This window comes from Streptomyces sp. SS7 (genome assembly GCF_037993025.1).
Taxonomy (GTDB): domain Bacteria; phylum Actinomycetota; class Actinomycetes; order Streptomycetales; family Streptomycetaceae; genus Streptomyces.
Map to the genome: position 1 here is coordinate 5,462,770 of NZ_CP141223.1, position 226,359 is coordinate 5,689,128.

Genomic DNA, 226,359 nt, shown 5'->3' on the forward strand with positions numbered 1-226,359 from the left:
TCCTCGCCCTTGGCGGAGTCCACCTTCGGCGGCAGGGTGAACGACAGGAACGTACCTGCCATGAAGATCACGAAGGCGCCGTACAGCGGCCAGCGCTCCCCGATCGCGTGCAGCCCGGCCCCCACGGGAGCCGCCACACCGGTGGCGAGGAGCCCGCCGAGGGTGACGCGCGAGTTCGCCTTCACCAGGGAGAAGCGCGGCGGGAGGAGCCGGGGGACCACGGCGCTGCGGACCACGCCGTACGCCTTCGACGCGACGAGCACGCCGAGCGCCGCCGGGTACAGCTCCAGACTGCCGGTGGCGACCGCCCCGGCGATGATCAGCGCCAGCAGGGCACGGGCGAGCATCGCGGCCGCCATCGCCGCCCGGCGGCCGTGCGGCAGCTTGTCCAGGAGCGGGCCGATCACCGGGGCGAGGACGGTGAAGGGCGCCATGGTGATGGCGAGGTACAGCGCCACGCGGCCCCGGGCCTCGTCCGTCGGCACCGAGAAGAAGACGGTGGAGGCCAGCGCCACGGTGATCATCACGTCCCCGGCGCCGTTCACCGCGTGCAGCTCGATCAGCTTGCCCAGACCGGACTCGCCGGCGCCGTGCGCGTGCGTGGCCTTTCTGATGCCGCGGGCCGTGCCGGTGAACGGGAGGTGCAGGGCACGGCCGACGGCACGGACGGACCCGCCGATCAGGCCCGGCCCGCCGATCCGGCCCGTTCCCTTCGGCCCTCTCGATTCCCTCGTCCCACCGGTCCCGGTGGCACCTTCGGATGCTTTCGCGGCTGCCACCCCGTCATAGTGCCCCGAGAACGGCCCGCATAGTGCGGTTCCCGCGCGGATGGAGGGGGTCGGGTACTGTCCGGATACGGTCCGGATACGGTCCGGGCACGGGTCGGGGAGCGGTCCGGTACGGGGAAACGTCCCGTCGGTGTAGGCCGAACGTCGCGGAACAGGTAGCGTGCGTAGCGCGCCGTGGCGATCGTTCTCGGCCGCGCGCCTCCCCGGCATCCAGCAGAATGGATGACAGCAGGTGCGCCCGAGCGCGATCGGGCGCGGACGTCGACGCGGCCCTTCGGTCCGCTCCGTCCGCACCCGCCGCCTTCAGGCCGGCGCACCCGAGAGACGGCGTAGGAGAGAAGCGATACCTGTGAGCGCAGCGACCACGCGAAGCCGCACCCCCGACCGCCTGTGCGCCGAGGCCGTCGACCTCGCCCGCGCCGCAGCCGAGGAGGCCGCCGCGCCCGGCGTCGTCGGCGAGCACGTAGGCCTGCTCTCCGAGGGCGACCGGGTCGTCACGCACTACTTCGAGTGCAAGGAGCTCGGCTACCGGGGCTGGCGCTGGGCGGCCACCGTGGCCCGCGCCTCCCGCGCCAAGACCGTCACCCTCGACGAGGTCGTCCTGCTGCCCGGCCCGGACGCCGTCCTCGCCCCCGAGTGGGTCCCCTGGAGCGAGCGCCTGCGCCCCGGCGACCTCGGCCCCGGCGATCTCCTGCCCACCGACGCCGAGGACCTGCGGCTGGAGCCCGGGTACACCGGCGAGGACGAGCCGGTGCCCAACGCGCCCGTCTCCCAGGAGATGGCCGAACTGGTCGAGGCCGAGGACGCCGAGGTGACCGCGGCCCCGCCTGCCGCCCTGCCCACGGTCCCGGCCCGCGGCTCGATCTCCGCGGTCGCCGAGGAGCTGGGCCTGCGCCGCGCCCGGGTCCTGTCCCGGTACGGACTGCACACCGCCGCCGACCGCTGGGAGGAGTCCTTCGGCGCCAAGACGCCCATGGCCCAGGCGGCCCCCGCGACCTGCGTCAGCTGCGGCTTCCTCACCCCCATCGGCGGCTCCCTCGGCCAGGCCTTCGGCGTCTGCGCCAACGAGTTCTCCCCGGCGGACGGGCGGGTTGTGTCCCTGGCCTACGGCTGCGGCGGCCACTCCGAGGCCGCGGTCATGCCGAAGCCCCCGCAGCCGCCCGCGCCGGTGATCGACGAGACCAGGGTGGACCCCTTCCCGCTCCGCCCGGCCGCGGACTCGGGCTCGGTCCCGGCGGTCCCCGACGAGGCGACGGCCGAACTGGGCCACGCGTAGGCCCCCGGGCCCCAGGGCAGACGTGATCAGCAGTTCTCGCTGATCACGTCCTCGAGGGTGCTCAGCGAGAGCTCGTCGTTCGCGAGCTGCTCCTGCAAGCTCGCCAGGCGCTGTTCGAGGGCCGCGATCGCCGCCTGGTCGGGAGGGGTCTGCTGCTTGAGCGCGGCGATGTCGTCCTCGAGCCGACGGATCCGTTTCTTCAGGCGCTCGATCTCCTGACGGGATTCCTCGGCCGCGCGGCGCATCATCGTGCAGGGATCTTCGTGGGCGGGCATCTCGGCTCTCCTCGCTCTCCGGTACCCCCTGAGCCCATCGTGCGGACCGTGCCGGACTCCGGCACGCGCTCCGCGCCCCCGCTGCTCCGTCCGGGCGGCGGGTCTCGGGGGGTGCGGTGCGCGATACCTTCTCCTCACGCCGACGAGGAGAGTGAACGTGAGCAAGTTCGTGCGGCCGGCCCCCGAGGGCGCTGATCCCTTCGGCACGGCCCGCCTGCGCCGCGGCGTCCTGGACGCCTGGGCCACCAGTCCCGCCCGTTTCCGTGAGGACGCCAACGCCGAGGAGGACCTCGTCCTCGGCGGCTACCGTGACCGTCTCGTCGTGGAGCTCGCCCAGAACGCCGCCGACGCCGCCGCCCGCGCCGGGGTGCCCGGCAGGCTGCGGCTCACCCTCCGCGACGGCGTCCTCGTCGCCGCCAACACCGGCGCCCCCCTGGACGCGGCCGGTGTGGAGTCCCTCGCCACCCTGCGCGCCTCCGCCAAGCGCGACACCCAGCAGGTCTCCGTGGGCCGCTACGGCGTCGGCTTCGCCGCCGTCCTCTCCGTCACCGACGAACCCGCCGTCGTCGGCCGGCACGGCGGCGTCCGCTGGGACCTCGCCGAGGCCCGCGAGCTGGCCGCCGACACCGCCCGCCACAGCCCCGGCCTCGGCGACGAGCTGCGCCGCCGCGACGGCCACGTCCCGCTCCTGCGCCTTCCCTTCGCCGCCCAGGGCACCGCCCCGGACCCGTACGACACCGCCGTCATCCTCCCGCTGCGCGACGCGGCCGCCGCCGACCTCGCCGAACGCCTCCTCGCCGCCGTCGACGACGCCCTCCTGCTCGCCCTGCCGGGCCTGACGGAGGTCGTGATCGAGGCCGGTGCCGACGCGCCCCGCACCCTGCGCCGCACCACCGACGGCGCCCTCACCGTCGTCACGGACTCCCGCGAGGGCACCACCCGCTGGCGCACGGCCGCCGCGCACGGGCCGCTCACGCCCGCACTGCTCGCCGACCGCCCCGTCGAGGAGCGGCAGCGGGCGCACTGGTCGGTCACCTGGGCCGTCCCCGTGGACGAGGAGGGCGCCCCCGCCCGGCCCCGCACCAGCCCCGTCGTGCACGCTCCCACCCCCAGCGACGAACCGCTCGGCGTCCCCGCGCTGCTCATCGCGTCCTTCCCGCTGGACACCACCCGCCGGCACGCCGCCCCCGGCCCGCTCACCGACCACCTGGTCGAGCGCGCGGCCGACGCCTACGCCGAACTCCTCGCCGACTGGCGCCCGGTGACGTCCGGCGTCATCGACCTCGTGCCCGGCCCGCTCGGCAAGGGCGAGCTGGACGGGGCGCTGCGCCGGGCGATCCTCCAGCGGCTGCCGCGCACCGCCTTCCTGCCGCCCGCCGTGGAGCCCGTCAAGGACGAGGACGACCTGCCCGAGGCGCTGCGCCCGCGGGACGCCGAGGTGGTCGAGGGCGCGGGCGCGGACACCGTACGGGTCCTCGCCGAGGTCCTCCCGACCCTGCTGCCCGCCGGTCTGGAGCGCCGCGTCGAGCTGCGCACCCTCGGCGTCGCCCGGATCCCGCTCGCCGACGCCGTGGACCGGCTCGCCGGGCTGGAGAAGGACCCGGACTGGTGGTACCGGCTCTACGACAGCCTCGCCGGCGTCGACCCGGACCGGCTCTCCGGACTGCCCGTGCCGCTGGCCGACGGCCGGACGACGATCGGCCCGCGCCAGGTCCTGCTGCCCGTCGCGGACGAGGCCGGGGCCGACCCGGAGGTCCTCGCCCGCCTCGGCCTGAAGGTCGCGCACGCGGCCGCCGCGCACCCCCTGCTGGAGAAGCTCGGCGCCCTGCCCGCCACGCCGCGCGCGGTGCTCACCACCCCGCAGGTGCGGGCCGCGGTCGCCGCCTCCCTCGACGACGACGGCGGCGCCTGGGACGACCGGGACACGCCCGACGCGGAGGAGCTCGCCGACACCGTCCTCACCCTTGTCCGCGACGCGGCCCTGGAACCGGGCGACGAGCCCTGGCTGGGCGCCCTCGCGCTGCCCGACGAGGACGGCGAACTCGTTCCGGCCGGTGAACTCGTCCTGCCGGGAAGCCCGTTCGCCGACGTGATCCGCGAGGACGAACTCGCCGCCGTCGACGCCGAGCTGGTGGAGCGCTGGGGCGGGGGCCCGCTCGCCGCGGTCGGCGTCCTCGCCGCCTTCGCGCTCGTCCGCGCCACCGACGTCGTCCTCGACCCCGACGAACTGGAGCCCCGCGAGGGCGACTTCGCCGAGCCGGACGATGCGGGGCTGCTGGACGCGGTGGACGTCTGGTGCGAGGACATCCTCGACCGCTTCCCCGACTCCCCCGTCCCGCCGGTGGCCACCGAACTCGTCGCCGTCCGCGACCTCGACCTGGTCGACGACGACCGCTGGCCCCAGGCCCTGGCCCTCCTTGCCCAGCCGCCCCTGCGCGACGCCCTCACCCAGCCCGTCCGGGTCCTCCTCCCCGACGGCACCCACGAGGTCGTACGCCCCTACACGGCGTGGTGGCTGCGCGGCCACCCGGTCCTCGACGGCCGCCGCCCCGCCGGCCTGCTCGCGTCCGGCGGCGACCCGCTCCTGCACGGCCTGTACGACGAGGCCGACGCGACCGGCTTCGACGACGAGCAGGTCCTGCGGGCGCTGGGCGTACGGACCTCGGTGGCGGCGCTGCTCGACGAGCCGGGCGGCGCGGCCGAACTCCTCGACCGTCTGGCCGACCCGGACCGCCCCGTCGGACCCGCGCAGCTCCACGGTCTCTACGGCGCGCTGGCCGAGCTGGACCCCGATCAGGTCACCCTCCCCGACGAGCTGCGGGCCGTCGTGGACGGCCGGGTGGAGGTCGTGGACGCGGCCGACGCGGTGGTCGTCGACTCCCCGGACCTGCTGCCCTTCACGGCGGGCGTCCCGCTCCTGCCGGTCCCCCCGTCCCGCGCCGCGGAGCTGGCCGAGCTGTTCCAGGTGAGGCGGCTGAGCGAGTCGGTGACCGGCCGGGTCGACTCCGAGGGCGCGGAGCACGAGGTCCCGGACCCGGTCCGCGTCCTCCTCGGCCCGCGCACCCCGTCCGTCTACGTCGAACACGAGGAACTCGTCGTCGACGGCGTGGAACTGGACTGGCGCCTCACCGACGACGGCGTCCTGCACGCCGCCACCCTGGAGGGCGTCGCCGCCGGCCTCGCCTGGGCCGCCGGCCAGTGGCCCCGCCGCTTCGAGGTCGCGGCGCTCCTGGAGGACCCGTCCCGCACAGCAGAACTGGCCCGGGACCGCTGGTTCGACTGACCCGAACACACGACGGGGGCCGCCCGATCCACTCGGACGGCCCCCGCGGAAAACCCGTCAGAAAATCTTCCCCGCTTCGTACAACTATTCACATCTTCCGTCGATCTCACCTCATGAGCCAACAGGCTTCACCAACACGTGGGCCCTGTCCGAGACGAGCCGTAGGGATCGACCGCAGCCAGGGTCCTTCTTCACCGGGGGATTGCATGCACATCCGTGCCACCGTGGCCGCTGTCAGCGGCGCCCTGGCTCTCTCCGCCCTCGCCGTGCCGGCCGCTCAGGCCGCGGGCGGGTCCTCGTTCGGCAAGGACGACGTCCAGAAGGCGGCCGCCGCGGCGCAGGCCGCCTCGGGCAAGACGGTGTTCACCGGGGCGACTCCCGCCGCCGACGGCGTCCCGTACCCGCTGAACGTCACCTTCTCGGCCGTGAAGATCAACAACGGCAAGCCGGTCGTCGCGGGCACCAGCGGTCACGTGAGCGTGCCGGTGACGTACAAGGTCACGCACGACGCGGCCTTCGACCTCGCCGCACCCGACGTCTTCCTGGACGTCGAGATCTACCGCGGCACCGCCTACGACACGCCGGCCAACCTGCTGTGGGGCGACGACTGGCCGACCTGCACGGCGTCCTCCGCCACGGTCGCCAGCTGCAAGGGGACCATCGACGTCTACCCCGGCCAGGAGCTGAACAACGTCGACGCCACCTCCTGGAAGGCCGGCGGCTACGTCATCGACTTCAACGACCAGCTCGGCGTCGACATCGACGACATCGACTGGTCCAAGGTCGGTTACGGCGAGCAGGACAAGCTCGCCACCACCAAGCTCCAGCGCCTCTCCAAGCTGACCGTCAACGCCACCCCCGAGCCGGTGAAGAAGGGCAAGACCATCACCGTCACGGGCAAGCTGACCCGCGCCAACTGGGACGACAACAAGTACCACGGCTACTCGGGCCAGCCGGTGAAGCTGCAGTTCCGCAAGAAGGGCAGCTCCACCTACACCACCCTGAAGACCATCAGGACCACCTCCACCGGCACCCTCAAGACCACGGTCAAGGCGTCGGCGGACGGTTACTTCCGCTACAGCTTCGCGGGCACCTCGACGACCCCGGCGGTCAACGCCGCGGGCGACTTCGTCGACGTCAAGTGAGCAACCCAGTCATCCGTACTTCACAGCACCAGGGGAACACCAGCATGCGCGTACGCGCTCTCGTCGTCGCCGCCACCGGCGCCGTCGCTCTCACCGCCCTTGCCGTTCCGGCCGCCCAGGCCGCGCCGACCCCGCCGGCCGGGCCCGCCGTCACCTTCTCCAACGTGAAGATCAACGCCGGCAAGAACGTCGTCGTCGGTCCGACCACGAAGGTCACGGTCTCGGCGAGCTACACCGTCACCAAGTCCGCGAGCCAGAGCGCGGCCTCCCTGTTCACCTTCCCGGTCCTCTACCGCGGTGCCGCGCTCACGCTGGACACCCCGGACAAGGACGTCTGGGGCGGTGACGAGCCGGGCACCTGCACGACCTCCTCCTCGACCGTGCTCAAGTGCACGGCGAAGATCCAGTTCCGGCCGACCGACAACACCGACTACGGCGACCTGACCAACGCCCACGCGGGCGCGTGGAAGATCGGCGGAGCCGCGATCGACATCAACACCGGTGGCGTCACCCCGCTGAGCAACCTCGGCAGCATCAAGGTCCTCCGCAAGGCCACCCTCACCACCGACGCCACCCCGGAGCCGGTGAAGAAGGGCAAGACCATCACGGTCAACGGCAAGCTGGCGCGGGCCAACTGGGACACCAACAAGAACGCCGGTTACGCGTCCCAGTCGGTGAAGCTCCAGTTCAAGAAGAAGGGCGCCACCGCCTACACGACGGTGAAGACCATCAAGTCCAGCTCCACCGGCGTCCTGAAGACCACGGTCAAGGCGACGGCGGACGGCTACTTCCGCTACGTCTTCGCCGGCACCACCACGACCGCTCCGGTCACCTCCGCCGGCGACTTCGTCGACGTGAAGTAACCCGCGAGGGCAAAGAAGGACGAAGAGAAGGAGAGGGGAAGGCGTTCTTCCTCTCTCCTTACCTTTTCCCGTACAACCCGCCCCGGGAGCCACGGATCTACCAGGTGAGTCAAGAGACTCCCGAGATCACTTCTCTCCTCATGGGGAACGCACATGCGCATACGCGCCCTCGTCCTCGCGGCCTCCGGCGCCGTGGCCCTGACCGCCCTCGCCGTGCCCGCCGCGCAGGCCGCCCCGGCCGGCCCCGCGGTCACCTTCTCCGGCCTGAAGGTCAACAGCGGCAAGAACATCGTGGTCGGCCCCACGACGACGGTCACCGTCACGGCCTCCTACACGGTGACCAAGCCCGCGAGCCTGGACCCGAACACCTTCGCGAGCATGCCGGTGCTCTACCGCGGCACCACCCTCGGCGACGACTCCGACGGGCTCGCCGGTGACGACGTCGCCACCTGCACCAAGTCCTCCTCGACCGTCCTGAAGTGCACGGCGAAGATCCAGTTCCGCCCGAAGTCCTCCGACGTGGACATCGATCTGACCAACGCCGACGCCGGCAGCTGGAAGCTGGGCGCCTTCGCGGTCAACGCGGCCGGCGGCGTCACCTACCAGGGCGGCCTCGGCACCACCAAGCTGCTGCGCGCCGCCACCCTCACCGCCGACGCCACCCCGGAGCCGGTGAAGAAGGGCAAGACCCTCACGGTCACCGGCAAGCTCTCCCGTGCCAACTGGGACACCAACAAGTACGCGGGCTACGGCACCCAGCCGGTGAAGCTCCAGTTCAAGAAGAAGGGCGCGACCGCCTACACGACGCTCAAGACCGTCAAGACCGGCTCCACGGGCACCCTGAAGACCACGGTCACGGCCTCCGCGGACGGCTACTTCCGCTATGTCTTCGCGGGATCGTCGACGACGGCCCCGGTGACCTCGGCGGCGGACTTCATCGACGTCCAGTAACCCGTCCGCCCCTCAGTCGGAACCGCGGCGGTCGACCTCTCTCCACACGAGCTCCAGGCCGGCCGCCGCGACCGCCGCGATCCCCACCCCGATCCACGGCATCGTCATCCCCACCAGCCGCAGCGCGAAGAAGTCCTGGAGCCCCGGCACCACCAGCACCACCAGGAACGCCGCGCCCATGGCGGCGACGAGCAGCACCCGCCACCAGGTGTACGGCCGTGCCACGATCGCCAGCACCCACATGGAGATCAGGAACAGCGTGAGGGTGGCGACACTGGTCTCCGCCTCCAGCGCCCCCGGCCCGCTGTAGTAGTGCCGGGCGGCCAGGTAGGACACGAAGGTGGCGACACCGGCCAGCAGCCCGCCCGGGACCGAGTACCGCATGACCCGCCGTACGAAGTGCGGCCGGGCGCGTTCCTTGTTGGGGGCGAGGGCGAGGAAGAACGCCGGGACGCCGATCGTGAGGGTGGACAGCAGGGTGACGTGCCGGGGCAGGAAGGGGTACTCCACCTGCCAGCACACCACCAGCAGCGCCAGCAGCACCGAGTAGACGGTCTTCACCAGGAACAGCGTCGCGACCCGGGTGATGTTGCCGATCACCCGCCGCCCCTCGGCCACCACCGACGGCAGGGCGGCGAAGCTGTTGTCCAGCAGCACGATCTGCGCGACGGCCCGGGTCGCCTCCGAGCCCGACCCCATCGCGACACCGATGTCCGCGTCCTTGAGCGCGAGCACGTCGTTGACGCCGTCGCCGGTCATCGCGACGGTGTGGCCCCGGGACTGGAGCGCCCCCACCATGTCCCGCTTCTGCTGCGGGGTGACCCGCCCGAACACGGTGCCCTCGTCGAGGGCCGCGGCCATCGGCTCGCGCTCCGCGGGCAGCCGTCGCGCGTCGACCGTGCGGCCCCGCAGCCCCAGCTTGGCGGCCACCGCCCCGACCGACACCGCGTTGTCCCCGGAGATCACCTTGGCGCGGACGTCCTGCTCGGCGAAGTAGCGCAGGGTGTCCGCCGCGTCGGGCCGCAGCCGCTGTTCCAGGACGACGAGGGCGACCGCGCCCGCTCCCTCGGCGACGCGGGGATCGTCCAGGCCCCGTACGGCGCGGGCGAGCAGCAGCACCCGCAGCCCCTGCTCGTTGAGCCGCCCGGTCTCGGCGAGGGCCGGGTCCCCGTCGTCGAGCAGCACGTCGGGCGCGCCCAGCAGCCAGGTGCTGCTCTCGCCGTCGCCCTCGCTGAAGGTGGCGCCGCTGTACTTGCGGGCGGAGGAAAAGGGGAGGGCCTCCGTGCAGCGCCACTCCTCGGCGTCCGGGTAGGCGTCGAGGACGGCCCGCAGGGAGGCGTTCGGCCGCGGGTCGGACTCGCCGAGCGCGCCGAGCACCTGGCGTACGTACGCCTCGTCGGCGCCGTCGAGGGCGCGCAGCTCGGTGACGTCCATGCCGCCCTCGGTGAGGGTTCCGGTCTTGTCCAGGCAGACGGTGTCGACGCGGGCGAGGCCCTCGATGGCGGGCAGTTCCTGCACCAGGCACTGCTTGCGGCCGAGCCGGATCACCCCGATCGCGAAGGCGACGGAGGTGAGCAGGACCAGTCCCTCGGGGACCATCGGGATGATCCCGCCGACGGTCCGGGCGATCGATTCCTTCAGGTCGTGGTTCTTCACGAAGAGCTGGGTGACGACCAGGCCGATCGCGGCCGGGATCATCATCCACGTCACGTACTTGAGGATCGTGGAGATGCCGGAGCGCAGCTCGGAGTGGACGAGGGTGAACCGGGAGGCCTCCTCGGCGAGCTGGGCGGCGTACGCCTGCCGTCCCACCCTGGTCGCCCGGAAGGCGCCGCCGCCGGCCACCACGAAGCTGCCGGACATGACCTGGGCGCCGGGGTGCTTGACCAGCGGGTCGGCCTCACCGGTGAGCAGGGACTCGTCGATCTCCAGCCCGTCCGCCTCGACGCACACCCCGTCGACGACGACCTTGTCCCCGGGGCCGATCTCGACCAGGTCGTCCAGGACGAGGTCGGAAGTGGCCAGCTCGACGGCCTTCCCGTCCCGGCGCACGGTGGGGCGGACCTCCCCGATGACGGCGAGGGAGTCCAGGGTCTGTTTGGCCCGCCACTCCTGGATGATCCCGATCCCGGTGTTGGCGAGGATGACGAACCCGAACAGGCCGTCCTGGAAGGGGGCGACGACGAGCACGATCAGCCACAGGACGCCGATGATCGCGTTGAACCGGGTGAACACGTTCGCCCGGACGATCTCGCCGAGGGACCGGCTGCTGCGTACGGGGACGTCGTTCACCTGACCGCGCGCGACGCGCTCCGCGACCTGGGCGGCGGTGAGTCCGGTCGCCGCCGGCGCGGTGGCGGTCGCGTCGATGTCGGTCATGGAATCGACGGTACGTGCGGATGGGGGCGTTCACCCCCCGGAGGTCCGGAAGATCCGACCTGGGGAGGACCGGGGGAGAGCGGGCTCATACGCCGGGTGTAGGGGCTTTGCCCCACCGGGCGGCTACTCGGCGGGGGCCTGCTCGGTCTCGTGCGTCTGTCCGGTCCCCGGCACCGGCTCGGCCTCCGCGGCCGCCCGTGCCCGCTTGATCGCCGCGTCCCGGCTGCGGGTGATCCGGATGCCGAGGAGGCCCAGCGCGGCCCCGGCCAGACAGGTCCACAGCCACCACAGATGACCGTGGTCGTCGAACCAGCCGTAGAAGGGGAGCTGTACGAGGAAGAGGACGAACCAGATGATCGTGCCGCCGGTGATGACCGGGACCACGGGCCCTTCCAGGGGCTCCGGCGCCTCATGCTTCGGTGTCCACTTCGCCATGGGGACAGCTTACGAGGTGGTCACATCTACGCGCGAAGATGGCCGATCGGATCGTCATATGTTCATACTGAAACGGTTTGTGTCTGACCACTTCTCTTCGTAGGAAACGCTGAATACATGTCCACCTCGGCCCCCGCCAAGGTCCCTGCCCCTGAACAGCCGGGAGCCGGGCCCGCCCATGGCGCACTCGACCGCTACTTCAAGATCTCCGAGCGCGGCAGCTCCCTGCCCCGCGAGATCCGGGGCGGTTTCGCCACCTTCTTCGCGATGGCGTACATCATCGTGCTGAACCCGATCATCCTCGGCAGCGCGAAGGACATGTACGGGCATCAGCTCGACAACGGCCAGCTGGTCACCGCCACCTGTGTGACCGCGGCCTTCACCACGCTCCTCATGGGCGTCATCGGCAATGTGCCGATCGCGCTGGCGGCGGGGCTCGGTGTGAACTCGGTGGTGGCGCTCCAGCTGGCCCCCCGGATGTCCTGGTCGGACGCCATGGGCATGGTCGTGCTGGCCGGTCTCGTCGTCATGCTGCTGGTCGCCACCGGTCTGCGGGAGCGCGTCATGAACGCGGTCCCCTTCGGGCTGCGCAAGGCCATCTCGATCGGTATCGGCCTGTTCATCATGCTGATCGGCCTGGTGGACTCCGGTTTCGTCACCCGCATCCCGGACGCCGCCCACACCACCGTCCCGCTCCAGCTCGGCACCGACGGCCATCTGGTCGGCTGGCCGGTCCTGGTCTTCATCCTGGGCGCGCTGCTCACCCTCGCCCTGATCGTCCGCAAGGTCCCGGGCGCGATCCTGATCTCGATCGTCGCCATGACCGTCCTCGCGCTGGTCATCAACGCCGTCGCGCACGTCCCGTCCTGGGGCCTGACCACCCCCGAGTGGCCCGGCAACCCGGTCGCCACCCCCGACTTCGGGCTGATCGGCGACGTCAGCCTGTTCGGCGGCTTCGGCGAGGTCGGCGTGCTGACCGGCGTGCTGTTCGTCTTCACGGTCCTGCTGTCGTGCTTCTTCGACGCGATGGGCACGATCATGGGCGTCTCCGACGAGGCGAAGCTGACCGACGCCAAGGGCGAGATGCCCGGCATCAACAAGGTGCTCTTCGTCGACGGTCTCGCCGTGGCCGCCGGCGGCGCCAGCTCCTCCTCGGCCACCACCGCATTCGTGGAGTCCACCGCCGGGGTCGGTGAGGGCGCCCGCACCGGTTTCGCGAACCTCGTCACGGGCGGCCTCTTCACCGTCGCGCTGTTCCTCACGCCGGTCGCCACCATGGTCCCGTCCCAGGCCGCCACGCCCGCGCTGCTCGCGGTGGGCTTCATGATCCTGGCGAACTCGGTCAAGGAGATCGACTGGGCCGACTACACGATCGCCATCCCGGCCTTCGTCACGATGGTGATGATGCCGTTCACCTACTCCATCACCAACGGCATCGGCATGGGCTTCATTACCTTCGTGCTGCTGCGCCTGGTGGCCGGCCGGGCCCGCGAGATCCCGGTCCCGATGTACGTGGTCTCGGCGGTCTTCACGTTCTACTACCTGATGCCGGCCCTCGGTCTGACCTGACCTGACCTGGCCGGGGCGGGGCGGCTCAGGCGAGCCCGTAGAACTTCTCGGTCTCCTCGACGGCCGACTGGAAGCGCTGGTCGAAGTCATCGCGAATGAGCGTCTGGACGACATAGTCCTGGACGCTCATTCCGCGTTTGGCGGCGTGCTGTCGGAGCCGTTCGAGCAGCTCCTCGTCTATCCGCAGGCTGAGCACAGTGGTCCCCATGAGTCGAGGGTCGCCGCACCGTGCCGTACGTCAGTGACTTTCCGCGCGCGTCTCACTCGTTCGAGTGATGAAGCGGTTTCCGTGGCCAGGGTCACGGGAATCCTGGCGCGCCCCAGCTTGTTTAGCCAGGGTAATGAGTTACGCTAAAGAGATGCCTGACCTCACCCATGGCGACGACGCGGCCGCCGTGAACTCGCTCCGGTCCGCAGTGATGCGGCTCTCCCGCCGGCTCAAACACCAGCGGGTCGACGAGTCGCTGAGCCCCACCGAGATGTCGGTGCTCGGCACCCTCTCCCTCTGCGGCAGCGCCACCCCGGGCGAGCTCGCCCGCAAGGAGCACGTCCAGCCGCCCTCGATGACCCGCATCGTGGCGCTGCTGGAGGCCAAGGGCCTGGTCCGGCTGGAGCCGCACCCCGAGGACCGGCGCCAGAAGGTCGTCACCCGGACCGAGCAGGCCGAGGCCATGCTCGAGGAGAGCCGCCGCAAGCGGAACGCCTTCCTGGCCACCCTGGTCGACGGTCTCGACGAGGACGAGTGGGCGAAACTGCGCGCCGCCGCCCCCGTGCTGGAGAAGCTCGCACACCTGTAAGCCGCAGTAGTTGAGGAGGCGAACCCTGTTGAGTACGGGACCCGGAGCAGACTCCGCCCCCGCACCGACCACCCCCGACCCCCTGCCCGCCCCCGACACCCCCCGCACCTCCTCGATGTTCAGCTCGCTGAGGGTCAGGAACTACCGCCTGTTCTTCGCCGGCCAGGTCGTCTCGAACATCGGCACCTGGATGCAGCGGATCGCCCAGGACTGGCTGGTCCTGAGCCTCACCGGCTCCGCCACCGCCGTCGGCGTCACCACGGCCCTGCAGTTCCTGCCGATGCTGTTCCTCGGCCTCTACGGCGGGGTCCTCGTCGACCGCCTGCCGCGGCGCGGCACGCTGCTGGTCACCCAGTCCGCGATGGCCGTCACCGGCATCGCCCTCGCCGCGCTCACCCTCTCCGGCCACGTCCAGGTCTGGCACGTCTACCTCGCCGCCTTCGCCGTCGGCCTCGCCACGGTCGTCGACAACCCGGCCCGCCAGTCCTTCGTCTCCGAGATGGTCGGCCCCGGCCAGCTCCAGAACGCGGTCAGCCTGAACTCGGCGAACTTCCAGTCCGCCCGGCTGGTCGGCCCCGCCGTCGCAGGCCTGATGATCACCGGCGTCGGCACCGGCTGGGCCTTCCTCTTCAACGGCCTGTCCTTCGTCGCGCCCATCGCGGGCCTGCTGCTGATGCGCGCCCGCGAGCTGTACGTCGTCGAGCGCGCCCCGCGCGGCAAGGGCCAGCTCAGGGAGGGCCTCCAGTACGTGGCAGGCCGCCCCGACCTGATCTGGACGATCGTCCTGGTCGGGTTCGTCGGCACCTTCGGCTTCAACTTCCCCGTGTACCTCTCGGCCTTCGCCGACGACGTCTTCCACGCCGGAGCCGGCTCCTACAGCCTCTTCAACACCCTGATGGCGGTCGGCTCGCTGGCCGGCGCCCTGCTCGCCGCCCGGCGCGGCACGGCCCGGATGCGGGTCATGATCGGGGCGGCGGTGCTCTTCGGCGCGATGGAGATCCTCGCCGCGACGGCTCCCTCGCTCTGGCTGTTCGCCCTGCTCATGGCGCCGATCGGGATGTTCGGCATGACGATCAACGTCACCGCCAACACCAGCATCCAGATGGGCACCGACCCCGCCATGCGCGGCCGGGTCATGGCCCTCTACATGATGGTGTTCCTCGGGGGCTCGCCCGTCGGCGCCCCCGTCGCGGGCTGGATCACCGACGCGTACGGCGTCCGCGCCGGCCTCGCGGTGGGCGGCGCGATCGCCGCGGCCGCCGCGGTCACCGTCGGCCTGGTCCTGGCCCGCGTCGGCGACCTGCGCCTGTCGGTCGGCTGGCACCATGGCCACCCCCGGGTCCGGTTCGTCCCGAGGAGCAGCGGGGAACTGGCCACCGTGGGGTGACGGGACCGGCCGGGTCAGTCGCGGGGGAACTCGTCGGTCTGGAGAACGAGCCCGACGGCCGTCCCGGTCAGGTCGATCTCGTCACCGAAGTCAAGACTCACCTCGCCGTGGTATTCGCCGTCCTTCGGCAGGGTGTACAGGTACCACTTGCCCTTGTAGGGGTCGACGATCAGATACACCGGCACGTCGGCGGCGGCGTAGGCGGCCTTCTTCGGTCCGTAGTCGTTGAGAGCGGTGTCCCTGGAGATCACTTCGGCGACGAGTTCGACATCCTGGTGGCGCAAGCGGCCCTTGTCGTCCGGTTGCGCGTCTTCGGCCAGCAGTGTGACGTCGCTCGCGAATCCGTTGAGGTGCCCGGGGTAGTCGATGCGGACGTCGGACTTCAGGCGCCGACGAGGGTACTTGGCTCGGAGTTGCTCGTAGATGGCTGCGATGATCTCCCAGTGCGTGTCCCGTTGCGGTGCCATGCAGATGTTCCCCCCGACGATCTCCGTCTTGTAACCCTCGGGGATGGGCATCTTCTCCAGCCACTCGAACATGGTGTCGAGTGTGAGTTCTTCACCGATCTCGGCCATCTCGATCCTGTCGTCCAGGACGGTCATGGTGGCGCTCCTCCGCGGCGACCCCGATGGACCGGTGCCGCCGCGCAGTACAACGATACGCACGGCGTCCGGGGCACGCCCGGCAGACTGGTCCCCATGAGACTCTTCGCCGCCGTGCTGCCCCCCACTGACGTGGCCGACGAACTCGCCACCGAGGTGCGCGAGTTGCGCGGGCTGCCCGGCGCGGAGGGCCTGCGGTGGACCGGCCCGGAGGGGTGGCACTTCACGCTCGCGTTCTACGGCGAGGTCGACGACGACGTCGTACCGGAACTCTCGGCACGGCTGGCGCGGGCTGCCGGGCGCTGCGCGCCCTTCGAGCTGGCCGTGCGGGGCGGGGGACAGTTCGGGCACGGGCGGGCGCTCTGGGCGGGGGCGGCGGAGGACGTGCCGGCCCTGCGCCTGCTGGCCGACCGGGCGGAGGCGGCGGCGCGCAAGGCGGGCCTGGACATGGGGGAGCACCGCCGCTACAAGGCCCACCTCACGCTGGCCCGCAGCCGGGACGCGGTGGACGTGCGGCCGTACGTCGAGGCGCTGCACGGGTTCCGGGGGCGGACCTGGACCGTGCGCGAGCTGGTCCTGGTCCGCAGCCGGCTGCCGAGGTCCGGGGTGCCGGGGGAGCAGCCGCGTTATGAACCGGTCGGGCGCTGGGCGCTCGGCGGGGCCGGTTAGGCTCGGTACGTGGACCCGAAGACCCGGAACCGGATCATGGCCGGTGCGCTCGTGCTGATGTTCGTCGTCGTCGCCCTGGCGGCCGCGCTCGGGAGGTAGGAGCTCGGGGAACCGGACGGCTGGGCGTGCGGTTCCCCGAGCCCCCGAAGCTGCCCGGTGTCACCAGGCGAAGGCCTCCGGGGACGGCCCCGGGCCCGGGAAGATCTCGTCCAGGCCCTCCAGGAGGTCCTCGCCCAGCTCCAGCTCGGCCGCACGGATCGCGGAGTCGAGCTGTGCGGCGGTGCGCGGGCCGACGATCGGGCCCGTCACGCCGGGGCGGGTCAGGAGCCACGCCAGGGCGGCCTCGCCGGGCTCCACGCCGTGCTTCTCCAGCAGGTCCTCGTACGCCTGGACCCGCGCGCGTGCGGTCGGGTCGGCCAGGGCGTCGGCGGCCCGCCCGGACGTCCGGCGCCCGCCCTCGGCCTCCTTCTTGATCACACCGCCCAGCAGCCCGCCGTGCAGCGGCGACCAGGGGATGACCCCGAGGCCGTACTCCTGCGCGGCCGGGACGACCTCCATCTCGGCGCGGCGCTCGGCGAGGTTGTAGAGGCACTGCTCGCTGACCAGACCGAAGGAGCCGCGCCGGGCGGCGGTCTCGTTGGCCTGCGCGATCTTGTACCCGGGGAAGTTGCTGGACCCGGCGTAGAGGATCTTGCCCTGCTGGACCAGGACGTCGATCGCCTGCCAGATCTCCTCGAAGGGAGTGCTGCGGTCGATGTGGTGGAACTGGTAGACGTCGATGTGGTCGGTCCGCAGGCGCTTCAGGCTGGCGTCGACCGCGCGCCGGATGCTCACGGCGGAGAGCTTGTCGTGGTTGGGCCAGGCCGCGCCGTCGACGGCCATGTTGCCGTACACCTTGGTGGCGAGGACGACCTTGTCGCGCCGGTCGCCGCCCTGTGCGAACCAGTTGCCGATGATCGTCTCGGTACGGCCCTTGTTCTCGCCCCACCCATAGACGTTGGCCGTGTCGAAGAAGTTGATGCCTGCGTCCAGGGCCGAGTCCATGATCGCGTGGGAGTCGGCCTCGTCGGTCTGCGGGCCGAAGTTCATGGTGCCGAGGACGAGTCGGCTGACCTTGAGTCCGGTGCGTCCGAGCTGCGTGTACTTCATGACCACCCAGCCAACGGCTTGGAGTGCGCTCCAGGCAAGGGCGTCGGGGAGTCAAGGAACGTCAAGGGGTGGCAAGGCAGGTTGACATGGCCCACCCCTGAATGATTACCTGACGGAGCAGAGTTTGAAACTTCAAGCTATTCGCGGTTTTGCACGCATGAGACGTCTGGAGCGCACCATGCCCCCCACTGTTCCCACCCGTAGGGCCGTCGTCGCCTTCCTTGCCGCCGCCGCGGTCCTGGGCACGGCCGCCGTCCCCGCCGTGGCGGCGGCCCCGCACGGCCCGTCCGCCGGGCACGCGGCGCACAGCCGGGGTGGCTACGGCGACCCGGCCCGCCTCGCCCACCAGAAAGCCGTAGCCGTCGCCGTCGTCAAGGGCGTGTTCGAGCGCGGGAACACCGCGGTCGTCGACCGCTACGTACGGCCGGGCTACATCCAGCACAACCCGACCGCGGCGGACGGGGCGGCGGGCCTGAAGGCCCTGGCCACCTCGATCCACCAGCAGTTCCCCGACGCCCGGTACGACGTCAAGCGGGCCATCGCCCAGGGCGACCTCGTGCTGCTCCACTCCAACGTGGTGCTGGTCCCGGGCACCAAGGGCGCGTCCGTCATCGACATCTTCCGCTTCCAGGGCGGGAAGGTGGCCGAGCACTGGGACGTGGTCCAGAACGTGCCGGACACCACGGCCAGCGGCAACGACATGTTCTCCACGCTGAGTTCACCGCGGGTCTCGCAGCCCCTGGACCACCGGCTCACCCAGGCCAACCAGGCGCTGGTCACCAAGGCCTTCGACGAGCTCATGGTCCACAAGGACCTGACCGCCCTCGACCGCTACTGGGACCCCGGCTACCTCCAGCACAACCCGCAGATGCAGAGCGGCGTGCCCGCCGCCAAGGCCGGCCTCGGCGGTTACTTCGCCTCGGTTCCGCAACTGACGGTCACCCCGAAGCGGATCATCGCCGAGGGCGACCTGGTGGCCGTCCACAGCCACTACGTCAACTACCCGGGAGACCGGGGCGCGGCGATCCTGGACCTGTTCCGGGTGCGGAACGGCAAGATCGTCGAGCACTGGGACATCATCCAGAACGTCCCGGAGACCTCGGCCAACGGCAACGGCATGTTCTAACGGCAAACGGCACGTTCCAACGGCAGCGGCATGTTCCGGAGGCCGGGGCCCCGCCCGTCAGCCCCGGGCCGGTCCGTCGACGTGCGCGGTGACGAACACCGCCCGGGCGCGGGTGCCGTCGGCCGCCTCCCAGGCGCCGCTGACGTGGCCGGCCGCCGTCTCGGGGCGGGTGTCGGGTGCGGTGGGGTCCAGGACGCGGTGCACGCGCAGGGCCCTGCCGTCCGCGGCGGTCAGGACGGTGCTCCGCTCGTCGTCGGTGACCTCGAGGGGCCACGGCGGGGAGGGGAGGGCGGGGCCCGCGCAGGAACGGGTGACCTCGTGGTCGGGGGTGTCCGTGACGCTCTGCGCCTGGGCCTGGGCGCGGCCTTCGACCAGGGCGGTCAGTTCACCGATCAGCACCGGGTCGTGGCAGCCGTCGTAGGCCCACCGCGGGCCCAGCACGCCGTGCTCCATGGTGCCGACGAGGGCGTGTTCCGCGCCGGGGAGCGGGGCGCCGCGGTAGGTGAGGGGGACGTGGTAGGCGACGGGTCCGGGGCCGGAGGTGTCGACGGCCACCATGAACTCGATGCCGACCTCCCCCTCCGGATCATCCAGCCGGAAGCCCCCGGCCCTGCTCAGCTCCGGAGCCCCGTCCCCCACGTACCACGGCCGGGTCGGCAGCCAGGCGGTGAGGAGTTCCAGCTTGGTGGGCTTGACGGTGGTGTTGTGGATGATCGCCATGGAGCGGATTCTGTCAGTCGGTCACGGGGGAAGTGATCTCGCCGCGGCTCAGCCCTCGTACTCCCCGCCCAGCCCCCACCCCTGGTGCATCGCGTCCGCGAAGGCCGCCGCCAGGCGGTGTTCGCCGCGGGCGTTCGGGTGGGTGCCGTCGTAGGTGTCGGTGTGCAGGTCCCAGTCCCTGGGGACCGACGCCAGCAGGATGGGCGAGGCCGGTTCGTCCAGGTCCGCCGCGGTCTTCGCCAGCAGCTCGTTGAAGAGGGCGACCTGGGCCCCGAAGCCGGGGTCGTCGGCGGCACGGACGTTGTGTATCACCGGCAGCCAGACCATACGGATCCGCGGGTTGGCCGAGCGGGCCTCGGCCACGAACGCGCGGGCGTTGTCCGCCGTCTGCTCCGCGTTCGTGTAGAAGCCGAGGTCGATCAGGCCGAGGGAGACGAGGAGGACGTCCGCCCGCGCGGAGCGGACGGCGTCGGCGATCAGGGGCGCCATGTGCAGCCAGCCCTCGCCCCAGCCCGCCAGATGGGCGCGCGGGAAACCGGGGTCGGCGTACGCGTACGAGGCCGGGGCCTCCGCCGCCTTGTCGTAGAGCGTCTCGCGCGGGCCGACCAGCGTGAACGGGCCGCCGTACGTGGCGCACAGATGCTGCCACATGCGGTAGCGCCACGTGTGGTCGCCCGCGCTTCCGATCGTCATCGAGTCACCTACGGGCATGAACCTGAGCATCCGCTCATGATGAGGGATCAAGGCGGCCGCTGGCGTGTGAGACCGGCCACGACGCGGGAACGCCCGGGCGGGATGGCAGGCTTGAGGGCATGCGCCGATCCTTCGCCGCCCGAGCCGGGGCCCTCCTCGCCGCCACCCTCCTCGTGGGCGCCTTCGCCGTGCCCGCCTCCGCCGCCGGGGCGGACCGGGACGACACGGGGGACAAGGGGTTCACGATCGAGGATCCGCGCATCACCGAGTCCAGTGGCCTCGCCGCCTCCCGCCGGCACCCCGGCATCTACTGGACCCACAACGACAGCGACGACGGCCCCTACCTCTACGCCGTCGACAGCGCCACCGGGAAGACCGTCGCCCGCCTCACCCTCACCGGCATCGGCAGCCCCCGTGACGTCGAGGCCATCTCGATCGGCCCCGGCGACAAGATCTACGTCGGCGACATCGGCGACAACCTCGGCGGCAACTGGCCGTACGTCTGGATCTACGAGCTGCCCGAGCCCAAGACCCTCGCCGACGCCACCGTCCGCGCCACGCAGTACGTCGTGACGTACGCGGACGGGGCCCGCGACGCCGAGTCGCTGGTCGTGCACCCCAAGACCGGCCGGGTCTACATCATCGACAAGAACGAGGACGGCGGACACCTCTACGAGGGCCCGGCGACCCTCTCCACCCGTGGCAAGAACGTCTTCAAGCCGATCGCCACCGTCGACCTGTGGGCCACCGACGCCGCCTTCTCCCCGGACGGCACCCAGCTCGCCGTACGCGGCTACTTCGGCGGCATCCGGTACGGCTGGAACGGCGGCGACCTCAAGCGCGAGGGCCGGCTCGACGTGCCGTTGCAGCGGCAGGGGGAGTCCCTCAGCTACTCCGCCGACGGCACCAAGCTGATGTACGGCAGCGAGGGCACCGGGAGCTCGGTGGTCGCGGAGGACGCCCCGGACGGCGGGTCGTCCGCCAAGTCCCCCTCGGGCAAGGACGGTTCGGACTCGGCCTCCGACTCCTCCGGTTCCTCGGCGGCCACCGGGAACGTCAAGTTCGGCGCCCTCGCCGTGGTCGCCGTGGTCGCCGCCTTCTTCGGCTTCCGGCGGCTGCTGCGCCGCGGCTGATCCTCCGCGCGGCGCGGCGGCGTCACCCGTCCGCGCCGCCCCGCGCGACACGGGTGCGGCCGTCCGGTCAGGCTGAGGTGTCCCGCGGGACGGGGGCGGACTCGGAACGCGGTCCCGCCCTCACCCTTTGGAGACCCGATGCGCGGTCCTGCTCTACGTGACGTGAGAAGACGCGTCGCTCGTCGCCTCTGTCTGCTCGTGGCCGCCCTGGCCCTGACGGGGCCGGTGACCCTCGCCGGCGCGCAGCCGGCCGGGGCGGCCGCCGTCGCCTTCCCGGCCGTGCACGTGCGCACCGCCACGCTGGCGCTGAGCGGCCAGATCACGGGCGCCCAGGAGAAGATCGACATCACCGGAAGCCTCTTCGTCACCGTCGTCACCCGGACGAACACGGGCGGCGGGGGCACGGCCCGGATCATCAGCGCCCTGGGCCCCACGACCGGCGTGGGGCAGACGACCGGCGGCCGGTATCTGTTCGTCGGCGCGGACAGCAACGTGGTGTCCTGGCCGCCCGGTCCGATCACGCCGCTGATCGCCTCCCCGGCCTTCCTCCAGGTCAACCCCTTCTTCCCGCCGGGGCCGATCGTCCCCCCGCACCCGATCCACTTCGTGAGCGTCGGCGTGACCGTCACCGGGGACGGGGAGATCGACGACATCGTCGCCCTGATCAATGTCATCGAAGATCCCGACAATCGCTGACCCGTCGTCCGAGGCGGCGCGGCGGTACCCGCACCGGGTACCGCCGCGCTTCTTGACGCGCACATGCAGTGTCAGTTTCCTGGGGGTGCGCGGTGTATGGGAGCGCTCCCATATGTTCCGGGCCCGCGCCGCCCCCGAGAGGAAGCAACGCCATGTTCCGCAACCTCCGCAGAGCGCTGTGCGCCGCCGCCGCGGCCCTGCTGCTCCCCCTGGCGGCGGGCGCCCAGTCCGCCCAAGCGGCCCCGGCGGCCACCGCCGCGGCGGCCGACGCCGGTGCCGGGTACTGGCACACCAGCGGCCGGCAGATCCTCGACGCGGCCGGGCAGCCGGTCCGGATCGCCGGGATCAACTGGTTCGGCTTCGAGACCGGCAACTACGTCGTCCACGGCCTGTGGTCCCGTGACTACAAGAGCATGATCGACCAGATGAAGTCGCTGGGCTACAACACGATCCGGATCCCGTACAGCGACGACATCTTCAAGAGCTCGACCGTGCCCAACGGCATCGACTTCAGCAGCGGCAAGAACGCCGACCTCCAGGGGCTGGGCTCCCTGGGCGTCCTCGACAGGATCGTCTCGTACGCCGGTCAGGACGGCCTCAAGGTGATCCTCGACCGGCACCGCCCGGACTCCGGTGGCCAGTCGGCCCTCTGGTACACCTCGGCCGTCCCCGAGTCGACGTGGATCGCCAACCTCAAGGCGCTCGCGGCCCGTTACGCGGGTCAGTCCACGGTCGTCGGTATCGACCTGCACAACGAGCCCCACGACCCCGCCTGCTGGGGCTGCGGCGACACCGCGACGGACTGGCGGCTGGCCGCCCAGCGCGCGGGCAACGCCGTCCTGTCCGTCAACCCCGATCTGCTGGTCTTCGTCGAGGGCGTCCAGTCCTTCAACGGCGTCTCGGGCTGGTGGGGCGGCAACCTGATGGGGGTCGCGCAGTACCCGGTGCAGCTGAACGTGGCGAACCGGGTCGTCTACTCGGCCCACGACTACGCCACCAGCGTGGCCCAGCAGAGCTGGTTCAGCGATCCGACGTTCCCCGCCAACATGCCGGGGATCTGGGACAAGTACTGGGGTTACATCTTCAAGCAGAACATCGCGCCCGTGTGGGTGGGGGAGTTCGGCACGACGCTCCAGGCGACCGTGGACCAGCGGTGGCTGGCGGCGCTGGTGAGCTATCTGCGGCCGACGTCGACGTACGGCGCCGACTCCTTCCACTGGACGTTCTGGTCCTGGAACCCCAACTCCGGTGACACGGGCGGCATTCTCAAGGACGACTGGCAGACCGTGGACACGGTGAAGGACGCCTACCTGGCGAGCGTCAAGGCACCCGGCTTCCCCGGCACCGGCGGAGGCGGGGGCGGCGGCGGGGGCGGGGGAGGCGGCGGCGGATCGGCCGTCTGCTCCGCCGCCTACACGGTCACCAGCGACTGGGGCGGCGGCTTCAACGCCGAGGTGAAGGTGACCAACACCGGGACGGCCGCGATCGGTTCCTGGAAGGTCACCTGGAGCTGGAGCGGCGGTCAGCAGATCACGACCATGTGGAACGCCTCGTACACGCAGAGCGGGACGACCGTGACCGCGGCGAACGCCGCCCACAACGGCACGATCGCGGCGGGCGCCTCGACGACCTTCGGCTTCGGGGGCGCGCCCGGCGGCGGGACGGCGCCGACCGTGAGCTGCACGGCGAGTTGAGAGCCGGACGCCCGGTACCGATGGCGCCGGGCGTCCGTACCGGCGCGCCAAGGCGCGCCCGGATCAAATGAGTTCCAAATTTTCGGCCGAAAACCTTCAGATGGGCGTGGTTCTTCGGAAAGATCCCGCGGGGATCGTGAACTTTCCGGTCCTGCCGAACCCCCCATTCCGTGAAGGAACTTCATGAGAAGAAGCACAGCCGTGCTGTGCGGCGCGACCGTCGTGCTGGCCGGATCTCTCACGGCCGTCCCGGCCGAGGCCGCCTCGTCGCAGTCCGCGCCGGCAGCCCAGGCGGCGAAGGTCACCTGGAAGAAGTGTGCGACGGAGGACTACCCGACGCTCCAGTGCGCGTCGGTGAAGGTGCCGCTGAACTACGCCAAGCCGAACGGCCGGAAGATAACCCTGGCCCTCTCCCGCGTCCCGCACACCGCGCGCAAGTACCAGGGCCCGCTGCTGGTCAACCCCGGTGGCCCCGGCGGCAGCGGACTGACCCTCGCCGGGTTCGTGGCGTCCTCGCTGCCCAAGTCGGTCGCGGCGCAGTACGACGTCATCGGCTTCGACCCGCGCGGCGTCGGCAAGAGCAAGCCCGCGCTGGACTGCAAGCCGGGTTACTTCAACCCGGTCCGCCCGGACTCCGTGCCCAGCACCGCCGCGATCGAGAAGGCCAACCTCGCGCGCGCCAAGGCGTTCGCCAAGGCCTGCGGCACCAAGTACGCGGACGTCCTGCCGTACATCAACACGGTCAGCGCCGTGAAGGACATGGACCGGATCCGCAAGGCGCTCGGCGCCAAGAAGATCAACTACTTCGGCTACTCGTACGGCACCTACCTCGGCCAGGTCTACGCCAAGCTCTTCCCGACCCGGGTGCGCCGGCTGGTCCTGGACTCGATCGTCGACCCCGGCGGGGTCTGGTACGACGCCAACATCTCCCAGGACTACGCCTTCGACGCCCGCCAGAAGGCGCTGATGGCGTGGATCGCCAAGTACAACGGCACGTACAAGCTCGGCACCGACCCGGCCGCGGTCGAGGCCAAGTGGTACGCGATGCGGGCCGAACTCGCCAAGAAGCCGGCCGGCGGCAAGGTGGGCGCCTCCGAGCTGGAGGACACCTACATCCCCGGCGGCTACTACAACGGCTACTGGCCCGTCCTCGCCTCGGCGTTCGCCGCCCACGTGAACGACAAGAACGACGCCCCGCTGCTCAAGGCCTACGAGAGCATCGCGGCCATCGACGCCTCCGGCGACAACGGCTACAGCGTCTACACCGCCGTGCAGTGCCGTGACGTCTCCTGGCCGCGCGACTGGAACCAGTGGCGCAAGGACAACTGGGCCGTCTACGAGAAGGCCCCGTTCATGGCCTGGAACAACGCCTGGTACAACGCGCCGTGCGCGTTCTGGCCGACGAAGACACTGAAGCCGGTGAACGTCGCCAACAGCAAGCTCCCGCCGGTCCTGCTGTTCCAGGCGACGAACGACGCGGCCACCCCGTACCAGGGCGGTGTCGCCGTCCACCGTCTGCTCAAGCACTCCAGCCTGGTGGTCGAGCAGGGCGGCGGCAACCACGGCATCACGCTGAGCGGCAACGCCTGCCTGGACAAGTACCTCGCCAAGTACCTGACCGACGGGACCGTCCCGCGCGGCAGCGGCGTGGCCGACGCGGTCTGCAAGAAGACGGCCGACCCCGTGCCGCCGAGCACGACGCAGTCCGCCCTGACCGCGGACCGGACGGCCGGCACGACGTCCGCCGACACCCTGCACACCCTGGTCGGTGTCCGCGGCTGACCCGTCCGTCACCTGCCTGGGGGACCGTGGCGCCGGAAATGTCGGGTTCTGTGTGATCGGGGAGCGAGGCTGTCCCCGATCACACCTCCGCGCTGAAGGAGCAGACATGTCCCAGGTGCCCACCCACCTCCGCTACACCGAAGACCACGAATGGGTCGAGACCGGGACCGACGGCACCGTGACCGTCGGCATCACCGACCACGCCCAGAAGAACCTCGGGGACATCGTCTTCTTCGAGCTGCCCGAGGTCGGCCGGAAGGTCGAGGTCGGGGAGGCGGTCGGCGTGGTCGAGTCGGTCAAGGCGGCGTCCGATCTGTTCTGCCCGGTCACCGGGGAGATCGTCCAGATCAACGACGAGGTCACCGACGACCCCGAGACGGTCAACTCCGAGCCCTACGAGATGTGGCTCTTCAAGGTCAGGACCAAGAGCGGGGCCGGCTCCAACGGGCTGCTCGACGCCAAGGCGTACGAGAAGCTCATCGCCGGGGGCTGAGTGAGCGCACGAAGGGCGCCCGCCATCGCGGCGGGCGCCCTTCACGTCGTGGCGGAAGCCGCTAAAGCTTCTCGATCACGTAGTCGATGCACCGCGTGAGCGCCTCGACGTCCGCCGGGTCGATCGCCGGGAACATCGCGACGCGCAGCTGGTTGCGGCCGAGCTTGCGGTAGGGCTCGGTGTCGACGATGCCGTTGGCGCGCAGGACCTTGGCGACGGCGGCGGCGTCGATCTCGTCCGTGAAGTCGATCGTGCCGATGACCTGGGAGCGTTTGGCCGGGTCGGTGACGAACGGCGTCGCGTGCTTCGACTCCTCGGCCCAGCTGTACAGACGGGTCGAGGAATCCTTGGTGCGGCCCGTGGAGAAGGCCAGGCCGCCCTGGCCGTTGATCCACTCCAGCTGCTGGTTGAGCAGGAAGAGGGTGGCGAGGGCCGGGGTGTTGTACGTCTGGTTCTTGCGGGAGTTGTCGATCGCCGTGGGGAGGCTGAAGAACTCGGGGATGTGCCGGCCGGAGGCGTGGATCCGCTCGGCGCGCTCGATCGCGGCCGGGGAGAACACGCCGATCCACAGGCCGCCGTCGGAGGCGAAGGACTTCTGCGGGGCGAAGTAGTAGACGTCGGTCTCGGCGATGTCGACCGGGAGGCCGCCGGCGCCGGAGGTGGCGTCCACCAGGACCAGGGCGCCCTCGTCGGCGCCCTCGACGCGCCGGAGCGGGGCCGCGACACCCGTCGACGTCTCGTTGTGGGTGAAGGCGTAGACGTCGACGCCCGCCTCGGCGACGGGCTCGGGGTGCGTGCCCGGGTCGGAGGAGACGACGGTGGGCTCGGCCAGCCAGGGGGCGAGCTTGGCCGCCTTGGCGAACTTGGAGCTGAACTCGCCGAAGGTGAGGTGCTGCGACTTGGTCTCGATCAGGCCGTGGGTCGCGATGTCCCAGAAGGCGGTCGAGCCGCCGTTGCCGAGGATCACCTCGTAGCCCTCGGGGAGGGAGAACAGCTCGCTGATGCCCTCGCGCACCTGGCCGACCAGGTTCTTCACCGGGGCCTGGCGGTGGGAGGTGCCGAGGAGGGAGGTGCCGGTGGCGGCGAGGGCGTCCAGCGCCTCCGTCCGCACCTTGGAGGGGCCCGCGCCGAAACGTCCGTCGGCGGGCTTGATGTCAGAGGGAATCTGGATCTCAGCCACGGGGGGAGGTTATCGGGTGGGGGAAACCTCGGCGAAACCTCGTCCGTCGGGTGAGACGGTGTCCCAACAGGTGGCGGAAGGGCAGGTGGCTGACGGATGGACGTCATGACGGAGCTGGAGGCCGGGCTGCGCGGGGCCGTCCGGGGCGAGGTGCGTTTCGACGCCGGCTCGCGGGCGCTGTTCACCATGGACGCGTCCAACTACCGGCGGGTCCCGCTGGGCGTCGTCGCCCCCCGGGACGCCGACGACGTGGGCGCCGTCCTCGCGGTGTGCCGGGCCCACGGCGTGCCGGTCGTCGCGCGCGGCGGCGGCACGTCGATCGCCGGGCAGGCCACCGGCACGGGCGTGGTGCTGGACTTCACCCGGCACATGAACCGGGTGCTCGCCCTGGACCCGCGGGAGCGCACCGCCGTCGTCCAGCCCGGGCTGGTCCTCGACCGGCTCCAGGAGGCCGCCGCCCCGCACGGGCTGCGCTTCGGGCCCGATCCGGCGACGCACAGCCGCTGCACCCTCGGCGGGATGATCGGCAACAACTCCTGCGGCGCGCACTCCGTGGCCTGGGGGACGACCGCGGACAGCGTGCGCGAGCTGGAGGTCGTCACCGCGCGCGGGCGGCGGCTGCGGCTCGGGCAGGGCTGGTCCGGGGCGCCCGACGGGCTGCGGGAACTGGTGGAGGGGGATCTCGCGCGGCTGCGGACCGGCTTCCCCGAGCTGCCCCGCCGGATCTCCGGGTACGCGCTCGACGCGCTGCTGCCCGAGAAGGGCGCCGATGTCGCCCGCTCCTTCTGCGGCTCGGAGGGCACGCTCGGCGTGCTCACGGAGGCGGTCGTACGGCTCGTCGAGGCCCCCCGCGCGCGTGCGCTCGCCGTGCTCGGGTACGGCGACGAGAGCGCCGCCGCCGAGGCCGCGGCCGCACTGCTGCCCCACCGGCCGCTGACCGTCGAGGGGATGGCGGCCGACCTGGTCCCGTCATCGGCGGGGCTGCCCCGCGGGGGCGCCTGGCTGTTCGTGGAGACCGGCGGCGAATCGCCGGGCGAGGCACGCGCGCGTGCGGAGACGATCGTGCGGGCGGCCTCGGACACCGTCGACACCCTGGTGGTCACGGACCCGGCCGCCCAGCGGGCCCTGTGGCGCGTCCGGGAGGATGCCAGCGGCACGGCGACCAGGATGCCCGACGGCTCCGAGGCCTGGCCCGGCTGGGAGGACTGCGCGGTGCCGCCCGCCCGGCTCGGCGCGTACCTGCGGGACTTCCGGGCGCTGCTCGCCGCGCACGGGCTGCGCGGGACGCCGTACGGCCATTTCGGCGACGGCTGCATCCACGTCCGGATCGACTTCGACCTGCTGACCGCGCCGGGCGTGGCGCGCTTCCGCCGCTTCTCCGGGGAACTCGCCGACCTGGTCGTCGCCCACGGCGGCTCCCTCTCCGGGGAGCACGGCGACGGGCAGGCGCGGGCCGAGCTGCTGCCGCGGATGTACGGCCCCGAGCTGATCGCGCTGTTCGAGCGGGCGAAAGGGGTGTGGGACCCCGACGACCTCCTCAACCCCGGCATGCTGGTCCGCCCCGCGCCCCTGGACTCCGGGCTGCGCTTCGCCGTGCTGCCCCGTGAACCGCTGCCGGTCGTCTTCGGCTACCCGTCCGACGGCGGTGACTTCGCGGCCGCCGTACGCCGCTGTGTGGGCGTCGCCAAGTGCCGTACGACGACGGCGACCGGGCCGGCCGTGATGTGCCCCTCGTTCCGGGTGACGGGGGAGGAGGCGCACTCCACGCGCGGGCGGGCCCGGCTGCTGCACGAGATGCTCGCAGGTGAGGTGGTGACCGACGGCTGGCGGTCGGCGGAGGTCCGCGACGCCCTGGACCTGTGCCTGTCCTGCAAGGGCTGCCGCTCCGACTGCCCGGTCGGGGTCGACATGGCCACCTACAAGGCGGAGTTCCTGCACCACCACTACGCGGGCCGGCGCCGCCCCGCCGCCCACTACGCGCTGGGCCGGCTGCCGCAGTGGCTGCGCTGGGTGTCCCGCACGCGCGCGAGCCGGCTCGTGAACGCCCTCGCACGCGTGCGGCCCCTGGCGCGGGCGGCGAAACGGGTGGCCGGGATCGCGCCGGAGCGGGCGATCCCGCCGCTGGCCCCGCAGACGTTCACCCGGTGGTGGGGGCGGCTCCTGGTGGCACGGGCGCGGACGGGGGAGGGGCGGCCGCCGCTGCGGCCCGGCGGGCCCCGACCGGCGGTCGTGCTGTGGCCGGACACCTTCACCGAGCACCTCTCCCCGTCGGTGGGCAGGGCGGCCGTACGGGTGCTGGAGGCGGCGGGGCTGGACGTGCTCACCCCGCCCACCCGGCGGTGGCGGAAGGCGGCGGTCGGCGACGGGGTCTCGAAGGTCCTGAACCCGCTCACGGCGGAGCGCGGGCGGGTGTGCTGCGGGCTGACGTACGTCTCCACGGGCCAGCTGGACCGGGCACGGGAGGTCATGCGGCGCACCCTGGACCTGCTGGAGCCGCTCCTGGCGGAGGAGGAGCCGGCGCACCTGTCCTTCGTCGTCCTGGAGCCCAGCTGCGCCGCCGCGCTGCGGACGGACCTTCCGGGACTGCTGGGCGACGACCCGCGCGCCCGGCGCCTCGCGGCGCGGGTGGTGACCTTCGCGGAGGCGCTGGAGCGGTACGCGCCCGGCTGGTCGCCGCCCCGGCTGGACCGGCCGGTCGTCGGCCAGACCCACTGCCATCAGCACGCGGTGCTCGGCGACGCCCCCGACCGGCGGCTGCGCGAGGCCGCCGGACTCACCGGCGGACTCAGCGGCGGCTGTTGCGGACTGGCGGGCGACTTCGGCTTCGAGAAGGGCCACTTCGAGGTGTCGGCGGCCTGCGCGGAGGAGCAGCTGCTGCCCGCCGTACGGCAGTCCCCGCCCGGCACGGTCGTCCTCGCCGACGGCTACTCCTGCCGCACCCAGCTCGACCAGCTGGCCGGGGTGCGGGCCCGGCACCTGGCCGAGGTGCTGGCGGACGCGCTCGACGACGACTGACGATTCATGGCCCGGGCGCCGGACCGCCACGACCCGAGGCTCTGGCCCGGCGGCTGAACGTCTCACGGCGCGAGACAGAGGCTTGAGCGGTTTACGCACCTGTCCAAGTTCATTACTGTGGACTTGACAGTCCAGTCGGATGAACAACAAGAGCTCTTGGACCGCCCGTGACCGCCCCCTCGGAAGCCTCCCTCGCCACCCCCGTCCCGGCCGGTGCACCCGGTGCACCCGGCGCCCCCGGCCGCTTCGGTTCCCTCGGTCCGGTCGGCCTCGTCCTCGCCGGGGGCATCTCCGTGCAGTTCGGCGGCGCGCTGGCGGTGACGCTGATGCCGAGGGCGGGTGCGCTCGGGGTCGTGGCGCTGCGGCTGGTGGTCGCGGCGGTGGTCCTGCTCGTGGTCTGCCGTCCCCGGCTGCGCGGCCACTCGCGCGGCGACTGGGGCACGGTCGTCGCCTTCGGCGTCACCATGGCCGCGATGAACGGCCTCTTCTACCAGGCCGTCGACCGCATCCCGCTGGGCCCGGCGGTGACCCTGGAGGTCCTCGGCCCGCTCGCCCTGTCCGTCCTCGCCTCCCGCCGCGCCCTCAACCTGGTCTGGGCCGGGCTCGCCCTGGCCGGGGTCTTCCTGCTCGGCGGCGGGGGCTTCGCCGGCCTCGACCCGGCGGGCGTCGCGTTCGCCCTGGGGGCGGGCGCGATGTGGGCGGCGTACATCGTGTTCAGTGCCCGCACGGGCCGCCGCTTCCCGCAGGCCGACGGGCTGGCCCTGGCGATGGCGGTGGGCGCGCTGGTCTTCCTCCCGCTGGGCATCGCGGAGTCCGGGGCGAGACTCGCGGACCCGGTGACCTTCGGCCTGGGCGCGGCGGTCGCGCTGCTGTCCTCCGTGCTGCCGTACACCCTGGAACTCCTGGCCCTGCGCCGGCTGCCCGCCTCCACCTTCGCCGTCCTGATGAGCCTGGAACCGGCCGTCGCCGCCACGGCCGGCCTCCTCGTCCTCGGCCAGGCCCTGTCCCTGCCCGAGACGGCCGCGATCGCCCTGGTGGTCGCCGCGAGCATGGGCGCGGTACGCACCCAGGTGGGCCGGGGGAAGGCGCCGGTGCCGGAGGCCTGAGGGCGCCCGTCGCGCGGCCCGAGGGCTTTCCTCGCCCGGTCGGCAAAATTAAATGCAAGCATGCTTGCTTGTTTCTGGGGGCCCTGCCATGCTCCACCCCATGGCCGACCCGACGCCCGTGATCGACGACCTGTGTGCCGAAAGCGACGAACTCGATCTGATCGTCGCCGAGTTGGAGCCGGAGCAGTGGACGCTTCCGACCCCCGCCCCCGGCTGGACCGTCGCCCATCAGATCGCCCACCTCGCCTGGACCGACCACTCCTCGCTGCTCGCCGTGACCGACCAGCCGGCCTTCTCGCGTGCGGTCGAGGCCGCCCTGACCGCGCCCGGGGACTTCGTCGACAACGGCGCGGAGGAGGGCGCCCGCAAGCCGCCCGCACAGCTCCTCGCGGACTGGCGGACCGGCCGCGCGGCCCTCGCCGACGCCCTGCGCACCGCCCCCGAGGGCGCCCGCTTCCCCTGGTACGGGCCGCCCATGTCGACCGCCTCCATGGCCACCGCCCGCCTGATGGAGACCTGGGCGCACGGCCTGGACGTCGCCGAAGCCCTCGGAGCCGTCCGCGCCCCGAGCGACCGTCTGCGGCACATCGTCCGCCTCGGCGTCCGCACCCGCGACTACGCGTTCGGCGTGCACGGGCTGACCCCGCCGTTCGAGGACTTCCGCGTCGAACTCACCGCCCCCTCCGGCGAGACGTGGGCGTACGGCCCGGACGACGCCACCGACCGCGTCAGCGGCCCCGCCCTCGACTTCTGCCTCCTCGTCACCCAGCGCGCCCACCGCGCCGACCTCGCCCTGCGCGCCGAGGGCGAGGACGCCGACCGCTGGCTCGACATCGCCCAGGCCTTCGCGGGCCCGCCCGGCAAGGGGCGCGCCCCACGAGGGGAGTCCGCGTGACGCCCCCGCCGCCGTCACCCCCGACACCACCCCTGCCGCCCCAGCCACCCGCCTCACCCCCGCCGCCCCTGCGCATCGGCAACTTCTCCGGCTTCTACGGCGACCGCGCCGACGCCCTGCACGAGATGCTCACCGGCGGCGCGCTCGACGTCCTCACCGGCGACTACCTCGCCGAACTGACCATGCTCATCCTCGGCCGCGACCGGCTGAAGGACCCCTCCGCCGGCTACGCCCGCACCTTCCTGCGCCAGCTGGAGCAGTGCCTCGGCCTCGCCCGGGAGCGGGGCGTGCGGATCGTCACCAATGCCGGCGGCCTGAACCCGGCCGGACTCGCCGACGCCGTCCGTGAACTGGCCGACCGGGTCGGCGTCCCCGTACGCGTCGCGCACGTCGAGGGCGACGACCTCGGCGACCGGTTCCCCGGCTCCCTCACCGCCCACGCCTATCTCGGCGGCTTCGGCATCGCGGCCTGTCTGCGCGAGGGCGCGGACATCGTCGTCACCGGACGGGTGACGGACGCGGCCCTGGTCAGCGGGCCCGCCGCCGCCCACTTCGGCTGGACGCCGCACGACCACGACCGGCTCGCCGGCGCGGTCGTCGCCGGACACGTCCTGGAGTGCGGGACCCAGGCCACCGGCGGCAACTACGCCTTCTTCCGGGAGGCGGACGTACGCCGGCCCGGCTTCCCCCTCGCCGAGCTGCACGCCGACGGCAGCAGCGTCATCACCAAGCACCCCGGCACCGGCGGACTCGTCGACGTCGGCACGGTCACCGCGCAGCTGCTGTACGAGACGACCGGCGCCCGGTACGCCGGACCGGACGTCACCGCCCGCCTCGACACGGTACGGCTCACCCAGGACGGCCCCGACCGCGTCCGGATCGACGGCGTACGCGGCGAGGCCCCGCCGCCCACCCTCAAGGTCGGCCGCAGCCGGCTCGGCGGCTTCCGCAACGAGGTCGTCTTCGTCCTCACCGGCCTCGACGTCGAGGCCAAGGCGGACCTGGTGCGCGAGCAGCTGGCCGGCGCCCTGACGAAGGCCGCCGACGTCCGCTGGGAACTCGTCCGCACCGACCGCCCCGACGCCGAGACCGAGGAGACCGCGAGCGCCCTGCTGCGGCTCGTCGTCCGCGACCCCGACCAGGCCGCCGTGGGCCGGGCCCTGAGCGGTGCCGCCGTGGAACTGGCCCTCGGGAGCTACCCCGGCTTCCACGTCCTCGCCCCACCCGGCAAGGGCGCCCCCTACGGGGTGTTCGAGGCCGCGTACGTCCCCCGGGACGAGGTCGCGCACACCGCCGTCCTCGACGACGGACGCCGGATTGCCGTCCCCCCGGCCGGTGACACCCTCGTACGCGACGAGGTGAGCGCACCGGAGCCGCCCGAACCCCTGCCGCCCGGCCCCGTCCGCAGAGCCCCCCTCGGCCTCGTCGCCGGGGCCCGCAGCGGGGACAAGGGCGGGGACGCCAACGTCGGGGTGTGGGTCCGCACCGACGAGGCCTGGCGCTGGCTCGCCCACACCCTGACCGTCGACCGGTTCCGGGAACTGCTCCCGGAGACAGCGGAGTTGCAGGTCACCCGGCATGTGCTCCCGCGGCTGCGCGCCCTGAACTTCGTCGTCGAGGGCGTCCTCGGCGCCGGAGTCGCCGCACAGCACCGCTTCGATCCGCAGGCCAAGGCGCTCGGCGAATGGCTGCGCTCCCGTCATCTGGACCTCCCGGAGGCACTCCTGTGACCGTCCTGCCGTCGGCGCTGGACACGACCGGCCCCGACCACCGCGCCCACCGCGAGGCCATGCTCGCCAAACTGGCCGAGCTGGACGCCGAACACGCCAAGGCCCTCGCGGGCGGCGGCCCGAAGTACGTCGAACGGCACCGCGCCCGCGGCAAGCTCCTCGCCCGCGAACGCATCGAACTGCTCCTCGACCCCGACACCCCCTTCCTGGAGCTGTCCCCGCTCGCCGCCTGGGGCAGCGACTACACCGTCGGCGCCTCCCTGGTCACCGGCATCGGGGTCGTCGAGGGCGTCGAGTGCCTGATCACCGCCAACGACCCCACCGTGCGCGGCGGCGCCAGCAACCCCTGGTCGCTGAAGAAGGCCCTGCGCGCCAACGACATCGCCCTCGCCAACCGGCTGCCCTTCATCAGCCTCGTGGAGTCCGGCGGCGCCGACCTGCCCTCACAGAAGGAGATCTTCATCCCCGGGGGCGCCGTCTTCCGCGACCTCACCCGGCTCTCCGCCGCCGGCATCCCCACCGTCGCCGTCGTCTTCGGCAACTCCACGGCCGGCGGCGCCTACATCCCCGGCCTGTCCGATCACGTGATCATGGTCAGGGAGCGGGCGAAGGTCTTCCTCGGCGGACCGCCGCTGGTGAAGATGGCCACCGGCGAGGAGAGCGACGACGAGTCGCTGGGCGGCGCCGAGATGCACGCGCGCGTGTCCGGTCTCGCCGACCACTTCGCCGTCGACGAACGCGACGCGCTGCGCCAGGCCCGCCGGGTCGTCGCCCGCCTCAACCACCGCAAGGCCCACGCCGACCCGGGCCCGGCCGAGCCGCCCCGCTACGACCCCGAGGAACTGCTCGGCATCGTCCCGGGCGACCTCAAGACCCCCTTCGACCCGCGCGAGGTGATCGCCCGGATCGTCGACGGCTCCGACTTCGACGAGTTCAAGCCCCTGTACGGGACCAGCCTGACCACCGGCTGGGCCGCGCTGCACGGCTACCCGGTCGGCATCCTCGCCAACGCCCAGGGCGTGCTGTTCAGCGCCGAGTCCCAGAAGGCCGCCCAGTTCATCCAGCTCGCCAACCAGCGGGACATCCCGCTGCTGTTCCTGCACAACACCACCGGCTACATGGTCGGCAAGGAGTACGAGCAGGGCGGCATCATCAAGCACGGCTCGATGATGATCAACGCGGTGAGCAACAGCCGTGTGCCGCACCTGTCCGTCCTCATGGGCGCCTCCTACGGCGCCGGCCACTACGGCATGTGCGGCCGCGCCTACGACCCCCGTTTCCTGTTCGCCTGGCCCAGCGCCAAATCCGCCGTCATGGGCCCGCAGCAGCTCGCCGGCGTCCTGTCCATCGTCGCCCGCCAGTCCGCCGTCGCGAAGGGACAGCCCTACGACGAGGACGCCGACGCCGCCCTGCGCGCCCTGGTGGAGCAGCAGATCGAGTCCGAGTCGCTCCCGATGTTCCTGTCCGGGCGGCTCTACGACGACGGCGTCATCGACCCGCGCGACACCCGCACGGTCCTCGGCCTGTGCCTGTCGGCCGTCCACACGGCGCCCTACGAGGGCGCGCGCGGTGGCTTCGGCGTCTTCCGGATGTGAGGCCCATGATTACTTCCGTCCTGATCGCGAACCGCGGCGAGATCGCCTGCCGTATCGTCCGCACCTGCCGTGAGCTGGGCATCCGGACGGTCGCCGTGCACTCGGACGCCGACGACGACGCCCTCCACACGCGCGTGGCCGACACGGCCGTACGCCTGCCGGGAGCGGCCCCCGCGGACACCTATCTGCGCGCCGACCTGATCGTGAAGGCGGCCGTCGCGGCCGGTGCGGACGCCGTGCACCCCGGCTACGGCTTCCTCTCCGAGAACGCCGACTTCGCGCGGGCCGTCCAGGACGCCGGACTCGTCTGGATCGGCCCGCCGCCGGACGCCATCGAGGCGATGGCGTCCAAGACCCGTGCGAAGCGGCTGATGGGGCTGGCGCCCCTGGAGGACGTGGCGGAGCCGGACCTGCCGGTGCTGGTGAAGGCGGCCGCGGGCGGCGGCGGGCGCGGCATGCGCGTCGTACGCCGTCTGGAGGACCTGCCCGCCGCCCTGGAGACCGCCCGCGCGGAGGCCGCCAACGCCTTCGGCGACGGCGAGGTGTTCATCGAGCCCTACGTCGAGAACGGCCGCCACGTCGAGGTCCAGATCCTCGCCGACACCCACGGCACGGTGTGGGCGCTCGGCACCCGCGACTGCTCCCTGCAGCGCCGCCACCAGAAGGTGATCGAGGAGGCGCCCGCGCCCGGACTCCCCGCGGCCCTGGACGAGGAACTGCGCGAGCTGGCCGTCCGGGCGGCGCACGCCGTCTCCTACACCGGCGCGGGCACGGTCGAGTTCCTGGTCGAGGGCGGCCGCGCGCACTTCCTGGAGATGAACACCCGCCTCCAGGTGGAGCACCCGGTCACGGAGGCCGTCTTCGGCCTCGACCTCGTCGCCGAACAGATCCGCGTCGCGGAAGGCGCCGCCCTCGCCCCCGAACCGCCCCGCGCGCGGGGCCACGCGGTCGAGGCCCGCCTCTACGCCGAGGACCCCGCGACCGACTGGACTCCGCAGACCGGCACCCTGCACCGGCTGACCGTCCCGGACGCCGTCCGCCTGGACACCGGCTACACCGACGGCGACGAGATCGGCGTCCACTACGACCCGATGCTCGCGAAGATCGTCGCCCACGCCCCCACGCGCGCGGAGGCGATCCGCAGACTGGCGGGTGCCCTGGAACGCACCGTCCTCCACGGCCCGACCACCAACCGCGACCTGCTGATCCACTCCCTGCGGCACGAGGAGTTCACCTCGGCCCGGATGACGACGGCCTTCTACGACCGCCACCTGCCCGCCCTGACCGCACCGGCGGTGGACCCCCTCGCCCCGCTGGCGGCGGCGCTGGCCGAGGCACGGACCGGTTCGCGCTTCGGCGGCTGGCGCAACCTGCCGTCCCAGCGGCAGACGAAGCGGTACGCGAGGGCCGGCGAGGAGATCGAGGTCGCCTACGCGCACGACCGGTCCGGCCTCACGGCCGAGGGCGTCCGGGTCGTGCACGCCGACCCGTCGCTGGTCGTCCTGGAAGCGGACGGCGTGCGCCACCGCTACGAGATCGCCCGCTACGGCGACCAGGTCCACGTCAACACCACGACGCTGACGGCCCTGCCCCGCTTCCCGGCCCCGCGGACCCGGCACGTCCGCGGCTCCCTCCTGGCCCCGATGCCGGGCACGGTCGTCAAGCTCGCGCCCGGTCTCATCACCGGATCGAGTGTGGAAGCGGGCGAACCGCTGGTGTGGCTCGAAGCGATGAAGATGCAACACGTCATCCCGGCCCCGGCGACGGGGACGGTGACGGCGGTGCAGGTGACGGAAGGACAGCAGGTCCAGGTCGGCACTCTGCTGGCGGTAGTGCAGGACACCTAGGGGCGCGGGGAACTGCGCGACCGGCCACATACGACCCGCAGTCAAAGGAGCCACAGTGACGACCCTGATCGAATCCGACGAGCACAAGGCACTGCGCGCAGCGGTCGCCTCCTTCGCCAAGGCCCACCCGCACGACTCCCGGACCCTCTGGCAGGACGCGGCCAAACTCGGCTACATCGGTGTCAACCTCCCCGAGGCCTACGGCGGAGGCGGCGGCGGCATCACCGAACTCTCCCTCGTCCTCGAAGAGATGGGCACCGCCGGCAACCCCCTCCTGATGATGATCGTCTCCCCGGCGATCTGCGGCACGGTCATCGCCCGCTTCGGCACGCAGGCACAGAAACAGCAGTGGCTCCCCGCCCTCGCGGACGGCACCCGCCTGATGGCCTTCGGCATCACCGAACCCGACGCCGGCTCCAACAGCCACCGCATCACCACCACCGCCCGCCGCGACGGCACCGACTGGCTGCTCACCGGCCGCAAGGTCTTCGTCTCCGGCGTCGACATCGCCGACGCCACCCTGATCGTCGGCCGCACGGAGGACGCCCGCACCGGCAACCTCAAGCCCTGCCTGTTCATCGTCCCGCGCGACGCCCCCGGCTTCACCCACCGCAGGATCGACATGGAACTGCACAGCGTGGAGAAGCAGTTCGAACTGGTCCTGGACGACGTCCGGCTCCCCGCCGACGCCCTCGTCGGCGACGAGGACGCCGGTCTCCTCCAGCTCTTCGCCGGCCTCAACCCGGAGCGGATCATGACGGCCGCCTTCGCGATCGGCATGGGCCGCCACGCCCTCGCCAAGGCCGTCGCGTACGCCCGCGACCGCACGGTCTGGAAGACCCCCATCGGCGCCCACCAGGCCATCGCCCACCCCCTGGCCCAGGCCCACATCGAACTCGAACTGGCCCGCCTGATGACGCAGAAGGCCGCCCACCTCTACGACGCCGGTGACGACGTCGGCGCGGGCGAGGCCGCCAACATGGCCAAATACGCGGCGGGGGAAGCCTGCGTGCGCGCCGTAGACCAGGCAGTGCAGACCCTCGGAGGGAACGGCCTCACCACGGAGTTCGGCATCGCCAGACTGATCACCGCCTCCCGCGTGGCCCGTATCGCTCCGGTGAGCCGGGAGATGATTCTCAACTACGTCTCCCATCAGACCCTGGGTCTGCCCAAGTCGTACTGAACCGTCCGGCCGAACCGTCCGGCCGAACCGTCTTGGAGGAACCGTGTTCCGCAGCGCGTACGCAGACGTCCCGCCCGTAGACCTCCCCATCCACGACGCCGTCCTGGGCCGCGCCGCCGCCTTCGGGGAACAGCCCGCGCTGATCGACGGCACCGACGGCACCACCCTCACCTACGAGCAGGTGGACCGGTTCCACCGGCGCGTCGCCGCCGCCCTCGCCGAGGCCGGGGTCCGCAAGGGCGACGTCCTGGCCCTGCACAGCCCCAACACCGTCGCCTTCCCCCTCGCCTTCTACGGCGCCACCCGCGCGGGTGCCTCCGTCACCACCGTGCACCCGCTCGCCACCGCCGAGGAGTTCGCCAAACAGCTCGGCGACTCCCGGGCCCGCTGGATCGTCACGGTCTCACCGTTCCTGGAGACCGCCCGGCGCGCCGCCGAACTCGCCGGCGGCGTCCGGGAGATCTTCGTCTGCGACAGCGCGCCCGGACACCGCTCCCTGATCGACATGCTCGCCTCCGCCGCCCCCGAACCGCAGATCGACATCGATCCCGTCGAGGACGTGGCCGCCCTGCCGTACTCCTCGGGGACCACCGGCACCCCCAAGGGCGTCATGCTCACCCACCGGCAGATCGCCACCAACCTCGCCCAGCTCGAACCCCTGATCTCCGCAGGCCCCGGCGACCGCATCCTCGCCGTCCTGCCCTTCTTCCACATCTACGGCCTCACGGCCCTGATGAACGCCCCCCTCCGGCAGGGCGCCACGGTCGTCGTCCTGCCCCGTTTCGACCTGGAGACCTTCCTCGCCGCCATCCAGACCCACCGCATCACCGGCCTGTACGTCGCCCCGCCGATCGTCCTCGCCCTCGCCAAACACCCGGCGGTCGCCCAGTACGACCTGTCGTCCCTGCGGTACGTCATCAGCGCCGCCGCCCCCCTGGACGCGGACCTCGCTGCCGCCTGCTCCGACCGCCTGGGCCTGCCGCCCGTCGGCCAGGCCTACGGCATGACGGAACTGTCCCCCGGCACCCATGTCGTCCCCCTCGACGCCATGCGCGAGGCCCCCGCCGGAACCGTCGGCCGGCTCATCGCCGGCACCGAGATGCGCATCGTCTCCCTCGACGACCCCGCCCGGGACCTCGGCCCCGGCGAGGACGGCGAGATCCTCATCCGCGGCCCCCAGGTCATGAAGGGCTACCTCGGCCGCCCCGACGCCACCGCCGCGATGATCGACGCCGACGGCTGGCTGCACACCGGCGACATCGGCCGCGTCGACGAGGACGGCTGGCTCTTCGTCATCGACCGCGTCAAGGAACTCATCAAGTACAAGGGCTTCCAGGTCGCCCCCGCCGAGCTCGAAGCCCTCCTCCTCACCCACCCCGCCGTCGCCGACGCCGCCGTCATCGGCGTCTACAACGACGAGGGCAACGAGGTCCCGCACGCCTTCGTCGTCCGCCGGCCCACCTCCCCCGACCTCTCCGAAGGAGAGATCGCCATGTACGTCGCCGAGCGCGTCGCCCCCTACAAACGCGTCCGTCACGTCACCTTCATCGACGCCGTCCCGCGCGCGGTCTCCGGGAAGATCCTGCGCCGGCAGCTCAGGGAGACACCATGACCCTCGTCGCCCGCATCCGCGCCCGCGGCATCGAGACCCTCACCCTCGACGCCCCCGCCACCCGCAACGCCCTCTCCGCCGCCCTCGTCGGCGAACTCACCGATGCGCTCACCGACTGCGCCGGGGCCGGTGACGTCCGCGCCGTCGTCCTCACCCACACCGGCAGCACCTTCAGCGCCGGAGCCGACCTGCGCGACCCGCCCGCCCCCGACGCGTTCGTGGCCCTCCTCCGGCAGATCGTCGCGCTGCCCCGGCCCGTCGTCGCCCGGGTCACCGGCCATGTCCGGGCCGGCGGCCTCGGCCTCCTCGCCGCCTGCGACATCACCGCCGCCGCCACCCCGGCCACCTTCGCCTTCACCGAGGTGCGCATCGGCGTCGCCCCCGCCGTCATCTCCCTCCCCCTGCTGCCCCGCACCGACCCCCGCGCCCTCACCCGCTACTACCTCACCGGCGAACGCTTCGACGCCCCCGAGGCCGCCCGCATCGGCCTGCTCACCGCCACCGGCGACGACGTCGACGCCGTCCTCGCCCCCGTGCTCGACGGACTGCGCAGATCCGCCCCCGAGGCCCTCGCCGAGACGAAACGGCTGCTCACGGCTAAGGTGCTGGAGACATTCGACCGGGACGCCGGCCATCTCACGGCGCTCTCCGCCCGGCTGTTCTCCTCCGCGCCCGCCCGCGAGGGCATGACGGCCTTCCTCGAACGACGGGATCCCGCATGGGTGCTGTGACCGCGGCCGGCCGGCCCTCCGGCGACCGGCCGTCCGGCGACCGGGTCCCCAAGCAGGACCGCAGCCGGGCCACCCGGCAGCGACTCCTCGAAGCCGCCGTCGCCTGCCTCGCCGAACACGGCTGGGCCGGCTCCACGGTCTCCGTCGTCGCCGAACGCGCGGGTGTCTCCCGCGGCGCCGCCCAGCACCACTTCCCCACCCGCGAGGACCTGTTCACCGCGGCCGTCGAGTACGTCGCCGAGGAACGCTGCCTGGCCCTGCGCGCGCTGTTCCCCGACGGCGGAGCCGACCGCCGCGCGGTCCTGACCGCCCTCGTCGACGTCTACACCGGCCCCCTCTTCCGCGCCGCCCTCCACCTCTGGGTCGCCGCCTCCAACGAGGAACAGCTCGGCCCCCGCGTCACCGAACTGGAGGGCCGCGTCGGCCGCGAGACCCACCGCGTCGCCCTCGAACTCCTCGGCGCGGACGAATCCGTCCCCGGCGTCCGCGAGACCGTCCAGGGCCTCCTCGACATGGCCCGCGGCCTCGGTCTCGCCAACCTCCTCACCGACGACACCGGCCGCCGCGAGCGCGTGGTGGCCCAGTGGGCGGTGCTGCTGGACGGGCTGCTGGACGCAGGGCGGGACCGACGGCGGGACGGGGGACGGATCTGAGGGCGTGTGCCAGGCCGTGTCCGAGGCGGGACCGACGGAGACCGTGTCCAGGTGATCGTCGACCGGGACGGAAAGCCCCCGCTCAGGGAGCGAGCCGCTCCACCGACCAGCCGCCGTCCGCCCGGGCCACGTACCGCAGCCGGTCGTGCAGCCGGTTCTCCCGGCCCTGCCAGAACTCCACCGACTCCGGCACCACCCGGAAACCGCCCCAGTGCGGCGGCACCGGCACCTGCTCACCCTCCGGATACCGCGCCAGCAGCTCGGCATAGGACGCGTCCAGTTCGGCCCGGCCGGCGATCACCGACGACTGACCGCTCGCCCACGCCCCGAGCTGCGAACCGTGCGGCCGGCTCCGGAAGTACGCCGCGGTCTCGTCCCGCCCCGTCCGCCGGGCCACGCCCCGCACGATGACCTGCCGTGCCATCGGATGCCACGGGAAGAGCAACGACACATACGGGTTCGCGGCGAGATCCCGCCCCTTGCGGGACGCGTAGTTCGTATAGAAGACGAACCCCTGTTCGTCGAACTGCTTCAGCAGTACCGTCCGGGAACCGGGCCGCCCCTCCGCGTCCGCCGTGGACACGATCATGGCGTTCGGCTCGAACAGGTGCGCCTCCACGGCGGCGTCCTTGAACCAGCGCGCGAACTGCTCCACCGGCGTCGCCGCCAGCTCCGCCTCGTCCAGCCCCTCCGCCCGGTACTGCTTGCGCATGGCGGCGGGATCGGGAACGGGCCCTGAGTAGACGGAGTCGCGATCGGTCACGTGGCCATCCTGCCGTATGGAACACCCTGGCGGACCGGGTGGCACTGAGTGCCGCAGCACTCCCCAAAGGTGGCACTCGGGGATATGGTGCAGATGCCACGACGAGTGCCGTACCGGCGCAGTGGACCCACCGGCGCCACAACCCGCCGCACACCTCACGAGGAGCCGCCTGATGTCCGACTTCGTACCCGGGCTCGAAGGAGTCGTCGCGTTCGAGACGGAGATCGCCGAACCGGACAAGGAGGGCGGCGCCCTGCGGTACCGGGGCGTCGACATCGAGGACCTGGTCGGCCACGTCTCGTTCGGCAACGTCTGGGGCCTCCTGGTCGACGGCGCCTTCAACCCCGGCCTGCCGCCCGCCGAGCCCTTCCCCATCCCCGTCCACTCCGGCGACATCCGCGTCGACGTCCAGTCCGCCCTCGCCATGCTCGCCCCCGTCTGGGGCCTCAAGCCCCTGCTCGACATCGATGCCGAGCAGGCCCGCGAGGACCTCGCCCGCGCCGCCGTCATGGCCCTGTCCTACGTCGCCCAGTCCGCCCGCGGCCAGGGCCGCCCCATGGTCCCGCAGAGCGAGATCGACAAGGCCCACTCCATCGTCGAACGCTTCATGATCCGCTGGCGCGGCGAACCCGACCCCAAGCACGTCAAGGCCGTCGACGCCTACTGGACGAGCGCGGCCGAGCACGGCATGAACGCCTCCACCTTCACCGCCCGCGTCATCGCCTCCACCGGCGCCGACGTGGCCGCCGCCCTCTCCGGAGCCGTGGGCGCCATGTCCGGCCCCCTGCACGGCGGCGCCCCCTCCCGCGTCCTCGGCATGATCGAGGAGATCGAACGCACCGGCGACGCCGAGGCCTACGTCAAGCGCGCCCTCGACCAGGGCGAACGCCTCATGGGCTTCGGCCACCGCGTCTACCGCGCCGAGGACCCCCGCGCCCGCGTCCTGCGCCGCACCGCCCGCGAACTCGGCGCCCCCCGCTTCGAGATCGCCGAAGCCCTGGAGAAAGCCGCCCTCGCCGAACTCCACGCCCGCCGCCCGGACCGCGTCCTGGCGACGAACGTCGAGTTCTGGGCGGCCATCGTCCTCGACTTCGCCGAGGTCCCCGCGCACATGTTCACCTCGATGTTCACCTGCGCCCGCACCGCCGGCTGGTCGGCCCACATCCTCGAGCAGAAGCGCACCGGCCGCCTGGTCCGCCCCTCCGCCCGCTACACCGGCCCCGGCACCCGCAGCCCCCGGGAGATCGAGGGCTACGAGGACATCGCGCACTGAGCCGGGGCAGGCCCGCTCACGCGGGGCTGAGCAGCCCCGCGTGATGCCGCTCCGCCACCAGCGGATGCGCCCGCAGCTTGCCCTTCAGCTCGTTGAACCCGTACTCCGCGAACAGCGGGTTGCCCGGATCGTCCGTCACCCCCGGAGCGGCGGCGGCGTACGGGAAGACCAGCGGCTCCACCCGGGCGTCCAGCCGGGGGTTGTAGAAGAAGGGCACGGAGAACCGCTCCACCGCCCCCGGCGGCGAGACCACCCGGTGGTTGGTGGCGACGAGGTACCCGTTGGTCGCCACCTCCAGCAACTCCCCGAGATTCACGACGAACGCCCCCTCCACCGGCGGCACGTCGTGGAACAGCCCGTCCTCCCGCTGCACCTGGAGCCCGCCGACCCGGTCCTGGAGCAGCAGCGTCAGGAACCCGTAGTCCTTGTGGGCCCCCACCCCCTGATCGGCCCCGTCCCCCGCGCTCCCCGGATACCGCACCAGCTTCAGATGCGGATGCGCGTGCTCCCCGAAGACCGGGTCGTAGAACCCGGGCTCGGCCCCGATCGACGCGAGCAGCTCCCGCAGCAGCCGCTCGGCGACCCCGCTGAGCCGGTCGATCCACGCCAGCGCGGCCTCCCGCAGCTCGGGCAGCCCGCCCGGCCACTGGTTGGGCCCCTGCAGCCACCAGTACGAGGGCTCACCGGGCCCCGGCACCCGGGCCGGCCGCTCCGCCCCGATGTCCAGCTGGTCCCGCCAGTCCTGGCGCCCCCCGGTCCGCTCGTCACCGGTGCGCGTGTAGCCGCGGAAGTGCGGCGAGTTCACGTTGTCGATGGCGAGCCGGTCGGCCTCGGGCAGCCGGAAGAAGGCCCGCACGGCCGCCACCAGCCGCTCGGTCTCCTCCCTGCTCACCCCGTGCCCGACGAGCTGGAAGAAGCCCACGTCGTGGGCGGCGCTGTGCAGCTGCGCATGGAGCAATGCACGCGCCTGGGGGCCGCGGTCGGCGGCCGACAGATCGATGAGGGGGAGCTGGTCGTACGACGGTGCCGTCGCGATGTGCGTCATGGGATGCGTCCGCGGGTGTACGGGGCACGGGCGGCCGCCGAGGGTGGGGCGGAGCCCAGCTGCCGAAGGGGAGAGAAGCAGAAGGGGGCTGGGTCAGGCGGAGCGCCGACAGCCCATGCTCGTGACGCGGACGAAGTCCACGTGGCGGCGTCGAACGAGCGAAAGCATGTTCCCCAGCGTACTGCCTGTGAAAATTTCCCGAAACGCCCGGGCAGCCCTCGAAAACGAGGCCGCCAAACGCAGACGACCCGCGAGTCTGGTCCTCCCAGGGGGAGGGGCCGGCCGGACGTACCGGCGACTCGCGGGTCGGGTGACTGCTGGGATTGGGCCGGCTGCACGCGCATCCGCGCACGGGTCCGGCACCGCACTGAGTGTGGTGACGGGCCGCTAGCCCGCAGTCACCTCACGCGTCCGGTTTCCATACATCTGCCGAACCACCTCCCTTCTCGTGTGCTCGACACCTTAGGAACCGTTCCGGCCCCCGATCAACCGTTTTTCGCAAGAGTTGACGCGCGCGTGAGGGCGCGGTTCGCTGGTGGGGTGAATGATCTTCGGGTCGAGGTGGCCGGTGGTGGGGCCGCGCTGGAGCAGTGGCGGTACGTGGAGCGCTACGTGCTGGACGGAGGGACGGCGGAATGGGTCGACCTGAGGCTGATGCCCGTTCCGGTGTGACGGTGGCGACGGCGGCGGTACAACGATTCCCCTGCAATCTTGCGGGAACCATATGTGGGCTGCGTCACGTTCGAGTTGAATGAGGGCACGTGAGCGAACCTGCAGGGGGTCCAGGTGAGTGCTTCCCGGCGTAAGGGGACCACCGACGAACTGGGGCCGGACGAGCCCGAGCGGTCGGAGAACCCGGGCGACCCCGGCGGCCCGGATCTCCTCGCCGCGCTCCTCGACGGGATGGACGCGGCGCTGTGCGCCTTCGACGCCGACGGTGTCGTCACCCACTGGAACCGCGAGGCGGAGCGCATCCTCGGCTGGAGTGCGGCGGAGGCCGTGGGCCGGAAGGGCTTCGCCGGGTGGGCGGTGCGCGAGGCGGACGCCGGGGAGGTCGAGACGCGGCTGATGTCGGCGATGCACGCGACGGGCCGCCAGGTGCACGAGTTCGCGCTGCTGACGAAGGACGGGGGCCGGGTGCTCGTGCGCACCCAGTCGGCCGCCGTGCCCGGGCCGGACGGCAAGCCGGCGGGACTGTACTGCGCCTTCAGCGAGGTGCACGCGCAGATCGATCTGGAGCGGTCCATCGCGCTGAGCGAGGCGCTGTTCGACGACGCGTCCTGGGGCGTGGTCCTGGTGGACGCGGATCTGCGGCCCGCCGTGGTCAACGCGCATGCCGCCCGCGCGCTCGGCACGGGGCGTACGGCGGTGCTGGGCCGTCCGCTGGGCGAGCTGCTGACCCAGGGCGTGGAGGAGCTGGAGAACGCGCTGACGCATGTCCTCGCGGAGGGCGCCCCGCCCGCCCCGGCGGAGGTGTGGGTGGGGGTGCGCACCCCGGAGGGGGAGCGGCGGCGCTGCTGGCGGAGCGGGTTCCTGCGGCTGGCCTCGCCGCTGGCGGAGGAGCCGGTGCCGCTCGGTGTGGGCTGGCTGTTCCAGGACGTGACGGAGGCCAAGCAGGGGGAGCAGGAGGCGTCGCTGCTGCGGTTCCGTACGAACCAGTTGCACCGGGCCGCGCGGGCGGCGGCCGAGTGCGAGGATCCGGCGGAGGCGGCCACGGTCCATCTCGACTTCGCGCTCGCGGGGTTCGCCGACCATGCGCTGGTCGACCGGGTCGCGGGCGGTGCGGCGGCGGAGGCGGAGCCGGCGGGGGTGCCGCTGCGGCTGGTGCGGGTCGCGGCCACGCCGTCGGGCGGTCCGGGCCCGAGCGCGCTGACCGGTTACGCGGGGCTGCCGGTCCGGTATCCGGAGGGGCATCCGGCGCTGCAGTGCGTGGCGCGGGCCGGTTCGGTGCGGGCGGGCGCGGGGAGCGCGGCGGCGGAGGAGGCGCGCGAGTGGGCGCGGGTGCGGCAGTGGCCGCAGGACACGGTGCACGCGTTGTGCGCGGTGCTGCGCAGCCGGGGGCGCACGCTGGGGGTGGTGACGTTTCTGCGGGGTGCGGGCCGGACGCCCTTCGAGCGGTCCGACGCGACGTACGCCGAGGATGTCGCGGTGCGGATAGCGGCGGCGCTTGATCTGGCGGACCTCACGGACCCGGCGGGTTCCGGCGGCGGCTGACCCGCGGGGTCAGTGCTGGTAGAAGATCCGGTCGCCGTACTCGTCCAGGACGCGCCGGTTCCAGTCGTGGCCGCCGTCGACGTTGCCGGAGCGCAGCATGGGGGGGTCGATGCCGCGGTCGGCGAGGGAGCCGGCCGCGGTGGCCATGACGGCCTGGAGGAGGGCCGAGGTGACGGCGGTGGAGGCGGGCGCGAAGGGGGCCGGGACGCCGTCCAGGGTGAGGACGGCGTCGCCGACGGGGATCTTCGAGTCGAGTACGACGTCGCAGTGGTCCTTGAGGAAGGTGCCGGTGGGGTTGCGGGGGGTGGTCGCGGAGGCGTAGGCCACCGAGGTCACGCCGATGACCTTGACGCCGAGGGCGCGGGCCTTGGCGGCCATCTCGACGGGCAGGGCGTTGCGGCCGGAGAGCGAGATGATCACGAGGGCGTCGCCGGTGCGCAGCGGGGAGGTGTCGAGGACGGCGCTCGCGAGGCCGTCGACGCGTTCCAGGGCGGAGCCGAGGGTGGCGGGCATGACGTCGACGCCGACGACGCCGGGGACGGTGAGCAGGTTGACCAGGGCGAGGCCGCCCGCGCGGTAGACGAGGTCCTGGGCGGGGAGGGAGGAGTGGCCGGCGCCGAAGGCGAAGAGCCGGCCGCCGGCGGCGACGGTGTCGGCGAGGAGGGTGCCGGCGGCCCGGACGGCGTCGGTCTCCTCGTCGCGGACCCGCTCCAGCAGGCCGATCGTGGCGTCGAGGAAGCGGGCGGCGAGCTCGTGGTCGCTGCGGTCGCTCATCCGGGGGGCTCCTTCGCCGACGGGGGTCCGTGTCGCGGATCACCGTGCGGTCTGGACCAGTGCGGTGTCAATACGGCCTACGGCGGTACGGGGGAGCCCCGCGCGACCGTCCGGTTTCCCCGGTGCGGCACGGTTGTCAGTGGTATCCGGCAGAATTGGTGCCAGGGCCAGCGCACGCGCCGCAGGGCCGTCGAGCCTTCGGCAGATCTCATCGAGGGGCACACGAATGTCCGGACTGATCGACACCACGGAGATGTATCTCCGCACCATCCTCGAGCTGGAGGAGGAGGGTGTGGTCCCCATGCGTGCCCGGATCGCCGAGCGCCTCGACCAGAGCGGGCCCACGGTGAGCCAGACGGTGGCGCGCATGGAGCGCGACGGTCTGGTCTCCGTGGCGAGCGACCGGCATCTGGAGCTGACGGACGAGGGGCGTCGGCTGGCCACGCGCGTGATGCGCAAGCACCGGCTCGCCGAGTGTCTGCTCGTCGATGTGATCGGCCTGGAGTGGGAGCAGGTCCACGCGGAGGCGTGTCGCTGGGAGCACGTGATGAGCGAGGCGGTGGAGCGGCGGGTGCTGGAGCTGCTGCGGCACCCCACCGAGTCGCCGTACGGCAATCCGATCCCGGGTCTGGAGGAGCTGGGCGAGAAGGACGGCGCCGACCCGTTCCTGGACGAGGGCATGGTCTCGCTGGCCGACCTCGACCCGGGCACGGAGGGCAAGACGGTCGTCGTACGGCGTATCGGTGAGCCGATCCAGACGGACGCGCAGCTGATGTACACGCTGCGCCGGGCGGGTGTGCAGCCCGGTTCGGTGGTGAGTGTGACGGAGTCGGCGGGCGGGGTGCTGGTCGGCAGTGGTGGTGAGGCGGCCGAGCTGGAGTCGGACGTCGCGTCCCATGTGTTCGTCGCCAAGCGCTGAGCGGATGCCCGGCGGTCGCCCGGCGGTTGATGTCATGCTGAGCGATGTTCAATTCCTGTTGCTCGTGGGGTAGTTGATGCTCCCCGGCGATGTTGTCGAATCGCAGATTCCCTGTGTCGAATGGCAGCGCGCGGACCGTTCGCGTGCCACGCTGTCGCGTGAGGCATATGACCTGAGGGGGGCGGGGAAGATGTGCCGCAGAGCAGTGGAGGGCCCCGGTGCCGTGCGGCACCGGGGCCTGTCCTCCCCTGTTTCGACCCGGAGCCCCGAGCTCTCAGGGTCGTTCCCCTCGGACCGATTTCCCCGAGCGGTCCGCCTCCCGCTGAAGATCTCCCCCCGGCGACGGCGATCATTCCTCGAGGGAGGTCACTCGAACGAGGGGTGTTGGTCGCGGAGAGTGCCATTCTCGAATGGGCATTCGATAGCCTGCAGGTGATCGCGCCTGCGGGGGGATCGAGCCTGCGGGCGATCGAGGGAAGAGCGAAGGCAGCACAGGGCATCGGCAGCACAGCGGTACGACGGCTAGGGGGGTGCCAGGATCCATGGCGCGACGCATCGACGTGACCGGGGCGGGCGGCGTACGTCTGGCGGCCTGGGAGTTCGGCGACCCTCCCAAGGCCGATCAGCCCAGGAGCGGGACGGACGCCGTGATCCCGGCCCAGTCGACCGGCGGGCGGGACGGACGCGCCGGCGCGGCGCCCGGTGCCACGCTCGGCGCCGCTCCCGGTGCCGACCCCGAGCGCACCTGCGGGGTCCTGTTACTGCACGGGCTGATGGGCCGCGCCTCGCACTGGGCGTCCACCGCCCGCTGGCTCTCCGAGCGGCACCGCGCGGTCGCCCTCGACCAGCGCGGCCACGGTCAGAGCGAGAAGCCCCCCGAGGCCGCCTTCACCCGTGAGGCGTACGTCGAGGACGCGGAGGCCGCCCTGGAGCAACTCGGTCTCACCCCGGCCGTCCTCATCGGCCACGCCATGGGGGCGCTCACCGCCTGGCAGCTCGCCGCGAAACGCCCCGACCTGGTGCGCGCCGTGGTCCTCTGCGACATGCGGGCCTCCGCGCTCGGCTCGGCCTCGCAGCGCGAGTGGGCCGACTGGTTCAAGTCCTGGCCCCTGCCCTTCGCCACCCTCGCCGACGTCCGCAAGTGGTTCGGCGAGGACGACCCCTGGGTGGAGCGCCCCCATCCCTCCCGCGGCGAGTTCTACGCCGAGGTCATGCAGGAGTCCCCCGACGGCTGGCGCCCCGTCTTCGCCCCCGAGCAGATGCTGAAGTCCCGCGAGACCTGGGTCTACGACGCCCACTGGGAGGAGCTGGCCCAGGTGCGGTGCCCCGCGCTCGTCGTACGCGGCCTGGACGGCGAGCTGGGCCGGGCCGAGGCCCAGGAGATGGTCCGGGTCCTCCCGCACGGCGAGTACGCGGAGGTCGTCGACGCCGGCCACCTCGTCCACTACGACCAGCCCGAGGCCTGGCGGACGGCGATCGAGCCGTTCCTGGACGGCGTCCTGGCGCCGTGAGGGTGTCGCACAGGCCTGCGCCGGCTCAGCCCTTGCTCACCGCCGCCAGGATCTCCGGCAGGCGGGCAGCCACCTGCGGGGCCGCCAGGCGCAGGCCCAGCAGGGTGATCGCTGTCCCGTACATCGCGCCGGCCGGCAGCAGCACCCAGCTCCACAGCTCACCGTCCACGGTGACGTTCAGCCAGATCGTCCCCGCGATGACCGGGGCGCACAGCAGGGCGGCGGCGACCATCCCGCCGAAGATGGAGATCCAGGCCAGCCCGGTCTGCCCGGGGGCCACGTTCTTGTAGCCCTCCTGGGGGATCGAGTAGGGGAAGCGGGCCGACGTCCAGGCGCCGGTCGTCAGCATCGCGCCCAGCAGCGCCAGCGACAGCCCCAGCACCTCCGGCAGCCTCGGCCACTGTCCGAGGAGCGCCGTCGTCACCACGGTCACCAGCGTCGCGTACGGCAGGGTGATCACCAGCAGCGCGAGGGCACGTCCGCGGAGTTCGACGTAGGCGTCCCGGGGTGAGGACACCGTCAGCGCGACCATCCAGAACGCCGAGGTGTCCTGCCCGAACTGGTTGTACATCTGGATGCCGAGCATCCCGGCCGCGAAACAGGCGAAGTAGATCGAACCGGTGCCCTGCACCGCGTTGAACACGGGCACGATCAGCCCGATGGCCAGCGAGGTCACCCAGGCCGCCTTCGTCTTCGGATCGCGCCACACATAGCGCAGGCTGCGCTCCATGACGGTCCCGGTGCGGCCGCCCGGCAGCAGCCGCACCCACCCGCTCCCGCCGCGCCGGTCCCGCGCGTCCGCCGCGGCGGCCCCCAGCGTCGAACCGTCCGGCGCGGTCATCAGCCGCTCCAGACTCCGCGCCCACACCGCCACGAGCCCCGCCAGCACCGCCGCACCGACCGCGAGCTGCCCCGCGGCGATGCCGTACGCGCCCTCGCTCACCGAGTCGACCGCGCCCACCGCCGAGGCCGGCGGCAGCCACCGCACCACCTCCGCCGCGGGACCGAGCTGCCCGAGCCCGGCCGTGCCCAGCCGTTGTGCCGCGAAGTTGACGCCCTGGGCGCCCACGGCGATCACCAGCCCGCTGAGCACCGCCAGGTCCCGCCCGCGACGGCTGGTCAGCAGCCGCACGTTGGCGGCGGCGACGGCCCGCGCGAGCGCCACGCACACCAGCAGCGCCAGGACGACCGCGACGACCGCGACGACGTGGGCCGCGGGGCCGTGCGCCACCGCGACCACCGCCCCGGTGAGCATCAGCACGGTGAACAGCGGCCCGATCCCCACCAGCGAGGCCGCCAGGAGCGCCCGGACCAGCGGCCGGGGCCGCAGCGGAAGCATCACCAGCCGTGTCGGGTCCAGCGTCTCGTCCCCGCCGGGGAAGAACAGCGGCATCACCGCCCATCCCAGCCCCAGCAACCCCACCAGCAGCACCACGAGCGCATCGGCGTGAGCATGCCCTCGCAGCGCGATCAGGCCGAGCAGCTGCAGCACCGCGAACACCAGCACGACCACGGCGGACACCACGTACGCGGCCCGCCGCCCACCGGACTGCCGCAGCCCGCCCCGCAGCAGTGACAGCTTCAGCCGTACGACGGTGGCGGTCAGCGCGGTCATCGGGCGGCCCCGCCGCCCAGCCAGTCGAGATCCGCCCCACCGTGCCGCCCCTCGGCGCCGACCAGCTCCAGGAACGCCCGCTGCAACGAGGGGGCCGTCCCGCGGACCTCCTCCAGCGTCCCGTGCGCCCGGATCCGCCCCGCCGCCATCACCGCCACCCAGTCGCACAGGGATTCAACGAGTTCCATCACGTGCGAGGAGAAGACGACGGTGGCCCCGGAGGCCGTGTACCGCTCCAGCACGCCGCGGATGGTCTGCGCGGACACGGGGTCGACCCCCTCGAACGGCTCGTCGAGGAAGAGCACCTCGGGGTTGTGCAGCAGCGCCGCCGCGAGCCCGATCTTCTTCCGCATGCCCGTCGAGTAGTCGACGACCAGTTTGTGCTGGGCCCCCGCGAGATCGAGGACGTCGAGCAACTGCGTCGCCCGCCGGTCGACTTCGGCTCCCGGCAGCCCGCGCAGCCGTCCGCTGTACCCGAGCAGTTCACGCCCCGACAGCCGCTCGAACAGCCGCAGTCCCTCCGGCAGCACCCCGATCCGCGCCTTCACCGCCACGGGATCCCGCCACACGTCCCGCCCGCCCACCTCGACGACTCCCTGGTCGGGCCGCAACAGCCCGGTCACCATGGAGAGCGTGGTCGTCTTCCCGGCCCCGTTGGGCCCGACGAGACCGATGAACTTCCCGGCGGGCAGATCGAGATCGATCCCGGCAACCGCAACCTGCTGCCCGAACCGCTTCCACAGCCCACGAACGCGCACGGCAGACGTCATGCCCGAAGCCTACGTTCAGGCACGTCGCTTTTTCCGGCGCGGAACCGGTTACCGATCCCGCCCGCACGCGTAGGCCAGCGGAGAGATCAGCTCCTCCGCGTCCGGCAGCCACCGGTTCGCGGCGGTCGGCCGGCAGGCCCACTGCACCGCGCCCCGGGACCCGAACCGCGTGGGCGGCGCGGCCACGTACGTGCCCTCGCCCAGCGTCACCAGGTCCAGCGAGCCGAGGGACCAGCCCAGCTTGCGCACCAGGTCCGGCACCTTCGCGGACGCCCCCGGCAGCACGAAGAACTGCATCCGCCGATCCGGCGTCAACGTCACCGGCCCCAGCGTCAGTTCCATCCGCTCCATCCGCGCCAGCGCGAGGAACCCGGCCGTCTCCGGCACGGAGATCGCGTCGAACGTACGCCCGGTGGGGAGCAGGATCGAGGCGGTCGGCTGCTGCTGCCACATCCGGCGCGCGACGGTCGCACTGCCCGTCGCCTGCGTCGCCCAGTCGGGGCGCGTGGGGTGCGCCCCCGGCGCCGCGCACGCGGTGTCGCCGCAGGAGCAGCGCTGCAGCCCGCCGACGGCTTCCAGCCAGGTGCCGGGGAAGACGTCCCAATGACGTTCCTCGGCGTAGCGAACAGCGGTCTCGAGCAGCGATTCCCCGCGCTGCTTCGGGATTTGAGTGGCGTCGGCGCCCGCGATGGTCTCTTCCACGATGAGGACAACTCTAGCGGTCACCGGGGGTTACGCACGCCACTGTGCGCGGGGAGGGAGCACCGATTCCGCGTCCGGGGCGCATGGGTGCATCCCGGGGGGCGCGCGGAAGGAACGGGCGCGGGAACGGGTAGGCACCGACGGGGGCGGACTTCCGCCGATATCCCGGCAATTCTCGTGCAATCAGCACATGCCTCGCATTTTCGCTGTTTCCATGGGGCATTGATCTTCTCGGCCGGAACTTTTCGGTACGGAACTCCACAGGGGGTAGTGCCAATGGCCGCAAGGCCTCTCGTCGCCCGGCAGCCGAACGAACGGCTCCAGGCGCTCATCCAGGAGGCGGGGTGCTCGAACGCCGGGCTCGCCCGCCGGGTCAACATGTGCGGTGCCGAGCACGGTCTCGACCTGCGCTACGACAAGACGTCGGTGGCCCGCTGGCTGCGCGGACAGCAGCCGCGCGGGCGCGCCCCGGCGATCATCGCCGAGGCCCTGGGCCGCAAGCTCGGCCGTACGGTCACGATCGACGAGATCGGCATGGCCAACGGCAAGAACCTCGCCTCGGGCGTGGGTCTCCAGTTCTCGCCGACGGTGCTGGGGGCCATCGAGCAGGTCTGCGAGCTGTGGCGCAGCGACGTGGGCCGGCGCGACTTCCTCTCCGGTTCGTCCGTCGCCGCCTCGGCGCTGGTCGAGCCCAGCCGTGACTGGCTGATCTCGTCGCCCGACGCGCAGGTCGCGCGGTCGGCGGGACCGCGCGTGGGCCTGTCCGACGTGGCGGCCGTCAAGGCGATGACGCAGGCCCTGGTCGACCTGGACCACCAGTACGGCAGCGGGCATGTCCGCCCGGTGGTCGTGCACTACCTCAACAGCGTCGTCTCGGGGCTGCTGGCCGGCTCCTACCGGGAGGCGGTGGGCCGCGAACTCTTCGCCGCCGTGGCCCGGTTGACGGAACTCGCGGGGTACATGGCCGTCGACACCGGCCAACCTGGCCTGGCCCAGCGGTACTACATCCAGTCCCTGCGGCTCGCGCATGCGGCGGGCGACCGCGGCTACGGCGGGTACGTCCTCGCCGCGTCGATGAGCCACCTCGCCGCCCAGCTCGGAAACCCGCGGGAGATCGCCCAGTTGGCGCGCGCGGCCCAGGAGGGCGCGCGCGGGCGCGTCACCCCGCGCGCGGAGTCGATGTTCCTCGCGGCGGAGGCCCGGGGGCACGCGCTGATGGGCGACGTCCGGTCCGCCCAGCTCGCCTCGGGGCGGGCGGTGTCGGCGCTGGAGGGGGCCGAGCCGTCCGCGGGCGACGACCCGGCGTGGATCGCGCACTTCGACGAGGCCTATCTGGCCGACGAGTTGGCGCACTGCCACCGCGACCTCGGGCAGGCGGAGGCGGCGGCGCGGTGCGCCGAGCAGTCGCTGGCCGGGCACCCGGAGAGCCGGGTCCGCCGCCGGGCCATCGGGTACGTCCTCCTCGCCACCGCGCAGGTGCAGCAGCGCGAGGTCGAGCAGGCGTGCAGCACCGGTATGAAGGCGGTGGAACTCCTGGAGACCCTGCGTTCCCACCGGGGCGCGGAGTATCTGGAGGACCTCCAGCAGCGGCTGGAACCGTACCGGGAGGAACCGGTGGTGAGGGAGTTCGGGGCGCGGCTGGAGCTCCAGGCCGCGGCGTGAACGGACGGGGCGCCGTTGCGTGAACGTCCGGGAAACGCACAGGTCCCGTACAGGACGCGACGGACGCGGCGCACGGCGCTCCGGATCTGTAACGGACGTCACTGGGAGGCACATCACGTCCTGAGCTGCGTGGCACGGGGTTCCGGGGACCCGGTAGCGTGAGCCGACGATTCCGACAGTCCCCCGTTCGTAGGAGTCCCGGTGACGCAGAGTGGACAGGGCGAGGAGCCCTCGGCGCGGCCCGCGCGCGAAGGCATCGTGCTGCCCTCCGACGGTGGTGAGCCCCTCATTCCGGGACTCACGGACGCCGGCGGACCGCAGTCGGGCCCCCCTCGGGGCGGGCGGCCCGGTCCGTACGGGGCTCAGTCGTACGGGCAGCAGCCGCCCGCACAGCAGCCGCCCGCGCAGCCCCCGGCGGGCGGCCAGACGTGGGGGCAGCCGTGGGGCCCCGAGCAGCAGGCGCCGACCGGGCAGCAGGAGCAGGGCTGGCCGCTGCCCCCGGACCAGCAGCCCCAGCAGTGGGGCACCGCGCAGCCCGACCCGTGGGGCGCGGGCCCGCTCCCGCCCGAGGGCGGCGCGCCGGGGCAGACCTACGGCCAGAGCGCTCCGGCGGCGCCGCAGCCGTCGTACGACGGGAACCCGCAGGGTTACCCCGGCTACGGCCAGCACCGCCAGACCCCGTCCCCCTACGACCAGGCCCCGCAGGTGTCGGCCGCGCCGCCGACGTACCCGCCGGGCGGGCCGGGGGCGCCGGTGCCGCCGTACGCCGACGGCGCCGACGGGGCCACCCAGTACATACCGCCGGTTCCGTCGGGCCCGGTCGACGACGCCCGTACCCAGGTGCTGCCGCCCGTTCCCGCCGCCGGCCCCGTCCCGGGCGGCGACGAGGCCGCCACGCAGTACATCCCGCCGGTCCGGCCGGGCGCGCTGCCGCCCGAGAGCCCGGGCGGGGCGGCGCACTACCCGGGTGCCGCGCACTCCGACGCCGAGGCCACCCAGTACCTGCCGCCCGTGCCCGCCCAGGGCGGTCCAACGGCGGGCGGGGGCGCACAGCCGCCCGCCGGGTTCGAGAACCTCTTCCGCGACGGACCGGCCGGCGCGGGGGCCGGCGCCCCGGCCGGGGCCACCCAGCAGCTGCCGCGCATCACCGAGCCGGAGATCCCCGGCTACGGCGGCGGCCCGCAGGGCTACGGCGCGAGGCCCGTGGCGCGCGCCCCCCAGCCCACCTATGTGCCTCCCGTACGCCGTGACGACCACGGTGACGAGCGGGGCCGCGGCGGCCGTACCGGCTCGCGCCTGCCCCTGTTCGCTGCGGTCGGTGTCGCGATCGCCGTCGTCGGGATCGGCGCGGGCGCGCTGCTCGGCGGCGGAGGCGGCGACGACGACAAGGGCGACGGCAGCAAGCCCGTCGCCGCGTCGGCCTCGGCGGGCGAGCCGTCGGCCTCCGCTGACGACGCGGCCGAGCAGCAGGCGACCGCCCTGGACAAGCTGCTCGCGGACAGCGGCAGCAGCCGGGCCAGCGTGATCGCCGCGGTGGCGGACGTGAAGGCGTGCGACAACCTCGACCAGGCCGCCTCGGACCTGCGGGCCGCCGCCGGCCAGCGCAACGAGCTGGTCACGAAGCTGGCCGCGCTCGACGTCGACCAGCTGCCCGACCACGCCGCGCTGACGGGCGCCCTCACCAAGGCCTGGCAGGCCTCGGCGGCCGCCGACAACCACTACGCGGACTGGGCCGACGAGGTGGCCGGCAACAAGCGCAAGGCCTGCAGGAAGGGCGGCGCCCGCACCACGAACGCCACCCAGCAGGGCAACCGGGAGAGCGGCACCGCGAGCGCGCAGAAGAACCAGGCGGCCCGGCTGTGGAACGGGATCGCCCGGAAGTACGGCCTGACGGAGCGCCAGCCCACCCAGCTCTGAACCGGCTCCGACCCGGCTCCGAGGCGGGCGGGCTCAGCCGACGTCCGCGTCCTCCATGGTGCCGGTGACGTCGACGAAGCCCTTCTGCGCGGCCACCAGCAGGCCCTTGCGCACCTGCTGCACGGTCACCTCGGCGTTGGACAGCCGGGGGAACCCGACGGCGGCGAGCCGGCTGGTGAACTTCCAGCGCAGGGCGGGGGTGAGTCCGCCGGTGGTGAACGTCCGGCCGCTGTTGAGGGCGGAGCGGACGGAGTCGGCGCTCACCTCGTCGTCACCCAGCGACTCCACGGCCTGCCGCAGCACGTTGTAGGCGATCCAGGTGGTCTGCACGCCGGTGTCGGAGGGGTCGATGCTGGTGTCGGAGAAGGCGGACTCGCTGATCACCTTCTTCATCCCGGCCCACCGCTTGTCGCTCTCCACCGGGTACCAGCCGGTGACGTACGCCCCCTCGTACGGGCCGGAGCCGCCGCCGCTGGCGTCGATGACGGTCTGGTCGACGCTGCCCAGCACGCTTCCGGTGTTCACCGCGGGATAGTCCGCGCGGCTGCGGCGGAAGGAGTCCATGAAGGTGCCGTTGCGGTCGCCCAGCGCGGGCACCACGCAGCCCGTCCCGCCGGACGCCGCGCCCCCGGACGCCGTGCCGCCCGTCGCGGTACCGCTGCCCGCCGTGGCGCCGGTGGCCGTCCGCAGGGCCTTCTCGGCCTGCGCGGAGTACTCGGTGGCGTCCTCCGCCGCCCGCTGGTCCTCGGCCCCGGCGTGCTTGCCCGCCCGCAGACCGGCGTCGAGCATCGGCGCCAGCGCGTCGCCCGCGATGGTGTCGGGGCGCACGAGGGCCACGGGCCCCGCGCAGGAGTCGGCCAGCACCTTGCCGAGACCGGCGAGGAGGGCGGGCTGGCCGCCGTTGACCGGGTAGGACAGGGGGCTGGTGAACTCGGAGTTCGTGACGCCGTAGCCGCCTATGTAGGGAATGCCGGCGCCCTCCAGATGCGGGAAGAACGCGTCGGAGTGCTGGCTGTAGGAGCCGACGACGGCGACCGCCTTCTCCTTGACCGCGCGCCGGGCGCAGGCCGCCGCGGACACCGCGTCGTTGTGGTCGTTGCAGGTCAGCACGGTGAGCTTGTGGCCGTCGAGGCCACCCTTGGAGTTGATCCAGCGGGCGTAGGCGCGGGCGAAGGCGGGCATGCCGGGCTTGTTCGTGGCGGCCGTTCCCACGGGCGCCCAGGTCATCACGACGATCGGGTCGTCCCCGGAACCCCCCGTGACTCCGGGAACGACCCCGCATCCGGCGGTCAGCGATGCCACGGCGGCCAGAGCGCCCGCCGCGAGGGCGGCCGGTCTGCCGTTTCCGGTAGTGCGGAGAAACCTGGAGAGGAAGGTACTTCGCGGGAAGGTGCGTCGCCTGCCGGTCATGACCACGCACGATTCCGTCACATCACTAACCTCGGAGTGACCCACGGTCAACGCGGGGTGACGCGCGAGTGAAATACCGGGGTCCGTGAGGACTCGGGGGTGCGAAAACGTACGATCGATGACCGTGCAAGGTTCGGAGAACTCTTCCCGTCGCGGCCGTCGCTCCTCCACCATGGGCGGCATGCCACTCAACGACATGCCGTGGTGGCGCTGGCGCAGCAATGTGCGCTCCGCGCTGCACATGCTCTCCGACCCGGTGTTCCAGCAGAACGTCTGGCTGGCCGGAGTGGACGGATACGGCGACGTCACCGACGCCGTCTACCGTCTGGTCGAGGACACCTGGCTGGACAACTGGTCCGCCGAGAAGTACGTCGGCACGATCTTCCGTGACCCCCAGGAGGCGGCGCTCGTCGACACCGCCGTGCTGCGCGTCCTGCGGATCATGCACCAGGTCGGCCCGGACGCGCCGGTCTCCACCTATGTCTCCCACCCCGGCTGGCCCGAGGCGGTGCAGGCGGCCCGGGACGCGCACCTGCGCCTGGCGGTGGCCGACGGCGAGGACCCGGACGCGCCGCCGCGCACGCTGGAAGTGCTGCGGATCATGACGAGGTCCGCGTAGCGGGACGGCCTCCGCCGTGCCGGGGTGGACGTGAGACCCTGTGCTGCATGAGTGAGCAGTCCGCCCGAGCCGCGGCGACCCCCGCCGACCAGTACGTCCTCACCCTCTCCTGCCCCGACAAGCAGGGCATCGTGCACGCCGTGTCGAGCTACCTGTTCATGACCGGCTGCAACATCGAGGACAGTCAGCAGTTCGGCGACCACGACACGGGACTGTTCTTCATGCGGGTCCACTTCTCGGCCGACGCGCCGCAGACCGTGGACAAGCTGCGCGCGAGCTTCGCGGCGATCGGCGACTCCTTCCACATGGACTGGCAGATCAACCGGGCCGACGAGAAGATGCGCATCGTCCTGCTGGTCAGCAAGTTCGGCCACTGCCTGAACGACCTGCTCTTCCGCGCCCGGATCGGCGCGCTGCCGGTGGAGATCGCGGCGGTGGTGTCCAACCACACCGACTTCACCGAGCTGGTGGGCTCGTACGACATCCCCTTCCACCACATCCCGGTGACGAAGGAGACGAAGCCGGAGGCCGAGGCGAAGCTGCTGGAGATCGTGCGCGAGGAGAACGTCGAGCTGGTGGTCCTCGCCCGCTACATGCAGGTGCTCTCGGACGACCTGTGCAAGCAGCTCAGCGGCCGCATCATCAACATCCACCACTCCTTCCTGCCGAGCTTCAAGGGCGCGAAGCCGTACCACCAGGCGCACACGCGGGGCGTGAAGCTGATCGGGGCGACGGCGCACTATGTCACCGCCGATCTCGACGAGGGGCCGATCATCGAGCAGGAGGTCGAGCGGGTGGGACACGACGCCACCCCCGACCAGCTGGTCGCCGTCGGCCGTGACGTGGAGTGCCAGGCGCTGGCGCGGGCCGTGAAGTGGCACGCGGAGCGCAGGATTCTGCTCAACGGGCGTCGGACGGTGGTGTTCGCCTAGGAAGGCGGGGGTTCCTCGTCGCGGGCGAGTGCGGGTTTGTCGGTGGCTGGTCGCGCAGTTCCCCGCGCCCCTTTACAGCTGGCGTGCGTTTCCAGGGGCGCGGGGAACTGCGCGAACAACCCCCACGCACCCGCACCCCCCAACGCACCGCAACCAGCCCCTACATCCGGCTCAAGCTCGCCGCGGCGAACAGCACGTCCCTGATCGCCCCCCGATCGCCCAGCTGCCCCGCCGCGGCCTCCTCCGGAGGCACATGGCCCGCGGCCAGCCGGCAGAACTCCACGTCGTCCAGCGCCACGTGCGCCACCTCGTGCGCGGCGGAGCCCACCGCTGCGGGCGAGTCCAGGGGGATCAGCCACTCGCCCCCGCCGTCGCCCTCGATCTCCAGCCGCAGGCTGCGCCCCGGGCTGCCGGCGCTCACCAGGTGCCGGGCGCTCGGCGCGGGCGCGGCCAGCCCCGCGCGCCGGCGCGCGGGCGGCGCGTACGGATAGTCGACCGCCTCCGCGATGTCCTCGGCGTGCACCCAGCACTCGAACGCCCGGTCCAGCATCGCGTCCCGCAGGGGCAGGGTGAAGTCGCCGTACGAGATCGGCAGGGTGCCGGGACCGCTGCCCGTGAACGAGACCGTGCGCACGAGCGCGTGGCTCTGTTCGCGCCAGGGGCCGCGCACCGAGCGGGTGGGCGGGAAGTGCGACGCTCCCCAGAACGCCTCGGTGCGCTCGGCGGGCCCGCGGACGCCGTCGGTCTCCTTGTCGTCGTCGCCGGGGCCGAGCGGGTCCTCCAGCCCGAGGGCCACCGCGACCAGGCCGTCCACGGCGAGGAGATGGGCGATGACCCCGGCGACGGTGGTGCGCCGGGTGCTCTCCCCCTCCCCGCGGAACCAGCGCAGCCGCACGGGCGCGTGCCACTCGGCGTCGCCGAAGTCCTGGAGCAGGGCGTCCAGTCGCGCGGTCTCGGCGTCGTACGAGGTCGCCCACGGCGGTACCGGGATGCGCGGCGGGCGACGGTCGAGGCAGGCCTCCAGGACGCGGGTGCGCAGGCCCGGGTCGAGGTCGAGGCTCTCCGGGCGCTGGAGCAGACCGACCGCCTCGCGCAGCCGCCGGGCCTCGTCCGCGCAGGCGCCGCAGTCGCCGAGGTGGACCTCGACGGCCGCCGCCTCCTCTGCGGAGCAGGCGGCCAGCGCCCAGGCGCCCAGCAGGGCCTTCAGCACGCGGTGCTCCAGCCGCGGCGGTTCCGGGACGACGAGCGCCTCCAGTGCGGGCAGCGGCAGCCCGGTGTCCTCGACGGAGGCGCGGGGGAACGGGATGCGGGGCGCACGGCGGGTGCCGTCGCCCTGGTCGCCCCGGTCCCCGATGGGGTCGCCGCCGGTCGCGGTGTGGTCGTCCATGGAGCCGTCGTAGCCCTCGCTGCCGTCCGTGCCGTCCGTGCTCTCCTTGTCGTCCTTGCCGTCCTCGCTCTCGTCGTCGGTGCCCTCGGATCCGGCCGCGTCGCTCACGCCGCACCCCCGTACTCGGGAGGGGCTCCGGAGGCCGGTGTGTCGTGGGCGGTGGAGAGCAGTTGCAGGCCGAGGCGGAGCCGTCGGCGCGCCTCGTCCTCGGTGACGCCGAGGTCGGCGGCGGTCTGGCGGTAGTCGCGGCGCTGGAAGTAGGCCAGTTCCAGGGCGGCGCGCAGGGGGGCGGGCATGGCCTGGACGATGTAGTCGGCGCGGGCGGCGACCGCGGCGTGCCGCACCTTGTGCTCCAGGTCCTCGGCGGTGCCGGGGCCGCCCTCGGCCAGCGCGGCGGTCTCGGTGGCGCGCAGCCGCTGCACGGCGAGCCGGTGGGTCAGCCCGGCGATCCAGGTGCGCAGGGGACCCTGCTGGGGGTCGTAGGCGTCGGGGTGCTGCCAGACGTGGACGAAGACCTCGCGGGTGACACGGTCGGCCGCGTGTTCGTCTCCGAGCACACGATGGGCGAGGCCGTGCACGAGTGAAGCGAACCGGTCGTAGAGCTCACCGAGGGCGGCCGCCTCACCGCGCGCGAGTCGCTGCTGCATCTTGCGGTCCCAGCGGGGCGGTGCGTCCTTCTTCGCCATGCGGCCCCCTCACCTGTGCCCGTGCCTCGGCCCAGCCTGCGTCCACCGTCACCTCGAATGTAGTCGGCACGTAGGACAACGCACGCCCCTTTGTTCCAATGTGCGCCCCTGATCGGCCCGGTAGTGGTACGAGCCCGCGCCTACCCAGACCCATCATGACCAATCCGGATCAAGTGTGTTCTATTTCGATCGCGTGCGAGCGATGTTGGACTGAGGTGGATCGAACAGGACTGAATATGACGGAATCAAGCCTCTTCCGTCCTGTGCCTGTTTTCCGCCACGCGTTTCGGGGCAACGCCGCTGGGCAGCCGCGCTGCAAGGAAGCGTAGGGACCGCTTCCGTTTACGGCGAGGGAAAGGCGTGAGGGTGGCCTTCAAGGTGACCGGCGGCGAGCGGGGCGGGTGGGCCGTGCTCCATGTGTCGGGCGAGCTGGACCTGGTGACGTCACCGGTGCTGCGGCAGCGGGTGCACGAGGAGGTGGCCGAGGGCCGTCACCGTCTCGTCCTGGACCTCTCCGACGTGTACTTCTGCGACTCCAGCGGCGTCGGCGTGCTCATCGCGGCCCGCAGGCTCATCCGCTCCTGCCGCGGCGGGCTGCGGCTGATCCTGCCCGCGCGCGGGGCCCCGGAGGACTCCCACGTCAACCGGGTCCTCGGCGCGCTCGGCGTCCGGCGCCTCTTCGACGTCTACGCCGACCTCGCGGAGGCCGTGGCCGAGGACGGCTCCGAACCGCTGACGGCCTGAGCCGCACCGCGGCAGGACGCGGGCCGCCGTGCGACGGGGATGTCCCGAAATCCACCCGGTCCGGGTACGGAGACCGCCCGCCGGCTCCCGCGGGGCCCGCGGCGTCGTACGCTCCCTGCCGGAAGGTTTCCCGCACCAGGACGCCAGGCGGCCGGAGGACAACATGGTCAGCGACGAGTACGAACGCAGGATCGCCGCCCGGTTCGCCGCGTTCGACCAGGACGGCAACGGCTACATCGACCGCGAGGACTTCGGCGCGGCCGCCAAGGCGCTGTTGGCCGAGTTCGGCACGGCGGCCCGCTCCGACAAGGGCCAGGCGCTGTACGCGGGCGCGGAGGCCTTCTGGCAGGGCATGGCGGGCATCGCGGACCGCGACGGCGACCAGCGCATCACCCGCGACGAGTTCGTGGGCGGCGCGGTCAAGCGGCTGCACGACAACCCCGACCGCTTCGCCGAGATCGCCCGCCCCTTCCTGCACGCCGCCCTCGACCTCGCGGACGCCGACGGCGACGGTCTGGCCGCGGTCGCCGACATCGTGCGCGTGCTGCACGCCCTGGGCGTCCAGCAGGACCTCGCCCGCACGGTCGCCGCCGCCCTCGACACCGACGGCGACGACAGGGTCGGCGAGCAGGACGTCGTCCCCGCGGTGGCCCGCTACTTCACCGTCTCCGAGTAGCGCTCGCGCAGCTTGTACTTCAGCACCTTGCGGAGCGTGTCGTTGCGCGGCAGGGCGTCCACCAACTCCAGCTGCTCCGGCAGCTTGTGCACGGACAGTCCCGCCGCGCGCAGGTACGACGTCAGCGCCTCCAGCGTCGGGTCCGCGGCCCCCGCCGCCCGCTCCACCACCGCGCACACCCGCTCCCCGCGCTCGGCGTCCGGCAGCCCGACCACCGCCACGTCCCCGACGTCCGGGCGGGCGGCCAGCAGGTCCTCGATCTCCTTGGCGGAGATGTTCTCCCCCTTGCGGATGATGACGTCCTTCAGCCGCCCGGTGAGCACCAGGTGCCCGCTCGCGGTGAGCCGCCCGAGGTCCCCGGTGCGCAGGAACCCGTCCGCGTCGAAGGCCTCCGCCGTCTGCGCCGGGTCCAGGTAGCCGCGGCACACGGCCTCCCCGCGCAGCCGCACCTCCCCGCCCTCGGCGATGCGTATATCCATCCCCTCCGGCGGCCGCCCCTCGGTCGTGGCGAGGTTCTCCACGGTGTCGCCCGGCGCCCCCATGGTGATCATCGGGACCTCGGTCATGCCGTAGCCGTGGGTGAGCTGCACGCCCATCTCCCGGACGACCGCGTGGTACACCTCCGGGGGCTTCGGCGCCCCGCCCCCGGCGAGCAGCCGCAGCGAGGGGATCACCGGGACGCCCGGCTGCTTGCGCTGCTCGGCCAGGAACATCGAGTAGAACGCCGTCGACCCGCCCGCCACGGTCACCCCGTGCCGGCGGTACTCCTCGAGCGCGTCCGGCAGCGCGAAGTGCTCGAACATCACCGCCGGGAAGCCGTACAGCAGCAGCATGACGGTGTAGTCGGGCCCCGCGATGTGCGCGTACGGGAAGGCCATCGAGCCCACGTCGTCGGCGGTCAGCTCCAGCGCGTGGGCGAGGCAGGAACCGCCCGCGAGGAGGGAACGGTCGGTGTGCAGGACGCCCTTGGGGTCGGAGGTCGTACCGGAGGTCCAGTAGATCCAGCGGACCGAGGTGCCCTCGGAGGGCGGCGGGGGCAGCACGGCAGGGTCACCCTCGGGCAGGTCGTCGTAGGCGTCGAACACGCCCTTCGCGCCGAGCCGCAGGGCCATCTCGCCGTGGTCGAAACCGCGCCAGACACCCGGTACGGCGAAGAACTCCGCCCGTGACTCCCTGAGCGCGAAGCCGACCTCGCGGTCCCGGTAGAACGGGATGACGGGGCTCTGCACGGCGCCCAGGCGGGCCAGCGCGAAGGACAGCACGGCCGTCTCGATCCGGGTGGGCAGCTGCCAGGCGACGACGGTCCCGGGGCGCACGCCCATGCCGTACAGCCCGGCCGCGGTCCGTTCGGCACGCGCGCGCAGCTCGTCGAAGGTCAGGGTGCGATCGCCCTGGAGGAGGACGGGCCGGTCGGGGGTGAGCTCGGCGCGGCGGGCGACCAGTTCCCACAGGGTGCGGGAGGAGCTCAGGGAGTGCGCGATGGCGTTCATGTCTGCCCCCAGCTTGGCTGACGACTCGTCAGGTGCCATGCTATCTGACGGGTCATCAGATAAGTACCGTCCGGCGGAGGGGAACCCATGGCCACCGAACTGCCCCGCATCATCAGCGTCGACGACCATGTGATCGAACCCGCGCACCTCTTCGCGACCTGGCTGCCGCAGAAGTACCGCGACCGCGGGCCGCAGCCCCTCACCGCCGGGATCGGCGAGCTGGCCTACGTCGCCGGGAAGTACCAGATCACCATGGACCCGGACGGTCAGCCCACCGACTGGTGGATCTACGAGGACCTGAAGTTCCCCTACAAGCGCAACATCGCCGCCGTCGGCTTCGACCGCGACGAGATGACCCTGGAGGGCATCACCCGCGAGGAGATGCGGCGCGGCTGCTGGGACCCGAAGGCACGCCTGGAGGACATGGACCTCAACCACGTCGAGGCGTCCCTGTGCTTCCCCTCCTTCCCGCGCTTCTGCGGCCAGACCTTCGCCGAGGCGCACGACAAGGAGGTCGCGCACGCGTGCGTGCGGGCCTACAACGACTGGATGGTCGAGGAGTGGTGCGGCGACAGCGGCGGCCGCCTCATCCCGCTGTGCCTGATCCCCCTGTGGGACGTCGGCCTCGCGGTCGCGGAGATCCGGCGCAACGCCGCGCGCGGGGTGCGCGCGGTCACCTTCTCCGAGATCCCCACCCACCTGGGGCTGCCGTCCATCCACTCCGGGTACTGGGACCCGTTCTTCGCCGTGTGCGAGGAGACCGGGACGGTCGTCAACATGCACATCGGCTCGTCCTCGCAGATGCCGGCCGCCTCCCCCGACGCACCCCCCGCCGTCCAGGCCTCCCTGTCCTTCAACAACGCCATGGCCTCGATGATGGACTACCTGTTCAGCGGGGTCCTGGTGAAGTTCCCGGCGCTGAAACTGGCCTACTCGGAGGGCCAGATGGGCTGGATCCCGTACGCCCTGGAGCGCGCCGACGACGTCTGGGAGGAGCACCGGGCCTGGGGCGGTGTCAGGGACCTGATCCCCGAGCCGCCGTCCACGTACTACTACCGGCAGATGTACTGCTGCTTCTTCCGTGACAAGCACGGGGTGGCCTCCCTGGACGTCGTCGGCCGCGACAACGCCACCTTCGAGACCGACTACCCGCACGTCGACTCCACCTTCCCGCACACCAGGGAGGTCGCCCTCGACCACGTCGAGGGCCTCGACGACGAGACGGTCTACAAGCTGATGCGGGGCAACGCGATCCGCATGCTGGACCTGGACCTCGACAAGTAATGGACCTGACGTACACGGCCGAGGAGGAGCACTTCCGCGCCCGGCTGCGGGATTGGCTCGGCAAGGCCCTGCCCGCGCTCCCGCCGAAGCCGTCCCCGGACGACTGGCCCGGCCGCCGCCGCTACGACCTCGGCTGGCAGCGGACGCTGTACGACGCCGGGTACGCGCACGTGCACTGGGACGCCGACCCGACCACCCGGCTGATCTTCCTGGAGGAGACGGAGCGGGCCGGGGCCCCCTACGTGGGGGCCAACTTCGTCGGACTGCTGCACGCGGGGCCGACGATCGCCGCCGAGGGCACGGACGCCCAGCGCGCGCGCTGGCTGGAGCCGATCCTGCGCGGCGAGGAGGTCTGGTGCCAGGGCTTCAGCGAACCGGACGCCGGCTCCGACCTCGCGGCGCTGCGCACGCGCGCGTGGCGCGACGGCGACGACTACGTGGTGAGCGGGTCCAAGATCTGGACCTCGCACGCCGAGGTCGCCGACTGGTGCGAACTGCTGGTGCGCACCGATCCCACGGCGCCGAGACACCGGGGCATCACCTGGCTGGCGATGCCCATGGACGCCCCCGGGATCACCGTACGGCCGCTGCGGACGCTCGCCGGGTCCGCCGAGTTCGCCGAGGTGTTCCTGGACGAGGTGCGGGTGCCCGCGGCCCACCGGGTCGGCGCCGAGAACGACGGCTGGCGCGTCACCATGGTGACGCTGTCCTTCGAGCGCGGCACCGCGTTCGTCGGCGAGGTCGTCGCCTGCCGGCGCGTCCTCGGCGAACTGGCCCGCGAGGCCTGCGCGAACGGCCGCTGGGACGACCCCGTGCTGCGGCGCAGGCTCGCCCTCCTGGAGGCCGAGTTCCGGGCGCTGTGGCGGCTGACGCAGTGGAACGTGAGCGAGGCCTCGGCGGGCGGCGTGCCCGGCGTCGGCGGTTCGGTCTTCAAACTGCGGTACTCGCACGCCCGTCAGGAGCTGTACGACGCCGCGGCCGACGTCCTCGGCGACGCGGCCCTCGACCTCGACCGGCCCTGGGTGCTCGACCGGCTCTCCTCGCTGTCGTACACCATCGCGGCCGGCACCTCGCAGATCCAGCGCAACATCGTGGCCGAACGGATCCTCGGACTCCCGAAGGGGCGGTGAGACTTCTCCGTGCGCTTCCGACTGACGGACGACCAGCGGGCGTTGAGGCAAGGGGTACGGGACCTGCTCGCCCGGCGCTTCGGCCGGGACGCGCTGCGGGCGGCCGTGGAGCGGCCCGCGCTCGACCGGGAGCTGTGGCGGGAGCTGGGCGCGGCCGGGTTCTTCGCGCTGCGGCTGGCCGAGGCGGAGGGCGGGGTCGGACTCGGTCTCCCCGAGGCGGTGTTGGCCTTCGAGGAGGCGGGCCGGGCCCTCCTGCCCGGCCCTCTGGTCGCCACCCACCTCGCGGCGGGCCGGGTGCCCGGGGCGGCCGAGGGGGAGACCGTCGTGACGACCGCGGACACCGGCGGGCCGGTGGAGTGGCTGACCGAGGCGGACGTGGTGGAGGGGGACGTCTCGGGGGCCGTGGCGCTGCGGTCGGTCGATCCGTTGACGCCCCTGCACCGGCTGCCGGGGCGGGCCGGGCGTACGGCGCCCGAACCCGTCGCCGTCCTCCTCACCGCCGCCGAGCAGCTCGGCACCGCCACGCGCGCGTGCGAGCTCGCCGTGCAACACGCGCGGACCCGCGAGCAGTTCGGGCAGCCGATCGGGGCCTTCCAGGCCGTCAAACACCTCTGTGCGGACCTGCTGGTGCGGGTCGAGGTGGCCCGCGCGGCGGTCTACGCGGCCGCCGTCACCGCCGGCCCCGCCGACATCGCGGCCGCCCGGCTCCTCGCGGACGAGGCCGCCGTACGGGGCGCGCGGGACTGTCTGCAGGTGTACGGCGGCATGGGGTTCACCTGGGAGGCGGACGTGCACCTGCTGCTGAAACGCGCCTGGGTGCGCACCCGGCGTGCGGGGGGTGGTACGGAGAGTGAGGAACTGCTCGCCGGTGAACTGCTCGCCGGAGCGGGCCGCTAGCGCCGCTGCCTGCGCCGATGACCTGCGCGGGGCTCGGACTGCCGTACGGGTGTCGCGGATTGTGGCATACGGGGTTCACGGAGCGTTGATACCGGGTTGTGTCCGATGTGTGACCCGTCACGGCCCGGAGTCGGCCGGACCCTCCGGTACCTTCTGTGGGATGCGAGTGGTTCCGAGCACGAGCCATGCCGGTGGTGCCCCTGGGGCGGTGCCGAAACCGGCGGTGCGTGCCGCTGCTCGCAGGGCGGACGGGCTGGAGGCCCCCGCCTGTTCGACTCCCTGGCGCGGGCGTCGCACAGTATGCCGCACGGGTACTCCTTCGCGCTGGAATATGCCCGAAGCGCTTGTTGAGGTGACTGTACGTCAACCAAGCTGTCTCGTAAGGGATTCACGTTCCGTCACGCTGCCTCTGGCTGTTGTTCTGGCCATGCAGAAAATGGCTACGATCGTGGCCCCCGTCGTCATGGTGCCCACGCGACTCGCGTGGCTCGCGTGGCGCACGGCCATGTGTCCGCCGGTTCGGATGGTGTGAGCGGTGCAGGTGCTTCAAGTGCAACTGGAGATCCGGCCCGACCCCACGGAAGTGGGGCGCGCGCGGAGGTGGGCCCGTTCGCGTCTGGCCGGGTGCGGCATAGGGGACGACGAACCGCTCGCCGAGACGCTGGTCCTGCTCGTCTCCGAACTCGTCACCAACGCCGTGGTGCACACGGGCCGTCCGGCCGTCGTGCGGCTGTCGGTGCCGGGCGCGGTGGACGCGACGGCCGCCGTCCGGCTGGAGGTCGTGGACACCAGCGACCGTGCCCCCGTGCCCCGTTGCGCGGGCGACGACGCCACCGGCGGCCGGGGCCTGGCCCTCGTCGACTGTCTGGCGGACCGCTGGGGCTGGAGCGTGGAGGGCGGCGGCAAGCGCATCTGGTGCGAGCTGGACCGCTGCGAGGGTCCCGCCGAGGGTGCGGTGGGCGGCGAGAACAGGGGTGAGTGCGCCGCCCTGACGGGTGGCCGGCAGGCCGTCGCCCACCCGGAGCCGGTGTACCCGAAGCCGCCCGTGTACCCGAAGCCGACGGTCCGCCCGGAACCCGCCTACGAGGGGCGCGCGTTCGAGGCCGTGTGAGGCCGTGTGAGGCCGTGTGAGGCACGCGGTGCCGCGGCGGTGCTCCGCTGCGGGCGGCGGGGTGCGGCGGGGGCGGGCGGTCCGGTGGGTCGGTCGACGGGCGCATGGCCGCGAGAGGGCGGTGGCCTGCGGTGCACGGGCGCAGGTGGTGCTGTCGTCCTGACCGGGCGTGGCCCCGGTGCGCCCGGACGTGCTTCCGTGCGCGCCCGTTGCAAATGGGGCTTAAGTAACAAATCTCCGTCGTGGTGTTGACGTGACGTGTCCGTTTGATCACGCTTGTGGTCGGCGATTCACCGCGAGGGGACGGCGAGGGTCCGGGTGGCACGGGTCCTTGCCGAGTGTGGGTCGCGATTCGGCGTCGAGTCCCTCAGGGCCGGAGGGGGAGACGGGGAGGGTACGCCGAGTCGGATGGCGGCGCGCGGTGCCGTGCTCGGGGCGGGCAGCGGCGCGCCGCCATCGGACGACCGTCGCAGGGGTCGCCGGGGGTCTCAGAGGACGGCCACGGGCGCCACCGGGGTTCCCGTGCCGCCGACGAACGGCTCGGGCATCGCCGACAGCAGGAACGCGTACCGGCCCTCCTGTCCACAGGCTGTGGACAACTCTTCGAGATTCCAGTTCTGGCCCTGGAGCATCCCCATCTCCACCAGGTCGAGCGCGTGCACCGGCAGCCACAGGTCCTCGATCTCCGGCGGGAAGATCTCGAACGTCATGGTGTCGTTGGCGACGGCCGCCACGTCGCGCGCGTGGAACCACTCCGGCGTACGCACCGACAGCCCCGGCGACGGGAACGCGTAACCGTGCTTGTCGCCCGCCAGATAGAGCTGCACCTGCCCGGTCCGTACGAGCACGATGTCGCCGGCACGCACGCGCGTGCCCGCCAGTTCCTCCGCCGCCTCCAGGTCCTCCGGCGTCACCGCGTGCCCGCCCGCCAGCCGGTCCACGCCCCGCGCGCGTGCCACGTCCAGCAGCACCCCGCGCGAGACGACGTGCCGCGCCTTGTCGATCCCGCTGAACTCGGCGCCCGCGTGCGCGGTGATGCCGGACGCGGGGCGGCCGTTGTAGATCTTCCCCGAGTGCGAGACATGGGTCAGCGCGTCCCAGTGCGTGGCCGCCTGGAGGCCCATCGTCACGGCGTCGTCGCTGCACGCGACCGTGCCGGGGCCGAAGATCTCCTGGTTGATCTGCACCATGGTGTGCATCGGGTTGACCCGCCCCGGGATCATCCCGGTCTGAACCCCGTCCTCCCGCAGGGGGAGGGCCAGTGGCACCCGGCGCCCCGAACGGATCTCGGCGGCGGCGCCGCGCACCACCTCGTCGGTGATCAGGTTGAGGGTGCCGATCTCGTCGGCGGCTCCCCAGCGCCCCCAGTTGTTGACGCGCTTGGCGATGTCGTGGAACTCCTCCGGCAGTGCCATCCGGTGCCTCCCCGGGGCTTGTCCTCGCCCGTCGGGCGGGACATAAAATCTAACGGTCCGTCAGATACGGGTCTGGCAAGCATCTAACCGTCCGTCGGAGAACGCGGGAAGGGGCCGGACGTGGGGAACTTCTTGACCGGCAAGGTCGTCGCCGTCACAGGGGCGGGACGGGGCATCGGACGGGCGGTGGCGCTCGCGGCGGCCGCCGACGGTGCCCGGGTCGTCGTCAACGACTACGGGGTGGGCGTGGACGGCGCGTCGCCCACGAGCGAGGTCGCCGAGTCCGTCGTCAAGGAGATCGAGGCGGCGGGCGGCGAGGCCGTCGCGGTCGCCGACGACATCTCCACGATGGCGGGCGGACAGCGGGTCGTGGACACCGCCCTGGAGGCGTACGGGCGGCTCGACGGGGTCGTCTGCGTCGCGGGCATCCTGCGGGAGCGGATGCTGTTCAACATGTCCGAGGAGGAGTGGGACCCGGTGGTCGCCACCCACCTCAAGGGCACCTTCACGGTCTTCCGGGCCGCCTCCGCCGTCATGCGCCGGCAGGGATCCGGCACGCTGATCGGCTTCACCAGCGGCAACCACCAGGGCAGCGTCTCGCAGGCCAACTACAGCGCCGCGAAGGGCGGGATCATCTCGCTGGTGCGCAGCGCGGCACTCGGCCTGCACAAGTACGGGGTGACCGCCAACGCGGTCGCGCCGGTCGCGCGGACGCGGATGTCGGCCGGGGTGCCGATGGAGCTCGCGGAGATCGGGGAGCCGGAGGATGTCGCCGCGATGGTGATTTTCCTTTTGTCGGACCGCTCGCGGGAGTTGGGGATAACCGGGCAGGTCTACACGGTCGCCGGTGCGAAGATCGCTGTGTGGGCGCAGCCGCGGGAGCTGCGGGCTGCGTACGCCGAGGGCGGTTCGTGGACGCCGGAGCGGATCGCGGAGGTGCTGCCGGGGTCGGTCGGGGTGGATCCGATGCCGATGCTCGAGCGGCTGGAGGAGATGCGGCGGGCCGCGGCCGAAGGGAGTCGGCCGAACGCTCAATGACTCGGGGCGCCGAGTCGTTCGGCGGGTGCGGGTCGCGTGTGGCTGGTTGCGCAGTTCCCCGCGCCCCTGAGGGAGTTGCTGATGGCGTTTCTCAGGGAGGTGAACGTGGACTTCGGGTTCGATGTCGAGGATGACGAGTTCCGCCGCGAAGCTCGTGCCTGGCTCGGTGAGCACGCGCCGGGTGCCGCCGACCGGCGTGGTTGGGAGCGCACGCTCGGTGCCGCCGGGTGGATCGGGCTGGGGTGGAGGGAGGGCGGGTACGGGAACCGGACCGCGAGTCTGACCCGGCAGGTCGCCTGGGCCGAGGAGTACGCGCGCTCGGGGGCCCCGCCCCGGTCCGGGCACATCGGCGAGAATCTGCTCGCGCCCACCCTGATCGCCCACGGCACCCCGGAGCAGAAGGCCCGGTTCCTGCCGCCCGTCGCCGCCGGTGCCGAGCTCTGGTGCCAGGGGTACAGCGAGCCCGGCGCCGGGTCCGACCTGGCCGGGGTGCGGACGCGGGCGGAGGCCGACGAGGGCGGCCGCGCGTACCGCGTCACCGGGCAGAAGATCTGGACCTCCTTCGCGCACGAGGCCGACTGGTGTTTCGTCCTCGCCCGCACCGACCCCGACGCGACCCGTCACCGCGGGCTGTCCTTCCTCCTCGTGCCCATGGACCAGCCCGGCCGGATCGAGGTGCGGCCCATCCGGCAGCTCACCGGCACCAGCGAGTTCAACGAGGTCTTCTTCGACGGGGCGCGCGCGGAGCACGTCGTCGGCGGCGCCGGCGAGGGCTGGCGGGTCGCGATGAGCCTCCTGGGGTTCGAGCGCGGGGTGTCGACGCTCGCCCAGCAGATCGGGTTCGCCGAGGAGCTGGGGCGCGTGGTCCGCACGGCGGTGGAGACCGGCGCGGCCGAGGATCCCGTCGTACGCGAGCGGCTGGTGCGACTGTGGGCCGAGTTGCGGACGATGCGGTGGAACGCGCTGCGGACCCTGGGCGGTTCGGGCGGTCCGGGAGCGCCCAGCGTGGCCAAGCTGCTGTGGGCGGGCTGGCATCAGCGGCTCGGCGAGGTCGCGGTGGAGGTGCGGGGCGCGTCGGCGAGCGCGGGCCCGTCGGACTGGACGCCCGCGACGCCGTACGCACTCGACGACGCACAGCACCTGTTCCTGTTCTCCCGGGCCGACACGATCTACGGCGGCTCGGACCAGATCCAGCGCACGATCATCGCCGAGCGCGTGCTCGGCCTGCCCAGAGAGCGCAAGGGGGTCGTCTGATGCGAGGCGTGCTGTTCGACGGCAAGCGGGTGGAGGTCGTCGACGACCTCGGCGTACGCGATCCGGGGCCCGGCGAGGTGCTCGTGGCGATCTCGGCGGCCGGGCTGTGCCACAGCGACCTGTCGGTGATCGACGGGACGATCCCCTTCCCGGCGCCGGTGGTGCTCGGCCACGAGGGGGCGGGGGTGGTGGAGGCCGTGGGGGCCGGGGTCACCCATGTCGCCCCCGGCGACCATGTGGCCCTGTCCACCCTCGCCAGCTGCGGGACCTGCGCCGAGTGCGACCGGGGGCGGCCGACGATGTGCCGGCAGGCGATCGGGCGGCCCCAGAAGCCGTTCACGCGCGCGGGGCGGGCGGTGTACCAGTTCGCCTGCAACTCCGCCTTCGCCGAGCGGACGGTCGTGAAGGCCGTCCAGGCGGTGCGGATACCCGAGGACATCCCGCTGCCGTCCGCCGCCCTGATCGGGTGCGGGGTGCTGACCGGGGTGGGTGCCGTGCTCAACCGCGCGCGGGTGGGATACGGCGAGAGCGTCGTCGTCATCGGCACGGGCGGGATCGGGCTCAACGTCCTCCAGGGCGCGCGGATCGCGGGCGCGCTGCGGATCGTCGCGGTCGACTCCAACCCGGCCAAGGAGACGGTGGCCCGGCGGTTCGGGGCGACCGACTTCCTGACCTCGACGGAGGCCGTGCGGGACGTGCTGCCGACGGGCGCGGACCATGTCTTCGAGTGCGTGGGCCGGGTGGAGCTGATCCGGGCCGCCGTCGACCTGCTGGACCGGCACGGGCAGGCGGTCCTGCTGGGGGTGCCGCCGGCCACCGCGGAGGCGTCCTTCCTGGTCTCCTCCCTCTTCCTCGACAAGTCCATCCTGGGCTGCCGCTACGGCGCCTCCCGCCCCCAGCGGGACATCGCCCTGTACGCCGACCTGTACCGCGAGGGCCGGCTGCTCCTCGACGAACTCATCACCCAGACCTACCCGGTGGAGGACTTCGAGAAGGCGGCGGCGGACGCGGAGGCGGGGCGGGTGGCGCGGGGGGTGCTCACGTTCTAGGGCCGCGGGTGCGACACGCGTCGGCGGGCGGTGCGGCCGCGGTGGACGACGGCGAGGGCCAGCAGCGCCTCGACCGCCGCGAAGGCGGCCAGCCGCAGGCTCCAGGAGCCGACCGGGGACTGCGCGATGTCGGCGAACGCCGCCGTCCGCAGCAGTGCGGTGCTCAGGGCGAACCCGGCGACGACGCCGACGACCACGGCCCAGGTCGGCGGTTCGTGGACGACGGACACCACGATGCCGGCGAGGGCCGCGACGACGCAGAGCACGGTGACCAAGGTGAGGTACATGGCTCCCAGTGTTCCGGCGGGCGGCGGCGTTCCCATCGTCTCGGCGGACGAACCCCGTCTGTATCTCTGGATAGAGACGGCCGGGTGGAGTGCGCCGGGGGAGACGGGCGTCAGGAGGGCGGTGGGCGGTCGAGGCCGTGCAGCAGTTCGCGCATGGCGGCGAGGGTCGAGCGGGCCTCGGCCGCGACCTCGTCCGGCCGCCCCGCGCGCGCCAGTTCCACCAGCCGCTCGGTGCGGTGCAGTACGGCGTCGCTCAACCGTTGTGCCAGCAGCTCCCGTTCCGCTCCGGCGGACCGGTCCGCCTGCCACGCGGAACTGGCGAGCGCGAAGTCGTCCCGGGCGAGCACGCGCAGCCGGCGCCGGCGGACCAGCAGCCCGCCGCCCCAGAGGAGGGCGAAGCCCGCGCACGCCACCAGGCTCAACGGCACCACCAGCACCGCGCCGGTGACCCAGGAGAACCCGCCCGCCGGCACATCGCCGTCGGCGGCCGCCGTGGCCAGCAGCGCACCGGTGCTCACCGTCCCCGTCGTCAGGACCCAGGGCAAGGTGCGGGTGCCGCGATGGCTGTAGGCGCCCAGCGCGTTCACCGCCAGACACTCGGCGATCAGACCCCCGGCGAAGTAGGCGGAGAGCGCCGACAGGGGGGCCAGCGCGGTGGCCAGGGGCCAGAGCAGGGAGGTCGCCAGGACACCGGTGAGCGCGGCCCGGGGTGCGCGCCGCCGCCACACCAGGGGCAGGCCGTGCAGGGCGAACAGGGCGGCGACCAGCGCGATGGAGGGAACGGCCGCGTGCCGGGCCGCCCGGCTCCAGTCCTCGGCCCCGACCAGGACGAAGAGGACCGGCAGGAGCGCCGCGGTGAACGCGAGCGCGGGGTCGGCCAGCTGCTGCTCGCGCAGGACGTCCCGACGCCACCCCTCCGCCGACGGCGCCCCGCCGGTGTCGGGCAGCACCGCCTCGACCCGCCAGCCGCCCTCGGCCGTCGGACCGGCGTCCAGCTCACCGCCCAGCGCTGCCGCGCGCTGCCGCATGCCCTTGACGCCGAGACCCGATCCCGTGATGCCGGCCGGGCGGGCCGCCCGCGCCGCCGAGGGCCCGTTGGTCACCGACAGCAGCAACCGCCCCGCGTCCCGCCGTACGACGACGCGTACGGCCGCGCCGGGGGCGTACCGGACGGCGTTGGTGAGGGCTTCGCGCACGATCCCGTGGACGGCCTCCCCGGCCGGGCCGGTCAGGTCCGGGGGGAGCTCCGTGGCGACGGGGCGGCCCAGCCGGCCGAAGCCCGCGACGAGTTGCTGGACGGGGCCGGTCAGCGACGGGGCCTCGCGTGGTTCGGGGTCCCGCATGAGTCCCACCAGCCGCTGGAGCGAGGCCTTGGTCTCCCGGCCGGTGCGTTCCGCGAACTCCAGCGCCTCGGCGGTCAGTTCGGGCCGGGTTCCGCCGAGCCGGAGGGCGGTGTCCACGGTCACCACGACCGAGGTCAGATGGTGTGCGCTCACATCGTGCAACTCGCGTGCGAGGCGCTGGCGTTCGTTCGCGGCGGCGTGCCGTCTGCCCTCCTCGGCCCCCGCCAGCCGACGGGCCGCGGTCAGACGGCGGGCGCGCCACTTGCGGCGGGCCTCGCCCAGGCCCGCGCAGAGCACGTACAGCAGGGCCGCGACCGCCCATTCGGCCGCCGGCACGGTACGGAACCCGGCCCGCGCGAACGACAGGAGCCATTCGGCGCCGACGACCGCGGCGACGGCCCGCAGTGTCACGGGAAGGGGGCAGCGCACCGCGACCGAGTACAGGGACACGGGGGCGCCCAGCGCGAGGTAGCCGTCCTGCCAGGCGGCCAGCCCGACCGCCATGGCACCGACCGACCAGGCGAGGGCGCTCACCGGGGCCTGCCGGCGCCGGCCGAGGGCCGCCGTCTCCACCACGAGAGCGCACCCGACCGCCCCGGCCGCGACCTCGGCGCGGAGATCGCCGCCGCGCCAGGGACCCGCGATCACCAGCCAGGCGAGCTGCGCCACCGCCAGCAGCGCGGGAAGCAGCCACCGGCGGACCGTCTCTGTCTCAGCCATCCCTCTGCTCGCGCTCCCGGCCCGGGCAAGTGCCCCGGCACAGCAGCATCTTGACATGCCCACCAGGGGTCAGGTCGGGGTGCCGACTCCGTCGGTGCGCTCGCGGTCGCCGCCGGTGCGGAAGGTGCGGCGGTAGGCGGTGGGGGTGACCCCGAGGGCCGCCTGAAGGTGCTGCCGCATCGACTGGGCGGTGCCGAAGCCGGAGTCCCGCGCGACCTGGTCGACGGAGCGGTCGCTGGACTCCAGCAGGTGCCGGGCGCGTTCGACGCGCTGCTGGGTGAGCCACTGGCCCGGGCTGACGCCGGTCTCCTCGCGGAAGCGGCGGGTGAACGTGCGTACCGACAGGGACTCCTGCGCGGCCATGTCGCGCAGCTGGATCGGCTCGTGCAGCCGCCCGAGCGCCCAGGCGCGGGCGGTGGTGGTGCCGGCCTGCTGCGGGTCGGGCACGGGCCGCTCGATGTACTGCGCCTGGCCGCCGTCGCGGTGCGGCGGTACGACGGTGCGGCGGGCGACGTCGTTGGCGACCGCCGTGCCGTGGTCGCGGCGGACGATGTGCAGGCACAGGTCGATGCCGGCGGCGACCCCGGCGGAGGTGAGGACGTCGCCGTCGTCGATGAACAGGACGTCCGGGTCGACGTCGATCTTCGGGAAGAGCTGCTGGAGACGCGCGGCGTCGGCCCAGTGCGTGGTCGCGGGGCGGCCGTCCAGCAGGCCGGCGGCGGCGAGGACGTACACCCCGGTGCAGATGGAGGTGAGGCGGGTGCCGGGGCGGATGTGGGCCAGCGCGGCGGCGAGTTCGTCGGTGAGGACGCCCTGCTCGAAGACCGGGCCGAGCTCGTAGGAGGCAGGGACCACGACGGTGTCGGCGGTGGCGAGGGTCTCCGGCCCGTGCTCCACCATGATCGCGAAGTCGGCGTCGGTCCGGACCGGGCCCGGCGGCCGGATCGAGCAGGTCACGACCTCGTACAGGTGGCGTCCCTCGGCGTCCGTGGGGCGGCCGAAGATGCGGTGCGGGATGCCCAGCTCGAAGGGGAGCAGGCCGTCCAGGGCGAGGACGACGACACGGTGCGGGCGGACGTCACGGTCATCACGACTCATGGCCCGATCCTATCGAACGCTGACTTTCGGGCCAGTGGTGGCGCGGGGCCGGACATCGCACCCTTGGTGACGTGACCCAGACAAGCGAGGCCCTCGCAGCCGTACCGGCACAGAAGCCCCCCGCCCGTTTCCGTATCCACCGCGCCTGGTTCGTCGCCGCCGTCACCTTCGTCACGATCATCGGTGCGGCCGCGTTCCGCTCGCTGCCCGGTCTGCTCATCGACCCGCTGCACCAGGAGTTCGGCTGGTCGCGGGGCACGATCGGCGCGGCCGTCTCGATCAACCTCGCGCTGTACGGGCTCACCGCGCCGTTCGCCGCCGCGCTGATGGACCGCTTCGGCATCCGCCGGGTGGTGGCGGTCGCCCTGACCGTGATCGCGCTCGGCTCGGGGCTCACGGTGTGGATGACGGCGGCCTGGCAACTCCTCCTGTGCTGGGGCCTGCTGGTCGGCCTGGGCTCCGGCTCGATGGCGCTGGCCTTCGCCGCGACGGTCACCAACCGCTGGTTCACCGAGCGCCGCGGCCTGGTCAGCGGCATCCTCACCGCCGCCTCCGCCTCCGGTCAGCTGATCTTCCTGCCGCTGCTGTCCTGGCTGATCACCCGCCACGACTGGCGCCCCGCCGCGGTCACGGTGGCGCTGGCCGCCCTCGCCGTCGTCCCCTTCGTCTGGCTGCTGCTGCGCGACCACCCGGCGGACGTGGGGGCGAGCCCGTACGGCGCACAGGAGTTCGTGCCGAAGCCGGCGCCCGTGCAGGGGGCCGCGAGCCGCACCGTCAAGGTCCTGTTCTCCGCGATGCGCACCGGCCCCTTCTGGCTCCTCGCCGGCACCTTCGCGATCTGCGGCGCCTCCACGAACGGACTGGTCCAGACCCACTTCGTGCCGGCCGCCCACGACCACGGCATGCCGGTCACGGCGGCGGCCTCGCTCCTCGCGGTCATCGGCGTCTTCGACGTCGTCGGTACGATCGCCTCCGGCTGGTTCACCGACCGCTTCTCCCCGCGCCGCCTGCTGGCCGTCTACTACGCGCTGCGCGGTGTCTCGCTGCTGTTCCTCCCCCTGCTGCTGGCCCCCGCCGTCCATCCCCCGATGATCTTCTTCATCGTCTTCTACGGCCTGGACTGGGTCGCCACCGTGCCGCCCACCCTCGCCCTGTGCCGTGAGCACTACGGCGACGACAGCGCCATCGTCTTCGGCTGGGTCCTCGCCTCCCACCAGGTCGGCGCGGCCCTGATCGCCTTCCTCGGCGGTGTCGCCCGCGACGCCTTCGGCTCGTACGACGTGGTCTGGTACGCGTCGGGCGCGCTGTGCGCGGCGGCGGCCCTGATGGCGCTGGTGATCCGCCGGCGACCGGTGGCGCAGGCCCTGGCGGCCGCCTGACAGCTGCCTGACGGTGGCCCGACGGCCACGGTGGCCCGGCGGCCACGGTGTCCCGCGCGCCTAGAGGAACCGGCCCCTGTGGAACAGCAGGGGCCGTTCCGTGTCCGCGGCGGGCGTCGACCCGAGGGCGTTCACCCGGCCCACGACGATGAGGTGGTCGCCCCCGGTGTGCACGGCGTGGACGGCGCAGTCGATCCAGGCGAGGGCGCCGGCCAGGCGCGGGGAGCCGGAGGCCGGGGCCGCGTCGTACGGCACGCCCGCGAACTTGTCCGCGCCGCTCACCGCGAAGGCGCGGCACAGCGTGGCCTGGTGCGCCGCGAGGACGTTGACGCAGAAGGCGCCCGCGTGGGCGATGCGCGGCCAGGTCGTGGACGTACGGCCCACCATGAAGGCCACCAGGGGCGGGTCGAGGGAGAGGGAGGAGAAGGACTGGCAGGCGAAGCCGGCGGGGCCGTCCGGCGTCGCCGCCGTGACGACGGTGACGCCGGACGCGAAGTTCCCCAGCACACGCCGGAACTCGGCCCGGTCCACCGGAGCCCGCTCGTCCTCGCGGACGCAGCGCAGGTCGGGACGGGGCAGCGGTTCGACCGGGCCCGCCCTCAGATAACGGACGGCGGCGGCCGCCATCCCCGCGTGTCCCATCATGTCCCCATTGAAGCTGACGGCATGTCAGATAGGAAGGGGTGTGCGGGGGTGTGCGGGGGCGGTACGAGGGGAGGCGAACGGCTCGGTGACGCGCGCGTACGCTGCCCCCGTGAGGTGGGGTGGCATGCGCACGAAAACCGCCTGCGGCGGGCCGACGCCGAGGTGGGCGCGGCGGTCGCGACCGGGGCGGCGCAGCCCCCGGCGGCCTGGGTGCTCCTCGGCGGGCTGCCGGCCTCCGTCACGGGCCTGGTCGAGGAGTACGAGCCTCCCCGGCTGTCGGCCGCCGAGGTCACCGGCGTCTGGCGCGGCGCGGACGGGGCCGAGCTGCGGCTGCGCCCGGGCGGCGGCGCCGAGCTCGCCGCCCTCCGGCCGAGGACGAGTTCAGGGAGGGGCCGGTGGTCTGCGACGGCACCGGCACGTGGGCCCTGGAGCGCAACGGGGCCGGGAAGTTGACCGACCTCGCCGTACGCCTGGAGGAGGGCAGCGGCACCGGCAGCACCTGCGGGGACGCGACGTCCTGGACCATCGGCGGGACGGACGACGCGCCCGAGCTGTTCCGCTTCGTCGGGGACGAGGACGCCGGGCGGGTACGCATCCTGACGCAGGCCACCGGCTGACGGCCCCGGCCGGCCCGGCCCACCGCCCCGCGACCCTCCCCGTCTACCGCCCCCTGAACTCGGCCGCCCGGCGTTCCAGGAAGCCGGTGAGGCCCTCCCTCGCGTCCTCCGTCGTCATGTTGATCTCCTGGGCGGTGGCCTCGGCGGTGAAGGCGGTGGCGCGGTCGCTGTCGAGGGAGGCGTTGACGAGGTGTTTGGTGAGGGCCAGGGCGCGGGTGGGGCCGGTGGCCAGCCGGGCCGCCCACTCGCCGGCCGTCTTCTCCAGCTCGCCGTCCGGGACCACCCGGTTCACCAGCCCCAGGCGTTCGGCGTCCGCCGCGCCGAGCGCGTCGCCGAAGAACATCAGTTCCTTCGCCCGCTGGGGGCCGACCAGCCGGGGGAGGAGATAGGCGCCGCCGCCGTCGGGGACCAGGCCCCGGCGGACGAACACCTCGATGAACCGCGCCGACTCGGCGGCCAGGACCAGATCGCAGGCGAGGGCGAGATGCGCGCCGAGGCCGGCCGCCGTGCCGTTCACCGCGGCGATCACCGGCTTCTCGCAGTCCAGCACGGCCGCGACCAGGCGCTGCGCGCCCAGCCGGATCATCCGGGCCACGTCACCGGCGACCCGCTCGCCCGCCGCCGCCCCGCCCCGCAGGTCCGCGCCGGCGCAGAAGCCCCGTCCGGCGCCGGTGAGGACGACCGCCCGCACGGCGGGGTCGGCGGAGGCGTCCGCGAGCGTCCGGATCAGCTGTTCCCGCAGGTCGGCAGTGAGCGCGTTGAGGGCCTCGGGGCGGTTGAGGGTCAGGAACGCGACCTGGCCGGTGTGCCGTGTCAACAGGTCCATCTCAGCGACACACCGCCAACGCGTCCAGCGCCACCGCGCCCTGCCCGAACGGCAGCACCACCAGCGGGTTGATGTCGAGCTCGGCCAGGTCGGAGCCCAGCTCCAACGCCATGCGCTGGACCCGCAGGACGACCTCCACGAGCGCGTCGACATCGGCCGGCGGGCGGCCCCGGACGCCGTCCAGCAGCGCCCGTCCGCGCAGTTCGGCGAGCATGTCCCGCGCCTGCTCCTCCCCGAAGGGCGGCACCCTGACGGCGGCGTCGCGCAGCACCTCCACCAGGACCCCGCCCAGACCGACGGTGACCGTCGGGCCGAACAGCTCGTCCTGGGTCACCCCGACCACCATCTCCACCCCCCGCTCGACCATCTGGCAGACCAGGACGCCGTCCAGCGAGACACCCTCGTAGCGGGCGATGTCGGTCAGTTCGCGGTAGGCGTCGCGGACCTGGCTCGCCGAGGTCAGGCCGATCTTGACCAGCCCCAGCTCGGTCTTGTGCGCGATCCGCTCGCCGGACGCCTTCATCACCACCGGGTACCCGACCAGCCCCGCCGCGCGCACCGCCGCCGCCGCGCTGGTCACCAACTGCTCGCGCGGGACCCGGATGCCGTACGCCCGCAGCAGCTGCTTCGCCGCGTGCTCGCTGAGCTGCTGGCCGGGGCGCATCAGCAGCTGCGCCTTGCGGAAGGACGGGGACGGGGTGCGCGGGGCCTGGTCGAAGGGCGAGCGGTAGTCGCTCACGAAGCGGTGGTGCTCCAGGTACGCCCGGACGGCGGTGACGCAGTTGCCGAGGGAGCGGAAGGTCGCGACCCGGGAGGAGCCCAGCAGCACCTCGCGGTAGGCCGCTTCGGTGCCCACCGGCGAGCCCCACACCACGCACACCAGCTTGTCCGTGTGCTCCGCCGCGTCCACCAGGTCCCGCACCAGCCGGTCGCTGAGCGGCGGGAAGGGGCCGGTGATCGGACAGATCAGCACCCCCACCTCGGGATCGGCGAGGATCGCGTCGATGATCTTCCGGCCGCGCGCGTCGCCGACCGGGTGCCCCCCGTTGTCCACCGGGTTGGCCACGTTCAGGTACGACGGGATCCACTGGTGCAGCTCGGCCTGCTTGGCCGCCGACAGGGCCGGCAGCCGCAGCCCCGCCGCCGTCGCCAGGTCGGCCGCGTGGGCGCCGGTGCCGCCCGAGATCGAGTAGACGACCACACCGTCCGCGCGCGGACGGCGGGCCCGGGCCAGCAGGGCCGCGGTGTCCTGGAGTTCGTCCAGTCCGTCGACGCGGATGACGCCGTACTGCCGCATCGCCGCGTCCACCACTTCGTCCGCGCCGGTCAGCTTGCCGGTGTGGGAGGCGGCGGTGCGGGCCCCGGTCTCGGTGCGGCCCACCTTCACGGCCACCACCGGGACCCCGCGCCGGGCCGCCCGGTCGGCCGCCAGGAGGAAGGCCCGGCCGTCCTTCAGCCCCTCCACGTAACAGGCGATGGCGCCGACCTCGGGCCGCTCGGCGAAGTAGGACAGGAAGTCGGCGGTCTCCAGGTCGGCCTCGTTGCCGGTGGGCGCCCAGTGCGAGAGCCGGATGCCGAGCTCCTGGAGGGCGAAGACCGGGCGGCCCTGGTGCCCTGACTGGGTGATCAGCGCGATCGACGGCCCCGTGAGGTCCTCGCGGAACCGCTCGAAGGCGTTGAGGTTGGTGTTGGGCCCGAGCAGCCGGATGCCGGAGCCCGCCACGGCCGCCGCGAGCCGGTCCTGCGCCGCCGCGCCCTCCTCGCCGGTCTCCGCGAAGCCCGAGGCGAACACGACGGCGAACCGCACCTTCGCCTCGGCCAGTTCCTCGATCACCGGCAGCGGATCGGCGACCAGCAGCACGGCCAGGTCGATCTGTTCCGGCAGCTCGGCGACCGACGCCACGCAGGGGATGCCGAAGACGGACGCGCGAGTGGGGTGCACGGGGTGCAGCCGCGCCCCCACCCGCTCGGCCCAGCCCACCAGTTGCCGGGTGACACCGGTGTTGGGGCGTCCCTCGGCGTCCGAGGCGCCGATGACCGCCACCGACTCGGGCCGGAAGAACCGGTCCAGATCGGGGACGGTCGCGTACAGCGGCCGCCCGCTGACGTCGAGGTCGTCGACGTCGGCGGGCCGGCCGTGGACGGCGGGTCCGGGCTGTTCGCCGCACGCGATGACCCGGGCGCGGCGGGAGTCGGTGGTGAGGGTGCCGTGGGTTGATCCAAGCATCGGTCCGCCCGCTCCTGTGTGACTGCCAAGTAACTGACGAACTGTCAGATTACAGACCTGACGGGATGTCAGGAATGGGCGTGCAACGAGAAAGGGGCGGACCTTCGGGACGCCGGCGGCGGTCCGTGGCCCTACAGCGCGGCCAGTACCTCCTTGGCCACCCGCTCACCGGAGCGGACGGCGCCGTCCATGAAGCCCATCCAGTACGTCGAGGTCTCGGTCCCCGCCCAGTGGATGCCGCCGACCGGCTTGCGCAGGGCGGGACCGTACTGGGTCAGGACGCCGGGCGCGGCGATGGAGACCGGGCCGCCGCGGGTGTAGGCCTCGTTGTTCCAGCGTTGCAGGACGAAGGAGGTGGGGGAGGCCGCTTTCGCGCCGAAGTACGTCACGTAGTCCTTCAGCACCGCCGCCTTGACCTCGGCCTCGCTCGCCGCGTCGTGGGCACGGGCCTCGTCGGCCTCGATGAAGCCCATCAGCGCGCCGTAGGAGGCGTCGGGCGGGGAGTTGTCGAAGGTGGAGCTGACCACGCCGGTGTCGCTGACGACCTGGCCGTTGAGGCCGTCGGCCCGCCAGAAGGGGGTGTCGTAGATCGCGATCGCCTTGGCGACCGAGGCCATCGGCAGCCGCTGGGTGAGCTGGTCGCGACCGGCCGGCAGGAGCGGGTCGTAGGTGATCCGGGCGGCGAGCGGCGGGGGCGCGGCGACGACGACCTTCTTCGCGGTGACGGTGATGCCGTCGGCCGTGACGACGTACTTCCCGCCGGACAGGGCGATCGTGCGCACCGGGGCGTTCAGCACCACCCGGTCGCCGAGCGTGGCGGCCAGCTTGATCGGCACCTGCTGGGAGCCGCCGACGAAACGCCGTTCCTGGGCGCCGTTCGCGGTCTCGGTCAGGCGTTCCAGGGTGCCGACGGTGGACTCGTTGCCGGCGGCGGCGATGTAGAAGAGGACGAACAGCAGGGAGAGTTCCCGGGGTTCGGCCGAGAAGATCGAGGTGCAGGCCACGTCCAGCAGGAACTTGGCCGACGGGATCACGGCGTTGGCGCGCAGCCAGCTCTCGAAGGTCTGCCGGTCCCATTCCTGCGCCTTGGCGGCGGTCCAGGGCGCGTCGACCGGCACCGTCTTGGCCATGTCGTCCAGCGAGGCCTGCACGATCGCGGCGTTGGCGAGCCCGGCGGCGTCGACCGGCGGGACCGAGCCGAGCAGGCCGTCGGTGGCGTACGCCGTCTTCTTTCCGTCCTTGTAGAGGAGGTTGTTCCCCGTGTTGTAGGTGGCGAAGGTGGCCACGCCCAGGGAGTCGGCGAGGGCCTTGATGCGGTCCTGGGTGGGGCCGATGAACTCGCCGCCGCCCTCGGTCACCCCGCCGTTCGCCAGCGACAGGTTGAGGACCCGGCCGCCGACGCGGTCGCGGGCCTCCAGTACGGCGACGGTCTTCCCGGCCGCCACCAGGTCGCGGGCCGCGGTGAGTCCGGCCAGGCCGGCACCGACGATCGCGACGTCGACGTCCCGGGTGGCCGCCGCGGCGGCCGGGCCGACGGCGGTCGCCGACAGGGCGGTCGCGCCGGCGGCCACGGCGGCGGTGCGCCCGAGCAGCGAGCGGCGGGAGAGCCCGGAACCGGAACCGGAACCGAAACCGGAACCGGAGCCGGTGTCGGTGCCGGAGCGGGGGGAGAGGTGTCTTTCACGTGCCACGTGCGTCCTCCGTGGAGAGGGGGCGGAGAGGGGGCCGAGCAGAAAGGTGAACAGGTCTCACATTCTGGCTCCGCGCGAGGGCGCACGACAACGCCCTCGGCACAACTGGCACACGTGTAACTGGCAGCAGAACGAGGGGAGTTACCGGGAGTAACGGAAATTAGCGGAGATGGTGGGCCACGGCCTTCGCGATGCGTTCCGCGTCGATCGACAGTTCGCGAAGGGTGCCGCTGATGGGGGTGGTGAACCCGGTGAAGTAGAGGCCGGGCGCGTTCTTCGGGGCGCGCGGGCCGTGCGCGAGCGGCAGGCCGCGCTCGTCGAGGACGTCGAGGTGGCCGACCAGGCCCTCCAGAGCGCGGACATAGCCGGTGGCGGCGACGACGGCGTCCGGGGTGACGCGGGTGCCGTCGGCGAGAACGACCTTGCCGCCGTCCTCGAAGGACTCGACGGCGGCTACCACCTCCACCCGGCCCTTGCGGACCGCGTCGATCAGACCGACGTCCTGCACCGGGATCGCGCCCTGTCTGACCCGGCTGTACAGCCCGGTGTCGGGGCGCGGCAGGCCGTGCGCCGAGAGGTCCGGCACGCTGAGCCTCGCCATCGGGCGGGCCAGCCGGTCGACGAGGCCGACGGGCAGGCGCCGTACCAGGATCGCCGTGTACTGGGCGGCCCAGCCGGCGGTGGAGCGGCGGACGATGTGCGGGGCGGTGCGCACGGACAGCCGTACCCGCTCGGCGCCGTGCTCGACGAGGTCGACGGCTATCTCGGCGCCGGTGTTGCCGACGCCGACGACGAGGACGTCCCGGCCGGTGTAGGGCTTGCCGTCGCGGTAGGCGCCGGCGTGGGCGAGGTCGCCGGTGAAGGCGGAGCGGCCGGGCCAGTCGGGCAGGAACGGGGTGTGGTTGTAGCCGGTGGCGACGACGACGGCGGCACCGGTCAGTTCCCGGCCGCCGGTGGCGTGCAGCAGCCAGCCGGTGCCGTCCGCGGTGCGCTCGATCCGGGAGACCTCGACGCCGGTGACGATCTCCAGCTCATGGACCTCGGCGTACTTCTCCAGGTACCGCACCATGTTGTCGCGGGTCACCCAGCGGCCGAACCGGCGCGGCATCTTCAGCCCGGGCAGGGCGGAGAGGCGGCGGGTGGTGTGCAGATGCAGCCGGTCGTAGTGGCGGCTCCAGGACGCACCGACGCGGTCGGCCTTCTCCACGACGACGGCGCGTACCCCCTGGGCGCGCAGGGCGTACGCGGCGGCGAGTCCGCCGGGGCCGCCGCCGACGACGTAGACGGGGCGGTCGGCGGGGTTCGCGGTGGTGATCGCGGGCGGTGCGGAGTCTTCCATGAGCGCGAGCGTAATCACGCCCGGGATCGGTGGGTCTCGGTCAAGACCGGAATTGGTTGCGGATCGATCACGCTTGGGGGAGTTGTGCGGGGAACTTGTGGCGTGGGCCACTGGGTTGTGCGTGGTCGCGAGGGCCGCGGGGAGGCGCGAGGGCCGTGGTCTTCCCGCATCCGGTTATCTGACGTACCGTCAGATCCATGGATGCGATCTGGCTCGACGGTGCCCAGTGGCTGGCGGTGCTGCGGATCGGACTCGGCCTGTGGTGGCTGGAGAGCTGGCGGCACAAGGACAAGAAGAGCTGGTTCGAGGGCTCCGGCATCGCCTGGGCGGCGGACGTGGCGGCCAAGCACCGCTGGAGCGCCGTACGGTCCGGCTTCGAGGCCGTGGTGAAGCCCCGGCCGCGACTCATGGCGTACGTCGTCGTCTACGCCGAACTGGCCCTCGGCCTGGGCCTGGTCACGGGCTTCCTGACGCCGGTCGCCCTGGCCGCGAGCCTCCTCCTGAACCTGATCTACCTCGTCCTCATGATCCACGACTGGGCCGAGCAGGGGCAGAACGGGATGATGGCCCTGATCTCGGTCGTCGCGCTGGGCGGCATGGCCTGGCAGACCTGGTCGGTGGACGACGCCCTGGGGCTCTTCCGGTGAGCGCGCGGTACGACCTTCCCGAGGCCGACGCCTTCACCCGCGCGTACTGGGACGCGGCCGCCGACGGCCGGCTGCTGATCCGGCGCTGCGGGGCCTGCGCACGGGCCCACCACTACCCCCGCGAGTTCTGCCCGTACTGCTGGAGCGAGGACGTGACCTGGGAGGACGCCGGCGGTCGGGCCACGCTCTACACGTGGTCGGTCGTCCACCGCAACGACCTGCCCCCGTTCGGGGAGCGGACACCGTACGTCGCGGCGGTGGTCGACCTCGCCGAGGGGCCCCGGATGTCCACGGAGCTGGTGGGGGAGGGGGAGCCACGGGCGGGGATGGAGCTGGAGGTGACCTTCCGGGAGGGCGTCCCGGTGTTCCGGGCGGCGGTAACCCGTAGCGGACGGCCGGTGGCGGACGGCCGGTAGCCGGGGCCGACGTCGAAGGGCCGACGTCGAAGGGCCGACGTCGAAGGGCCGACGTCGAAGGGCCGATGTTGAAGGGCCGACGTCGAAGGGCCGACGTCGAAGGGCCGACGTTGAAGGGCCGACGTCGAACGGCCGGTGTTGGACGGCCGGTGTTGAATGGCCGGATGACTGGCATCAACGACCCCGGCACCGTCCCGCACCCCCCGGAGATACACGGCCACGGTCTGACGCTCCGCCCCTGGGACCCGGCGTCCGAGACCGACGTGGACGCCTGGCTGCGCGGGCACACCGACCCGGAGTTCCGGCGCTGGAACACCCCGATCAGGGCGGTCACCGACACCGCGAGTGCCCGGGAGTCGCTGGCGGCCAAGGCCGCGGACACGGACGCCGGGCGCGCGATGACCTTCTGCGTCACCGACGCCGACGACGGGACGGTCCTCGGGCAGATCTCCGTCAACGCGATCGACCGGGTACTGAGCAACGCCGTGGTCGGCTACTGGGTACTGCCCGAGGCGCGCGGCCGGCGCATCGCCACCCGCTCCCTGCTGCTCGCCGCCCGCTGGGCCTACGACGAGGTCGGCCTGCACCGGCTGGAACTGGGCCACGCCCTCGGCCACGGGGGCTCCTGCCGGGTCGCCGAGCGGTGCGGGTTCCGCCCCGAGGGGACCGTGCGCGGGGCGATGTGGGAGGAGGGCCGACGCGACGCCTTCCGCGACGTCCACCTGCACGGACGCCTGGCGACGGACCCGGAGCCGCAGGGGCCGTAAATCGGGGGCGGGGCGGTCGCGGGGTGCGCCATCATGCGGGGCATGCGACCGGACGACTGGCACCTCACGCATGACCTCGACACCTTCCTCCGGCGCGCGGGCGACTTCCTCGCATCGAGTCCCGCGCTGCACACCGTGCACCTGACCGTGCTCGACAACCTGCGCCGCAGGGGGCTGCACGTCTACGGCGAGGAGGCCCCCCTCTTCGGGGTGCTGGAGCGGGGCGGCGCGGTGCGGGCGGTGTCCCTGCACACTCCGCCGTACTGGATCAATCTCACCTCCCTCACCGGAGAACAGGCGGACGCCCTCGCCGTCCGGCTGGCGTCCGCCGGACACCGCCTGCCCGGCGTCACCGCCGACCGCGCCACGGCCGACGCCTTCGCCGACGTCTGGCAGCGGCACACCGGCGCGGGGGCGGACCTGTGGAAGAAGCAACGCCTCTATCAGCTCGGCGAGTTGACAACCCCCGAGCCCCGGCCCGAAGGCGCCCCGCGGATCGCCACCGCCGCCGCCACCGACCGTGCCCGGCTCATGAGCTGGTACGAGGAGTTCGGCGCGAGCATCGGCGAACACCAGCTCCAGGACGCCGGCGCGCTCGCCGACGCCCGCATCGCCCACGGCGGAGCCCTCTTCTGGGAGACCCCGGACGGCACCCCCGTCTCCCTGGCCGTGGTCACCCCGGAAGTGGCCGGCCAGGTGCGGGTCACCACCGTCTACACCCCCGCCCACCTGCGCGGCCGGGGCTACGCGGGCGCCGCGACCGCCGCGGTCAGCCGCGCGGCCCGCGCCGCGGGGGCCCGTGAGGTGCTCCTGTTCACCGACCTCGCCAACCCCACCAGCAACGGCCTCTACCAGCGCATCGGCTACCGCCCGGTGGCGGACTTCACGGTGTACCGCTTCGCGGAGTGACCTCAGGGGTCGGGCAGCCCCGCCCGCTCCTCGGCGGTGAGCGGCACGGACGGCGGCCCCGGGTCGGTCAGCCTGGCGTGGAGGCCCCGGCAGGCCCGGTCCTCGTCGGGGAACCGCTCCAGGACGGTGCGGGCCCCGCGCTGTCGCACGCCGACGACCCAGTCACCCGCGTCCGCGTCCTCCTCCAGGTAAAGGCGGTCCTCCGGCCGGGGGGTGCCGGGTGGGGCGGGGCAGCCGGGGATCTCGTACAGCCCGGCGGGGACACCCGCCGCGCGCAGCGCCTCGCACAGTCCGTGCCGGTCCATGCCCCGGCCCCTCCTCGTGTCCCGCGTCAGTTGGCGCGTTCCAGATTGCCGCTGTTGATCAGGGAACTCACCGTGGCGCCGGTCTTCACGTTCGTGCAGTACGTCGCCTGCGACGCGACCGAGGTCACGTACTGCACCCCCTGGCCCGGCTGCTCGAAGGCGGGGGCGGTCGGGCCGGCGCAGACCAGCGTCGGCTTCTTCACCCGGTACAGGTGGTAGTTGTAAGGGAAACGCGGGTCCTGGGTGTCGAGGCCGGACGGCGGGATGGACCGCTCCGCGTACGTGGCGCCGGCCGGCGCGAGGAACTTGCCGAACTCGTTGCCGAAGCGGTCCAGCAACTGCCCGACCGGGAGGACCGTTTCCGTCGCGATGGGCACGCCCTGGTTGGTGTGGTCGAAGCCGTCGTCCGGGATCGACGAGTACTTCCAGTCGCCCTGGCCGTGGTCCGCGGTGGGGTCCCACCACTTGTTCAGGAACTCCACGGGCGTGAGCGTACCGAACCGGTTGTAGCCCCGGAGGGTGGCGCCGATGAGCCCGGAGTCGGGCAGCCGGGCCGGCCCGAATCGCCAGTCGTTGCAGTAGTACGGCGTGTGCGCGTAGGGGTACGGCGACGGCACCAGGCCCAGACAGGACGCCCGCCCGGAGCTTTGGCCGTGCGGCGCCGGGTCCCCGTACCCCTGCGTCGTCCTGCCCTTGGCGTCCGCCCGTGCGACGGGCAACGGCGTGGTCGCGGGCCGGTCGGCTGCGGCGGCGGGCGAGGGTGCGCCCAGCAGCACGGACCCGGCGAGCCCGGCCGTGGTGACCAGGGTCGCACTCCATCGACGGAACGTCACTGATACCTCCGCGAGATTCGTCCGAGGGCCGGGACAGCCCACAGGAAGTCATGAATCATCACAGAGGGTCACCGGCGCGGCGGCAATCCGGACGCGGCCGAACGGACCTACAGCAGGTGGTCGGCCTTCCCCGCCTTGATCTCCAGGATCAGGGCGCGGAGGGCTTCCCGGGTGTCGGTAAGGGGGCTGTCCTCCTGCCCGGCGACGGCGATGTAGGCGTTGCCTGCGGGGTCGGTGCCTATGCGGAAGCAGTTGTTGCCTTCGCCGCAGTAGGGGTTTTCCCAGGTGATCTCGGTTCGCATGGCCGTCCTCAGAGTTCGCGGGCGATGTCGAGGATGAGGTCGCGGGAGGCTGCGGGTGGCAGCGCCGCGTCGTCCATCCAGTCCAGGTGCGCACGGTACTTCGTGAGCTGGGCCTCGGCGTCGGTGAAGACGGGTCCATGGGCGGAGTCCAACTGGACGGTGTCCAGGCGGGCTACGGGACCGTGCGCGTAGAGCATGGCGTGGCCTGCTCCGGGGAAGCCGCTGACGTGCACGGGGATGACCCGTACGTCGATGCCGTCCTGCTCCGACCGTTCCGCGAGGTACTTGAGCTGGTCCCGGGTGGTCTCGGTGCCGCCGAACCGCATACGGAGCGCCGCCTCGTGGACGTACGCGAGGTAGGGCACTCGTCCGGCCGGCCACCGCACTGCAGGTCACGGTCGACCTGCACGTCGTCTCCGACGGGCCCACCACCCTGGTGTTCGAAGAGCGCGCCGCCTGATCACCCGCTGTCAGGGCCAGAGCAGCTGCCGTGACCAGCCCGCGCCGTCCCTGACGTACGACAGGCGGACGTGCCGGCGCCGTTCCTCGCCCTGGAAGAACTCGACCTCCTGCGGGTGGAGCCGGTACAGGGTCCAGGTGGGGGACTCGGCCGTCGGGTCGGCCTGGGCCTGTTCCCAGGCCGCCCGGGACACCGCCGCCAGCTCCTCCGGCGAGGAGAGCGGCTCGCTCTGGCGGCCCGTCAGGGCGGCGGCCAGGGCGCCGGTGGAGCGGGCGTGCAGGTCCGCCTGGGCCTCGCCGGAGGGGGCGGAGGCGACCGGGCCGCGCACGCGGACCTGGCGGCCGAGCCGGGGCCAGTAGAAGGTGAGCGCCGCGTACGGGCGGGCGGCGAGGTGGCGGCCCTTGCGGCTGGTGGCGTGGGTCGCGAAGGACCAGCCGGTGGCGTCGGCGCCGTGCAGCATCACGATCCGCGCATCCGGCCGGCCCTCCTCGTCGGCGGTGGCCAGGGTCATGGTGTGCGGCTCCCGCTCGCCCGCCGCCACCGCCTCGGCGAACCAGGCGGCGAACAGGTCCACCGGGGTGCCGGGGACCTGTTCCGGGTCGAAGGGGGGCAGCCGCGTCACCTCCGGGTCCCACACCCGCAGTGACCGCAGCAGCTCATGGAGATCCGTAGCCATGCCCCCGAGTATCGGCCCCGCCGCTCAGTGCCGGGCGAACTGGGCGCTCGTCGACTGCACGACGTTCGGTTTCACGGCGATGCCGTCGACCGTGAGCTGCTGGCCGTAGATGTCGGTCAGCCGGATCGCGGCGCCGCAGCCGGCGCCCTGCTCGGAGAGGAAGTAGTTGTACGCGGTGCGCTCCAGCCGCTTCCAGCCGCCGCCCGTACGGACCTCCAGACGGGCCACCGGGTTGCGGTGGCCGATGGCCTGGACGCCGCACCAGTACTGGCTCGAGCCGGTCTTGTAGCGGATCGAGATCGTGCCGGCGGTGGCCGGGCTGACCAGGTTCCAGGTGATCGCGATCCGGCCGGCCGACAGCGGCGCCAGCTTGGCGAAGGCCTGCTGGCTCAGGTCGAGCTGGCCGGGCTGACAGGGCGCCGGGCACTCGTTGGTGATCCGCACGGTGATCGACTTGCCGCCCGCGTGGACGGCCACGAACGCGCCGCAGGCCTTCGCGGTCTCGTAGTCGGCGGTGTTCATCGCCGCATTCATCACGTCGGAGCTGGGGCCGAACAAGCAGGCGCCGTCGCCGTTGCTGTCGTAGGAGGTGGCGACGCCCCGGTAGGTGGTGCCGGGGCGGATCCGGCCGGCCAGGGAGCCCGTCGTGGAGGTCTTCGGGGCGGTGGCGGTGGTGGCCTTCGCGCGGGCGGCCGCGGAGGGGGTGGCGTCGGCGGTGGCCGAGGGGGACGCGGACGTCCGGGCCGTCGGGCTCGCGGAGCCGGCGGAGGGGCTCGGCGACCCGGAGGGCGCGGGCGTGCCGGGCGTCGGCGGTGCGCTCGTGCGGGCGCCGACGACGGCCTTGGCCGCGTCCGGCGCGTCGTTGGTCCCGCCACCCGGGCGGAAGGCCACGGCGAGCGACACGACGAGCGCCACGGCGGCGACGGCGACGGCGGCGAGCGGCGCGGTGTGGCGCCGGGGGCGGGAGCGACGGCGGTGTGAAGGGGTGGTCACAGGTGAGTCCTTCGGTCGGGCGGGGCTCCCGTGACGGGAGTATCCGACCGTCAGTTGCCACGGACCCCCCAAAGGTTGCCGTGATTTCATACGGCGGTGCAGCCGCCCGGGTTCACCGCCCCAGCACCACCGTCCCCGACGAGCAGAACCACCCCCCGGTCCCCGAGGCCACGCCCAGGCGGGGCGGCGCGCCGTCCGGGCGCCGTACCTGACGCTCCCCGGCCTCGCCCCGCAGCTGCCGGACCGCCTCCACCAGCAGGAACAGCCCGCGCATCCCCGGATGCTGGGCCGACAGCCCGCCCCCGTCGGTGTTCACCGGCAGCTCCCCGCCGACCGTCAGCCGGCCCTTCTCCACGAACGCCCCGCCCTCGCCCTTGGCGCAGAAGCCCAGGTCCTCCAAAGTCACCAGAGTCATGTAGGTGAACGCGTCGTAGATCTGGGCGAAGTCCATCTCCGACGGCCGCACCCCCGCCCGCCCGAAGGCCAGCCGCCCGCTGACCGCCGCCGGGGAGACCGTGAAGTCCTCCCACTCCGACAGGCTCGCGTGGGAGACGTGCTCACCGGTGCCGAGGATCCACACCGGCGCCGTACGGCAGTCCCGTACGTACTCCTCGGCCGCCAGCAGGACCGCCGCGCCCCCGTCGGAGCGCAGACAGCAGTGCAGCTTGGTGAACGGGTCGGCGATCACCGGCCCGGAGAGCACCTCGTCGACCGTGACCGGGGTGCGGAACATCGCCTCCGGGTTGAGCGCCGAGTTCGCCCGCGCCTGGACGGCGACTTCCGCGAGCTGCTCGATCGTCGTGCCGTACTCGATCATGTGCCGGCGGGCCGCCATCGCGTACTTCGCGATCAGCGTGTGCCCGTACGGCACCTCGAACTGGAGCGGGCCGCGGGCGCCGAAGGCGAAGGTGCCGGTGCGGCGGCCGGCCCGGATGTCGGCGCGGGCCGTGGAACCGTAGACCAGCAGGACCGCGTTCGCGTGCCCGGCGGCGATCGCGTCGGCCGCGTGCGCCGCCATGACCTCCCAGGTGGAGCCGCCGACCGAGGTGGAGTCGACCCAGGTGGGGCGCAGGCCCAGATGGTCGGCCACCTCGACGGGGGCGAGCGTGCCGAGCCCGGCGGACGCGAGACCGTCCACCCGCGACCGGTCGAGCCCGGCGTCCGCCAGCGCCCGGCGGGCCGCCTGGGCGTGCAGGGCGTACGGGGTCGCCTCGTCCACCCGCCCGCAGTCCGAGAGCGCGACGCCGACGACAGCCACTTTCCGGGTCCCCGAGGTCATGAGGGGCCACCTTCCTCTGTGCATCTCGATCCGGCGCTCCTAATATGACGGACCGTCAGATCCGGAGGGAAGTGCCAGATCCGGAGGGAAGCCAGATCCGGAGGGAACCCATGGACCCCCGCCTCACCGCCGAGCAGGACGAGATCCGCCGCACCCTGCGGGAACTGCTCCACAAACGCTGCGGCCCCGAGGAACTGCGGGCCGCCCTCGACACCCCGGCCGGCCACGACCGAGCCCTGTGGACCACCCTCGCCGAACAACTCGGCCTGCCCGGCCTCGCCGTCCCCGAGACGTACGGCGGTGTCGGCTGCCCCCGCACCGACCTCGCCCTCGCCGCCGAGGAGACGGGCCGGGCCCTCGCCCCCACCCCGCTGCTCGCCACCTCCGTCCTCACCGCGCCCCTGATCCTCGCCCTCGGCACCGACGCCCAGCGCGCCCGGCTGCTCCCCCGCCTCACCGACGGCACCCTCACCGCCGCCCTCGCGATCCCCGCGCCCGCCCTCGCCACCGCGCTCGCCCTCACCGGGCCGGGCGGCGGCGACTGGTCCGGCGGCGGACGCGCGGGCGGGGTGCAGGCCCGGCGCGCCGGGGACGGCTGGCGGCTCTACGGCGAGGCCGCCCAGGTCCTCGACGGGCACAGCGCCGGACTGCTCCTGGTCGCCGCCCACGCCGGGGGGTTCGTGCGGTCGCGGACCCTGCTGTTCCTGGTGGCGGGCGACGCCGCCGGAGCCGTGCGGACCCGGCAGACCGCCCTGGACCCGACCCGGCCGCAGGGGCGGGTGCAACTGCGGTACGTTGAAGCGGAGTTGCTGGGACAGGAGGAGGCGGAGGTGGCCGGAATACTGGCCCGCACCGGGGAGTTCGCCGCGGCCTTCCTCGCCTGCGAGGCCGTCGGAGCCGCCGACCGGGCGCTGGAGCGGACCGTGGAGTACCTGAAGCAGCGCGAGCAGTTCGGGCGCGCGATCGGATCGTTCCAGGCGGTGCAGCACCGGCTGGCCGACGTGTACGTCCAGGTCCAGGCCGCCCGGTCCGCCGCGTACTACGCCGCCTGGGCGACCGGACGCGGAGAGCGCGTCGGCGGGCTCGCGCTCGCCCAGGCGCTCGGGGCGCTGCGGCTCGCCGCCGCCGAGGGCATCCAGCTGCACGGTGGCATCGGGTTCACCTGGGAACACCAGGCGCACCTGTACTTCAAGCGGGCCGCGGGCGACGAGCTGCTGTTCGGGCCGGCGCACCGGCTGCGGGCCCATGCGGCCGAGGAGTCCGGGCTGTTCGCGGGCGCGGGGGTGGCGGTGTGATCGGTGTCCGTGTGGTGCAGAAGGTGTCCTCGACCCGGGCCTTCGCCAAGCTCGCCCCCCATGTCGTGCCCGCCCTCGACCGGGCCGTCCACCGGCTCACCCGGGGGAAGGTGCTGCTCAGCGCCCAGATGCTGCCCGGGGTGCTGCTCACCGCGACCGGCGCCCGCAGTGGCCGGCCGCGCCGCACCCCCCTGGCGTGCATGCCGGAGTCCGCGGGCCGCACCTGGATCCTCGTCGGCTCCAACTTCGGCCGCACCGGCCACCCCGCCTGGACCGCCAACCTCCTCGCCCACCCCGACGCCGAGATCAGCTGGAAGGGCACGGACATACCCGTGACCGCCCATCTGCTGACGGGGGAGGAGCGGGCGGCGGTCTGGCGGGAACTGCTCGCCTTCTGGCCGCCGTACGCGACCTACCAGGCGAGGGTGGAGCGCGAGATCCGGGTGTTCCGCCTGGTGCCCCGCGGTCAGGCGACCACGGGCTCGTAGAACAGGCGCCACACGCTTCCGGAACAGGCGGCCACAGGCTCCTGGAACGGGCGGCCACGGGCCTCCTGGAACAGGCGGCCGCAGCTCCTAGAAGGCGTGCTGGACCAGCAGGAACGCGCCGATGCCCAGCATCGCCGCCCCCGAGGTCCGGGTGACCGCCCGGGCCGCCGCCGGGCGGGCGCCCAGCACCGCGCGGGCCAGCACGCCGACCGCGAGGTAGACGGCGGCGCAGCACGCCATGTGCAGCAGACCGAGGACGGCGGTCTGCGCGGCCACCGGCAGGTGCGCCCCGCCCCCGCCGCCCCCGGTCACCAGGAACTGCGGCAGGATCGACAGGTACAGCAGCAGACCCTTGGGGTTCAGGCCGCTGATCGTCGCGCCCCGCAGGAAGACCCGGCCCTCGACCACGGGTGCGCCCTCCTCCGGCACGCCCGGCCGGCGCAGCACCCCCCAGCCCAGCCGCACGAGGTATGCCGCCCCCGCCACCGTGAGCCCCGTGAGCAGGGCGGGCGAGCCCGCGACCAGGACCGCCAGGCCCGCCGTCGCCAGCGCCGTGTGCAGGGCGTAGCCGCTCACCAGGCCGCCCACCGCCGCCCCCACCGAACGGCCGCGCAGCCCGGCGGAGATCACATAGGCCCAGTCGGCGCCCGGCACACAGACCAGCAGCAGGTCCAGCGCGAGGAAAGAAATCAGCGTTCCCGTGTCCATGTTGGGGACATTAGGCGTTATCCGGTCGAAAGTGTTTCCGTTCTTTTCTCAGAACCCGGCAGAATGGGGGAAGATCTGCCTCATGGACGACGTGGACCGGAAGATTCTTGCCGAGCTTCAGCAGGACGGGCGGCTGACCGTGACCGAGCTGGCCGCGCGGGTGCGGCTGAGTGTCTCGCCCTGCCACCGGCGGCTGCGGGAGCTGGAGCGGTCCGGGGCGATCAGCGGCTACCGGGCGGTGGTGGAGCCCGCCGCCGTCGGACTGACCTTCGAGGCGCTGGTCTTCGTGTCCATGCGACAGGAGGACCGGGACACGGTCGCCGAGTTCGAGCGGGCGGTGGGGGAGCTGGAACACGTCCTGGACGCCCAGCGGCTCTTCGGGGAGCCCGACTATCTGCTGCGGGTGGCGACCGCCGACCTCGCGGCCTTCCAGCGGCTCTACGACGAGCGGCTCGCGACCCTGCCGGGGGTGCAGCGGCTGACGTCGACGCTGGTGATGAAGCATGTGGTCAAGGACCGGCCGCTGCCCGCATAGCGGCACGGGCGGTGGCCCCACCCTCGTGGAACCACCGCCCGCCAGACAGGACTGGAGACCTACTTCGTCGGCTTCTTGCCGGTGATGCCCAGATGGACCAACAGCGCCAGGTTCGGCTTGAGTTCGGCCTGCTTGACGCCCCAGGACTGGAAGCCCTTCTGGTGCGAGGCGACCGCCGCGAGCATCGCGACCAGCGAACCGGCGACCGCGGCCGGGTTCACGTCCTGGTCGACCCGGCCCTTGGACTGGAGCTCGGCGACCGCGTCCGACAGGGAGTTGTTCACCGAGTTGAGGATCTTCATCCGCAGTTTGTAGAACCGCTTGTCGCCCTCGGCCGCGCCGAGATCGACGACCCGCAGGATCGCGTCGTTCTTCTTCCAGAACTCCAGGAACCCGTCGACGAGTTCCTGAGCCGTCTGCCAGCCGGCCTTGCCGACCCACGAGCGGCCCTCCAGCAGCTCGGTCAACCCGGCGCCCTCGGCGGCCATTTGCTCGGCGATCTCCAGGACGGCGCCCTCGACGTCCGGGAAGTACTGGTAAAAGGTCGCGGGCGAAGTGCCCGCCTTCCGGGCCACGTCGATGACCTTGACGTCCCGGTACGGAGAGGAGCTGAGCATCTCGCTGAGGCAGTCCAGCAGCTTCTGCCGCGTCGCCTGCCCGCGCCGGCCGGCCACGCGGCCGTCGACGGTACGCACTTGTCCTGTCATGCCGTCAGCTTACCGAGGGGTGATCGGAGCGCGATTCGGCCGACTGCAAATGGGGTGCGAGGGGCACGGAGGGAGGGTGCGCTGGTCTGCGCGTTGCGTGAACCGCCGTTAGTTTGGCTGCATGGCCGAAAACAGGGCATCGGTGAACACAGAGGGTGGCGCCGGGGCGGTCCCCGAGGGCATCCCGTGCTGGGTGGACGCGCAGCTTCCCGACGTGGACGCGGGCAGGCGGTTCTACGGCGAGCTCTTCGGATGGACCTTCCGGGAGGCGTCCGCCGCCTCCGTGTGGGCCCTGCTGGACGGCCGGCCGGTCGCCGCCCTGGCCCACAAGACGGACGGCCGGATGCCCACCGTCTGGACCGTGTACTTCTCCACCCCCGACGCCCAGGCCACCGTGCGGCGGATCGGGTCGGCGGGCGGGCAGGTGGTGATGCCCCCGTTCCCGGTGGACGGCCAGGGCTTCGCCGCCCTCGCCGCCGACCCCGAGGGCGCCGTCTTCGGTCTCTGGCAGCCCGTCGCCCACCCCGGTTTCGGCGTCCGGCACGTCCCCGGCGCCTTCGCCTGGGCGCAGCTCTACGCCCGGGACACCGAGATCGCGAACACCTTCTACGGCCACCTCTTCCACGAGGCCCTCTTCGGACCCGGCGCCGCGCCCGACTTCGGCCGGGTGCCGGTCACCGACGTCTTCCCGGAGGTCATGCCGCCGCACTTCCTGGTCCACTTCGGGGTCCGGGACTGCGAGGCGGCGCTGGGCACGGTCGGCCGGCTCGGCGGGCGGGTCCAGGCGGGCCCGTTCACGGCGTCGTACGGGATCGTGGCGGTCGTCACGGACAATCAAGGTGCGTCGTTCGCGCTGCTTCAGCGTTGAACCACGTACTGGAGTACCCGCTCACGCCCCGTCCCGCATGCTGTTTCGCCCGTATATGAGATGAGACACCCCGATCGCCCCCGGGTTCGCAACCAGCCGCCCGGCCAGGAAGAATCTGGGGTGCGTGCCGCCATGGCGGTGCGGTGGTGAGACGCTGCACTTCGGTCGCGTACACATAGTGGGTGACGTGGCCCGTACGGGGAGGTGGCAGGCAAGTGGTGGATCAGCTGACGCAGCACGATCCGCGGCGGATCGGGCCGTTCGAGGTGCTGGGACGGCTGGGGGCCGGCGGCATGGGGCTGGTCTATCTGGCGCGCTCCGCGTCGGGCCGGCGCGTGGCGATCAAGACGGTCCGGACCGAGCTCGCCGAGGACCAGCTCTTCCGCGTGCGCTTCACGCGCGAGGTGGAGGCGGCGCGGGCGGTGTCCGGCTTCTACACGGCCGCCGTGGTCGACGCCGACCCGCGCGCCGCGGTGCCCTGGCTCGCCACGGCCTACGTCCCCGCGCCCTCCCTCGAGGAGATAGTGAACGAGTGCGGGCCGATGCCGGCCCAGGCCGTGCGCTGGCTGGCGGCGGGCGTCGCCGAGGCGCTGCAGTCGATCCACGGCGCGGGACTCGTCCACCGTGACCTCAAGCCGTCGAACGTCCTCGTCGTCGAGGACGGGCCCCGGGTGATCGACTTCGGTATCGCCTCCGGTGTGTCGAACACCCGTTTGACGATGACGAACGTCGCCGTCGGCACCCCCGCCTACATGTCCCCCGAGCAGGCCAAGGACTCCCGCAGCGTCACCGGCGCCAGCGACGTCTTCTCCCTCGGCTCGATGCTCGTCTTCGCCGCCACCGGACACCCGCCCTTCCACGGCGCGAACCCGGTCGAGACGGTCTTCATGCTGCTGCGCGAGGGCCCCGACCTCGAAGGCCTCCCGGACGAGCTGCGCCCGCTCATCGAGTCCTGTATGCAGATGGACGCCACGGCCCGCCCCAACCCGGCCGACCTCCAGGCCCAGCTCGCCCCGCACCTGTTCGGCTCCGGCTCCGACGACAGCGGTACGGCCTCGGCGTGGCTGCCCGAGAAGGCGGTCACCCTCATCGAGACCCGCCGCGGCGGCCGCCCCGCCCCCAAACCGGCGCCGGTGAGCCCGCGCGGCCCGCTGCCGCTGCCCCCGCCGCCCTCCCACGACCCCGTGGTGCCCGCGCCCGCCCTCGGCCGCGGCCCGGTGCCCGTCGCCGTCGGCGCCCCCGACACCGGCCCGGTGCGCCTGGCCGGCGCGTCCGTACCGATCGGCCCCGGCCCGCGCGTCGCCGACGTCCGCGCCACCGCGGCCGTCAAGGCACCGCTGCCCGAGCCCGGCCTGGTCGCCAACTGGACCCGGATCCGCCCCGCCCTGGGCGCGGGCGGCGACACCGCGCTCACGGCCCCGCAGACCGCGGCGGCCCCCGACGGACACCCGGCGGGCTGGCGCCCCTGGCGGTTCCGGATGTCGAACGACGTGTGGGGCACCCCGGCCGTCTCCGGCGACCTCGTCTACGTCACCTCCTTCGAGGTGCACGCGCTGGACGTGGCGACCGGCCGGCGCCGCTTCAAGACCCGGGACGTGGCCTGGTCCATGGCGGTCGCCGACGGCCGCGTCCACGCCTCCGACGGCCCCACCCTGTTCGCCCTGGAGGCCCGCGAGGGCCAGGACCTGTGGCGGCTCCAGACCGACGCCTGGGTCTACTGCCTCAGAGCCGAGCGCGGCACGGTCGTCACCGCCACCCGGGGCGGCGGGGTCCAGGCCTGGGAGGCCTCCACCGGGCAGAAGCTCTGGGAGATCACCGGCTGCCAGAGCGACTTCGAATCGCCCGAGGCGGGCCCCGCCCTGCACGACGGCATGGTCTTCGTCTGGCAGGACGCCCGGCTCCGGGCCCTGGACGCGCGTACGGGTGACGAGCGCTGGTCCTACCCCATCGGCGACGCGGCCTCCTGCGGCGGCGTCCCGGTCCGCGTCACCCCCGCCCCCGACGGCCACGTCTACCTCTCGGCCGGCACCCGCGTCATCGCCGTCGACGTGGCGAGCGGCATGGTGCGCTGGCACTTCGAGGCCCCGGCGGTCTTCCTGTCCCCGCCCGCCTTCGTCCCCGGCCCCGCGGTCACCGGCGGTGGCGTCTACCTGGCCGACTACCTCGGCACGGTCTACGCCCTCGACGCCGCCGACGGCCGCGACCGCTGGCGCATCGCGACGGAGTCCCGCTCCTCCGTCGACCCCGTCCTGGTGGCGGCCGGCCATGTCCACGTGGGCAGCGGCAAGGGCCTGTACACCCTGGACGCGGTCACCGGCACGCCCAAGTGGCGCTTCCAGGCGGGCGGCGACATCGTGGGCTCCCCGGCGGTCGAGGCGGGCCGTATCCACTTCGGCTCCACCGACCACCTGCTCTACACCCTCAAGGCCGACGACGGCCGCCTGCGCTGGAAGCTGGCCACCGGCGGCGAGATCACCGGCTCCCCGGTGGTCCGGGACGGCGTGGTGTACGCGTGCAGCAAGGACCGCTGTGTGTACGCGCTGGACGCGGAGAAGGGGACGGGCACGGCACGCACGGTCTGACGCCGCCCCGTCCCGGGACGGCCGTCGCACCAGCACCTGTCTAGGCTGGCGGCATGCACACACGGGGGTACGGAAAGTTCAGGTTCGCGGCGGTGTCGGTGCTGGTGGTGCTGGCACTGACGGGGTTCTCCACGGGGAGCCACCACGGCATCGGCAAGAGCAGCGGCAAGCACCGGAGCGGCAGCAGCGACAGCGACAGCAGCGGCGGGGGCGGCGGGTGCAGCAGCTCCAGCCAGGACCATGACGGCTCGTCGTCCGGCGGCTCCTCCGCCACGACCGGGCAGGACGCCGTGGTCGACCTGCTGACCTGCGCGACGGAGTCCGACCCGTACGCCACGCTCCGGCTCACCAACCCGAACTCCACCGGCGACCACTTCACCGTCACCGTCCGCTTCTACGACGCCGGCTCCCGGGAGCTGGAGGAGCGGACCGCGGAGGCGTACGTCGCCGGGGACGACACCACGACGGTCCAGGTGGCCCTGTCCGGCGCGTCGGTCGCGGCCAAGGTCGACCACTGCGAACCGGACCCGTACGCCCCGGTCGCCGACTGACTGAGTACGTCAGGTACGCCACGTACGTGACGCACTGGACGTACCTGCTGCCAGGCGCACCCTGGGGAGGTAGGGACGAGTGAGGAAGCAGACCATGGCCGCGGTGCACTACGAGAGCTACTCCCAGGCGCGCGCCCACCTGAAGGACCTCCTCGACGCGGCCGACGAGGGGCGCGTGGCGACCGTACGCCGCGATTCCGGCCGCTCGGCGGTCGTGGACGTGGAGCGGCTGCGCCACTATCTGTCGCTGGCGTGCCCGTCGAAGGCGGAGGTGGTCGCCGAGGCGAACGGCTGGTCCGTTTTCCTGCCCGGTCTGCCGCTGGCCGCCGACGGGGCCACGTTCGACGAAGCCATAGGAGAGATGGTCCAGGTCCTGCGCGAGTACGCCGAGGACTGGCAGGACAGGCTGCGGACCGCGCCCAACCACGCGGACAACTGGGGCCTGGTGCAGCTGATCGCCCTCAGCGACGACGGACAACTGCACGACTGGCTGGTGGGTGCCCCACGGTGACCTGGCCTCGCGGCCGACTGGACGTCACCGAGGACGAGTTGGTACGAGCTCGAAGGCGATTGCCTGGCGATCTGCTCTGCCCTTCCCGGGCTGCTTCGGGACAGCCACCGGCCCCTTGTCCGCGAGGGTCCGGCGGGTCGCTGACCTCCTGAAAGAACCGGGGTAAAGAACTCCCGCCCACCCACCCTCCCCGGCCGCGCGGCCCGCTTCACTCGTCCGAGTGACCGGCTTGCAGGCGCGGGTTGCGGACGGTTACGTTCGCCGCGACCACCACAGACGCATACGGCCCCCGGCCGGGACTGGCATCCCGAACGAGGGCCTCACCGTTCAGGAAGAAGCACCTTCCCAATGGCTGAATCGCAGTCTAACGCGCCCTCCCGCGCCGCCGCCGGACCCCCGACCTCCGGCGTGATCCACGTCCGCACCCGCCTCACCTCCGACTTCACCGTGATCTCCAACGCCCTTGCCCAGCGGCGCGGCAGCGCGGTCACGATCGGCGTCGCGGCGTACATCGCTTCCCTCCCCGACGGGTCGTCCGTGACGATCACCGCCCTGTGCGGCCACTTCGACGAGGGCGAGATCCTGATCTCGCGGGCCCTCAGGGAACTGGAAGCGGCCGGCTACCTGGAACGCCGCCGCGAGCGCACGCCCTCCGGTCACATCCGCACCCGCACGTACTTCTACGACGTCCCGGTCGCCGACAAGACCCCGACTCCGCCCCGCCCGAGAAAGCCGCGCGCAGTCACGGACACCCCGGCCCCGGACCGCGCGGAGAAGGCGTCAGCACTCCCGGACGCGACCTCACCGGCAGTCGCCGTACTGGCCTCTCTCCGCCGCGTCGACCCCCGCCTGGTGCTCTCCGAACGGGAGGCGGTGAGCCTGGCACCGGCCGTCGACCAATGGCTCGCAGCCGGTGTCGCGCCCTCCCAGATCACCGCGATGCTGACCACACGCCTCCCCGACCACTTCCTTTCCCGCCCGGCGGGCATCCTCGCCTTCCGCCTCCGCGAGACCCCGCTGCCCGCACCGCCGCCGCTTCCGGCACCGGAGAGCACGGAGCGCCCGGCCCGCCTCCCCTTCCAGACCTGCGACGGCTGCGAACGCGCCTTCCGGGCGCCGGAGCCCGGCCCCTGCCGGGAATGCCGGTCCGGGGATCGTCTCCGTGCGGCCTGCTGAGCCGCCCACGGGCGGGTGTGCGGTCCGGCCCCGGGTGGGAGGCTTGATGTGCGACGATGCGAAACCCGGATCCGGGCACGCGAACAGGTGGAGGTGGGGCATGGTCGACCGGTTCAGTGACGGACTTCTGACTCCCACGGAAACGGCCTCCTACCTGGGGATTCCTCAGTCGACGCTCACCTCGTGGCTGAAGGGCAGGGCCGCCGGAGCCCCCCTCGTCCACCAAGTGGAACCGCTGCGCAAGGGGCAGCCCTCCGTGCCGTTCATCGCGGTGGCGGAGGCTCACGCCCTCCGTTCCCTGCGTGCCCTCGGGCTCCGGATGAGCGAGATCAGAGAGGCAGCCGCAGCCGTACGGGACGCCTTCGCGACCCCGTACGGTCTTGTGTCCAGACGGATCGCGACGGACGGCGTGGACATCTTCGTCGAGCACGGACTCGGGGATCTCCGCAGAGCCCGGGACGGTCAGGCCCCCATCCACGAAGTGGTCTCCGACTACCTCCGCTATCTGACCTGGGAGCCCGGTGACGACTTCCCCTCCAGCCTGAGGCTCAGGCAGTACCCGGAGTCCGTCCCTGTCGTGATCGACCCGAGGTTCGGTCACGGGAGGCCGGTCGTCGCCGCCAACCGCGTCGCGGTCAATGCGATCACCGACCTGTGGGAGGCCGGGGAGAGCGTTGAGGACATCGCGTACGACTTCGACATGACACCCGAGCAGGTCGACGCGCTGTGCCGGGCAGTGGTGCGCCTTGCCGCCTGAGTTCTTCCTCGACCGCAATCTCGGGCGTCGGGTTGCGGAAGGGCTGAGGGCGTGCGGCTGGACCGTTCACCGCATCGGGGACGTCTTCCCGGACGACGGACAGGACGTGCCCGACGAGGAATGGATCACCCACGGCCTCGACCGGTCCTGGGTGCCGCTCTCGAAGGACGGCCGGATCAAGAGCCGCGACCTGGAGATCCAGCCGGTCCGCGCGCGTGAGGCGGTGCTCTTCTACCTCGACAACCAGCAGCTCCGCAGCGTCGAGATGGTCGAACGGCTCGACGCACACCGTGAGGCGATCCACCGGGCAGTGGGCAGAGGCGGTCCTGCGGCCTACGCGGTACGACGCGACCGCATCGAGCGCACCTGGCCCTGACGGAGAAGGCTACGCCCAAATCCCGCCAGTTGTGCGACACTTCAGGCCAGTCGAGGTGCGGAGGGGCGCAGGATGTCGACCTGGAACGGATTCGGCACCACGTATCGGGGCTACAGCCATGTGAACCGTGACGGCAGCCACTACGCCACGCAGTGGGCCGTGCTGTTCTTCCTGCCGGTGATCCCCTTGCGGCGTCATCGCCTGACCGTCGGCGACTCGGCCTACACGCAGTACGGCAACGGCAGCACCTCGGTCACCCGGTACGCGGTGCACGAAGAGACGGCGCTCGTCGGTGCGGAGATACTGCGCACCTATCTGTCCTGGTGGGTGGTCGGCCCGCTGATCGTCTTCGGGCCGCCCGCACTGGCGCTGTGGCTCATCGGTGACGACGTGGGCTTCGGGGCCTACTTCCTGCTCATGGCCGGCTGTGTCTTCTGGTGCATCTGGGCGGGCGGGGCCCTGGACAAACGCAACCGCCGGGAACGCGTGCTGCCCCCGCCGTAGGCCCCTTGTGCCTGTACCCGCAGGGCGTCACCCCACCTCTCCTCGCCCTCCAGGCAGGGTGACGGCGCGCCCTGGGCAGCCGCCTGCGCCGAACAGGGGGCGCCGCACGGCATTTCGGTCTCCGGCTCGGTCACGGGCGCGCAGACTCCGTACGGCGGCGGGCCTGACCCAGGCCGCCTACCTCACAGCCTCACCGAGAGGTTCCCGACGGTGGCCGTTATGGTCAGCTCGCCGCCGATCGCCTGCAGGTATGCGGCCATGGTCGAGGTGTCCAGGCGGGCCAGGCCCCGCTCGATCTGGCTGATCCGTCCCTGGGTGACCCCCATGGCCTGGGCGACCTGCACCTGGGTGAAGCCTTGCGCCTTGCGGAGGGCGGCCAGTTCATGGCCCCGCTCGGCGTCGACCATCTCCGCCTTGATGGCGTCAATGCGCTCCCTCTTGTCGGGGGTGATGTCGCCGGTCAGGTCGCCCATGGTGCCGAGTTTCATCTGCACTGCCCTTCCTGCTTCTCCTGCTCCAGGGCCTCAAGGTAAGCCGCGTACTTGTCGTCCGCTTCCCTGACCGCCTTGGGATACCAAGCTGCCCACTGCCGATCGGCCGCGAGCGTCTTGATCCAGTCCAGCACGTCTTCAAAGAACCGCAGCTCATAGGGTTCGACCACAGCCAAAAAATTAGCATGAACTAATATTCTGGGTAAGTGTCAGGTTCTTGTGAGACGCGACCCGGCAGGACCGGACCGTGATCGGTTGGCATGTGGCGGATGTGGGCGTCGGGAGGTTCTGGACGAGCAGGAGATGGTCAACGGAGCCGGGGAGATGAGGTCGACCGCCCCCCGAACAGTTCCGCCTGCTGCTCGTCCGGCAGGTTGCCCAGGGCGATCAGGTGCGGGGCCTGTGACCAGCCCGGCGCGCGGGAGGCCTCCGTCGCCGACCACAGAGCCCGTACCGTGCCCTGGACGCCGGTGGTCGGGTAGGCGGCGATGACCGCGGCGCAGGCGGTGGCGGCCCCCAGCGCCTCGCCGGGGTCGGTGAGTTCGGAGACCAGGCCGATGGCGTGGGCCCGGCGGGCGGAGAGCCGTTCGGCGGTGCCCATCAGCATCATGCGGGCGGCCTCGCCGTACGGCATCCGCCCCGCCATCAACACCGACTCGTACGCGCTGACCATGCCGTATGTCGTGTGCGGGTCGAAGAAGACGGCGTCCGCCCCGGCCACGATGAACTCGCACTCGCCCAGGAGGTAGAAGGCTCCCCCGCACGCCATTCCCTCCACCGCCGCGATCACCGGCTTCCAGAGGTCGTTCGCCTTGGGGCCGATGGTGAGCAGGGGGTCGTCCTGCATGTAGGGGGAGGCGGGCTGCGGGACGACGACGTCCCGGTCGAGGCCGGTGCTGAAGGCCCGGACCCCCGCCCCCGTGAGGACCACGGCGCGGACGGAGTCGTCGAAGCGCAGGTCCCGCCACACCTGCGCGAGCCGCCGGGCCGTGTCCAGGTCGATGGCGTTCAGCCGGTGCGGGCGGTCGAGGGTGACGACGGCGACCCCGGTCTTCTCGGTCACCTCCACGCGCACGCTCACGGCCGCTCCAGGACCCACTGCACGAGCCCCTCGGCGGTGAAGACCGCCTGCACCCGGGCGCCGATGCGGACCCGGTCGGGGGAGAGGGAGTCGAGAGGGGCTCCGGCCGCGCGGACCAGGTTGCCGACCAGGCGGATCCGGGGCGCGTCGGCGAGTTCGACGAGGATCACGTTGTACGGGGCCTGCGCCGCGTACTCGGGGAGCAGCGGCGGGTGCGGGACGACGTACGACCAGATACGGCCCCGCCCGGACGTCGGCCGCCACTCGCTCGCGAAGGACTGGCAGTGCGGACAGCAGGGGCGGGGCGGGAAGCGGGGTTCGGCGCAGTCGGCGCAGGTCTGGACGCGGAGTTCGCCCTGTGCGGCGTACTGCCAGAAGGGGGCGCCGTCGGGGTCGGTGACCGGGGTGAGCATGGTCGTCAGCTCCTCAGCAGGAGGGCGGAGGTGGGGACGCCCTCGCCCGCCGTGACCAGGCAGGTCGCGGCGTCGGGGACCTGGGCCGTGCTGGTGCCGCGCAGTTGGCGTACGCCCTCGTTGATGAGGTTGAAGCCGTGCACGTACGCCTCGCTGAGCCCGCCCCCGCCGGTGTTCAGCGGCAGCCGGCCGCCGATCTCCAGGGCGCCGCCCTCGGTGAACGCGCCGCCCTCGCCCCGGCCGCAGAAGCCGTAGCCCTCCAGGGAGAGCGGGACTAGCGCGGTGAACGCGTCGTAGATCTGGGCCACGTCGACGTCGGCGGGGGTGACGTCGGAGTGCTTCCAGAGGTGGCGGGCCGCCGTCCACGCGGGACCGGTGAGCGGGTCGTCGTTCCAGTAGTTGACCATGCCGTGGTGCTGGGCGGGCAGGCCCTGGGCGGCGGAGTGGACGTACACGGGCCGCTGCCGGCAGTCCCGGGCCCGCTCCCGGCCCACGATCACGCAGGCCAGCGCCCCGTCCGTCTCCAGGCAGTTGTCGTACAGGCACAGGGGCTCGCTGATCCAGCGGGCGGTCATGTACATCTCGCGGGTGAGGGGGCGGTCGTACATGATCGCGGCGGGGTTCTGGTTGGCCCGGTTGCGGCAGGCGAGGGCCACGTTGAAGAGGTGGTCCCTGGTCGCGCCGTACTCGTGCATGTAGCGGCGGGCCAGCATGGCTATCTCGTCGGCCGGGCGCAGCAGGCCGTAGGGGCGGGTCCACTGGGCCGGGGTGGGCAGCTGGACGGTGGTGTTGGTCCAGGGGCGGGGTCCGCTGCCGCGCTTGCGGGAGCGCCAGGCGACGCCGACCGTGGCCTGGCCGGCGGCGATGGCGGCGGCCAGGTGCGCGACGGTCGCGCACGAACCCCCGCCCCCGAAGCCGACCTTGCTGAAGAAGGTCAGGTCCCCGAAGCCGACCGCCTTGGCCAGCTCGACCTCGTCGGTCTCCTCCATCGTGTAGGAGGCGAGCGCGTCGACCTCGGCCGGGGCGATCCCGGCGTCGTCGAGCGCGGCGAGGACGGCACGGCAGGCGAGGGTCCTCTCGCTCTCGGGGAGGTGCTTGGCGAACCGCGTCTGGCCGATGCCGACGATCGCGGTGGCGTCCTTGAGGGTCACGCTGCACGCACCTCCGCAAGGCGGGTAACTGGGTGTCAGCGCGGCTGACAGGTCGTCAGGTTACCGCTAATCTGACGGGTAGTCAGCTACTGGGGAGGGCCGGTCATGCGCGGTGACGTGGAGTGGGGGACGATCCCCGAACTGGTGCGCCGCTCGGCCGAGCGGTACGCGGACACCGAGGCGGTGGTCGAGGGCCGGACCCGGATCACGTACGGCGAACTCGGCGCCCGCGTGGAGCGCGCGGCCGCGGCCTGTCTGGCGAACGGGGTGCGGGCGGGCGACCGGGTCGCCATCTGGGCCCCCAACTCCCTGGACTGGATGGTCGCGGCGCTGGGCGCGGTCACGGCGGGCGCGGTGCTGGTGCCGCTCAACACCCGCTTCAAGGGCATGGAGGCGGCGGACGTGCTGCGCCGCAGCGGGGCCCGGCTGCTGTTCGTGACGGGGACCTTCCTGGGCACCTCGTACGTGGCCTCGCTGCGCCGGGCGGCCGGCGAGGGGCCGGCGGGCGGCCGGGGTCCGCTGCCGGGCCTGCCCGCGCTGGAACAGGTGGTGGTCCTGTCGGACGACGCGCCCGTGGACTTCCGCACCTGGAAGGACTTCCTGGCGAGCGGGGAGGGCGTGGGCGCGGGGGAGGTGCGGGCCCGGGCGGACGCGGTGCGCGGGGAGGAGCCCTCGGACCTCGTCTTCACCTCGGGCACGACGGGCCGCCCCAAGGGCGCGGTGATCACGCACGCGCAGACCCTGCGGGCGTACGAGGTGTGGAGCGATCTGGCCGGTCTGCGCCACGGCGACCGCTACCTCATCGTCAACCCCTTCTTCCACACCTTCGGCTACAAGGCGGGCGTCATCGCCTGTCTGATGCGGGGCGCGACGATGATCCCGCAGCCGGTCTTCAACGTGGACACGGTCCTCGCGAACCTGGCCGCGGAGCGGGTCTCGGTCCTGCCCGGCCCGCCCACGCTCCACCAGTCCCTGCTGGACCACGCGTCGAGGGACGCCCACGACCTGTCCGCGCTGCGGCTGGTGGTGACCGGGGCGGCGGTCGTACCCCTCCAGCTCGTCGAACGGCTGCGGGGCGAGCTGGGCGTCGGGACGGTCCTCACGGCGTACGGCCTCTCGGAGGCGAGCGGCATCGTGACGATGTGCCGCCGCGGCGACGACCCCACGGTGATCGCCTCGACCTCGGGCCGCGCGATCCCCGGCACCGAGGTCCGGGTGGAGGCGCCCCCCGGCCGGCCCGGGGAGATCCTGGTCCGGGGCTTCAACGTGATGCGCGGCTACTACGAGGACGAGGCGGCCACGCGGGAGGTGCTGACGCCCGACGGCTGGCTGCGCACGGGCGACATCGGCGTCCTGGACGCGGCGGGCAACCTGCGCATCACCGACCGGCTGAAGGACATGTTCATCGTGGGCGGCTTCAACGCCTACCCGGCGGAGATAGAGCAACTCCTCGGCCTGCACCCGGACGTGACGGACGTGGCCGTCGTCGGCGTCCCGGACCCCCGCCTCGGCGAGGTCGGCCGGGCCTACGTCGTCCGCCGCCCCGGAGCCCACCTCACCGCCGACGACCTCATCGCCTGGGCCCGCCGCGAGATGGCCAACTACAAGGTGCCGAGGACGGTGGAGTTCGTGGGGGAACTGCCGCGGAACGCGAGCGGGAAGGTCGTGAAGGGGGAGCTGCGGGGCCGGGTGTGAGCCCGAAAGGCCCTGCCCCGGGACACGCGTCGGCCGCGGTGGCACCCCCTCCGCGCCACCGCGGCCGTGCTTCCCCCGAGAGTGGGCCGTTACGTCACGGACGCTGGGTCGACGCGTGGGCGTCGAGCGTCCTGATCTCCCCGTCCGCGGCGGTCTTGAGGGGCTCGCTCGACGCGTGCGCGTCCAGCGTGGTGACCTCGTCGGCCGCCGCCTCGGTGGTCTTGAGCGGTTCGCTGGAGGCGTGGGCGTCCAGCGTGGTGAGCTTCTCGCCGGAGGCGTGAGCGTCCGTCGGCTTGATGTCCTGGCTGGTGTCGGCCATGGCGGACTCCTGAATCAGTCGGTGAACCGGATGGATCGGCCCGTCCGGCGCCCTCCCCCGAGAGCCGCCGAACGAGCTTCGCAAGGCCGTTCACCTTAGTGGTGCGGCCACAGCCCGACCCGTCTGCCCCCCGACACGGCGGATCGGTAGGGACGACAGTGCCCTGGTGCGATAAACAATCGATGAACGCGGGGGCCGCCCCCGCTCCCCGTCCCCACCTCGAAACACGGCCCACCCGTCCGCTCCCGCCCCCCGGACCGCGCGCCCGCCGGCTGCCGGACCAAGGGCCTGCCCGCCGAACCGCCTGCATGCCTGCCGAGTCGTCGGACCAACCGCCCGCCTGACCACCGGCCCCCGCCCGCCGGGCCACCGGGTCTGCGCGTCCGCCGGGCCACCGGCCCGCCCGTCAGGGAGCCGGGACCGCCCGCCCGCCGGACCCGGCCTGCCCGCCGGGCCACCGGCCCGCCCGTCAGGGAGCCGGGACCGCCCGCCCGCCGGATCACCGGACCCCCGTCCGCCGGACCAACTGCCCGCCTGACCACCGGACCGGGCGCCGGAGGCCGGGTCGGCGGACCGCCCGCACCGGTTTCCGGACCGACCGGCCGGCCGCCCGCCGGACCGCCCTACGCCACCGCCGTGCGCTCCAGAAGGGCCCGGACCTCCGTCTCCTCGGGGGAGCCCAACTCCACGAAGACCGTGAGGGCGTCGGACCAGCAGGCCCGGGCGCGGCCCGTCTGGCCGATGGCGGCGAGCCCGCGGCCGAGGACGGTGAGGATGTTGGCCCGGCGCCACTCGCCGCCGATGCCGTGCAGCACGGCGAGCGCGTGCTCGGCCTGGGCGGCGGCCTGGGCAGGCTGACGGTCGGCCAGGTGGACCTCGGCCAGCCGGAACAGGGTCATGCCGTGCCAGAACTGCTGCCGGTTCTCCCGGAACGTCTCCAGCGCCTCCGTGAGGACGGTGTGCGCCTGGTCGACCTGACCGGCCCCCGTCAGGGCCAGCCCGAGCGCGTACTTGCCGTTGGCGAGCCGCAGCGCGAGACCGGTGTCGGCCGCCTCGTACAGGGCGATGCCCTGCCGGGCCAGCTCGACGGCGCTCGCGGTCCGCCCCGTCGCGAGGTGGACCCGCGACAGATTGCAGAGCGCGGCGGCCTCCCCGGGCTTGTTGTGGTCCGCCCGGAACGCTTCGAGCGCCTGGGTCAGATACCGTTCGGCGTCGGCGTGCCGGTTCTCGTAGAGGGCGATGATGCCGCGCTGGTTCGGCGCCTGGCCCGATGCCACGGGGTCCTTCGCCGCCAGCCCCAGCTCCAGCGCCCGCCGGGCCTCGGCCTCGGACTCCGCGAACCGCCCGGACAGGCTGTGGACGTGCGTCAGCATGGTCCGGGCCCGGGACTCGGCGAGGTTGTCCCCGGCCGACCGGGCGGACTCGCTGACCGCCGTCGCCGCCTGGGTGAACTGGTAGGAATAGGCGCCGGCTTCCCCCAGATCCACGGCCGCCATCAACAGATCGGCGGCCCGGCGCAGCATCCCCGGGGCCGCCGACTGACGGGCGCAGGAGAGCAGATTGGCGGCCTCGGTGAACAGCCAGTCGAGCGCGGCCTGCTGGGTGGCGAAGGACAGCCCCTGGTACCGGGTGGTCGCGAAGTGGGCGAGGACCCGCTCGCCGGGCCGTTCCAGCGCGTACACCGCCGCCGCGGACGCCAGATAGAAGTCGAGCAGCCGCGACAGCGCGGCCTCCCTCCCGTCGGCGGGCAACTCGTCGCGCTCCGCGCACGCACGCGCGTAGAGCCGCACGAGATCGTGGAACCGGTAGCGTCCCGGCGCCGCCGACTCCAGCAGCGACGTGTCGACCAGGCCCTCCAGCAGGTCCTCCGTGTCCTCCGCGGGCAGGTCGAGGACCGCGGCGGCCGCCGCCAGGGAGATGTCGGGACCGTCCGCCAGGCCCAGCAGCCGGAACGCCCGTGCCTGCCCAGGTTCGAGCTGGCCGTAGCCCAGCTCGAACGTCGCCTTCACCGCCAGGTCGCCCGCCTGGAGTTCGTCCAGCCGCCGCCGCTCGTCCGCGAGCTTGGCCGCGAGGACCGCGACCGTCCAGGTGCGGCGGGCCGCGAGGCGGGAGGCGGCTATGCGGATCGCCAGCGGCAGGAAGCCGCAGGCCGCCACCACGTCCAGCGCGGCGTCCCGCTCGGAGGCCATCCGCTCCTCGCCGACGATCCTCGTGAACAGGGCGAGCGCCTCGTCCGGGGACATCACGTCCAGGTCGACGAGGTGCGCACCCGCCAGGTCGACCATCCGCACCCGGGAGGTGACCAGGGCCGCGCAGCCCTCCGTGCCCGGCAGAAGCGGCCGTACCTGGGCCGCGTCCTTCGCGTTGTCGAGCAGCACCAGGACCCGGCGGCCGTCCAGCATCGACCGGTACAGCGCCGCGCGGTCCTCCAGGGAGTCCGGGATCGCGGAGTCCGCCGTGCCGAGGGCGCGCAGGAAGGAGCCCAGGACGGTCTCCGGCTCCGCCGCCCGTGCGCCGGCGCCCTGCAGGTCGACGTAGAGCTGCCCGTCGGGGAAGGCGGTGCGGGCGCGGTGGGCCACGTGCACGGCGAGGGTCGTCTTGCCGACGCCCCCGATGCCCGCCAGCGCCGACACCGCCATGACCCGTCCGGTGCCCTCACCCGCCCCCGACTCGGCCAGCAGCTCGCTCAGCTCCGTCACGAAGGACGCCCGGCCCGTGAAGTCGGGCACGGTCGCCGGGAGTTGCGCGGGCCGCACCCGCACGACCCCCGGCTCGGCCGGCGAGGCCGAGGGCTCCGCCAGCTCCGGGTCCGCCTGGAGGATGCGGCGCTGGAGCTCCCGCAGCCCCGCGCGCGGGTCCACCCCCAGCTCCTCCGCGAGCAGCCGCCGGGTGTCCGCGTACACCGCCAGCGCCTCCGCCTGCCGCCCGCTGCGGTACAGCGCCAGCATCAGCAGCTCCCGCAGCCGCTCGCGCAGCGGATGCGCGGCCGTCAGCGCGGTCAGCTCGGAGACCGCCTCCGCGTGGCAGCCCAGCTCCAGGTCCAGGTCCAGCCGGGTCTCCAGCAGCCCCAGCCGCCACTCCTCCAGCCGGACCCGCTGGGTCTCCGCGTAGGGGCCGGGGACCCCGGCGAGCGCCTCGCCGTCCCACAGGCCCAGCACCGCGTTGAGGTGCTCACGGGCCCGGTCCAGGTCGCCCGAGGCGCGCGCCCTCTCCGCCCGGGCCGCCTGCTCCTGCGCGACCGCGAGATCGAGGGCGCCCTCGCCGAGACCGCGCACGGCGTACCCGCCGGACTCGCTCACCAGGACCCCGGGGTCCAGCACCTTCCGCAGCCGTGAGGCGTACGTCCGTACGGCCGCCAGCGCCTGCGACGGAGGCTCCTCGCCCCACAGCGCGTCGATCAGCTCCCCCGCGGTCGCGGTACGGCCCTCGCGCAGCAGCAGGGCGGCCAGCAGCGCCCGCTGCTGCGGGGACCCGGTGTTCAGCTGCTCCTCGCCGCGCCGTGCGCGCACCGGGCCGAGCACGTCGAAGCGGAGCGCCGCCGGTTCCCCGGGGGAGCCGGGACGCCTCTGCTCCGGCACGCGCGGGCCGCCGGGTCCTACGCGGTGGTCCATCAGGGCTCCCCTTAGACATCCGAATGACCGGTTCATCTTGCCTTGTCGGCGCCGAAGTCGTCAGCCGCGCAGGACGCCGATTCCGGGCGGCGCACCCGAGTCCGCCCAGCCCTCACGTCCGGGACGCACACCTGTCCACTGAGTCGATCAACTCCGACCGCGTCTGATACAGCTGACGGGTCGTCAGATCGGCGCTACCGTGCCCCCATGGAGACCACATCCGGCACCACGACCCCTCTCCCGCTGATCATCTCCGTCGACGACCACACCGTCGAACCCCCCACCGTCTGGCAGGACCGGCTCCCGAAGAAGCACCTCGACACCGGCCCGCGCGTCGTGCGCGCCCCGCTGAAGGAGATGACCTTCCTCGGCGGCCACTTCAAGCCCGTCATGGGCGGACCCGGTGACGACGGCCCGCTCGGCGACTGGTGGGTCTACGAGGACCTCAGGCGCCCCCTGACCCGCCTCGACACCGCCGTCGGCTTCAGCCGGGACGAGATCAGGCTGGAGGTCATCACGTACGAGCAGATGCGCCCCGGCTCCTACGACGTCCCCTCCCGGCTCGCCGACATGGACGTCAACCACGTGCAGTCCGCGGTTTGTTTCCCCACCTTCCCGCGGTTCTGCGGCCAGACCTTCACCGAGGCCGCCGACCACGAGCTGGGCCTGCTCTGTGTGCGCGCCTACAACGACTGGATGGTGGAGGAGTGGTGCGGCCCCAAGGCCCGGGGCCGGCTGATCCCGCTCACCCTCATCCCCCTGTGGGACGCCGAGCTGGCCGCCGCCGAGGTCCGCCGCAACGCCGCCCGCGGCGTCCGCGCCGTCGCCTTCTCCGAGATACCCCCGCACCTGGGCCTGCCCTCGGTCCACACCGACTACTGGGACCCCTTCCTCGCCGCCTGCGACGAGACCGGCACGGTCGTCGCCATGCACATCGGCTCGTCCAGCCGGATGCCCTCCACCTCCGCGGACGCGCCGCCCGCCGTCGGCTCCACCATCACCTTCGCCAACTGCTGCTTCTCGATGGTCGACTGGCTGATGAGCGGCAAGTTCGAACGCTTCCCGAACCTGAAGGTGATGTACGCGGAGGGCCAGATCGGCTGGATCCCGTACATCCTGGAGCGCGCCGACGTGGTCTGGGAGGAGAACCGCGGGTGGGGCGGGGTCGCCGACAAGGTCCACCGGCCGCCGTCCGAGCTCTTCGCCGACCACGTCTACGGCTGCTTCTTCGACGACGCCTTCGGCCTGCGCAACCTGGACTCCGTCGGCCTCGGCAACGTCCTGTACGAGACCGACTACCCCCACTCCGACTCCACCTGGCCGAAGTCCCGCGAGGTCGGCGAGGCCCAGATGGGCCATCTGGAGCCGGAGGCCGTCGAGCGGATCGTGCGCGGCAACGCCATCGACCTGCTGGGGCTGACCCCGGACGGCCTGTGGAGCCCCCGGTGAGCCTCCAGGGGCCCCCGGAACGCCTCGCGTACGGCATCCAGCTCCCGGTCCAGTCCCAGTCCGCGATGTTCGCCGAGCCCTGGGAGGCCGGCGCGGGCCCCGCCGACCTCGTCGAGATCGCCCGCGCCGCCGACCGGGCCGGCTTCGCCTACCTCGCCGTCTGCGACCACGTGGCGATCCCGCGCCGCCTCGCGGACGCGATGAGCACGGTCTGGTACGACCCCGTGGCCACCCTCGCCCACCTGGCCGCCGTCACCGGGCGGATCCGGCTGCTCAGCCATGTCGCGGTGGTCGGCCTGCGCCACCCCCTCGTCACGGCCAAGCAGTACGCCACCCTGGACGCGCTCTCGGGCGGCCGGCTGATCCTCGGGGTCGGCGCCGGACACGTACGGGAGGAGTTCGAGGCGCTCGGGGCCGACTTCGCGCGGCGGGGCGCCGTGCTGGACGAGACGATCGACGCGCTGCGGGCCGCGCTGGGGCCGGAGGAGTTCCCGGTCCACCACGGCAAGCGGTACGACTTCGAGGGGCTCGGCCAGCGGCCCCGGCCGGTCCAGGCGCGGGTGCCGCTGTGGGTCGGCGGCTCCTCCCCGGCGGCGGTCCGCCGGGCCGCGCTCAAGGGCGACGGCTGGCTGCCCCAGGGCGACCCCAGGGACCGGCTGCCCGCCCAGATCGAGCGGATACGGCGGTTGCGGGGCGAGCACCCGGAGGGCGACGCCCCCTTCACCGTCGGCGCCATCACCGAGCCCCTGTACGTCGGCGCCCCCGCCTGGGACACCGGCCGCCGCACCCTCACCGGGCCCCCCGAGGCCCTCGCCGAGTCCCTCGGCGCCTACGCCGCGATGGGCGTGGACCAGATCCAGGTCCGCTTCCGCTGCCGCGACCGCGGCGAACTCACCGACCAGATCACCGCGTTCGGGGCCGAGGTGGCCCCCTGTCTGCGAGGAGACTGAGATGGGCAAGCTCGACGGAAGAGTCGTCCTGGTCACCGGCGCCGCACGCGGGCAGGGCGAACAGGAGGCGCGGCTGTTCCGGGAGGAGGGCGCCCGGGTCGTCGTCGCCGACGTCCTCGACGACCCGGGCCGGGCCCTCGCCGAGGAGATCGACGCGCTCTACGTCCACCTCGACGTCGGCCGCGAGGAGGAGTGGACCGCCGCCGTACGGGCCGCGAAGGAGACGTACGGGCATCTCGACGGGCTGGTCAACAATGCCGGGATCCTGCGCTTCAACGCCCTCGTCGACACCCCCCTCGACGAGTTCATGCAGGTCGTGCAGGTCAACCAGGTCGGTTGCTTCCTGGGCGTGCGCACGGTCGCGCCCCAGCTCGCCGACGGCGGCACCATCGTCAACACCGCGTCCTACACCGGGCTCACCGGCATGGCGGCGGTCGGCGCCTACGCGGCGACCAAGCACGCCGTGCTCGGCCTCACCCGGGTCGCCGCCCTGGAGCTCGCGCCCCGCCGGATCCGGGTCAACGCGATGTGTCCCGGTGCCATCGACACCGCGATGTCCAACCCGGCCCGGCTGGACCCCGACGCGGACCCCGAGGAGACCACCCGGGCCCTGGACCAGCTCTACCGCAAGCTCGTGCCGCTGGGCCGGATCGGGCGGGCCGAGGAGGTGGCCCGGCTGGCGCTGTTCCTCACCGCGGAGGACTCCTCGTACATCACCGGGCAGCCGTTCGTGATCGACGGGGGATGGCTGGCCGGGGTCAGCGTGATCTGACTGCTATCTGACTAGCCGTCAGCTATTGACCCTGCATGCGGGCGGTGTCAGAGTCATCCAAAACTGACGATGTGTCAGAAAACTGATCCAGGGACGGTGAACCTCCGTGGAATTCGGGCTCTTTGTACAGGGATACGTGGGTAAGCGCGCCGAGACCGACCCCCTCGCCGAGCACAAGGCGCTGATGGAGGAGACCGAGTACGTCATCCAGGCGGACCGGTCCGGCTTCAAGTACGCCTGGGCGTCCGAGCACCACTTCCTGGAGGAGTACTCCCACCTCTCCGCCAACGAGGTGTTCCTCGCCTACCTCGCCCACGCGACGGAACGGATCCACCTCGGATCGGGCATCTTCAACCCCCTCGCCCAGGTGAACCACCCCGTCAAGGTCGCCGAGAAGGTCGCCATGCTCGACCACCTCACCGAGAACCGCTTCGAGTTCGGCAGCGGGCGGGGCGCCGGGTCGCACGAGATCCTCGGCTTCCTGCCCGGCATCACCGACATGAACTACACCAAGGAGATCTGGGAGGAGACCATCGCGGAGTTCCCCAAGATGTGGCTCCAGGACGAGTACGCCGGCTTCCAGGGCAAGCACTGGCAGCTCCCGCCGAGGAAGGTGCTGCCCAAGCCGTACGGCAAGTCGCATCCGGCGATGTGGTACGCGGCCGGGTCGCCGCCGTCGTACGAGATGGCCGCGAGGAAGGGGCTCGGCGTCCTGGGCTTCAGCATCCAGAAGGTCTCCGACATGGAGTGGGTGCTGGAGAAGTACAAGACCGCGATCGTCAACGCCGAACCCGTCGGGGACTTCGTCAACGACAACGTGATGGTGACGACGACGGCGATCTGCGCGCCCACGCACGACGAGGCCATTCGGATCGCCGTCAACGGCGGCCTGCACTATCTCCCGTCACTGGTGTTCCGGTACCACGACACCTTCCCGCGGCCCGAGGGGTTCCCCGTGTGGCCGGAGACGCTGCCCCCGTACACGCCGGAGTTCGTGGAGCTGCTCGTCGAGGAGGAGCTGCTGATCTGCGGGGACCCGGACGAGGTGCTGCGGCAGTGCAAGCGGTGGGAGCAGGCCGGGGCCGACCAGCTGTCGTTCGGGTTGCCGGTGGGGGTGCCGAAGGAGGAGACGCTGCAGACGATCCGGCTGATCGGGGAGCACGTGATTCCGAAGATCGACACGGACCCCGTGCACCGGACTTCCCGGTTCCGGGCTGCTGCTTGACCGCCGTCGCGGGGTGCGGGTGCGTCGGGGCCGGCCGCGCTCACGCGGCGGAGCCGCACGTCGACACGGCCCCGCGCCCCCAGGTGTCTCCACTGAGCGCAGACCAAGAGGTGAACCCATGCTCGATCACGTCATCAGAGGTGCGACCGTCGTCGACGGGACCGGGGCGCCGGGGTTCGTCGCCGACGTCGGCATCCGCGACGGTCGGATCGCCGCCGTCGGCACGATCACCGAGGAGTCCCGGACGGCCGAGGACGCGGCCGGGCTCGTCCTCACCCCCGGTTTCGTCGACCCGCACACCCACTACGACGCCCAGCTCTTCTGGGACCCGTACGCCACCCCCTCCCTCAACCACGGGGTGACCACGGTCGCCGCCGGGAACTGCGGGTTCACCCTCGCGCCGCTCAACCCCTCCCGGCCCTCGGACGCCGACTACACCCGTCGGATGATGTCCAAGGTGGAGGGGATGGCGCTGGTGGCGCTGGAGGAGGGGGCGCCGTGGACCTGGAGTTCGTTCGGGGAGTACCTGGACGCGCTGGAGGGGCGGATCGCCGTCAACGCCGGGTTCATGGTGGGGCACTGCGCACTGCGGCGGTACGTGATGGGGGCGGACGCCGTCGGCGGGCAGCCCAGCGAGGCGCAGCTGGAGGCGATCGTGGGGCTGCTGCACGAGGCCATGGACGCCGGTGCCTGGGGGTTCTCGACCACGCAGTCGTCGACGCATTCGGACGGCGACGGGCAGCCGGTCGCCTCGCGGCACGCGGGGCCCGAGGAACTGCTGGCCCTCTCCCGGGCCGTCGGCGAGCACGAGGGGACCCAGATCGAGGCGATCGTCGCGGGGTGCCTGGACCAGTTCAGCGACGCCGAGATCGATCTGCTCGTGGAGATGAGCGCGGCGGCCGGACGGCCCCTGAACTGGAACGTGCTGACGATCGACTCGGCCGTGCCGGAGCGGGTGCCCCGGCAGCTGACGGCGAGCGAGCGGGCGCGCAAGGCCGGCGGCCGGGTGGTGGCGCTCACCATGCCGATCCTCACGCCGATGAACATGTCCCTGGGCACGTTCTGCGCGCTGAACCTGATCCCCGGGTGGGGCGAGGTGCTCGGGCTGCCGGTGCCGGAGCGGATCGAGCGGCTGGGGGACCCGGGCGTACGGGCCGAGCTGGTGCGGCGCGCCGAGTCCAAGGAGGCGGGCGTCTTCCGGCGGCTGACCAATTTCGGGCGGTACGTCATCGGCGACACCTACAGCGCGGCCAACGAGGGGCTCACCGGGCGCGTGGTGGCGGACATCGCGCGGGAGCGGGGGCTGGACCCGTTCTCCTGCCTGGTGGAGATCTGCGTGGCCGACGAGCTGCGTACGGTCCTGTGGCCGATGCCCACCGACAACGACCCCGCGTCCTGGTCGCTGCGCGCCGAGGCCTGGCAGCACGAGGACGTCCTGCTCGGCGGCTCCGACGCGGGCGCGCACCTGGACCGGATGTGCGGGGCGCCGTACACCACCCGCTTCCTCGGGGACTGTCTGCGCGGACGCCGGCTGGCGACTCTGGAACAGGCCGTGAAGATGCTCACCGACGACCCGGCGCGGCTGTTCGGGCTGCGTGAGCGCGGGCGGGTGCGGGAGGGCTGGCATGCGGACCTCGTCCTGTTCGACCCGGAGCGGATCGACGCGGGCAAGGCCACCCTGGTGCACGACCTGCCGGGTGACAGTCCGCGGCTGGACTCCCGGGCGCTGGGGATACGGGCGGTCTGGGTCAACGGCGTCGAGGCCATCCGCGACGACGTGGTGACCGGGGCGGTGCCGGGGCGGGTCCTGCGGTCGGGCCGGGACACCGAGACGGTGAGCACCCGGTGAGTTCCGGCGGGGGCGACGGGCAGCGGCTGTTCGTCGGCGGGGCGTGGGTGGAGCCGGACGGCGGGCACTACGAGGTGACCGACCCGGCGACCGAGGAGAGGGTCGGCGGGGCGCCGGAGGCCTCCCGGGAGCAGGCCCTCGCGGCCTGCGCGGCGGCCCGGGAGGCCTTCGGTCCGTGGTCCCGCACGGCACCGGAGGAACGGGCGGCGGTCCTGGGCCGGGCCGCCGACATCATCCGGAGCCGGCTGGAGCCGTACGCGTTGCTCGCCCGGGCCGAGACCGGTGCCACGACCGGCACCGCGCGCGGGATGCAGGTGGGGGTGGCCGCCGCCCGCTTTCGGCGGTACGCGCGCGTGGAGCCCGCCGAGTGGGCGATCGCGCCGCAGGTCAACGACGCCGGGCCGATGGGGCGCGCGGGCGTGATGGGCGCGCTCGCGGTACGGCAGCCGGTCGGCGTCGTCGCCTGTGTCACCTCGTACAACAACCCCTGGGCCAACCCGGCCGGGAAGATCGCCCCCGCGCTGGCCATGGGCAACACGGTGGTGGTGAAGCCCGCTCCGCAGGACCCGCTGTCGGTGTACCGGATGGCGGAGGCGCTGGAGGCGGCCGGGGTGCCGCGCGGGGTGGTGAACGTGGTCTCCGGGGAGGCGGTCGCCGTCGGCGAGGCGGTCGTGGAGTCGCCGGACGTGGACATGGTGAGCTTCACCGGTTCGACGGCGGTCGGGCAGCGGATCGGCGAGGTGTGCGGGCGGGCGATGAAACGCCAGCTCATGGAGTTGGGCGGGAAGGGCGCGGCGCTCGTCTTCGACGACGCGGACCTGGGCTCGGCCGTCGCCGGCATCGGCACCACCTTCTCCTTCTACAGCGGGCAGATCTGCACGGCCCCGACCCGGGTGCTGGCGCAACGGGGGGTGTACGGGGAGCTCGTGGAACGGTTGGCCGGGTACGCGGCCCGGCTGAAGGTGGGGGACCCCCGGCTGCCGGACACGGTGGTCGGCCCGGTGATCTCCGCCGCCCACCGCGACCGCGTCACGTCGTACGTCGAACTCGGCCGCAAGGAGGGCGCGACGGTCCTGGCCGGGGAGGGCGCGGGCCGGGCACTCCCCTCCCGCGGTTTCTACGTCCCCCCGACCCTGCTCGCGGACTGCACCAACGACATGCGGGTGGCCCGGGAGGAGATCTTCGGACCGGTGGTCGTCGTCATCCCCTTCGACGAGGAGGACGAGGGCGTGGCCCTGGCCAACGACAGCGACTACGGCCTCATCGACTACGTCTGGTCCGGCGACGTCGCCCGCGCCTTCCGCGTGGCCCGCCGCCTACGGGCGGGCGGCGTCGGCGTCAACACGGTCGCCCGCAACATGGAGGCCCCCTTCGGCGGCTTCAAGAAGAGCGGAGTGGGCCGCGACGTCGGCTCGTACGCACTGCACGCGTACAGCGAGATGCAGGCGATCGTGTGGCCGGGGTGAGACGCCCCGATTGGCTGAAAGGCGCCCTTGGCGTGACCTGATCAAAATTGCGCGCGCCCTCGAGGTTGGGAACTGTTAATCTCCCGTCGATCTCTGGCCATGACCAGCCGGAGAGAAAACGGGAGGAAAACCTTGCGTAAGTTGGCAGTTGGCGTACTCGCCAGTGGCATTTTCGCGCTCAGTGCCGGGACCGCCATGGCGGTCTCGTGGCACAACATTCCGACGCTGTCCACTGGGGGTGCCGCCTTCGAGGATGGTCAGTACGCGTTCTGGCCGTCTGGACAGAACCATGGCGCCTTCGAGTGGGACGGCGACCTGCGGGACACCGACCCGGACGACGGGCACAACGTCTACATGCAGGTGCGGGTCGAGGGTTACGACTGGAGCCGGTACAACGGCAAGCAGAAGAAGACCGTCCACTTCGATCAGTTGAACTGGGACGGTGCCGCGCTCCACACCGACGATGCGTACATACGAGTCTGCCGTGACAAGGGTTCGCTGAACCCGGACAACTGCTCGCCGACCAAGCACTACCACCGGTAGGCAACCGCTTCGGCAACATTGCGGGTCCAGGGGTGCACACCTGGACCCGCATCGCTTCTTGGGGGAAGCACAGGAATGTCTGAAATACTCACTGCCACGGGAGTCGACCTCTCCTACGGCAGTCAGCCCGCCGTTCGTGACGCACATCTGTCCGTCTCGGCCGGGGAGGTCGTGGCGATCACCGGGCAGAGCGGTTCCGGTAAGTCCTCGCTGCTCTACTGCCTGGCCGGGGTGCTGCCCGTCACGCGTGGCCACGTCCGGTTCGAGGGCCGCACGCTCGGTGATCTCACCGACGACGAGATCAGCACGCTGCGCCGGGAACGCTTCGGATTCGTCTTCCAGTACGGCGAGTTGCTGCCCGAGCTCACCGTCGAGGAGAACACCGCCCTGCCGCTGAGGCTGGCCGGGCAGCGCAAACGCCCCGCCCTCGCGGCGGCCGGCGAGGTACTCGAGCGTCTCGGCCTCGGCGACCTGCGCGAACGCCGGCCCGCCCAGGTGTCCGGCGGGCAGAGCCAGCGCGTCGCCGTCGCCCGTTCCCTCGTCCACCGGCCCGCCGTCGTCTTCGCGGACGAACCGACCGGGTCGCTCGACAGCGCCAACGCCGACGCCGTCCTCAAGGAGTTCCTCGACCTCGCCCGGTCGCAGGGCACCGCCGTCATCCTGGTGACCCACGACCCCGCCATCGCGGCACAGGCCGACACCCACTACACGATGTCCGACGGCGTCCTCGGCCCACGAGGTGCGCGGTGACCGAATTCCTGCTCGGCCTGCGCCTGTTGTTCGGCTCGGGCCGCGGCAACCGCATCCGCTTCTTCCTGATGGCGGCCGGCGGCTCCATCGGCGTGTGCTGCCTCGCCCTCGTCCTCACCGTCCCGGCGATCCTCGACGCCCACGACGCGCGCTCCGCGGCACGGCAGCCGGTCATCTCCACCAAGAACCCCACGGACGGCACGCTCGTCCTGGAGCGCGACGATTCCTACGGCCCTCGATCCTTTACCCGCGTGTTCGTCGCCAAGGGCACTGCGGGCACCCGCTCGGTCCCTCCAGGGCTAAGTCAACTTCCTTCCCCGGGTGAGGTGTTCGTCTCCCCGCGTGTTCATGACCTGCTGCGGGAGGCTCCCGCCGTCAAGGGCCTGCTGCCCGGTCGCGAGGCGGGCGTGATCGGCCCCGCAGGGCTCGCCCACCCCGACGAGCTGTTCGCGTACATCGGTACCGAACGGGCGAAGATCGCTGGTGAGGGCCGCACTCTGAAGGGGTTCGGGTACAGCTATGCTCCTTTCCCCGTCATTGACTCCTCCACCCTCACCGACGTCCGGTTCGCCCTGGCCACGCTGGTCCTGCTGCCCCTGGGCATCTTCCTGTCCGTCTGCGCCAGGCTCTCCGCCGCCAGCCGCATGCGTCGGCTCGCTGCGCTGCGGCTGCTCGGGCTGAGCAGCCGGGGCACCCAGCGGGTGAACGCCGCCGAGACCGTCGTCGCCGCGCTGCTCGGCGCGGTGCTGGGACTGGGCGAGTACTGGGTGCTCAACCAGGTGATGTCCCGGGCCGGGCTGCCCGGACTGCGGTGGTACCCGGACGACGGCGCCCTGTCCGCGACCACCGTCGCGATCTGCCTGATCGGCTGCCCGGCCCTCGCCTGGTTCGTCGGCCGCAAGAGCGCGCGGGACGCCACCGCCAACCCGCTCGCGGTCCGGCGCACGGCCGTGCCACGGCCCCCGACCAAGTGGGTCGGCCTGCTGCTGCTCAGCGGGCTCGGCATCGTGTGCGGGTTCTGCGCCACCGCTCTGATGGGGCGTCCCGCCTCCAGCCTCGGCCTGAACGCGGTGCTGGTGGTCGCCGGCGTCGTCCTGACCGGCGTGGGACTCGTCCTCACCCTGCCGCTGCTGTCGTACGCGCTGGCGAGCCGGCTCGCGCGGACCACGCAGTCCCTGACCCTCAACCTGGCGATGCGCCGCAACGAGGCCGAGCCCGGCAGCACGATGCGGGTGGTCACCGGCCTCGTGCTGCTCGTCTACGCCGCCTCGCTCGCCCAAGGCGTCCTCATCCAACTGGAACAGGTCACCCGCCCGTACGGCCCGGTGCAGGAATACTCCCTGCCCCTGTCGAAGCTCAGCGGGCAGCAGCAGCGGGACCTTGCCAAGGTGCCCGGGGTCAGCGCGCACACCGTTCTGATGGACTCGTGGGCCGACCTCAACGACCCGCGGCCGAGGACTATCGCCTCGTCTGCCACGGCCTTGGTGGCCACCTGCGCCGAGCTGGAGCGGATGACCGTGCGTACCAAGGGCTGTGTGGACGGCAAGGTGCTGAGGCTCGTCAACGCTGGCTTGAGCCCCGATGTGAAACCAGGCATGTCGTATCCCTTCAGCTTCCGCGCCGACTCAGGGCGGGAGGAGAAGCGGAACATCACCGTGCCCACCGGGCAGGTCCTTTACAAGGGGTATGAGGCGTCCGCTGTCATCGGCGCCGACCTACTCGTCCCCCCTCCGCCCTGCCCGCGGATGCACGCCCGAGCAGTGCGATCCTTCTCCTCGCCGGCAGCTCCGACCCCGGACAGGTGCGGGCCGTCCTCGACGGCATCGCCGCCGTCGCCCCGATCGCCGAGATCGAGCTGGTCGGACTGAACATCCAGGGGCTGGAGCAGATCTCCGTGGTCGAGACCCTGCTGGCCCTGGGCATGATCATGGGCCTGGTCATCGGGGTGGCCGCGTTCCTGGTGTCCGTCACCGACCGGGCCGTCGAACGCCGCTCCCAGGTCACCGCCGTCACCCTGATCGGCGCGCGGGCCAGGACCATGCGGGCGGTGCAGTGCGCCCAGGTCGTGCTGCCGCTCGGTCTCGGACTCGTGCTGGCTCTCGTGACGGGCAAGCTCGCCGAGTCCAGCTATCTGATCACCGGAGGCGGCGCGGTCCGCTGGGACGTGGAGGGAGTACCGCTGCTGATGCTCGCCGCGCTGGGCGTCGTGGCGGCGGCCGCGGTGGGCTCGCTCCCGCTGGTGGGCCGCCGCATCGACCCCGAACTGATCCGGCGCGACTGAGACGCGGGGCCGGGGACCGGGTGGCCGGGGGCCGGGTGGCATCGACCACCACCCGGCCATCCGGTGCCCCGGTCCCACCCGTCATGTCACCCGTCCAGATCCACCCGCACGGTCAGCAACCGTGTCCCCAGGGCCCGTACGGCCGTGCTGTTGGCCCTGGGCAGGGTGCGCAGTCTCGCCACCGGGTCGTCGTCGGGGAGCAGGTGGGCCGTGCCGGTGTGCCAGCGGCCGGCTATCCGCACCCGTACCCGCGGATCGGCCTGGATGTTGCGGACGTACTGCGACCGTTCCCCGAACTCGGACACCAGCCAGAAGGCGTCACCGATCCGCCGGCCGCCCAGCGGGGTGCGCCGGGGCCGGCCCGAGACCCGGCCGGTGGTCTCCAGGAGTGTGTGGAACGGCAGTCGGCGCATCAGAGGATTGGCGACGTGCCGCTGGAACGCGGTCGTCGCGCGGAAGCGGAGGTCATGGGGGCGTGACATCGGCCGGTGGGCTCCTTCGCACGAGGCTCTGCTGCTGCACTTCCCTCAGGTGCCTCCATGGTCGCCCACGCCGTCGCCGGGACGGGAGCGGGGGGCAGCCCACCGCCGGTCCTCGTGTTCAGCTTCGGCCCGACCGGGCTCAGAGGCTGGGGAAGACCAGCGCGAAGAACAGCCACAGCAGCACCGCCCAGAAGACGGCCGCCGCCAGCGACACGAGCAGCGAACTGCGCCACCTGAGCACCAGGAACGGGAAGAGGACCAGGGCCGCCCAGTGCCCCGCCACGTCGATCGACATCCGGGCGGCCTCGTACAGGGTCCGCGCGCCGCCCGTCGCCATCCGGCGCAGCAGCCGCTGGGAGACGAAGCCGTACAGCCCGAGGACGACCGGGAAGAACCACAGCGGGGTGATCGAGACCAGCTCGGTCTCGGAGAAGTCGTCGAATGCGAGGAAGTAGATGTAGAAGGCCGCGGCGAGTCCCCCGAGCAGCGCGACCACATAGACGGCGGTGAGCGCGGCCGGCTCGACGGCACTGGCCGGCACGGGGACGGGGGAGGCGTACGGAACGTCGGGCCGGGGAACCCGGACCACCTGGTGGCAGTGGGGGCAGCGCACGTCCTGTCCGGCCCGGTCGGCCGGCGCCGAGATCACATGCCCGCACGACGCATGGAACTCCGTCTGCTGACCCGCGTTCATGTACGCCCCCTCGTCATCGGATCCGATCAGAGGAGAGGACGCCACCGGAGGGCGTCCGGTTTCCGCCGGACGGGGAGGGTACGCGCGCCGCTGGTCCCGGTCGGCCGACCCTCACGGTGTCAGGGCCGCTCGAAGAGCTGGAGGACTCCGCCCACCGAGAAGCAGGCCGCGCCCAGCAGGGTCCCCCAGTTGGCGATGTCCGTGTTGACGAGGCTGTCCGTCGCCGGGCGGGTGTACGCGGCGATCGCCGAGACCATGAAGAGGACGGAGCCGAACTGGTTCACGGCGACGATCCACCAGCCGAGGCTGCGGCAGCGCAGACAGGGCCGGTGGCCGTGGCAGAGCTCGGCGAAGCCGAGGTGCCCGGAGACCAGGAAGAGGGCGCAGCCGATCACGTCCGGCACCCAGATCAGCCGGTTGACCTGCTGCACGCTCAGACCCTGCAGGAACGAGTCCAGCAGGTTGACGCCGAAGACGAGGGTGCCGACGAAGAGGACGAACACGCTCAGCCAGTCGATGCGCGTGGGCTCGTAACTCCACCAGCGCCATGCGGGCGTGACCAGCCGGCCCTCGCCGCCGGGGACGTGGCGGGGAGCGTTGACGACCTGGAGGAGAGAGACGAAACCACCCGTGTTGAAGAAGAGACCCCCGGCGAAGTAGATCGACGCGCAGGTGGTGGCGTCCCCGGAGCCGAACTGGGCCACGCCCGCGCCGAGCGCGAAGAGCGCCCCGCCGATGACGAAGGCGGTCGCCGCGACGGCGTTGAGCAGGCGCAGCCGGCGGACGGCGACCGCGTCGGCGCTGGTGTGCCGGCCCGCGGCCGCGCCGGGTGCGCGGACGGCGAGGATGCCCTGGCGCCGGGCGGGCCGCGATTCCCAGACGGCGGTGCCGCCACCGGGAGGCCGCCAGGTGAGGCGGGTCGTGAACGGTCCCGCGCCCTCGGCGCGCTGCTCGGGCTGATCCACGCGCCGAGACTAGACGCCGGGACGGGAGCCCCCGGCGAGCGAAACGCGGCACGGGCGTACGGCCCGCCGTGTTTCCCTCGCCGCGCCGCAGTCCGCGCCGCACGCGCTCCGCACCCTGACCGCGGGCGTCCGTCCTGTGCCAGACTTCCGGCATGACCGATCTCCGAAAGGGCCGTGCCGCGTAGGCGCCCTTCCCGCCTCAGGGCGGACAGCAGGCGGTTCGCCGCCCACCACCATTACTCGAGGCCCGGCCGGCTCTCCGGCCCCGCCCAGGCCCGGATCGTCCTGCTCGAACGCACCCGTCTCCACCCCGGCGCGATCGAGCGGGCCCTCGCCTCCTGGACCGCCCTGGCCAGGACACCGAAGGGCCGGCTCCCTTCACCGTCGGCCGGCAACTGCGGCGTCCCGGAATGCTGCCCCCAACCGGCCGACGAACGGGACCTGCTGGAACTGGCGATGCACGCCCTCCCCAGGAAGAGCGCCCGCGAACTCCGCGCCCTGGTCACCCCGCTCGACCTCAGAATCCTCGAACACCCCGAAGTGGTCCCCCACTCCGAGCCACCTCCTCACTGGTGGCACCGCGCCTTCTGAGCCACGTACAAACGCCACGAACGCCACGACCGCCACGAACGCCACGACCGCCACGAAGCCACGACTGCCACGGACGACCCGAAGGGAAGAAACCCGTGCGACGACCGCACCCCGAGCTCCCCACCGAACGGCTGCTGCTGCGCCAGTGGCGGGACACCGACCTCGACCCGCTCGCGGAGATGGAGGCGGATCCGGAGGTCATGCGCTACATCGGCGACGGCTCACCCGGCACCCGTGAGCGGAGCGCCGCGGCGCTGGAGCGCATGCGCGCGGGCTGGGACGAGCGCGGCTTCGGCCTGTTCGCCGCCGAGGAGTCGGAGACCGGCGAGCTGATCGGCTGGGTGGGACTCGCCGTTCCGGCCTTCCTCCCCGAGGTCCTGCCTGCGGTGGAGATCGGCTGGCGGCTCAGGCGCCGCTCCTGGGGCCGGGGTTACGCCACCGAAGCGGCGCGAGTGGTCCTGGCGTTCGCCTTCGAGGAGGCGGGACTCGACCGCGTCGTCAGCATCTGCCACGTCGACAACCTCGCCTCGGCCCGCGTGATGACCAAGCTCGGCATGACCCTCGACCGCACCACCCACGTCCCCGGCCACGGCCGCCGCGTCCACGTCATGTCCCGCTCCCGGAACCCGACCCGGCCGCCGGCTTCGGGCGCCGCCGCGGATAGCGGTACAGCTCCCACGCCGTGTACCCCATGAGCGGGACGAGGACCGGAGGGAACAGCCACCAGGGGATGCCCCACCACACCCCGACGAGGCCCAGGAGGGGGCAGCCGACCGAGAGGACGATCAGCATCGGCTTGCCCCAGCCGCGCCAGGGGAACGGGTGCGGCGGGCGCGGCCCGGTCAGGCGGGCCGCGCCGACGGTGAGGGCCATGGCCGCCAGAAGGCCCGCGTAGGTGCCGAGTGCGGCGGGCATCTGGGGCTCGTCGCGCGGCTCGTCGGAGGACGCCTGGCGGACGCCGTCGCGGCTGACCGCCATGACGTCACCGCGCCAGACGGTGCCGGTGACCCGGTCGCCCCGTTCCAGCTCGGACAGCAGCGGGCCCGAGTCGCCGAAGTCCACGACGCCGTTCCAGAAGGGCGCCCCGGAGAGCGTGGCCTCGTAGACGGCGCCCCTGCCGCCCTCGATCCTCGTCCCGTCCACCGTGAAGACGACCTCGCGGAGACAGTCCTCGTGCTCCCGCGGTGACGAGCCCGCGGCGCAGGGCTGGGCCCGCGTGTAGTCCCGGTAGCGGTCGAGGTCGTCGGGGAGCCAGAGGGTGAAGACGAAGTAGCAGGCCAGGGCCGGGACCAGGGACAGCGTCAGGAGCAGCGCGCCCCACGCCCGCGTCCGTGCCGCGGAGTGCTTCCTGGGACGCTCGCCCCGTCTGTGCGTGATGCCGCCCCTGCCCGTGTCCCTGCCCGCCACTCCGACGCCCCCGTCCGCCCGCGCCCGGCCTCCCCGTGCCCGGCCCCCGTCGCCGTAGCCTCTCCCGTCATGACCAGGCAGACAAGGCGAGCGCCAGGCAGCCAGGAGCCCCGCCTTCTTTCCGGGTTCCGGCAATTCCGGCGACGGCGTCGGAGCCGGCCCGGTCTCTCACCTCCCCAGGAACACCGGATTCGTGAACGCCGCCAGTGCCCCCGGCAGCGGGCCCGTCGCCACCTCGTGACGGACCTCCGCCCGTACGTACGCCGCGTACGCCGGGGTCGTACGCCACTCCACGACCCCCGCGCCCGACACCGGCAGCGGGGCGCTCGTGAGCACCACGCCCCCGTCGGTCACGAAGCGGACCGTGCAGCGCGGGGTGCCCGTCGCCTCCAGACGGACCGTCACCGGGGTGTCCGCGTCCACCCGCAGCCGCTCGCCGATGCCCGCCCGCTCGCCCCGGCCGCCGGTCACCGTGAGGGACAGGGACACCGCGCCCGACTCCGCCACGTAGACCCGGCCCGCCCGGATGCCCTCCTGGATCGCCTCCCGGGTCAGGGCGTCCGCGAGGACCACGGTCTGGGGCAGGCCCACCACGTCCGGGTCCCGGTGCGCGTCGCTGTTGCCCACCGCCGGGAGCCATCGCGCCGGACCACCCCGCAGGGTCGCGTCCCACGCCGCGAGCGTCACCTCGTCGTCGGCGGTGTAGGGGCCGTTCCACACCTCCACCGCGTCCGCCTCCCCGAGGCCGAACTTCCAGGAGCAGCCGACGCAGGTGGCGTGCGGATGGGCGGGGATCACCAGGCCGCCCGCATGGCGGATGCGGCGGGCGAAGCGGGGGAAGAGACCCTCCCGCGCCCGGTAGCGCCAGTCCACGAAGGTGCCGGGGGCCGTGCCGACCGCCAGGACGTGGCCGTTGCGGGTGGTGACCTCCTCGCCGAGCAGCACCAGCAGGTCGTCGCCGGCCACGTCCGCCCACGCCCCGTGGCCCGCGTGCGTGTTGTGCTCGGAGGTGTTGATGAAGTCCAGGCCCGCCGCCCGGGCGAGGGCGCCGATCTCGGCCGGGGTGCGGCGGCCGTCGGAGTACCAGGAGTGCAGGTGGCAGTCGCCCCGGTACCAGGCCCGGCCCCGGCCCTTCGCGCTGCCGGGCGGATAGGAGGCGGGCGGGGCGGCGGGCGCCGGGTCGCCGTGGGTGAGGGTGACCGTGATCTCGTACGTCAGGCCCTGTGGCGCCACCGTGTAGGGGCCGAGCGCGATGTGCCACCGGCCGGCGCGGACCGGTCCCGGCACATAGCCCGGCGTCGCCTCGTCCGCCCGGACGAAGAACTCGGTGCGCGCCCCGCCCGACCAGCCCCGGAAACCCTCGCCGCCCGGCGCGGTGCCGCGTTCGTCGAAGAGGCCGATGTCGAGCGCGTTGCCGGGGGTGCCGGCCGGGACGGCGGGGCGGTCGTAGGCGTACGACACCCGCAGCTCGCGGACGCCCGGCGGCACGTCGACGGGTACGTACACATAGTCGGGGGAGCCGGGCGGCAGGGTGCCCCGAACCGTCCATGTCTCCGGCTGCGGGTCTTGCGGGTCTTGCGGGTCGCGCGGTTCTCGCGGTCCTTGTCGTCCGTCTGCGGCGGCGAAGCTCACGTTTCCCAACGTAAGCGCCGCGGCGGCTCCCGTGGCGAACAGCGCTCGGCGTGCCATCGGGTTGTCCTGCGCGTGCGTCACGACGTCACCCTCCTCACCTTGCCGATCCATGCCGATCCATGCCGATCGATGCCGCTCCATACCGCTCCGCGCCGAACAATGCCGACCGGTCGGTATGGACACCGGCCTCTTCTCCCGGTACAGATGAACCGGCCCACGTCAACAGACCGAGATGAACACAGAGGAACCGGCACCGAAAGGCCCGCCATGCGCATCGCCGTAACGATCTTCCTCACCGACGAGACGATCACCCCGACCCGCCTCGCCCGTGAGCTGGAACAGCGCGGGTTCGCCGGGCTGTACGTGCCCGAGCACACGCACATCCCCGTCGAGCGGACCACCCCGTACCCGGCCGGCGGCGAACTGCCCCGCGAGTACGGCCGCACCCTCGACCCGTTCGTCGCCCTCGGCCAGGCCGCCGCCGTCACCGAGCGCCTCGGTCTCGGCACCGGCATCACGCTCGTCGCCCAGCACGACCCGATCGACCTCGCCAAGCAGGTGGCCACCGTCGACCACCTCTCCGGCGGCCGCCTCACCCTCGGCCTCGGCTTCGGCTGGAACGTGGAGGAAGCCGCCGACCACGGTGTCGAGTGGCGGACACGACGCGAGCTGGTGCGGGACCGGATGGCGCTGATGCGTGCCCTGTGGAGCGAGGAGCCGACCGCGTACGAGGGCGTCTACGGGTCCGTCCGGGCCAGCAGCGCCCATCCGAAGCCCGTGCAGCGGCCGCGCGGGCCGGTCGTCGGACCCCGCACCCTGATCGGCGGGGCCGCCGGGCCCAAGCTGTTCGCGCACATCTGCGAGTACGCCGACGGCTGGCTGCCGATCGGCGGGCGCGGGCTGTCCGAGACCCTGCCGCTGCTGCGCACCGCGTGGGCGGACGCCGGGCGCGAGCCGGAGGCGCTCCAGGTCGTGCCGTACGCCGTCCACCCCTCCCCGGGCAAGCTGGCGTACTACGCCGACCTCGGCATCGAGGAGGCCGTGCTGCAGCTGCCGCCGACCGGTGAGAGCCAGATTCTCGAACTCCTCGACGAGTACGGCCCGTACGCCACCGCTTCCAGTGCCACCGTGTAACGACCTGCGACGACGGACGAATCGGGCTCCCCCACCGGCCCTGATCAGCCCGAACGTATGCTCAAGGGATGACGACTTCCGCGACCTCCGGAACCGGCCCCGGCCCTCTTCCCGGCCCCACCGAGAACTCCATGCGTCGCGCTCTCAAACGTGCCCGGGACGGCGTCGCGCTCGACGTGAGCGAGACGGCCGTCCTGCTCCAGGCGCGCGGCGAGGCCCTCGACGACCTCGCCGCGTCCGCCGCCCGGGTGCGCGACGCGGGTCTGGAGGCGGCCGGCCGGCCCGGCGTCATCACGTACTCGAAGAGCGTCTTCATCCCCCTCACCCGGCTGTGCCGGGACAAGTGCCACTACTGCACGTTCGTCACCGTCCCCGGCAAGCTGCGGCGCGCCGGGCACGGGATGTTCATGTCCCCCGACGAGGTCCTCGACGTCGCCCGCAAGGGCGCTGCCCTCGGCTGCAAGGAAGCCCTCATCACGCTCGGCGACAAGCCCGAGGACCGCTGGCCCGAGGCGCGCGAGTGGCTCGACGCGCACGGCTACGACGACACCATCGCCTATGTCCGCGCCATCTCCGTGCGCATCCTGGAGGAGACGGGACTGCTCCCGCACCTCAACCCGGGGGTGATGTCCTGGACCGACTTCCAGCGGCTGAAGCCGGTCGCACCCAGCATGGGCATGATGCTGGAGACGACCGCCACCCGGCTGTGGTCCGAGCCCGGCGGCCCGCACCACGGCTCCCCGGACAAGGAACCCGCCGTACGGCTGCGCGTCCTGGAGGACGCGGGCCGCTCCTCGGTCCCCTTCACCTCCGGGATCCTCATCGGGATCGGTGAGACGTACGAGGAGCGGGCGGAGTCGCTGTTCGCGCTGCGCCGGATCTCCCGGGCCCACCACGGCATCCAGGAACTGATCATCCAGAACTTCCGCGCCAAGCCGGACACGGCCATGCGCGGCATGCCGGACGCCGAACTCGACGAGCTGGTCGCGACGGTGGCCGTCGCCCGCCTGCTCATGGGCCCGTCCGCCAACCTGCAGGCCCCGCCCAACCTGGTCGACAGCGAGTACGAGCGGCTGATCGGCGCGGGCATCGACGACTGGGGCGGGGTCTCCCCGCTGACCATCGACCACGTCAACCCCGAGCGTCCCTGGCCGCAGATCGAGGAGCTGGCCGCCCGGTCCGCGGCGGCCGGCTTCACCCTGCGGGAACGTCTCTGCGTGTACCCGGAGTTCGTCACCCGCGGCGAACCCTGGCTGGACCCGCGGCTGCTGCCGCACGTGCGCGCGCTCGCCGACCCGGCCACCGGTCTCGCCGTGCCGGACGCGGTCGTCGAGGGCCGGCCGTGGCAGGAACCGGAGGAGGTCTTCACCGCCTCCGGCCGCACCGACCTGCACACCACGATCGACACCGAGGGCCGCACCTCCGACCGGCGCGCGGACTTCGACGAGGTGTACGGCGACTGGTCCGCCCTGCGGGAGGCGGCCGTCCCCGGCATGGCGCCCGAGCGCATCGACACGGACGTACGGCAGGCGCTGGCCACGGCCGCCGACGACCCGACCCGCCTCACGGACGCCGAGGCCCTCGCCCTGCTGCACGCCGACGGCCCGGCGCTGGACGCGCTGACCCGGATCGCCGACGACGTCCGCCGGGCGGCGGTCGGCGACGACGTCACCTACATCGTCACCCGGAACATCAACTTCACCAACGTCTGCTACACCGGCTGCCGTTTCTGCGCCTTCGCCCAGCGCCGCACCGACGCCGACGCCTACACCCTCTCCCTCGACCAGGTGGCCGACCGCGCCCGGCAGGCGTGGGACGTGGGCGCGGTGGAGGTGTGCATGCAGGGCGGCATCCACCCCGACCTGCCCGGCACGGCGTACTTCGACATCGCGAAGGCGGTGAAGGAGAAGGTCCCCGGAATGCATGTGCACGCGTTCTCGCCGATGGAGGTCGTCAACGGCGCGACCCGCACCGGCCTGTCCATCCGCGAGTGGCTGATCGCCGCCAAGGAGGCCGGGCTGGACTCCATCCCGGGCACCGCCGCCGAGATCCTCGACGACGAGGTCCGCTGGGTCCTCACCAAGGGCAAGCTGCCCGCCGCCACCTGGATCGAGGTGATCACCACCGCCCACGAGGTCGGCATCCCCTCGACCTCCACGATGATGTACGGCCATGTCGACCAGCCCCGGCACTGGCTCGGGCACCTGCGCACCCTGGCCGAAATCCAGCAGCGGACCGGCGGCATCACCGAGTTCGTGACGCTCCCCTTCATCCACACCAACGCGCCCGTGTACCTGGCCGGCATCGCCCGCCCCGGCCCGACGATGCGCGACAACCGCGCGGTCACGGCGATGGCCCGGCTGCTCCTGCACCCGCACATCCCGAACATCCAGACCAGCTGGGTCAAGCTCGGCACCGAGGGCGCGGCGGAGATGCTGCGCTCCGGCGCGAACGACCTCGGCGGGACCCTCATGGAGGAGACCATCTCCCGTATGGCGGGCTCCTCCTACGGCTCCTACAAGTCCGTCAAGGACCTCATCGCGGTCGCCGGGGCGGCCGGCCGCCCGGCCCGGGCGCGCACCACCCTGTACGGCGAGGTGCCGGAGGAACGGCAGCGCGCCGCCCGCGCCTCGGACGGGCATCTGCCGGAACTCCTGCCCGTGCTGGAGTGAGTACGATGATCCGACCCTCCCCTGGAGGGAGGATCCCAGGGGAGGCCCCACCGGCGGGGTCCCGTAGCCGAGGAGATGCGTGCCCGTGCCTGCCCGACTTCCCTCGTGGATCTGGGTCACCGGTCTGACGGTCGGCGCCGTCGCCGCGGTCGGAGCCCTGACGGTGCAGGCCGAGCGGGGCCCGCACCCCACGGCCGCCGTGGGTCGCCCGAGCGCGTCGGCGTCCGCCGCGCCGGGTGCGAAGGCGTCCGCCACGCCGAAGGCCTCGGCCTCCCCGGCCGCGACCGGGGTGCCCGAGGCGTCCGGTTCCGGCCGCCGGATCGTCTACGACCTCTCCGACCACCGGGTCTGGCTGGTCGACGCGGACGACACGGCCCGCCGGACCTTCACGGTCTGGCCGGGCACGGTCGCGCCGGTGCCCGGCACCTACACGATCTCCGTCCGCAAGGACGCGACGACCGGTTCCGACGGCGTCGCGATCGAGCACATCATCTACTTCTCGGTCGTCTCCGGCGTCAACATCGCCTTCTCCAACGCCGTCGACGGCGCCTCCCCGCCCCCGGCCGCCGCCGACGCGCAGACCGGCGGCATCCGGATGCCGAAGGCGGACGGGGCGGCCCTGTGGGCGTTCGGCGACCTCGGGACGAAGGTCAGGGTCGTCGAGTAGGGCTCGGGCGGCATCCGCTCTCCCCACCCCCGCGCCCCGCGCCCCGGGCCGACGCCGTGGACCTCCACCGGCCCTCCACCGCCTCTCCACCCCCCGCCTGCCCGTGACCCCGTTCGATTACAGTGACGGACGTCGTACGTACGGACGGTGCCCGGAGGCCTTGGGAGGACTTGGTGAGTACGACATCAGGGGCCGTCTGGGGCCGTGCCGAGCAGCAGGACTTCCGCAGCCGGGTGCGGGGCACGCTGCTGGGGGCGGCCGTCGGGGACGCGCTCGGGGCGCCCGTCGAGGGGCACGGCATCGAGGAGATACGGCAGGTCCTCGGGCCGGAAGGGGTCGTCGACCTCGTCCCCGCCTTCGGACGGCGCGGTGCCGTCACCCACCACACCCAGCTCACCCTGTTCACCGTGGACGGGCTCGTCCGCGCCCAGGTGCGGCGCGACACCGGCGCCTGGCACCCGCCGACCGATCTGCACCGGGCGTACCTGAGATGGGCGGCCACCCAGCGCGACTGGGGCCCCGACCTGCGCCGCAAGGACGACGGCTGGCTGGCCCGCGAGGAGTGGCTGTACGCCCGCCGGGAGCCGACCCGGCCGCTGCTCATGGGGCTCGGCGACGAGCGGATGGGCACGCTCGACGACCCCAAGAACCCGTCGGCCGACGGGCCCGAACCCGTCGCGCGCTCCGCGCCGTTCGGGCTGCTCGTCGGCTGGGAGCCGCAGCTCGTCGCCCAGCTCGCCGTGGAGTGCGCGGCCCAGACCCACGGCCACCCGGCGGCGTACCTGGCGGCGGGCGCGTACGCCGTCACCGTGCACGCCCTGGCCCGGGGCGAGGAGATGGACGCCGCGGTGCAGCGGGCGCTCGCGCTGCTGGCGGCGTGGCCGGGGCACGAGCCGGTCGCGGAGGCGGTGCAGCGCGCGCTGGGCGCCCTACGGCAGGGGCTGCCGGGGCCGGCCCGGGTGGCGGAACTGGCGGGGGAGGGGCGGGCACCGGGTGTGCTGTCCGCCGCCCTGTACTGCGCGCTCGTCGCGGAGGACGTGCGGCACGGGCTGCGCCTCGCGGTCAACCAGGGCGGCCCCGCCGCCCCGACCGCCGCCCTCACCGGGGGACTGCTCGGGGCCCTGTACGGCGAGACGGCCCTCCCGCCGGCCTGGCTGGCCGAGCTGGAGGGCCGTCCCACGATCCTGGAACTCGCCGACGACTTCGCGATGGAGATGACCCAGGGCCCGGCCCTGCACAACCCGGCGGGCGCGTCACCGGGGTGGCTGGCCAGGTATCCGCGAGGGGGCTGAGCCGGGTGGTACCCGCTCCCGCGGACGGGTCCTAGTCCTTCGCGGGTGCCGGTACGGTGTCCCGCGGGCCGGGGACGGCCGCCGCCGCGCCCGAGGAGTCGCCGTCCGTGTTGATCTTCTCGATGAGGGCGAGCCGCTCCGGGGTGTCCTCCGGCCGGAGGAAGCCGACCAGGACGTAGAGGACGAGCGAGACGGCCAGCGGGATCGAGACCTGGTACTGGAGCGGGACACCGCCGTCGACGTTCCAGTTGACGGGGTAGTTGACCAGCCAGAAGGCGAGCAGCCCCATCGACCAGCTGGTCAGCGCGGCGGTCGGGCCGGAGCGGCGGAAGGGGCGCAGCAGACCCAGCATCATCGGGATGGCCATCGGGCCCATCAGCCCGGCGACCCACTTGATGACGACGGTGATGATGTCCTTGAAGGTGGGGGAGTTGACCTGGGTGGCCGCCGCCATGGACAGGCCGAGGAAGACGACGGTCGTCACCCGGGCCGCGACCAGGCCCGACCGCGCGTTCCACTCCCGTGCCCGGCGCGAGATCACCGGGGCGCAGTCCCGGGTGAAGACGGCGGCGATGGCGTTGGCGTCGGAGGAGCACATGGCCATCGTGTGGGAGAAGAAGCCGACGATGACCAGTCCCAGCAGACCGTGCGGCAGGAGCTGTTCGGTCATCAGGCCGTAGGAGTCGGAGCCGTCCGGCTTGCGCGCGGTGACCAGCAGCGGGGACATCCACATCGGGAAGAACAGCACCACCGGCCAGACCAGCCAGAGCGCCGCCGACAGCCGTGCGGAGCGCTCGGCCTCGCGCGGGGTGGCCGTGGCCATGTACCGCTGGGCCTGGTTGAGCATGCCGCCGTTGTACTCGAAGAGCTTGATGAAGAGGAACGCCAGCAGGAAGACCGTCCCGTACGGGCCGACCAGCGGCTTGTCGTGGCCCTGGAGCGCCGGTTCGTCCCAGACGTCGAGGAACCCGATGCCCTTGTCGTTCAGCTTCAGCACGACGGCCACGAACATCGCGACGCCGGCCAGCAACTGGATGACGAACTGGCCCAGTTCGGTGAGCGCGTCGGCCCACAGGCCGCCGATCGTGCAGTACACGGCGGTGATCGCGCCGGTGATGAGGATGCCCTGGTTGAGGGAGATGCCGGTGAAGACGGACAGCAGGGTCGCGATGGCGGCCCACTTGGCGCCCACGTCCACGATCTTCAGCAGCATCCCGGACCAGGCCAGCGCCTGCTGGGTCTTCAGGTCGTAGCGGTTCTTCAGGTATTCCAGCGGGGAAGCGACGTGCAGGCGCGAGCGCAGCCGGTTGATGCGCGGCGCGAACAGCCGGGAGCCGATCGCGATGCCGAGGGCGATGGGGAAGGACCAGGTGACGAAGGAGGTGACGCCGTAGGTGTAGGCGATGCCCGCGTACCCGGTGAACATCACCGCGCTGTAGCCCGACATGTGGTGCGAGATCCCGGACAGCCACCAGGGCATCCTGCCGCCCGCGGTGAAGAAGTCGCTGACGTCGTCGACGCGCTTGTGCGACCAGACGCCGATGGCGACCATCACGCCGAAGTAGCCGATGAGCACGGCCCAGTCGAGACCGTTCATGTGCGTCCTCCCAGGGGTCGGCCCGGCGCTCATCGTGGGCGCTGTCGCATGAACACGACAAGTGACCGTAAGGTCAAAGGGAGGTAAAGGTATTCGGTATGGTGTCTTGTGTTCACCTACGTGAACCGATGGTCAGGGTGTCACCGCATCAGCTCCCCGGCGTTGACCAGCAACGACTGCCCCGTGATCGCCCGCGCCCGGTCCGACGCCAGGAACACCGCCGCGTCCGCCACGTCCCCGTCCGTGGCCAGCTCGGGCAACGCCATCCGCTCCGTCAGCCGGCCCAGCACCTCCGCCTCCGGCACCCCCTCCGTGTGCGCCGTGAACTGCACGTACGCCTGCACCGGCGGCCCCCACATCCAGCCCGGCAGCACGGTGTTGACCCGGATCCGGTGCGGCCCGAGCTCCCGCGCCAGCGAGTACATGGCACTGGTCAGCGCCCCCTTCGAGGCCGCGTACGCCGCCTGCCGCACCTGGGACGGGGCCGCGACCGCGGACTGGGTGCCGATGAAGACCACCGATCCGCCCCGCACCTTGAGAGAGGGCAGACAGGCCCGGGTCATCCGCAGCGATCCCAGCAGGTTCACGTCGATGACCGACTGCCAGGTCGTGAAGTCGGCGTCCTCGAGTCCGCCGAAGTAGGAGTCCCAGGCGGCGACCTGGACCACCGCGTCGATCCCCCCGAACCGCTCCCGCGCCAGCCCCGCCAGCGCCGCGCAGCTCGCCTCGTCGGTGATGTCGGTCGCCCGCCACGCGGTGTGCGTCCCGTCCGGGTCGATCTCGGCCGCGCTCTTGGCGAGGTTCGCCTCGGTCCGCGCGGCCAGCACGGCGTTCCCCCCGTCCCGTACGACCGCCGCGGCGACCTGGTGACCCAGGCCCGCCCCGACCCCCGAGACGACGACCGTCCTGTCGGCGAGCAGTGACATCGGGACCTCCCTGACCCTGGCGCATTGCCTGACGGAGCGTCAGAGTATGGTCCGGCCGCCGAGGAAGGGGAAGACGCATGAGCGAGGAGACCCGCAGCGAGACGTACGCCGAACTGGCCGCCGTGGGACCGTACGGCGTCCGGCCCGGCCACGCCCTGATCACCATGGTCGAACCGCACCCGGGCCACGAGTACGCCTACAACCGCTGGTACGAGGACGACCACTACTACGCCGGCGCGATGGCCATGCCCTGGATGTACGCGGGCCGCCGCTGGGTGGCGACCAGGGACCTGCAACTGCTGCGCGCCCCGGAGAAGTCCGCGATCGCCCAGCCCGTCACGGCGGGCTGCTACCTCTCCACCTACTGGATCACCGCCGGCCGCTACGACGACCACATGAGGTGGACCGTCGCCATCAACAAACGCCTCAACCGCGACGCCCGTGTCTACCAGGACCGCACCCATGTCTTCACGGCCTTCCAGGACCACGAGACGACGGTCTACCGGGACGGCGCGGCGGGCCCCCGCGACCACCACGCCCTCGACCACCCCTACGCCGGCCTGGTCCTCGAGGTCATCGACACCGACACCCCCGAACAGCGCACCGCCCTGGTGGAGTGGCTGCGCACCCGCCACCTCCCGAGGCGCCTCTCCGGCTCCCCGGCGGCCATGGTCACCGTCTTCCGCCCGACGCCCCTCCCCGGCGACCGCATGACCTACGTCAAACAGGTCGAGGGCGTCGACACCCGTCTGACCCTGCTGTGGTTCCTGGAGAGCGACCCGAGGGACTGCTGGGAGGACCACTTCACGGGCCTGGAGGCGCAGATCACGGAATCGGGCCTGGGCAGACTCGAACTCCTGGCCCCGTTCATCCCGACGATCCCCGGGACGGACCGCTATGTGGCGGACCTGAGGTGAGGACGGCCGGGGGGCTCAGCCCCCCGGCCCGCCCGCACGGGCTCAGGGCTCCTTCAGCTCCTCCGGGCACGGGGTGCCGCGCGGCAGCTGATAGGGCGCGGCGAGGCGGTAGACACCGGCCTTCGGGGCCAGCAGCACCGTCCACTTGTCGCCCTGCGCGTCCTCCTCCGTCTCGTACAGGCAGCCGCTCACGTTCGTGTAGGACTTCGGCTCGCCCTCGGCCCGGTGCTTGGACGCCTCCGTCTCCTGCGGCGCCTTCAGGCTCTTGCCCTCCGCGTCCACGACGCTCAGCCAGGGCGAGTACGGGATCCGGATCAGCACCCGGCCCGCCTTCTTGACGTCGAGCGTCATCTCGCCCTGCTCGGCCCGCTCCACCACCGCGTCGGGCTCGGCCATCGGTGCCGGGTCGGTGACCTTGAACAGCTGCCAGTTGGCGTCGCCCCAGATCTGCTCCAGATACGGCAGCCCCCGCTGCACCAGCTCCCGCTCCCGCTCCCCGCCGTCCCCGTCCAGCGCCTCCTTGGGGACGACGACGTAGTGCACGGCCCACCGCTGGAGCCACTCGTGGTAGTTCGCGGAGTTGAGCGTGTCGTCGTAGAAGAGGGGGTTGCGCTCCATGTCGGCCTGCCGGTTCCAGCCGCGGGCCAGGTTGACGTACGGCGCGAGCGCGGAGGCCTCGCGGTGGGAGCGGGCCGGGACGACCTCGACGCGGCCCTTCTCGGCCCCGACGCCCTGCAGCTCGTTGACGAGCGGCGCCAGCTCGCGCGCCCAGGAGGCCGCCGGGGTCGTCCGGATGACGTCGTCGACCGACTTGAAGCCGATCCAGCCGACGAACCCGAGCGAGGCGACGACGATGACGTACCACTTGCGGCTGCGCGGCACGGCGAACGGCAGCGCGGCCGCCAGCACCACACCCGAGAACAGCATCGCGAGCCGGGTGATGTTCGACCCGATCTGGGAGCTGATCAGCCACACCCCCAGCACCCCGAGGCCGTAGACCGCCGCCGTGATCCGCACGGTCTTCCAGTCACGCGGGACGACCGCGAAGACGATCACCGAGTACAGCAGCGGCAGCGAGGCCGACCCGAAGGACATCGGCTGGGTGCCGGAGAACGGGAACAGCCACGCGGAGACGGCGACGACGGCGGTCGGGGCGAGCCCGAGGGCCCAGGCGCCGGGCCGCCGCTTCTGCAGGAACAGCGCCACGGCGACGATGCCCACGAACAGCCCCGCCACCGGCGAGCCCATCGTGGCGAGCGCCGCGAGCGGGGCGGCGCACAGGGCCTTCGCCCAGCGTTTGTAGCGCCAGCGGTAGGGCCAGCAGAACACCACGGCCACGGCGGCCAGCGCGAACATGTTGCCGAGGCCGAAGGTGACCCGGCCGGACGCCGCGTTGCAGAGCAGCGCGAAGACCCCGGCCAGCGCCGGCCACACCGGGTTCCGCACCGGACGGCAGCGCAGCAGGACGAGGGTGAGCAGGCCCGCCGACAGGGTCCCGGCGATCATCATCGTCGTACGGACGCCGAGGACCGACATCAGATACGGCGAGACGACGCTGTACGACACCGGGTGCATCCCGCCGTACCAGGCCAGGTTGTACGCGGAGTCGGGGTGCCGGCCGACGAACTCGGCCCAGGCGTCCTGCGCCGCGAGATCGCCCCCGCTGTTCGCGAACGTGAAGAACCAGATGAGGTGCACGATCCCGGACAGCGCGGTGACGGACAGCACCAGGTGGCGGCGGAGGAAGCCGCCGAGCCGGTCGAACGCGGCGCGCGGCCCCGCCTTCGCCGGGTCCTGCGCCGCGCCCGCCCCGGCCGAGGTCTTCGCCGGGGCCGTCATGGCGTCGCGCGGATCGTCGTGCGGATCGTCAGGGGCGTTGCCGCGCGGGTCGTCGCGCGGCGGACCGTCGTGCGGGTCATGGTCGTGGCCGCCGGACTGAGGCGCGGGCAGCTCGATGCGCGGGCCGGTGTCCGGGCCCGGACCGGTGTCGTCGGCGCGTGTCGGCTCCGCAGTGGCCACCTGAAGGCACTCCCCGTGTCCCGTCTTCCGCTCTCGGCCGCGCCCTGTTCGCGTCCGCTTCACGGCAACGTCGTGGCGACCGGCGACCTGTCCCGTTTCGCGACGCTAGCACGCACCCCGCCGGGCGGCTGCCCGGCGGGGTGGCGAGAGGGACGGACGGGGCCGACGGGTCGGCCGGGCGGGATCAGCCGAGTCGGGTCAGCTTGTCCTGGAAGCCCGGCTCGACGAGGTCGCTCTCCAGGGCGACCGGTACCTTCACCGCGCCGCTGGCGCCGTCCCCGACGGTGAGCGTGCCCACCTGGGTGCCGGCCTTCGCGGTGTGCGGCACCTCGTCGGCGGCGAACTTCAGCTTCACCGTCAGACCGGCCCAGCCGACCGCGGTGACGTCCTTGGTGACGACGACCGGGGTGTGGCCGCCGAGCTTGTCGTCCACGTACCCGACGACATCACCCTTCTTGAGGATCTTCGCCGAGGTCAGCGCGTCCTCGGCGGCGGACAGGGCCGTCTTGCTGACGTCGTTGACCGTCTTGAGGATGGTCGGCTTGTGCTGGCCGAGGATCGCGCCGACGACGGTGACCGTCTCACCGCCGACCTCCTTGCGGGCGGCGAACAGGAGGTTGCCGCCGGCCGCGGTGGTGGAGCCGGTCTTGATGCCGATCGCGCCCATCCGGTAGGGGAGCTCGTTGTAGTTCGGCCAGTTGGTCCCGTAGGGGTCCGTCCAGCTCGCCGCGCTGGTGATCGCCACGAGCGCGGGGATCTCCACGACCGCGTTGCCGAGCTTGACCTGGTCCTCGGCGGTGGAGACCGTGGTCTCCTTCAGCCCGGACGGGTCGGTGTACGTCGTGTTCGACATCCCGAGTTCCTTGGCGGCGGCGTTCATCTTCTTGACGAACGCGGCCTCCGTGCCCCCGTCCCAGCGGGCCAGCAGCCGGGCGATGTTGTTCGCGGACGGGATCATGACCGCCGACAGGGCCTGCTGGAGCGTCAGTTTGTCGCCGGCCTTGACGCTGTTGAGGGTGGACTCGCCGCTCTGGTCGTAGCCGCCCTCCTTCTCGGCGGTGGCGTCGACGGTGATGCTCGGGCCGTTCTCGCCCGTCTTCAGGGGGTGGTCCTTGAGGACGACGTACGCCGTCATCGTCTTGGCCACCGAGCCGATGGCGACCGGCGTCTGCTTGCCGAAGTGGTCCATCGTGCCGACGCCGTCGACGTCCATCCAGCCCTGGCCCTCGTTCGGCCACGGCAGGGAGAGCTTGCCGCCCTCGAAGGTGTAGGCGTCCTTCGCGGTGAGCGCCAGCGCGGTGGCCGGCAGCGGGCGGAACGCCTGTACGACCGCAAACACGATCACCAGCAGGATGACCAGCGGCGTCCAGATCTTGACCCGACGGCCGAGGGTGCGCAGGGGGGTCGGCGGGGGCGGCGGGGTGTTGGTGAGCTCCGCCAGCAGGTCGATCGGCGGCTTCGGCGGCAGGGGCTGCTGGGTCGTCCGCTCGGGGCCGACCTGGGGCACCAGCGCGGTGACGGCGGTGATGTCACCGGTCGCCTTCGGCGGGCGGGGCTCGTCGAGCGGCTTCAGCGCGACGAACTTGCTGGTCCGCTCGGCGGGCGGCGGCGTCCGCTCACCGTCCCCCTGCGGGGCCTTCTCGGCCTCGTCGGCCTTGGGCTCGTCGGCCTTGGGCTCGTCCGCGCGGGGCTTGAGGGCCCCGCCCAGCTTGAGCATGGTGGTCGGCTGGTCGACGGCGGGCTTGGGCCGGGGGGCCTTGAAGATGGCGGTGGGCTGGTCGACGGGGGATGCGTCGGCCTTGTCGCCGCCGTCCTTCCCGTCCTCCGCGGCTTCCCTGCCTTCCTTGCCTTCCTTGGCTTCCTTGTCGTCGTCTTCCTTTTTGCCCCTGGACGCCCACTTGGGTGCGGGCTTGCCGGAGACGGCGGGCTCGTCGTCCTCGGCGCTGCCGGATTCCGGGTCGGTCCGCAAGTCTGCCCCGGAGGTCACCGGAGCCGAGTCCTCCGGTCCGTCCCCGTTGCCCTCGGTGTCGCCCTCGTCCGACGCGTCGTCGCCGGTGTCCTCCGTGTCGGCCGCGTCCTCGGGGCCCGTCGGGTCCTCCGAGCCGCCGTCCGCGCCCTCGCGCCCCCCGGTGGCTTCCGGGTCGGGCGCGGTGTCCTCGGCGCCGCCAGAAGGGCCCTCGGCGCTTTCCTCGGCCCCGTCCGCGGCTTCCGCCCCGTCGGCCTCCGTGACGGCGTCCTCGGGCTCCTCGTCCGGCTCGGGACGGGCGTCCTCCGGCTCCGGGCGGGCGTCCTCGGGCTCCGGACGAGCGTCCTCCGGCTCCTCGGGCGTCTCCTGGGCCTCGGGACGGGCGTCCTCCGGCTCGGGACGGGCGTCCTCGGGCTCCTCGGGACGGGCGTCCTCCGGCTCGGGACGGGCGTCTTGCGGTTCCTCGGGACGGGCGTCCTCGGGCTCCGGGCGCGCGTCCTGCGGCTCCTCGGGTTCCTCGGTCCGTTCGGGTTCCTCGATCTCCAGTTCGCGTACGGAGAGAACCCGTGTCGCCGTGTCGACGCCGCCTCGCGAGGCCGCCGGGGCCTCGCTCTCCCGGGCCACCGCCACCCGCGGATCGCGTGCCTCGGGAACCGTACCCGCGCTCCCCGACGTCGGTTCTGCCGACGACTCGCGCTGCTTCGACCTGTCGGGGGACTCGCCCGCCACCGATGCCTCCTTGTGCCTGTCGAACCGTGAACGCCCGCCCCGGACCCGCCTCGGGGCGTGTCCGAACCATGTACCAGTGTCCTGTGTAGAGGGCTTGGCTCCTGCGGTAGACGAGAACGACATACCTACTGGTTCCACTACAAACAGGTCACGCACCCTCGACAGACCAATGTGAGAGGGGTCACCCTGTCATTCATCCACGCGGGGAGGCATGGATGGGCAGGAGCCGCAGAACGATTCCGGAAGAGCTTCTTCTGCTGGCGTTGGACCCGACCACGGGTACCACCGCACAGCCGCAGTCGCTCGACCTTGGTCTGGCCGGAGCGCAGCTAGTGGAGCTGGCGCTGGCCGGGCGGATAGCCCCTGACGGGGATCGTATCGCCGTGGTGTCCCCACGGCCGACAGGAGATCCGACACTGGACTGCGCACTGGAGTTGCTGCGAAGGCGTGGCGCTCCGGTCCGTGCCGTCCACTGGATCGGCGGGCCGCGTCTCGGGCTGCGCCAGACCTACCTCTCGCATCTGGAGCGGTGCGGCATGGTGCATGCCGTGGCGGGTCAGATGTGCGGGGTGCTGCCGACCACTCGCTACCAGGCGACGGACACCGAGATCAGCCGGGAGATCAGGGCCCGGCTGGACTCCGCGATCCGCACCGGCGTGCCGCCGGACCCGCGGACCGCGGCGCTCGCCGCACTGGCGCACGCGGTCGGCCTCGGCAAGCACCTGTACCCGGGGAACGAGGGACGCTCGTCCCGCTCCCGGCTGCGGGACCTGATCAGGCACGACCCCATGGGCGGTCTCGTCGCGCACGCCGTGATGGACGTCCAGAACGGCGCGGCGGCCCAGCCGCGCCGCAGCCCGGCGGCGGCCCCGGCCGGCCGGCCGACCGGACCGGGCGGACGGCCCGTACCGGAACCCGCCCGTGGAGTTCCGGCACAGCCGCGCCGCGGTCCCATGGCGCGTGTCGTGGCCCACTGAGCCGCAGTTCCACGACACACCCGGCACGGCACGACCCGCAGGACCGCATGACCGCATGACCCGTAATACCCGTAGAACCCGTATGACCCGTTCGGGAGCCGCCGCGGCCCGCGCGGGGTGGTGAGGCCGTACGTCCGTCGTGACGCACGGCACCGCCGCCCCGCGCGGACGCATGTCCGGGGCCTGCTGGGGGTGTTGTGCGGGCCTGCTCCGAACCGGCCCGGGGCGGCCGCATATCCACCGTTTTCCAGCGGTACGAAGCACCTTGGTGGCAGTCTGCTGAACAGCAGATACGCAAAGTGTCAATGACAGGCATGCAGCCGGAGGTGCGCGTCCCGTGACGTCCAATGTCAATCCCACGGTCAGGCGACGCCGGTTGGGCCAGGAACTGCGCCGGCTCCGTGAGGAGAAGGGCATGACCGCCGAACAGGTCGCCGAGCGTCTGCTCGTGTCCCAGTCGAAGATCAGCCGTCTGGAGAACGGCAGGCGCAGCATCAGCCAGCGTGATGTGCGCGACCTCTGTGGAGTCTACGAGGTCGAGGACCAGCGCATGGTGGAATCGCTGATGGAAATGGCGAAGGACTCCCGGCAGCAGGGCTGGTGGCATGCCTTCGGGGACATTCCGTACAGCGTGTACATCGGGCTGGAGACGGACGCGGAGTCGTTGCGGGTGTACGAACCCCAGACCGTCACCGGCCTGTTGCAGACCCGCGCGTACGCCGAGGCCATCATCCGGGGCGCCTTGCCGGAGCGGCCCGAGGCCGAGGTCGACAAGCGCGTGCAGGTGCGGCTGCGTCGGCAGGAACGAATCACCACCGAGGAAGGGCCGTTGCGGCTGTGGGTGGTGCTGGACGAGGCGGCGCTGCGCCGGGTCGTCGGCAGCCGGCTGGTGATGCGCGAGCAACTGGAGCATCTCGCCGAGCTGTCGAGGCTTCCGCACGTCACCGTGCAGGTGCTGCCGTTCGAGGTCGGCGCGCATCCCGGCCTCAACGGCCAGTACACGATCCTGGAGTTCGCCGACGCCTCCGACTCCAGCGTGGTCTACATCGAGGGTGTGACGAGCGACCTCTATCTGGAGAAGGCGTACGACGTCCAGCAGTACTCGGTGATGTACGAGCACCTGCGGGCCCAGGCGCTGAACGTGGAGCACTCGCGCCGGGTCATCGACGACCTGGCGAAGGAATACGCGCGGTGAACATCCCCCGGGATGAGCCTTCCGGGGGTGCGGCGGGGGATAGTACACCGTCGACATGCTCGACTGGAAGACTCACCTGGAATATGCCATTCGACCGAGTGAATGAGTCCTCCGATTAGCGGGGTTGGCGAGTAGCGTCGATCACGCCAACGATCACCGACGTTGGCGCAAAACCGTGATTCGCCAACTGGCTAACGGAGCAATCAATGGCAATTCGTCTGGGCGCCACGGAAACGTGGACGACGTCCTCCTACACCAACGGCAACGGCGCCTGTGTGATGGTCAGGTCGACCGTCCTGGAGACGCTGGAGCTCGGGGACACCAAGATCCCCGAGGGCCCCAAGCTGGCCTTCCCGGCCGGCGCGTGGAACGCCTTCGTGGCGTCGGTGAAGGAGTAGGGCGAGGAACGCTCCCCGCACCACGCACCGGTTCCACCTCGACCACCGCACAGCCACCGACAGAGCCCTCTCGACAAGATCGCCGTCCTTGCCGAGGGGGCTCGGCCTGTCACGGCACTAGCCTCGACGGACGGGGAACGCCACGTCGCACACCGGGTCCTCGGGACCCGCCGCGTCCCAGTCCGCGAAGTAGATCTCGCGGCACGGGCCGTCGTACTCCCAGCCCTCCCGCTGCATCCACGCCTCCACCGCCTCGAACGCGGCGATGATCTGCGGATGGGCGACCTGCGCCTTGCTGATCCGGGTGGACGCCAGCCGACGGGCCGGTTCCACCTTCACCTCGATCCGCCGGGAGCGCCCCTGGGCGGCCGCCCACGCCCGGGCCGCCGCCTCGTCGGCGACCGGCACACAGGACTCCGCCGGTCCGTCGCTCTCCATGGACACCTCGGCGTGGTACGCCACGAACGGCGCGCCGGTGCTGCCGCCGCACGCGCCCGCCGCCTCCTCCAGCCGGCCCAGGGCGGCGGGGATCCAGGCGGGCAGCTCGTCCGCCAGCACATGACGGGTCTCGGTGATGATCACCTGCTCGGGCACGTCGACGATCCCGACCTCGAACTTCTCGTACATCTCGGAGTTCCTCCCCGACAGTCGTCCACGGAGGTACTCGGCGAGCGTGCGCCGGGCGGCGAACCGGCCCTCGGCCTCGGCCCAGTAGGCGGCGAGCAGTTCCGCGCCCTCGGCGCCACCGGTCTCGACCACCTCGGCGATCCGGGCCAGCGGCATGTCGAGCTGGCGCAGCATCGCCACCAGCCTTGCCCGGTCCACCTGGCCGGCCCGGTAGTAGCGGTAGCCGCTGGTCTCGTCGACCCGCGCCGGGGCCAGCAGGCCCAGCCGGTCGTACAGACGCAGCGCCTTGGCCGTGAGCCGGGCCCGCGCGGCGAACGCGCCGATGGTCAGCAGTTCGTCGTCGTCGCGTACGTTCACCTGGTCATCCTCCGTCACCGGACGGTCTGCTCCGCCCGGCGACGAGGAGACTCCGCCTTGCCCCGGGGACAAGGTCAAGCGGTCAAGCGGTCAAGCGGTCCCGAACGGCAGGACCTAGCCGAGCTGCGCCTCGATCGCGGTGACGATCTCGTCGGACTCCGGCTCGGTCTGCGGCGAGAAGCGGGCCACGACCGCCCCCTCCCGGCCGACGAGGAACTTCTCGAAGTTCCAGCGGATGTCACCCGTGTGGCCCTCCGCGTCCGCGAAGCCGACCAGGCGCTCGTACAGGGGGTGCCGGCCCTCGCCGTTCACCTCGACCTTCTCGGTCAGCGGGAAGGTCACGCCGTACGTCGCCGAGCAGAACTCCGCGATCTCCTCGGCGCTGCCGGGCTCCTGCCCGAGGAACTGGTTGCAGGGCACGCCGAGCACGGTGAAGCCCTGGGCGGCGTACCGCTCCTGGAGCTTCTCCAGCCCGTTGTACTGGGGGGTCAGACCACACTTGGAGGCCACGTTCACGATCAGGACGACCTGCCCCGAGTACTCCGAGAGCTGCGCGGACCCGCCCTTGAGGGCGCCGATCTCGACATCGAGGGGGGAGGAAACGGCATCAGTAGTCATGGGCGGATGCTAGCCCCGCCCGGTGCGCCCCTCCTCAACCGGGGGCACTCTCCCTTTCCGGTGCCGGTGCCGGTGCCGTCTCCCGTTCCGGTGCCGGCGCCGCCCCGGCCAGTACCTCCCCGGCCGCCGTCCGCGAGTACAGCACCGACCGGCCCGCCCGTCTCCGCTCCACCAGCCCCGCGTCCCGCAGGACCCGCAGATGCCGGCCCACCGAGCCCAGCCCCTGCCCGGTCAGCGCGACCAGCTGGGTGGTGCTCAGCGCCCCCTGCCCGAGCAGCACCAGCACCGCCGCCCGCCCCGGCCCCAGCAGCGCGCCGAGCGCCGCCGGCACCACCCGTTCCCGGTGGTCCCCGGCCAGCGGCCCCGCGCACGGGTACACCACCGCGTACCGCTCCCGCCCCTCCCACGAGACCCACCCGGCCCTCGGCGTGACCGGCACGAACACCAGCTCCGCGCCGGCGATCTCACGGGGCGGGTACGCGTGCGCGTTCACCTGGAACCGGCTCTCCCCGAGCCAGCGCGTCCCCGGCCGCAGCGAGTCCAGCACCGCGGCCCAGCCGCCCCGGCTGACCTGTGCCGTGCGCGCGACCACATCCGCCTCCAGCACATGCCGCCGACGCTCCCAGGAGGGCCGTACGGCCGCCTCCCAGACGTACTCCAGCAGCGCGGCCGCCCGCTCGGGCAGATCGTCGCGGTCCAGGGCGGCGGGCGGCGGCCCGCCGACCGAGAGCCGCAGATGCGCGCGGGCCTCGGCGGGATCCGCCGCCCGCACCCGCGCCACCCCCTCCTCGAAGCTCTCGCCGTCGCGCGGGGTGGGGGTGAGGAAGTCGGCGATCCAGCTCCGCCCCAGCCCCGCCCGGATCAGCAGCCCGGTCACCGGGTCCGCCGCCAACCACGCCCGGTAGGACGGCAGATGGGCCCGCAGCCAGTCCTGCTCGCCAGGATGGGCGCCCACTCCCCACTGGAGCAGCTTCACGCTCGCGAACGTCTCGGCGAGCGGCGAGAGCACGAACCGGCTGCGGGCCAGCGTGTCCGCGTTGACCTGCCACCAGCCCACCGCGGACCTCCGGGTGCCGTACGACGTTTCGCGGGACCGCGAAACAATAACCGGCCCCTCCCGGGCCGCCCGAGACTCCGGCCATGACCGCCACCGGCTACCGACAGCTCTTCCGCACCCCGGAGTTCACTCCGCTCTTCCTCTCCGCCGCCGCCCACACCGCCGCCCGGACGATGAGCGGACTCGCCCTGGGCACCCTCGTCTTCCAGGCCACCGACTCGCCGCTGCTGTCGGCGGTGAGCATGTTCGGCCCCTCGCTCGCCCAGGCCGTCGGCGCGACCCTGCTGCTCTCGGGCGCCGACCGGCTGGCCCCGAGGGCCACCCTGATCGGCCTGTCCCTCGCCTTCGCCGTCACCACGGCCGCCGTCGCCCTGCCCGGCCTCCCGGTCCCGGCCGTCCTCGCGGTCGTCCTCCTGGAGGGGCTGATCGCGTCGCTCGGCGGCGGTGTCCGCTGGGGCCTGCTGCACGAGATCCTCGGCGGCGACGGGACGTATCTGCCGGGGCGTGCGCTGTTCAACGTCATGAGCGGGCTGACGCAGGTCGCCGGGTACGCCGTCGGCGGCGCCCTGGTGGTCACCCTCGCCCCCCGTCCCGTGCTGCTGCTCGCCGCCCTGCTGCACGCCGTGGCCGCGCTCGCCGCCCGGCTCGGTCTGACCGCCCGGCCGCCACGCGCCGCGGGCCGCCTCTCGGTCGCCGTGACCTGGCGCACCAACGGCGTCCTGTGGTCCGCGCGGCCCCGCCGCCTCACCTATCTCGGCCTGTGGGTCCCCAACGGCCTGGTCGTCGGCTGCGAGGCGCTGTTCGTGCCGTACGCCCCGGATGCGGCGGGCACGCTGTTCGCGTGCGCGGCGCTGGGGATGCTGGCGGGCGACGTGACGGTCGGCCGGTTCGTCCCGCCGTCGGTGCGGGCCCGGCTCGCCACGCCGCTGCTCCTCCTGCTGGCCACCCCCTACCTCTGCTTCGTCCTGCGGCCCGCCCTGCCCGTCGCCGCCGTCTGTGCGGCCCTCGCCTCGGTGGGCTTCGGGGCGAGCCTGGTCCAGCAGGAGCGCCTGATGGACCTCACCCCGGCCGGGCTCGGCGGGCAGGCGCTGGGGCTGCACTCCGCCGGGATGGCGGCCATGCAGGGCGTGGGCGCGGCGGTGGCGGGCGCGCTCGCCCAGGTCGGCTCCGCGGCCACCGCGATGACGGTGGCGGCGATGATGTCGCTCGCGGTGACGGTGGGGCTGGCCCTGGCGGGCGGCCGGGCCGACGGGGCCGGGAGCCCGGCAGGTGTCGGGCGGGCTCGGTCCACGACACGGCGGTGACCGTCACCGTGTCGTCGCGCTCGGCGGACATCCCGTCGTCCGGCGCGACCTGGAGCCGGCCCGAGCCCGGCGGACCGACGACCGGCGCCGTACGTCACAGGTCCGCGCCGGGTACGTCACGGGTCCGCGCCGGACGCGCCGCGCCCGCGACGGCGGGGTGGCCCGCCAGGGCACAGGGGGTCCGGGTGACGTGGGTGAACGCGACGACGGCCGCGCCGGTCCGCGGTGCCGGCCGGGCGCTCGGCGGCCTGCCGGGCGGTCACCCGAAGGCTGTCGGCCGGGCAGGCCCGCACGGTGTCCGTCCCGCGAGCCGTGCCGGTCGGGGCGCTCTCCCCGTCCATGCGGTCGCGCGCCGCCCGTCTCGCACACCGCCCCGCATGCCGTCCCGCATGCCGCCCCGCATACCGCCCCGCATGCCGTTCCGCAGACCGGCGCCCTGTGCTCGTCGCCGCGGGCCTGTCCGGACCGGCCCGCGCGGGACTCAGACGACGGGGCGGGACGCGGAGTCCTCCGGCGTGACGAGGCGTGACGCCGCGGTGACGATCCGTACGTGGCGGTGGCCCTCGCGCGGGAAGGCAGGCGGTGCGGGGGGCAGGACGCCTTCGAGGACGTACCCCGTCTTCTCGGCGACCCGGCAGGACGCGTCGTTGTCGGCCTGGTGCAGGAGTTCCAGGCGGCTCAGGCCGGCCGGCGCGAAGGTGGCGCAGGCCCAGTCGGTGAGGGCGCGCAGGGCGCGGGGCGCCACGCCCCGGCCGCGCGCGGGGGCGGCCGTCCAGTAGCCCACCTCGGCGGTGGGGGCGCCGGGACCGGCCGTCTTCAGCACCGCCTGACCGACCAGCAGCCCACCCGGACGGTCGTCGTCGGTGTTCTCGCCGTCCTCCGGGCCGGCGTGCTCCTCCATCACGGCGAAGCAGAAGCGGGTGCCGGACGTCCACCCCTCCTGCTGGGCGGCGATCCAGCGCGCCCCGTCGGCCTCGTCGTCCACCCGGTGACTCGTCCAGCGCCGCAGCACGGGGTCCCGCAGCGCTGCCACCAGCGCGGGCGCGTCCGCCGGGCGCCAGGGGCGCAGGGCGAGGGCGGGGGCGCCGGGGTGCGCGGCGGCGCGAAGGACGACCGGGAGGGGCGGGAGGGGCGGCATCGGGCGATCGTACGCCGGGCCCTCAGGCGAGCAGCCGGCGCTTCTGCTCCTCGAACTCGGCCTCGCTCAGGATGCCCTGGGCCTTCAGATCGCCGAGCTGCTTGAGCTGGTCGATCTTGTTGGTCATCTCGTCCGCGGTGGAAGGGGGAGCTGCGGGCGCGGGCGCCGGCGGGGGCTGCTGGTAGCCCTGGGGCTGCTGGTACGCCTGCTGTTCCTCGGCCTGGGCGGCCCAGCGGCCCTGCTGACGGCGTGACACCCGGTTGGAGACCGCGGTCGCCGTTCCCGCCACCACCGCGGTGCGGGCGACTCCGCGCAGAAGACCAGGCATGGCGATCCCCTTTTCGTCTCTTGTCTCTTGGCTCTCCATTGCAGCACGCTCTGTCCTGATCTGCCGGGTTCGGCAATCCGTGGCAGCCTGATCCTGTGTGTTCGCCTCAGCGAAGGAGCTCGACATGGCCACGCACGGCAGGGGAATGACGGACACCACGGCCCGCGGGGGAATGGCCGTGTCCGGCTGGACACTGTTCGCCGCGATCATGATGGTGTTCGGCGGCGTCATGGCGATATTCGAGGGAATAGCCGCCATAGCCGAGGACGACGTGTTCGTCTCGACGCGGAACTACACCTTCCAGTGGAGCCTCACGGGGTGGGGCTGGATGCATCTCGTGCTCGGCATCGTGGTCACGCTGGCGGGCATCGCCCTGTTCAGCGGAGCCATGTGGGCCCGCTTCGTCGGTATCGTGCTCGCGGGCCTGTCCATGATCGCCAACTTCGCGTGGCTGCCCTGGTACCCGTTCTGGGCGGTCATGCTGATCGTCATCGACGGCTTCGTGCTCTGGGCGCTGTGCGTCGGCCCGAGCAGGGACACCCGGGCGATGACCTGACGGCCCGACCCCACCCCTCCACGTCTCCCCCTCTCCGCACGGCACTGCGCCGTTCGGCCCCGGCGGTCACCCGCACGTGCCGCCGGGGCACGCTCCACCGGGCCCCGAGGGCGCGCCGGTGTTTTCGTGGGGTGTGGAATTCCCCGGCCACGGGGGCGCACCCGTAGGGAGACATCAGTGGAGACCAGTAACGGCAGCCCGGGAATCCAGCCCATCGCCTTTCCCCTGCTGAAAGGCCAGAAAGCACTCGTCACGGGTGCGAATTCCGGCATCGGCAGGGCGACCGCGGTGGCGCTCGGGCGGGTGGGCGCCGATGTCGTCGTGAACTACGTCTCCGGCCGGGAGGCCGCCGAGGAGGTGGTCCGCGAGATCGAGGGCTTCGGGGGCCGCGCCTACGCGCACGAGGCGGACGTCTCCCAGGAGGACCAGGTCGTCGACATGGTCGCCGCGATGGTCGGGGAGTTCGGGACCATCGACATCATGGTCCCCAACGCCGGCCTGCAACGGGACGCCCCCATCACCGACATGACCATGGAACAGTGGCACAAGGTGCTGGACGTCAACCTCACCGGCCAGTTCCTGTGCGCCCGCGAGGCCACCAAGGAGTTCCTGCGGCGCGGAGTCGTCCCCGAGGTCTCCCGGTCCGCCGGGAAGATCATCTGCATGAGTTCGGTGCACCAGCTCATCCCCTGGGCCGGGCACGTGAACTACGCCTCGTCCAAGGGCGGGGTGCTGATGCTGATGGCGACCCTCTCCCAGGAACTCGCCCCTTACCGCATCCGGGTCAACGCCGTCGCCCCCGGCGCGATCCGCACCCCCATCAACCGCAGCGCCTGGGACACCCCGGAGGCCGAGGAGGCCCTGCTGCGGCTGATCCCCTACCGCCGGGTCGGCGACCCCGACGACATCGCCAACACGGTCGCCGTCCTCGCCTCCGACCTGCTCGACTACGTCGTCGGCACCACGATCTACGTCGACGGCGGCATGACGCTGTTCCCCGGCTTCGCCACCGGCGGCTGACATCGACGCCGTCCACGCCGCCGGGGTCCTCGCCGCGACCCCGCCCCAACTGCTGCCCGCGCGCGAACAGATGGCCTTCACCCTGGCCACCCACATCCTCCTGGTGCCCTTCGGGGTCGCGCTGCCCTTCCTCACCCTGCTGCTGCACCACCGCGGGCTGCGCAAGGGCGACGAAGCCGCGCTGCGCCTCGCCCGTCGCTGGTCGGCGGTGATGGCCGTGCAGTTCGCCATCGGCATCGTCACCGGCACCGTGCTGTCCTTCGAGTTCGGGCTGCTGTGGCCCGGCATGATGGGCCGCTGGGGCGACGTCTTCGGGCTGGCCTTCGGCATCGAGGGCTGGGCCTTCTTCCTGGAGGCCGTCCTGATCGCCGTCTACCTGTACGGCTGGCGCACGCTGCGCCCCTGGCCGCACTTCTGGGTCGGGGTCCCGCTGTGCGCGTCCGCGTGGCTCGGCGCGTTCGGGATCATCGCCGCCAACTCCTGGATGAACACCCCCCGCGGCTTCACCCTCGGCGCGTCCGGCGACCCCGTCTCCGTCGACGTACGACGGGCGATCTTCACCCCGATCTTCGGCCCCGAGTACTGGCACTTCATGGGCGCCGCCTACATGACCGCCTCGTACTGCGTGGCCGGCGTGTACGCGGTCGGCTGGCTGCGCGGCCGCCGGGACCGCTACCACCGGCTCGGCTTCACCGTGCCGTTCACGGTCGCCGCCCTCCTCACCCCGGTCCAGTTCATGCTGGGCGACTCACTGGCGCGGGCCGTCTTCCACCAGCAGCCGGTGAAGTTCTCCGCCATGGAGATCGTCTGGAGGACCGGCACCCATGTGCCCGAGTACATGTTCGGGATCCTGCACTCCGACGGGAGCATCTCCGGCGGCGTCAAGATCCCCCAACTGGACTCGATCCTGGCGGGCTTCAGCCCCTCCACCAAGGTGCAGGGCCTCACCGCGGTCCCCGCCGACACCCGCCCGACGGCCGCTCAGGCCACCCTCGTGCACTGGACGTTCGACATCATGGTGACCCTCGGCAGCCTGCTGGTCCTGCTCGCCCTCTGGTACGGCTGGATCTGGCTGCGCCGCCGCGACCTGCCCCGCTCGCGCTGGTTCTTCCGGTGCGCGGCCGTCGCCGGCGCCGCCTGCCTGGTGTGCGTGGAGTGCGGCTGGATCACCACCGAGGTGGGCCGCCAGCCGTGGATCGTGTACGAGCACATGCGCGTGTCGGAGGCGGTCACCGGCACGCACGCGTACGGGCTGTGGACGATGTTCGGGATCGTGGTCGTCGTCTACGTCTGCGCCTTCGCCGCGTTCCTGACCGTCGTCCGCCGGATGAGCGCCCGCTGGCGGGCGGCCGACGCGGCCGGGGACGCCGTACGGCAGGGACCGGACGGGCCGGACGGGCCTGGGCAGCCGGGGGAGCCGGAGGAACCGGAGAGCGAGATTCCGTACGGGCCGCGGGCGATGTCGGGCACGCCGGGTCCCGTCCCCGGGGACGGTGGGCGGGGATGAGCATCGAGAGCGTCATCGCCTGGGTGCTGCTGGTCCTGGTCGCCGCCTACGCCTGCGCCGGGGGCACCGACTACGGCGCCGGGTTCTGGGACCTGGTGGCCGGCGGAGCCGAGCGCGGGCGGCGGCCCCGGTGGCTCGTCGACCACGCGATGGCGCCGGTGTGGGAGGCCAACAACGTCTGGCTGATCTTCATCCTGGTCGTCATGTGGACCGGCTTCCCGGTCCTGTTCCAGACCGTCTTCTCGGCGATGTGGCTCCCGCTGGCGCTCGCCGCGGTGGGCCTGGTCCTGCGCGGCGCCGGGTTCGCCCTGCGCAAGCCGACCCGGCGGCTCGCCGGACGCCGGGTCTACGGCGCCGTGTTCGCCGTCGCCTCCCTGCTGACGCCGTTCTTCCTCGGCGCGGTCGTCGGCGGCCTCGCCACCGGCCGGGTCGCCCCCGGGACGCCGGCCTCGGCCGACGCCTGGTCCAACAAGACGTCCGTGATCGCGGGCCTGCTCACCGTCGCGGCGACCGCGTACCTCGGGGCGGTCAACCTCACCGCCGACGCCCGCCGCTTCGGACAGACCCCGCTCGTCGGCTACTTCCGGCTGCGCGCCTGGGCGAGCCTCGGCGCGATCGCCGTCCTGGCGTGCGTCGGCCTCGGCATCACCCACGACGACGCCCGGTACGTGTACGACGGGCTCACCGGCGGGACCGGGCTGCTCCTGGTGGTCCTCGCGGCCTGCTGCGCGCTCGCCACCGCCGTGCTGCTCCACGTCACGGCCACCGGGTGGGCCCGGCTCACGGCGGCCGCCTCGGTCGCCCTCGTCGTCTTCGCGTGGGGCACGGCCCAGCGGCCGTACCTCATCCCCACGTCGCTGACCGTCTCGCAGGCGGCCGGCGCCTCGACCACCCTGCACTGGCTCGCCCTGGTCACGCTGATCGCGGCGGTGCTCGTCGGGCCGCCGCTGGTGCTGCTCTACCGCCTCGACACCAAGGGCGCCCTCCAGCCCCTCACCGACGCCGACCTGCGCCGGGCGGCACCGGGCGGCGACGGCCCGGAGAGGCCTGCGTGAGCGCCCGCGTGAGAGCCCGGGTGAGCGGGCGCCGCCCCGGCCCGGATTCATACGACTGGTCCTGTCCCGGATGACGCGGACCGCGGGCCGCGGCAGCCTGGGCGCAAGAGAGCCCGACGACCGGAGCCCGACGATCCTTCCGCAGGGCTTCCCGCACAGACGAGGACCCGTCGCCATGATCTGTCACAGCCGCGCCGGCCGGCGGGCCGCAGCCGTCGTTCTCCTGCTCGCCGTCGCGGGCTGTACGGGGCACTCCGCCGTGGGCACGATCGAGTACACGACCCCCGAGAAGCGGGTGGTGCAGATCCAGAGCCCCTCCCGCGACGGCTGCCACCCGCTGCCCGGCGGCGCCCACCACGTCGACAACTTCACCGACGACGACATCCGGCTGTACGCCAACACGGACTGTGTGCTGACGACGGCCGGGAACGACCAGAGCGGTCGCGTCGGCGGCGAGTCGTTCTACCTCGGCACGCAGATGTCCGTCGAGTACACGGACGGCCAGTCCCCGTGGCTGAGCTACTCCGTCGTGGGCGGAGGCGGCTGAGGCGGCCGGGCCGGCCGGGTGCCGATCCCGCGGACCGGCGGGTGGGCTCAGGAGGCTGCCTCGGCGGCTTCGAGGGAGGCGAGGACGGCCTGGACGTTCAGCCGTCCGGAGGCGACCAGTTGGGCACCACCGCGCCGCAGGGCCGCGGCGAACGGCGCCGCCCACAGGTTCTCGTACACCAGCAGCCCGGCGGAGTTGCCCGGCTCCACCGCCGCGGCCGCCTCCTCCAGGTCGTCCTGGCCCAGCACACCGGAGTGGACGCCCTCGAAGACGGTGAGGTCCAGTTCCCCGTCACCGGTGAGATCGGCGATCTCCAGGGCGGTCACCGAGCCGTCCTCGTCCTTCCTGATGAACATCAGGTCCAGGATCCGGACGATGCCGCGGTCCACCAGATCGACCAGCAGCGGGAAGGCCTCACCCGTCATGCGGTTGCCGGGGAACTCCACGACCAGGTAGTCGATGGGTCCCATCTCCTCGATGTGCTCGCTCACGGCCGTCACCTCTGGTGCTCGGGGGTCCCCCGACAGCCATTGCAACACCGGACAAGGGCCGTCGCACCCGCTGCCCGGTCACCCGCCCGGTCACCCGCCCGGCCCTCCCGCGGCCCGTCCGGTCACCCCGTCGGCCGCTCCCGGCTCGCCCGCCGGACCCCGCCGGGATCTTCTCGGAGGCATGACAGGCAGCGACACACCGCCGCCGGAGCGGCAGCCGGACCGCGCCCAGGAGCGTGAGATCGAGGAACTGCACCGCCGGGTGCGGGAGCTGGAGAGCGCCCGGCACGAACCGAAGCACCGACTGCGCGCGCTCGGCTCCACCCTGCTGATCATCCTGGCGTCCCTGCTGGCCCTGCTGGCGGTGGTCGCGGTCTGGGCGAACAGCATCGTGCGGGACACCGACCGCTATGTCGCGACGGTGGCACCGCTCGCCTCGAACCCGGACGTCCAGAAGGCCGTCACCACCCGCGTCACCGACGCCGTGATCCGGCAGATCGACGTGGACGGGCTGGTCAAGCAGCTCAGCGACGCGGCGGCGGAGAAGGGAGTGCCGCCCAAGATCGCCGGTCTCGTCACCAACCTCGACGGTCCCATCACCAGCGGCCTGAAGGAACTGATCAGCACCACCGTCATGCGCGTGGTCTCCAGCTCCGCCTTCGAGACGGCGTGGAAGAACGCCAACCGCCGGGCCCACGCGGCGGTGGACAAGGCGCTGACGGGCAGCTCCGACAGTGTCGTGCAGCTGAAGGACGATCAGGTCGCCATCGACGTCGGTCCGATCGTCGCCCAGGTGAAGGACCGGCTGGTCGCGTCGGGACTGACCGTGGCGTCGAAGATCCCGGCCGTCCACACGGACTTCGTGGTGGTCCAGGGCAAGGACATCGGCAAGATCAAGACGTACATGCGCATCCTGGAGGTCGTCGGCAACTGGCTGCCGATCATCGCGGTGCTGGTCGCGGCCGCGGGCGTGTTCGTGGCCGCCCACCGGCGGCGGGCGCTGATCGGGGCCGCGATCGGCTTCTTCCTCGCCATGGTGCTGCTGGGCGTCGCCCTCACCGTCTTCCGCGCGGTGTACCTCGACCACCTGCCGCCGGGCACGAACGAGGGCGCGGCGGGCGCGATCTACGACGCGCTGGTGCGGTTCCTGCGCTCCAGTGTGCGGGCGGTCGGGGCGCTGGCCCTGGTCACGGCCATCGGCGCGTTCTTCGTCGGGCCCTCCCGGCCGGCCGTCTTCACCCGGCACTTCTTCACCAAGGGCATCGGCGCGGGCCGGGACGTGGCCGTCTCGGCGGGCCTGCGGCTCGGCCCGGTGGGACGGTTCGTGCACCGCTTCAAGAAGTGGATCGGGGTGGCGATCCTCGCGGTGGCCGCGATCGTCCTGTTCACCTGGAGCTATCCGACCACGGCGGTGGTGATCTGGACGGCCGTGATCGTGCTGGCCGCCTTCGGCATCCGCGAGTTCCTCGACACCGGGGACACGGGGGCCACCGGCGAGGCCGGGAAGACCGGAGACAGCGGAGACACCGGGGGCAGCGGGGCCAGCGGCGCCAGCGGGCCGGAGGGCGCACCGAGCCCCGTCTGACGGGTCGACGGGTCGACGGGTCGGCGGGCTGAAGGCAGACGGGGCGGCGGGCTGAAGGCAGCCGGGCCGACGGTACGGCTTCGGGTGCGCGTGGCCGGGTTCGGGTCGATGGTGGTAAACATGCTGACCTCCCACCGGCTCGGCGAGTCGGCCTTCCGGTCGCTGTACCGGCGGCTGCTGAGCACGGCACCCGGCGCCGCCTCCCCGCGCGGCGCCCTCGACACCCTCACCCCCGACCGGGTGCTGGCCGCCGTACGCGAGGTGCGCTCGGGCCGTACGGTGTCGCTGGCCGCACCGGTGAACACCGTCGCCGCCCCGGACGACCCGCGGCCCGCCGAGCACCGGCTCACCGCACCGGAGGGCGGGGTACCGGCGCCCGGCGGGGGCCTGGAGTTCGCCCGGGACCGGTTCGCCATGGACGTCCACGGTGACGTCAACACCCACCTCGACGCCCTGTGTCACGTCCTCTACGACGACACCGTGCACGGCGGGCTCCCGGCCGCCGACGCCCTCACCCCCGACGGGGCGCGGACCCTCTCCGTCGACCTCCTGCGCGACGGTGTCGTGGGACGAGCCGTGCTGCTGGACATCGCCGGGCTGCACGGCCTGCCCTGGCTCGAACCGGGGACGAGCGTCACCGCGCGGGACCTGGAGGCCGCCGAGGACCGGCAGGGCGTGCGGACCGGCCCCGGCGACCTCCTGCTGGTCCGCGTGGGACACCGGCGCCGCCGCGAGGAACTCGGGCCCTGGGACGCCTCCGTCGCGCGGGCCGGACTCGATCCGGCGGCGCTGGAGTTGCTGGCCGAGCGGCGGGTGGCGGTGCTCGGCGGCGACGGCAACAGCGACACCGCGCCCAGCCCGGTACGCGGGGTGGACTTCCCCGTGCACGTCCTCGCCGTACACGCCATGGGGCTGCATCTGCTGGACTACCTGCGGCTGGAGGAGGTGCTGCCGCTGTGCGCGGCCGAGCGGCGCTGGTCCTTCCTGTGCGTGATCGCGCCGCTGCGGCTGCCGGCGGCGACCGGTGCGCCGGTCAACCCGATCGCCGTGCTCTGAGGCGCGGGGTTCAGGACGTCAGCTGGTGGAGGCTCCGCGCCACCAGGAACAGCCCCGCCACCAGCGCCACGGCGACCAGTGCCCGCTCCTGACAGGACTCCAGCCAGAGGCGCAGCCCGCCCGGACGGGCGCGGGCCGAGTCGGGGGCGAGCACCGCGTACACCTCCATCGCCCCGAGGCCGCTGGTGGCGATGGCGCAGTACACCACGAGGGCCACGCAGGACGAGGTGTGGGACAGGTCCGCACCCACCACGGTCGCCGCGCCCGCCGCCACGAGCCCCCACGGCTGCAGCAGCGGCGCCAGGCCCGCCGCGGTCCGTCCGGAGATCCGGTCGAGCCGGGCCGACATGCCGCCGGATGACGTGCGGTCACGCGGTCCGCGCCGGTGCCGGCGCCGGCCGTACCACAGGAGCCCCGCGCCGATGGCGAGCTTGGCGGCGGAGGCGGTGGTGGACGGCGGCGACCGGGGCGCCGGGGGCTCCCCGCCCGTGGTGAGCAGGACGGCGGCCAGGACGGCCACGAAGCAGGCGAGCCAGGAGACGATGAAGGCGAGGCCCTTCCAGGCGCCGCCGCGCGCCGACAGCACCGGCACGAACGCCGTCACCGACAGCGGGAAGACGGCGATCGCCACCCCGATCAGCACCAGGTCAAGCACCCTCGCGCCCGCCCGCAGGGCCCCCGCCCCCGCCCCGCGACCGCTCTCTCGCCCATGGCTTCATGGTCACCGCCGGGCCACACCCCCGCACCCCGGCGTCCGGCCGGCTGCGCCCCCGGGGCCGACTCGCCGGGTCACCCGTCCGGAGCTACGTTGGTAGCCGGACCGCGGCCGATCAGTCCCCCCCACCACCGGAAACAGCCTGAACCAGCCTCTGTGCCCCTGTTCTCCTGTTCTCTTCCATCCGGCAGCACGTACGTGCTCCGAGGACGGCGGTCCGTATGTCCGAGGCGCGGCACTACGACGTCATCGTCATCGGTACCGGTGCGGGCGGCGGCACCCTCGCCCACCGGCTGGCCCCCAGCGGCAAGCGCGTCCTGATGCTCGAACGGGGTGACTACCTCCCCCGGGAACGCGACAACTGGGACTCCACGGCGGTCTTCGTGCGCGGCAAGTACCGCGCCCCCGAATTCTGGTACGACCGACACGGCCACGCCTTCCCGCCCGAGGTCAACTACTACGTCGGCGGGAACACCAAGTTCTACGGCGCCGCCCTGTTCCGGCTGCGCCCGGAGGACTTCGGCGAGCTGCGCCACCACGACGGGCTCTCCCCGGCCTGGCCGCTGTCGTACGAGGACCTGGAGCCGTACTACACCCAGGCCGAGCACCTCTACCGGGTGCACGGCCGGCACGGCGAGGACCCCACCGAGGGGCCCACGAGCGCGCAGTACGCCCATGAGCCGGTCCGGCACGAGCCGCGCATCCAGCAGCTGAGCGACGACCTGGAGAAGCAGGGCCTGCACCCCTTCCACCTGCCGATCGGCGTCGACCTCACCCAGGACGAGCGGGGCCGGGCCACCCGCGACAGCGTGTGCATCCGCTGCGACCGCGTCGACGGCTTCCCCTGCCTGCTGGGCGCCAAGTCCGACGCCCAGGTCGTCTGCGTCGACCCGGCCCTGCGCCACGACAACGTGGAACTGCTCACCGGCGCCGAGGTCCGCCGTCTGCTCACCGACCCGGCCGGGCGGGCCGTCACCGCGGTCGAGGCGGTGCTGCCGGACGGTTCGACCGAGCGGTTCGGCGCCGACATCGTGGTCGTGGCCTGCGGCGCGGTCAACTCCGCGGTCCTGCTGCTGCGGTCGGCCTGCGACCGGCACCCCGACGGGCTGGCCAACAGCTCGGGCGTGGTGGGCCGGTACTACATGCGGCACAACAACCTCGCGCTGATGGCCGTCTCCAAGGAGCCGAACGACACCCGGTTCCAGAAGACGCTCGCCCTGCACGACTGGTACCTGGGCTCCGACGACTGGGACTTCCCCCTCGGCGGCATCCAGATGCTCGGCAAGTCGGACGCCGACCAGATCCACGGGGAGGCGCCCCGCTGGGCGGGCGCGGTCTCCCCGGACATGCCCTTCGAGGTGCTCGCCCACCACGCCGTCGACTTCTGGCTGTGCGGCGAGGACCTGCCCGCCCCCGGCAACCGCGTCACCCTCGACCGCGAGGGCGCCGTCCACCTGGCCCTGGACGAGAAGAACAACACCGCCGGTCTCGACCGGCTGCGGCACGAACTGCAGCACCTGCTCGGACATCTCGGGATGCACGAGCACCGGCTGCTGCCGCACAGCATCTACCTGCACAAGGGCATGCCCATCGGCGCCACCGCCCACCAGGCCGGCACGGTCCGCTTCGGCGACGACCCCGCGAGCTCCGCGCTCGACGTCAGCTGCAAGGCCCACGACCTCGACAACCTCTACGTCGTCGACACGAGCTTCTTCCCGAGCATCGGCGCGGTCAATCCGTCGCTGACGGCCATCGCCAACGCCCTGCGCGTCGGCGACCACATCGTGGAGCGTCTGCAATGAACGAGAGCAACCCCACCGGTCACGACATGCGCCACCGCACCCCGAGGGAGCGCGCCGAGCGCGGCAAGGCGGCCCGCGACGCCGTCCCGAGGTCCGCGCACGCCGAGTTCGCCCCGCCCCCCAAGCGCACCGACCCGGTCGACATCATCGAGGGACAGTCGGCGAAGCGGGTCCCCGAACTCGTGCCGATCCGCTACGGCAGGATGAGCGAGTCCCCGTTCCGCTTCTACCGGGGCGCCGCCGCCATCATGGCCGCCGACCTCGCCGAGACGCCCCGCACCGGCATCCGGGTGCAGTGCTGCGGCGACGCGCACATGCTGAACTTCCGGCTGCTGGCCTCGCCGGAACGGCGGCTGATGTTCGACATCAACGACTTCGACGAGACCCTGCCCGGCCCCTGGGAGTGGGACGTCAAACGGCTGTCGGCGAGCCTGGTCATCGCGGGCCGCGCCAATGGCTTCGGGGCCAAGCAACGGGCGCGGGTGGTGCGGGCCGCCGTAGGGGCGTACCGCGAGGCGATGCGCACGTTCGCGGGCATGACCAACCTGGAGGTCTGGTACACCCGCTTCGAGGCGGACGAACTCCAGGAGCAGTCCGGCCTGGATCTCGACGCCGAGACCAGTGAGCGCTGGGCGCAGACCCGGGAGCGGGCCCGGGGGCGCGACACCCTGCAGGTCTTCGAAAAACTCACCCATGTCGTCGACGGCGAACGCCGCATCGCCAACGACCCGCCGCTGCTGGTCCGGCTCGACAGCCTGTATCCGAAAGCTGAGCGCGGCGCGCTGGAGACGGAGCTCAGCCGGCTCGTCGAGCGCTACGGCCAGACCCTGGAGTCCGACCGCCGCTTCCTGCTGGAGAGCTACCGCGTCGCCGACATCGCGCGCAAGGTCGTCGGCGTGGGCAGCGTCGGCACCCGCTGCTGGATCGTCCTGCTGCTCGGCAAGGACGACGAGGACCCGCTGTTCCTCCAGGCCAAGGAGGCCGACGAGTCGGTCCTGGCGCCCTACGCGGGTGCCAGCGGGTTCCGCACCCAGGGCGAGCGGGTCGTCGCCGGGCAACGGCTGATGCAGGCCACCAGCGACATCTTCCTCGGCTGGGAGCGCGTCACGGGCGCCGACGGCCGCCGCCGGGACTTCTACGTCCGTCAGCTGCGCGACTGGAAGGGCATCGCCGTGGCCGAGAACATGTCGCCGAAACAGATGGGTCTGTTCGGCCGGCTGTGCGGTGCCACCCTGGCCCGCGCCCACGCCCGCTCCGGCGACCGCATCGCGATCGCCTCCTACCTGGGCCGCGCGGACGTCTTCGACCGCGCGCTCGCCACCTTCGCCGAGCTGTACGCCGACCAGAACGAGAAGGACCACCAGGCCCTCCTCGACGCGGTCAGGGCAGGTCGCGTCCTCGCCGAGTCGGCCTGAGGGGAGGGCGCGCCATGGACCGCTACCCGCCCATCGCCGACCACGGGCTGATCGGCGACCTCCAGACCGCCGCGCTGGTGACCTCCGAGGGGGTCGTCGACTGGCTGGCGGCGCCCCGCTTCGACTCGCCCAGCGTCTTCGCGTCCCTGCTGGACCACGAGCGCGGCGGACACTTCCTGTTCGCGCCCACCGCCCCCGAGGTGACGCGCCGCCAGCTGTACTACCCGGACAGCGCCGTCGTCGTGACCCGTTTCCTGTCGCCGGACGGGGTCGGCGAGGTCCTCGACCACATGCCCGTCATCGCCTCCCGCACCCCGTCCGACCGGCACTCCGTGGTGCGGGTGGTGCGGACCGTGCGCGGCACCGTGCGCTTCGACCTGGACTGCCGGCCCCGCTTCGACTACGGCCGGGCGAACCACACCCTCGACCTGGCCGACGGGTCCGCCGCCTTCCGTACCCGCGGGGCGACCGGGTACCTGCGCACGACGTTCCCGCTGGAGGCGCACGGCACGGACGTCCGCGGCTCGGTCACGCTGAACGCCGGCCAGTCGGCGGCGGCCGTGTTCACGGTGTGCGGCCCGGACGGCGAGGCCCCGCCGCCGACCACCGTCGATTCGGCCGAGGCGGGCATGGGGGAGGTCATCGACTTCTGGCAGCGCTGGGTGCGCACCTCCCGCTACCGGGGCCGCTGGCCGGACATGGTCAACCGCTCGGCCATCACCCTCAAGCTCCTCACGTACGGGCCGAGCGGCGCCCCCGTGGCCGCCGCCACCATGGGACTGCCCGAGCAGGTGGGCGGGGAACGCAACTGGGACTACCGCTACACCTGGGTGCGCGACGGCTCGCTGTCCGTGCGGGCCCTGCTCGACCTGGGCTTCGTCGAGGAGGCCGCCCAGTTCGTGCGCTGGTTGGGCGACCGGCTGCGGGCCCGCGACGGCTCCGGCGCCGAACCGCTGCAGATCATGTACCGGGTCGACGGCGACCCCGTGCTGACCGAGGAGACCCTCGACCACTTCGAGGGCTACCGGGGCTCGCGCCCCGTACGCGCCGGGAACGCCGCCGCCGACCAGCTCCAGCTCGACATCTACGGCGAGGTGTTCTACGCGATGTCCGAGGGCATCGAGGAGATCGGCCAGCAGGTCGGCTACCACGGCTGGAAGGGCCTGACCCGGCTCATGGACTGGCTGAGCGACCACTGGGACCGGCCCGACGAGGGCGTCTGGGAGACCCGCGGCGGCCGCAAGGACTTCACCTACAGCCGGGTGATGTGCTGGGCCGCCTTCGACAACTGTCTGCGCATGGCCGAGGAGTTCCGCCGGCCCGGCGACACCGCGCGCTGGACCCGGGCCCGCGACGAGGTCCTGGAACAGGTCATGCAACGCGGCTGGAGCCAGAAGGAACAGGCCCTCGTCCAGCACTACGGCGGTGACGTCCTCGACGCCTCGCTGCTGCTCGCCCCGCGCGTCGGCTTCATCGCCCCGCGCAGCCCCGGCTGGCTGTCCACCCTCGACGCCATCGACCAGCGGCTGGTCTCCGACAGCCTGGTCTACCGCTACGACCCGGCGGCCTCACCCGACGGACTGCGCGGCTCGGAGGGCACGTTCAGCCTGTGCACCTTCCTGTACGTCGACGCCCTCGCCCGCGCCGGCCGGCTCCCGCAGGCCCGCTACACCTTCGAGAAGATGCAGACGTACGCCAACCACGTCGGCCTGTTCGCCGAGGAGATCGGCCCGAGCGGGGAGCAGCTCGGCAACTTCCCGCAGGCCTTCACCCATCTGTCGCTGATCATGGCCGCGTCGACCCTGGACGACGCGCTCGACCGGATGCCGGTGCGCTGAACGGCGGGATCGCCGGACCCTGCGGCAGCATCTCGACCACGACGAAGGAGAGCACGGCGGCCAGCACCACCAGCGCCACCGTGTCCACGTTCCCGAGCAGCAGCACGACCAGCACCACACTGCTCACCGGCACCCTGAGGGCCGCCGTCACCGAGGCCGCCATCCCGGCCGCCATCGCGGGCACCAGACCGAGCCCGGGCAGCGGCGCGACCAGGGCGCCGACCGCCCCGCCCAGGAACAGCGAGGGGAAGACCGGGCCCCCGCGCAGGCTGCCCAGACTCACCGCGTACGCGAGCGCCTTGAACGCGAGGACGGCGACCAGGGCGCCCGCCGGCCAGGCGTGCGGGTCCTTCGCCAGCTCGGACAGGGCCGCCTCCCCGGACAGCGCGGCCTCGGCCGGCGAACGCCCGGTGGAGACCGCGTACAGGGTGACGCAGACCCCGACGCCGAGGCCGCACAGGGTGGTGTTGCGCACGGTGTGCGTCGTGACGAACCCGGCGGTGAACCGGCCGCCCACGAAGATCCAGTGGACGACGAACGCGACGGCCGGCGCCAGCACCAGCACCCACAGCACGTCCGGCCAGTCGAGCGGCGGAGGCTTGGGCAGCCCGATGTCCAGGCTGCCCGTCTCGAAGCCGGTCCAGTGCACGAACCCGGTGAAGATCATGTCTCCGACGCCGCTCGCCAGCAGGGCCGGCAGCATCACCGCGAACAGCTGCGGTCCGCCCACCCCGGCCACCTCCATCAGCAGCACCGCGCCCACCACCGGGTTCCCGAACAGCGCCGAGATGGACGCCGCGGACCCGGCCGCCGCCAGCAGCGCCGTGCTCGCCTCGGTCTGCGGCGCCCGCACCAGGCTCGCGAACAGCAGCGCGAGGCTGCCGCCCAGAGCGATCAGCGGCGCCTCGGGGCCCAGCACCACCCCGAGCGGCAGACCGACCATCGCGGCCACCACGACCCCGGGCAGCGCCGCCCTGGTGACCCCGCCCGCGTGCAGTCCGCCCGCCGGCAGATGCCCGCCCCGTCCGGGGAACCGGGCGACCACCACACCGACCACGAGCCCCGCCACCGTCAGCAGCGGCAGCCCCCACCACCAGGGGGCGTGCTGCCAGCCCAGGTCCCGCGGCCACTCCTGCCAGATCAGCCGCTCCAGCTTGTTGACCGCCGCGAGGAACCAGAACGCGATCAGCGCCACCGGGATGCCGATCAGCCCGCAGAACACCAGCGCCCTGCGGTACTCCGGCCGGTTCAGCATGGTCCGCAGCACATCGGCTTCCTGGGGCTGGCTGCCCGTCGTCCGGCTGCCCGTCGTCTCTCCGCTCTTGTCTTCGCTCATAACGGAACGAAGCTATCCGTATCGCCCGGTGTTGCCCGCTGCCACGCCGTGAGCACCCCGCGGCACCCACCCCTGTGCGATCGTGGTCCCGTGACCCTGGAGGACCTCGTCCGGCTGCGCCGGGCCCGCGACGCGATGGACCGTCACTACGCCGAGCCGCTCGACGTGCCCGCGCTGGCGCGCCTCGCCCTGATGTCCCCCGGCCACTTCTCCCGCAGCTTCCGCGCCGCCTTCGGCGAGACGCCGTACAGCTATCTCATGACCCGCCGCATCGAGCGCGCCAAGGCGCTGCTGCGGCGCGGCGACCTCAGCGTCACCGAGGTCTGCTTCGAGGTCGGCTGCACCTCGCTCGGCTCGTTCAGCTCGCGGTTCACCGAGATCGTCGGCGAGACCCCGAGCGCCTACCGGGCCCGCGCCCACGACGAGGGCGCCGCCGTCCCCGCCTGCTATGCCAAGATCCACACCAGGCCGGTCAGGAAGGCCGCCCGGGACGCGGGCGGGGATGCGGGCCCCGACGCCGACCGGGACGCCGTCGGGGATGCCGTCGGGGACGCCGTCAGGAATGGAGAAGCGAAAGCGGGTCCCCGCCCGTAGCGTGAGCCGCATGGCCCACACCGCCCTCCCGCACCTCGCCGACAGCCACGACCTGATCCGTGTGCACGGAGCACGCGTGAACAACCTCAAGGACGTCAGCGTCGAGATCCCCAAGCGCCGGCTGACGGTGTTCACGGGCATCTCCGGCTCCGGCAAGAGCTCGCTCGTCTTCGGGACGATCGCCGCCGAGTCGCAGCGGCTGATCAACGAGACGTACAGCGCCTTCGTCCAGGGCTTCATGCCCACCCTGGCCCGGCCCGAGGTCGACGTGCTCGACGGGCTGACCACCGCGATCATCGTCGACCAGCAGCGGATGGGCGCCGACCCCCGCTCCACCGTCGGCACCGCCACCGACGCCCACGCGATGCTCCGCATCCTCTTCAGCCGGCTCGGCACCCCGCACATCGGCCCGCCCAGCGCCTACTCCTTCAACACCGCCTCGGTCCGCGCGAGCGGCGCGATCACCGTGGAGCGCGGCACCCAGCGCGCCGTGAAGGCGACGTACACCCGTACCGGCGGCATGTGCCCGCGCTGCGAGGGCCGCGGCTCGGTGACCGAGATGGACCTGACCCAGCTCTACGACGACACCAAGTCCCTCAACGAGGGCGCGCTCACGATCCCCGGCTACAGCATGGACGGCTGGTACGGCCGCATCTTCCGCGGCTGCGGCTTCTTCGACCCCGACAAGCCGATCCGCCGCTACACCAAGCGCGAGCTGCACGACCTGCTCCACAAGGAACCCACCAAGATCAAGGTCGAGGGCGTCAACCTCACGTACGAGGGGCTGATCCCGAAGATCCAGAAGTCGATGCTCGCCAAGGACGTCGACGCGCTCCAGCCGCACGTACGGGCGTTCGTGGAGCGGGCCATGACCTTCAGGGTCTGCCCCGAGTGCGACGGCACCCGGCTCGGCGAGGGCGCCCGCTCCTCGAAGATCGAGGGGCTGAGCATCGCCGACGTGTGCGCGATGCAGATCAGCGACCTCGCCGACTGGGTGCGCGGACTGTCCGAGCCGACCGTGGCGCCGCTGCTCGAAGCCCTGCGGCAGAGCCTCGACTCGTTCACGGAGATCGGCCTCGGCTATCTCGCCCTCGACCGGCCCGCCGGCACCCTCTCGGGCGGCGAGGCCCAGCGGGTGAAGATGATCCGTCACCTCGGCTCCTCGCTCACCGACGTCACGTACGTCTTCGACGAGCCCACCACCGGGCTGCACCCGCACGACATCCAGCGCATGAACGACCTGCTGCTGCGCCTGCGCGACAAGGGCAACACCGTCCTCGTCGTGGAGCACAAGCCGCAGGTCATCGCGATCGCCGACCATGTCGTCGACCTCGGCCCCGGCGCGGGCACCGCCGGCGGCACCGTCTGCTTCCAGGGCGCGGTGGCCGGGCTGCGGGGCAGCGACACCGTCACCGGCCGCCACCTCGACGACCGGGCCGCCGTCAAGGACACCGTGCGCACCCCCACCGGGAAGCTGGAGATCCGCGGCGCGGCCACCCACAACCTGCGCGACGTCGACGTGGACGTCCCGCTCGGGGTGCTGACCGTCGTCACCGGGGTCGCCGGCTCCGGCAAGAGCTCCCTGATCCACGGCTCCATCCCGGCCGGCGAGGGGGTCGTCTCGGTCGACCAGGCGCCGATCCGCGGCTCGCGCCGCAGCAACCCGGCCACGTACACCGGACTCCTCGACCCGATCCGCAAGGCCTTCGCCAAGGCCAACGGCGTCAAGCCCGCGCTGTTCAGCGCCAACTCCGAGGGCGCCTGCCCCACCTGCAACGGCGCCGGGGTCGTCTACACCGACCTCGCGATGATGGCCGGCGTCGCCACCACCTGCGAGGAGTGCGAGGGGCGGCGCTTCCAGGCGGCGGTCCTCGACCACCACCTCGGCGGCCGGGACATCACCGAGGTGCTGGCGATGTCGGTGGCCGAGGCCGAGGAGTTCTTCGGCGGCGGACAGGCGCACACCCCGGCCGCGCAGCGGGTCCTCGGCCGGCTCGCCGACGTCGGCCTCGGCTACCTCACGCTCGGCCAGCCCCTCACCACCCTCTCCGGCGGCGAACGCCAGCGTCTGAAGCTCGCCACGCACATGGCCGACAAGGGCGGCGTCTACGTCCTCGACGAGCCCACCGCCGGCCTCCACCTCGCCGACGTGGAACAACTCCTCGGCCTGCTGGACCGCCTGGTCGACGCCGGCAAGTCCGTCATCGTCGTCGAGCACCACCCGGCGGTCATGGCCCACGCCGACTGGATCATCGACCTCGGCCCCGGCGCCGGCCACGACGGCGGCCGCGTCGTCTACGAGGGCACCCCGGCCGACCTGGTCGCGGCCCGCTCGACCCTCACCGGCGAGCATCTGGCGGCGTACGTGGGGGCCCCGCAACGGGGTTGAGCCCACCCGTTGTCGCCGGGTGAGATGGCTCGATGGACCCTCGGCACGCTGCTGTCCCGCTACGAGACGGCTCTGCGCGAGCACGACATCGCGCTGCCGTACGTGCGGATCGCGGGCGGACCGGACACGGCGGGCGGCTCGGGCGGAACGGGTGGCGAGGGGGGCGCCGGTGACGGGGGCGGCGCGCGGGCCGTACGGGTGGGACCGCGGGTGCGCGAGGCGACAGGGCCGTAACCGTTACCGCGCGAGCGCTGGCCGTCGGTCGCCCCAGGGCGGTCCGGCACAATAGCGTGATCGGTGCTCCGGACCACCCGGAGACCAGAAAGGGTGGCGAGGGCGTGGACGAGTGGGCGGAGGAGATCTCCTCGCCGAGGGAAGCGGCGAACAACGCGCTGGTGCTGGCCTTCGGGCGGCTTCAGGGCGCGGCGAACCGGCTGGAGTACATCCTGGGCCGCTCGCTGGAGCTGGAGTGCGGCGTCACCCATCTGATGTTCGAGGTGCTGCTGATCCTCGGGCGCGCCGGTGAGCCGGGTCTGTCGATGCGGGCCGTCGCGCAGGAGCAGGTGCTCACCACGGGCGGCGCGACGCGCCTGGTGGACCGGATGGAGGCGGCCGGGCTGGTCGAGCGCACCGAGGACCCCGACGACCGGCGCGGCCGCCTGGTGCGGCTGACCCCTCTCGGCGAGGAGACCACCGTCCGCGCGTCCCGGCTGCACGTGGAGAACATCCGCCGCTACTTCCTCGACCCGCTGCCGGCCGAGCACCGGGAACGGTTCGCCGAGGACCTGCGGATCCTGAGCCACTCCGCCCGGGACGTCCTGCCGCGCCTGCCCTGAGCCCCCCGCCCGGGCCGCGGCTCCCACGCTGCGGCCGGACGGGTTCCTTGGTGTACTGACATCGAGAAGCAAGCTGTGGCAGCCGTCACACGATTGAGGAAATACCTGACGGGTCAGTTACTGTTTGAGCAGACGAATCGTTCGCATCCCGCGGGCGCCGCATCCTCCCGAGGACCCCGATGAAGCTCGTCTACGCCTTCGACGCCTACTGCGGCTGGTCGCACGGCTTCTCCGCCACACTGGGCGAAGTCGTCTCCCGGCACCCCGAACTGCCGGTCGAGGTGGTCTCCGGCGGCCTGTTCACCGGAGCCCGCCGCGTCCCGATCCGCGCGTTCGGCTACGTCCAGGGCGCCAACGCCGAGATCGCCCGGCTGACCGGAGCCGAGTTCGGCGAGCCGTACGAGCGGCTGATCGCCGACGGCACGTTCGTGATGGACTCCGAGGCCGCCGCGCGCGCCCTGGCCGCCCTGCGCCGGGCCGCCCCCGACCGGGCCGCGGAACTGGCCCCCGCCCTGCAGCGGGCCTTCTACGTCGACGGCCTCAGCCTCTCCGACGCCGCGACCCTGCGGAAGGTCGCCGAGGACGCCGGGCTGGACGCCGACGCCGTGGTCGCCTCCTTCGAGGGCCCCGGGGCGCAGGCGTGGGCACGGGCCGACTTCGACCGGGCCGCCTCGCTCGGTGTGACCGGCTTCCCCACCCTGCTCGCCCTGCGCGGGGACCACGTCACCGCACTGGCCCACGGCCACTCCACCGCGGACGAGATCGACCGCCGCCTGGCGTCCCTCCGCACGCCCTGACGTCCGTGACATCCGTGAGACGTCCCTGACGTACGCACCCCACCGTCCCCGTCCCCACCCAGTCCCCTCACAAGGAGTCATCCCATGAGCACCCTCTCCTTCAAGGTCCTCGATCTGGACTTCCCGGCCGGCAGCAAGAACAAGACGGCCACCCTCGTCACCGGTGAGTCGGAGGCGCTGCTGGTGGACGCCGGCTTCACCCGTGCCGACGGTCACCGCCTGGTCGCCGAGGTCCTCGACTCGGGCAAGAAGCTGACCACCGTCTTCGTCAGCCACGGCGACCCCGACTTCTACTTCGGTGCCGAGGTCGTCGCCGACGCCTTCCCCGACGCCGTCTTCGTCGCCACCCCGATCGTCATCGAGCACATCGCGCACTCCTACGAGGGCAAGCTCAAGGCCTGGGCGGCCCTGGGCCCCAACCTCCCCACCCGGCTGGTCGACCTGACCCCGCTCACCGGCGACCTCACCCTGGAGGGCCACACCTTCGAGCTCCGGGGCGGCCCGGCCGGACTGCCCGACCGCCACTACCTGTGGCAGGCCGGACACCGCGCCCTCCTCGGCGGCGTCCTGCTCTTCCAGCAGGAGCACGTCTGGGTCGCCGACACCCCCACCCCCGGTGACCGCGCCGCCTGGATCGACCTGCTCGACGGCATGGCCGCCCTCGACCCGGAGCTGGTCGTCCCCGGCCACCGGCTGCCCGGCACCGCCGCCGACGCCTCCGCGATCACCTCCACCCGCGACTACCTCCTCGCCTTCGAGGAGGAGCTGGGCAAGGCCGCGGACGGGGCCGCGCTCACCGAGGCGCTGGTCAAGCGCTACCCGGACAACGGCATGCTGATCGCCGCGCAGATCGGTGCGAAGGTCGCCAAGGGCGAGATGACGTGGGGCTGACCGGCATGAGCGACTTCGCCACCTCCTCCGCGCCCGCCGACGTCGTACGCCGGCAGTACCTGGCCTCGGCCGCGGGCGACCTGGACGCCCTGCGCGCCACCCTCGCCCCGGACGTGGAGTGGACCGAGATGGCCGGCTTCCCGCTGGCCGGCACCTACCGCACCCCCGAGGGCGTGACCTCCCACGTCATGGAGAAGCTCGGCCAGGACTGGGACGGCTGGACCGCCCACGACGACACCTACGTCGTCGACGGCGAGAACGTCGTCGTCCTGGCCCGCTACACCGCGACCCACAAGGCCACCGGCAAGAACATCGACGTCCGCGTCGCCCACCACTTCGTCGTCCGCGGCGGACTCGTCGTCCGCTTCGAACAGTTCGTGGACACCGCCCTCGTCCGCGAGGCCATGACCGACTGAGGCCGCGCCCACCGGGGAACAGCGACCGGGCAACATCCGACCGGGCGGCACCGCTGATGCGGTGCCGCCCGGTTCTTCACGCAGCCGGTTCCGGGCGCCGTCGGCCGAGGACACAGAACTCGTTGCCCTCGGGGTCCGCGAGGACGACCCACGACTGCTCACCCTGGCCGATGTCGACGTGCCGGGCGCCGAGGGCCACCAGACGCGCCACCTCGGCGTCCTGGTCGTCCGGCACGAAGTCGAGGTGCAGCCGGCTCTTGCCCTGCCTGGGCTCGTCGAGCCGGACGAACTCCAGCCCCGGCAGACGGTCCGGCGCCGGGCAGATCGCGAACTCGTCCTCGGAGGAGTGGACCACGACCCAGCCGAGCGCCTCCGCCCACCACTGCCCCAGGCCCGCCGGGTCCGCCGCGTGCACGATCACATGCCGCCATTCCAAGGTCATCGACCGAGCGTAGAGGGACGGGCTACGGGAACGCAGGCGGTTTTCCGCGGGGTGCGGGGTGAGAGATACGGGGTGCGGGGCGCGGGCTGGGGCGGCAGAAGAGGCGGACACCGGAGGCGCGCGGAGTCGTAACGCGCCCCACCTTCACCACTCGCTCCCCTTCGTCACCCCCTGGCTCTCCTCAAGGCCCCCGTACGCCCCTCTGTCACTCTTCCGGGACCGTAACCGGCGACTCAAGAATGGCCCTTCGTGCCGCCGCTCGTCGCAGTGGTGGGGTCCGCTCCCGGCCGGGGACACCCGGCACCGGGCAGCAACAGGCAAGCGGACGGCCCGAAGGCCGTCGCGGAAAGAAGCGGCGCTCACGCCGCGGGGGGCAACACCACACCATGTCCGACCACATGACCACCGCCGGCCATACGCGCGTGGCCGCACGGGCGCCGTCAGGTTCCTCGTCCACGGACGACACCACACGGCCCGCCCGGGCCAGCCGTCCCGACCGTTCCGACCGTTCCGACCGTTCCGACCGATCCGACCGATCCGACCGATCCGGCAGACCCGACCACGGGCGCGGAGGCCGGCGCGCCCACGGCTCCCACCGGCGCCGGCTGGTGACCCAGGCGGCGCCCTCGCTGCTGGAGACCGCCGTGATCCTCCCCGCGCGCAACGAGGAGGCCGGTGTCCTGCCGGCACTGGAGTCACTGGCCGCGCAGACCACACCGCCCGACCTGATCGTGATCGTGGTCAACAACTCCACCGACCGGACCGAGGAGTTCGCCCGCGCGTTCGCCGACCGCCCGGGCGTACCGCGCACCGTCGTCTTCGACCTGCCGGACAACCCGCACAAGAAGGCCGGCGCCCTCAACCACGCCATCGGCTGGCTGCACGGCACGCCCGGCGGACTCGCGGCCGCCGCGAAGTACCTGCTGGTCATGGACGCCGACACCACTCTGCACCCGAAGTTCCTGGAGCGGGCGCGCAACGTCATGGCGTCGGACCGACGCGTGGGCGGCCTCAGCGCCACCTGCCTCGGCCGCACCGGACTGTGGAAGAACCTCTGGCAGCGCTACCTGCTGGGCATGCAGATCATGGAGTACGGCCGCTACGCCCGGGGCCGCTACCGCTTCGGCATCCACAGCATGTCGGGCGCCGGCTCCTTCTACCGCACCGAGGCACTGCTGAGCATCCTGCGCTGGCGCGGCGAGGTGTTCTGGGAGGACCACGCCAACCTGGTCGAGGACTACGAGACGACGCTCGCGCTGAAGGAGGCGGGCTGGAAGGTCACGGCCAACCAGCACTGCATCGCCTACACCGACCTCATGCCCACGCTGCGGGAACTGATCGGCCAGCGGGAGCGCTGGGGACGCGGCACGGTCGACACCCTGCGCCGCCGCGGCTGGACGAAGCACACGTGGTTCTCCATCACCAGCATGGTGCTCGGCTTCGCCGGCTTCCTCTACACCCTGGGCTGGCTGGCCGCCTGGACCGGCGTGATCGCGAGCAAGGGCTTCGTCCTGGATCCGGCCTGGCTGTGCCTGGTCGCCTTCTGGATCGTGTACGCCGCCTTCCGTACCCGCCACCTCGGCTGGAAGGGCGTCCTGGTCGACGTCCTGATGCTGCCCGGCCTGGTCTTCTCCACCGTGCGCGCGTACTGGTTCGTCACCTCCCTGGTGAAGTCGTACGCCACCGGTGTCTCCGCCTGGAAGTGACCGCTTCCCCCTGTCCCGCCCATCCCCACACGACCGACAGGTCACCGAGAGGAACAAGATCATGAACTACCTCAGCGGCACCGGCACCGGGCTCGTCGCCGGGGCCGCCTCCCTGGCGGCCACCGGCACCTCGTCCACCACCGACCTGATCATCGCGGCCAGTCTCGCCCTGGTCCTGGGCGGCCTGACCACGTACGCCGCGGCCGCCCGCCGCCGCCGTCAGGACGCCAGCGCGGCCGGCCACTGACGCGAACCTCACCCCCGCGGCCGGTCACCGACTCTCACTTCAGATGCCGGTCCAGGAACCTGCACCCGTCCTCCAGCTCGAACCACGGGGTGCCGGTGTGCCCCCCGAGGTTGGCGTGGAGCGTCTTCTCCTCGCTGCCGAAGGCGTCGAACAGGTCCAGGGCCCGTTGCCGGGGATTGCCCTCGTCGTCCCACTGGAGCAGGAACAGCAGCGGAACGGTGACCCGCCGGGCTTCCTCGCGCTGGGCACGGGGCACGTACCCGCCGGCGAAGAAGCCGGCGGCGACGATCCGCGGCTCGGTCACCGCCAGCCGGATACCGAGGGCGGCCCACCCGCCGGAGTAGGCGACCGGGCCGCCGATCCGGGGCAGTTCGAGGAGGGCGTCCAGGGTGGTCCGCCACTCCGGGGCCGCGTTCTCGACCAGTGGGCCGATCAGCGACTCGAAGAGCTCGTCGACCGGCTCACCCGCCCGCAGGGCGCCCCGGAGGTCGGCGCGGGCCTGCTCGGCGGCGGCCGACCGGGGACGGTCGCCGCACCCGGCGGCGTCGATGGTGGCCACCGTGTAGCCGCGCGCCGCGGTGTAGCGGGCCCGGGCCACCAGCCGGGGGTCCGCCTTGGGCAGGCCGTTGTTGTGGGCCATCAGGACCAGCGGGGCCGGTCCGGGCCCGGGCGTCCACAGGGTGCCCGGGATCTCGCCGAGGAGGAATTCGCGTTCGAGGACGCCGTCGTCGAGACGCCGCTCGGAAAGGAAGCGCATGGGTCGTGCCTTTCGGGAGTGCTCGTGAAACGGCGCTCCCGGACGACCTATCGCCCGACCGTGACCCCGGAGGGGAGCACCCATGTCGATACTGCGTTCACGGGTACCACCTCCTCGTTCTCTCGCACGGCCTCCCGGAAGGTAGCAGCGGCCACCGCGGCCCGCCAACACCTTTTTCCGCAGGCGGGACGAGCCGAGCCGCCGGCCGGTCTCACCGCCCGTTTCAGCGTGTTCCCGGTCGCCCAGGGCGGTGAAACGACGCTGAAAGGCCGCTGAACGCGGCGCCCCGCAGACTCCGGGGCATGACGACGACCCACACCACCGCCATCGCGGCCACGGGGCTGCGGAAGTCCTTCGGGGACAGAACGGTCCTGGACGGCATCGACCTGCACGTGCCCGCCGGCACGGTCTTCTCCCTGCTCGGCCCGAACGGGGCCGGCAAGACGACCGCCGTCAAGATCCTCTCCACGCTCATCACCGCCGACGCCGGCGAGATCCGCATCGGCGGCCACGACCTGCGCACCGACCCGCAGGCCGTGCGCGCCGCGATCGGGGTCACCGGGCAGTTCTCCGCCGTCGACGGCCTGATCACCGGCGAGGAGAACATGCTCCTCATGGCGGACCTGCACCACCTGCCGCGCAGCGAGGGCCGGCGGGTCGCCGCCGCCCTGCTGGAACGCTTCGACCTCACCGACGCCGCGAAGAAACCCGTCTCGACCTACTCCGGCGGCATGAAACGCCGCCTCGACCTCGCCATGACCCTGGTCGGCAGCCCCCGGATCATCTACCTCGACGAACCCACCACCGGCCTCGACCCCCGCTCCCGCCACAACATGTGGCAGATCATCCGCGAACTCGTCTCCGACGGCGTCACCGTCCTGCTCACCACCCAGTACCTGGAGGAGGCCGACGAACTCGCCGACCGCATCGCCGTCCTCCACGGCGGCGCCCTCGTCGCGGAAGGCACCGCCGAGGAACTCAAACGCCTCGTCCCCGGCGGACACGTCCGCCTCCGCTTCACCGACCCCGCCGTCTACCGGCACGCCACCGCCGAACTGCGCGAGGTCACCCGCGACGACGAGGCACTCGCCCTGCAGATCCCCTGCGGCGGCAGCCAGCGCGAACTGCGCTCCCTCCTCGACCGGCTGGACACCGCCGGCATCGAGGCCGACGAACTCACCGTCCACACCCCCGACCTCGACGACGTCTTCTTCGCCCTCACCGGCCCCGCCGACCGTCCCGCCCAGCCCGAGGAGACCGTCCGATGAACACCCTCGCCCTGGCCGTCCGCGACTCCTCCACCATGCTGCGCCGCAATCTCCTGCACGCGTGGCGCTACCCGTCCGCGACCCTGAACCTGCTGCTCACCCCGATCATGATGCTGCTGCTCTTCGTCTACATCTTCGGCGACGTGATGAGCACGGGCATCGGCGGCGGTGGCGCGGACCGCTCCGACTACATCGCCTACATCGTCCCCGGCATCCTGCTGATGACCGTCGGCAGCACCGTGATCGGGGCCGCGGTGTACGTCTCCATGGACATGAACGAGGGTCTGATCGCCCGCTTCCGCACGATGGCCGTCTACCGCGGCTCCGTGATCGTCGGGCATGTCCTCGGCAGTGTGATCCAGTCGATCGCCAGCGTGGTCCTCGTCGGCGCCGTCGCCGTGGCCATCGGCTTCCGCTCCACCGACGCCACCCTCCTGGAATGGCTCGCGGCGTTCGCCCTGGTCGCGCTCTTCGCCCTGGCGCTCACCTGGATCGCGGTCGGCATGGGCCTGGCCAGCCCGAACCCCGAGGCGGCCAGCAACATGGCGATGCCGCTGATCCTCCTGCCGCTCATCTCCAGCGCCTTCATCCCGGCCGACACGATGCCCGGCTGGTTCCGGCCGATCGCCGAGTACCAGCCGTTCACCCCGGCCATCGAGACCCTGCGCGGCCTGCTCCTCGGCACCGGGATCGGCAACAACGGCTGGATCGCGCTCGCCTGGTGTGCCGGCCTCACCGCGCTCGGCTACCGCTGGTCGACCGCGCAGTTCAACCGCGACTCGAAATGAGCGCGCGGGTCGCCTCCCACAACCCGTCCCACCCCAGGGCGGCGTACTCCGACACCGCGTCGGCGTACGCCGCCCCGTCGGCCTCCCGCGCGGCCCGCCGGGCCCGGTCGGCGGACATCGTCGGGAACGTCTGCGGCACCTGCATCCGCCCCGCCAGCACCAGCAGCGGTACCGCCGAGGGGTCGCCCGCGTGGAGCCGCACCAGACCGAGGGCCAGTACGTCGATGCCGGACCCCGCGGTCCCCCCGGCCGGGCGGGAGGCGCCGTCGAGCAGCCGGTCCTCCAGCTCGGCCACCAGCTCGGCCACCGGCTCCAGCCGCCCGGCGTACGCGTGCGCGGCCACCGCGTAGGCCGCGATCGCCCGCGCCCACACCTCCGTGGTCGGGTCGACCGGCGGCGAGTCGCCCCCGCGCAGCCGCTCCACGGCCGTCCGCCACCGCCGCAGACCCACCTCGGTCAGCCCGCGGGCCAGCGCGATCTCGGCCCGCGCGGCCAGGTCGGTCGCCACGGCCGAGGTCTGCTCCGCCGGCTGGCTCCGCTCCACGCGCCGCAGCCACTCCTCCGCCTCGTCCGGCTCACCGCGCTGCAGGCAGGCCAACGCCAGCCCCCGGTGCAGACCCGTCATGGGCGACTGGTCGTTCAGGTGCTGCAGGGTCTCCAGCGCGGCCAGCAGATGCCGGTACGCCTCCTCGCCCAGGCCGGCGTCCGCGCACAGCTCGCTGCACCGGGAGTGGCCGAGCAGCCTGAGCGACGGGTTCGGCACGGCGTCGACCGCGGCGAGCAGCCGCCGGGCGGAGGACAGCGCACGCTCCGGCTGGTGCTCGTACTCCCAGAGGTAGCTGGCCACACACTCCGCGACGCCCGCCAGCAGCGGCGCCTCGCTCGCGCACAGGGCCCGCAGCGCCTCGTAGCCGGGCGGACGCATGTCCGGAAGGGCGCACAGCACGACGGCGAGCGCCCGCAGCAGGGTGTCCGGCTCCGCGGGCGGCAGCCGGCGCAGCGTGACGAGATGGCGCGCCCGCAGCGGGCCGTACCCGATGAACGGGGCGGCGGTGCACAGCGCGCTGAGGGTGCGGGTGACGTCGGTGTACCGCGCGTCGGGGCGGTAGTGCGACAGCGGCGCCGCGGTGTCGTCGGCCAGGGTCAGGACCCGGTGGAAGCTGGTGGCGTCGGTGAGCCAGATGCCGGCCAGCACCGCACCGGCCGCCGCGACCGTGTCCCCGTCCCCGCGGGCGAGGGCACAGCGCAGGGCGAGGACCAGGTTGTCCTGCTCGGCGCGCAGCCGTGCCCAGTGCCGCAGCGGCTCCGGACCGGCCATCAGATCGTGGTTGGCCCGTCCGAAGTCCCGCGCCCAGCCGAGGAACCGGTCGGTGACCGCCCCCTCCTCCCCGGCGGCCGCCCGCCGGGCGGCGCTGAACTCCCGCACGGTCTCCAGCATGCGGAAGCGGATCCCGGCCGCGGTGTCGACGGCCTGCAGCAACGACTGGTCCACCAGTTGCTCCAGCAGGTACAGCGCGTCCCCGCCCTCACCCAGCAGCCGTTCCGCCGCCGCCTCGTCGAAGCCGCCGGGGAACACCGACAACGCCCGCAGCGCCGCCCGCGCGTCCTCCTCCAGCAGGTTCCAGCTCCACTCCACGACCGCGTGCAGGGTGCGATGCCGCTCGGGCGCGTCCCGGCTCCCGCCGCGCAGCAGCGCGAACCGGTCGCCCAGGCGGCGGCCGATCTCGGGTACCGACAGCACCCGCACCCGCGCCGCCGCCAGCTCCAGGGCGAGCGGCAGCCCGTCCAGATGCCCGCACAGCTCCGCCACCGCCCCGGGCGGCAGCCCGACATCGGGGCGCGCGGCCCGGGCCCGCTGCTCGAACAGCTCGACCGAGGTCGCCGGGCTCAGCTGCGGCAACGGGTACACCGCCTCCGAACTCAGCCCCAGCGGCGCCCTGCTGGTGACCAGCAGCCGCAGGTCCCTGGACCGCGCCACCAGCTCCCGCACCAGACCGGCGGCACCCCGCACGACCTGCTCGCAGTTGTCCAGCACCAGCAGCGCGGGGCCGGCACCGAGCGCGGCGACGATTCCGGCGGGCACGTCCACCCTGCCGCCGTCCGCCCCGCCGTACGACCCGACGCGCGGCGCCTCCCCGCCGACCGCCGACGCCACCTCACCGGCCACGTCCTCGTCCGCGCGGACCCCGGCCAGCGACACGAAGTGCACCACCCGCTGCTCCGCCTGCCGGCCGACGGCGTACGCGAGCCGCGTCTTGCCCAGCCCACCGGGCCCGACGATCGAGACCAGCCGCGACGAGCGCAGCAGCCCCGCCACCGCGGTGAGATCCCCGTCCCGCCCCAGCAGCGGATTCGGATCGTGCGGCACCCCGTGACGGACGACGGGGGCCTCGGCCCGCAGCAGCTCCTGCTGCACGGCCTTCAGCCGGCCCCCGGGGTCGGTGCCGAGCCCCTCACGCAGCTCGCGCCGGTACACGTCATAGCGGGCCAGCGCCGCCGAGGGCCCGGCCGTGGCCGCCTCGGCGCGCAGCAGTTCGGCCAGGACCTCCTCGTCGCGCGGCGCCCCCGCGAAGACCTCGGTCAGCGGAGCCATCGCCTCGCCGCCCCGCCCCAGCCGGGCGAGCGCGAGCGCGCGCAGGCGGACCAGGGAGTGGTAGTACGGCGCCCGCCCGGCCCGCAGCTCCGCCACCGGATCGCCCGGCGCGGCCTCGGACCCGGGCACCGCGTCCCAGTGGCCCAGGCCCTCCTCCGCGCTCGCCAGGGAGGCGGCATGATCCCCGGCCCGTGCCTGCCGGGCGCTCGCCTCGGCGCACCGCACCACCGCCGCGCTGTCGACCTGCTCCTCACCCAGCGCCAGCCGGTAGCCGGTCGGGGTGTTGACGACGACGTCGGCCCCGAGCTGGGACCGGGCCCGGGAGACCAGGATCCGCAGCGCGCCGGCCGGGTTGGCCGGCAGCTCGTCCCGCCACAGCCCGTCCACGAGCCCCGCCACACTGCGACCGGAGCGCAGCTCGCCCGCGAGCAGCGCCAGCAGCCCCCGCAGCCGGGGCGCGGTGATCTCCTGTCCGCGGTAGGCCACGCGCGACAGGAGGGTCAACTCGGTCTTCACCCGGTCAGGTTATCGACGGCGAACCACCGATGACTTCCGCCGACCGGACCGGTCTACCAGGACGCGCACACCGACAAGCGAGAGACGAGCGTGACGTGGGTCGCTGGACCCACGTCACGAGACACCGACTGGAGACCCGCCATGACCGCGCCCGCACACCCCGGCCGCATGCTGTTCGTGAACCTCCCCGTGGCCGACCTCGAACGCAGCAGGGCGTTCTTCGCCGGCCTCGGCTTCCGTTTCAACCCGCACTTCACCGACGAGACCGCCGCCTGCATGCTGGTCGGCGAGCACGCGTTCGTCATGCTGCTCACCCGCGAGAAGTTCGCGGAGTTCGCGCAACTGCCGAGCGCCGACCCCACCACGCACACGCCGGCGCTGTACTGCTTCAGCGTCTCCTCCCGCGACGAGGTCGACGAGGTCAGTGCCGCCGCACTCGCGGCGGGCGCCTCCGAGGCGGACGGCGCGGAGGACCACGGCTTCATGTACTCCCGCAGCTTCTACGACCTCGACGGCCACGGCTGGCAGGTCATGTGGATGGACCCGAAGGCGGTGGAGCAGGGCCCCGAGGCCTGCACGGCCTCCGCTCAGGACACGACCACCCCGGCCTGACCGTGCCGGCCGGCGAGGGCGGCGGCAGGGGCCCGGCGTCCTGGGTCGCCGAGCTGCTGAGCGGGCTCGGGCCGTGGTCGCGGGCGCTGCTGTCCGTATGCCTGTGCGCGCTCGCGCTGCCGTTGTTCCTCGCGGCGCAGAACACGTACCGCTTCACCGACGGGCACCGCACGAAGACGGAAGGATACGTCCACTGCACGGCGGGCGGCCCGTGCCACGGCATGTGGCACCTGCCGGGAGGGCGCCGCGGCAGCGGTGAGATCCACGGACTCTCCTTCGCCGCCGATGAGGAACTCCGGACGGACATCCCGCTGTACGCGGGCCAGGACTGGGCGGTCACCGACCGCTCCGCGCTGCTCGCCCGAGCGGCCTGGCAATCCGCCGGCACGGGCCTCGGCACGGCTCTGGTCCTGTGGATCGCCTGGAACAGGTCGTACGGCAGCGGCCGGCGGGGGGAGAGGAGGCGGGGCTGCCGTGCCGGACGCTGAGCGGGGACTTGGCCTGCCCCGGTCGCCTTCCATGTACGCGGCCGAGCATGCGGAGAGCCTTTTCCTCCCCTTGCCTGCGCCCAAGTGATCAGCTCGAACCGGGATCGGAGCTCTCGGAAGCCGCGTTCGCCGCACGGCGGTACTCGGCGTTGATGCGCTGAGCTTCCTCGAGCTGGTCCTCGAGGATGATGATGCGGCATGCGGCGTCGATCGGGGTTCCCCTGTCGACGAGCTCGCGGGCGCGGGCGGCGATCCGCAGCTGGTAGCGGGAGTAGCGGCGATGTCCGCCCTCCGAGCGCAGCGGAGTGATCAGGCGAGCCTCACCGATGGCTCGGAGGAAGGCCGGCGTGGTGCCGAGCATCGCGGCGGCCCGGCCCATGGTGTACGCGGGGTAGTCGTCGTCGTCCAGACGATCGCTGAGTGGAATATCTGCTGCCATGTCACCTCGTTGTGCAACGCGTCGAGGGGCCCTGGTGCCGAACGGCACCAGGGCCCCGAAGGAAATGAAACACCATCCGTCGGCCCTCATGCTCTGCCGACCTTCTGTTTCCGCTACCCGGCCCAGCGAGGGCGGGGGTGCGGGGATCGCGGCTGCGTGACCGGGGACCACCATCCATTCCGGGGTCTTGCGGTACCCGGACCGAGAGCTCCCCGGGCCGGGCGATCCTGATGGCGTCTGCTATTCCGTCCTTTCTCACATGACCGACCACTTGGTGAACGGGTACTGCGGTTACTGCGGTACTGCTCGGTGATGCGTTCGGCAGCCCCTCGACCTGCGGGCTGCCCAGTCCGGCTCTCAGCCCCGTCACCGTTCTGCGAACACCTTGGCTTCGGAACTCCAGAGCCGCACTGACCTGCGACTTTACGTACTGCTACCCGCCAGTTCATGTCTGCCGGGTCTCGCTTGACCGTGTCAACGAGAAAAAGACTAACCGCGCCAGGGGGCGATGTCTACTCTGGCAAGAGTAGATTTTGGCGGTCGAGGGTCACAGGTCTCCTGTGGCCGGCGATGACGGGTAAAGGCGCTGCCGTGGACGGCGAGAGCGTGGCCGTCCTCCCCGCGGTCCCGCACGCCGCGTTCGTCCCGGCCACGGTGGGCACGGGGCGTCGCCTCGTCCTCCGCTCGGCCCGGAGCGTCGTGGCCGCGGCGATACGCAGGGCGGCGATACGACGGTGAGGGCCCTGCCGACGCGCGTCGGCAGGGCCCTCACCGGGTCCTTGATGGCGGTTCTCCGCCCGTGTTCACACCTCCGGCGTGGCAGTGCCTCCGAGCAGCGCCGAAGCGGTCTGGAACGGAGTGGGGACGCACACCGGCGCGGCGTCGGGGTGGGCGTGGCAGGTGAAACCGAGGCTGGTCATGGCCCGGACGACTTCGCGGCTGGTGAAGTCGCGGCGGTCCTGCCGGGTGATGACCTGGCCCACCTGCTTGACCGGGTAGCGGCGGCGGCCGATGGTCACGGACTCACCCGTGACGAGCTCGGGAGTGATGCCCTTCATCGAGGCCAGCACCCCGTTCTTGGTGAGCTCGAACGGGTACCGGGCGATGACACAGCGCATGATGCCTCACAGAGGAGAAGGAGAAAGGGCCGCACGGGTGGGACCGATCAGCGGGCGAGAGCGGGGACGCCATGGGTCCGGCCATGCTCCCCGACGGCCTCGGGCCGAGTACCCGGCGCGGTGGACGGTCCGCCGAGGATGTCCCGTAGACGGATCCGGTCCGTGTAGGTGGGGCTGCCGCGGAGAACGGCGAGCCGGGCCAGGGTGATCAGCCCCGTGCTCTGGTCGTCCCCGTCGCACAGGACGAGGTGGTTGACACGGGCTCCGGCCATGAGGGACAGAGCCACCTCGACCGTCATGTCGTCACGGACCCGAGGTCCGGGCATGTCCCCGTCGCCCACCCCGGGCTCGGGGGAGTGGTCCGCTGCCTGGTCCTGCGCCTGAGTCGTCGTCATGGTGCCTCCTGCCGGAAGGGATGGGCTGGTGATCACAGGCGGCTCTAGGCGGCCGACCCGAAGCGGGGCTGCCGCTGTGCCCTGCGGCGCGCCGCTTCGCCGACGGGCCCGCCCTGTCCGGCGTGACCCCGGCGGCCCCGACGGCCCCGGGACGGGGAAGACGCGCCACGGGGACGTTCCGCGTCCGGCGCGGCGATGACGACCGGGACGCCGGAAGGCGCCTGGGCACCGGTGATGCGGCTCAACTCCGCCTCGCCCGACCGCACCCGGGCGATCCGGGGGGTGATGCCCGCCGCGGTCATCAGCCGGCTCATGCCGCGACGCTGATCAGGGGTCACCAGGGTGACGACGCTGCCGGACTCGCCCGCACGGGCCGTACGACCGCCCCGGTGCAGGTAGTCCTTGTGGTCGCTGGGCGGATCGACATTGACGACGAGATCGAGGTTGTCGACGTGGATCCCGCGCGCCGCGACGTTGGTGGCCACCAGGACCGTCACCTGCCCGCTCTTGAACTGGGCCAGGGTCCGCGTGCGCTGCGGCTGGGACTTACCACCGTGCAGGGCGGCGGCGCGGACACCGTTGCTCAGCAGGTGCGCGGTCAGCCGGTCCACCGCGTGCTTGGTGTCGAGGAACATGATCACTCGACCGTCTCGCGCCGCGATCTCGGTGGTCGTCCGGTGCTTGTCCGCGTCATGAACATGGAGTACGTGATGCTCCATCGTGGTGACCGCGCCCGCTGACGGGTCGACGGAGTGCACGACCGGATCTGTCAGGTAGCGGCGGACCAGCAGGTTGACGTTGCGGTCCAGGGTGGCCGAGAAGAGCATCCGCTGCCCGTCGGGACGTACCTGGTCGAGCAGGGCGGTGACCTGGGGCATGAAGCCCATGTCGGCCATCTGGTCGGCCTCGTCGAGGACCGTGACGGCGACCTCGTCCAGCCGGCAGTCGCCCCGCTCGATGAGGTCCTTGAGTCGCCCGGGCGTCGCGACGACCACCTCGGCCCCGGAGCGCAGCGCACCGGCCTGTCTGCCGATGGACATCCCTCCGACGACGGCGGCCATCCGCAGGCTCACGGAGCGGGCGTACGGAGTGAGCGCGTCGGTGACCTGCTGGGCGAGCTCGCGGGTGGGAACGAGGACAAGGGCGAGCGGCTGCCGTGGCTCGGCACGCCGCCCCGCCGTACGGGCCAGCACGGCGAGGCCGAAGGCGAGGGTCTTGCCCGAGCCGGTGCGGCCGCGGCCGAGTACGTCACGACCGGCCAGGGAGTTCGGCAGGGTCGCCGCCTGGATCGGGAAGGGTACGGTCACCCCTTCGTGGCCGAGCGCGGCCAACAGCCGTGCGGGCATGGCGAGATCGGCGAACGACCCGACGGCGGGCAGCGGGGGTGTGAGCGTCTTCGGGGGCGTGAACTCGCCCTGCAGGGCTCGTCCCGGCTGTCGTTTTCCGTAGGCGCTGGAACGGCGCGGACCACCGGAGCGGTCATATGTGCGGGATGTACGGGCACGCTGCATGCGGAACCTTCCTTGGCGGGCACGTGGCAAGGAATTCCCGCAGAAAATGAGCGGCGCAGAGAATTTCGAGACGAGCCGAAGTCGATGTGGGGCGAGTCGGAGCCTTCCCGTCGCGCGCCCTGAAAAGCAGCGAGCTGGGGCCCGCACCCCAGAGGTGCGGGCCCCAGCTGCGAAGTCTGCGTCAGCGCAGGGGTCAGGCGGGAACGATGTTCTCGGCCGTCGGACCCTTCTGGCCCTGAGCGATGTCGAACGACACCTTCTGGCCTTCCAGCAGCTCACGGAAGCCCTGGGCGGCGATGTTCGAGTAGTGGGCGAAGACGTCGGGGCCGCCGCCGTCCTGCTCGATGAAGCCGAAACCCTTTTCCGCGTTGAACCACTTCACGGTGCCAGTAGCCATGTCATTTCTCCTTCGGAGGCGGTGTCAGGAATTCGCCCTGTGCGAATTCCGTGTCGCCGTGATGATCACCCCGTCGGAAATGAACCTACTGGTAACCACACCTGCAACTGAGATCGACAGTAGCACGGTGCGACCGGCCCTGCGCGGTCGAAAATTCCGAGTCGACCGACCGATGAGGAATACTGGCCGTGCCCGGCGTCTATTTCTCATGTCGTGGACACAGATATTGCTCTTCCGTGGAGCGGATTTTCTGCCGCGCACGTCCGCCCGCAGCCCCATGACCTCCGCCGTCGGAGGGTGTGCCGCCGCCACCGTCGTCAGGGGGGTGGCGCAGCGCCGAACCACCCGGTACTCCGCTGCCGCGATGAAGGTCACATCCCCTGCGAGGAACGCGACGCCGGTGGCCGGCAGGCAGTCGGACGGGACCACCCGCACCCGGGCAGGCACGTCGGCCACCGCTGCGGCGGGCCGCGGCCTGCCGAGAGCCCGTGGCTCCCCAGCTGTTTCCCGGGAGGCTCGGGCAGGGAGCGACCGGGCGCCGTCTCGGTCACGCCGTTCAGTCACCCTGTGGGGGTGCAGCCGAATCTTCCTTCTCCTCCATGAAGCGGATGCCCTCATGGGTCAGCGAGGCGGTGGCGGGAGTCTTGTGTGATGTCCAGTCGACGGTGATCAGGCCGGCGTCGGCCAGGTAGGCGCATGCCGCGGAGAGGTCCGCGTCGGGAAGACGGACCTCGTCACGGAGCATCGCTCCGCTGACCTCGGGACTGTTGCGTTCGACCGCCCCGTACAGGGTTCGGAGAATTGCTGTGCGATAGGTCTTGCGTTCACGGAGTGTCGTCATGGCTGTCGCTCTCGGGCTCGTGGCCGACGGTGCGGGCCTGACAGGGGCGGCAGGCTCCGTAGCCGTCGACGTCTTGTCGGTCTCCGGAGTCGCCGCGACGAGGTGGGCCCAGGCGTTGCCCGCGGCGGCCCATGGGCATCCACGGTCACCTCCTGCGGGCGGTGGCGCTGAGGGCATGGTGCAGCGACCGCTCGCAACGTCCGGCGTCCGGCTGCCGCCGCGCTTCCGCATACGCCCATACCCCGAAGCGTATGCCGCGGCAGTGATTCCCACCGTCGAAGCAGTGACCGGGGTCGGGCCGATCCCGGAGATTCCGGCCCCCCGGCGTTGCGGAGTAGCGTGACAGGAGCGAGGCGTCCCGTGTTCGCACCGGTTCCGGAAGACGGGTGGTCCCTTATGACCGACTCCGATTCGCCCCCTGTTTCCCGGCAGCTGCCGAGTGGCGTTCACGCGGCTGTGCGACCGGGGTGTGCGCTGCTCCGGCTGGAGACGACGCGGTCGCGTGAAGGTGTCCTGGACGGTGCGTGGTGGCCGCGGTCGCGCGACATCGGTGCCGAGCTGCCCGCGCTGCTGAGCGCTCTCGTCGCACATCTCGGCCCCGTGACGCGCGTCGGGCTGGACTCCGCTGCCTGGGAAGGGCTCCCGACGCGGATCGTCGTCGACGACCGGGTGGTGCACGTCGACTCCTTCCCGGTGGGCGATGACACCGTCCTGATCACCCGCGGCGCCCAGGACGTGTTCTCACTGCTGGTGGTCCCGCCGCACACGACACCGGAGGCCGCGCGTGCCGCGATGGCCCAGGCCGTCCGGGCGGACAACATCAGCCAGGCGGAACAGATCCTCATCGACACCGGGAGCAGAGAGGAGCCGTCCGGCTGACGAGCCGTCCCGTCCCTGGGCCGAGGCCGACGAACGACGGCGACGGAGGTCATCCACGCCACTCCACCATGAGCAGCGTCGCGTCGTCCGTGGTGTGTCCGCCCCGCGCCCGCTTGAGCGTGTGGGACAGGGAGCGGGTCACCGCCCGGACGCCGCGACCGCTTCTCTCCAGCTGGTCGACACAGGTGATCAGCTGGTCCTCCCCGAACTCCTCCCTGCTCATCTTGTGCTCCTCGACGAGCCCGTCGCTGAAGCAGAGGACGCGGTCCCCGCGCTCCAGTCCCAGTTCGCTGATCAGTGGCTCCGCACCGCCCAGGCCGACAGGGAGGGTCGTCGGGGCGTCCAGACGGCCCACGACGCGGTGGTTGCGGACGAGGATCGCCGACGGGTGCCCCGCGTTGACCCACTGGACCCGTCCTGTCGTCGTGTCCAGCTGCATCATCTGCGCGGTGACGAAGTGCTCGGGACCGAACTGCTCCGCCACGGCGCGGTCCATGGAGTCGTAGATCTGCGCCAGCCCGATGCCGGCGCGGCGGGCGTGCCGGTAGGCGCCGATGGCCACCGTGGCCATCGTGGCCGCGTCCAGGCCGTGCCCCATTGCGTCGATCACGACCACGTGGAGGATGTCCCCGTTGAGCGCGTAGTCGAAGCTGTCACCCGCCACGTCGTAGGCGGGTTCCAGGATCCCGGCCACGGCGACCCTGGGCATGATCATCGCCAGCGGTGGCAGCAGGGACCACTGGATCTCAGCGGCGACGCTCATCGGCTCGTCACGTCGGGTGGCGAAGAACAGGTCGGAGTAGCCGTGCTTGGTCACCAGCAGGTCGGCCACCAGACCGGAGATCCTGTGCAGCAGGCGGCGGTCGTGGTCGTCGACCCTCTCCAGCGTCACCACCATGACACCCACCTGGTCACCGCCGTCCAGCAGCGGCAGGTGGACCCGTACGCCGTCGTCGCCGGACACCTCGACGCGGAGGGCGTCGAGAAAGCAGCGGCCCGCGTCGGAATCGTCGATCAGCTGCGGCGCCCCGTCCGCGAGGCCGTCGCCGGGCAGGGGTACGAGCATCAGCTGGCCGTAGTCCTGCAGGAGAATCTGCGGACGGCGGCCCCCCAGCCGCTCCACCACGTCGGCGACCAAGGGCCCGATGAGATGGGGAGGAAGCTCGTGCGCACGGTCGAGAACCGCTCCCAGCAGCGCTTCCCCGAAGCTCTCGGAGCGGTCCGCGCCCCGTCCGGGCATCATCCGCCCACTCGCCGTGGTCCGGGCGGACGGGGCGCCGCGGTGGGGGACGACGAAGAGACCGTTCGTGCCATGGCTCCACCCGGTTGCGTCGACGACCGGACCGGTCGGCCGGTCACGTGGGCCCGACCGCGTCGGGCCTCTCACCTGAGTCCGGGGCCTCCTTCCGGCTCCTCTGCCGCTTCTGTGTCGAGGCCGTTCTCGACGAGTGCCAGGATGCGTGGAGCCGACAGCGGGTTCTCCGGGTCGGCGGCGGCGGTCAGCATCCGGGCGGCCGCTCCGGCCGGTTCGTCGGGTGGGATGACCAGCAGTTCCCAGCGTCCCGTGCTGCTGCAGTCCAGGGTGATGGCATGCGCTTCGGCGGCGCGGTCGCTGCGGACCACCTCGATCACGTGGCCGGGCGCCATCACTGTCCGCGGGGCATCGGGCCAGGACGCGGGGTCCACGCTGACCCGGGTGACGGTGCCGATGGCCGGGTCCAGTGAGCCGACCAGCGCGGGCAGCTCCAGTTCCAGTGCGTCGCAGCGCGGCCACCACGCTCCGTCCAGCGGGCCGTGGCTGACGCCCGGCGTGAGGCTCAGACGGGGCAAGGGCATCCGGTAGGTGTGCGCGTCACCTGGTGGTGTGCCTTCGGCGGGCTCTGTGCGGGTGTCCATCGTGCGATCCCGTCCCGGGCGGCACCTTCGGCTGCCCGCGCGTCTCTCACTCGCCGGGAACGGCCTCGCCTGGTCGTGCGGCCGAAAAGCTCTCGGTAACTGTCAGAGTACTCCCGGCCGTGACGCACGGCGCGGGGCTCAACCGCCGCGCGGAGGGCGCATCCGTACAGCAGCGGCGGGTGGCATGACTGCCGCGGCTGGTACGGCGCTGGGGGCCACGGGGCCGGGCAGACGCAAACGGCCCCGGACGACGAGTCCGAGGCCGGTTGATGCGCCTCCCGGTGAGAAATCCCAGGTGAGCGGTAATGCGAGGGGTCCCGACCTGCGTCAGCCTCCGGCGAGGTTGCCTCTGGCTGACGGGGGGTGGGTACCTGCGTCAGCGTACGTCGACGAAGTCTTCCGCCGACTTCAGCGCCGCTGTCGTGCTGGTGCCGGCGAAGCTCCAGCGCCAGTAGCCGTCGGAGGCGGCCTTGACGCTCGCCTTCAGCTTGCCCGCCGCGTCGCTCGTCACGGTCTTGACCGTCGTGTAGGTGCTGCTGCCCTTGGGGCGGAACTGAAGCCTGACGGGCTGCGCGGCGTAGCCCGCGTACGTGTACCTGTCCCAGTTGGCGCGTGCCAGCTTGCCCGTGACAGTGATGGTCTTGCCCTTGACGACCGGCTCGGGCGCCGCGTCGACACTGAGCGTCGAGCGCCGCTTCACGGGGTGGGTCCCGTAGACGTCGCTGTAGGAGTCACCGTCCTTGGAGTCGAGCTGGACGTACACGTCCCAGGGGCCCGCGAGGGTGTTGCGGGGGAGGTCGATGTCACGCTCGAGCTTGACGGTGAGCTTGCAGGTGGACGTCGTGGTGCTGCTGGCGGTGCAGCTGGGGACGCCGTGGTAGGACCAGTACTCGCCGTCCTTGTCCCGATCGATCTGCAGGAATCCGCCGTTCTTGATCCCCGAGTCGTCGGAGGCGGTCACCGAGATGGTGAACGACTCCGTCCGGGACGTGCCGAAGACGATGGACTTCCCGCCGTTCACGGACACCTTTTTGATCACTACGTCGGTCTCCACCGCGTGGGCGGACGGGACGGCGAGCACGGTGCCGCACAGGGCGAGGGCGCCGGTGAGAACGGCGCTTCTGGAAGCTGAACGCATGAGTCCCCCATGGATCGGGCCGCCCGGTGACTGTCAATCCCCCAGGTCACCGGCGTGGCAGGTGGCGTGAGCATATGACACCGTGACAGTCGATCCAGCAGCGGCCTGTCCGGGCTTGCCCGCCCGGAGCCACTGGCTGAGAGACAGATCTCTCGGGAACCTCAGCTTGGGAAGACCCATGCTTTCGGCGGCTTCCCCGCCGAGCTGCTCGACGACGTCACACGCCACCTGGAACAGTTCGCCGCGCCCGCCCATGACGGACACGTCTTCATCGGCCCACGGGGCGGCCAGCTCCGGCGGAGCAACTTCCGCGACGACTGGATCACACCCAGAGTCGCGGGGGAGTCCCCGCGGAGCTCGCGCGCCGCACTGATCTATCAGCACATGACCAGCGATCGTGACCGGGCCATCGCCGACCGGGCCATCGCCGACCGGCTAGGGACCATGATCCGAGAGGGTGGGGGAGGGGGCTCTGGTCTTGGGGACGGGTAATGGCCTTGCTGTCATGGTCGAAGCTGGTGATGCTGGGCAGATGCCAGGGCAGCGCAAGAGAAGGCGTCACCAGCAGGACGAGGTGCAGCGGGCTGCTGCTCGCTTCGCGCCTGAAGCGGGCCGCTGGGAGGTGCTCTTCGAAACCCGGGATGAGTCGGACTGGAACGCTCATATCCGCCGCCTCCGGGCGTCGAGCACCCAGATTGACTGGACGGCGGTGCGGGTGGACAGGCTCTGTGGGCGCCTGACGCAACCGACCACGTTTCGGCTGAGCCTCTTCGTGCCGAGGGCGGTGCCCCATACGGACCAGGGCTCCACCATGTAGGCCTGTTGCGAAAGTGGATGGCAGGGCACAAGAGGGCCGTGGAATGCCGGGGACGTTACGGAAGTTGATCACAGCATGACTCAAGGACCAGCGCCTCGCTCCCTGTCCAATGAAGCCCTCTCCGATCTACTCGCCAGGCAGCAGTTCGGGACCCTCGCCACTGTCAAGCAAAGCGGCCATCCGCACCTGACCACGATGCTCTACAGCTGGGACCCCGAGGCCCGCATCGTGAGGCTGTCCACCACGGCCGACCGCATCAAGGTCAAGCACTTGCAGCGCAACCCGCGCGCGGCGCTGCATGTGCAGGGTGGCGACGTCTGGTCGTTCGCCGTCGCCGAGGGCGCGGCGGAGGCTTCCGAGATCACTGCGGTTCCAGGCGACGCGGTCGGGCGGGAACTGCTCGCGATGATCCCGGCGGCCGCGAAGCCGGAGGACGAAGATGCGTTCCTCAAGCAGTTGGTCGCCGAGCGCAGGATCGTTATTCGGTTGAGGGTGGAGCGGCTGTACGGGACGGCCTTGGATATCGACGGCTAGTAGTGCCTGGTCAGGTTGATTCGCCGGTGGCGTGTCCGTTTGATCGGGTGTGTCGTTGACGTGTTGTGCTGGGTGGGGAGTTGGCCGCGGTCCGGTGTGATCTGGAGGACTTCGCGGCGGAGATGTTCGAGCCGTTCTCGCGGGCGGATCAGCGCCGGTGGGGCCAGGTGTATCTGCGGGGGCTGCTGCTGGACGGGCGGCGCAAGTCGGTGGAACCGATGGCCGCCCGTCTGGGCGAGGACGGCAACCGGCAGGCCCTGGCGAACTTCATCACCACCAGCCCGTGGGACGCGGCCCATGTCCGTGCCCGCCTCGCCTGGCGGATGCAGCACGTGATCAAGCCGACCGCGCTGATCGTGGATGACACCGGCTTCCTCAAGGACGGGGACGCCTCTGCCTGTGTGGCCCGGCAGTACACCGGCACCGCGGGCAAGGTCACCAACTGCCAGGCCGGGGTGTCCCTGCACATGGCCTCCGATGCGGCGTCGGCCGCCGTCGACTGGCGCTTGTTCCTGCCCGAGAGCTGGGACCCCGCCTCGCCGAAGGCCGATGCGGCCAAGGTGGCCCGCCGCACGAAGTGCGGCATCCCCGAAGAGGTCGGCCATGTCGAGAAGTGGCAGCTGGCCCTGGACATGATCGACGAGACGCAGTCGTGGGGCATCGACATCCCGCTCGTCGTCGCCGACGGCGGCTACGGCGACGCCGCAGCCTTCCGCCTCGGCCTGGAGGAGCGCGGCCTTGACTACGTGGTGGGCATCTCCACCACGACCACTGCCCAGCCGGAAGAAGCCAGGCCCCACATCCCGCCCTACGGCGGTCGAGGGCCTCGGCCGCAGCCTGTTTACCCCGAGCCGGCCCAGGCCGTGAAAAAGCTGGTCATCGCGGCCGGCAAGCGGGCGGCCAAGCCGGTGCAGTGGCGGGAAGGCTCCCGCCCGGGCAGCGGCCGCAGCGGCTTGAAACGGATGTACTCGCGGTTCGTGGCCCTGCGGATCAGGCCCGCCGGACGCGAGATCCGCAAAGCCTGCGACGGCCCGGAGCTGCCGGTGCGCTGGCTGCTGGCCGAATGGCCCGCCACCGAGCCCGAACCCGTCCAGTTCTGGCTGTCCAACCTGCCCGCCGACACTCCGCTGGCCACCCTCGTGCGCACCGCGAAGCTGCGCTGGCGCATCGAGCACGACTACCGCGAGATGAAGCAGGCCCTGGGCCTGGCCCACTTCGAAGGCCGCACCTGGCGAGGCTGGCACCACCACGTCACCCTGGTCTCCGTCGCGCACGCCTTCTGCACCCTCCAGCGCATCACCCGGTCCCCAAAAGAGACGGCGCCGGCCTGAGCCTCTACAAGGTCGCCCGCGAACTGCAGCTACTGCTCGCGGTCTGGACCGGCGCCTGCCCCACCTGTCACCGCAACATGCCAGAACCGATATCCACCTGACCAAGCACTACTAGTGCCGTGACCGGAAAGGTTCACCGGCTCGCGACGCCCGGCACGGCACCTCGCCGCGTTTGTCGCATCACCCGAGTACATCCACTACGCGGGCGACGCTCCGCCTTGCGATGCACCGCACCCCCGAGCGACATTGGAAGAAGATCCAGTCGACCAACCCCCTGGAGCGGGTCAACCGGGAGATCAAGCGCCGCGTCGACGTCGTCCAGATCTTCCCCAACATCGACGCCCTCGAACGCCTCACCACCGCCGTCCTCATCGAGATGCACACGACGAATGGATCGCCTTCCCTCGCCGCTACCTACCCGAAGGCAGCATGGACAAGATCTATTTCCCCGCTGATCAACCCCGCACGGTTACACCACTACAGGGGGCATGACCCTGCGCCGCCGGTCAGCCGGTCGCCGGGAGGTGTTGCCGGTCCGGCACGGTCACAGTGGTCGCTGTACTCCGCTGCCGTACTGCAGAGCCCACCATGACGGCTCCCGTGGTCGCTGCGAGGAGTCGTGCTCACCAGTAGAACCATCCTGGTGTCGCCGTGTAGTCCTGAGGGATGTAGTCGCACTTGTCACCGACAGGCCGTTGGGCTGCGATCGTTGCAGCGCGACTCTCCCCGCGAGCGTCCACGCCGTCTGCTGCTATGAGCAGTGCAACCACAGTGATCATGCATGCGAGGTGGAGAAGGGCGCTCCGCGGTTTGTTCCACCAGAGAGCGATTGCGCTGAGGGTCGATACGGCGCCGGCCGACAGCACCAGAGCAAGCGCGGTGTATGTCAGACGGTCAACAGCCTCCGAAGCGTGGCAGAAGACGTACTGGCGACCGCCCCTCAAAGCGCTGAGCCGTTCGAACAGCGCGCCAGCGGTCAGCAACAGCCCGAACAGGGCAACATGCTCAGCTCTCAGCACGGGCCGGGTGCCTACCGTGGTGTCAGCGGCTTTCAAGATTCCCCCAGTGGCGCACCCTTGATGAGTTCGTCGTGCACAGTAGCGCGCGGTCGGTGGATCCAAGTAGGGAAGGCTTCGCCCGTGGACCGAGGGCGGCGCCCGGCAAGCACAGCCTTGAGGTCTGGCCTCATCAGGTTCGGGTCCAGCACTCACACCAGAAGCCGGGACTGGTTGTCGCCTCAGCACGGGTGCCCTCTTGGTCGAAGATCTCTGCGTGACCGTGTGGCTGGCCTCCGCTCCTTCACCCGCGTCGCCGAGTCCGTCGACCTCCGCCTCATCCGACTCCACGACGCCCGCCACGGCAACGCCACCCTCCTCACCGCGGCCGGAGTCGCGCCCCGCGTCGGGAGGGAGATCCTCGGCCACTCCCAGAGCAGCATCACCATGGACGTGTACACCCACGTCGTACAGGACACGCAGCGCGAAGCCATGAGCCACATGGATCGGCCCCTCAGGAAGAGGCGCCCCGGTCGTGGCTGACCGCCCTCGTAGATGTCAAAAGTGGATGTCAAAGGCCCCGGACCATGATCGGTCCGGGGCCTTTTGCCTGGTGCCCCCGGCAGGATTCGAACCTGCGACACCCGCTTTAGGAGAGAGGCGGGGGAGTGGGGGCGCTGACCTGGAGCTTCGATACCTGGTCAGGCTGCCGAGAACTCGACCGCGAGACACCCCCGTTGACCGCGGCTGACCCCTGCATCTGGCACGTCAGTGGCACGAACCTCAGCCACGACGGCGGGTGCGTCGACCGACCACGCACGCGTGCGCCTCGCTGCCCCCACCGGCCTCAGCCACGCTGCTGGTGGCGTCGACCAAGGGCCAAGTCGTGATGGTGGGCCCGTGACAGCGGCCGGACCATTATCTAGCGAGTGGCAGACCCGGATGGCGCAACTGCGGGTGCGTAGTTAGCTCTACTCAATCATGATGACAGTATGCCCGAACCTCTACGCGAAGCCGGGTCGAGGGCCATGGCGGCCGACCAGCGTGGCTCTACTTGGCAGGAAAGAACGCTAGTACAGATCGCAGAGCTGGAATCCCTAGCAGGCGCAATAGAACGTGATTCTGCCAAATCTGGAATCGAACGAGAAGCTTCTTCTGCAGCCCTTCAGAGACTGCACAAAGCGCGAAATGTGGCTAAGAATCGCCATCCTCTCCGCATGTTGACTGGAAATTCGGCAGAGGGGGCGATTGAGGATATCGGTGCCGCTGAGGAAATTCTACTAGAAGTTGTTCGTGAGGAATTCCTTCTAACAGCCTTGCCCGAGATAACGCATCGCGTTCGCACTCAGCTTCCGGTCGGAGATCCACGCCGATCCAGATTGGAGGCCATGCATCTGGCAGCGGCACGTGGCGGCCGCTCAAAGCTTGATCGAGATGTCGTGATTGCGGCTATCCGTGCGGCCAATCTCAATAATCTTACACGCCTGGCACGTCTGCGCAGCTTCCGTAATATTCTGCTGACTTCTACCGCACTTCTATTCATCATTGCTGGCCTCATAGCATTGGTGCTAGGCCCAACAGGCGCCTTGTCTCTCTGCTTTAGCGCCGTTCGGCCCGAGGCGCCATATGTCTGTCCGAGCGGAAGTTACCCGAGTCCGGCGGATGCCGCAATTGTCGAGTCCGCAGGCATCCTAGGCGCCGCACTGACCGTTGTGGCCGGGCTACGGCACATGCGCGGTAGCGTTCTTCCTTTCGCCCTGCCATTGGCAACCTCTCTATTGAAGCTGGCGACTGGGGCGATTGCTGCGGTAACTGGGCTGCTACTCATGATTGGCGGTTTTATACCGGGGCTAGGAGGGCTTGATTCGTCAGCGCAAATAATCGCTTGGGCCATTTTGTTTGGCTGCAGTCAGCAGCTTTTTACAAGACTGGTGGACCAGCGAGCCCAAATCCTCCTCCAAGAGGGATTCGAGTCGACACCAGAGGACATACTTGGAGAACTCTCTACGGTAATAGACCAGCGTCTAGAAGGGGTGGGAGCGCGGGTCTCGCAGGGTGTTGGAGATGTTGTCGTGCATGCGATGGAGCGATCCCTCCGGGGCCCCGAACTGACTGCACTTAACGGAGGCCTTAGCGTGACGATTTTGAATACAAATCACACCTTTGTCGGATCCTATCCGGAAGAAGCGATTCTGTCTCCAGAAAAAGAATATATTATCCGCGTTAATTTCGTGACGCCGGCGAGGGGTGCGCGAGGGTGGGAAAATATATCAGTTCCAGGGAGAGTCGCAGACATGGCTCAATTGAGATTGGTTCCAGAGAGTGAGGAATTTATTTTCGAGCCGAGGCGTCGTGAAGTAAACCTCCCAACCTCTGACGGACATGCCATTGCCGATTTCGAATTCCGCACGCCCTCTGGATTGGGTCCATGCCCTATGTGGGTCACGGTGTACCAATACTCGCGGCTCGTCCACGTTCTCCGGATGACAGTTCTCCTTGCGGTAGAGGGTTAGCATGATTCCGCCGGTCCCGCCGTCGCTGTCTATCCGTGTGGCTTCTGGCCCTCCAGTGCTGCTCACTCTGTATCGGTCATTGAACGGGGGAGACCTTGATCTAGGGGACTTTGCGGTAAAGCCAGGGGACCTTTTGGCTGCTCGTCTAGCCATCGAAAAGGCGGTGAACCACCTGCGGCGGAGCATGCAGTCCACATTGGAGGATCCGGAGGAATGGCAAGATGTGGAGTCCGGAATGTCGGAGCTCAGTCTTGTTGGAAGAGCGATGCTTGCTCGACTCTTCGGTAAAGAGCTTCCACGCTTCTTGGATATCTTTGATGATCTATTCCCTGATGCTGGATACCACTCAGAATTTCCACCTAGTATCCAACTAATCAGCGAGGTAGACACTGTTATACCGCTTGAGTTCTTTCCGGTTTTCCGCTATGGCGATAAATCTGCGAAGATTAGCGACGAAAGGACGCTGTTCGAGGAAGCGAGTCGATTTCCGGGAATCGCAGCAAATGTTCGACGGCATATTAGCGATGGGCCGGTGGCGCAGCTCCCTCTCCGTCAAGTTGGCAGGGTATGTGTTCCGGTGCTCACCGACGCGAATGAGCTGGCCGTTACACTTTTTCGGAACGTTGCGCTCGAAAAGATTGACAAGGAGATTGATAAATTTCACAGTTACGGTTCACGTCTCGCCGTGCGTGGCCCCTGGCCTGGAGGGCGTGTCGTAGATAGAGACGGGATACTGGCTGAAATCCTCTGTGGGATTTCAGGGATGGGTAAACGATGGCCCGACATGCTGCATTTCGCATGCCACTGTCAGACCGGCCCAGATATCCCGACGGATGTGACTATACGTTTGAGCGGAGAAAGGCAGGACGTCGACGTTCGGTTGATGCATCTGGAAGAGCGATCTGGTCAGCTTCTAGTGAGTCAGCCGCTCGCTGCGGGGCGGAGTAAAAATCTCCCTCTGGTATTTTTGAATGCTTGCTCCAGCGCTGTGGCGGAGCCGATGACCGGCGCGTCGCTCCCGGCATTTTTCCTTCGCAACGGATATATTGGATTTGTCGGAACGGAAGCCGCTGTTCCCGACCGGGTGGCTGCCGCATTTTCCGGGATGTTCTATAGGGAATTCCTGGGTGGTCAATCGCTCGGCCAGTCCATATTGCAGGCCAAGAGGGCCATTTTGGCCGGATATCGAAACCCTCTGGGGATTCTATACACTACCTATGCTGACGGCGACATCTACGTTGAGAAACCCGAAGAGGAGGACTCGAGTGGCTGAGGATAGCGACAAGATCTCAGTGGTTGGAATTGCAAGCGGGGAAAGGGGGGCATTTCGTTGGCGGCCCAGCGAGGCCGAGCTTTCCCGCCAGGAAATTCCAGTAAGTGATCTGCGTCAAAGGGTAGGTAATTTCGTCGAGGCGTTGGGTGATGTGCTATCGGCGACGCCAGTCAGCCTCAAGGGCTACCAACTACGTGAGGTCACAGTCAGTGCAGAGGTTACAGCCAAAGGAACCTTGAGCATCCTCGGTAGTGGCGGCGAGGTCGGAGGAACTGGTGGCCTAACCTTCACCTTCACCCGGGAGATCGAAGGCGAAGATTGATTAGAGGTCCCTGGGTGATTGTTGCGAACTGGCCATTCTCATAACGGTGAAGGACACGCAGGTGAGCAGGGTCACCGGCCTGTGACCATAGTCGTACTGGACCGTCACTGTCTGCCCCCGTCCGCCGACGTTGATGTCAGCACTGATGTCAGCTCGCCCGGCGAAAGATCGTTGCCCCTCACAGCCCCTGCCGGACCGCCAACCACGCCCTTCCGGCGGCCCAAACCCTGAGTCCTCGCCCCCTTGCGACGGCGGCACGGTCACCACTTCCAGAGTCGATCCTGAGCCCGTCTGAACCTCAGCCGACGACAGCCAGCCACGACGGCGGGCGCGCCGACCGACCACGCACGCGTGTGCCTCGCTGCGCCCCAACCGGCCCCAGCCACGCTGCCATGACGTCGACCAGAGCTAGCCGCGCCGGCCGAGCCGTGGCGACGATGCCTGACCCCCTCAGCTTGGGAAGCTCAGGGCGTCTAGGGCCTACTCCGAGGCTGACCTCCGATACGACCGGCACCCTGACCGCGTGACTTGATCTGCTACCCGACATCATGATGATCCTGTGTCCGCTGAAACGACGTTCAACTTGATCAGCGTTGGGTTTTCGGCTCTAGGGCTGCTCAATGCTGCCGACGGCTTTCGCCGAACGTTCAAGAGTGTCGCTACCCCTGGCGATCCGTTCTTCAGGCGCGTGCTCGCAACCGAAGCTGCGATGGTTGAGCGCTGGCGTTCTGGTCTCGCCCGTGCCGTTCGCCGCGCATTTCGACGACCCGCTCCAACCATCACGGCCACCCTCGCCACGGCTCTGTCCGTGGAGGCCGCGATGAGTGTCCGTGGCCTCGTACAGTTCGGGCCCTTGCCAGACGTAACGCAGGAGCCAGCAGCCTTCACGGCAGAGGTTGAGCGTCGGCTGAACCGCGTCTTCCAGTTGGCTCAGGACGTGCAACATGACCTGAGACAGGAGGAGCAGGTCCGAGACAAGGGAGATCAACAAGTTGCTTCGGACCTTGGAGCGCAGATCTCGGCGCTCGATGAACAGGCGAAGCGTGATGCCCTTGAAGGCCTACATGAACAGGTGGTCGGTTGGTTCTTCATTGCTGTCGGGCTCGTAGCCCAGGTTGCGGCCCTCTTCGCCTCGTGAACCCAGATCTTGGCATCACGGTCGGCGGAATCTCACTGTGCGAGTCAAGTGCCGCCGCGGGGAATCAGTAGTCGAAGAAGTGAGAGGCCGGCTTCCTGACCTGCGTCCGCATTGTCAATCAACGCTGCGAACTGCGACTTAGCTGTCGGTGGTTGTCAGCGTTGGTTGTCGTTGAACACCCTCGTACGGCCCCGAGACGGCCCAGTTGCTCAAACACCGTAGATGGGCGTTGGACCGCTGATACGGTCCTTCTGTGGTGGATCTTGTGGGGGTGCTTCAGCTCCTTGGAGCGGGCAGTGCGGGTGCAGTCGTTGCCCAGTATGTCAGTGCTGCACCGGAGCGTCGCCAGGCTCGTGCTGCTGCTCGCGCCGCAATGACGGCTCTAGAGGAAGCGGTTTGGTCCAAAGGGGATCTGGAAGAGTGGGGTCGGCTACGTAGGGCGATTCACACTTTTGAGTCAGCCGCCATGATCGCTGGGGTGCCACGCGATGTGTCTGAGTGGTACGCGAGAACTCGAGTGGCCTTCTACTTGGAGAGTCGTCGAAGCTACGAGCAGCACCCTGATCCTGAGTACGGCGGAGGTCTTACAACCCTGCATGCTCGTGGCTTGAACGCGGCGAGTGAAGTCGTCTATTACGCGCTCTGGCATCCACAACGTTCACGACTCTTCTGGAGGTCACGTCTTAAAAGGGCCGTGGCGGACGCCCGAGCTGCTGTAGCTGATTCACCTGAGCTTCTTCGGAACCTGAACGAACACGACAGGATCTGAGTGCTCGGTGTGCCCGGCGACCGCCCCAGCCACGACGTGTTCTGACCTCATGCCCGTGTGCCTGCCTCTTGGGCGGGAGCGGGCGGTCGGCGGTGCCGAGCGTGGCGGAGACATGAGCGCGGGCGCCGTCGGTCGCCCGCGCCCGCCCGGAGGAGCGAAGCGACGACGGGTGCTTGAACCAGTAGAGAAAGTTGTAACGCAGCCGGGTGTCTGAGGCTTGTCCGGTCCCGGGTGATGCTTGACAGCCGCTCAGGGCGTGGGTGGTTTGAAGTCGTATGCACACATGGGGAGTTCGGCGCCCTGGCGGTGCGCGATGGGCAGGAATAGCACTGGTCGAACGGTCCACGTGATGCGCGTACTGACGTAGGTGATGGACACCGTCCAGGACTCCCGGCGTAGGAGTGCTCGTCGGGTGTCGATGCGGTGGTCGTAGAGCCGTTCCCACGCTTCCGCGCAGGATGCTGTGTCGAGGGCCGGTGAGATGGTGCGGAGGATTGTCGCTACCCAGTTGTTCGCTTCCACGGCGTCGTTCGCGTCGTAGGACCCGAAAAGTGTCGGCGTCTGCTGCTCGTCCAGGTTCTGTGTCCAGCACTCGCACCAGAAACCGGGGCTGGTCGTCGTCCTCAGCACAGATGCCCTCCTCCTCGTACGTCCGTGAAGAGTTCCGCGGTGACTGTGCGGCCGGCCTCGCTGTCGTGGACGACGACCCGGTGGGCAATCGTGCTGACCATGCCGAGTCCGCGGCCGCCTTCGGCGTCCTGGTCCTGGTGCTCGATCTTCGGGGCCGTGCCCGTGCCTCCGTCGTCCGTCACCGAGACGGCAACCACCTGGGCGGACACCGCGACGGCCAGGTGAAAGCTGCCCTGGTCCCGGCCGCTGGCGGTGTGGAGGATCGCGTTGGCGCTCAGCTCGCTCACGATCAGCTCGGCGTCCTCGGCAAAAGGGGAGCCGCGCAGGATGTCACGGGTCCAGCGGCGGGCTCGGCTGACCTCTTCCGGGAAACCTGGGCAAGACAGTCCCCAGACTCGCGTCATACTCGTATACTCGTGCATACAAGTTCCTTCATGCTGGTAGGCCGCCATGTGCAGCGGGTTCGGGCTAGACGAGTTTCACGCCGTCGTGGGCGCGGATGGCCGGCGGAGACGCCGCGTCCAATGCGTCGGTGACGCGGATCGCGTACGCCTCGTCGACGAGTTCGGAGACCTCTTCACGGGTGGCCCAGCGCAGTGCGCGGGTCTCGTCGCCGGTGGTGGGCACGCCGTCGGCGGCCTCGCAGCGGAAGACCAGCGAGACGATCAGGCCGGTCATGTTCTTGTAGACGCCGGTGAGGGTCGCGGGAAGCGCGATCTTGATGCCGGTCTCTTCGAGGACTTCGCGCTGAAGGGCTTCGGGGATGGTCTCCTCGCGTTCGAGGACACCGCCCGGGGGCTCCCACTTGCCGTTGTCCCGGCGCTGGATCAGGAGGGCCCGGCCCTGGTCGTCGACGACGACCCCGGCCACGCTCACGGAGTGCGGGCGTTCTGTGCTCACGTTCCTCGGCCCTCTCGGATGGCTAGGCTCTCCACCGTAGCAACAACACTCGCCCACTCGTCTAGATACCTAAAGGAGTACACACGTGAGCCCTTCACTTCCTTCAGGCCTCCTCGGTGACCTCGACCCTACGAGCGATCGTGCGGTCTTCCGGCAGATCGCCGATCAGCTGCGCGAAGCCATCGACCGGGGGCGGTTCCGGGAGGGCGAGAAGCTGCCTTCGGAAGCTGAGCTGGTGGACCACTACGGGGTGTCCCGTATGACCGTCCGCAACTCCTTCTCCGTCCTCCAGGGCGAGGGCCTGGTGCACGCCGAACACGGCAAGGGCGTGTTCGTCCGGCCGCGTCCGCCGGTGCGGCGTCTCGCCTCGGACCGGTTCGCCCGGCGCCACCGTGAGCAGGGGAAGTCCGCGTTCATCGTGGAGGCGGATGCGGCAGGGAGCCACCCCCAGGTCGACAGTCTTGAGGTGAAGGAAGAGAAGGCCGGTCAGGACGTCTCCGCCCGGCTGGGCTCCGTGCGGCGGGTGCTCGCCCGGCGGCGCCGGTACCTCCTCGACGGCCGGCCGGTCGAGTTCGCGACCTCCTACCTGCCCCTCGACATCGCGCGCGGTACGCAGATCGCCGAGCCGAACCCCGGTCCCGGCGGCATCTACGCCCGCCTCGAGGAGCTGGGTCACCGCCTCGACCATTTCGAGGAGGAGATCCGTGCCCGGATGCCCTCGCCCGCCGAGGTCAAGACGCTCCACCTGGCGGCCGGCGTGCCCGTCATCCACCTGATCCGGACCGCCTTCGACACCGAGGGACGGCCCGTGGAGGTCTGCGACACGGTCATGGCGGCTGACGCTTACGTGCTGTCGTACCAGCTTCCGGCCACCTGAGCGGGTGAGGGGCGGTGGTGCGCGGGGGACGCTTCTCCGAACTCGTACACCCCAACAGGCATACTCGTATAGACGAGTGGGCAAGTTGTGTGGCAGGGTGATCCTCGTGAGCCCGGGAGATCGGGTGCACGGATCGCTACATGTATAGACGAGTAGATGGGAGGGTGTGCTGTGCGCACCATCCGTGTTGAGACCTCCGCCGCGACGATCCTGCTGACGGAGGCCCCGGAACCGAAGGTCCGTGACCGGCAGACGGGCGAGATCGCCAAGGACGCCGTGAGCGGTGAGGCGCTGATGACCATCGGCGTCGTGTACATCGAGGACGGAGAGTCCTCGCTCATCAAGGTCACCGTCCCGGAGGGCGGTGTCACCGAGGGCCTGATCCTCGGCTCGCCCGTCTCGCTGCCGGGGCTGATCGCCCGGCCGTGGGAGTCGGTGTTCAACGGGCAGCAGCGTCACGGCATCGCCTACCGGGCCGCCGCCGTCACCCCGGCCGCCTTCCCGGCCGCCATGGGGGCCACGGCCTGATGACCGACCTGACGACGCTCCTGGAGGTGGGTGGTCCCCTCGCCGCGCTCGGCGGCGGGGCCGCCTACACCCGGGCCAACCACCCGGCCCTGTACTGGTCGGCGGTCGGCGGTCCGATATCCACCGTCCGCCTCCTCAGCTCGTACGCCTCGGTCATGGAGGCGTGCGGCCTGACCGTGGCCCCATCCCGGCTGCGGGTCCTCGCCCTCAAGGCCACCACCCGGCGGGAGATCCGGCCCGTGCCGCCCCGGCGGGGCATCATCCGGCCCACTTCGACCGGGCTGCGGCTCCGGCTCCGCCTCGCTCCGGGGCAGGAACCCGCCGACGTCGCCGCCTCGGCCGAACGGCTGCGGCACGCCTGGGGCGTCCACGCCGTCTACGTCACCACCGTCAAGCCCGGTGTCGTCGAACTGCGGCTCGTCGGCTTCGACGTCCTGCGCAAGGTGCGCATGCCGCGCAACCTGGGCGGCGGATTCCTCAAGGTGCCGGTCGCGCTGCGGGAGGACGCCATGCCCTTCGTCCGCGACTACCGGGCCGTACCGCACCAACTCACCCTGGGCGCCACCCTGTCGGGCAAGTCCATGTACCTGCGGCATCTCGTCTCCGGGCTCGCCCGTCAGAACGTCGCCCTGGTCGGCTTCGACTGCAAGCGCGGTGTCGAGCTGGCCCCGTTCGCCCCGCGGCTGTCCGCCCTCGCCACGGAGCCGGATGAGGTCGCCGAGCTGCTGCCCGTCCTGGTCAAAGAGATGGAGGACCGATACGACCTGATCAAAGCCCGGCAGGGCATCGCCCCCGGCACCCCCGACGAGGAGATCACCTCGGACATCTGGGGTCTGCCCGAGAGCGAACGGCCCGTGCCCGTCGTCGTGTTCGTGGACGAGGTGGCGGAACTCTTCCTCGTCGCCACGAAGAAGGACGAGGAACGGCGCGACGAGATGGTCACTCAGCTCATCCGCCTCGCCCAGCTCGGCCGCGCGGCCGGCATCTACCTCGAAGTGTGCGGGCAGCGCTTCGGCGCCGAACTCGGCAAGGGCGCCACCATGCTCCGGGCCCAGCTCACCGGCCGCGTCTGCCACCGGGTCAACGATGAAGCCTCCGCCAAGATGGCGCTCGGCGACATCGCCCCGGAAGCGGTCATGGCTGCCTGCGCCATTGCCCCTGAGCTGCCCGGCCTCGCCGTCGCGGGGGACACCTCCGGCGGCTGGTCCCGCATCCGCACCCCCTACCTCTCCCTCGGCGACGCTGCCGACATCTGTCAGGAGACGGCCCACCTAGTGCCCGACCTGCCCGCACTGAAGCCCTTCCGGCCCGTCGTACCCGTACGGACCGTTGAGACCTCGGTTCCGGCCGTCCAGCCGCACCCCGTCACCGACTGACGCACCCTTCCCTCCTTGGTCGGCGTGACCGCCTCGCGCCACGTCCCTACCCCTCCCATGCCTGAACCCGGAAGGAGCCGCCCTCATGCGCGCCCAACTGGCTCGCGTGGACGCGGTGCTCGTACAGGCGCTGATCGCCGCCGCGCTGTCCTTCGCCCACATCCACGACATCGCCATGGCCGCCGGACAGGACGGCTGGAAAGCCTGGGCCTACCCCGTGTCCGTAGACCTGCTACTCGTCGCCGCCTGGCGCCGACTGCGCTCCGGCAATGGAAAGACGGCGGCCTGGTGCTGGTTCGTCATCGCCATCACCGCCTCCCTCGGGGCGAACGTCGCCACCGCCGGCCTCCTCGACCTCGCCAACGTCCCGGCCTGGCTACGCATCCTCGTCGCGGGCTGGCCCGCCGTCGCCTTCCTCGGTGGCACCCTCCTCGCCCACTCGACACCCCAGACGGCCCCGGCCGCCGAGGTCATCGAGGGCCAGGAGGACGACCCCGAACCCACACCTGAGCCACCCACCCCCAACCTGCCCGCCATCGAGGCACCGCCGGAACCCCCTCCCGTCCCGATCCCGGCCGCCCTCATCCACCACGCCCGCAAGGTCGCCGCCGAGCACCACACCCGCACCGGCGCCCCGATCGACACCCCGACCCTCCGGGCCCGCCTCGGCGTCCCGCAACCCATGGCCGAAGCCATCGCCGCCCAGCTCTGAAGGCGGGCCCTGTCGGGAGGCTTTACCGCTTCCGCAACACTCGCCGCGTTCCGACAACGGCCGAAACGATCAGTACCTCAAGGCAGCACATGGTGATCACGGTGGCCCAGGACTCGCCCAACCACCACCTTCCCCCAACACCCGCGAGCCCAAGTACCAACGCGGCCGAACCGAAGGCGGCCAGCCGCCGCGCCCCCTGTGACATGCCGCTCATCTACGCACGTCCACCCGCCCCAGGCAAGCAAACAAAGGAAAGGAAGCCCGATGCCCGCCAACCGCCGCTTCCGCAACGTCACCCGCATCGGCCCCGTCCAGGTCGGCACCGCCTACGACCACCGGGGCCGCGAGAAGCACACCGCCGCCTGCACCGCCCCCCGCTGCAACTTCTCCGCCGACTACGACAGCCGCGCCGCCGCCGAACTCGCCGCCCGCACCCACCGCTGCCCCGCCCGCTGAAAGGACACCGCACCCCGTGACGCTCAACCTCCCCCTCGTCGTCGTCCTCGGCTTCTTCGCCTGGGCGGCGGTCAAGTACCTCGGCGTCCGTACCTGGATCGTCGTTCTCATCGCCCTCTTCGGCTTCTGGCTCTCGCACACCTTCCTCGCCCCCGCCATCGAGTCCGGCACGCGCTCCGGCGTGACCGTCATAAACGGTCACCACGTCTAGACGAGTAGACAGGAGATCGTGGCCGTGTTCCTGCCCAAGTACCCGGACAACCCCACCCCGCAGCCCACCCACACCCACGCCCCCACCGACCCGGCCCCGGCTCGCCGCCCCGCACTCCCCTCGGTCTCCATCGATCAGAAGACCGTCGCGGCCGTCCTCGTCGGCGGAGTCGTCCTGACCGCGCTCCTGGCCGCCGTCGCCGTCACGGCCATCTCGGTCGCCGTCGCCGCCGTGGTCCTGCGCTCCCTGCTCCGCGACCACCACCGCCGCTGACCAGCAATCCGGCCTCCGGGGCGGCATGACACGCCCAAGCATCCGCCGCCCCGGTGGCCACCCCCTCCCGACCAGTGCCCGTCAGAAGGAGATCGCCATCTTCGCCCGCCCCACCCCGCCCCCACTGCCCGAACTCAGCAAGCTCGCCTCAGACGGCTCGCTGCCCGGTATCCTCCGGCAACTCTCCAGCCTCGGCGGCTGCACCCACCCGATCCGCCTGGACGGCCACCGCACCGAGTACGACATCGACACCACCACCGGCGAGATCGGCCGCATCCTCCAGCACCTCGACTCCACCACCCTCCCGGCCGGCCAACTCCTCGTCCGATGCAACAACCGCCGCACCACCCGCTGCCCGGCCTGCGCCGAGGTCTACCGCCGCGACACGTTCCAACTGATCACCGCTGGTCTCCGGGGTGGCAAGGGCATCCCCGAACAGGTCGCCGCCCACCCCCGCGTCTTCGCCACCTTCACCGCCCCCAGCTTCGGCCCTGTCCACAACCGCCCGTCCACCGGCCGCCCCTGCCGCTGCGGCACCCACCACGCCCAAGACGACGAGACACTCGGCACCCCGCTCAACCCGGACACCTACGACTACGCGGCGGCCGTCCTCTGGAACGCCCACGCCGGGCTCCTCTGGCGGCGCTTCTCCATCCACCTGCGCCGGGAGGTCGCCAAGCGCGCGGGCCTCTCACAACGGCATCTCCGCGACCACGCCCGCGTCTCCTTCGCCAAGGTCGCCGAGTACCAAAAGCGCGGAGCTGTCCACTTTCACGCCGTGATCCGCCTCGACGGACCGTCCGGCGGAGACACCCCGCCCCCGCCCTGGGCCACCGCCGAGCTGCTCACTGACGCCATCAGCGCCGCCGCCTCCAGGGTCCGGGTCGACGGCCCGACCATCGACAACCGCGCGCACGCCTTCACCTTCGGCCGCCAACTCGACGTCCGCACCATCCGATCCGCCGACTTCAACGACGGCCAGGAGCTGACCGAACGCGCAGTAGCGGCGTACATCGCCAAGTACGCCACCAAGGGCGCCGAGACAGCCACGGGAGCTCTCGACCGCCCCCTGAAGTTCGCCGCCGAACTCGCCCAGCTCGACATCAGCGACCACGCCCGCCGCCTCATCCGAACTGCATGGACCCTCGGCGCACGCAAGGACCTCGAACACCTCCGGCTGCGGGCCTGGGCGCACATGCTCGGCTTCCGCGGCCACTTCTCCACCAAGTCGCGCCGCTACTCCACCACCCTCGGCGCCCTCCGCGACGCCCGCGCCGAATGGCGCCGAGCGCAAGCCGCAGCGACCACACCCGACACCGGGCCGGAGACGACGTACGTCCTCGCGCACTGGGTCTTCGCCGGCACCGGCCTCTCGGACGCTGAAGCCTGGTTGGCCGCATCCATCGACCCCGCCCCCGGAACGGAAGGAGAACCAACCCGTGGCTGACCGCTACCTCACCGTGGCGCAGGTGGCCGAACTCCTCGGCACCACAGAGCGTTTCCCGCGCCGCCTGATCGCCGAGCGACGCATCACGTTCGTCAAGGTCGGCCGACACGTACGGGTACCGGAGAGCGCGCTGAGCGCCTTCATCGACGCACACACGGTGCAGCCGATCGGCCACCGGCGCGGCGCGCTGCGGAGGGTCGCCTGATGGCCAACAAGAAGGGGCAGCGCAGGGCGTTCGGGTCGGTCCGTCAGCTCCCGTCGGGCCGCTGGCAGGTCCGTTACCGCGACCCTGAGACTGGGCAACTCCGCCCGGCCGAAAAGACCTACCCGACGAAGACTGAAGCGCAAATTGCTCTGGCCCAGATCGAGGCGGACATCACGCGTGGCCAGTGGTCGGACCCGGACGCCGGGACGGTCAACTTCGCGGACTACGCGACCGCATGGCTGCGGGATCGGAAGCTCGCCGACCGTACCCGTGAGCGGTCCGAGTCCGTCGTGCGGCTGCACATCCTTCCCACCTTCGGCGCCGGAACCATCGCCGACGTGTCGACTGCCCGCGTGCGGGGCTGGCGTGGCAAGCTCCTCGCCGCCGAGGTCGGTGAACCGACGGTGGTCAAGGCGTATCAACTGCTACGGGCCCTGATGAACACGGCCGTGGACGACGAACTGATCCGGCGCAACCCGTGCCGCATCAAGGGCGCCGACCGGTACGACGTGCCTGAGCGCCCGGTCCTCACGGTCGCAGAGGTCTTCGCCGTCGCCGACTCCATCGCCTCGCGCTATCGGCTGCTCATCCTTCTGGCCGCGTTCACCACTCTGCGGTTCGGCGAACTCGCCGCCCTCCGTCGCCGAGACATCGACCTGGAGGGCCTGACCGTCAGCGTCCGCCGGTCTCAGGCCGAGTTGCAGGACGGTCGCCTCTTCGACAAGGCGCCGAAGTCTGCTGCTGGCATCCGCGCCATCTCCTTCCCTGCCGAGCTGCTCGACGACGTCACAAGCCACCTGGAACAGTTCGCCGCGCCCGGCCGCGACGGACACGTCTTCGTCGGCCCACGGGGCGGCCAGCTCCGGCGGAGCAACTTCCGCGACGACTGGATCACGGCCAGAGCTGCGGCGGGCGTCTCCGCAGAGCTGCATTTTCACGATCTCCGCCACACCGGAAACACCCTGGCCTCGACCGCCGGCGCCAGCACCCGTGAGCTGATGACCCGCATGGGCCACAGCAGCTCGCGTGCCGCGCTGATCTATCAGCACATGACCAGCGACCGTGACCGGGCCATCGCCGACCGCCTCGGAGCGATGATCCGTGAGGGTGGGGGAGAGGCTGCCCCGGACTAGGAATCCGGCCTCCACATGGCCGTAGTGGCACGCGTGTGGCACGCCTCGAACACGACGAAGGGCCAGCTTGGGAGGAAACCCCTCCTGAGCTGGCCCTTTTCCTGTGCCCCCGGCAGGATTCGAACCTGCGACACCCGCTTTAGGAGAGCGGTGCTCTATCCCCTGAGCTACGAAGGCGGGGGCTTGTAGAAAACCTTGTTGAAAATCCAGGGCGTGGATCTTCGACGAGGGACACAAGCCCGCTGGCCAGACGTGGTGCAACGCTCTCCGCAGGGGCATCCGAGCAGACAGCGCCACGTGCCAACAGCTGACCAGGGACAGCGTAGCGGATGACGCGCCAGTGAGGGCGCTCGCTATGGGGGCAGGAGAGCGGGGCGGTGGGTTGGAGTGCCTCTGACCTGCTGCTCCTGTGACTCGCGGCGCGTGATGGGTGGACGTTGGGGGCGCCAGAACCGAGGGTGGTTGGACCGTTCTGCTTCCTGTGTCGGCTCGTTCGGACGCTTGCCGCCATCTTGAGGGCGCCCGGCATGGTGATGGATCCTGCCGGCGAGTTCATGCGGAGCGGGATCAGCAGCTCGGCATGTCCTCCCAGGGAGTGGCGACGATCAACACATCGCTCTCCCATGTGGTCGTAGCGTCGATGGAGCCGCGCACGTCTCCGTCGATGGCCGCTGCGGTGGAGGCGGCCCGGGCGGCGTTCCGTGAGCCGATGATGACCTGTTGGCCCGCACCGGCGAGCCGGTGGGTGAGGCCGCGCCCCTGTGGGCCGGTTCCGGCGAGGATGCCGACGACAAGGCCCGACACACCGGGGAGGCGATGGGGGTCGTTTCGAGTGGCGTCATCGGGAGTGCAGGGGCGGGCGCCGACGGCTTCGTCGAGAGTGGTCATGCCGCGAGGTGCGGGATATCGGTCGGCGCCGTCAGGCGGTCAGGGACGCCACGCGGCGCATCACCTCGCGGCAGAACGCGCCCACTCCGTTCGGGTCGTCGGTGAACTGCGAGGGCTTGACGCAGAAGGTGGTGAAGCCCTGGTCCATCTGTTCGGGGATGGGTTCAAGGGCCTGTGCGAGGTCGGCGCAGGAGTTGTCGTCGGGGAACACGGCGCGCGTGCTGCCGATCATCTCCAGGTCGGAGATGTCGCGGCCTGCGGCGGCCATCGCGGTCTTCAGCCTCTGCATGTCCTCGGGCTTCACCTTGCCCAGCGGATTGAAGGCGTGGCCGTACCGGACGATCCTGCGGACCATCGCGTCGTGCATGCCCGCGCCACCGAAGCACAGTCGGGGGCCGTCCGGGCGGTGTGCCTTGGGCTCGAAGTAGACGTCCTGGAAGGTGTAGTACTCGCTCTCGTGAGACACGGGCGAGGGGCCCCAGAGCTTCGCCCAGATCTCCAGATGATCGTCGAGGAGCTTGCCACGCCGGGAGAACGGGACGCCGAGTGCCGCGTACTCGTCGCGGCTCCAGCTGACGTTGGGCAGCACGATCAGCCGGCCCTCGGAGAGAAGGTCGAGGGTGCCGAGCTCGCGGGCCATGAGCAGGGGATGCCGCAGGGGAGCGATGACCGCCGACGCGGCGAGACGCAGGCGATCGGTGACAGCGGCGATCGCGCTGAGCAGCATGAGCGAGTTGGGCCATGGGGTGTGGGGGTCCTGGTTGCCGGGCAGGGCGTAGTCGCGGGGGTTGCCCATCACGCCGCCTGCTCCGGCGTCGGGGCCGAGCACGATGTGTTCGCTGATCATGACGGAGTCGAATCCGGCGTCCTCGGCCTCGCGGGCCCAGCGGATCACGGTCGGCAGGTCCGCGCGGCCTCCGGTCATGGTCCAGTTCTCGCTCAGCACCAACTGCATGCGGGGGGTGGTCATCGTGGCGATCCTCGGGCCGAGTGTGGTTGAGGGCAGACGTGAGGGGCGGCCGCTGGTTCGAATCGGGGCGCCCCGGCGGGCGCAGCCGTCCGGACGGCTGCGGCAGGCGGTCGCGCTCAGGCGAGGGTGACCTCGACCGGCAGCTTCTTGATGCCGTTGACGAAGTTGGAGCGCACGCGCGGGACTTCGCCCGTCAGACGGATGTCCGCGATCCTCGGGATGAGCTCCTCGAACATGATGCGGATCTCGGTGCGGGCCAGCAGGTTGCCGAGGCACAGATGCGGGCTGCCCTTGCCGAAGGTGACGTGGTCGTTGTCGGCGCGGGTGACGTCGAAGTCGTACGGGTTGCCGAAGGCCGCCTCGTCGCGGTTGCCGGAGGCGTACCACATCACGACCTTGTCGCCCTCCCGGATCCGCTTGCCGCCGAGTTCGACGTCCCGGGTCGCGGTGCGGCGGAAGTGGTAGACGGGCGAGGCCCAGCGCAGGAACTCCTCGACCGCGACCGGGATCAGCGACGGGTCCTCCTGGAGGCGGGCCAGTTGCTCCGGGTGCTGGAGGAGGGCCAGCATGGAGTGGGTGATGGTGTGGCGGGTGGTCTCGTTGCCGGCCACGACGAGGAGCAGGAAGTAGTTGTCGAAGTCCTGCGGCGAGAGGGGCACACCGTCCTTCGGGGTCGTGTTCACCAGCCTGGACACCAGGTCCGTGCCGTCGCCGCCGCGCCGCTGCCGGGCCAGTTCGCGGCCGTACTCGAAGACCTCCAGCGAGGCGGGCGAGCGGAAGGGCAGGTGCCGGTACTGCTCGCTCTCCTCGCTGTCCAGCAGGACATCGGCGTAGTCGGGGTCGGTGTTGCCGATGATGCGGTTGCCCCAGTCGATGAGCTGCTGGTTGTCCTCCGGCGGCACGTCGAGGAGGCGGGCGAGGACGTTGATGGGGAAGTCGGCGGAGACCTCCTTGACGAAGTCGAAGGTCCCCTTGGCGAGGGCCGCGTCCAGCGTGGTGGCGGTCAAGCCGCGCAGGAAGTCGGTGTAGCTGCTGATGACGCTCGCGCCGAACTGGCGCTGGAGCAGGCTGCGCATGGCGCGGTGGCGGACGCCGTCCAGTTCCAGGATGGAGGCACGCGTCTTGATCTGGTCCTCGTCGACCTCTTCGAGGTTCACGAACTTCATCGAGGTGAAGGTCTCGGCGTCGCGGTCGACGCGGGCGATGTCGGAGTGCCGGGTCACCGCCCAGAAGCCGGAGTTGGGGGCGTCCTCGGGCTGCCAGTGCACCGGGTCCTCGTGGCGCAGGGTGTGGAACATGCGCCACGGGGTGATCCCGTCGGTGAAGTTGTCCAGGTCGGCGAGGTTGACATCCGCCAGCGGCATCGGTTCGTCCACGGCGGCGGTCGGGGTCTCGGTCGTCATCGGATGGCTCCCAGTCGTCACAGGTGGTAGGCGTACTCGGTGAACTCCCAGTCGGTGACGTGCCGGTGGAAGCGTTCGGTCTCGTTGCGCTTGTAGGAGAGGAAGGACGCGGTGAAGTCCTTGCCGAGGACGTCGGTCAGTTCCGTGTCCGCCTCCAGGGCGTCCAGCGCGGCCGGCAGACTCATGGGCAGCACGGCTGCCCTGGCGGTGTCGTAGCCGTACCCCTCCAGTGGGGCGGGGGGCTCCTCGCCGGCCAGTACCCCGAGCAGCGCGGCGGCGATCGTGCCGGCGATCAGCAGATAGGGGTTGGCGCTGGCGTCACCGAGGCGCAGTTCGAACCGGGCGCCGGAGCCGCGCTCGGGCGGGATGCGGACCATGGCGCTGCGGTTGTCCAGGCCCCAGTCGATGAGCCAGGGGGCGAGGGTGTCCGGGCCGAAACGCTTGTAGGAGTTCACGGTCGGGTTGGCCAGCGCGGCCAGGGCCGGGGCGTGGGCGAGGATGCCGGCGACGGCGTGGCGGGCGGTGGCGGACAGCCCATACGGCCCGGCGGGATCGTCGAAGGCGTTGCCGCCCTCGTCGTTGTTGCAGGACAGGTGGAGGTGGAACCCGGAGCCTCCGGCGTCGTTGAACGGCTTGGCCATGAAGGTGGCGAGCTTTCCCTCCTTCCGGGCCAGCTCCTTGATCGCGGACTTGAAGAAGAAGGCGCGGTCCGCGGCGGACAGGGCCTCGGAGTGGGTGAGGTTGATCTCGAACTGGCCGCCGTCGAACTCGTGGTTGCCGCTGGTCGCGCCGATGTTCATGTCCCGCAGCAGGCGCAACGTGCGCAGCAGGTGGTTGTCGCCGTCGGCGCGCAGACCGGCTGTGTAGACGACTCCGGCGGCACCGGAGTAGCGCTTCCAGCCGCTCGGGGAGGCAGGGTCCTCGTCGCAGAGGAAGTACTCGAGTTCGGGGCCGACCACCGGACGCAGGCCGTGTTCGGCGCACCGGTCGAGGACGGTGCGCAGCAGATCGCGGGGTGACTCGGGCGCGGTCATGCCGGTGGCCGGGTCGGTGACATCGGCGAGGCAGGCGGCGACCCCGGGTTCCCAGGGGAGGGGGACCATGCTGTCCAGGTCGGGGCGCACGGTGATGTCGGGCAGACCGGCGTCCAGACCTCCGGAGACGGGGACCACGTCGCCTTGGGGGCTGGTGTGGTAGACGGCCCGGCAGAAGGCCAGGCCGTGGTCGCAGGCCGACGGCAGGTGGTCCAGCAGGACGTCGCGTGCGCGGTCGGTGCCGATGAGATCGGGATAGGTCACGCGCACCACGTCGATGCCCTCGGCGGCGAGCCGCTGCATGTGCTGACGGACGCTGGGGGTTGGAGCTGCGCTCACCGATGTCTCCTCGGGCGCTTGGGGTGGGGTGGCGGGGGAGTCGGAGGCCGGTGCGGCTGACAGCACACGGTCGACTTGTTTGATGCCAAACGGTATGGGGAGTGCCGGCACCCCGCAAGAGGGGGCTGAAAAAAATTATCCGCACGGATAGGTATTGACCAGGGGTGGGCGGCTTTCTATGTTGTTTGAAGCCAAATGAGTAAGGGTCCGGTCAGTCGTGCCGGGCCCTTGGCCGGGGCCCGGCACGACAGCGGCCGGGCCCCTCTTCCCGCCCTCGCCCCCGCCCCGACGCCCTCACATTCAGGAGGACCGGCCATGAAGGTCGTCGTCGACATGAACAAGTGCCAGGACCACGGTCAGTGCGTCTTCGCCGCCCCCGATGTCTTCTCCATGGACGACAGCGGCCACCTGGCCTATGTGTCCGACCCCGACGACGCGCTGCGTGACGAGGTCGAGGAAGCCGCCGACGTGTGTCCGCTCCAGGCCATCCGTATCGAGGACTGATCATGAGCGCACGCATTGTCGTGGCCGGCGCCTCCATGGCCGGCCTGCGCGCCGCCGAGCAGCTGCGGGCCGCCGGCTGGACCGGAGCCATCACGCTCGTCGGTGACGAGCCGCACATGCCCTACAACCGGCCGCCCCTGTCGAAGGAGGTCCTGGCCGGCAAGGCCCCCTTCGAGTCCCTCGCCTTCCGCCCGCGAGCGAGCGTGGCCGACGCGGAGTGGCGACTGGGTACCCGGGTCGTCGCCGCGCGGTTCGCGGAGAACGTCGTCGAGTTCGACGACGGCGAGGCGCTCTCGTACGACGGTCTGGTCGTCGCCACCGGAATGCGGCCCCGCCGCCTGCGCTGTCCCGGCCCGCTCGCCGGCCGGCACACGGTCCGCACCATCGATGACGCGCAGGGCCTGCGGGAAGCCCTCACCAGGCCCGGAGCCCGCGTGGTCGTCGTCGGAGGTGGCTTCATCGGCTGCGAGGTCGCGGCCACAGCCCTCACTCTGGGCGCCCGTGAGGTGACCGTCGTCGATCCGCTGCCCCTGCCGATGGTCGGTCCCCTCGGCGAACTGCTCGCCAGGGCCCTGCTCAGGCGCCACGAGGAACGCGGCGTGCGCTTCGCGCTCGGCACGGGCGTGACGGGCTTCACCGGCGACGACCACGTCACCGGCGTCGCTCTCGCCGACGGCACCGTCCTGCCCGCCGACGTGGTGGTCGAGTCGGTCGGCTCGGTCGCCAACACGGAGTGGCTGGACGGCAACGGCCTCGATCTGAGCGACGGCGTGCTCACCGACGAGCACCTGCGCGTCGGCGGGCGGTCCGACGTGGTGGCCGTCGGTGACGTCGCCCGCTTCCCCAACGCCCGCTACGACGGTCTCCCGCGCCGGGTGGAGCACTGGTGCATCCCCACGGACACCGCCAAGCACGCCGCGAAGACCCTCGTCGCCCAGCTGACCGGTACCGACCACGACCTTTCCCCGTTCGCGCCGCTGCCCACCTTCTGGAGCGACCAGCACGACTTCCGACTGCAGTCCTTCGGGGCACCGGTACTCGGCAAGGAAGACGTGCGCGTACTCGAAGGCGACCTCGACGGTGACGTCGTCGTCGGCTACCACGCCGCCGGCCGGCTGGCCGGTGTCGTCGCCCTCGGCGGCCAGGCCGCGGCGGCCGCCGCCTCCCGATACCGCGCCGAACTGCTCAAGCAGCCCGCCCTCACCGCCTAAGGACCTCGCTGATCATGACCACCGTTCGTGGATTCTTCTTTCCCAAGACGGCGAGCGGAGCCTCGTCGCTGATCCCCTCACCGCCCTGGCGCTACTCCGGGGACCTGCTCACCGTCGAGTACCGCACCGACCCGGCACGCGTGCGCGAGCTGCTTCCCGAGCCCCTGGAACTCGCCGACGAGGACCCCGGAGCGGTGGCGCTGATCTGGGCCGACTGGCAGTCCTGCTCGGCGTCCGGCGAGGAACTGCTCGATCCCGTGCTCTCCCAGTACAAGGAGGCCTTCGCGGTCGTCCGCTGCAAGTACCGGGGACAGACCTACTCGCGCTGCGTCTACATCTGGGTCGACAAGGACTTCGCCATCGCCCGCGGGCTGCACCAGGGCTACCCGAAGAAGCTCGGCTCGATCCACCAGACCCGCCCGCACCCGTACGGTCCCGCTCCGCGCATCGAGGCGGGGGCCCGTTTCGGCGCCACGCTCGCCGCCGCCGACCGGCGCCTCGCCCACACCGTGGTCACCCTGCGCGAGCCGTCGGAGACGAACGGCTTCGTCAACGCCCACCCGATGGCCCACCACCGCTGGCTGCCCTCCATCGAGAAGGGCAAGGGCCTGGCCCTGGACGAGCTGATCGAGTCGGGCGCCGCGTCCTTCGAGGCGGGACAGGCCTGGCGCGGCGACGCCGAGCTGGAACTGTTCGAGGCACCCACCGAAGAGCTGGCCCGCCTGGAGATCCGCGAGCCGATCGCCGCCTACTACCGCCAGGTCGGCGTCGTCTGGGACGGCGGGCGACTGCTGGAATCCGGCACCTCCGGCGCCGAGTAGACCCCCACCACCTCGCGAGACCGGAGGAACAGAGCATGAGCGAACACACCATCACCGTGGCCGGAGTCGCCGTCGACGCCCGGCACTGGATCGGCGGCGAGCGCGTCGCCTCGACACAGACGTTCCCGGACCTCTCGCCCATCGACGGCCACACGATCGGCGAGATCTCCCGGGGCACGGCCATGGAGGCGGCCGCCGCCGTGGCCGCCGCGAAGGCCGCGTTCCCCGCCTGGGCCGCCACCTCCCGCGCGGAACGCGCCCGCATCCTGCACGCGATCGCCGACGGGGTCGAGAAGCGGATCGAAGAGTTCGCCATCGTCGAGACCACCGACAACGGAGCCCTTCTGCGCTCCCACCGGCGCGGGGTGATGCCGCGTGTGGCGCACAACTTCCGCTTCTTCGCCGACTGGCTGCTCCAGCTGGACCACGAGGACTTCGACACCCGCGGTCACACCAACCACGTCAGCTGGGACCCGGCCGGCCCCTGCGTTCTGATCACCCCGTGGAACGCCCCGCTCATGCTGGCCACCTGGAAGGTCGCCCCCGCTCTCGCCGCCGGGAACACGGTCGTCCTCAAGCCCGCCGAGTGGTCACCGCTGACGGCCTCCCTGCTCGCCGACATCGCCGCCGAGGCCGGGCTCCCGGCAGGTGTCCTCAACGTCGTCCAGGGTTACGGCTCCGAGATCGGCGACGCGCTGACCTCGCATCCGGACGTGCGCCGCATCAGCTTCACCGGCTCGGTCCCCACGGCCCGGCGGATCGCCGCGTCGGCTGCCGGGCACCTCACGCCCCTGAGCCTCGAACTGGGGGGCAAGTCGCCGCTGCTGGTGTTCGCGGACGGGGACCTGGACCTCGCCGTCGACCTGGCGGTGGAGCAGTACGACAACGCGGGCCAGGTGTGCCTGGCCGGCACCCGGCTGCTGGTCGAGGGGTCGGTCGCGGACGAGTTCACGCGCCGCTTCGTCGAGAAGGCGAGCGCGCTGAAGCAGGGTGATCCGCGGGACGAGGCCACCGACATCGGGCCCAGCATCCACCCCCGCCAGCTGGAGAAGATCGACGGGTTCGTGCAGCGGGCGCTCGCCGCCGGGGCCCGTGCGGTGATCGGCGGCCACCGCAAGGGCGACCAGTACTACGCGCCGACCCTGCTCACCGACGTCGCCCAGGACTCGGAGATCGTGCAGGAGGAGGTCTTCGGACCGGTCCTCACCCTCCAGACCTTCACCGACGAGGACGAGGCCGTCCGGCTCGCCAACGGCACCCGGTTCGGACTGGCCGCCACCGTGGTCACCGGCGACCCGGAGCGCGCCGAGCGGGTCACCGCACGGCTGGTCGCGGGCACGGTGTGGGTCAACTGCTTCTTCGTCCGCGACCTCCAGGCCCCCTTCGGCGGCTCCCGCCAGTCCGGGGTGGGCCGCGAGGGCGGCACCTGGAGCTTCGACTTCTACTGCGACGTCAAGAACACCGTGACCGCCCCGAAGGGATGGAAGGACCATGGGTGAGATCGTCGGGGCGGGCCTGCTCGCCCATGTCCCCACCATCGTGCTGCCCGAGGAGACCCGGCTGGAGCTCAACGAGGGCAAGGAGATCACCCTCGTCACCGGCCTGCGCCAGCTCCGCAAGGACGTCTTCGAGAAGGACGACTACGACACCGTCGTCGTCCTCGACTCCCACTGGGCCACCACCGTCGAGTTCGTCGTCACCGCCCAGCACCGCCGCGCCGGCCTGTTCACCTCCGAGGAACTGCCGCGCGGGATGTGCCGGATGCCGTACGACTTCCCCGGCGACCCCGAACTCGCCCACAACATCGAGAAGTTCGCGGACAAGCACGGCACGTGGATCACCGCGATCGACGACGAGTACCTGCCGATCTACTACGCCACCATCAACCTGTGGAAGTTCCTCGGCGAGGGCCTGCCCGACAAGCGGTGGGTGACCATCGGGGTCTGCCAGACCGGCGACGTGGAGGACCACCTGCGGCTCGGCCGCGCCCTGGCGGACGGTATCGCCGCCACCCCGGGGCGGCGCGTGCTGCTGATCGCCTCCGGAGCCCTGTCGCACACCTTCTGGCCCCTGCGCGAACTGCGCGACCACGAGGCCGGCGACCCGGTGCACATCTTCACCCCCGAGGCCCGCGCGGCCGACCACGAGCGGATCGCCTGGTTCAAGGAGGGCCGCCACGACAAGGTCCTCGACACGATGGACGAGTTCTGGAAGTACAAGCCCGAGGCGAAGTTCTTCCACTACCTGATGATGGCCGGCGCCCTCGGCGAGCGCGCCTGCGTCGCCAGGGCCCGACAGTACGGCGAGTACGAGAACTCGATCGGCACCGGCCAGGTGCACCTCTGGTTCGACCGGCCCGCCGACGGCTGGACCGCATCCCGCACCCCCGTACAGGAGTCCTCCCATGCCTGAGTACCGCCGCATCCTGCTCGACGGCGCCGCCGTCCAGGTCACCGTCGACGGGGACGAACTGGTCGCCGGGGACGGCCGCCGCGTCAGGACCCAGGACGCACAGCACCTGCCTCCGGTGGTCCCGTCCAAGGTGGTCGCCGTCCACCTCAACCACCGCAGCCGGGTCGACGAGTTCGGGATCGAGCTGCCGGACACCCCCACGTACTTCCACAAGCCGACCTCGGCCCTCAACTCCCACCAGGGCGCGATCGTCCGCCCCGAGGGCTGCAAGTGGCTCAACTACGAGGGCGAGGTCGCCATCGTCATCGGGAAGACCGCGCGGAACATCTCCCCGGCCGAAGCGGGCGCGTACATCGCCGGCTACACCATCGCCAACGACTACGGGCTGCACGACTTCCGTGACACCGACGCCGGCTCCATGCTCCGGGTCAAGGGCTCCGACACCCTCTGCCCCCTCGGCCCCGGCCTGGTCACCGACTGGGACTTCCACGGCAAGAGCCTGCGCACCTACGTGAACGGCAAGGTCGTCCAGGACGGTACGACGGACGAGATGCAGTGGGACATGCACTACCTCGTCGCCGACATCGCCCGCACCATCACCCTCTACCCGGGCGACGTACTGCTGTCGGGCACACCGGCCAACTCCCGCCCCGTCCAGCCCGGTGACGTCGTCGAGGTCGAGGTCGAGGGCCTCGGACGGCTCACCAACCACATCGTCACCGGCCCCACCCCGATCCGCGGCGACGTCGGCGCCCAGCCCACCGAATCGGAGGAGGTGCTGTCCACCGCCCTCGGCGGCGACTGGGAGTTCCGCGGCATCCGCGCGCCGAAGCGCTGACGCCCCTGCGACCGTCTGCCGGCCCCGACATACGGGTATGGTCGCGTTCATGAGCGAATCCGCCGAGAAGCCACCCCCCCGGCCCCGCAAGCGCGTGGACTACGGGACCGGCCGTGAGGCTCTGCTCAACGCGGCCGTGCGCGTCGTGGCCCGCGGCGGGCTGCGCAAGCTCACCTACCGCGCCGTCGCGGAGGAGGCGGGTGTCACGCACGGGCTCGTGGTGCACCACTTCGGTTCGCGGGACGCGCTGATAGAGGCAGCTCTCGAACACGCGGTGCGCACCAGCGCGAGTACGAGTTCCCTGGAACCCGGCACGGGCGACATCGCGGACTTCGCGGCGGGACTGGCGGACATGGTCACCCGCGAGCCGGCCATGCAGACGTTCCAGTACGAGCTCATGCTCGAATCCCGGCGCAGGCCCGAGCTGCTGCCGCAGATCCGCGCGCTGTACGACGAGTACTTCCAGGCCACCGAGAGGGAGCTGTCCCGCAGCCTGCCCGAAGGCACCAGCCCTGCTCTGACCCGTCTCGTCTTCGCCGCCCTGGAGGGGCTCGTGCTGCACCAGCTGGTGCTCGACGAGCCGGACGTCACCGAGGCCGCGTTGAAGGAGCTGCGGTCGCTGCTGACCCGGCAGCCTGGGGGCGCAGAGTAGTCGCCTCCTCGCTGTCCCTGCCGTCACGGCAGGTCAGGACGAGCCCCCGTCGCATGGCGACGGGGGCTCGTCCGCTTCCGGCGGCGTAAAGAGTTGATTACGGGGTCGCGAAGTATTGACGAAATTATCCGAGTGGATAATTCTCGATCGGAGCGGGGCCCCGGCTGCCCCTCCATGTCTCCCCCCACTCCCAGCTCCCCCTCCGCCTCGCGCCCGATACGAGGAGTGCCACGCCATGACCGTCACCACCGCCGGACCCGCGTCCGCCACCGAGGACCTGCTGCCCTTCCGCGACCCCGGCTTCCGTGCGGACCCGTACCCGTACTACGCGCGGCTGCGGGAGGAGCACCCTGTCTACCGGCATCCGCTCGGCCTGTACGTCGTCTCCCGTTACGAGGACGTCGCCCGGCTGATCCGCAACCCCAGCCTGAGCGTGCAGCAGCTCGACTTCGGGCCGGCCGACCCGATCCACCACACCATGCTCGGCAAGGACGCGCCCGACCACACGCGGCTGCGGCGGATCACCAACCGCTGGTTCACGCCCAAGGCCGTCGAGGAGTGGTCCAAGGTGATGCGCGCCTCCGTGGGGGCCGTGCTCGACGAGGTCGAGAAGGGCGACGGCACCCTGGACGCGGCCGACGGCCTCTCCCTGAAGTGCACCTTCGAGACCACCTGCCACATCTTCGGCATCGAGCCGACCGACATGGACACCATCCAGCGCAAGACCTACGAGATCGGGCTGAGCCTCGGTCCCGGCGGCAACGACGAGGAGGCCCGCGCCACCACGGAGGCGTTCGCCTGGTTCACCGACCACATCCGCCGCCTCGTCGCCGACAAGCGAGCCCACCCCGGCGAGGGACTGATCGACGCCTTCATCACCGCGCAGGACGAGGGCAGGATGACCGAGGAAGAGGTCGTCTACACCATCTTCCTGTTCTTCGCCGTGGGTCACCTCGACGTCAAGCACCTGATCAACCATGGCATCTGGCTGATGACGCAGCGGCCCGAGCTGTTCGCCGCCTACCGGGACGAGCCGGAGGCGCGGCCGGGCGTCATCAACGAGATCCTGCGGATCGACACGCCCGAGTCGATGGTGGTGCGCCTGACCACGCAGGACACGGTCATCGGCGACACCACCGTGCCGGCCGGAGAGGCGCTGGCCCTGCTCATCGCCTCCGCCAACCGCGACGCCGAGGTCTTCGCCGACCCCGACACCTTCGACCACACCCGCCCCCTCGCCGCCAGCCAGCACCTGGCCTTCGGCTCCGGCATGCACGGCTGCGCCGGCCAGGTCCTGGCCCGCGCCGAGGCCGACATCGTCTTCAGCTCGATCGTCGACCGGTTCTCCGGTGTCGAGCTCGCGGGCGAGCCCGCCTACGCCCACACCGAGTTCCTGCGCACGATCACCCACCTCCCCGTCCGTTTTCGCTGATCCCCCATCTTCCCGAGAGACAGGAGCCGTCATGAAGGTCGAAGTCGACCTCAAGAAGTGCCAGGACCACGGCCAGTGCGTGTACGCGGCCCCCGACCTGTTCGCCCTGGACGAAGAGGGACGCCTGACCCTGCGGTCGCAGGCGACCGACGTCTACGTGGCCGCCGTGGACGAGGCGAGCGCCGAGGAGCTGTACGAGGCGGCGGAGGTGTGCCCGCTGCAGGCCGTCACGGTGCACGAGTAGACGGGAACAAGGCATGTCACCGATGGCGTCCGGGCCACCGGAGAACGATCCCGGCGACAGCGGGCTGAGCGTGGGCCCGCCCAAGGACTACGCGGCCGGCATCCCGGCCGTCGTCCAGTCGCTGCGGCACGGCGGTCGCCAGATGGGCGCCAAACGGACCCTGCTGACCCTGCTGAGCGTCAACCAGAAGGCCGGCTTCGACTGCCCCGGCTGCGCATGGCCGGAGGGCGATCACCGGCACGCCGCCGAGTTCTGCGAGAACGGCGCCAAGGCGGTGGCCGAGGAGGCCACGCTGCGCCGCGTCACCCCGGCCTTCTTCGCCGAGCACACCGTGGCGGAGCTGCTGGAGCGCAGCGACTACTGGCTGGGCCAGCAGGGCAGGCTCACCCACCCGATGTACCTCGCACCCGGGGCCCGGCACTACACACCGGTGAGCTGGGAGCGGGCCTACGACATCGTGGCGGAGGAGCTTGCCGGGCTGGAATCGCCGGACGAGGCGTCCTTCTACACCTCGGGCCGCACCAGCAACGAGGCGGCGTTCGTCTACCAGCTGTTCGTCCGCGCGCTGGGTACGAACAACCTGCCGGACTGCTCGAACATGTGCCATGAGTCCTCCGGCGTGGCGCTGGTCGAGACCATCGGGATCGGCAAGGGCAGCGTCTCCCTCGACGACCTGCACCAGGCGGACCTGGTCCTCGTCGTGGGCCAGAACCCCGGTACGAACCATCCGCGCATGCTCTCCGCCCTGGAGCGGACGAAGCGGGGCGGCGGCCACGTCGTGGCGGTGAACCCGCTGCCCGAGGCCGGCCTGATGCGCTTCAGGAACCCGCAGCGGCCCTCAGGGATGCTCGGTCGGGGCACAGCGCTGGCGGACGAGTTCGCGCAGATCCGTCTCGGCGGTGACCTCGCCCTGTTCCGGGCCCTGAACCGGCTTCTCCTGGAGGCCGAGGACCGGGCTCCGGGCACGGTGGTGGACCGTGTGTTCGTCGAGGAACACACGGATGGCTTCGATGAGTTCGCGGCCGACGTGCGCGCCACGTCCTGGGCGGACGTCCTTCAGGCCACGGGCCTGGAGCGCGAACAGATCGAGCGGATTCACGAGCGGGTGCTGAAGGCCCGGAAGATCGTGGTGTGCTGGGCGATGGGCCTGACCCAGCACAAGCACTCCGTACCGACGATCCGTGAGGTGGTCAATTTCCTCCTCCTCCGCGGCAACATCGGCCGCCCTGGCGCCGGGGTCTGCCCGGTGCGCGGCCACTCCAACGTCCAGGGCGACCGCACCATGGGCATCTACGAGAAGCCCGCGGACGACTTCCTGGACGCGCTGGAGAAGGAATTCGGTCTCGCCGTGCCCCGTCACCACGGGCTGGACGTCGTCGACACCATCCGCGCCATGCGGGACGGCAGGGTGAAGGTCTTCTTCGCCATGGGCGGCAACTTCGTCTCGGCCACCCCGGACACCGCCGTCACCGAGCAGGCCCTGCGCCGAACGGCCCTGACGGTGCAGGTCTCCACCAAGCTCAACCGCTCCCACCTGGTCACGGGCCGGAGGGCGCTGATCCTTCCCACGCTCGGCCGCACCGAGGCCGACCTGCGCGGCGGCGGACCGCAGTTCGTCACCGTCGAGGACTCGATGAGTTCGGTGCACGCCTCCCGGGGCACGCTGGCGCCGGCCTCGCCCGAACTGCGCTCGGAGACGGCGATCGTCTGCGAACTGGCCGAGCGGGTGTTCACCGCTCGCGGTGAGCCGGCACGCGTCCCCTGGCGGGCCATGGCGGAGAACTACGACCTGATCCGCGACCGCATCGCCCGGGTCGTCCCCGGCTTCGAGGACTTCAACCGGCGCGTACGCCATCCGGGTGGGTTCGTCCTGCCGCACGGGCCGCGGGACGACCGGCACTTCCCGACCGCGACAGGCAAGGCTCGCTTCACCGTCAATCCGATGACCGTCCTACGTGTGCCCGAGGGACGGCTCCTCCTGCAGACGATCCGCTCCCACGACCAGTACAACACCACCCTCTACGGACTCGACGACCGCTACCGCGGCATCCAGGGTGGACGCCGGGTGGTCTTCGTCCATCCCGACGACCTGGCTGCTCTGCAACTGGCGGACGCCGACCGGGTCGACCTGGTCGGCGAGTACCCCGACGGCGCCGAACGCGTGGCGCCCGACTTCCGGGTCGTGTCCTACCCGACCGCCCGCGGCTGCTGCGCCGCGTACTTCCCCGAGACCAACGTCCTGGTACCCCTGGACAGCACCGCCGACCTCAGCAACACCCCCACGTCGAAGTCGGTCGTCGTCCGGCTCGTAAGCCGGGACGCGGCCGACCGGCCCGCCGCCTGAGTCACGGTCCTGCAAAAACCTCCGCGTCCGCGGAAGGATCTTCCGCAACCCCTTGCCAAACGGATAGTTCCAGCCCACCATGAGGCAACTCGTTTGGCTCAAAACAAGCTCTCATCCCTCCCCGTCCCCGGCAGGTGCATTCGAGTGGACAGTCAGACCGCGATTTCCAGACAAACCGACCATGATGGCTCCGTGGCAGGCAAGCTCAAGCCCGATTCGCTCGGCGTCCTGGGCATCCTCTTCTTCGTCCTCTCCGCCCAGGCGCCGCTGACGGGCATCGCGGGGGCCGTGCCCATCGCCGTCGCCATCGGCAACGGCGCGGGCGCTCCCGCCGCCTACCTCGCGGCCGGCGTCGTCATCCTGCTCTTCTCCGTCGGATTCGTCGCCATGGGTCGCCATGTCGTGGACGCCGGAGCCTTCTACACCTACATCGGCAAGGGGCTCGGCCGCCCGACCGGTTCCGGCAGCGCCGCGGTCGCCCTCTTCGCCTACTGTGCCGTCCAGGCCGCCATGTACGGGCTGTACGGCGCCACGGTGAGCGGTCTGGTCGAGCACTACTCGGGCGTCCATGCGGCCTGGTGGGTCTGGGCGCTGGTCACCATGGTGATCGTGCAGGCCCTCGGCGCCTCGGGCATCGAGATGGGCGCCAAGATCCTCGCCGTCTTCGTCCTCGCGGAGTTCAGCATCCTGATCGCCTTCGCCCTCGTGACCTTCTTCAAGGGCGGCGGGCCCGAGGGCCTCGGCTTCACCGACAGCTTCTCGCCGTCCGCGGCGCTCCAGGGCGCTCCCGGTGTGGCGCTGATGTTCGCCGTGGCGTCGATGTTCGGCTTCGAGGCCACCGCCATCTACGGCGAGGAAGCCCGCGAACCCCGTAAGACCGTTCCCCGGGCCACCTACGTGTCGGTCGCGGTGATCACGGGCTTCTTCGCCTTCACCTCGTGGATGCTGGTCTCGGCACACGGCGCGTCCCAGGTGACGGGCGACGCGGGCAAGGCGCTGCAGAGCGGTGACGCGACAAGCTTCGTCTTCGCTCCGATCACTGCCCTGTTCGGCGGCTGGACGGGCGACGTGCTGCCGATCCTGCTGGCCACGTCCCTCTTCGCGGGCATCCTGGCCTTCCACAACTCCGCCAACCGCTATCTGTTCTCCCTCGGCCGCGAGGGCCTTCTGCCCCACGGCCTGACCGTGATCAACCGGCGCCACTCGCCCTGGGTCGCGGGCACGGCGCAGACCGGGATCTCCCTGCTGCTGGTCATGCCTTTCGCGATCTTCGGCAAGGACCCCGTGCTGACCCTCTTCTCCTGGTTCAGCGGAGTCGCCGTCCTCGGAATCATGCTGCTGTACTTCCTGACCTCGGTCTCGGTCGTCGTCTTCTTCCGCCGCTCGCGCGCCGACAACCGCCCCTGGAACACCCTGATCGCCCCTGTACTGGGCGCGCTCGGCATAGCCGGCGCCATCTGGCTCATCATCGCCAACTTCACGACGCTCATCGGCGGTGACCGGACGACGGCCATATGGCTCCAGGTCACCGTTCCGGCGGTGCTGGTCCTCGGCATCGTCGGCGCCCGGCTGACGCGGGCCCGGGCGGAGACCACCGGCTGAACACCGCCATCCCCGCCGATACGGCCGGGGCCCACGCCCCGGCCGTATCCGGCCTTT

218 protein-coding genes, 1 tRNA gene and 1 pseudogene (1 of these 220 only partly in view) are annotated in these 226,359 nt (G+C 71.8%); 137 read left to right on the top strand and 83 right to left on the bottom strand.

From position 1 onward, the window contains the following. Window positions 1–779, bottom strand: partial view of an MFS transporter gene (locus U5640_RS25310; protein ID WP_340378027.1) — the 5' portion only. The gene continues 664 nt to the left of window position 1, outside the view; the window shows 779 of its 1,443 coding nt (coding positions 1–779); the start codon lies at window positions 777–779; its stop codon lies beyond the left edge, outside the window. Window positions 780–1,137: 358 nt separating this feature from the next. Here U5640_RS25310 and U5640_RS25315 point away from each other — a divergent pair, with 358 nt between their 5' ends. After that, window positions 1,138–2,064 carry a DUF3027 domain-containing protein gene (locus U5640_RS25315; protein ID WP_340378028.1) on the top strand — a complete coding sequence of 309 codons (927 nt, stop codon included), beginning with the start codon at window positions 1,138–1,140 and terminating at the stop codon, window positions 2,062–2,064. A 26-nt stretch (window positions 2,065–2,090) separates the two neighbouring features. Here U5640_RS25315 and U5640_RS25320 read toward each other — a convergent pair whose 3' ends face one another. Beyond that, the gene (locus tag U5640_RS25320) at window positions 2,091–2,339 is read right to left on the bottom strand and encodes a hypothetical protein (RefSeq protein ID WP_340378029.1); all 249 of its coding nucleotides are present in this window, start codon (window positions 2,337–2,339) and stop codon (window positions 2,091–2,093) included. A 157-nt stretch (window positions 2,340–2,496) separates the two neighbouring features. Between U5640_RS25320 and U5640_RS25325 the strand changes: the two genes are divergently transcribed. The 4 genes from U5640_RS25325 (at window position 2,497) to U5640_RS25340 (ending at window position 8,581) form a co-directional block, all read left to right on the top strand. Next, on the top strand, window positions 2,497–5,622 hold the full coding sequence (locus U5640_RS25325; protein WP_340378030.1) for a molecular chaperone Hsp90: 3,126 nt from the start codon (window positions 2,497–2,499) through the stop codon (window positions 5,620–5,622). Window positions 5,623–5,828: 206 nt separating this feature from the next. Then, window positions 5,829–6,767, top strand: coding sequence for a hypothetical protein (locus U5640_RS25330; RefSeq protein WP_340378031.1), 939 nt, complete (start codon window positions 5,829–5,831; stop codon window positions 6,765–6,767). Window positions 6,768–6,811: 44 nt separating this feature from the next. After that, window positions 6,812–7,630 carry a hypothetical protein gene (locus tag U5640_RS25335; RefSeq protein ID WP_340378032.1) on the top strand — a complete coding sequence of 273 codons (819 nt, stop codon included), beginning with the start codon at window positions 6,812–6,814 and terminating at the stop codon, window positions 7,628–7,630. 153 nt (window positions 7,631–7,783) lie between these two features. Beyond that, window positions 7,784–8,581, top strand: a complete 798-nt coding sequence (locus U5640_RS25340) for a hypothetical protein (RefSeq protein ID WP_340378033.1) — start codon at window positions 7,784–7,786, stop codon at window positions 8,579–8,581. Window positions 8,582–8,593: 12 nt separating this feature from the next. On the opposite strand, the gene U5640_RS25345 is transcribed toward U5640_RS25340, so the two are convergent. Beyond that, window positions 8,594–10,960 (bottom strand): HAD-IC family P-type ATPase, encoded by a 2,367-nt coding sequence (locus tag U5640_RS25345; protein ID WP_340378034.1) that lies wholly within the window; start codon window positions 10,958–10,960, stop codon window positions 8,594–8,596. A gap of 123 nt (window positions 10,961–11,083) precedes the next feature. Further along, window positions 11,084–11,395 (bottom strand): DUF2530 domain-containing protein, encoded by a 312-nt coding sequence (locus tag U5640_RS25350; protein ID WP_340378035.1) that lies wholly within the window; start codon window positions 11,393–11,395, stop codon window positions 11,084–11,086. Window positions 11,396–11,512: 117 nt separating this feature from the next. Here U5640_RS25350 and U5640_RS25355 point away from each other — a divergent pair, with 117 nt between their 5' ends. Next, the gene (locus U5640_RS25355) at window positions 11,513–12,964 is read left to right on the top strand and encodes an NCS2 family permease (RefSeq protein WP_340378036.1); all 1,452 of its coding nucleotides are present in this window, start codon (window positions 11,513–11,515) and stop codon (window positions 12,962–12,964) included. A 25-nt stretch (window positions 12,965–12,989) separates the two neighbouring features. On the opposite strand, the gene U5640_RS25360 is transcribed toward U5640_RS25355, so the two are convergent. Continuing rightward, window positions 12,990–13,172, bottom strand: coding sequence for a CopG family antitoxin (locus U5640_RS25360; protein ID WP_340378037.1), 183 nt, complete (start codon window positions 13,170–13,172; stop codon window positions 12,990–12,992). 151 nt (window positions 13,173–13,323) lie between these two features. Between U5640_RS25360 and U5640_RS25365 the strand changes: the two genes are divergently transcribed. Together U5640_RS25365 and U5640_RS25370 are read left to right on the top strand one after the other, a co-directional pair. Further along, the gene (locus tag U5640_RS25365) at window positions 13,324–13,761 is read left to right on the top strand and encodes a MarR family transcriptional regulator (RefSeq protein ID WP_340378038.1); all 438 of its coding nucleotides are present in this window, start codon (window positions 13,324–13,326) and stop codon (window positions 13,759–13,761) included. 28 nt (window positions 13,762–13,789) lie between these two features. Next, window positions 13,790–15,148, top strand: a complete 1,359-nt coding sequence (locus U5640_RS25370) for an MFS transporter (RefSeq protein ID WP_340378039.1) — start codon at window positions 13,790–13,792, stop codon at window positions 15,146–15,148. A 14-nt stretch (window positions 15,149–15,162) separates the two neighbouring features. Here the strand turns inward: U5640_RS25370 and U5640_RS25375 are convergent, their stop codons facing one another. Next, window positions 15,163–15,750 (bottom strand): Uma2 family endonuclease, encoded by a 588-nt coding sequence (locus U5640_RS25375; protein ID WP_340378040.1) that lies wholly within the window; start codon window positions 15,748–15,750, stop codon window positions 15,163–15,165. A gap of 96 nt (window positions 15,751–15,846) precedes the next feature. Between U5640_RS25375 and thpR the strand changes: the two genes are divergently transcribed. After that, window positions 15,847–16,419: an RNA 2',3'-cyclic phosphodiesterase gene (thpR, locus tag U5640_RS25380; protein ID WP_340378041.1), complete on the top strand. Its 573-nt coding sequence runs from the start codon at window positions 15,847–15,849 to the stop codon at window positions 16,417–16,419. Between the two features lie 159 nt (window positions 16,420–16,578). Here thpR and U5640_RS25385 read toward each other — a convergent pair whose 3' ends face one another. Next, a complete protein-coding gene (locus tag U5640_RS25385) occupies window positions 16,579–17,568 on the bottom strand; it encodes an aldo/keto reductase (protein WP_340378042.1) in 990 nt (329 codons plus the stop codon). 178 nt (window positions 17,569–17,746) lie between these two features. On the opposite strand from U5640_RS25385, the gene U5640_RS25390 reads away from it, so the two are divergent. Next, window positions 17,747–18,694, top strand: coding sequence for a nuclear transport factor 2 family protein (locus U5640_RS25390; RefSeq protein ID WP_340378043.1), 948 nt, complete (start codon window positions 17,747–17,749; stop codon window positions 18,692–18,694). A 57-nt stretch (window positions 18,695–18,751) separates the two neighbouring features. Here U5640_RS25390 and U5640_RS25395 read toward each other — a convergent pair whose 3' ends face one another. Both U5640_RS25395 and U5640_RS25400 read right to left on the bottom strand, forming a co-directional pair. Next, window positions 18,752–19,414 (bottom strand): 1,4-alpha-glucan branching protein, encoded by a 663-nt coding sequence (locus tag U5640_RS25395; RefSeq protein WP_340378044.1) that lies wholly within the window; start codon window positions 19,412–19,414, stop codon window positions 18,752–18,754. A gap of 48 nt (window positions 19,415–19,462) precedes the next feature. Next, window positions 19,463–20,137 carry a GDSL-type esterase/lipase family protein gene (locus U5640_RS25400; RefSeq protein WP_340378045.1) on the bottom strand — a complete coding sequence of 225 codons (675 nt, stop codon included), beginning with the start codon at window positions 20,135–20,137 and terminating at the stop codon, window positions 19,463–19,465. A gap of 89 nt (window positions 20,138–20,226) precedes the next feature. Between U5640_RS25400 and U5640_RS25405 the strand changes: the two genes are divergently transcribed. The 5 genes from U5640_RS25405 (at window position 20,227) to gcvH (ending at window position 25,905) form a co-directional block, all read left to right on the top strand. Continuing rightward, on the top strand, window positions 20,227–21,240 hold the full coding sequence (locus U5640_RS25405) for a WD40 repeat domain-containing protein (protein WP_340378046.1): 1,014 nt from the start codon (window positions 20,227–20,229) through the stop codon (window positions 21,238–21,240). Window positions 21,241–21,402: 162 nt separating this feature from the next. Beyond that, entirely contained in the window at window positions 21,403–21,936 is a 534-nt protein-coding gene (locus U5640_RS25410; RefSeq protein ID WP_340378047.1) for a hypothetical protein, read from the top strand. Between the two features lie 152 nt (window positions 21,937–22,088). After that, a complete protein-coding gene (locus U5640_RS25415; protein ID WP_340378048.1) occupies window positions 22,089–23,630 on the top strand; it encodes a cellulase family glycosylhydrolase in 1,542 nt (513 codons plus the stop codon). A 183-nt stretch (window positions 23,631–23,813) separates the two neighbouring features. Then, window positions 23,814–25,412, top strand: coding sequence for an alpha/beta hydrolase (locus U5640_RS25420; RefSeq protein WP_340378049.1), 1,599 nt, complete (start codon window positions 23,814–23,816; stop codon window positions 25,410–25,412). Window positions 25,413–25,518: 106 nt separating this feature from the next. Next, window positions 25,519–25,905 (top strand): glycine cleavage system protein GcvH, encoded by a 387-nt coding sequence (gene gcvH, locus U5640_RS25425; protein WP_340378050.1) that lies wholly within the window; start codon window positions 25,519–25,521, stop codon window positions 25,903–25,905. Window positions 25,906–25,966: 61 nt separating this feature from the next. Here gcvH and serC read toward each other — a convergent pair whose 3' ends face one another. After that, window positions 25,967–27,085, bottom strand: coding sequence for a phosphoserine transaminase (serC, locus tag U5640_RS25430; protein ID WP_340378051.1), 1,119 nt, complete (start codon window positions 27,083–27,085; stop codon window positions 25,967–25,969). 105 nt (window positions 27,086–27,190) lie between these two features. Between serC and U5640_RS25435 the strand changes: the two genes are divergently transcribed. The 10 genes from U5640_RS25435 (at window position 27,191) to U5640_RS25480 (ending at window position 41,452) form a co-directional block, all read left to right on the top strand. Then, the gene (locus U5640_RS25435) at window positions 27,191–30,100 is read left to right on the top strand and encodes an FAD-binding and (Fe-S)-binding domain-containing protein (RefSeq protein ID WP_340385321.1); all 2,910 of its coding nucleotides are present in this window, start codon (window positions 27,191–27,193) and stop codon (window positions 30,098–30,100) included. 167 nt (window positions 30,101–30,267) lie between these two features. Further along, window positions 30,268–31,206, top strand: coding sequence for an EamA family transporter (locus U5640_RS25440; RefSeq protein ID WP_340378052.1), 939 nt, complete (start codon window positions 30,268–30,270; stop codon window positions 31,204–31,206). Between the two features lie 100 nt (window positions 31,207–31,306). Continuing rightward, window positions 31,307–32,101, top strand: coding sequence for a TIGR03084 family metal-binding protein (locus U5640_RS25445; RefSeq protein WP_340378053.1), 795 nt, complete (start codon window positions 31,307–31,309; stop codon window positions 32,099–32,101). Between the two features lie 32 nt (window positions 32,102–32,133). Next, the gene (locus tag U5640_RS25450) at window positions 32,134–33,831 is read left to right on the top strand and encodes an acyclic terpene utilization AtuA family protein (RefSeq protein WP_340385323.1); all 1,698 of its coding nucleotides are present in this window, start codon (window positions 32,134–32,136) and stop codon (window positions 33,829–33,831) included. Beyond that, the gene (locus U5640_RS25455) at window positions 33,828–35,426 is read left to right on the top strand and encodes a carboxyl transferase domain-containing protein (protein WP_340378054.1); all 1,599 of its coding nucleotides are present in this window, start codon (window positions 33,828–33,830) and stop codon (window positions 35,424–35,426) included. Before U5640_RS25450 ends, U5640_RS25455 begins: the two co-directional genes overlap by 4 nt. A 5-nt stretch (window positions 35,427–35,431) precedes the next feature. Further along, window positions 35,432–37,273 (top strand): biotin carboxylase N-terminal domain-containing protein, encoded by a 1,842-nt coding sequence (locus U5640_RS25460; RefSeq protein WP_340378055.1) that lies wholly within the window; start codon window positions 35,432–35,434, stop codon window positions 37,271–37,273. A 55-nt stretch (window positions 37,274–37,328) separates the two neighbouring features. Further along, complete coding sequence (locus U5640_RS25465) at window positions 37,329–38,456, top strand: acyl-CoA dehydrogenase family protein (RefSeq protein WP_340378056.1); 1,128 nt, start codon at window positions 37,329–37,331, stop codon at window positions 38,454–38,456. A 43-nt stretch (window positions 38,457–38,499) separates the two neighbouring features. Further along, complete coding sequence (locus U5640_RS25470; RefSeq protein WP_340378057.1) at window positions 38,500–40,068, top strand: 4-coumarate--CoA ligase family protein; 1,569 nt, start codon at window positions 38,500–38,502, stop codon at window positions 40,066–40,068. Next, window positions 40,065–40,799: an enoyl-CoA hydratase family protein gene (locus U5640_RS25475; protein ID WP_340378058.1), complete on the top strand. Its 735-nt coding sequence runs from the start codon at window positions 40,065–40,067 to the stop codon at window positions 40,797–40,799. Before U5640_RS25470 ends, U5640_RS25475 begins: the two co-directional genes overlap by 4 nt. Next, window positions 40,787–41,452: a TetR/AcrR family transcriptional regulator gene (locus tag U5640_RS25480; RefSeq protein ID WP_340378059.1), complete on the top strand. Its 666-nt coding sequence runs from the start codon at window positions 40,787–40,789 to the stop codon at window positions 41,450–41,452. The genes U5640_RS25475 and U5640_RS25480 overlap by 13 nt, the downstream gene beginning before the upstream one ends. Before the next feature lie 82 nt (window positions 41,453–41,534). Here U5640_RS25480 and pdxH read toward each other — a convergent pair whose 3' ends face one another. Beyond that, complete coding sequence (gene pdxH, locus U5640_RS25485; RefSeq protein ID WP_340378060.1) at window positions 41,535–42,215, bottom strand: pyridoxamine 5'-phosphate oxidase; 681 nt, start codon at window positions 42,213–42,215, stop codon at window positions 41,535–41,537. A gap of 172 nt (window positions 42,216–42,387) precedes the next feature. Between pdxH and U5640_RS25490 the strand changes: the two genes are divergently transcribed. Then, window positions 42,388–43,488, top strand: a complete 1,101-nt coding sequence (locus U5640_RS25490; RefSeq protein WP_340378061.1) for a citrate synthase 2 — start codon at window positions 42,388–42,390, stop codon at window positions 43,486–43,488. A gap of 16 nt (window positions 43,489–43,504) precedes the next feature. Here U5640_RS25490 and U5640_RS25495 read toward each other — a convergent pair whose 3' ends face one another. Continuing rightward, window positions 43,505–44,533, bottom strand: a complete 1,029-nt coding sequence (locus U5640_RS25495) for a 2-oxoglutarate and iron-dependent oxygenase domain-containing protein (RefSeq protein WP_340378062.1) — start codon at window positions 44,531–44,533, stop codon at window positions 43,505–43,507. Between the two features lie 540 nt (window positions 44,534–45,073). Here U5640_RS25495 and U5640_RS25500 point away from each other — a divergent pair. Next, window positions 45,074–45,205: a hypothetical protein gene (locus U5640_RS25500; RefSeq protein ID WP_340378063.1), complete on the top strand. Its 132-nt coding sequence runs from the start codon at window positions 45,074–45,076 to the stop codon at window positions 45,203–45,205. A 114-nt stretch (window positions 45,206–45,319) separates the two neighbouring features. Then, a complete protein-coding gene (locus tag U5640_RS25505) occupies window positions 45,320–46,747 on the top strand; it encodes a PAS domain-containing protein (RefSeq protein ID WP_340378064.1) in 1,428 nt (475 codons plus the stop codon). 9 nt (window positions 46,748–46,756) lie between these two features. Here U5640_RS25505 and U5640_RS25510 read toward each other — a convergent pair whose 3' ends face one another. Then, the gene (locus tag U5640_RS25510) at window positions 46,757–47,521 is read right to left on the bottom strand and encodes an SIS domain-containing protein (RefSeq protein ID WP_340378065.1); all 765 of its coding nucleotides are present in this window, start codon (window positions 47,519–47,521) and stop codon (window positions 46,757–46,759) included. Window positions 47,522–47,747: 226 nt separating this feature from the next. On the opposite strand from U5640_RS25510, the gene U5640_RS25515 reads away from it, so the two are divergent. Beyond that, window positions 47,748–48,440: a metal-dependent transcriptional regulator gene (locus U5640_RS25515; protein WP_133912046.1), complete on the top strand. Its 693-nt coding sequence runs from the start codon at window positions 47,748–47,750 to the stop codon at window positions 48,438–48,440. A gap of 542 nt (window positions 48,441–48,982) precedes the next feature. Continuing rightward, complete coding sequence (locus tag U5640_RS25520; protein WP_340378066.1) at window positions 48,983–49,951, top strand: alpha/beta hydrolase; 969 nt, start codon at window positions 48,983–48,985, stop codon at window positions 49,949–49,951. A gap of 25 nt (window positions 49,952–49,976) precedes the next feature. Here the strand turns inward: U5640_RS25520 and U5640_RS25525 are convergent, their stop codons facing one another. From U5640_RS25525 to U5640_RS25535, 3 genes are read right to left on the bottom strand one after another with little or no spacing between them, the layout of a single operon-like run. Beyond that, entirely contained in the window at window positions 49,977–51,566 is a 1,590-nt protein-coding gene (locus U5640_RS25525) for a transporter (protein ID WP_340378067.1), read from the bottom strand. Next, complete coding sequence (locus U5640_RS25530) at window positions 51,563–52,336, bottom strand: ABC transporter ATP-binding protein (RefSeq protein ID WP_340378068.1); 774 nt, start codon at window positions 52,334–52,336, stop codon at window positions 51,563–51,565. The genes U5640_RS25525 and U5640_RS25530 overlap by 4 nt, the downstream gene beginning before the upstream one ends. A gap of 48 nt (window positions 52,337–52,384) precedes the next feature. Further along, complete coding sequence (locus tag U5640_RS25535; protein ID WP_340378069.1) at window positions 52,385–53,038, bottom strand: bifunctional DNA primase/polymerase; 654 nt, start codon at window positions 53,036–53,038, stop codon at window positions 52,385–52,387. A 276-nt stretch (window positions 53,039–53,314) separates the two neighbouring features. On the opposite strand from U5640_RS25535, the gene U5640_RS25540 reads away from it, so the two are divergent. Beyond that, window positions 53,315–54,700: a transcriptional regulator gene (locus tag U5640_RS25540; protein ID WP_340378070.1), complete on the top strand. Its 1,386-nt coding sequence runs from the start codon at window positions 53,315–53,317 to the stop codon at window positions 54,698–54,700. A gap of 201 nt (window positions 54,701–54,901) precedes the next feature. Continuing rightward, window positions 54,902–56,617, top strand: coding sequence for a hypothetical protein (locus tag U5640_RS25545; protein WP_340378071.1), 1,716 nt, complete (start codon window positions 54,902–54,904; stop codon window positions 56,615–56,617). A gap of 33 nt (window positions 56,618–56,650) precedes the next feature. Here the strand turns inward: U5640_RS25545 and U5640_RS25550 are convergent, their stop codons facing one another. Continuing rightward, window positions 56,651–58,027, bottom strand: a complete 1,377-nt coding sequence (locus tag U5640_RS25550) for an ABC transporter substrate-binding protein (RefSeq protein WP_340378072.1) — start codon at window positions 58,025–58,027, stop codon at window positions 56,651–56,653. A gap of 118 nt (window positions 58,028–58,145) precedes the next feature. Between U5640_RS25550 and U5640_RS25555 the strand changes: the two genes are divergently transcribed. Next, the gene (locus U5640_RS25555) at window positions 58,146–58,646 is read left to right on the top strand and encodes a hypothetical protein (protein WP_067251449.1); all 501 of its coding nucleotides are present in this window, start codon (window positions 58,146–58,148) and stop codon (window positions 58,644–58,646) included. 47 nt (window positions 58,647–58,693) lie between these two features. Beyond that, on the top strand, window positions 58,694–59,578 hold the full coding sequence (gene purU / locus U5640_RS25560; RefSeq protein ID WP_340378073.1) for a formyltetrahydrofolate deformylase: 885 nt from the start codon (window positions 58,694–58,696) through the stop codon (window positions 59,576–59,578). A gap of 160 nt (window positions 59,579–59,738) precedes the next feature. Here purU and U5640_RS25565 read toward each other — a convergent pair whose 3' ends face one another. Then, window positions 59,739–61,073: a maleylpyruvate isomerase N-terminal domain-containing protein gene (locus U5640_RS25565; RefSeq protein ID WP_340378074.1), complete on the bottom strand. Its 1,335-nt coding sequence runs from the start codon at window positions 61,071–61,073 to the stop codon at window positions 59,739–59,741. Further along, on the bottom strand, window positions 61,070–61,651 hold the full coding sequence (locus U5640_RS25570) for a sigma-70 family RNA polymerase sigma factor (protein ID WP_340378075.1): 582 nt from the start codon (window positions 61,649–61,651) through the stop codon (window positions 61,070–61,072). The genes U5640_RS25565 and U5640_RS25570 overlap by 4 nt, the downstream gene beginning before the upstream one ends. 360 nt (window positions 61,652–62,011) lie before the next feature. On the opposite strand from U5640_RS25570, the gene U5640_RS25575 reads away from it, so the two are divergent. Together U5640_RS25575 and U5640_RS25580 are read left to right on the top strand one after the other, a co-directional pair. Next, entirely contained in the window at window positions 62,012–62,395 is a 384-nt protein-coding gene (locus U5640_RS25575; protein WP_340378076.1) for an STAS domain-containing protein, read from the top strand. Window positions 62,396–62,558: 163 nt separating this feature from the next. Then, on the top strand, window positions 62,559–63,071 hold the full coding sequence (locus tag U5640_RS25580) for an EF-hand domain-containing protein (RefSeq protein WP_340378077.1): 513 nt from the start codon (window positions 62,559–62,561) through the stop codon (window positions 63,069–63,071). Here U5640_RS25580 and U5640_RS25585 read toward each other — a convergent pair. Then, on the bottom strand, window positions 63,050–64,561 hold the full coding sequence (locus U5640_RS25585; RefSeq protein WP_340378078.1) for an AMP-binding protein: 1,512 nt from the start codon (window positions 64,559–64,561) through the stop codon (window positions 63,050–63,052). The two genes, U5640_RS25580 and U5640_RS25585, sit on opposite strands and share 22 nt — an antisense overlap. Before the next feature lie 87 nt (window positions 64,562–64,648). Between U5640_RS25585 and U5640_RS25590 the strand changes: the two genes are divergently transcribed. From U5640_RS25590 to U5640_RS25605, 4 genes are all read left to right on the top strand, one after another. Continuing rightward, window positions 64,649–65,845, top strand: coding sequence for an amidohydrolase family protein (locus tag U5640_RS25590; protein WP_340378079.1), 1,197 nt, complete (start codon window positions 64,649–64,651; stop codon window positions 65,843–65,845). Then, window positions 65,845–66,975: an acyl-CoA dehydrogenase family protein gene (locus U5640_RS25595; RefSeq protein ID WP_340378080.1), complete on the top strand. Its 1,131-nt coding sequence runs from the start codon at window positions 65,845–65,847 to the stop codon at window positions 66,973–66,975. The genes U5640_RS25590 and U5640_RS25595 overlap by 1 nt, the downstream gene beginning before the upstream one ends. Window positions 66,976–66,984: 9 nt before the next feature. Beyond that, window positions 66,985–67,872, top strand: a complete 888-nt coding sequence (locus tag U5640_RS25600; RefSeq protein WP_340378081.1) for an acyl-CoA dehydrogenase family protein — start codon at window positions 66,985–66,987, stop codon at window positions 67,870–67,872. Between the two features lie 550 nt (window positions 67,873–68,422). After that, the gene (locus U5640_RS25605) at window positions 68,423–68,983 is read left to right on the top strand and encodes an ATP-binding protein (RefSeq protein ID WP_340385325.1); all 561 of its coding nucleotides are present in this window, start codon (window positions 68,423–68,425) and stop codon (window positions 68,981–68,983) included. A 488-nt stretch (window positions 68,984–69,471) separates the two neighbouring features. Here the strand turns inward: U5640_RS25605 and U5640_RS25610 are convergent, their stop codons facing one another. Then, entirely contained in the window at window positions 69,472–70,398 is a 927-nt protein-coding gene (locus U5640_RS25610) for a cyclase family protein (RefSeq protein WP_067251431.1), read from the bottom strand. A 120-nt stretch (window positions 70,399–70,518) separates the two neighbouring features. Here U5640_RS25610 and U5640_RS25615 point away from each other — a divergent pair, with 120 nt between their 5' ends. The 3 genes from U5640_RS25615 (at window position 70,519) to U5640_RS25625 (ending at window position 73,739) form a co-directional block, all read left to right on the top strand. Next, window positions 70,519–71,436, top strand: coding sequence for an SDR family oxidoreductase (locus tag U5640_RS25615; protein WP_340378082.1), 918 nt, complete (start codon window positions 70,519–70,521; stop codon window positions 71,434–71,436). Between the two features lie 105 nt (window positions 71,437–71,541). Further along, window positions 71,542–72,690 carry an acyl-CoA dehydrogenase family protein gene (locus U5640_RS25620; protein ID WP_340385327.1) on the top strand — a complete coding sequence of 383 codons (1,149 nt, stop codon included), beginning with the start codon at window positions 71,542–71,544 and terminating at the stop codon, window positions 72,688–72,690. Continuing rightward, window positions 72,690–73,739: a Zn-dependent alcohol dehydrogenase gene (locus U5640_RS25625; RefSeq protein ID WP_340378083.1), complete on the top strand. Its 1,050-nt coding sequence runs from the start codon at window positions 72,690–72,692 to the stop codon at window positions 73,737–73,739. Before U5640_RS25620 ends, U5640_RS25625 begins: the two co-directional genes overlap by 1 nt. Here U5640_RS25625 and U5640_RS25630 read toward each other — a convergent pair. The 3 genes from U5640_RS25630 to U5640_RS25640 all read right to left on the bottom strand — a co-directional run bounded on the left by U5640_RS25630 (window position 73,736) and on the right by U5640_RS25640 (window position 77,187). Then, a complete protein-coding gene (locus U5640_RS25630; RefSeq protein ID WP_340378084.1) occupies window positions 73,736–74,026 on the bottom strand; it encodes a hypothetical protein in 291 nt (96 codons plus the stop codon). The genes U5640_RS25625 and U5640_RS25630 overlap by 4 nt on opposite strands. A gap of 110 nt (window positions 74,027–74,136) precedes the next feature. Then, window positions 74,137–76,089 (bottom strand): histidine kinase, encoded by a 1,953-nt coding sequence (locus tag U5640_RS25635; protein ID WP_340378085.1) that lies wholly within the window; start codon window positions 76,087–76,089, stop codon window positions 74,137–74,139. Between the two features lie 69 nt (window positions 76,090–76,158). Further along, on the bottom strand, window positions 76,159–77,187 hold the full coding sequence (locus U5640_RS25640) for a helix-turn-helix domain-containing protein (RefSeq protein WP_340378086.1): 1,029 nt from the start codon (window positions 77,185–77,187) through the stop codon (window positions 76,159–76,161). Window positions 77,188–77,258: 71 nt separating this feature from the next. Here U5640_RS25640 and U5640_RS25645 point away from each other — a divergent pair, with 71 nt between their 5' ends. Further along, a complete protein-coding gene (locus tag U5640_RS25645) occupies window positions 77,259–78,566 on the top strand; it encodes an MFS transporter (RefSeq protein ID WP_340378087.1) in 1,308 nt (435 codons plus the stop codon). Between the two features lie 60 nt (window positions 78,567–78,626). Here U5640_RS25645 and U5640_RS25650 read toward each other — a convergent pair whose 3' ends face one another. Next, a complete protein-coding gene (locus U5640_RS25650) occupies window positions 78,627–79,208 on the bottom strand; it encodes a flavin reductase family protein (protein WP_340385329.1) in 582 nt (193 codons plus the stop codon). A 117-nt stretch (window positions 79,209–79,325) separates the two neighbouring features. Here U5640_RS25650 and U5640_RS25655 point away from each other — a divergent pair, with 117 nt between their 5' ends. Further along, the gene (locus tag U5640_RS25655) at window positions 79,326–79,664 is read left to right on the top strand and encodes a hypothetical protein (protein WP_340378088.1); all 339 of its coding nucleotides are present in this window, start codon (window positions 79,326–79,328) and stop codon (window positions 79,662–79,664) included. After that, a complete protein-coding gene (locus U5640_RS25660; protein WP_340378089.1) occupies window positions 79,661–79,828 on the top strand; it encodes a hypothetical protein in 168 nt (55 codons plus the stop codon). Before U5640_RS25655 ends, U5640_RS25660 begins: the two co-directional genes overlap by 4 nt. Before the next feature lie 43 nt (window positions 79,829–79,871). Here the strand turns inward: U5640_RS25660 and U5640_RS25665 are convergent, their stop codons facing one another. From U5640_RS25665 to U5640_RS25680, 4 genes are all read right to left on the bottom strand, one after another. Beyond that, window positions 79,872–80,654, bottom strand: coding sequence for an enoyl-CoA hydratase-related protein (locus U5640_RS25665; RefSeq protein ID WP_340378090.1), 783 nt, complete (start codon window positions 80,652–80,654; stop codon window positions 79,872–79,874). 1 nt (window position 80,655) lies between these two features. Then, window positions 80,656–82,881 carry an acetate--CoA ligase family protein gene (locus U5640_RS25670; protein WP_340378091.1) on the bottom strand — a complete coding sequence of 742 codons (2,226 nt, stop codon included), beginning with the start codon at window positions 82,879–82,881 and terminating at the stop codon, window positions 80,656–80,658. 131 nt (window positions 82,882–83,012) lie between these two features. Then, window positions 83,013–84,473, bottom strand: coding sequence for an FAD-dependent oxidoreductase (locus U5640_RS25675; RefSeq protein WP_340385331.1), 1,461 nt, complete (start codon window positions 84,471–84,473; stop codon window positions 83,013–83,015). Window positions 84,474–84,732: 259 nt separating this feature from the next. Next, window positions 84,733–85,911 (bottom strand): NAD(P)/FAD-dependent oxidoreductase, encoded by a 1,179-nt coding sequence (locus tag U5640_RS25680; RefSeq protein ID WP_340378092.1) that lies wholly within the window; start codon window positions 85,909–85,911, stop codon window positions 84,733–84,735. A gap of 197 nt (window positions 85,912–86,108) precedes the next feature. On the opposite strand from U5640_RS25680, the gene U5640_RS25685 reads away from it, so the two are divergent. The 4 genes from U5640_RS25685 to U5640_RS25700 all read left to right on the top strand — a co-directional run bounded on the left by U5640_RS25685 (window position 86,109) and on the right by U5640_RS25700 (window position 88,650). Beyond that, complete coding sequence (locus tag U5640_RS25685; RefSeq protein WP_340378093.1) at window positions 86,109–86,558, top strand: DoxX family membrane protein; 450 nt, start codon at window positions 86,109–86,111, stop codon at window positions 86,556–86,558. Next, window positions 86,555–86,974 (top strand): OB-fold domain-containing protein, encoded by a 420-nt coding sequence (locus tag U5640_RS25690; protein WP_340378094.1) that lies wholly within the window; start codon window positions 86,555–86,557, stop codon window positions 86,972–86,974. The genes U5640_RS25685 and U5640_RS25690 overlap by 4 nt, the downstream gene beginning before the upstream one ends. A gap of 164 nt (window positions 86,975–87,138) precedes the next feature. After that, window positions 87,139–87,741 carry a GNAT family N-acetyltransferase gene (locus U5640_RS25695; RefSeq protein ID WP_340378095.1) on the top strand — a complete coding sequence of 201 codons (603 nt, stop codon included), beginning with the start codon at window positions 87,139–87,141 and terminating at the stop codon, window positions 87,739–87,741. 42 nt (window positions 87,742–87,783) lie between these two features. Next, window positions 87,784–88,650, top strand: coding sequence for a GNAT family N-acetyltransferase (locus U5640_RS25700; RefSeq protein WP_340378096.1), 867 nt, complete (start codon window positions 87,784–87,786; stop codon window positions 88,648–88,650). A gap of 2 nt (window positions 88,651–88,652) precedes the next feature. Here the strand turns inward: U5640_RS25700 and U5640_RS25705 are convergent, their stop codons facing one another. The 7 genes from U5640_RS25705 to U5640_RS25735 form a co-directional block, all read right to left on the bottom strand. Further along, window positions 88,653–88,955 (bottom strand): hypothetical protein, encoded by a 303-nt coding sequence (locus U5640_RS25705; protein WP_340378097.1) that lies wholly within the window; start codon window positions 88,953–88,955, stop codon window positions 88,653–88,655. A 26-nt stretch (window positions 88,956–88,981) separates the two neighbouring features. After that, entirely contained in the window at window positions 88,982–89,788 is an 807-nt protein-coding gene (locus U5640_RS25710; protein WP_340378098.1) for a glycohydrolase toxin TNT-related protein, read from the bottom strand. A gap of 107 nt (window positions 89,789–89,895) precedes the next feature. Continuing rightward, window positions 89,896–90,090, bottom strand: a complete 195-nt coding sequence (locus U5640_RS25715; RefSeq protein ID WP_340378099.1) for a hypothetical protein — start codon at window positions 90,088–90,090, stop codon at window positions 89,896–89,898. An 8-nt stretch (window positions 90,091–90,098) separates the two neighbouring features. Then, window positions 90,099–90,455, bottom strand: a complete 357-nt coding sequence (locus U5640_RS25720) for a Scr1 family TA system antitoxin-like transcriptional regulator (RefSeq protein ID WP_340378100.1) — start codon at window positions 90,453–90,455, stop codon at window positions 90,099–90,101. A 105-nt stretch (window positions 90,456–90,560) separates the two neighbouring features. After that, a complete protein-coding gene (locus U5640_RS25725; protein ID WP_340378101.1) occupies window positions 90,561–91,226 on the bottom strand; it encodes a pyridoxal 5'-phosphate synthase in 666 nt (221 codons plus the stop codon). A gap of 24 nt (window positions 91,227–91,250) precedes the next feature. Next, on the bottom strand, window positions 91,251–92,219 hold the full coding sequence (locus U5640_RS25730; RefSeq protein ID WP_340378102.1) for an expansin EXLX1 family cellulose-binding protein: 969 nt from the start codon (window positions 92,217–92,219) through the stop codon (window positions 91,251–91,253). Between the two features lie 112 nt (window positions 92,220–92,331). Next, a complete protein-coding gene (locus tag U5640_RS25735) occupies window positions 92,332–93,498 on the bottom strand; it encodes an acetyl-CoA acetyltransferase (RefSeq protein WP_340378103.1) in 1,167 nt (388 codons plus the stop codon). A gap of 110 nt (window positions 93,499–93,608) precedes the next feature. Between U5640_RS25735 and U5640_RS25740 the strand changes: the two genes are divergently transcribed. Next, window positions 93,609–94,793, top strand: coding sequence for an acyl-CoA dehydrogenase family protein (locus tag U5640_RS25740; protein ID WP_340378104.1), 1,185 nt, complete (start codon window positions 93,609–93,611; stop codon window positions 94,791–94,793). Continuing rightward, window positions 94,790–95,281, top strand: a complete 492-nt coding sequence (locus U5640_RS25745) for a nitroreductase/quinone reductase family protein (protein ID WP_340378105.1) — start codon at window positions 94,790–94,792, stop codon at window positions 95,279–95,281. Before U5640_RS25740 ends, U5640_RS25745 begins: the two co-directional genes overlap by 4 nt. Before the next feature lie 87 nt (window positions 95,282–95,368). Here the strand turns inward: U5640_RS25745 and U5640_RS25750 are convergent, their stop codons facing one another. Further along, window positions 95,369–95,989: a LysE family translocator gene (locus tag U5640_RS25750; RefSeq protein WP_340378106.1), complete on the bottom strand. Its 621-nt coding sequence runs from the start codon at window positions 95,987–95,989 to the stop codon at window positions 95,369–95,371. Between the two features lie 82 nt (window positions 95,990–96,071). Here U5640_RS25750 and U5640_RS25755 point away from each other — a divergent pair, with 82 nt between their 5' ends. Next, window positions 96,072–96,524: an Lrp/AsnC family transcriptional regulator gene (locus U5640_RS25755; RefSeq protein WP_067251387.1), complete on the top strand. Its 453-nt coding sequence runs from the start codon at window positions 96,072–96,074 to the stop codon at window positions 96,522–96,524. A 59-nt stretch (window positions 96,525–96,583) separates the two neighbouring features. Here U5640_RS25755 and U5640_RS25760 read toward each other — a convergent pair whose 3' ends face one another. Continuing rightward, window positions 96,584–97,219: a TetR family transcriptional regulator gene (locus tag U5640_RS25760; RefSeq protein ID WP_340385333.1), complete on the bottom strand. Its 636-nt coding sequence runs from the start codon at window positions 97,217–97,219 to the stop codon at window positions 96,584–96,586. 133 nt (window positions 97,220–97,352) lie between these two features. Between U5640_RS25760 and U5640_RS25765 the strand changes: the two genes are divergently transcribed. The 8 genes from U5640_RS25765 (at window position 97,353) to U5640_RS25800 (ending at window position 104,556) form a co-directional block, all read left to right on the top strand. After that, window positions 97,353–98,099 (top strand): VOC family protein, encoded by a 747-nt coding sequence (locus tag U5640_RS25765; RefSeq protein ID WP_340378107.1) that lies wholly within the window; start codon window positions 97,353–97,355, stop codon window positions 98,097–98,099. 215 nt (window positions 98,100–98,314) lie between these two features. Next, on the top strand, window positions 98,315–100,681 hold the full coding sequence (locus U5640_RS25770; RefSeq protein WP_340378108.1) for a PQQ-binding-like beta-propeller repeat protein: 2,367 nt from the start codon (window positions 98,315–98,317) through the stop codon (window positions 100,679–100,681). Between the two features lie 53 nt (window positions 100,682–100,734). Continuing rightward, complete coding sequence (locus tag U5640_RS25775) at window positions 100,735–101,232, top strand: hypothetical protein (protein ID WP_340378109.1); 498 nt, start codon at window positions 100,735–100,737, stop codon at window positions 101,230–101,232. A 79-nt stretch (window positions 101,233–101,311) separates the two neighbouring features. Further along, entirely contained in the window at window positions 101,312–101,743 is a 432-nt protein-coding gene (locus tag U5640_RS25780) for a prevent-host-death protein (protein ID WP_340378110.1), read from the top strand. A 348-nt stretch (window positions 101,744–102,091) separates the two neighbouring features. Continuing rightward, window positions 102,092–102,919, top strand: coding sequence for a hypothetical protein (locus U5640_RS25785; RefSeq protein WP_340378111.1), 828 nt, complete (start codon window positions 102,092–102,094; stop codon window positions 102,917–102,919). Between the two features lie 100 nt (window positions 102,920–103,019). After that, on the top strand, window positions 103,020–103,676 hold the full coding sequence (locus U5640_RS25790) for a DUF433 domain-containing protein (protein WP_340378112.1): 657 nt from the start codon (window positions 103,020–103,022) through the stop codon (window positions 103,674–103,676). Next, on the top strand, window positions 103,666–104,052 hold the full coding sequence (locus U5640_RS25795) for a toxin-antitoxin system, toxin component, PIN family protein (protein WP_340378113.1): 387 nt from the start codon (window positions 103,666–103,668) through the stop codon (window positions 104,050–104,052). Before U5640_RS25790 ends, U5640_RS25795 begins: the two co-directional genes overlap by 11 nt. 72 nt (window positions 104,053–104,124) lie before the next feature. Then, the gene (locus U5640_RS25800; protein WP_340378114.1) at window positions 104,125–104,556 is read left to right on the top strand and encodes a hypothetical protein; all 432 of its coding nucleotides are present in this window, start codon (window positions 104,125–104,127) and stop codon (window positions 104,554–104,556) included. Between the two features lie 182 nt (window positions 104,557–104,738). On the opposite strand, the gene U5640_RS25805 is transcribed toward U5640_RS25800, so the two are convergent. The 5 genes from U5640_RS25805 to U5640_RS25825 all read right to left on the bottom strand — a co-directional run bounded on the left by U5640_RS25805 (window position 104,739) and on the right by U5640_RS25825 (window position 107,692). After that, complete coding sequence (locus U5640_RS25805) at window positions 104,739–105,044, bottom strand: helix-turn-helix transcriptional regulator (RefSeq protein ID WP_340378115.1); 306 nt, start codon at window positions 105,042–105,044, stop codon at window positions 104,739–104,741. Next, window positions 105,041–105,217: a hypothetical protein gene (locus U5640_RS25810; protein WP_340378116.1), complete on the bottom strand. Its 177-nt coding sequence runs from the start codon at window positions 105,215–105,217 to the stop codon at window positions 105,041–105,043. Before U5640_RS25810 ends, U5640_RS25805 begins: the two co-directional genes overlap by 4 nt. A 137-nt stretch (window positions 105,218–105,354) precedes the next feature. Beyond that, window positions 105,355–106,128, bottom strand: coding sequence for an enoyl-CoA hydratase/isomerase family protein (locus tag U5640_RS25815; protein WP_340378117.1), 774 nt, complete (start codon window positions 106,126–106,128; stop codon window positions 105,355–105,357). Next, window positions 106,125–106,541 (bottom strand): OB-fold domain-containing protein, encoded by a 417-nt coding sequence (locus U5640_RS25820; protein WP_340378118.1) that lies wholly within the window; start codon window positions 106,539–106,541, stop codon window positions 106,125–106,127. Before U5640_RS25820 ends, U5640_RS25815 begins: the two co-directional genes overlap by 4 nt. Window positions 106,542–106,546: 5 nt before the next feature. Continuing rightward, window positions 106,547–107,692, bottom strand: a complete 1,146-nt coding sequence (locus U5640_RS25825) for a lipid-transfer protein (RefSeq protein ID WP_340378119.1) — start codon at window positions 107,690–107,692, stop codon at window positions 106,547–106,549. Window positions 107,693–107,797: 105 nt separating this feature from the next. Between U5640_RS25825 and U5640_RS25830 the strand changes: the two genes are divergently transcribed. Beyond that, window positions 107,798–109,387: a FadD3 family acyl-CoA ligase gene (locus tag U5640_RS25830; RefSeq protein WP_340378120.1), complete on the top strand. Its 1,590-nt coding sequence runs from the start codon at window positions 107,798–107,800 to the stop codon at window positions 109,385–109,387. Between the two features lie 94 nt (window positions 109,388–109,481). Here U5640_RS25830 and U5640_RS25835 read toward each other — a convergent pair whose 3' ends face one another. Further along, the gene (locus U5640_RS25835; protein WP_340378121.1) at window positions 109,482–109,706 is read right to left on the bottom strand and encodes a hypothetical protein; all 225 of its coding nucleotides are present in this window, start codon (window positions 109,704–109,706) and stop codon (window positions 109,482–109,484) included. A 623-nt stretch (window positions 109,707–110,329) separates the two neighbouring features. Continuing rightward, window positions 110,330–113,317, bottom strand: a complete 2,988-nt coding sequence (locus U5640_RS25840) for a BTAD domain-containing putative transcriptional regulator (RefSeq protein WP_340378122.1) — start codon at window positions 113,315–113,317, stop codon at window positions 110,330–110,332. A 207-nt stretch (window positions 113,318–113,524) separates the two neighbouring features. Between U5640_RS25840 and U5640_RS25845 the strand changes: the two genes are divergently transcribed. The 10 genes from U5640_RS25845 (at window position 113,525) to U5640_RS25890 (ending at window position 124,602) form a co-directional block, all read left to right on the top strand. Continuing rightward, window positions 113,525–114,766 carry an amidohydrolase family protein gene (locus U5640_RS25845; protein WP_340378123.1) on the top strand — a complete coding sequence of 414 codons (1,242 nt, stop codon included), beginning with the start codon at window positions 113,525–113,527 and terminating at the stop codon, window positions 114,764–114,766. Between the two features lie 65 nt (window positions 114,767–114,831). Beyond that, window positions 114,832–115,716, top strand: a complete 885-nt coding sequence (locus U5640_RS25850; RefSeq protein WP_340385335.1) for an LLM class F420-dependent oxidoreductase — start codon at window positions 114,832–114,834, stop codon at window positions 115,714–115,716. A gap of 1 nt (window position 115,717) precedes the next feature. After that, window positions 115,718–116,488, top strand: a complete 771-nt coding sequence (locus U5640_RS25855; protein WP_340378124.1) for a glucose 1-dehydrogenase — start codon at window positions 115,718–115,720, stop codon at window positions 116,486–116,488. Window positions 116,489–116,594: 106 nt separating this feature from the next. Then, complete coding sequence (locus U5640_RS25860; protein ID WP_340378125.1) at window positions 116,595–117,713, top strand: LLM class flavin-dependent oxidoreductase; 1,119 nt, start codon at window positions 116,595–116,597, stop codon at window positions 117,711–117,713. Window positions 117,714–117,831: 118 nt separating this feature from the next. Next, window positions 117,832–119,562 carry a D-aminoacylase gene (locus tag U5640_RS25865; protein WP_340378126.1) on the top strand — a complete coding sequence of 577 codons (1,731 nt, stop codon included), beginning with the start codon at window positions 117,832–117,834 and terminating at the stop codon, window positions 119,560–119,562. Next, entirely contained in the window at window positions 119,559–121,028 is a 1,470-nt protein-coding gene (locus U5640_RS25870; protein WP_340378127.1) for an aldehyde dehydrogenase family protein, read from the top strand. Before U5640_RS25865 ends, U5640_RS25870 begins: the two co-directional genes overlap by 4 nt. A 195-nt stretch (window positions 121,029–121,223) precedes the next feature. Further along, complete coding sequence (locus U5640_RS25875) at window positions 121,224–121,571, top strand: hypothetical protein (protein ID WP_340378128.1); 348 nt, start codon at window positions 121,224–121,226, stop codon at window positions 121,569–121,571. A 75-nt stretch (window positions 121,572–121,646) separates the two neighbouring features. Then, the gene (locus U5640_RS25880) at window positions 121,647–122,321 is read left to right on the top strand and encodes an ABC transporter ATP-binding protein (protein WP_340378129.1); all 675 of its coding nucleotides are present in this window, start codon (window positions 121,647–121,649) and stop codon (window positions 122,319–122,321) included. Continuing rightward, window positions 122,318–124,189, top strand: coding sequence for an FtsX-like permease family protein (locus U5640_RS25885; RefSeq protein ID WP_340378130.1), 1,872 nt, complete (start codon window positions 122,318–122,320; stop codon window positions 124,187–124,189). Before U5640_RS25880 ends, U5640_RS25885 begins: the two co-directional genes overlap by 4 nt. Further along, complete coding sequence (locus U5640_RS25890) at window positions 124,123–124,602, top strand: hypothetical protein (RefSeq protein WP_340378131.1); 480 nt, start codon at window positions 124,123–124,125, stop codon at window positions 124,600–124,602. Before U5640_RS25885 ends, U5640_RS25890 begins: the two co-directional genes overlap by 67 nt. Before the next feature lie 86 nt (window positions 124,603–124,688). Here U5640_RS25890 and U5640_RS25895 read toward each other — a convergent pair whose 3' ends face one another. The 3 genes from U5640_RS25895 to U5640_RS25905 form a co-directional block, all read right to left on the bottom strand. Then, window positions 124,689–125,084, bottom strand: a complete 396-nt coding sequence (locus U5640_RS25895) for a nitroreductase/quinone reductase family protein (RefSeq protein WP_340378132.1) — start codon at window positions 125,082–125,084, stop codon at window positions 124,689–124,691. A gap of 139 nt (window positions 125,085–125,223) precedes the next feature. Further along, window positions 125,224–125,778, bottom strand: a complete 555-nt coding sequence (locus U5640_RS25900) for a hypothetical protein (RefSeq protein ID WP_340378133.1) — start codon at window positions 125,776–125,778, stop codon at window positions 125,224–125,226. 119 nt (window positions 125,779–125,897) lie between these two features. Next, window positions 125,898–126,743, bottom strand: a complete 846-nt coding sequence (locus tag U5640_RS25905) for a hypothetical protein (RefSeq protein ID WP_340378134.1) — start codon at window positions 126,741–126,743, stop codon at window positions 125,898–125,900. A gap of 174 nt (window positions 126,744–126,917) precedes the next feature. On the opposite strand from U5640_RS25905, the gene U5640_RS25910 reads away from it, so the two are divergent. Then, window positions 126,918–127,334 carry a hypothetical protein gene (locus U5640_RS25910; protein ID WP_340378135.1) on the top strand — a complete coding sequence of 139 codons (417 nt, stop codon included), beginning with the start codon at window positions 126,918–126,920 and terminating at the stop codon, window positions 127,332–127,334. Between the two features lie 95 nt (window positions 127,335–127,429). Next, the gene (locus U5640_RS25915) at window positions 127,430–128,029 is read left to right on the top strand and encodes a GNAT family N-acetyltransferase (RefSeq protein WP_340378136.1); all 600 of its coding nucleotides are present in this window, start codon (window positions 127,430–127,432) and stop codon (window positions 128,027–128,029) included. On the opposite strand, the gene U5640_RS25920 is transcribed toward U5640_RS25915, so the two are convergent. Further along, window positions 127,941–128,741 (bottom strand): hypothetical protein, encoded by an 801-nt coding sequence (locus U5640_RS25920; RefSeq protein WP_340378137.1) that lies wholly within the window; start codon window positions 128,739–128,741, stop codon window positions 127,941–127,943. The genes U5640_RS25915 and U5640_RS25920 overlap by 89 nt on opposite strands. A 168-nt stretch (window positions 128,742–128,909) precedes the next feature. After that, window positions 128,910–130,484: a CehA/McbA family metallohydrolase gene (locus U5640_RS25925; protein ID WP_340378138.1), complete on the bottom strand. Its 1,575-nt coding sequence runs from the start codon at window positions 130,482–130,484 to the stop codon at window positions 128,910–128,912. Between the two features lie 156 nt (window positions 130,485–130,640). Between U5640_RS25925 and U5640_RS25930 the strand changes: the two genes are divergently transcribed. The 4 genes from U5640_RS25930 (at window position 130,641) to U5640_RS25945 (ending at window position 136,138) form a co-directional block, all read left to right on the top strand. Beyond that, complete coding sequence (locus tag U5640_RS25930; protein ID WP_340378139.1) at window positions 130,641–131,507, top strand: LLM class F420-dependent oxidoreductase; 867 nt, start codon at window positions 130,641–130,643, stop codon at window positions 131,505–131,507. Window positions 131,508–131,575: 68 nt separating this feature from the next. Continuing rightward, complete coding sequence (locus U5640_RS25935) at window positions 131,576–134,179, top strand: bifunctional FO biosynthesis protein CofGH (protein ID WP_340378140.1); 2,604 nt, start codon at window positions 131,576–131,578, stop codon at window positions 134,177–134,179. Window positions 134,180–134,264: 85 nt separating this feature from the next. Next, window positions 134,265–134,846 carry a L,D-transpeptidase gene (locus U5640_RS25940; protein ID WP_340378141.1) on the top strand — a complete coding sequence of 194 codons (582 nt, stop codon included), beginning with the start codon at window positions 134,265–134,267 and terminating at the stop codon, window positions 134,844–134,846. A gap of 173 nt (window positions 134,847–135,019) precedes the next feature. After that, on the top strand, window positions 135,020–136,138 hold the full coding sequence (locus U5640_RS25945) for an ADP-ribosylglycohydrolase family protein (protein WP_340378142.1): 1,119 nt from the start codon (window positions 135,020–135,022) through the stop codon (window positions 136,136–136,138). Window positions 136,139–136,169: 31 nt separating this feature from the next. Here U5640_RS25945 and U5640_RS25950 read toward each other — a convergent pair whose 3' ends face one another. Both U5640_RS25950 and U5640_RS25955 read right to left on the bottom strand, forming a co-directional pair. Beyond that, entirely contained in the window at window positions 136,170–137,735 is a 1,566-nt protein-coding gene (locus tag U5640_RS25950; RefSeq protein WP_340378143.1) for a sodium:solute symporter family protein, read from the bottom strand. 140 nt (window positions 137,736–137,875) lie between these two features. Then, window positions 137,876–138,661 carry an SDR family oxidoreductase gene (locus U5640_RS25955; protein WP_340378144.1) on the bottom strand — a complete coding sequence of 262 codons (786 nt, stop codon included), beginning with the start codon at window positions 138,659–138,661 and terminating at the stop codon, window positions 137,876–137,878. 77 nt (window positions 138,662–138,738) lie between these two features. Between U5640_RS25955 and U5640_RS25960 the strand changes: the two genes are divergently transcribed. Beyond that, window positions 138,739–139,578, top strand: coding sequence for a hypothetical protein (locus tag U5640_RS25960; protein WP_340378145.1), 840 nt, complete (start codon window positions 138,739–138,741; stop codon window positions 139,576–139,578). Between the two features lie 42 nt (window positions 139,579–139,620). Here the strand turns inward: U5640_RS25960 and U5640_RS25965 are convergent, their stop codons facing one another. Together U5640_RS25965 and U5640_RS25970 are read right to left on the bottom strand one after the other, a co-directional pair. After that, a complete protein-coding gene (locus U5640_RS25965) occupies window positions 139,621–141,597 on the bottom strand; it encodes an MFS transporter (protein WP_340378146.1) in 1,977 nt (658 codons plus the stop codon). Window positions 141,598–141,781: 184 nt separating this feature from the next. Further along, window positions 141,782–144,292, bottom strand: a complete 2,511-nt coding sequence (locus tag U5640_RS25970) for a serine hydrolase (RefSeq protein ID WP_340378147.1) — start codon at window positions 144,290–144,292, stop codon at window positions 141,782–141,784. Between the two features lie 215 nt (window positions 144,293–144,507). Between U5640_RS25970 and U5640_RS25975 the strand changes: the two genes are divergently transcribed. From U5640_RS25975 to U5640_RS25985, 3 genes are all read left to right on the top strand, one after another. Then, on the top strand, window positions 144,508–145,269 hold the full coding sequence (locus U5640_RS25975) for a GPP34 family phosphoprotein (RefSeq protein ID WP_340378148.1): 762 nt from the start codon (window positions 144,508–144,510) through the stop codon (window positions 145,267–145,269). Between the two features lie 337 nt (window positions 145,270–145,606). Beyond that, on the top strand, window positions 145,607–146,464 hold the full coding sequence (locus U5640_RS25980; RefSeq protein WP_340378149.1) for a helix-turn-helix transcriptional regulator: 858 nt from the start codon (window positions 145,607–145,609) through the stop codon (window positions 146,462–146,464). A 206-nt stretch (window positions 146,465–146,670) separates the two neighbouring features. Further along, entirely contained in the window at window positions 146,671–146,862 is a 192-nt protein-coding gene (locus U5640_RS25985; protein WP_055633126.1) for a DUF397 domain-containing protein, read from the top strand. A gap of 117 nt (window positions 146,863–146,979) precedes the next feature. Here U5640_RS25985 and U5640_RS25990 read toward each other — a convergent pair whose 3' ends face one another. From U5640_RS25990 to U5640_RS26000, 3 genes are all read right to left on the bottom strand, one after another. Beyond that, the gene (locus tag U5640_RS25990; protein ID WP_340378150.1) at window positions 146,980–147,846 is read right to left on the bottom strand and encodes a MerR family transcriptional regulator; all 867 of its coding nucleotides are present in this window, start codon (window positions 147,844–147,846) and stop codon (window positions 146,980–146,982) included. Between the two features lie 114 nt (window positions 147,847–147,960). After that, on the bottom strand, window positions 147,961–148,464 hold the full coding sequence (locus U5640_RS25995; protein ID WP_340378151.1) for a glutathione peroxidase: 504 nt from the start codon (window positions 148,462–148,464) through the stop codon (window positions 147,961–147,963). 34 nt (window positions 148,465–148,498) lie between these two features. Then, window positions 148,499–149,521 (bottom strand): ArsR family transcriptional regulator, encoded by a 1,023-nt coding sequence (locus tag U5640_RS26000; protein ID WP_340378152.1) that lies wholly within the window; start codon window positions 149,519–149,521, stop codon window positions 148,499–148,501. 83 nt (window positions 149,522–149,604) lie between these two features. On the opposite strand from U5640_RS26000, the gene U5640_RS26005 reads away from it, so the two are divergent. Continuing rightward, window positions 149,605–150,825 (top strand): MFS transporter, encoded by a 1,221-nt coding sequence (locus U5640_RS26005; protein WP_340378153.1) that lies wholly within the window; start codon window positions 149,605–149,607, stop codon window positions 150,823–150,825. A gap of 481 nt (window positions 150,826–151,306) precedes the next feature. On the opposite strand, the gene U5640_RS26010 is transcribed toward U5640_RS26005, so the two are convergent. Together U5640_RS26010 and U5640_RS26015 are read right to left on the bottom strand one after the other, a co-directional pair. Beyond that, complete coding sequence (locus U5640_RS26010) at window positions 151,307–151,963, bottom strand: GNAT family N-acetyltransferase (protein ID WP_340378154.1); 657 nt, start codon at window positions 151,961–151,963, stop codon at window positions 151,307–151,309. Window positions 151,964–151,985: 22 nt separating this feature from the next. After that, window positions 151,986–152,291: an SHOCT domain-containing protein gene (locus tag U5640_RS26015; protein WP_340378155.1), complete on the bottom strand. Its 306-nt coding sequence runs from the start codon at window positions 152,289–152,291 to the stop codon at window positions 151,986–151,988. A 124-nt stretch (window positions 152,292–152,415) separates the two neighbouring features. On the opposite strand from U5640_RS26015, the gene U5640_RS26020 reads away from it, so the two are divergent. The 5 genes from U5640_RS26020 to U5640_RS26040 all read left to right on the top strand — a co-directional run bounded on the left by U5640_RS26020 (window position 152,416) and on the right by U5640_RS26040 (window position 156,976). Then, the gene (locus U5640_RS26020) at window positions 152,416–152,847 is read left to right on the top strand and encodes a hypothetical protein (protein WP_340378156.1); all 432 of its coding nucleotides are present in this window, start codon (window positions 152,416–152,418) and stop codon (window positions 152,845–152,847) included. 177 nt (window positions 152,848–153,024) lie between these two features. Then, window positions 153,025–153,867 (top strand): SDR family oxidoreductase, encoded by an 843-nt coding sequence (locus tag U5640_RS26025; protein ID WP_340378157.1) that lies wholly within the window; start codon window positions 153,025–153,027, stop codon window positions 153,865–153,867. 70 nt (window positions 153,868–153,937) lie between these two features. Beyond that, window positions 153,938–155,374, top strand: coding sequence for a cytochrome ubiquinol oxidase subunit I (locus U5640_RS26030; protein WP_340378158.1), 1,437 nt, complete (start codon window positions 153,938–153,940; stop codon window positions 155,372–155,374). After that, the gene (locus U5640_RS26035) at window positions 155,371–156,429 is read left to right on the top strand and encodes a cytochrome d ubiquinol oxidase subunit II (protein WP_340378159.1); all 1,059 of its coding nucleotides are present in this window, start codon (window positions 155,371–155,373) and stop codon (window positions 156,427–156,429) included. Before U5640_RS26030 ends, U5640_RS26035 begins: the two co-directional genes overlap by 4 nt. A 175-nt stretch (window positions 156,430–156,604) precedes the next feature. Continuing rightward, a complete protein-coding gene (locus U5640_RS26040) occupies window positions 156,605–156,976 on the top strand; it encodes a hypothetical protein (RefSeq protein WP_340378160.1) in 372 nt (123 codons plus the stop codon). A gap of 47 nt (window positions 156,977–157,023) precedes the next feature. Here the strand turns inward: U5640_RS26040 and U5640_RS26045 are convergent, their stop codons facing one another. Then, window positions 157,024–157,467: a DUF6325 family protein gene (locus U5640_RS26045; RefSeq protein WP_234360083.1), complete on the bottom strand. Its 444-nt coding sequence runs from the start codon at window positions 157,465–157,467 to the stop codon at window positions 157,024–157,026. Window positions 157,468–157,648: 181 nt separating this feature from the next. Between U5640_RS26045 and U5640_RS26050 the strand changes: the two genes are divergently transcribed. Both U5640_RS26050 and U5640_RS26055 read left to right on the top strand, forming a co-directional pair. Continuing rightward, the gene (locus tag U5640_RS26050) at window positions 157,649–159,052 is read left to right on the top strand and encodes a hypothetical protein (protein WP_340378161.1); all 1,404 of its coding nucleotides are present in this window, start codon (window positions 157,649–157,651) and stop codon (window positions 159,050–159,052) included. 120 nt (window positions 159,053–159,172) lie between these two features. Further along, window positions 159,173–160,108, top strand: a complete 936-nt coding sequence (locus tag U5640_RS26055) for a cyclase family protein (RefSeq protein ID WP_340378162.1) — start codon at window positions 159,173–159,175, stop codon at window positions 160,106–160,108. 10 nt (window positions 160,109–160,118) lie between these two features. Here the strand turns inward: U5640_RS26055 and U5640_RS26060 are convergent, their stop codons facing one another. After that, window positions 160,119–160,763, bottom strand: coding sequence for a GAP family protein (locus U5640_RS26060; RefSeq protein WP_340378163.1), 645 nt, complete (start codon window positions 160,761–160,763; stop codon window positions 160,119–160,121). 281 nt (window positions 160,764–161,044) lie between these two features. Between U5640_RS26060 and U5640_RS26065 the strand changes: the two genes are divergently transcribed. From U5640_RS26065 to U5640_RS26075, 3 genes are read left to right on the top strand one after another with little or no spacing between them, the layout of a single operon-like run. After that, window positions 161,045–162,625, top strand: coding sequence for a GMC family oxidoreductase (locus U5640_RS26065; RefSeq protein WP_340378164.1), 1,581 nt, complete (start codon window positions 161,045–161,047; stop codon window positions 162,623–162,625). Continuing rightward, window positions 162,622–164,040, top strand: a complete 1,419-nt coding sequence (locus tag U5640_RS26070) for a DUF2252 domain-containing protein (RefSeq protein WP_340378165.1) — start codon at window positions 162,622–162,624, stop codon at window positions 164,038–164,040. Before U5640_RS26065 ends, U5640_RS26070 begins: the two co-directional genes overlap by 4 nt. 14 nt (window positions 164,041–164,054) lie before the next feature. After that, a complete protein-coding gene (locus tag U5640_RS26075) occupies window positions 164,055–165,878 on the top strand; it encodes a glycoside hydrolase family 15 protein (protein ID WP_340378166.1) in 1,824 nt (607 codons plus the stop codon). Here U5640_RS26075 and U5640_RS26080 read toward each other — a convergent pair. Beyond that, window positions 165,826–167,133, bottom strand: a complete 1,308-nt coding sequence (locus U5640_RS26080; RefSeq protein ID WP_340385337.1) for a chloride channel protein — start codon at window positions 167,131–167,133, stop codon at window positions 165,826–165,828. The genes U5640_RS26075 and U5640_RS26080 overlap by 53 nt on opposite strands. Window positions 167,134–167,349: 216 nt before the next feature. Between U5640_RS26080 and U5640_RS26085 the strand changes: the two genes are divergently transcribed. The 7 genes from U5640_RS26085 (at window position 167,350) to U5640_RS26115 (ending at window position 173,137) form a co-directional block, all read left to right on the top strand. Beyond that, window positions 167,350–167,808, top strand: coding sequence for a helix-turn-helix transcriptional regulator (locus U5640_RS26085; protein ID WP_340385339.1), 459 nt, complete (start codon window positions 167,350–167,352; stop codon window positions 167,806–167,808). Between the two features lie 10 nt (window positions 167,809–167,818). After that, window positions 167,819–170,197: an excinuclease ABC subunit UvrA gene (locus U5640_RS26090; RefSeq protein ID WP_340378167.1), complete on the top strand. Its 2,379-nt coding sequence runs from the start codon at window positions 167,819–167,821 to the stop codon at window positions 170,195–170,197. A 24-nt stretch (window positions 170,198–170,221) separates the two neighbouring features. Next, the gene (locus tag U5640_RS26095; protein ID WP_340378168.1) at window positions 170,222–170,431 is read left to right on the top strand and encodes a hypothetical protein; all 210 of its coding nucleotides are present in this window, start codon (window positions 170,222–170,224) and stop codon (window positions 170,429–170,431) included. Window positions 170,432–170,535: 104 nt separating this feature from the next. Then, on the top strand, window positions 170,536–171,033 hold the full coding sequence (locus U5640_RS26100) for a MarR family transcriptional regulator (protein ID WP_340385341.1): 498 nt from the start codon (window positions 170,536–170,538) through the stop codon (window positions 171,031–171,033). 179 nt (window positions 171,034–171,212) lie between these two features. Further along, complete coding sequence (locus U5640_RS26105) at window positions 171,213–171,830, top strand: DsbA family protein (protein ID WP_340378169.1); 618 nt, start codon at window positions 171,213–171,215, stop codon at window positions 171,828–171,830. A gap of 84 nt (window positions 171,831–171,914) precedes the next feature. After that, a complete protein-coding gene (locus U5640_RS26110; RefSeq protein ID WP_340378170.1) occupies window positions 171,915–172,721 on the top strand; it encodes an MBL fold metallo-hydrolase in 807 nt (268 codons plus the stop codon). Window positions 172,722–172,726: 5 nt separating this feature from the next. After that, entirely contained in the window at window positions 172,727–173,137 is a 411-nt protein-coding gene (locus U5640_RS26115) for a nuclear transport factor 2 family protein (RefSeq protein WP_340375460.1), read from the top strand. A 76-nt stretch (window positions 173,138–173,213) separates the two neighbouring features. Here the strand turns inward: U5640_RS26115 and U5640_RS26120 are convergent, their stop codons facing one another. Beyond that, window positions 173,214–173,579 (bottom strand): VOC family protein, encoded by a 366-nt coding sequence (locus U5640_RS26120; protein ID WP_340378171.1) that lies wholly within the window; start codon window positions 173,577–173,579, stop codon window positions 173,214–173,216. A gap of 608 nt (window positions 173,580–174,187) precedes the next feature. On the opposite strand from U5640_RS26120, the gene U5640_RS26125 reads away from it, so the two are divergent. Together U5640_RS26125 and U5640_RS26130 are read left to right on the top strand one after the other, a co-directional pair. Next, window positions 174,188–175,285 carry a glycosyltransferase family 2 protein gene (locus U5640_RS26125; RefSeq protein WP_340378172.1) on the top strand — a complete coding sequence of 366 codons (1,098 nt, stop codon included), beginning with the start codon at window positions 174,188–174,190 and terminating at the stop codon, window positions 175,283–175,285. Window positions 175,286–175,346: 61 nt separating this feature from the next. Continuing rightward, window positions 175,347–175,532, top strand: a complete 186-nt coding sequence (locus U5640_RS26130; RefSeq protein WP_340378173.1) for a hypothetical protein — start codon at window positions 175,347–175,349, stop codon at window positions 175,530–175,532. A 34-nt stretch (window positions 175,533–175,566) separates the two neighbouring features. On the opposite strand, the gene U5640_RS26135 is transcribed toward U5640_RS26130, so the two are convergent. Then, window positions 175,567–176,289: an alpha/beta hydrolase gene (locus tag U5640_RS26135; RefSeq protein ID WP_340378174.1), complete on the bottom strand. Its 723-nt coding sequence runs from the start codon at window positions 176,287–176,289 to the stop codon at window positions 175,567–175,569. 302 nt (window positions 176,290–176,591) lie between these two features. Between U5640_RS26135 and U5640_RS26140 the strand changes: the two genes are divergently transcribed. After that, a complete protein-coding gene (locus tag U5640_RS26140) occupies window positions 176,592–177,557 on the top strand; it encodes an ATP-binding cassette domain-containing protein (protein WP_340378175.1) in 966 nt (321 codons plus the stop codon). Then, window positions 177,554–178,345 carry an ABC transporter permease gene (locus tag U5640_RS26145; protein ID WP_340378176.1) on the top strand — a complete coding sequence of 264 codons (792 nt, stop codon included), beginning with the start codon at window positions 177,554–177,556 and terminating at the stop codon, window positions 178,343–178,345. Before U5640_RS26140 ends, U5640_RS26145 begins: the two co-directional genes overlap by 4 nt. On the opposite strand, the gene U5640_RS26150 is transcribed toward U5640_RS26145, so the two are convergent. Continuing rightward, on the bottom strand, window positions 178,326–181,454 hold the full coding sequence (locus U5640_RS26150) for a BTAD domain-containing putative transcriptional regulator (protein ID WP_340378177.1): 3,129 nt from the start codon (window positions 181,452–181,454) through the stop codon (window positions 178,326–178,328). The genes U5640_RS26145 and U5640_RS26150 overlap by 20 nt on opposite strands. Window positions 181,455–181,595: 141 nt before the next feature. Between U5640_RS26150 and U5640_RS26155 the strand changes: the two genes are divergently transcribed. After that, complete coding sequence (locus U5640_RS26155) at window positions 181,596–182,066, top strand: VOC family protein (RefSeq protein WP_340378178.1); 471 nt, start codon at window positions 181,596–181,598, stop codon at window positions 182,064–182,066. 2 nt (window positions 182,067–182,068) lie between these two features. Continuing rightward, on the top strand, window positions 182,069–182,554 hold the full coding sequence (locus U5640_RS26160; protein WP_340378179.1) for a hypothetical protein: 486 nt from the start codon (window positions 182,069–182,071) through the stop codon (window positions 182,552–182,554). Between the two features lie 88 nt (window positions 182,555–182,642). On the opposite strand, the gene U5640_RS26165 is transcribed toward U5640_RS26160, so the two are convergent. Further along, window positions 182,643–182,993, bottom strand: a complete 351-nt coding sequence (locus U5640_RS26165) for a MerR family transcriptional regulator (RefSeq protein WP_340378180.1) — start codon at window positions 182,991–182,993, stop codon at window positions 182,643–182,645. 591 nt (window positions 182,994–183,584) lie between these two features. Between U5640_RS26165 and U5640_RS26170 the strand changes: the two genes are divergently transcribed. Then, the gene (locus U5640_RS26170) at window positions 183,585–183,731 is read left to right on the top strand and encodes a hypothetical protein (protein WP_340378181.1); all 147 of its coding nucleotides are present in this window, start codon (window positions 183,585–183,587) and stop codon (window positions 183,729–183,731) included. A 65-nt stretch (window positions 183,732–183,796) separates the two neighbouring features. Here the strand turns inward: U5640_RS26170 and U5640_RS26175 are convergent, their stop codons facing one another. From U5640_RS26175 to U5640_RS26195, 5 genes are all read right to left on the bottom strand, one after another. Then, a complete protein-coding gene (locus U5640_RS26175) occupies window positions 183,797–184,111 on the bottom strand; it encodes an SCO5918 family protein (protein ID WP_340378182.1) in 315 nt (104 codons plus the stop codon). Between the two features lie 47 nt (window positions 184,112–184,158). Further along, the gene (locus U5640_RS26180; protein WP_340378183.1) at window positions 184,159–184,506 is read right to left on the bottom strand and encodes a CBS domain-containing protein; all 348 of its coding nucleotides are present in this window, start codon (window positions 184,504–184,506) and stop codon (window positions 184,159–184,161) included. A 44-nt stretch (window positions 184,507–184,550) separates the two neighbouring features. Continuing rightward, on the bottom strand, window positions 184,551–186,017 hold the full coding sequence (locus U5640_RS26185; protein WP_340378184.1) for a DEAD/DEAH box helicase: 1,467 nt from the start codon (window positions 186,015–186,017) through the stop codon (window positions 184,551–184,553). 193 nt (window positions 186,018–186,210) lie between these two features. Then, window positions 186,211–186,414 (bottom strand): cold-shock protein, encoded by a 204-nt coding sequence (locus tag U5640_RS26190; RefSeq protein ID WP_030342329.1) that lies wholly within the window; start codon window positions 186,412–186,414, stop codon window positions 186,211–186,213. Window positions 186,415–186,970: 556 nt separating this feature from the next. Continuing rightward, a complete protein-coding gene (locus U5640_RS26195; RefSeq protein WP_340378185.1) occupies window positions 186,971–187,255 on the bottom strand; it encodes a hypothetical protein in 285 nt (94 codons plus the stop codon). Between the two features lie 396 nt (window positions 187,256–187,651). Between U5640_RS26195 and U5640_RS26200 the strand changes: the two genes are divergently transcribed. Then, window positions 187,652–188,134, top strand: coding sequence for a DUF5994 family protein (locus tag U5640_RS26200; RefSeq protein WP_340378186.1), 483 nt, complete (start codon window positions 187,652–187,654; stop codon window positions 188,132–188,134). A gap of 49 nt (window positions 188,135–188,183) precedes the next feature. Here U5640_RS26200 and U5640_RS26205 read toward each other — a convergent pair whose 3' ends face one another. The 3 genes from U5640_RS26205 to U5640_RS26215 all read right to left on the bottom strand — a co-directional run bounded on the left by U5640_RS26205 (window position 188,184) and on the right by U5640_RS26215 (window position 191,168). Continuing rightward, complete coding sequence (locus U5640_RS26205) at window positions 188,184–189,377, bottom strand: PP2C family protein-serine/threonine phosphatase (RefSeq protein WP_340378187.1); 1,194 nt, start codon at window positions 189,375–189,377, stop codon at window positions 188,184–188,186. A 140-nt stretch (window positions 189,378–189,517) separates the two neighbouring features. Beyond that, window positions 189,518–190,030, bottom strand: a complete 513-nt coding sequence (locus tag U5640_RS26210) for a DUF5994 family protein (RefSeq protein ID WP_340378188.1) — start codon at window positions 190,028–190,030, stop codon at window positions 189,518–189,520. A gap of 376 nt (window positions 190,031–190,406) precedes the next feature. Further along, complete coding sequence (locus U5640_RS26215; protein ID WP_340378189.1) at window positions 190,407–191,168, bottom strand: hypothetical protein; 762 nt, start codon at window positions 191,166–191,168, stop codon at window positions 190,407–190,409. Window positions 191,169–192,060: 892 nt separating this feature from the next. On the opposite strand from U5640_RS26215, the gene U5640_RS26220 reads away from it, so the two are divergent. From U5640_RS26220 to U5640_RS26230, 3 genes and pseudogenes are all read left to right on the top strand, one after another. Next, complete coding sequence (locus tag U5640_RS26220; protein ID WP_340378190.1) at window positions 192,061–192,519, top strand: TIGR03618 family F420-dependent PPOX class oxidoreductase; 459 nt, start codon at window positions 192,061–192,063, stop codon at window positions 192,517–192,519. A gap of 122 nt (window positions 192,520–192,641) precedes the next feature. Continuing rightward, entirely contained in the window at window positions 192,642–193,850 is a 1,209-nt protein-coding gene (locus U5640_RS26225; RefSeq protein WP_340385343.1) for an IS701 family transposase, read from the top strand. 244 nt (window positions 193,851–194,094) lie between these two features. Further along, window positions 194,095–194,342 (top strand): annotated as a pseudogene (locus U5640_RS26230) (transposase); the annotation flags it as partial. 131 nt (window positions 194,343–194,473) lie between these two features. On the opposite strand, the gene U5640_RS26235 reads toward U5640_RS26230, so the two are convergent. After that, complete coding sequence (locus tag U5640_RS26235) at window positions 194,474–194,869, bottom strand: hypothetical protein (protein ID WP_340385717.1); 396 nt, start codon at window positions 194,867–194,869, stop codon at window positions 194,474–194,476. A gap of 60 nt (window positions 194,870–194,929) precedes the next feature. Between U5640_RS26235 and U5640_RS26240 the strand changes: the two genes are divergently transcribed. From U5640_RS26240 to U5640_RS26260, 5 genes are all read left to right on the top strand, one after another. After that, window positions 194,930–195,388: a site-specific integrase gene (locus U5640_RS26240; protein WP_340385345.1), complete on the top strand. Its 459-nt coding sequence runs from the start codon at window positions 194,930–194,932 to the stop codon at window positions 195,386–195,388. 485 nt (window positions 195,389–195,873) lie between these two features. Continuing rightward, the gene (locus tag U5640_RS26245) at window positions 195,874–197,358 is read left to right on the top strand and encodes a hypothetical protein (protein WP_340378191.1); all 1,485 of its coding nucleotides are present in this window, start codon (window positions 195,874–195,876) and stop codon (window positions 197,356–197,358) included. A 163-nt stretch (window positions 197,359–197,521) separates the two neighbouring features. After that, complete coding sequence (locus U5640_RS26250) at window positions 197,522–198,631, top strand: CHAT domain-containing protein (protein ID WP_340378192.1); 1,110 nt, start codon at window positions 197,522–197,524, stop codon at window positions 198,629–198,631. Beyond that, window positions 198,624–198,953, top strand: coding sequence for a hypothetical protein (locus U5640_RS26255; RefSeq protein ID WP_340378193.1), 330 nt, complete (start codon window positions 198,624–198,626; stop codon window positions 198,951–198,953). The genes U5640_RS26250 and U5640_RS26255 overlap by 8 nt, the downstream gene beginning before the upstream one ends. A 559-nt stretch (window positions 198,954–199,512) precedes the next feature. Next, window positions 199,513–200,091, top strand: coding sequence for a hypothetical protein (locus tag U5640_RS26260; RefSeq protein WP_340378194.1), 579 nt, complete (start codon window positions 199,513–199,515; stop codon window positions 200,089–200,091). A gap of 1,018 nt (window positions 200,092–201,109) precedes the next feature. On the opposite strand, the gene U5640_RS26265 is transcribed toward U5640_RS26260, so the two are convergent. Genes U5640_RS26265 through U5640_RS26275 form a run of 3 tightly spaced genes read right to left on the bottom strand, consistent with a single transcriptional unit; the run spans window position 201,110 to window position 202,366 of the window. Further along, complete coding sequence (locus U5640_RS26265; RefSeq protein ID WP_340378195.1) at window positions 201,110–201,490, bottom strand: hypothetical protein; 381 nt, start codon at window positions 201,488–201,490, stop codon at window positions 201,110–201,112. Further along, window positions 201,484–201,912: an ATP-binding protein gene (locus tag U5640_RS26270; protein WP_340378196.1), complete on the bottom strand. Its 429-nt coding sequence runs from the start codon at window positions 201,910–201,912 to the stop codon at window positions 201,484–201,486. Before U5640_RS26270 ends, U5640_RS26265 begins: the two co-directional genes overlap by 7 nt. Before the next feature lie 46 nt (window positions 201,913–201,958). Next, a complete protein-coding gene (locus U5640_RS26275) occupies window positions 201,959–202,366 on the bottom strand; it encodes an NUDIX domain-containing protein (protein ID WP_340385347.1) in 408 nt (135 codons plus the stop codon). 109 nt (window positions 202,367–202,475) lie between these two features. Here U5640_RS26275 and U5640_RS26280 point away from each other — a divergent pair, with 109 nt between their 5' ends. The 10 genes from U5640_RS26280 to U5640_RS26325 all read left to right on the top strand — a co-directional run bounded on the left by U5640_RS26280 (window position 202,476) and on the right by U5640_RS26325 (window position 209,608). Beyond that, window positions 202,476–203,267: a GntR family transcriptional regulator gene (locus U5640_RS26280; protein WP_340378197.1), complete on the top strand. Its 792-nt coding sequence runs from the start codon at window positions 202,476–202,478 to the stop codon at window positions 203,265–203,267. A 171-nt stretch (window positions 203,268–203,438) separates the two neighbouring features. Then, window positions 203,439–203,795 (top strand): hypothetical protein, encoded by a 357-nt coding sequence (locus U5640_RS26285; protein WP_055635081.1) that lies wholly within the window; start codon window positions 203,439–203,441, stop codon window positions 203,793–203,795. Then, the gene (locus U5640_RS26290; RefSeq protein ID WP_340378198.1) at window positions 203,795–205,171 is read left to right on the top strand and encodes an FtsK/SpoIIIE domain-containing protein; all 1,377 of its coding nucleotides are present in this window, start codon (window positions 203,795–203,797) and stop codon (window positions 205,169–205,171) included. The genes U5640_RS26285 and U5640_RS26290 overlap by 1 nt, the downstream gene beginning before the upstream one ends. An 85-nt stretch (window positions 205,172–205,256) precedes the next feature. Next, window positions 205,257–205,883 (top strand): DUF2637 domain-containing protein, encoded by a 627-nt coding sequence (locus U5640_RS26295; protein WP_340378199.1) that lies wholly within the window; start codon window positions 205,257–205,259, stop codon window positions 205,881–205,883. 264 nt (window positions 205,884–206,147) lie between these two features. After that, entirely contained in the window at window positions 206,148–206,339 is a 192-nt protein-coding gene (locus U5640_RS26300; RefSeq protein WP_340378200.1) for a mobile element transfer protein, read from the top strand. 16 nt (window positions 206,340–206,355) lie between these two features. Then, window positions 206,356–206,550, top strand: a complete 195-nt coding sequence (locus tag U5640_RS26305) for a hypothetical protein (RefSeq protein ID WP_340378201.1) — start codon at window positions 206,356–206,358, stop codon at window positions 206,548–206,550. 24 nt (window positions 206,551–206,574) lie between these two features. Beyond that, the gene (locus U5640_RS26310) at window positions 206,575–206,823 is read left to right on the top strand and encodes a SpdD protein (RefSeq protein WP_340385349.1); all 249 of its coding nucleotides are present in this window, start codon (window positions 206,575–206,577) and stop codon (window positions 206,821–206,823) included. Between the two features lie 160 nt (window positions 206,824–206,983). Further along, window positions 206,984–208,270: a replication initiator gene (locus U5640_RS26315; protein ID WP_340385351.1), complete on the top strand. Its 1,287-nt coding sequence runs from the start codon at window positions 206,984–206,986 to the stop codon at window positions 208,268–208,270. Continuing rightward, window positions 208,263–208,475 carry an excisionase family DNA-binding protein gene (locus tag U5640_RS26320; protein ID WP_340378202.1) on the top strand — a complete coding sequence of 71 codons (213 nt, stop codon included), beginning with the start codon at window positions 208,263–208,265 and terminating at the stop codon, window positions 208,473–208,475. Before U5640_RS26315 ends, U5640_RS26320 begins: the two co-directional genes overlap by 8 nt. Then, the gene (locus U5640_RS26325) at window positions 208,475–209,608 is read left to right on the top strand and encodes a tyrosine-type recombinase/integrase (protein ID WP_340378203.1); all 1,134 of its coding nucleotides are present in this window, start codon (window positions 208,475–208,477) and stop codon (window positions 209,606–209,608) included. The genes U5640_RS26320 and U5640_RS26325 overlap by 1 nt, the downstream gene beginning before the upstream one ends. Window positions 209,609–209,712: 104 nt before the next feature. Here the strand turns inward: U5640_RS26325 and U5640_RS26330 are convergent. From U5640_RS26330 to U5640_RS26350, 5 genes are all read right to left on the bottom strand, one after another. Continuing rightward, window positions 209,713–209,785: transfer RNA gene (locus U5640_RS26330), tRNA-Arg, on the bottom strand. A gap of 390 nt (window positions 209,786–210,175) precedes the next feature. After that, a complete protein-coding gene (locus U5640_RS26335) occupies window positions 210,176–210,496 on the bottom strand; it encodes an NAD(P)-binding domain-containing protein (protein WP_340378204.1) in 321 nt (106 codons plus the stop codon). A 31-nt stretch (window positions 210,497–210,527) separates the two neighbouring features. Continuing rightward, window positions 210,528–211,466 (bottom strand): TIGR03619 family F420-dependent LLM class oxidoreductase, encoded by a 939-nt coding sequence (locus tag U5640_RS26340; RefSeq protein WP_340378205.1) that lies wholly within the window; start codon window positions 211,464–211,466, stop codon window positions 210,528–210,530. A gap of 116 nt (window positions 211,467–211,582) precedes the next feature. Continuing rightward, window positions 211,583–212,869 (bottom strand): cytochrome P450, encoded by a 1,287-nt coding sequence (locus tag U5640_RS26345; protein WP_340378206.1) that lies wholly within the window; start codon window positions 212,867–212,869, stop codon window positions 211,583–211,585. A gap of 17 nt (window positions 212,870–212,886) precedes the next feature. Beyond that, window positions 212,887–214,242: a glutamine synthetase family protein gene (locus U5640_RS26350; protein WP_340378207.1), complete on the bottom strand. Its 1,356-nt coding sequence runs from the start codon at window positions 214,240–214,242 to the stop codon at window positions 212,887–212,889. A 315-nt stretch (window positions 214,243–214,557) separates the two neighbouring features. Between U5640_RS26350 and U5640_RS26355 the strand changes: the two genes are divergently transcribed. The 11 genes from U5640_RS26355 to U5640_RS26405 all read left to right on the top strand — a co-directional run bounded on the left by U5640_RS26355 (window position 214,558) and on the right by U5640_RS26405 (window position 226,302). After that, on the top strand, window positions 214,558–214,746 hold the full coding sequence (locus U5640_RS26355) for a ferredoxin (protein WP_126396150.1): 189 nt from the start codon (window positions 214,558–214,560) through the stop codon (window positions 214,744–214,746). A 2-nt stretch (window positions 214,747–214,748) separates the two neighbouring features. Next, window positions 214,749–215,957 carry an FAD/NAD(P)-binding oxidoreductase gene (locus tag U5640_RS26360; RefSeq protein ID WP_340378208.1) on the top strand — a complete coding sequence of 403 codons (1,209 nt, stop codon included), beginning with the start codon at window positions 214,749–214,751 and terminating at the stop codon, window positions 215,955–215,957. A gap of 14 nt (window positions 215,958–215,971) precedes the next feature. Next, a complete protein-coding gene (locus U5640_RS26365; protein ID WP_340378209.1) occupies window positions 215,972–216,778 on the top strand; it encodes an acetoacetate decarboxylase family protein in 807 nt (268 codons plus the stop codon). Window positions 216,779–216,813: 35 nt separating this feature from the next. Then, a complete protein-coding gene (locus U5640_RS26370; RefSeq protein ID WP_340378210.1) occupies window positions 216,814–218,277 on the top strand; it encodes an aldehyde dehydrogenase in 1,464 nt (487 codons plus the stop codon). Continuing rightward, window positions 218,270–219,190, top strand: a complete 921-nt coding sequence (locus U5640_RS26375) for a 3,4-dihydroxyphenylacetate 2,3-dioxygenase (protein ID WP_340378211.1) — start codon at window positions 218,270–218,272, stop codon at window positions 219,188–219,190. The genes U5640_RS26370 and U5640_RS26375 overlap by 8 nt, the downstream gene beginning before the upstream one ends. Continuing rightward, window positions 219,183–220,028, top strand: coding sequence for a fumarylacetoacetate hydrolase family protein (locus U5640_RS26380; RefSeq protein WP_340378212.1), 846 nt, complete (start codon window positions 219,183–219,185; stop codon window positions 220,026–220,028). The genes U5640_RS26375 and U5640_RS26380 overlap by 8 nt, the downstream gene beginning before the upstream one ends. Window positions 220,029–220,077: 49 nt before the next feature. Continuing rightward, window positions 220,078–220,680 (top strand): TetR family transcriptional regulator, encoded by a 603-nt coding sequence (locus tag U5640_RS26385; protein ID WP_340378213.1) that lies wholly within the window; start codon window positions 220,078–220,080, stop codon window positions 220,678–220,680. A gap of 235 nt (window positions 220,681–220,915) precedes the next feature. Next, the gene (locus U5640_RS26390; protein WP_340378214.1) at window positions 220,916–222,112 is read left to right on the top strand and encodes a cytochrome P450; all 1,197 of its coding nucleotides are present in this window, start codon (window positions 220,916–220,918) and stop codon (window positions 222,110–222,112) included. A 31-nt stretch (window positions 222,113–222,143) separates the two neighbouring features. After that, entirely contained in the window at window positions 222,144–222,356 is a 213-nt protein-coding gene (locus U5640_RS26395; RefSeq protein WP_340378215.1) for a ferredoxin, read from the top strand. A 22-nt stretch (window positions 222,357–222,378) separates the two neighbouring features. After that, entirely contained in the window at window positions 222,379–224,700 is a 2,322-nt protein-coding gene (locus U5640_RS26400) for an FdhF/YdeP family oxidoreductase (protein WP_340378216.1), read from the top strand. A 144-nt stretch (window positions 224,701–224,844) separates the two neighbouring features. Next, complete coding sequence (locus U5640_RS26405) at window positions 224,845–226,302, top strand: APC family permease (RefSeq protein WP_340378217.1); 1,458 nt, start codon at window positions 224,845–224,847, stop codon at window positions 226,300–226,302. Window positions 226,303–226,359: the final 57 nt, after the last annotated feature.

What these genes read in the sequence shown, in the direction of transcription:
- U5640_RS25610 (WP_067251431.1), bottom strand. Translation starts at nt 70,398, where the DNA reads ATGGCACTGCCGGAGGAGTTCCACGACATCGCCAAGCGCGTCAACAAC.
- U5640_RS25785 (WP_340378111.1), top strand. Translation starts at nt 102,092, where the DNA reads ATGGCTGAATCGCAGTCTAACGCGCCCTCCCGCGCCGCCGCCGGACCC.
- U5640_RS25930 (WP_340378139.1), top strand. Translation starts at nt 130,641, where the DNA reads ATGCGCATCGCCGTAACGATCTTCCTCACCGACGAGACGATCACCCCG.
- U5640_RS26370 (WP_340378210.1), top strand. Translation starts at nt 216,814, where the DNA reads ATGAGCGAACACACCATCACCGTGGCCGGAGTCGCCGTCGACGCCCGG.
- U5640_RS26175 (WP_340378182.1), bottom strand. Translation starts at nt 184,111, where the DNA reads ATGCGCTGTGTCATCGCCCGGTACCCGTTCGAGCTCACCAAGAACGGG.
- U5640_RS25490 (WP_340378061.1), top strand. Translation starts at nt 42,388, where the DNA reads ATGTCCGACTTCGTACCCGGGCTCGAAGGAGTCGTCGCGTTCGAGACG.
- U5640_RS25400 (WP_340378045.1), bottom strand. Translation starts at nt 20,137, where the DNA reads ATGCTCAGGTTCATGCCCGTAGGTGACTCGATGACGATCGGAAGCGCG.
- U5640_RS25570 (WP_340378075.1), bottom strand. Translation starts at nt 61,651, where the DNA reads ATGGCGAAGAAGGACGCACCGCCCCGCTGGGACCGCAAGATGCAGCAG.
- U5640_RS26205 (WP_340378187.1), bottom strand. Translation starts at nt 189,377, where the DNA reads ATGATGCCCGGACGGGGCGCGGACCGCTCCGAGAGCTTCGGGGAAGCG.
- U5640_RS26140 (WP_340378175.1), top strand. Translation starts at nt 176,592, where the DNA reads ATGACGACGACCCACACCACCGCCATCGCGGCCACGGGGCTGCGGAAG.
- U5640_RS25480 (WP_340378059.1), top strand. Translation starts at nt 40,787, where the DNA reads ATGGGTGCTGTGACCGCGGCCGGCCGGCCCTCCGGCGACCGGCCGTCC.
- U5640_RS26010 (WP_340378154.1), bottom strand. Translation starts at nt 151,963, where the DNA reads ATGCCGCCCCTCCCGCCCCTCCCGGTCGTCCTTCGCGCCGCCGCGCAC.
- U5640_RS26360 (WP_340378208.1), top strand. Translation starts at nt 214,749, where the DNA reads ATGAGCGCACGCATTGTCGTGGCCGGCGCCTCCATGGCCGGCCTGCGC.
- U5640_RS25740 (WP_340378104.1), top strand. Translation starts at nt 93,609, where the DNA reads ATGGACCCCCGCCTCACCGCCGAGCAGGACGAGATCCGCCGCACCCTG.
- U5640_RS26225 (WP_340385343.1), top strand. Translation starts at nt 192,642, where the DNA reads ATGTTCGAGCCGTTCTCGCGGGCGGATCAGCGCCGGTGGGGCCAGGTG.
- U5640_RS26080 (WP_340385337.1), bottom strand. Translation starts at nt 167,133, where the DNA reads ATGCTGAACCGGCCGGAGTACCGCAGGGCGCTGGTGTTCTGCGGGCTG.
- U5640_RS25345 (WP_340378034.1), bottom strand. Translation starts at nt 10,960, where the DNA reads ATGACCGACATCGACGCGACCGCCACCGCGCCGGCGGCGACCGGACTC.
- U5640_RS25355 (WP_340378036.1), top strand. Translation starts at nt 11,513, where the DNA reads ATGTCCACCTCGGCCCCCGCCAAGGTCCCTGCCCCTGAACAGCCGGGA.
- U5640_RS25330 (WP_340378031.1), top strand. Translation starts at nt 5,829, where the DNA reads ATGCACATCCGTGCCACCGTGGCCGCTGTCAGCGGCGCCCTGGCTCTC.
- U5640_RS26220 (WP_340378190.1), top strand. Translation starts at nt 192,061, where the DNA reads ATGACTCAAGGACCAGCGCCTCGCTCCCTGTCCAATGAAGCCCTCTCC.
- U5640_RS25540 (WP_340378070.1), top strand. Translation starts at nt 53,315, where the DNA reads ATGGCCGCAAGGCCTCTCGTCGCCCGGCAGCCGAACGAACGGCTCCAG.
- U5640_RS25900 (WP_340378133.1), bottom strand. Translation starts at nt 125,778, where the DNA reads ATGAACGCGGGTCAGCAGACGGAGTTCCATGCGTCGTGCGGGCATGTG.
- U5640_RS26115 (WP_340375460.1), top strand. Translation starts at nt 172,727, where the DNA reads ATGAGCGACTTCGCCACCTCCTCCGCGCCCGCCGACGTCGTACGCCGG.
- U5640_RS26180 (WP_340378183.1), bottom strand. Translation starts at nt 184,506, where the DNA reads ATGACGACGACTCAGGCGCAGGACCAGGCAGCGGACCACTCCCCCGAG.
- U5640_RS25625 (WP_340378083.1), top strand. Translation starts at nt 72,690, where the DNA reads ATGCGAGGCGTGCTGTTCGACGGCAAGCGGGTGGAGGTCGTCGACGAC.
- U5640_RS26345 (WP_340378206.1), bottom strand. Translation starts at nt 212,869, where the DNA reads ATGACGACCGAGACCCCGACCGCCGCCGTGGACGAACCGATGCCGCTG.
- U5640_RS25585 (WP_340378078.1), bottom strand. Translation starts at nt 64,561, where the DNA reads ATGAACGCCATCGCGCACTCCCTGAGCTCCTCCCGCACCCTGTGGGAA.
- U5640_RS25670 (WP_340378091.1), bottom strand. Translation starts at nt 82,881, where the DNA reads ATGCTTGGATCAACCCACGGCACCCTCACCACCGACTCCCGCCGCGCC.
- U5640_RS25435 (WP_340385321.1), top strand. Translation starts at nt 27,191, where the DNA reads ATGACGGAGCTGGAGGCCGGGCTGCGCGGGGCCGTCCGGGGCGAGGTG.
- U5640_RS26065 (WP_340378164.1), top strand. Translation starts at nt 161,045, where the DNA reads ATGTCCGAGGCGCGGCACTACGACGTCATCGTCATCGGTACCGGTGCG.
- U5640_RS26195 (WP_340378185.1), bottom strand. Translation starts at nt 187,255, where the DNA reads ATGACGACACTCCGTGAACGCAAGACCTATCGCACAGCAATTCTCCGA.
- U5640_RS26190 (WP_030342329.1), bottom strand. Translation starts at nt 186,414, where the DNA reads ATGGCTACTGGCACCGTGAAGTGGTTCAACGCGGAAAAGGGTTTCGGC.
- U5640_RS26215 (WP_340378189.1), bottom strand. Translation starts at nt 191,168, where the DNA reads ATGCGTTCAGCTTCCAGAAGCGCCGTTCTCACCGGCGCCCTCGCCCTG.
- U5640_RS25555 (WP_067251449.1), top strand. Translation starts at nt 58,146, where the DNA reads ATGACCGTGCAAGGTTCGGAGAACTCTTCCCGTCGCGGCCGTCGCTCC.
- purU (WP_340378073.1), top strand. Translation starts at nt 58,694, where the DNA reads ATGAGTGAGCAGTCCGCCCGAGCCGCGGCGACCCCCGCCGACCAGTAC.
- U5640_RS25395 (WP_340378044.1), bottom strand. Translation starts at nt 19,414, where the DNA reads ATGGCGATCATCCACAACACCACCGTCAAGCCCACCAAGCTGGAACTC.
- U5640_RS26200 (WP_340378186.1), top strand. Translation starts at nt 187,652, where the DNA reads ATGACCGACTCCGATTCGCCCCCTGTTTCCCGGCAGCTGCCGAGTGGC.
- U5640_RS25405 (WP_340378046.1), top strand. Translation starts at nt 20,227, where the DNA reads ATGCGCCGATCCTTCGCCGCCCGAGCCGGGGCCCTCCTCGCCGCCACC.
- U5640_RS25445 (WP_340378053.1), top strand. Translation starts at nt 31,307, where the DNA reads ATGGCCGACCCGACGCCCGTGATCGACGACCTGTGTGCCGAAAGCGAC.
- U5640_RS25550 (WP_340378072.1), bottom strand. Translation starts at nt 58,027, where the DNA reads ATGACCGGCAGGCGACGCACCTTCCCGCGAAGTACCTTCCTCTCCAGG.
- U5640_RS25680 (WP_340378092.1), bottom strand. Translation starts at nt 85,911, where the DNA reads ATGGAAGACTCCGCACCGCCCGCGATCACCACCGCGAACCCCGCCGAC.
- U5640_RS26095 (WP_340378168.1), top strand. Translation starts at nt 170,222, where the DNA reads ATGGCTCGATGGACCCTCGGCACGCTGCTGTCCCGCTACGAGACGGCT.
- U5640_RS25960 (WP_340378145.1), top strand. Translation starts at nt 138,739, where the DNA reads ATGAGCGAGGAGACCCGCAGCGAGACGTACGCCGAACTGGCCGCCGTG.
- U5640_RS25375 (WP_340378040.1), bottom strand. Translation starts at nt 15,750, where the DNA reads ATGACCGTCCTGGACGACAGGATCGAGATGGCCGAGATCGGTGAAGAA.
- U5640_RS26185 (WP_340378184.1), bottom strand. Translation starts at nt 186,017, where the DNA reads ATGCAGCGTGCCCGTACATCCCGCACATATGACCGCTCCGGTGGTCCG.
- U5640_RS25385 (WP_340378042.1), bottom strand. Translation starts at nt 17,568, where the DNA reads ATGAAGTACACGCAGCTCGGACGCACCGGACTCAAGGTCAGCCGACTC.
- U5640_RS26085 (WP_340385339.1), top strand. Translation starts at nt 167,350, where the DNA reads ATGGACCGTCACTACGCCGAGCCGCTCGACGTGCCCGCGCTGGCGCGC.
- U5640_RS25985 (WP_055633126.1), top strand. Translation starts at nt 146,671, where the DNA reads ATGGCAATTCGTCTGGGCGCCACGGAAACGTGGACGACGTCCTCCTAC.
- U5640_RS25520 (WP_340378066.1), top strand. Translation starts at nt 48,983, where the DNA reads ATGGCGCGACGCATCGACGTGACCGGGGCGGGCGGCGTACGTCTGGCG.
- U5640_RS25665 (WP_340378090.1), bottom strand. Translation starts at nt 80,654, where the DNA reads ATGGACCTGTTGACACGGCACACCGGCCAGGTCGCGTTCCTGACCCTC.
- U5640_RS25750 (WP_340378106.1), bottom strand. Translation starts at nt 95,989, where the DNA reads ATGGACACGGGAACGCTGATTTCTTTCCTCGCGCTGGACCTGCTGCTG.
- U5640_RS25525 (WP_340378067.1), bottom strand. Translation starts at nt 51,566, where the DNA reads ATGACCGCGCTGACCGCCACCGTCGTACGGCTGAAGCTGTCACTGCTG.
- U5640_RS25935 (WP_340378140.1), top strand. Translation starts at nt 131,576, where the DNA reads ATGACGACTTCCGCGACCTCCGGAACCGGCCCCGGCCCTCTTCCCGGC.
- U5640_RS25775 (WP_340378109.1), top strand. Translation starts at nt 100,735, where the DNA reads ATGCACACACGGGGGTACGGAAAGTTCAGGTTCGCGGCGGTGTCGGTG.
- U5640_RS26395 (WP_340378215.1), top strand. Translation starts at nt 222,144, where the DNA reads ATGAAGGTCGAAGTCGACCTCAAGAAGTGCCAGGACCACGGCCAGTGC.
- U5640_RS25895 (WP_340378132.1), bottom strand. Translation starts at nt 125,084, where the DNA reads ATGTCACGCCCCCATGACCTCCGCTTCCGCGCGACGACCGCGTTCCAG.
- U5640_RS26270 (WP_340378196.1), bottom strand. Translation starts at nt 201,912, where the DNA reads ATGCACGAGTATACGAGTATGACGCGAGTCTGGGGACTGTCTTGCCCA.
- U5640_RS25700 (WP_340378096.1), top strand. Translation starts at nt 87,784, where the DNA reads ATGCGACCGGACGACTGGCACCTCACGCATGACCTCGACACCTTCCTC.
- U5640_RS26005 (WP_340378153.1), top strand. Translation starts at nt 149,605, where the DNA reads ATGACCGCCACCGGCTACCGACAGCTCTTCCGCACCCCGGAGTTCACT.
- U5640_RS25510 (WP_340378065.1), bottom strand. Translation starts at nt 47,521, where the DNA reads ATGAGCGACCGCAGCGACCACGAGCTCGCCGCCCGCTTCCTCGACGCC.
- U5640_RS25840 (WP_340378122.1), bottom strand. Translation starts at nt 113,317, where the DNA reads ATGGACCACCGCGTAGGACCCGGCGGCCCGCGCGTGCCGGAGCAGAGG.
- U5640_RS25640 (WP_340378086.1), bottom strand. Translation starts at nt 77,187, where the DNA reads ATGAGTCGTGATGACCGTGACGTCCGCCCGCACCGTGTCGTCGTCCTC.
- U5640_RS25360 (WP_340378037.1), bottom strand. Translation starts at nt 13,172, where the DNA reads ATGGGGACCACTGTGCTCAGCCTGCGGATAGACGAGGAGCTGCTCGAA.
- U5640_RS25460 (WP_340378055.1), top strand. Translation starts at nt 35,432, where the DNA reads ATGATTACTTCCGTCCTGATCGCGAACCGCGGCGAGATCGCCTGCCGT.
- U5640_RS26050 (WP_340378161.1), top strand. Translation starts at nt 157,649, where the DNA reads ATGACAGGCAGCGACACACCGCCGCCGGAGCGGCAGCCGGACCGCGCC.
- U5640_RS25865 (WP_340378126.1), top strand. Translation starts at nt 117,832, where the DNA reads ATGCTCGATCACGTCATCAGAGGTGCGACCGTCGTCGACGGGACCGGG.
- U5640_RS25820 (WP_340378118.1), bottom strand. Translation starts at nt 106,541, where the DNA reads ATGCTCACCCCGGTCACCGACCCCGACGGCGCCCCCTTCTGGCAGTAC.
- U5640_RS25595 (WP_340378080.1), top strand. Translation starts at nt 65,845, where the DNA reads ATGGACCTGACGTACACGGCCGAGGAGGAGCACTTCCGCGCCCGGCTG.
- U5640_RS25735 (WP_340378103.1), bottom strand. Translation starts at nt 93,498, where the DNA reads ATGACCTCGGGGACCCGGAAAGTGGCTGTCGTCGGCGTCGCGCTCTCG.
- U5640_RS26290 (WP_340378198.1), top strand. Translation starts at nt 203,795, where the DNA reads ATGACCGACCTGACGACGCTCCTGGAGGTGGGTGGTCCCCTCGCCGCG.
- U5640_RS25475 (WP_340378058.1), top strand. Translation starts at nt 40,065, where the DNA reads ATGACCCTCGTCGCCCGCATCCGCGCCCGCGGCATCGAGACCCTCACC.
- U5640_RS26155 (WP_340378178.1), top strand. Translation starts at nt 181,596, where the DNA reads ATGACCGCGCCCGCACACCCCGGCCGCATGCTGTTCGTGAACCTCCCC.
- U5640_RS26385 (WP_340378213.1), top strand. Translation starts at nt 220,078, where the DNA reads ATGAGCGAATCCGCCGAGAAGCCACCCCCCCGGCCCCGCAAGCGCGTG.
- U5640_RS25875 (WP_340378128.1), top strand. Translation starts at nt 121,224, where the DNA reads ATGGCGGTCTCGTGGCACAACATTCCGACGCTGTCCACTGGGGGTGCC.
- U5640_RS25925 (WP_340378138.1), bottom strand. Translation starts at nt 130,484, where the DNA reads ATGGATCGGCAAGGTGAGGAGGGTGACGTCGTGACGCACGCGCAGGAC.
- U5640_RS25650 (WP_340385329.1), bottom strand. Translation starts at nt 79,208, where the DNA reads ATGGGACACGCGGGGATGGCGGCCGCCGCCGTCCGTTATCTGAGGGCG.
- U5640_RS25705 (WP_340378097.1), bottom strand. Translation starts at nt 88,955, where the DNA reads ATGGACCGGCACGGACTGTGCGAGGCGCTGCGCGCGGCGGGTGTCCCC.
- U5640_RS25855 (WP_340378124.1), top strand. Translation starts at nt 115,718, where the DNA reads ATGGGCAAGCTCGACGGAAGAGTCGTCCTGGTCACCGGCGCCGCACGC.
- U5640_RS25830 (WP_340378120.1), top strand. Translation starts at nt 107,798, where the DNA reads ATGCGCGGTGACGTGGAGTGGGGGACGATCCCCGAACTGGTGCGCCGC.
- U5640_RS26210 (WP_340378188.1), bottom strand. Translation starts at nt 190,030, where the DNA reads ATGGACACCCGCACAGAGCCCGCCGAAGGCACACCACCAGGTGACGCG.
- U5640_RS26055 (WP_340378162.1), top strand. Translation starts at nt 159,173, where the DNA reads ATGCTGACCTCCCACCGGCTCGGCGAGTCGGCCTTCCGGTCGCTGTAC.
- U5640_RS26015 (WP_340378155.1), bottom strand. Translation starts at nt 152,291, where the DNA reads ATGCCTGGTCTTCTGCGCGGAGTCGCCCGCACCGCGGTGGTGGCGGGA.
- U5640_RS25800 (WP_340378114.1), top strand. Translation starts at nt 104,125, where the DNA reads ATGTCGACCTGGAACGGATTCGGCACCACGTATCGGGGCTACAGCCAT.
- U5640_RS25715 (WP_340378099.1), bottom strand. Translation starts at nt 90,090, where the DNA reads ATGCGAACCGAGATCACCTGGGAAAACCCCTACTGCGGCGAAGGCAAC.
- U5640_RS26245 (WP_340378191.1), top strand. Translation starts at nt 195,874, where the DNA reads ATGGCGGCCGACCAGCGTGGCTCTACTTGGCAGGAAAGAACGCTAGTA.
- U5640_RS25415 (WP_340378048.1), top strand. Translation starts at nt 22,089, where the DNA reads ATGTTCCGCAACCTCCGCAGAGCGCTGTGCGCCGCCGCCGCGGCCCTG.
- U5640_RS26390 (WP_340378214.1), top strand. Translation starts at nt 220,916, where the DNA reads ATGACCGTCACCACCGCCGGACCCGCGTCCGCCACCGAGGACCTGCTG.
- U5640_RS25880 (WP_340378129.1), top strand. Translation starts at nt 121,647, where the DNA reads ATGTCTGAAATACTCACTGCCACGGGAGTCGACCTCTCCTACGGCAGT.
- U5640_RS26240 (WP_340385345.1), top strand. Translation starts at nt 194,930, where the DNA reads ATGAGTTCGTCGTGCACAGTAGCGCGCGGTCGGTGGATCCAAGTAGGG.
- U5640_RS25975 (WP_340378148.1), top strand. Translation starts at nt 144,508, where the DNA reads ATGGGCAGGAGCCGCAGAACGATTCCGGAAGAGCTTCTTCTGCTGGCG.
- U5640_RS25350 (WP_340378035.1), bottom strand. Translation starts at nt 11,395, where the DNA reads ATGGCGAAGTGGACACCGAAGCATGAGGCGCCGGAGCCCCTGGAAGGG.
- U5640_RS26030 (WP_340378158.1), top strand. Translation starts at nt 153,938, where the DNA reads ATGGCCTTCACCCTGGCCACCCACATCCTCCTGGTGCCCTTCGGGGTC.
- U5640_RS25765 (WP_340378107.1), top strand. Translation starts at nt 97,353, where the DNA reads ATGGCCGAAAACAGGGCATCGGTGAACACAGAGGGTGGCGCCGGGGCG.
- U5640_RS25955 (WP_340378144.1), bottom strand. Translation starts at nt 138,661, where the DNA reads ATGTCACTGCTCGCCGACAGGACGGTCGTCGTCTCGGGGGTCGGGGCG.
- U5640_RS26375 (WP_340378211.1), top strand. Translation starts at nt 218,270, where the DNA reads ATGGGTGAGATCGTCGGGGCGGGCCTGCTCGCCCATGTCCCCACCATC.
- U5640_RS26295 (WP_340378199.1), top strand. Translation starts at nt 205,257, where the DNA reads ATGCGCGCCCAACTGGCTCGCGTGGACGCGGTGCTCGTACAGGCGCTG.
- U5640_RS25635 (WP_340378085.1), bottom strand. Translation starts at nt 76,089, where the DNA reads ATGGCTGAGACAGAGACGGTCCGCCGGTGGCTGCTTCCCGCGCTGCTG.
- U5640_RS25845 (WP_340378123.1), top strand. Translation starts at nt 113,525, where the DNA reads ATGGAGACCACATCCGGCACCACGACCCCTCTCCCGCTGATCATCTCC.
- U5640_RS26380 (WP_340378212.1), top strand. Translation starts at nt 219,183, where the DNA reads ATGCCTGAGTACCGCCGCATCCTGCTCGACGGCGCCGCCGTCCAGGTC.
- U5640_RS25580 (WP_340378077.1), top strand. Translation starts at nt 62,559, where the DNA reads ATGGTCAGCGACGAGTACGAACGCAGGATCGCCGCCCGGTTCGCCGCG.
- U5640_RS25685 (WP_340378093.1), top strand. Translation starts at nt 86,109, where the DNA reads ATGGATGCGATCTGGCTCGACGGTGCCCAGTGGCTGGCGGTGCTGCGG.
- U5640_RS26340 (WP_340378205.1), bottom strand. Translation starts at nt 211,466, where the DNA reads ATGACCACCCCCCGCATGCAGTTGGTGCTGAGCGAGAACTGGACCATG.
- U5640_RS26105 (WP_340378169.1), top strand. Translation starts at nt 171,213, where the DNA reads ATGAAGCTCGTCTACGCCTTCGACGCCTACTGCGGCTGGTCGCACGGC.
- U5640_RS26110 (WP_340378170.1), top strand. Translation starts at nt 171,915, where the DNA reads ATGAGCACCCTCTCCTTCAAGGTCCTCGATCTGGACTTCCCGGCCGGC.
- U5640_RS26365 (WP_340378209.1), top strand. Translation starts at nt 215,972, where the DNA reads ATGACCACCGTTCGTGGATTCTTCTTTCCCAAGACGGCGAGCGGAGCC.
- U5640_RS25530 (WP_340378068.1), bottom strand. Translation starts at nt 52,336, where the DNA reads ATGACGTCTGCCGTGCGCGTTCGTGGGCTGTGGAAGCGGTTCGGGCAG.
- U5640_RS26120 (WP_340378171.1), bottom strand. Translation starts at nt 173,579, where the DNA reads ATGACCTTGGAATGGCGGCATGTGATCGTGCACGCGGCGGACCCGGCG.
- U5640_RS26070 (WP_340378165.1), top strand. Translation starts at nt 162,622, where the DNA reads ATGAACGAGAGCAACCCCACCGGTCACGACATGCGCCACCGCACCCCG.
- U5640_RS26355 (WP_126396150.1), top strand. Translation starts at nt 214,558, where the DNA reads ATGAAGGTCGTCGTCGACATGAACAAGTGCCAGGACCACGGTCAGTGC.
- U5640_RS26090 (WP_340378167.1), top strand. Translation starts at nt 167,819, where the DNA reads ATGGCCCACACCGCCCTCCCGCACCTCGCCGACAGCCACGACCTGATC.
- U5640_RS25995 (WP_340378151.1), bottom strand. Translation starts at nt 148,464, where the DNA reads ATGACTACTGATGCCGTTTCCTCCCCCCTCGATGTCGAGATCGGCGCC.
- U5640_RS26075 (WP_340378166.1), top strand. Translation starts at nt 164,055, where the DNA reads ATGGACCGCTACCCGCCCATCGCCGACCACGGGCTGATCGGCGACCTC.
- thpR (WP_340378041.1), top strand. Translation starts at nt 15,847, where the DNA reads ATGAGACTCTTCGCCGCCGTGCTGCCCCCCACTGACGTGGCCGACGAA.
- U5640_RS25835 (WP_340378121.1), bottom strand. Translation starts at nt 109,706, where the DNA reads ATGGCCGACACCAGCCAGGACATCAAGCCGACGGACGCTCACGCCTCC.
- U5640_RS25850 (WP_340385335.1), top strand. Translation starts at nt 114,832, where the DNA reads ATGTTCGCCGAGCCCTGGGAGGCCGGCGCGGGCCCCGCCGACCTCGTC.
- U5640_RS26035 (WP_340378159.1), top strand. Translation starts at nt 155,371, where the DNA reads ATGAGCATCGAGAGCGTCATCGCCTGGGTGCTGCTGGTCCTGGTCGCC.
- U5640_RS25590 (WP_340378079.1), top strand. Translation starts at nt 64,649, where the DNA reads ATGGCCACCGAACTGCCCCGCATCATCAGCGTCGACGACCATGTGATC.
- U5640_RS25515 (WP_133912046.1), top strand. Translation starts at nt 47,748, where the DNA reads ATGTCCGGACTGATCGACACCACGGAGATGTATCTCCGCACCATCCTC.
- U5640_RS25390 (WP_340378043.1), top strand. Translation starts at nt 17,747, where the DNA reads ATGCCCCCCACTGTTCCCACCCGTAGGGCCGTCGTCGCCTTCCTTGCC.
- U5640_RS25335 (WP_340378032.1), top strand. Translation starts at nt 6,812, where the DNA reads ATGCGCGTACGCGCTCTCGTCGTCGCCGCCACCGGCGCCGTCGCTCTC.
- U5640_RS25805 (WP_340378115.1), bottom strand. Translation starts at nt 105,044, where the DNA reads ATGAAACTCGGCACCATGGGCGACCTGACCGGCGACATCACCCCCGAC.
- gcvH (WP_340378050.1), top strand. Translation starts at nt 25,519, where the DNA reads ATGTCCCAGGTGCCCACCCACCTCCGCTACACCGAAGACCACGAATGG.
- U5640_RS26335 (WP_340378204.1), bottom strand. Translation starts at nt 210,496, where the DNA reads ATGACCACTCTCGACGAAGCCGTCGGCGCCCGCCCCTGCACTCCCGAT.
- U5640_RS26020 (WP_340378156.1), top strand. Translation starts at nt 152,416, where the DNA reads ATGGCCACGCACGGCAGGGGAATGACGGACACCACGGCCCGCGGGGGA.
- U5640_RS26300 (WP_340378200.1), top strand. Translation starts at nt 206,148, where the DNA reads ATGCCCGCCAACCGCCGCTTCCGCAACGTCACCCGCATCGGCCCCGTC.
- U5640_RS25725 (WP_340378101.1), bottom strand. Translation starts at nt 91,226, where the DNA reads ATGGCTACGGATCTCCATGAGCTGCTGCGGTCACTGCGGGTGTGGGAC.
- U5640_RS26325 (WP_340378203.1), top strand. Translation starts at nt 208,475, where the DNA reads ATGGCCAACAAGAAGGGGCAGCGCAGGGCGTTCGGGTCGGTCCGTCAG.
- U5640_RS26165 (WP_340378180.1), bottom strand. Translation starts at nt 182,993, where the DNA reads ATGGCAGCAGATATTCCACTCAGCGATCGTCTGGACGACGACGACTAC.
- U5640_RS25950 (WP_340378143.1), bottom strand. Translation starts at nt 137,735, where the DNA reads ATGAACGGTCTCGACTGGGCCGTGCTCATCGGCTACTTCGGCGTGATG.
- U5640_RS25755 (WP_067251387.1), top strand. Translation starts at nt 96,072, where the DNA reads ATGGACGACGTGGACCGGAAGATTCTTGCCGAGCTTCAGCAGGACGGG.
- U5640_RS25340 (WP_340378033.1), top strand. Translation starts at nt 7,784, where the DNA reads ATGCGCATACGCGCCCTCGTCCTCGCGGCCTCCGGCGCCGTGGCCCTG.
- U5640_RS25495 (WP_340378062.1), bottom strand. Translation starts at nt 44,533, where the DNA reads ATGACGCACATCGCGACGGCACCGTCGTACGACCAGCTCCCCCTCATC.
- U5640_RS25420 (WP_340378049.1), top strand. Translation starts at nt 23,814, where the DNA reads ATGAGAAGAAGCACAGCCGTGCTGTGCGGCGCGACCGTCGTGCTGGCC.
- U5640_RS25365 (WP_340378038.1), top strand. Translation starts at nt 13,324, where the DNA reads ATGCCTGACCTCACCCATGGCGACGACGCGGCCGCCGTGAACTCGCTC.
- U5640_RS25695 (WP_340378095.1), top strand. Translation starts at nt 87,139, where the DNA reads ATGACTGGCATCAACGACCCCGGCACCGTCCCGCACCCCCCGGAGATA.
- U5640_RS25630 (WP_340378084.1), bottom strand. Translation starts at nt 74,026, where the DNA reads ATGTACCTCACCTTGGTCACCGTGCTCTGCGTCGTCGCGGCCCTCGCC.
- U5640_RS26145 (WP_340378176.1), top strand. Translation starts at nt 177,554, where the DNA reads ATGAACACCCTCGCCCTGGCCGTCCGCGACTCCTCCACCATGCTGCGC.
- U5640_RS26135 (WP_340378174.1), bottom strand. Translation starts at nt 176,289, where the DNA reads ATGCGCTTCCTTTCCGAGCGGCGTCTCGACGACGGCGTCCTCGAACGC.
- U5640_RS25320 (WP_340378029.1), bottom strand. Translation starts at nt 2,339, where the DNA reads ATGCCCGCCCACGAAGATCCCTGCACGATGATGCGCCGCGCGGCCGAG.
- U5640_RS26130 (WP_340378173.1), top strand. Translation starts at nt 175,347, where the DNA reads ATGAACTACCTCAGCGGCACCGGCACCGGGCTCGTCGCCGGGGCCGCC.
- U5640_RS26400 (WP_340378216.1), top strand. Translation starts at nt 222,379, where the DNA reads ATGGCGTCCGGGCCACCGGAGAACGATCCCGGCGACAGCGGGCTGAGC.
- U5640_RS25790 (WP_340378112.1), top strand. Translation starts at nt 103,020, where the DNA reads ATGGTCGACCGGTTCAGTGACGGACTTCTGACTCCCACGGAAACGGCC.
- U5640_RS26040 (WP_340378160.1), top strand. Translation starts at nt 156,605, where the DNA reads ATGATCTGTCACAGCCGCGCCGGCCGGCGGGCCGCAGCCGTCGTTCTC.